A 219,610-nucleotide genomic window follows, 5' to 3' on the forward strand; every position below is an offset into this window, starting at 1 on the left:
CGCAGGAGGCGCCCCAGGGGCCGCCCGTGAGCGAGCCTACCGCCTATGCCCTGCGGGCGCTGGAATCGGCCGCGCGGGCTGTCCGCAACGCCCCGCCCGGCGACCGGAACAAGATCGTCAACGCCGAGGCGCACGGCTTGGGCGGGTTCGTCCCGACCGGCCAGCTTTCGCGGGCGGTGATCGAAGCAACCCTGCTGGCCGAAACTGCCGCTTGGAACCCGCCCGACGTCACGCCAGACAAGACCCGGGCCACGATTCAGGCCGGCATCGCGTCGGGCATGGCCAAGCCGCGCAGCGATGGCATGCCGCCCCGGCCCGTTGATGCGTCGGGCGTCATGGCGAAGGTCAAGGGCGAGACGCCCCCCGGCGAGCTGCGCCTGGTGCCGCTGGCCGGGTTCATGGCCAAGCCGGTTCCCGAGCATCCGCACGTCATGGAGAGCTATTACCCGCGCCGCGTGGTGACGCTGCTGGGCGGGCATGGTGGCGTGGGCAAGACCACCTTGGCGCTGACGCACGCCGCACACATCGCCGCAGGGCGGCCGTGGGGGCCGTTCGACGTGGTGCAGGGCCGCGTGGTGTTCCTGTCGTTCGAGGATGAAGGCGCGGACATCATGCGTTCGCTGCAGGACGTGGTGAACGTGTGCGCGCTGCCGCCGGGCGAAATCGAGCGCAACTTCGTCCTGTTTGACGGGACCGATGGCGAGTCCGAGCTGGCGGTGGAATCGAGCGAGGGTGGCGCCACGCGCCTGGAGTTCACCGACATGATGCGCAAGGCGGAGGAAGCCGCCGCCGGCGCGGATATCGTGTTCATCGATAACGCATCGGACACCTTCGGCGGCAATGAGAACGTGCGCCGGCAGGTCAAGGCGTTCATCCGCGCGCTTGCCCGCCGCATCGCCCGCGGCAATAACGCGGCCGTGGTCCTGCTGGCCCATATCGACAAGCAGGCCGCCAAGGGCAACGCCCACGGCAACAGCTACAGCGGCAGCACCGCATGGCACAACGGCGCACGCTCGCGCCTGGCGCTGCTGGAATCGGAAGACGGTATCGAGCTGGTGCACGAAAAAGCGCGCTGGGGACGCAAGGCCGATCCCATCGCCCTGCAGCGGGTACAGGGTGGCATCCTGAAGCCGGTGGCAGCCGAGCAAGCGGCGGCCGCCAAGGCGAACGCACAGGCCGTCATGGTGCGCGCAGACGCCAAGGACGTGTTGGCCGTCATCCGGGCGGCCGTGGATGCGGACCTGACCATCCCGGTGGCCCGCACCGGGCAGCGCACCACCTGGCATGCGCTGTGTGAGATGCCCGAGATGCCCGAAGCCCTGCGCACGAAACGCGAGGGCAAGCCGCGCGTGGAGGCGGCGATCACCGCCCTGGAGCGCGAGGGCGCAATCGTTCGGGAGGAGTACCGGAACCCGAGCCGGCGGGTGGCCATGCGTTGGACATTAGCGCAGGAACAGGCCGCGGAGGCGGCGTGACTGTGTGTGCGTCTCTCCCCCCATACCCCCCTTGCGCATTAGCGCGCGCAGGGGACTGCGCTAATGCAGGCAGGCGGATTAGCTGCATTGGCGCAGATTGGCGCATTAGCGCAGCGGGCCGGGGGGCCGTCCGCGTCCGCAAGGCGGGGTCGCTAAAAAAGCACCCCGGCTTTTTCGAAAGACTAGCACCCATGCCCTCACACGGCAAGGGTTCTTTACACAGAAACCGCATATTTCCTGCATTTGCAGCGAGATAGCGCCTCCGTACGGACGCAGGTACGGAATCCACCCCCCAAAACCACGAGGATTCACCCCATGACCAACCTCCCCGAGACCACCACCGAAGCCCTGCAGGCGGAGATCGACGCGCTGCGCGCCAAGAACGCGGAGCTGCTGGCCGAGCTCAAGGCCGCGAAGGCGAAGGCCACGGACGCCCAGGCGGCGCTGGAAGCCGCGCAGGGCGAGCGTGACGCCGCCCTGGCGGACGTGCGCGCCCTGCGGCTGGATCAGCCTGTAGCGGCCGTACTGGATGACGTGGCGGTGGATGGCGAGCTGTTCGGCCAGCTGTTCGCCAGGCACTACCAGTTCGCGCTGGGCGACGACGGCCGCGTGATCATCCTGGACGCCAAGGGCGAGCCGGCGATGGTGCGCGAGCCCGACACCGTGGTCACCGGCGGCAACAAGGGCGGCCGCCCGGAAGAGCGCCGCACGCCCGGCAAGGTGCGCCCGGCGACGTTCACCGCCGGCGACGTGCGGCTGCTGGCCGAGGGCACGCCCGACGCGGAGCGGTTCGTCCGGCTCTATGCCGTCCGCGCCAACGGCGGCGGCGGCCCGGGCCCGGGCTATCGCGACCTGTCGCCCACCGGTCCGGCCGGCAAGCCCGAAGCACAGCCCGCGCCGTCGCCCTTCGGTCTGCGCTAAGCGGCTGTTTCCCTTGACTTTTCGCCCCGTTTCGCGTACCGTTTCGGGCGTGGACACCGCCGGTCCCCGTGGGGCCGGCGCACACGCCACAGGCAATACGCCCTAGTGGGGCACCCGACGCAGGCCGTGCCGCGTCCGATCCGATCCCCTGTCCCCACTAGGAGCTGCCGTCATGGCAACCGTTCGCCTTTCCGATGTCGTCGTCCCCGACGAATTCACCCAGTACGTCACCGAGAACACCGCCGAGAAGTCCGCGCTCGTCCAGTCGGGCCTCATGGTCCGCAATGCCCGCATCGAGCAGCAGCTCACCGCCGGCGCCGATTCCTTCACCGTCCCGACCTGGCTCGACCTCGGCAACGAGGAAGCCAACATCGTCAACGACGACCCCGACGTCGAGTCGACGCCCAACAAGCTGGGGGCCGACTCCTACCGCGTCCGCAAGGCGTATCTGCACCAGAGCTGGTCGGCCATGAACATGGCCAGCGAGCTGGCGGGCTCGAGCGCCCTGCAGCGCATCCAGGACCGCGTGACCGCCTACTGGACCCGCCAGCTGCAGCGCCGCCTGGTCGCGTCGCTACGCGGCGTGCTGGCCCGCAACGTCGCGGCCAACGCCGGCGACATGGTGGTCGACATCACCGGCGAGGGCGGCGACGCGGCCAAGTTCAGTGCGGCGGGCGTGATCGACGCGGCGCACACGCTGGGCGATGCCCTGCGCGACGTGACCGCGATCGCGATGCACTCCGACGTCTACGCGGCCGCGCTCAAGCGCGACCTGATCCAGACCATCCCCGACTCGGCTGGCGGCTTCATCCAGACGTTCCGCGGCCTGGCGCTGATCGTCGACGACGGCATGCCCAAGGACAACATCGCGGCCGATCCGGAAGAGGATCCGGCGGTGTGGGCGTACACGTCCGTCCTGTTCAAGCCCGGCGCGATCGCCTACGGCATCACCGCCCCGCGCGAGGCGGACGGCACCGAGATCGAGAGCCGCCCGGCCAAGGGCAACGGCGGCGGCCAGCAGATCCTGCACAGCCGCAACAACCTGGCGATCCACCCGGCCGGCTTCTCGTTCGTCGACGGCGCTGGCGTGGGCGTGAGCCCGTCGATCGCGGACCTGGCCGCCGCGGCCAACTGGGACCGCGTGAGCGAGCGCAAGCACGTGGGCCTGGCGTTCCTGCGCCACAAGCTCTAACCGCTTTGCCCGGCGGTGGGGCTGCGGTCGGGGAGTTCGCAGCCTTGCCGCCGGGCACTTTTGAGGAGGCGAGGCGATGAGCCGCGAGACCGGAACAATCACCCGATGGAACGATGGCGCGGGCGTCATTCGTTCCGACCACATGCCCGGTGCCACCGGCGACGTGACGTTCACCGCCGCCAACGTGATCGCGGGCGAGCCGCGCGCCGGTGCCCGCTGTGCCTTCACCCTGAAAGGCCCGCCGGGCGAGCGTTGGGCGCTGGCCGTGAGGGTGTGGCCGTGCTGACGCCGGGCGTTGACACCTACGCGACCACCGCCGAGCTGCAGGCCCGCGCTGCCGAGTACGGGGGCACCTTGCCGCCCGACACCGAGGCCCAAGAAGTGCTGTTGCGGCGTGCTGCCGAGGCCATGAACGCCTGGGCGTGGGTGGGCCGGCCGGTGTCGGCCGAGCAGCCGCTGGCGTGGCCCCGTGCGGACGTGCCGGGCGTGGCGTGCGATGCCGTCCCGATGGCGGTGAAGCAGGCGCAATGCGCGCTGGCTATCGAGATCCACGCCGACGACCTGGACCCGCCGGAGGCCCGCCGCGGCCCTGTGGTGCGCGAGAAGGTCGACGCGCTGGAGGTGGCCTATGCGGAGCCGCCCGCGGCCCGCAGGCGCCGCCCTGCGTCGCTTGTGCTGGCGGCCCCGTACCTGCGCCCGGCGCGCGTGCAGGCGGTGCGGACATGACCAAGCCCCTACCATCACCCGAGAAGCCCCCGCGCGGCACCGCCGACAAGCTCCGCCGCTGGGCCGCCGATGGCACGCCCCAGAAGGTCATGGCCCGGCGCCTGGGCGTCGGCGTGGCCAAGCTCAAGCAGTGGCTGGAAGAGCACGAGGGCCTGCAGGCAGCCTATGACGAGGGCGTCGAGGAAGAGCACCAGATGCTCCTGGCGTCCCTGCGCGCGCACATGGCCTCGTCGCCCACGCCGGCCATCTTCCTGCTGAAAGCCCGCCACGGCTACCGCGAGGGCGACCAGACCGGGCAGGCCAACAAGGTGCAGGTGACGTTCAACCTGCCGGGCGCCGCGCCGCGTGAGCAGTGGTTGCAGGCGCGTGTGATCGAGCCGGAGAAACTCCCCCATGACGATTGAGCTCAACGACTTCCAGACCGCCGCGATGGCGGTGCCGGAAGAGTTCGACCTGTTCATGGGCGGCGGCCGCGGCGGCGGCAAGTCCTACGCCCTGGCGTTGCTCGCCCTGCGCCACGTCGCGCAGTACGGCCAGCGCGCGCGCATCCTGTACATCCGCCGCAGCTACAAGGGCCTGGCGGACTTCGAGCAGGTGTGCCGCGAGGTGTTCGGCCTCGTGTACGGCACCGATGCCCGCTACAACGCCAGCGAGCACCTGTGGCGCTTCCCGTGCGGGGCGATCATGGAGCTGGGCCAGCTCGAGCACGGCGCCGATTACGCCAAGTACCAGGGGCGTTCCTTCACCTTGCTCATGGTCGACGAGGCCGGGCAATTCCCCGATCCGGGCATGCTGGACATGCTGCGCTCCAACCTGCGCGGCCCAAAGGACATCCCCGTCCGCATGGTCATGGCCGCCAACCCCGGCGGCGTGGGCCATCACTGGCTGGCGCACCGCTACGCCCTGCGCGCTCCGGCGTGGACCCCGTTTGTGGAGCCGAAGAGCAAGCGCGAGTGGGTCTATGCCCCGTCCACGTTCGCCGGCAACCGGTTCATTGACCGGGAGCAGTACCGCGACCAGCTCGAGGCCGCGTGCCCGGATGACCCGGAGCTGTTGCGCGCGTGGGTCGACGGCGACTGGGCGGTGAACCGCGGCGCCTACTTCGCCAGCGTCCTGGACGAAAAGCGCAACATGGTCGAGCCGTGGGGCGAGATCCCCGAGGGCTGGGCCACCTACCTGGCGCACGACTTCGGATCGTCGGCCCCGTCCGTCACCTACGTCTGCGCGCGCTCGCCGGGCGGGCGCGAGGGCACCGTGGGCGGGCGCTACTACCCGCGCAACTCCATCGTCCTGGTCGACGAGCTGGCGACCAACAAGCGCGACAACCTGACCGCCGGGCTTGGCTGGACCGTCCCGGAGCTGGCCGAGAACATCAAGGGGCTGTGCCGGCGGTGGAAGATCCCCGCGCAGGGCGTGGCGGACGATGCGTGCTTCGCCAAGGCCGGCCACGGTGCGGGCTCCATCGCCGACGAGTTCCGGCAGTGCGGCGTGCGCTTCATCCCGGCGCGCAAGGCCGATCGGCTCACCGGCTGGAACCGGATGCGCAAACTGCTGGCGAACGCCGGCAAGCCGGACATGGCCGGCCTCTACGTGTCGAGCGATTGCCGCTACTGGTGGGCGACCGTCCCGTACCTGGCGCGAGACGACAGGAAGATCGAGGACGTGGACAGCAGCGGCCCCGATCACGCGGCCGATGCGTGCCGCTATGGGTGCCTGCGCGTCGAGATGGCCACGTCGATCAGGCTGGGCTTCGCGGCGTGATTCCGTATTGGCGTCCGTACACGTACCGCAAAGCTAGGCCGGACAAAGAAAAACCCCTGAAAAATCAGGGGTTTATCGTGGTGGGCGGTGCAGGGATCGAACCTGCGACCCTTGCCGTGTGAAGGCAATGCTCTACCGCTGAGCTAACCGCCCGGTGTGTCGCGAGCCGCGCATTATATAGGAGCCACGGCGCGCGTCAACGGTCCTATAGGGTGTAGGTCGGTTTCTCGGAATTGAGCAACCCGGCCAGCAGCGTCTCGATCCGGTTGCGGATCGTTTCGCCTTCCTGCTCGTCCGGCAATTGCACGCCGATGCCGGCGGCGCGGTTGCCCTGCGCCCCCACGGGCGTGGTCCACACCACCTTGCCGGCCACCGGCAGGCGCTCGCTGGATTCGGGCAGCGTCAGCAGCAGGAACACCTCGTCGCCGAGGAAGTAGCGCTTGGGCGTCGGCACGAAGATGCCGCCGTTCTTCACGAACGGCATGTAGGCGCCGTACAGCGCCATCTTGTCCTTGACCGCCAACGACAGGATCCCCTGGCGCCCGCTCGTCGCACTCATGCACTCCCCTCTTTCCGGACGGCGCGATCCCCATCGCGCCAGGCAAGCAGCAGTTCGGTCACCGCGAGGTCCGCGCGCACGGTGGTGCGCAGCAGTTCGCGCGTCCTGTTGGCGGCATCGAACCAGGCGGCCAGCTTGTGCAAACGCGCTGGATCGGTCAAGCCGGAAGAGGCTTGCGCCAGCACGAGGTCGGCGGCGTGCGCGAGGCGCTGCTCGGCCTGCTCGTCGCCGGTCCAGCGCAGCGCGACCTCCACCGGGCCGGCGCGGCCCGCGCCGAGCTGCTCCAGGTCCGCGGCCACCTGACGGCGCAATTCCAGCCCGTTGCCGCGCAGCCACTCGGCGGCCAGCCCCGGATGGCCGCGCGCGGCGTCCAGCGCCTGGCGCGCCTCGGGCTCGGCGAATCCCTGCGCCAGCAGCCAGGCCAGCGCCTCGTGCGCGGGCGGCAGCTTGAACTCCAGGCGCTGGCAGCGGCTGCGGATCGTCGCCGGCAACCGCGCCGGATGCGCGCTGACCAGCCACAGGTAGCGGCCGGGCGCCGGTTCTTCCAGCGTCTTCAGCAACGCGTTGCAGGCCGCGCGGTTGATCGCGTCGGCCGGATCGATGACCACCACCTGCGCGATGCCGTATTGCGGCGTCAGTGCGAGCTTCTGCGAGACCTCGCGCACCTGCTCGATGACGATCTCGGTGCGCAGCTTGTCGCCGGTGCGGTTCGGGATGAACGACACCAGTTGCAGGTCCGGATGGGTACCGGCGGCGATCAGCTGCGCGGCGCGCTGGTTCGCCGCCGCATCCACGCCCTGCGAGAGCACGTGCTCGGCCAGTTTCAGCGCGACCTCGCGCTTGCCCAGCCCGGCCGGACCGCAGATCAGCATGCCGTGCCCGAGGCGGCCGGCGTCGAGCGCGGCCACGGCCTGGTCGAAGGCGCGCTGCTGCCACGGCGAGAAGGCGCTCATCCGGCCTGGCCCTGTACGAAGCGCGACACCGCCTCGGCGACGTCGCGCGCCACCTCCAGCGGCGACTGCCCGGCATCGATCACCGCGAAGCGATCCGGATGCTCCATCGCGCGCTGGCGGAATCCCGCGCGCACGCGCTCGAAGAAGTCGTCGTGCTCGCTCTCGATGCGGTCCGGCCACAGGTCGCGGCCGGTGGTGCGGGCGCGGCCGACCTTGACGTCCAGGTCGAGCAGCAAGGTCATGCCCGGCTCGATCCCGACTGCGCGCCGCTCCAGTTCGGCGATCCAGCCGCGCTCCAGGCCGCGGCCCTCGCCCTGGTAGGCGTAGCTGGAATCGGTGAAGCGGTCGCTGACCACGAACGCGCCGCGCTGCAGCGCCGGCCGGATCACCTCGCGCACGTGCTGGGCGCGCGCGGCGAACACCAGCAGCAGTTCGGCCTCCGGCCACAGCGGCTCGGCGCCCTCGTGCCGGTCGAGCAGCAGGCCGCGGATGCGCTCGGCCAGCGGCGTGCCGCCGGGCTCGCGGGTCAGTACGACCTCGTGGCCGTGGCGGGCGAGCCAGTCGCGGATCGCGTTGATCGCGGTGGTCTTGCCGGCGCCCTCGCCGCCTTCGAGGCTGATGAAGCGTGGATGTCGGAGCAATGCGGGACTCATGGCTTGGCCGCCTCGGCGGGCGGCGGCTGGCGCAGGCGCTGCAGGTAGCGCGCGACCGCGGCCGTGTGTTGGTCGTAGGTCTCGGAGAACACGTGTGCGCCGCTGCCGTCGCCCACCGCGACGAAGTACAGCGACGCGCCGTCGGCCGGCCGGACCGCGGCCAGCAGCGCGTCGCGGCCGGGCATAGCGATCGGCGTCGGCGGCAGGCCGGCGCGGGTGTAGGTGTTGTAGGGCGTATCGGTTTCCAGGTCGCGCTTGCGGATGTTGCCGTCGTAGGCGCTGCCGAGTCCGTAGATCACGCTGGGATCGGTCTGCAGCCTCATGCCCAGCTTGAGGCGGCGCGCGAACACGCCGGCGATCTGCGGCCGTTCCGCGGCCAGGCCGGTTTCCTTCTCGACGATCGAGGCCAGTACCAGCGCCTGGTCCGGCGTCTGCAGCGGCAGGTCGGGGGCGCGTTGCCGCCAGGCCGCGTCCAGCGCCTTCTGCATCGCCGCGTGCGCGCGGCGCAACACGTCCAGGTCGGAATCGCCGCGCTGGTACAGGTAGGTCTCCGGCAGGAAGCGTCCTTCCGGGTGCTGGCCGGGGAAACCGAGCCTGGCCATCAGCGCGGCATCGTCCAGGTCGCGGGTTTCGTGCCGCAGCGGCTCGGCGGCGTTCAGCGCGGCGCGCACCTGGCGGATGTTCCAGCCCTCGACCAGGGTGATGCGGTACTGGATCACCTTGCCCTGGCGCATCCGCAGCAGCAGCTCGCGCGGCGACAGCGGCGGCGACAAGGCGTACTCGCCGACCTTCAGCTTGCCCGCGGCATCGACCTGGCGGGCCAGCAGTTGCCATTCGAGGTCGGAACCTGCCTCCACTCCGGCCTCGCGCAGCTTGCGCAACACGCTCTTCAGCGAATCGCCCGGGGCCACCACCACGCTCGGCTGCGCCGCCTGCACCGGCCGCGCCGCGAAAGCCTCGTAGCGCTGCCACAGCCATGCCGCCGCCCCGGCGCACAGCAGCGCCAGCGCCAGCAGCGCCGCCGCCACGGCGAGACATCCTCGTTTGCCACCTGCCGCCACAGCCACCTCGTCAGCACGTCCACGGCGCGCAGGATACCGTGTCGCCGCTCATTCCCGCCCCAGGGCCCGCAGCAGCCCGCGCGCCTTGGCCCGGGTCTCGTCCAGCTCGCGCTCGGGGACCGAGTCGACCACGATCCCGGCGCCGGTGCGGAAGCGCACGCGCGTTCCGTCCACCTCGGCGGTACGGATCAGGATGTTCAGGTCCAGGTCGCCGTCGCGGTTCAGCCAGCCGAACGCGCCGGTGTAGGCGCCGCGCGCCTCCTGCTCCAGCTCGGCGATGATCTGCATGCAGCGCACCTTGGGGCAGCCGGTGATGGTCCCGCCCGGGAACACCGCGCGGATCACCTCGCCCGGGGTCGTGCCGGCGCGCAGGCGGCCGCGCACGTTGCTGACGATGTGGTGCACGTGCGCATAGCTCTCCACCGTCATCAGCTCGTCGACCTCGACCGTGCCCGGCGCGCACACCCGGCCCAGGTCGTTGCGCTCCAGGTCGATCAGCATCACGTGTTCGGCGCGCTCCTTGGGATGGCCGACCAGCTCGCGGATGCGCGCGACCTCGTCGTCGCCGGGAGAGCGCGGACGGGTGCCGGCGATCGGCCGGGTCTCCACCACGTCGCCGCGCACCGACACCAGCCGCTCCGGCGACGAACTGACCACCGCGCGCTCCTGGGCGACGAACAGCCCGGCGAACGGCGCGGGGTTGGCCGCGCGCAGGCGCGCGTGCAGCGCCGCCGGCTCGAGCGGCCGCTCGAAGCGCGCCTCCCACTTGCGCGAGATGTTGGCCTGGAACACGTCGCCCGCGCGCAGGTAGTCGAGCACCCGCTCGACGCCGGCGGTGAAGCGCCCGGGAGCGTCTTCCTCGACCGCCACGGGCGGCGTCCAGTCCGGCAACGCCGGCAAGGCCTTCGCCGGCTCGAGGTCGGCGACGATGCGCTCGATCAGCTCCGCGCGGCCCGCCTCGGCCACTGCGAAACAGGTGCCGTCGTTCCGGTCGCGCAACAACGCGGCCGGGCAGCGCAGCGCCAGCGCCGCGGGCCTTGCGTCGGCGCGCGCCGGCAGCGCCAGCACCGGTTCCACCTGAGCCGCCAGTTCGTAATCCAGCAGCAGCGCCCAGCCGCCGCGGAACGGGGGCGCACCGGGCGTGGCCGGCGCGGCGAGGCGCTCGGCCCGCCAGGCGGCGTCCAGCGCCTCCAGGAAATCGCCCGCGATCGCTCCGCCTTGCAGGTCGCGCACCCGGCCGTCGCCGCCCAGCCGCATGCCGGTGCCGTCGCCCACCAGCAACAGGTCCCAGCGTCCGTGCGCGGTGCCGGACGCGGTGGACTCGAACAAGGCCGGATAGCGCTGCGGCGCGAGCCGGTGCAGCGCCAGCAGATCGATGTCCGCATGCAGGGGTCTGATCAGCGTCATCGGTCAGGGTTCACGACGGGAGATACGACGGTATTCCTTCTCCCTTCGGGAGAAGCCGGCGCGCGGCGCCGGACGGGGTTGCGGACCAAGCCTCGCGCGGTCGAGCATCGCAGGGAGCCATGCCTGCCCGCCCACGCCGGCGGCGGACGTCCGAGGCACGCGCATGCGCGATGCGCGTGCCTCGCCCCGGAGGAAAGGGGGCTCAGATACGCTTGAATACCAGCGTGCCGTTGGTGCCGCCGAAGCCGAAGCCGTTGGACATCACCACGTCCAGCTTGGCCTGGCGCGCCACATTCGGCACGTAGTCCAGGTCGCAGCCTTCGCCGGGCTGGTCCAGGTTGATGGTCGGCGGGACGATGCCGTCGCGCAGGGCCAGCACCGAGAAGATCGCCTCGGCGCCGCCGGCGGCACCGAGCAGGTGGCCGGTCATCGACTTGGTCGAGCTGACCATGGTCTTGTAGGCGTGGTCGCCGAGCGCGACCTTGATCGCGTCGCTCTCGCCGAGGTCGCCGATCGGGGTCGAGGTGCCGTGCGCGTTGATGTAGTCGACCTGCTCGGGGTTGATCCCGGCGTCCTTCATCGCGATCCGCATGCAGCGGCTGGCGCCCTCGCCGCTCGGCGCGGTCATGTGGTACGCATCGGAGGTGGCGCCGTAGCCGGCCAGCTCGCAGTAGATGCGCGCACCGCGCGCCTTGGCGTGTTCGTATTCCTCCAGCACCAGGATGCCGGCGCCGTCGCCGAGCACGAAGCCGTCGCGGTCCTTGTCCCACGGGCGGGAGGCGCGGGTCGGCTCGTCGTTGCGGGTCGACATCGCCTTCATCGCGCAGAAGCCGCCGACCGCGGTCGGCGAGGAGCCGCGCTCGGCGCCGCCGGCCAGCATCACGTCGGCCTCGCCGTACTGGATCATCCGCATCGCGGTGCCGATCGAGTGGTTGGAGGTGGCGCAGGCCGAGACCGCCGAGAACGACGGCCCCTTCAGGCCGGCGATGATGCTCAGCTGGCCCGGCAGCATGTTGATGATGGTCGAGGGCACGTAGAAGGGCGAGATCTTCTTGCCCTCGTGGAAATCGATGGTCTGCTCCTCGATCCCGAGCAGGCCGCCGATGCCCGAGCCGACGATCGCGCCGATCCGCTCGGCGTTGCTCTCGTCGATCTCCAGGCCGGCGTCGTGCAGCGCCATGAAACCCGCGCCGAGGCCGTAGTGGATGAACGAGTCCATCTTCTTGGCGTCCTTGCCGCTGACCCGGTACTTGCCGAACAGCGGGTTCTCGGCGGTGATGTCGAAGTCCTTGACCTGCCCGGCGATCTTGGTGGTGAAGCGCTCCAGGTAGGCGTCGGCGACGTCCACCAGCGGAGCGATACCGGAGCGGCCCTCGATGATGCCCTGCCAGCTGCTGGCCAGGTCATTGCCCAGCGGCGACACGATGCCCATGCCGGTAACGACGACGCGACGACTCATTCGGATCTCCTCACCACGATGCGGAAGCGCGAATCCTTCGCGGGAGCACGGCGCATCCATGCACCGGGGTTTAAACGTGCGTTGGTTCAAAAACACAGGGCCGCATCAGCGGCCCCATGGGATTGTCGCAGGCGGCTGCACACGCGCTTGCGGCAAGTGACGACGCATCAGCTCTTGACGTGAGCCTTGACGTAGTCGATGGCCTGCTGGACCGAGGTGATCTTCTCGGCCTCTTCGTCCGGGATCTCGCACTCGAACTCTTCTTCCAGGGCCATCACCAGCTCAACGGTGTCCAGGGAGTCCGCACCGAGGTCATCGACGAACGATGCGCTGTTGGTGACTTCCTCTTCCTTGACGCCAAGCTGTTCGACGACGATTTTCTTGACGCGTTCTTCGATGGTGCTCATTGGGTTATCGCTCCAGATGGAGTAGTGGTGGTTCAGGAACGCCATCGGGCTGCGATGGCCGCGTTGGATAGTGTAGTGGAAAGCGCCGGGTCGATGAATGCCTGAAAATTTCCGGCCGATCAAGGACTTGCAGCGCGATCCCGGCGCCGGCGCCACTCAGGGCATGTACATGCCGCCGTTGACGTGCAAGGTCTCGCCGGTGATGTACTTGGCCGAGGGCCCGGCCAGGAACGCCACCGCGGCGGCGATGTCGGCGGGCTCGCCGAGGTGGCCCAGCGCGATCTGCTCGAGCAGCGCCTTGCGCGTTTCCTCCGGCAGCGCCTTGGTCATGTCGGTGTCGATGAAGCCGGGCGCCACGACGTTGACGGTGACGCCGCGCGAGCCGATCTCCTTCGCCAGCGACTTGGAGAAGGCGATGATGCCGGCCTTGGCCGCGGCGTAGTTGGTCTGGCCCGGGTTGCCGGTCACGCCGACCACCGAGGCGATGTTGATGATGCGGCCCTTGCGCGCCTTCATCATGCCGCGCATCACCGCCTTGGCGGTGCGGTAGACGCTGGTCAGGTTGGTGTCGAGGATCGACTGCCAGTCCTCGTCCTTCATCCGCATCAGCAGGTTGTCGCGGGTGATGCCGGCGTTGTTGACCAAGATCGAGACCGGGCCGAACTCCTTGCCGATCGCCTCGACCAGCGCGTCGATCGCCGCCGGGTCGGTCACGTTCAGTTCGCGGCCGTGGCCGCCCAGCGCCGCCAGGCGCTCGCCGATGGCCTTGGCGCCGGACTCGGACGTGGCGGTGCCGACGACGACGGCGCCCTGGGCGGCCAGCTCGTCGGCGATGGCGGCACCGATGCCACGGCTGGCGCCGGTGACCAGCGCGATCTCTCCCTGCAGGGGCTTGCTCATGTGGGGGTTCCTCGATGGACGTCGGGACGGTACGGATGCCGTCGGGCGATGCGGCGCAGCCGCCTCAGCTCCGTGTGTTCAGTTGGACCACTCGGCGCGAGCGGCATCGAATTCGGCGGGCGTACCCAGCGCGCGCGCGTCGAGCGCCTTGTCGATGCGCTTGACCAGGCCGGTCAGGACCTTGCCCGGGCCGCACTCGGCGATGCGGGTGGCGCCCTGGGCGGCCAACGCCTGCACGCACCCGGTCCACTGCACCGGCAGGTACAGCTGCTCGACCAGGGCCGTGCGGATCGCCTCGACGCCGTCGTGGACCTTGGCGTCGACGTTCTGCACGACCGGCAGCTGCGGGACGCGCCAATCCAGCCCGGCCATCGTCTCGGCCAGGCGGTTGGCGGCCTCGCGCATCAGCGGTGTGTGCGAAGGCACGCTCACCGCCAGCTTGACCGCCTTGCGCACGCCCTTCTCCGCCAGCAGCGCCAGCGCGCGGTCGACCGCCGCGGCATCGCCGCCGATCACGATCTGGCCGGGGGAATTGAAGTTGGCGGGGACCACCACCTGGCTGCCGGCGGCCTGCTCGCAGACCTCGCGCACCAGCGCGTCCTCGGCCCCCAGCACCGCGGCCATCGCGCCGACGCCGGCCGGCGCCGCGTCCTGCATCAGCTGCCCGCGCACGCGCACCAGGTGCGCGCCCTCGCGCAGCGACAGCGCGCCGGCGGCGACCAGCGCGGTGTACTCGCCCAGGCTGTGCCCGGCCAGCCGCGCCGGCATCGCGCCGCCCTGGGCCTTCCACAACCGCCACACCGCCACGCCCGCGGCCAGCAGCGCCGGCTGGGTGTACTCGGTACGGTTGAGCATTTCCTCGGGACCGCCCTGCGAGAGCGCCCACAGATCGGTGCCGGCACCCTCGGAAGCCTCGTCGAAGGTATCGCGCACGCCCGGGTGCAATTCGGCCAGTTCGGCCAGCATGCCCAAGGACTGCGAGCCCTGGCCGGGGAACACGAAAGCGAGTGTGGAATCGGTCACGCGAGATCAGCCTGCGAAAAACGAGCGGGGATGATACGGGCGAATGCGCCCGTTCGTCTGTACTGGCGCGTATGCGGGTGGCCGGGGCCCGGGAAAGCATCTTTGCCGGGCCAGGCGGTCGAGCGACCCGAGCTTCTTTTGCAGTTTCGTTTTTCTGCAGGAGTGGCCTCGGCATGTCGAGGCCGTTCAGTCCCGGCAGAGGGCCGGTGCAGCCCGTCGGGGCTGAAGCCCCTAGGCGCTCGATCCGAGGCAGGCTTTCCCGAATCCCGAATCCCGAATCCCGAATCCGAATCCCGAATCCCGGCTTCCAGCCTCAGACGAACAGATTCAGGATGTCCAGCTCGCCGTCGGCGAACCAGTCCAGGCAGATCGCCGCGACCAGCAGCACGCCCAGCGAGGTCGCCGCGTGGATGACCAGGATCGAATGGGCCAGTGCGCGTCCCGAGCGCCCCAGCCGGCGCGCCAGCCTGGCCAGCCGCTGCAGGCGCCCGGTCACGGCGCGTGCGTGCGCCAGCACCGGTGCACGCTCCTCGCCGAGAGCGTCCACCAGCATCCGCTGCAGCACCCCGAGCCGGTCGTCGTAGTACTTCGCCACCCCGTAGCCGAACATCAGCCAGTCGCGCGCCTGCGCCTGCTCCAGGTCCATCACCTCGAGCGGGTCCTCCTCGAAGTCGATGAAGCCGATCGCCTGGCCGTCGTAGGTCATGTTCCGCGGCAGAGGCTGGCCGAAGTAGGCGCCGTGGCGATGGGCCTCGGCAATGGCCGCCAGCGCCTTGGCGACCAGCGCGTCGCGCCCGGCCTCGTCGGCCTCGCGCAGGCAGCTCGCCAGCGAGCGGCCGTTGTCGCTGAGCACCAGCGCGGCGCGGCCATGGCCGAGCACTTCGGGTACGTTGACGTCCTGCGAGCGCAGCTCGGCCAGGCGGCGGGCCTCGATCGCGCGCGCCTCGTCGCCGCCGCGGTGCGGCGGCGGACGCAGCGCATCCAGGCCCAGGCGGCGGGAAACGAAGGTCAATGCGCCCAACGCGAGGGCACGGCCGCCTTCGCCGTACTGTTTCAACCAGGCACGCTGCCCGTCGATGACAATGGGTTCTGCCATGAAGGTCCACTCCTGCGGGGTCCTCCACCTTGCGTGGAGGCCGCGGGCGCCGCACGCGCCCGCCGGAAATCAATAGCGCAGCAGCGCAGAACCCCAGGTGAAGCCGCCGCCGAAGGCTTCGAGCAGCAGCAGCTGCCCGCGCTGCACGCGACCGGAACGGATCGCGGTGTCCAGCGCCAGCGGCACCGACGCCGCCGAGGTGTTGCCGTGCTTGTCGACGGTGACGACCACCTGGTCCATCGACATGTCCAGCCGCTTGGCGGTGGCCTCGATGATGCGCAGGTTGGCCTGGTGCGGAATCAGCCAGTCGAGATCGTGCTTGTCCAGTCCGTTGGCTTCCAGGGTCTCGTCCACGACCGAGTCCAGCGCCTTGACGGCGTACTTGAACACGTCGTTGCCCTTCATGAGGATCTTGCCGCCTTCCTCGAAGCCGACCGACACGCCCACCGGATCCCACAGCAGCTCCTTCTTGCTGCCGTCGGCATGCAGGTGGGTGCTGAGGATGCCGGTCTCTTCGTCCGCCTTGAGCACGACGGCGCCGGCGCCGTCGCCGAACAGCACGCAGGTGGTGCGATCGGTCCAGTCGACGATGCGGGTCAGGGTCTCGGCACCGACCACCAGGACGGTCTTGCAATCGCCGGAGCGGACGAACTTGTCGGCCACGCTCAGCGCGTAGATGAAACCGGAGCAGGCCGCGTTGACGTCCAGCGCCCCGCAGCCGGTCGCGCCCAGCCGCGCCTGCAGCAGGCAGGCCGTGGACGGGAAGATCAGGTCGGGCGTGGTGGTGCCGACCACGATCATGTCGAGGTCGGACGCCTGCACGCCGGCCGCTTCCAGCGCGCGCACGGCGGCTTCGTAGGCGAGATCGCCGGTGGTCTGGTCGTCGGCGACGATGTGCCGCTCGCGGATGCCGGTACGGGTGCGGATCCACTCGTCGCTGGTGTCGACGATCTTGGCCAGGTCGTCGTTCGTCAACACCTTCTCGGGCAAATAGCTGCCCGTGCCCGCGATCCTGGAATAGACCCGCTTGCTCATACCATTTCCTGTTGCAGGGGCCGCATGCCGCGCGGCCCCGGAGAATCAAGCGCCGCCTGCCGCACCGGAGGCGGCAGGCGCCACGGCTCAGTCTTCTTCGACGACCGAGGTCTTGGTCTGGATGACCTTCTTGCCGCGGTAGTAGCCGTCGGCGGTGATGTGGTGACGCAGGTGGATCTCGCCGGTGGTCGGGTCGGTCGACAGCTGCTTGGCGCTCAGGGCGTCATGCGAGCGGCGCTGGCCGCGGCGGGACGGGGTGACTCGGGATTTCTGCACAGCCATGGGATTGCTCCAAACTCGGTTCGATTACTTTTGTGCGAGTCCCTCGCGAGAGCGCCGCACATTCCATGTGAGGGGACTTAAATTTTCTTCTACATCCTCGCGAGGACGCCGCGCAGCGATGCCCGGGCGTCTTCGCTTCCGCGCTGCCTGCCGCGGCGTTACTGCTTCTTCTTCAGCGCCGCCAGCGCCGCGAACGGACTGGCCTTGCCCAATTCCTGCTCGGTCGGGGCCCATTCGGCCTCGATCGCCTCGCTGCCCGGCGCCACCGGCACCACCGGTATCGCCAGGACCAGCTCGTCCTCCACCAGATCGGCCGGCCGCAGCATGCCGTCGTCCGGCACCAGCAGCGGCTCGTAATCCGGCGGCAACGCGGCCTCCTCGGCCTCGTCGCGGATCAGCCCCAGCCGCTGCGTCGTCTTCACCGGCAGCAGGAAACGCTGCAGGCTGCGCTGGCATTGCAGCGGCAGCTCGGTATCGACGCTCAGTTCGGCATAGGCCACGCCCAGCACATCGTCGCGGCCGAATTCCAGCGAGTAGGCACACTCGCCTTCGGCATCGACCAGGCTGCCACGCAACCGCTCCATCTGCGCCAGCGGGATACGGCCGTCGAAGCGCCTGCGTGCCGCGACCATCCGCCAGGCATCCACCAGTTCGGGCACGTTTGCGGACATAAGCCGCAGAATGTTAAGGACCCGCTCGCCCGCTGTCAATTCGCCAGGCCGGCAGTTGTGCCCGGGCGCGGCATACCGGGAGACTGGTCGCCCTTTCGCGTTCAGGAATGTCCATGCGCCTGGTCCTGGCCTCCACCTCGTCCTATCGCAAGCAACTGCTGGAGCGGCTGCGGCTGCCGTTCGAGACCGCCCGCCCCGAGGTGGACGAATCGCCTCGGCCGGGGGAAACGCCCGAGGCCCTGGCGCTACGCCTGGCCGCCGCCAAGGCCCGCGCCGTCGCCGGGCGCCACGCAGGCCCCTGCGTGATCGGCTCCGACCAGGTCGCCGGCCTGGATGGCCTGCCGCTGGGCAAGCCCGGCGACGCCGGGAATGCGCGCGCGCAGTTGGCGGCGATGTCCGGCCGCAGCGTGCGCTTCTTCACGGCGGTCCACGTCGTCGCCCCGGGATGGGAGGAAAGCGCGCTGGACGTGACCGAGGTCCGCTTCCGCCCGCTCGCGGCCGACGAGATCGCCCGCTACGTGGAAGCCGAGTCGCCGCTGGACTGCGCCGGCAGCTTCAAGTGCGAGGGCCTGGGCATCAGCTTGTTCGAGGCGATCCGCTCGGACGATCCCACCGCGCTGGTGGGGCTGCCGCTGATCGCCCTAGCCGGCCTGCTGCGCAAGGCCGGCTACCGGCTGCCCTGATCCATTGCTCGCGTGGCACGACCTACCCGGGCTCGCCCCCGTCGACTCCGATTCGAGCCTCGACTAGATACAACGGACGCTGCTTCGCCTCGTCGTATATCCGCCCTAAGTACTCACCGATGATGCCCAACGCCATCAGTTGCATACCACCGAGGAACAGGATGACCACCATCATGGTCGGCCAGCCGGCGACAGGGTCGCCCCATAAAATCGCTTTGATAGCGACCCAACACGCGAACGACAAGGACAGCATAGCAACCGCGAGACCTAAATAGGTCGCGGCCCTCAGGGGAACTGTGGAAAAACCAGTGATGCCATCCAGCGCGAAGTTCCAAAGCTTCCAGAAGGTGAACTTGCTATCGCCAGCCAAGCGTGGGGAGCGACGATACGGCAGCGCCGTCTGGCGGAAGCCGACCCAGCCAAAGAGCCCCTTCATGAAGCGTCCGCGCTCGCGCAACTGCCTCAGGGATTTCAAGGCCCGAGGCGACAAAAGGCGAAAATCCCCCGTATCGGCAGGAATCGGGGTGCGCGATAGTCCTCCGATCACGCGATAAAACGCCGCGGCGGCTCCTCTCTTCAACCATCCCTCGCCCTCCCGCGCAACACGCGTCCCGAAGACGTTGTCATAGCCCTGGCGCCAAAGCGCAACGAATTCTGGCATCAACTCGGGGGGATCCTGCCCGTCCGCGTCGAGAATCAGCGCTGCCCCATCCTCCACATGATCTAGCGCCGCGGTAAGGGCGATCTCCTTGCCGAAATTGCGTGACAGGCGAATCGCGCCAACCCTGGGATCGGCTTCCACGAGATGCTCGATGATCGTCCACGTATCGTCATCACTGCCGTCATCAACGTAAATCACCCGTCCATCGATACTAGACAACCCATCCAGGGCAGCCAATACCCGGGGATGGAACAACGGAAGATTGTCGGCCTCGTTGTAGGCGGCCACCACTACGGTAAGGCGAAGGGATTCCATCTGCCTATTCTATGAACGACTTGCCCGGACAGACCATGCCTGGAAACAACCAACAGCCCCCGAAAAACCCCATGCTCACTCCTTCTCACTCGCATGGCCGCCGCGACGCGATTCTTTCTCAAGGGGCAGGAAGCCATGGTCGTGCCAGATAAGCAGGCGCTCGCCCGCCGATTCCGCACGCCAGTCATACGCCTGCTTAAGCAATGCGCCGTCAAAATTCGGATAGGTTTCGCGAATCTGTACGACCAGCTTATCCGCATTGACGGAAGTCTTTCGCGCCTTATTAACCATATGTAGCCCGTTGAATACTGCAACGAGGACGCATACACCCAGGAGCAAGCGCACCCACCCTGCTTTTCCCCCATCACGGTATGCCGCCAGCATCAGGCCAAACCAACCTATCCAGAACAGGATGGAAAAGCTGATGTAGCGCCCGACAAAACCATGCTCCGCCCCGAACAACGCGGCACGCCCCCATGCCGTCAGAATCGCGAATCCATATCCCAGCGCCATGAATGAGATCCACGGCCAGACCTCGCGCCGCAATCGCGTGTGCACCATGGCCCATATACCCGTGACCGTCGCCAAGATGGCGAAAGTCGGCGCGATCTTGCTCGAAAAATGCAGCACACCGCTTCCGATGTAGTTCAAGACGTACATGGCAAACGCCTCCACGGCAGGTGCCGGGATGACTTCCCCCACGTGCCCTCGCCGTAAAAACACTACCAATCCGCCCAAAGCGGCCAGCCACAGCAAGGTCCAGAATCCCTTCGCCTTCCAATTCAAGTCGCGGCGAAGCAGGACCAGGACCAACGCCACCGGGAATACGGCCAGAGCGGTCGAGAAACCCAGGACTCCCACTACGGCCGCCATGAGTCCGAGGGCATTGCCTTTCCATGAAAACCGCTCTGCCGTCAACACGCACACCGGCCCTATTGCACCGAGCAGACTCATGAAAACGGCCACTTGCCACCCCCATTGGAGGTTGACCAAATGTCCCGGATACAGCGCTAGGAACATGAAAAAGACCATCCATCGTCGCGGCAGCTCGTCTCCGAACGCACGAACGACCATGCGGAGGATGATGAACGCGCATACAAGCAAGAACGCCGCACTCACCAGGCAATCCAGCCAGGTCCTTCCGTGCGATGCCCATGTCGTCAGAAGGAGAACCGCATATGCCGATGCATGGAAGTGGCTGCCATCGTGGACGTCCCAAAACGCCGAAGAATTCAGCCGCCCATCTTCCCAAGCCTGGTAGATCGGGACGAGGTCTATGTGATCCCACAACGGAAGCGGGATGTGCCACCACAATGTCAGCACGATCAGCGCCAAGGCCATCAAAGCCCCCCACCACCAGGCCCCGGCTCCATTCCCATGTCGCCACTTTCCATTGACTGAGCTCATACCCCATCCACCATTATGATTTTTTGATTCCATTGCTCACGACTGCCATCACCACCGATGATTTCTATTCCGAGCACATGCCTTCCGGGCATGATCCCTGTCACATCCACTTCCGCACTGAAGGCGATCCTCGGCTTATTGGGATCGAGCGACCGGGACTTGTAGAAAGTGTCTGGCCACTCGTTGACGGCCCCGTAACGGGCCACCGCGACGGGACGGCCATCCAGGGTCACGATGACGCCCTTCACCCCCACCGTGTCCTTCATGGCCCATCCCTCCACCTGGAAATGGGGTGGCACCCGTTCGCCCGCCCCGGGTATGTGCACATAGGCCAGGGCCGGCGGGACACAAGGCCCAGAAGCCCTCGCTTCAGGCATGGCGAAAAGCAGGAATCGTCCTCCCACTTTGTCCACATCGACGACATCCGGCGCCGGCAACCCGCCTAACCGTTCGCACAGTTCCTGATAGCGATCCAGCAACGCTCTGAACTTGACGTTCCGCGTGGATAACACCAGCAAGGTTGGACCGGAACGTGCATAGGCTCTCTCCTTCAACAGCCCCCATTGCCGCAATTGGTGGGTGCGCCCATGCTTGTCGTTCAACGGATGCGGCAGCACTTCCAGGTTCGGATCGCCCAACTGAAAACCCAACTCGGCCCCTACCTTAAAGTCATCCGCTAATACGCGGGTGCCCTCCGGCATTTCCAGCAGCTTCAGGCGCACCGCCGTGGCCAGGTCCTCCCAGCCGGCGAAGTTGCGCGGGTAGTACTTCTCGCCCGCTGCGCGCTCGCGCACGTGCGGGAACGACACCGCCAGGTAGTAGCCATAGGCGCCGGACATGCCCAGCAGCAGCAACAGCCAGGTCGCGCGCCGCCATGCCCGTCGCCAGCGCCCGAGCACCAGCGGCGCGGCCACCAGCAGCGCCAGGTAGCCGGGCAGCGGCCAGTGGAAGCTGATCCGCTCGGCATCGCTGAAGAAGCCGAACAGGAAGATCGCCAGCGTTGATATGCCGCCGAGCAGGCCGAAATAGCGCCATTGCGCGCGCGCGCTCCCGCCGCCGGCACGCGTGCCGATCATCACCACGCGCACCATCGCCACGGCCAGCAGGGGCGTGACCAGCACGGCCTGGATCAGCAGGAACCACGCGCCGGCCGACTGGAAGCTCCACGGATGCCGGTCCAGCAACTGGAAGCGCAGGCCCGCCTCCTGGTGGTCGGAGTTCCAGATCAACAGCGGCAACCAGGCCAGCACGCCCGTCATCAGGGCGATCCACACGCGCGGGTCGCGCAGCACCACCCGTCCTTGCGGAATCATCGCCATCGCGATGAAGCCCACGCCGATCACCCCGACGAAGCGGTAGTGGCTCAATGCGCCGATCACCAGGCCGGCGGCCAGCTCCAGGGCGCTGGTCGCATCGATCTCGCGCAGCAGGCGCGCGCCGGCGTCCAGGCACAGCACCGCGGCCAGCGCCATCGGCACGTCCGGCACCGCGAGGATGCCGAGCGTCGCCGACAACGGCATCAGCAGGGTCAGGCAGCCCGCCTGCCAGCCGACGTGCGCGCCGAACCAGCGCGTCGAGATGTGCGCGATCAGCCACGGCAGCAGCGACGCGATCGCCAGGAACGGCAAACGCAGCGCCAGCAGGTGGTGCCCGCCCAGCTCCACGCCCAGCCGCGCCAGCCAGGCGGTCATCCCCGGCAGGTCGGAATAGGCCGCGGCCAGGTGCTGGCCTTCCTGCCAATAGAACGCCTCGTCGACGAACAACGGCAGGCGCGCCGCGATCAGCAGCTTGACGGCCGTCACCAGTGTCCACAGGATCACGAAGGTGCGATGCGCGCGCTGTTCTCCCTGCATTGCCTCTGCACCCGTCCTCGATCCCGTGGGAAATGTGATGTCGATACCGCTCCGCCAAGGAATGCTAACCGATGCGCTGCGCGAAGCGCTGCTGCGCGCGCAGGCCCAGGTCAATTCGCTGCTGCTGGGCAAGCAGCACGAGGTGCGCCTGGCCTTTGTCGCGCTGTTGTCCGGTGGACACCTGCTGATCGAGGACCTGCCCGGCCTGGGCAAGACCACCCTGGCGCATGCGCTGGCCTCGAGCCTGGGGCTGAGGTTCCAGCGCGTGCAGTTCACCTCCGACCTGCTGCCGGCCGACGTGCTGGGCGTTTCGGTGTACGACGCGCAGGCGCGGCAGTTCCAGTTCCATCCCGGCCCGGTGTTCACCCACGTGCTGCTGGCCGACGAGATCAACCGCGCCCCGCCGCGCACGCAGAGCGCGCTGCTCGAGGCGATGGCCGAACAGCAGGTCACGCTCGACGGCGCCACCCACGCGCTGCCGGAACCGTTCTTCGTGATCGCCACGCAGAACCCGGTGGACCTGTCCGGCACGTTCCCGTTGCCGGACTCGCAGCTGGACCGGTTCCTGCTGCGCCTGTCGCTGGGCTATCCGAATCCCGAATCCGAGCGCGCCCTGCTCGGCGGCACCGATCGCCGCCACCTGATCGCCCAGGCCGAGCCGTGCCTGGACGAAGCGGCGGTGTTGCAGCTGCGCGCGGCGGCCGAGCAGGTGCATGCCAGCGAACCGCTGATCCACTACCTGCAGGCGCTGCTCGCGCGCAGCCGCCAGTACGCCGGCGTGCGCGTCGGCCTGTCGCCGCGCGCGGGCCTGGCGCTGCTGCGCGCGGCCAAGGCCTATGCGCTGCTGCTCGGCCGCGGGCATGTCCTGCCGGAGGACATCCAGGCGTTGTTCGAGGCCGTGGCCGGGCACCGCCTGGTCGCCGAGGCCGAAACCGCCTCCGGCGCGGCGCTGGCCAAGAAGATCCTGCACAGCGTGCCGGTGGACTAGGCCTGTTAACGCCATTGGGACAGGCCACTGAGACAGGCCATGCCATGCCTGGGCGCGTGTGAGGCAAGGAAGAACGAGAGAGCTTATGTCGATGAGAGACCGAGTGATGACGCAGCATCGCACGCGCCCAGGCGTGGCCCTCCGGGTTGCCGGGCACGGCAACGTGGCCTATCTCGACAGCGCCAACAGGCCCTGAGTGGCTCCCGCGTGGCGCGACTGGATCGGCAAGGCCGCTCTGCTGGCGCGTCCGCGCGCGCCCGAACCGCTGCCGCAAGCGCTCGACCGCCATCGCATCTACGTGCTGCCGACGCCCTTCGGCGGCTTCATGGCGCTGCTGCTCGCGGCGATGCTGCTCGGCGCGCTCAACTACAACAACAACCCCGCGCTGCTGCTGGCCTTGCTGCTGGCCGCGGCCGGCATCGCCAGCGCGATCATGGCGCACCTGCAGCTGTCGGGCCTGCGCATCGACGCCCTGGCCGCCGAGCCGGTCGCCGCCGGCACGGCGCTGCGCCTGCGCGTGGCCTTGTCCAGCCACGACCATCGCGCCCGGCGCGGCCTTCGCCTGGAGCTGGAAGGCCAGCAGGCGTTCTGCACGCTGCCTCCGCTCGGCAGCGCCACGGCCGAACTCGCGCTGGCCACGTCCGTGCGCGGCTGGCGCGAGGTCGGCCGGCTGCGCATCTCGACCACGCAACCGATGGGCCTGGTGCGCGCCTGGTCGTGGGTATGGCCGGAGACGCCGTTGCTGGTCTATCCGTTGCCCGAGCAGGACGCCCCCGCCCTGCCGGCCGGCGAAGGCGCCATCCTGCGGACCCGGCCCGATGCCCAGGGCGAGGAGATGCACCAGTTGCGCCCCTATCGCGCCGGCGACCCGGTCCGCGCGATCAGCTGGAAGCACTCGGCGCGCCGCGACATGCTGCTGGTGCGCGAATTCGAATCGCCGGCCGGCGTGGAGGTCACGCTGGATTGGCGCGCGCTGGCCGCGCTTCCCCATGAACGCCGGATCGCACGGCTGGCACGCTGGGTCGACGAGGCCGAGCGCCAAGGCCGGCGCTATCGGCTGCGCCTGCCCAACCAGGCGATGCTCGGGCCGGGCCAGGGCGCCCAGCATCGCCACCTGTGCCTGCGCGCGCTGGCGCTGATGCCGCATGGCTGACCGCTCGCCGCCCCTGCAGGACAGCGCTCGCGCCTGGGTGCTCGCCACCGCCTGGCTGAGCCTGTTGCCGTTGCTGCTGCAACTGCCGGGCCCGCTCGCCTGGGTGTTCGCCGGCACCGCGCTGCTCACCGGCCTGGCCTCGTGGCGGCGCCCGCTGCCCACCGCGCTCAAGCTGTTGCTGGTGCTGGCGATGCTGGCGGCGGTGTACTGGCAGGCCGGCCTGCGCTTCGGCCGCGACACCGGCTGCGCGCTGCTGGCGGCGATGCTCGCGATCAAGGCGTCGGAACTGCGCACCGTCCGCGACGCGCGCAGCCTGCTCGGCTTCGCGCTGTTCGCGCCCTTCGCCGCGTTCCTGCTCGAACAGGGACCGCTGGCGATGCTGCTGGCATTGGCCGCGGTGCTGTCGGCCCTGCTGTGCATGCAGCAGCTCGCCGACCAGGAAGCCATGGCCCGGGCACCGCTGCGGGCGCAACTGCGCGGCATCGCCCGGCTGGCGCTGCTCGGCCTGCCGCTGGCGCTGGCCGCGTTCTGGCTGTTCCCGCGGCTGGGCTCGCCGCTGTGGGGCATTCCGGAGCGCGCGATGGCGCGCCCGGGCCTGTCCGACGAAATGGCGCCGGGCGAATGGATCGACCTGATGGCCGACGACACGCCGGCGCTGCGCGTGCAGTTCTTCGGGCCGGTTCCTCCCGCCGGGGAACGCTACTGGCGCGGCCCGGTGCTGTGGGACTTCGATGGCCGCCGCTGGACCACCGCGCGCTGGCAGGCCGAGCGGCCGCCTCCGGCGACGCAGCCCTCGGCCACGCGTTGGGACTACCAGATCGACTACGAGCCCACCGACCGCCGCCAGCTGGTCGCGCTCGACCTGCCACTGCAGGCCCCGCCCGGCACCCGGCTCGACGCCGACCATGTCCTGCGCAGCGAACGGCCGCTCAACGGCCTCACCCGCTGGCGCCTGCAATCGGCCCCGCCGCGCCAGTACCAGGCCACGCTTCCCGAGCCGCTGCGGCGAGAAGCGCTGCGCCTGCCGCCCGGCTTCAACCCGCGCACGCTGGCGCTGGGCCGGCAGTGGCGGCAGGAGGCGGGCGACGACGACGAAGCGGTGGTGCGGCGCATGCTGCACTGGATCCGCAGCGAGTTCGCCTACACGCTGGACACGCCGTTGCCCGGCCACGACGGCGTCGACGAGTTCCTGTTCCAGCACAAGGCCGGGTTCTGCGAGCACTTCAGCTCGGCCTTCGTGGTGGCGATGCGCGCCGCCGGCATCCCGGCCCGCGTGGTGACCGGCTACGCCGGCGGCGTCCGCAACCCGCTGGGCGGCTACTGGATCGTGCGGCGCATGGACGCCCATGCCTGGGCCGAGGTCTGGCTGGCCGGCCGCGGCTGGGTGCGGGTCGACCCGACGGCCGCGGTCGCGCCCGAACGCATCTACGACACGCTCGAGGACCGGCTCGGCCAAGGCCAGGCGGCCGGCGGCGCGGCCATCGAATGGCGCCTCGGCGACGTCGGCGACTGGCTGCGGCAGGAATGGAACGAACTGGTGCTGTCCTTCGACGCGGGACGCCAGCAACGATTGCTGCGCCCGCTCGGGATCGACCGGCTCGAACCGGGCCAGCTGATCGGGCTGTTCGCCGCGTTCGCGGTGGCCGCGCTGGGCTGGATGGCCTGGCTGCTGGCCCGCGGCGAACGCGAGCGCGACCCGCTGCTGCGCGCCTGGCACCGGCTCGATCGTGGCTATGCACGACATGGACTGGCACGCGAAGCACACGAACCGGCGCTTCAATGGGCCCGGAGGGTCCACGCACAGCGCCCGGACCCGACCCTGATTACACTCAGCCAACGTTTCGTCGAGGCGCGCTACGCTGCCGCTGACGCCAACCGCCCGCGCCTGGTCAGACGACTGATCAAAGACCTGCACCGACATCGCCCGAGTACCGGAGCCTCACCATGAAGACCCGTTTTCTTCTTCCCCTTGCCGCCGTGCTGACCTTGGCGGCGTGCGCCACCGCACCCAAGCCGCTGCAAGGACAGTTCAGCGCGGTCACTCCGCGCGATGCGGTCGCCGGCCAGCCCGCCGTCGGCACGCAGGTGCGCTGGGGCGGCCGGATCATCGAGACCAACCCCGGGCAGGGCCAGACCTGCTTCCAGTTGCTGTCGCGCCCGCTCAACGGCAGCGGGCGTCCCCAGACCAGTTCCTCCGACGCCAGCGACGGGCGCTTCATCGCCTGCCGCGCCGGCTTCTACGACCCGGCGGTGTTCGAGCCCGGCCGCGACGTGACCTTCATCGGCCACATCGCCGGCTACGAGAACGCCAAGATCGGCGAGTACCAGTACCGCCTGCCCAAGATCGACGCGGACGTGGTTTACCTGTGGCCGGTGGTGCGCGACGTGGAGGTCGTGCCCGCCTACCCGTACGGCCCGTGGGGTCCTTGGGGCCCCTGGGACCCGTGGGGCCCGCGCTGGGGCCGCTGGGGCTGGTGGTGATCGCCACGCTGCCCTGCGCATGACGGACAACGCCGCCTCCGGGCGGCGTTGTCGTTCCTGCGGGATGCGCAATGCCTGTCCTTGGCTTCCTCGGCCGGCACGCCGGGGCGGAGCGAGGCCCCTCTGCGACCAGGCAATGCCCGGATCGTTTCCCGACCGGGCGCGCGGCGGCGCGCTGATCCGCGCAGCCATCGACGGTCTTGCGGCGCGGCCTTGCCCGCGCGCCGATCCATCCCTGCGAGCCATCGGCTCGCGAACCACGCGCCCTCACCCAACGGGAGAGGGACGGGCAAGCCCTTACGGCGTCCCGAAGCGCCCCAGCGGCGCACCTGCCAGCAGGTGCAGGTGGATGTGGAACACGGTCTGCCCGGCATGCTCGCGGCAGTTCATCACGATCCGGTAGCCGTCCTGCGCGAAGCCCTCGCGGCGCGCGTACTCGGCCGCGGCCAGGGCCAGCTTGCCGACCAGGTGCGCCTGGTCCGGGCGCAGATCGTCCAGGGTCGGGATGACCTCGTTCTTGGGAATGAACAGCACGTGCACCGGCGCCTGCGGTGCGATGTCCTTGAAGCCCAGCACGTCCTCGTCCTCGTAGACGATGGTGGCGGGGATTTCGCGGCGGATGATCTTGCCGAAGATCGTGTCGGTCATGGGGAGGCCGGGATTCGGGATTCGGGATTCGGGATTCGGGATTCGGGATTCGGGATTCGGGATTCGGAAGAGGCTATGGGAGAGCTTCCCGCTTTTGCAAATCCCATCCCATCGTTCACGGCATCTCGGTGCGGCTGCCGAACGCATACGACAGCGTGCCGCGGTCGACGTACTCCAGCTCGCCACCCAGCGGCATGCCCTGGGTGAGCCGGCTCGGGCGCACGCGATGCTGGCGCGCCAGCTGCGCCAGGTAGTGCGCGGTGGCTTCGCCCTCGACCGTGGCATTGGTGGCGATGATCAACTCCTGCACCTCGCCCTGCGCGAGCCGTTCGGCCAACCGGTCCAGGCCGAGTTCGCGGGGGCCGATGCCATCCAGCGGCGACAACCGCCCCTGCAGGATGAAGTACAGGCCGCGATAGCCGGTGGCATGCTCGATCGCCAACCGGTCGGCCGGGGATTCGACCACGCACAACTGCTGGCGCTCGCGGCCGGCATTGGCGCAGATCGCGCAGACCTCGGTCTCGCTGAAGTCGCGGCACTGCACGCAATGGCCGATGCGCTCCACCGCCTGCGCCAGCGTCTCGGCCAGGCGCTGGCCGCCTTCGCGCTCGCGTTCCAGCACGTGGTAGGCCATGCGCTGGGCGCTCTTGCGGCCCACGCCGGGCAGCACGCGGAAGGCGTCGATCAGTTGTTCGAGCAGTGACGGCATGTGATTCGTGATTCGTGATTCGTGATTCGCAAAGGCAAGGAGCAAAGCCGCTTCTTGCGAATCACGAATCACCAATCCCGAATCACGGCTCCTCAGAACGGCAGCTTCATCCCCGGCGGCAGCGGCATGCCGGCGGTGAGCGCGCCCATCCGCGACTTGGACTCGGCGTCGATCTTGTTGGAAGCATCGTTGAACGCCGCCGCGATCAGGTCCTCGACCATCTCCTGGTCGGACAGGATGGACGGATCGATACGGACCTTGCGGCACTCCTTGGCGCCGGTCAGGGTCACGTTGACCATGCCGCCGCCGGCGCTGCCGGTCACTTCCATCTTGGCCAGTTCTTCCTGGGCGCGCTGCAGGTTCTCCTGCATCTTCTGCGCCTGCTGCATCAGTTGGGCGATATTGCCTCGCATCGTCGTATCACTCGTCTAAAGGTCGGATGGAATCGGGGACCACGCGCGCACCGTGCTGCTGGATCAGCTGCTGCACGCTCGGGTCGCCCATGAAAGCCTCTTCGGCCGCGCTCTGGCGCTCGCCCTGCTGCCGGTGGGTACGCTCGTGCAACGTCTCGGCGGCCACGGGGGCGGCGCCGATCTCGATCGCGATCTTCGGCGCGCGGCCGAGCGAGGCCGCCAGCGCGTCGGCGAGATCGCCGACCGAACGCTCCGACTGCAGGTACTCGAAACCGGGCGTCAACGACAGGCGCAGCACGTTGCCCTGGTGGCTGACGAAAGCCGCGTTGGCGGCGAGCTGCCGCGAAGGCCCGCTCAGCCCGCTGCGAGCGACCAGCTCCAGCCAGTGCTCGGCATCGGCGATGGCTTCCGCCTGCACGGGAGCCGGTGCCGGTTCGGGTGTCGGCTCTGGCGCCGGTACGGGAGCGGGTTCCGGGCGCGGCGCAGGCGGCGGCGCCATCGCCATCTCCGGCATGGCCGGCCGTGACGACGGCGGTTCGGCGACCGGACGGTCGTCGGTCGCCCAGGGCGGCAGGTCGGTGACCGTGGCGCGCTCGGCCGGGTGCGGAGCGTCCGCCGCCGGCACCGGCACCACCGGCACGGCGGCCTTGGCTTCCGTCGGTGCGACGGCGGGCGCTTGCGGCCTGGACGCTGCAGCCGCCGCGGCCGCAGGCGCCGCCTGGGTCGCCTCCCCCGTCGCGGCCGGCACGGGCCGCTGGCCGCGGCCATCGTCGCCGGTTCCCGGCGCCACCGCCCCCACGGGACGGAACGCCAGCATCCGCAGCACCGCCATCTCGAAGCCCGCGCGCGGGCTGGGGGCCAGGTGCAGGTCACGGCGGCCGTTGAGCGCCATCTGGTACCACAGCTGCACCACCTCCGGCCGCAACCGGCCGGCGAACGCCGCCGGGTCGAGGCCGTCGCCGGGCAACGCCGCGCCGGGCACCAGCTGGCTCACCTGAATGCGGTGCAGCGCCTCGGCCAGGGCCTCGAGCACCCCGTTCCAGTCCGGCGAGAACTCCGCCAGCGCCGCGACCACCTGCAACAGGCGCGCGCCGTCGCCGTCGGCGAGCGCGGCCAGCATCGTGCCGACCTGGGTACGGTCGACCGTGCCCAGCATCGTGCGCACCACGTCCTCGCGCAGCGCGCCGCCCGCGTAGGCGATCGCCTGGTCGAGCAGCGACAGGCCGTCGCGCAGCGAACCGTCGGCGGCCTTGGCCAACTGCACGATCGCGGCCGGGTCGGCCTCGATCTGCTCGGCCGCCAGGATCCGGGTCATCTGGCCCTGGATCTGGCCCTCGTCCAGCCGCTTGAGGTTGAACTGCAGGCAGCGGCTGAGCACGGTGACCGGCAGCTTCTGCGGGTCGGTGGTCGCCAGCAGGAACTTCACGTGCTCCGGCGGCTCCTCCAGCGTCTTCAGCAGCGCGTTGAACGCCGCCTTGGACAGCATGTGCACCTCGTCGATCAGGTAGACCTTGTACTTGCCGCGCGAGGGCATGTACTGGGCGTTCTCGATCACCTCGCGGACGTCGTCCACGCCGGTGTTGGACGCGGCATCGATCTCCAGCAGGTCGATGAAGCGACCCGCGTCGATGTCCAGGCAGGCCGCGCACTGGCCGCACGGGTCGGCGCTGGTGCCCTGCTCGCAGTTCAGCGACTTGGCGAAGATGCGCGCGATCGTGGTCTTGCCCACGCCGCGGGTGCCGGTGAACAGGAAAGCATGATGAACGCGGCCGCTGTCCAGCGCGTTGCTGAGCGCGCGGACCACGTGCTCCTGGCCCACCAGCTCGGCAAAACGCTTCGGGCGCCACTTGCGGGCGAGAACGAGATAGGACATCAGGCAACCGTCTTCATCTGAACCGCCATTGTGCCATGGCCCGCCTCACCCGCCGCGCCCGGGGACGCTTCATCTTGTGGTGGGACGCCGCGGCCGCTAGAATTCACGACCCCGCGCAGGCCATGGCCGGTGCGGGTCCCGGAGAGGTGTCCGAGTGGTTGAAGGAGCACGCCTGGAAAGTGTGTAAGCGTCTAAACCGCGCTTCGGGGGTTCGAATCCCCCTCTCTCCGCCAAACATGCGAGTCCCTCGCAAGAGCCCGCGCCTCCGCATGGGCTTCATGAAGGGAACAGGGCCGCGCCTGGCGCGGCCCGCGTCTTATGGTGGCCCTGTCGGCCCCTCGCGACGCTAGGTCGAAAACCCCGCCAGGGCCGGAAGGCAGCAACGGTATCGATCGACGCGGGCGCCGAGGCCAGCCGGCAGGGCCGCCGCCTTTTCTACTCCATGTCTTCCCGCGAACAGCCGGCCTGTCATTGCATGGACCCGTGGCGACGGGCCCACCTTTCCCTCGACGGTGGGTTCAACTTGGCGCGGCAGCAACGGTATCGATCGACGCGGGCGCCGAGGCCAGCCGGCAGGGCCGCCGCCTTTTCTATTCCATGTCTTCCCGCGAACAGCCGGCCTGTCATTGCATGGGCCCGTGGCGACGGGCCCACCTTTCCCTCGACGGTGGGTTCAACTTGGCGCGGCAGCAACGGTATCGATCGACGCGGGCGCCGAGGCCAGCCGGCAGGGCCGCCGCCTTTTCTATTCCATGTCTTCCCGCGAACAGCCGGCCTGTCATTGCATGGGCCCGTGGCGACGGGCCCACCTTTCCCTCGACGGTGGGTTCAACTTGGCGCGGCAGCAACGGTATCGATCGACGCGGGCGCCGAGGCCAGCCGGCAGGGCCGCCGCCTTTTCTACTCCATGACTTCCCGCGAACAGCCGGCCTGTCATTGCATGGGACCCGTGGCGACGGGCCCACCTTTCCCTCGACGGTGGGTTCAACTTGGCGCGGCAGCAACGGTATCGATCGACGCGGGCGCCGAGGCCAGCCGGCAGAGCCGCCGCCTTTTCTATTCCATGTCTTCCCGCGAACAGCCGGCCTGTCATTGCATGGGCCCGTGGCGACGGGCCCACCCTTTCCTCGACGGTGGGTTCAACTTGGCGCGGCAGCAACGGTATCGATCGACGCGGGCGCCGAGGCCAGCCGGCAGGGCCGCCGCCTTTTCCGGATGCTGACGGGCGGGGCTTGCCCAGCAAGACATCGGAACGGAAGTCCCGCCCGCGCAGCCGGCCTACTCCGCCCGCGCGAAATCGCGCTTGCCGCCCTGCTTGCCCAACAGGCGCACCGCGTCGATGACGATGTCGTGGCTCAGCGCCTTGCACATGTCGTAGACCGTCAGCGCGGCGACGCTGGCGCCGGTCAGCGCCTCCATCTCCACGCCGGTGCGATGGACGGTCTTCACCTGGCACGTGATCCGCAGCGTGGCGTCGTCCTGCCATTCCACCGAGAAGCGGCAACCGTCGATCGGCAGCGGGTGGCAGAACGGGATCAGCTCGTGCGTGCGCTTGACCGCCTGCGTGCCGGCGACGATCGCGGTCTCGACGATGCCGCCCTTGGCGCTGCGCATCGCGGTGTCGCGCAGTTGCCGGGCGACCTCGGCCGGAAACCGCACGCAGGCGCCGGCAAGCGCCTGCCGCGCGGTGGCCGCCTTGCCGGATACGTCGACCATCGCGGGCAGGCCGGCTTCGTCGAGGTGGGTCAGTTGCGAATGCTGTGGCATGGGATGGGAATCCAGTTCGGAAAAGCCGGGGGAGCGCAGGGCTCATCCCCCGATCAGGAACATTTCCACCGGCTTGCCGGTGCGGCGTCCCTGTTCGGCGCGCAGTTCGCTGTAGCGGTCGGCGCGCGCGCGCCACAGCCCGGCCAGGTGCTCGACGAAGGCGTCCTCGCCCTGCGCCAGGGAAGGCCGCAGGTCGGTGCCGGCGCTGGCGAACAGGCAGGTGTACAGGTGGCCGTCGGCCGATACGCGCGCGCGATGGCAATCGCCGCAGAACGCGTGCGAGATCGCGCTGACGAAGCCGATCTCGCCCTGGCCGTCGAGGAACGCGTAGCGCGTCGCGACCTCGCCGCCGTAGTTCGGCGGCAGCGGCCGCAGCGGCCACTGCGCCTCGATGCGCCGGCGCAGTTCGTCGGACTCCACCACCTGCCCGCGCTGCCAGCCGTTGCAGTTGCCCACGTCCATGTACTCGATGAAGCGCAGCACGTGTCCGCTGCCGCGGAAATGCTCGACCAGCGGCAGCACCTGGTCCTCGTTCACGCCGTGCTGCACCACGCAGTTGATCTTCAACGCGCCGAACCCGGCGCGCTCGGCGGCTTCGATGCCCGCCAGCACCCGCGCCACCTCGCCGCGCCCGCCCGACATCTCGGCGAAACGCCGCGGATCGAGCGCGTCCAGGCTGACCGTCAGGCGGCGCAGCCCGGCCTGGCGCAGCGCCGCGGCCTGGGCCGCGAGCAGGCTGCCGTTGGTGGTCAGGGCCAGGTCCTCGATGCCGTCGATCCGGGCCAGGCGCTCCACCAGCGCCGGCAAGCGCTTGCGCAGCAGCGGCTCGCCACCGGTCAGGCGCAGCTTGCTGACGCCGAGCCGGACGAAGCCGCGCACGAGCGTTTCGATCTGGTCGAAGTCCAGGCGCCCGGCCGCATCCAGGCCGTAGTCGGCCGGGACCTTGTCGGCCGGCATGCAGTAGCCGCAGCGGAAATTGCAGGCCTCGATCACCGACAGGCGCAGGTCGTGCAGCGGCCGCCCCAGCCGGTCGCCGAGCGGCATCGTCCGCTGCGGGTGCGGCAGCGCGCTCATGCGGCGCCCGCCCGCTCCGCGGAAGGCTCGCGCAGCGCCAGGCACTCGCCCGGCGCCGCCACGCGGTGGCCGCGCGCGCGCAGCGCGTCGGCGTCGCGCAGGCTCGCATAGTGGTAGAGCACCATCCGGCGCACGAGAGCCTCCGGGTACTCCCGTTCCAGGTCGTCCACGCCAGTATGCGACGGATTGCCGTGCAGGCCACAGTCGTGGGCGACCAGCTCGTCCTCGCCGGCGAACCGCGCCAGCACCTCCGGGATCGGCCGGGTATCCCCGGTCCAGGCCAGGGCGCCCTTCAGGCGCAGGCCGAACGCGGTATCCGGCCAATGGTGGCGGGCCGGGAACACCTCCAGGCGCACGCCGTCGTGCCAGAACGCATCGCCCACCGGGACCAGCCGGAAGGCCTCCCAGAAGTTCGCCCCGCCCTCGGCCAGCACGTTCGGGTAATCGCCCACGCGCCGGTGCAGCAACGGCACCAGCGGCGCCGGCACGTACAGCGGGGTCTGGCCGCGGCGTGCGGAGAAATAGCTGTCGACGAACAACCGCTCGAAGCCGCCGACATGGTCCAGGTGCACGTGGGTGACGAACAGCGCCTGCGGCATCGCGCCGTAGTGCTCGCGGTAGCGGGTCAGCCCCTCGCTGCCGCAGTCGATGGTCAGCCAGGGCCGGCCATCGCGCTCGATCGTGGCCATGGGCGAGCCGAGTTCGACCGCGGAGGCATTGCCCACGCCATGGAAGCGCAGCGCCCAGCCGTCCATCAATAGCCCCGTTCCCAGGCCATGTCGTAGGCGCGCCGCAGCCGCGCGAAGTCCTTGTCGACCTCCTCGCGGCTGCGTTCGCCGCGCAGCTTCAACAGCGAGCGGTGCAAGCGGGCCAGGTTGCGCTCGCGCCAGCGCGTGGCCGGGATGCGCAGCACGCCGCGGTCGAAATCGATCAGCCAGCCCCGGCCGTTGGCGTCGAACAGGATGTTGTGGGCGTTGAGGTCCGCATGGTCCAGCCCGGCGCGGTGGAAACTGGCCACCAGCCGCCCGGTCTCTTCCCACGGCGCCCCCCGCCCGGCCACCAGGGCCCGGTCGGCGAGCGAACGCACGCCTTCCAGGCGCTCCATCAGGATCGCGGCGCGATACTGCAGCCCCTCGCGCAGATAGCACGCGGCGATCGGGCGCGGCACCGGCAGCTTGCGGGCGGCCAGGGCGCGCATCAGCCGGAACTCGGCGAAGCTGCGGGTGCGGTTGGCGCCCTTCCACAGGTAGCGCTCGCGGTTGAACTTGGCGACCATGCCGCCGCGCCGGTAAAGGCGCAGCACGCAGTGCCCGAACGGGGCATCGACGAACCAGGCGCCGCCGCGCCCGCCCTCGTCGACCGGGCGCGCCTTCTCGCCCCAGCGCGCCGGCGAGAACAGCCCGGCATCGGCTTGCCGCACGCGTTCGCGGTCGAACAGAATGGCCCCGTACCCGCGGCCTTCGCGGAACGGCGTCAGCGCTTCAGTGGCGTCGAAGGCAACCATCCCGTCGAGTCTAGAGCGTGTCATGCTTTTTTTCATGCCCGCGGAGCCCCCGGGGACGCCGCGGCAGGGCGCGCGCGGCGGCCCGGGCCGACATCCACGAAGAACGCGCGAAGCGGCGTATCCGGGGACCAGGACGGGCGACCGGCCGCACCGCGACGCACGCACCGCACCGCACCGCGGCCGATCGACGCATCCATGAGGACTACATGACTCGCTCCAGCGACAGCACGGCCCCAGCGCCTCCTTCCCTGTGCCTCCTGCGGCTGTCCGCGCTGGGGGACGTCACCCACGTGGTCCCGCTGGTGCGCACGCTGCAACGCGGCTTGCCCGGCGCGCGCCTGCACTGGGTGATCGACAAGGCCGGCCACAAGCTGCTCGACGGGCTGGAGGGCGTCGATTTCCACGTCTACGACAAGCGCAGCGGCGTGGCCGGGATGCGTGCGTTGCGGCGCGAGCTGGCGCCGGCCGGGCGCTTCGACGCGCTGCTGCAGATGCAGGTGGCACTGCGCGCCAACGTCCTGTCCGCCTTCATCCCGGCCCGGCGCCGGATCGGCTACGACCGCAGCCGCTCCAAGGACCTGCACGGCCTGTTCGTCAACGAGCGCATCGCCGACCGCCCCGGCATCCACGTGCTGGACGCGATCGGCAGCTTCTGCGAGCCGCTGGGCCTGCGGCAGGCCGAGGTGACGTGGGACCTGCCGGTCCCCGACGAGGCCCGCGCCTGGGCGCGGGCGCAATGGGACGACGACGGCCGCCCGGTCCTGATGATCTCGCCCTGCTCCAGCCACGTGCGCCGCAACTGGTACCCGGACCGCTACGCCGCGCTGGCACGGCACGCCCAGCAGCGCGGCTGGCGGGTGGTGCTGTGCGGCGGCCGCAGCGAACTGGAGCGCAGTACCGCCGATGCGATCCAGGCCCGGCTCGAGGTCCCGGCGCTGGACCTGGTCGGCAAGGACACGCTCAAGCAACTGCCCGCCCTGCTCGAGCGCGCCGACCTGCTGGCGACCCCGGATTCCGGCCCGATGCACATCGCCAACGCGATGGGCACCAAGGTGCTCGGCCTGCATGCCGCCAGCAATCCGCACCGCAGCGGCCCGTACTCGGACGTGCGCTATTGCGTGGACCGCTACGACGATGCCGCGCGCAAGTACCTCGGCAAGCCGGCCAGCGCGTTGAAGTGGGGCACCAAGATCGAGTTCGACGACGTGATGGCGCTGGTCACCGTCGAGGACGCGGTGGCCGCGTTCGAGCGCTACGTGGCCGATCGGTGCGGTTGAGCCGCCGGCGTTTTACGCGACCAGTGAGAGCGGCTTCCCTGTGGGAGCGGCTTCGGCCGCGACGAGGCTTTCATGCAGGTCCCTCTGCAAAGCCTGCACATCCCTGCGCGGGGATTTGAATGGGAAAGCCCCGTCGCGGCTGAAGCCGCTCCCACAAGGCAATTGCTCCCACAGGGAAGCCGCTCCCACAGGCGCCGGTGCGGATCACTCCGCCCGGTAGTCCTCGTAGGACTTCTCCTCGACGTAGGCCGAACCCAGCGCCAGGTTGATCTCCTTCTTGATCCGCGCGCGCTCGTCGTTCTCGAAATACACGCTGCGCGCCAGCCGGATGAACTCCTCGTCGAACGATTGCGCCTTCTCCTTGATGCGGATGTCGTCCTCGATCACCCACAGCCGCTCGTTGACGGCCTTCAGGTCGGCGCGCAGCTTGGCGATGTCGCGCACCGCCGCCGGATGCGCCATCCAGGTCTTCTCCAGCGCGGACAGCTCGTTGCGCACGTTGGCCAGCTTGGCCTCGTCGCTCATCCGCTCCGACTTGATCTGCAGGATCGAGATCTTGTCGAGCAGTTCGCCGAAGGACACCGGCACCAGGATTTCGGACATGGCATGCACCTGCGGAATGAAAACGCGATTTTAGCCGCACTGCGGCCGAGGCCGGCTTCACCGCCGTTCGCGGGCATGCGCCGCGAACCACTCGGCCAGCGCCGCCCGCGCCCGCGCCGCGGCCGTTTCCAGCGGGTCGCCGCAGGCCAGCGCGGTGGCGACCAGGCTGGCCAGCAGGCAGCCGGTACCGCGCAGCGCGAACGGATGCCGGGGCGCGGCGAACTCGCGCGGGGACAGGCCGCGCTGGTGCAGCCGGTCGACGGCAAGCGCCCCGTGCGCGTGCCCGCCCTTGGCCAGCACCGCCGGCACGCGCGCCAGCAAGGCCTCGATCCCGGCCTGCGCTTGCGCCTCTGCCGCCCCGATGCCGCAGCGCGCGGCCAGCGCCGCCAGTTCCGGCAGGTTGGGCGTGGCCAGCCGGGCCCGGGGCAGCAGCGTGTCGAGCAGCACGGCCACGCCGTCCTCGTCCAGCAAGGGCGCGCCCGAGCTGGACGCCAGCACCGGATCGACCACCCAAGGCACATCGCGCGGCAATGCGCCGGCCACGGCGCGGACCGTCGCCGCGGTGCCGAGCATGCCGATCTTCACCGCCATCACCGGCCCTTGCCGCAGGGCCGCATCGACCTGGGCGCGCACCGTGGCCAAGGGCACCGGGTGCACGTCGAGCACCGCGCGATCGGTCTGGGCGGTTACCGCCGTCAGCGCCACCCGGGCCTCGCCTCCGAACCGCGCCACCGCCCGTACGTCGCGCAACACGCCGGCCCCGCCGCTGGAGTCCAGCCCGCCCACCAGCAACACCGCGGGGCGCTCCCGGAGCACGCGGTCAGGCATCCGCCCTTCCCGCGCCTTCCAGGCGAGCGGCCAGGGCCAGCCATTGCCGGGCGCGCGCCTCCGGATCGGCCGCCTGCTGGAGGTCGGTCACCACGGCCGCGCTGTCGGCGCCGGCCGCCAGCACCTGCGGCATGCGTTCCGGCGTGATGCCGCCGATCGCCACCAGCGGAACGGCGCCGGCGCGGTCCTTCCATGCGCGCACCCGCGCCAGTCCCTGCGGTCCCCAGCGCATCTTCTTCAGTAGGGTCGGCCAGACCGGTCCGAGCGCGACATAGGCCGGCGACAGGGCCAGCGCGCGCTCCAGCTCGGCCTCGTCGTGCGTGGACAGGCCATAGCGAACGCCGGCGCGCCGCAATGCCGGTAGGTCGGCCTGGTCGAGGTCTTCCTGGCCCAGGTGCACGAAGTCGATGCCGAGCTCGAGCGCCAGTTGCCAATGGTCGTTGAGCACCAGGCGCGCGCCGTGCCGGCGGCAGCAATCCCGCGCCCGCAGCGCCTGCTCGCGCAATGCCCGCGGCGGCAGGTCCTTGGCGCGCAACTGCACCAGCCGGACCCCGAGCGGGACCAGCCGCTCCAACAGCGCGGCGCTGCCGACGATGGGATAGAAGCAAGGCATCGCCGTCTTCATGGCTCGCCCAACCGCGCCATGCCGAACACCGGCGTGGACGCCTGCGCCATGTCCCGGCGCGGCATCGGCCCGGCCAGGTACGCGGCGCGGCCGGCCTCCACCGCCAGCGCGAACGCGCGCGCCATCGCCACCGGATCGCGCGCCTGCGCCACCGCGGTATTGAGCAGCACCGCATCGAACCCGAGCTCCATCGCCTGCGCCGCCTGCGACGGCGTGCCGATGCCGGCATCGATCACCATCGGCACCTCCGGGAACTGCGCGCGCAGCGCACGCAACGCGCCGGGATTGCGCAGCCCCTGCCCGGACCCGATCGGCGCGCCCCATGGCATCAACACGCGACAGCCCGCGTCCAGCAACCGCTCGGCCACGACCAGGTCCTCGGTGGTGTAGGGAAACACCTCGAATCCCTCGCCCGCCAGGATCCGCGCCGCCTCCACCAGCGCGAACGGGTCGGGCTGCAGCGTATCGGCATGGCCGATCACCTCCAGCTTGATCCAGTCCGTGCCGAACACCTCGCGCGCCATCTGCGCGGTCGTCACCGCCTCGCGCACGCCGTGGCAGCCGGCCGTGTTGGGCAGCACGCGCCGCCCGAGCCCGGACAGCCATGCGCGGAACGCCTCGCCGCCGCGGCCTTCGCGCCGCAGCGACACGGTGACGACCTGCGCGCCGCTGGCCTCGACCGCCGCGGCCAGCACCGCCGGCGAGGGATAACGCGCGGTACCCAGCATCAGCCTGGACGCCAGCTCCACCTCGTAGAACATCGCCTAGCCCCCCTGCATCGGCGCGAGCACTTCGATCCTGGCGCCCTCGCGCAGCCTCGTCGCCTCGCGCTGCGAGCGCGGCACGAAGCGGCCATCGAGCGCGGTGGCCACCACGTCGCCCGCCACGCCCTGTTCCGCCAGCAGCGCCGCCAGCGTGTCCGCATCGGTGCGCAGCGGGCGGCCGTTCAATTCGACAAGCACGATCCCCTCTCCTCTCGCAGAAGTTCCACCACCTCGCCGGCCAGCGCCGGCGCCATCAGGAAGCCGTGGCGATACATGCCGTTGACGTGCAGGCGCGCGCCGTCGCGGCGGATGCCCGGCAGGTTGTCGGCAAACGCCGGGCGCAGCCCGGCGCCGGTCTCCACGATGCGCGCCTCGGCGAAGCCGGGATGCACCGTCCACGCCGCCGACAGCAGCTCCATCGCCGCGCGCGCGGTGATCGGGCCGTCGTCGTCGCTCTCCAGCATCGTCGCGCCGATCATGTAGCGGCCGTCGCCGCGCGGCACGATGTAGCAGGGAAAGCGCGGGTGCAGCAGCCGCAGCGGACGGCTCAGCGACACTTCCGGCGCATGCACGTACAGCATCTCGCCACGCACCGCGCGCAGGCCGGGCAGTTCGGCGCGCGCCCACGCGCCGCGGCAGTCCACGATCCGCCCGCACGCCTCCCGCGCCCGGAAGCGCACGCCGCGCGCGCGCAGCGCCTGCGCCAGCGTCGCCAACGCCAGGCGCGGATCGAGATGCGCCTCCTCGGCATAGAACAGCGCGCGGCTGAAACGCCCGCGCAGGTCCGGTTCCAGCTCGCCCGGCGCCACCCAGGCATGGCCTTCGGTGGCGCGCGCGAACCGATCCAGCTCGCCGGCGTCGCGCGGGGCCGCCAGCACCAGCGTGCCGCGCCGGACCACCTCGATGCCGCGTGCGGCCCACCAGGCCGCGGCCCGCCGTCCGTCGCGCACGACCCGCGCCGGCGCGCATTCGCCCTCGCAGAACGGCGCCAGCATTCCGCCGGCCCAATGCGAGGCCGCCGGCACGCCGAGCTCGGGCGCGACCACCTCGACCGCGAAGCCGGCCTCGGCCAGCGCGGTCGCCACGCACAGGCCGGTCACGCCGGCGCCCAGCACGGAGACGCTCACCGCGCCTTCTCCAGCGGCACGTACAGCTCGCCGTCGGCGCGGAACTTCTCGGCCATCCGCGCCATGCCGTCCTGGCGCTGCGCCTCGGCGCGGATGTCGTGGCTGATCCGCATCGAACAGAACTTCGGCCCGCACATCGAGCAGAAATGCGCCAGCTTGTGCGCCTGCTTCGGCAAGGTCTCGTCGTGGAAAGCGCGCGCGGTATCCGGGTCCAGCGACAGGTTGAACTGGTCCTCCCAGCGGAACTCGAAGCGCGCGCGCGACAGCGCATCGTCGCGCGCGCGCGCGGCCGGATGCCCCTTGGCGAGGTCCGCCGCGTGCGCGGCCAGCTTGTAGGCGATCACGCCGGTCTTGACGTCGTCGCGGTCCGGCAGGCCCAGGTGTTCCTTGGGCGTGACGTAGCACAGCATCGCCGTGCCGAACCAGCCGATCATCGCCGCGCCGATCGCGCTGGTGATGTGGTCGTAGCCCGGCGCGATGTCGGTGGTCAGCGGCCCGAGCGTGTAGAACGGCGCCTCGTGGCAGTGCCGCAGCTGCTCGTCCATGTTGGCCTTGATCTTGTGCATCGGCACGTGGCCCGGGCCTTCCACCATCACCTGGCAGTCCTTCGCCCAGGCGATCCTGGTCAATTCGCCCAGCGTGCGCAGCTCGGCGAACTGCGCCGCGTCGTTGGCGTCGGCGATCGAACCGGGCCGCAGCCCGTCGCCGAGCGAGAACGACACGTCGTAGGCGCGCATGATCTCGCAGATGTCCTCGAAGCGTTCGTAGAGGAAGTTCTCGCGATGGTGGTGCAGGCACCACTTGGCCATGATCGAGCCGCCGCGGCTGACGATGCCGGTGACCCGGTTCGCGGTCAGCGGGATGTGGGCCAGGCGCACTCCGGCATGGATCGTGAAGTAGTCCACGCCCTGCTCGGCCTGCTCGACCAGCGTGTCGCGGAACAGTTCCCAGCTCAGGTCCTCGGCGACGCCGCCGACCTTCTCCAGCGCCTGGTACAGCGGCACCGTGCCGATCGGCACCGGCGCGTTGCGCAGGAGCCATTCGCGGATGTTGTGGATGTTGCGGCCGGTGGACAGGTCCATCACCGTGTCCGCGCCCCAGCGGATCGCCCAGACCATCTTCTCCACTTCCTCCTCCATCGAGGAGGCGACCGCGGAGTTGCCGATGTTGGCGTTGATCTTCACCAGGAAGTTGCGGCCGATGACCATCGGCTCCAGTTCCGGGTGGTTGATGTTGGCCGGGATGATCGCCCGGCCCGCGGCGATCTCGTCGCGCACGAACTCCGGCGTCACCACGTCGGGGATCGAGGTGCCGAAGTCCTCGCCATCGCGCGTGCCGCGCGCCGCCGCGCGCCCGAGGTTCTCGCGGATCGCCACGTATTCCATTTCCGGCGTGACGATGCCGGCGCGCGCGTAGGCCAGCTGGGTGATCGCGCGTCCGCCGCTGGCGCGCAGCGGCGCGCGCGCCAGCGGGAACGCCGGCACGCCCTCGGCGAAGCCGTTGTCGACCGGCATCACCGCGCGGCCGGCGTAGGGCTCCGCGTCGCCGCGCAGGCGCTGCCAGGCGCCCCGCACCTCGGGCAGGCCGCGCGCGATGTCCAGCGTCCCCGCCAGCGCCTGGTCGGTGTACGGCCCGGAACTGTCGTAGACGTTCAACGGCGGCTCGCCGTCGAGGTGGATCTGCCGCATCGGCACGCGGATGTCGTGGCGCGTCCCGGGCAGGTGGATCTTGCGCGAGGCGGGCAAGCCGCCGGTGGTGATGCGCGGCGGGGCGGAAGCGTTCTGGCTCATGGCGTCTCCTCAAGTTGACCTGACGAGACCCAGGCAGCACTTGAGCAGAAAGGCGGCCGACGGCCACCGCGCGCGAACGCATGGGAGGGCCGGATCGGCCCGAAAGAGCGGCATCCGTCGCTAGGCCGGCGGCGCGCACTTCGGTCTTCCTACGCCAGTATCAACTGGGTCAGGTTCGAAGGGTCGCGTCGCCGGGAAGGCCATCGGCCCGCCCTGTCAGCCTCTCAGTCCCCTGGGCGGGACTCCCCTGACGTGGCCGCCACGTTCGCAGCTGGGCATGCGCCTGTCAAATGCGGACGGCTCTTTTGTGGCGGTTGGCGCGTCCGGGGACGGACTTCGGTCCCGACGCTTTTCGGGGCAGGCCCTGTCGGCGCTGGAGTTCCCCTCCACAATTCCACCAGCGCAAAAACGAAAAGCCCGCGACGATGCGCGGGCTTTCGCTTCGATCTGGCGGGAAGGGGGGGATTCGAACCCCCGAGGCGCTATAAACGCCTGCCTGATTTCGAGTCAGGTACATTCAACCACTCTGCCACCTTCCCGGTGGACCCCGGCGGACCGGGGCCGTGCATGATACGGGGCCGTGACGGTCCCGACAAGCGCCGCCATGCGCACGCGCCAGCGAACCGGCCCGCCAGGCCCGGCGGTTGCCGGATGCGCCGGCGGCCGCGATCATGCCCCCTCCCCCGGCCTGCGCGCCCCGCTCCACGGATCCCATGCTCGAATTCGGACACCTCAGCCACGTCGGCCTGCGCCGCGAACTCAACGAGGACACGTACTACGGCGACATCGAACTGGGATTGTGGCTGGTCGCCGACGGCATGGGCGGCCACGCCTGCGGCGAGGTCGCCAGCGCGCTGGCGCGCGAGACCATCGTCCGCGAAGTGCGCGGCGGCGCCCCGCTCGCGCAGGCCATCCGCATCGCCGACGAGGAGATCATCCGCACCTCGCGCCGGCGCAACGACAGCCTGCCGATGGGCACCACCGTGGTGGCCGCGCGCGTGCTGGGCAACCGTTTCGAAGTGGCCTGGGTCGGCGACAGCCGCGCCTACCTGTGGCGCGACGGCCGCCTCGCCCAGCTCAGCCAGGACCACAGCTACGTGCAGGAACTGGTGGCCCAGGGCGCCTTGACCACCGAGCAGGCGCGCGCGCACCCGCATCGCAGCGTGGTCACGCAGGCGCTGGGCGTGACCGATCCCGCCCACCTGAACGTGGCGACCATGACCGGCGAGCTGAAGCCGGGCATGCAGCTGCTGTTGTGCAGCGACGGCCTCACCGAGGAAGTGGACGACGGCGGCATCGCCCGGACCCTCGCCGCGCTCGACTGCAGCGCGCAGGAATGCGTGGATGCCCTGGTCGCCGCGGCGCTGGATGGCGGCGGTTCGGACAACGTCACCGCGGTGCTGGTGCGCTGCCACTGACGCGCCCGCCGCCGCGGGACCGGGGTCAGGCCTCGACCGCCGCCTCCGCCGCCGGCACCGGGTCGTCCCACAGCGCGCGCCCCGCCTTCTTGCGCAGGCGCTCCAGCCGCGCTTCGTGCGCCTCCAGCTCCGACGCGGTGGCGACCACCCGCGGGCGCGGCAGCAGCATGGCCGCATCGAACGCGGCCAGGTCCGCGCCGAGGCCCGCCTGCGCTTCCTCGGCCAGGCCGAAACCGATCTCTTCCTGGCCCGAGGTCAGCGCGATGTAGACATCGCCCAGGATCTGCGCGTCCAGCAAGGCGCCGTGCAGCTGGCGATGCGAGTTGTCCACGCCCAGGCGCTTGCACAGCGCGTCCAGCGAGTTGCGCTGGCCGGGGAACTTCTCGCGCGCCAGCAGCAGCGTGTCCACCACCGTGCAGCGGTCGGTGATCTTGCCGTAGCGCTCGCCGAGCAGGGACAGCTCGTAATCGAGGAAGCCCAGGTCGAACGCGGCGTTGTGGATGATCAGCTCGGCGCCGTCGATGTAGGCGAGGAATTCCTCCGCGATTTCCTCGAACGGCGGCTTGTCGGCGAGGAAGTCCAAGGTCAGGCCGGTGACTTCCTGCGCGCCGGCCTCGAACTCGCGGTCCGGACGGATGTAGCGGTGGAAGTTGTGCCCGGTCGGGCGGCGCTCCAGGTACTCCACGCAGCCGATTTCGACGATGCGGTTGCCCTTGCGCCATTCCAGGCCGGTGGTTTCGGTATCGAGAATGATCTGACGCATGTGTTCCTCAGTAGGTGGCCACGCCGCCGCGCATGGCGATGGCCTGGTTGCGCGCCAGCAGGTCCACGCGCTCGTTGTCCGGATCGCCGTTGTGGCCCTTCACCCAGCGCCACTCGATGCTGTGGCGCTGGGTCGCGGCATGCAGGCGCTCCCACAGCTCGCGGTTCTTGACCGGCTCGCCGCCGGCGGTCTTCCACTGCCGCCGCAACCAACCCGTCATCCACTCGGTGATGCCTTGCCTGACGTACTGCGAATCGGTGTGCAGGACGATCCGGCAGGGCTCGCTCAGCGTCTCCAGCGCCATGATCGCCGCCATCAGTTCCATGCGGTTGTTGGTGGTGTTGGCCTCGCCGCCCACCAGTTCCTTTTCGTGGCCCTTGTAGCGCAGCAGCGCCGCCCAGCCACCCGGCCCGGGATTGCCCAGGCAGGAACCGTCGGTATGGATTTCTATCGACTTCATCGGACTCCAGGAATGTTCAGATCGTCGCCACCGGGCGCTGCCAGCGCACCTTGGCCGGGATCGGCCCGTTCGGGGCGATCGCGCGTTTCTCCGCCTCGAACACGCAGACCGCGCGCCAGGGGCCGCGTCCGGCGTGCCCTTCGCCGCCGTCGCCCGGGTTCCAGGCCGGGCCGAGATAGCAGGGCGTCATCGAGCAATGCAGGCGCGCGCGCTGGATCGAGCGCCGCCACCATTCCGGGCGCGGCGGGCTGGGGACGTGCCGCCGCCAGCGCAAGCGGTACGGGCTGAGCGGATTGAGCGCGAACAGCCAGAGCCTGCCACCGGGCGCCAGCACCCGTGCGCACTCCTCCACGAACGCGTCGATGTCCCCGGCCACCGCATGCTGCACGACGATCGCCTGCAGGCTCTCGGAGGGAATCGGCAGCGGCAGCCTGCACTGCAGCTCGCCCGCGTAGCCGGCGCCGTGCCGGAACAGCCGCAGGCCCCGGCCCTGCAATGCGCTCCCTTCCGGCAGGCCGGCGGGTATCGCCGACAGCCAGAGCCAGGGCTGGGAAGGCCGGTGCCGCAGAGCCTCCAGCGCCCAGTGCTGCTCCAAGCGCAGCAACGCGCGCCCCGCCCCCGTTTCAAACCAGGATGAGACGCCGGCTTGACGGAGGATCGGAGCGGCAGGCATGGTCCCAATTCTATGCGACTGACCGCCCTGCCCGCATTCGAGGACAACTACGTCTGGGCGCTGGCCGCCGGTGACGGAACCGCCGTGGTGGTCGACCCGGGACAGGCGGGCCCGGTCCTGGAGGCCGCCGCCCGGGGCCTGGAACCGGCCGCCATCCTGGTCACCCACCACCATGGCGACCATGTCGGCGGCGTCCGCGACCTGCTCGACCGCTGGCCGCACCTGCCAGTGTTCGCCCCTCGCGACGAGCGCCTGGGCTTTCCCTACCGGGCCGTGGCCGACGGAGAAGCCGTGGACGTGGCCGGGCGCGCATTCAGGGTGATCGAGGTCCCGGGCCATACCCGCACCCACGTGGCCTACTTCGGCGAGGGCGTGCTGTTCAGCGGCGACACCTTGTTCAGCCTGGGCTGTGGGCGGATGTTCGAAGGTACGCCGTCGCAGATGCTTGCCTCGCTCAAGCGTCTCGCCGCGCTGCCCGGCACCACCCAGGTCTGCTGCGGCCATGAATACACCTTGTCGAACGCGCGATTCGCGTTGCAGGTGGATCCGTCCAACGCTGCCTTGCAGCGCCGTCAACAGGAAGCCCAGGCCATGCGTCACGCAGCCCGTCCTACCCTGCCGATTTCGCTCGAGAGTGAACTGGCCACCAATCCGTTCCTGCGCACGCAGGCCGCGGAGATCCGCCATGCCGTCGCCGGCCGCCTGGGCCGCGAGCCCCGCGACGAGGTGGAAGTGTTCGCCGAATTGCGGCGCTGGAAAGACGACTTCCGCGCATGAAGCGCTTGCTGCTGGCGGTGCTGGCCGGGCTCCCGGCCGCACTGTCCATCCAGGGCGCGCGCGCGCAGGAAGCGACCCCGCCAGGCAGCCTCGCCGCAGCGGCATCGCCCGCGCCGGCCGCCGCCGGAAGCCTGCTCTCCGCGACCGAGGCCACCTCGCGCAACGGACGGCAGATCTTCGACGCCTTCCTGGCCGGTCGCGCCGATCCGGGCTGCGACGCCGAGGCCAGCAGCCCGCGCTGGGAGGCGCATTTCGCCAAGGCTCCCGCGCAGCTGGCCGACGAGGACCAGGACGTACTGCCGCTGTTCGGCTACGTGGTCGACGAACTGCGCACCGCCGGCTTGCCGACCGAGTTCGCGCTGATCCCGTTCATCGAGAGCGGCTACCGTCCGGGCGCGCGCAGCGGCAGCGGCCCGGCCGGCCTGTGGCAGTTCATCAGCGCCACCGCGCGCAACCACAAGGTGCCGGTCGGCAAGCGCTACGACGGCAGGCTGTCGGCCGTGGATTCGACCGCCGCGGCCGTCCGCTACCTCAAGACGCTCTACGGCATGTTCGGCGGCGACTGGCGGCTGACGATGATGGCCTACAACGCCGGCGAGTACCGCATCCTCCAGGCGATGCGACGGGCCGGCATGAACGCCCAGAACGCCCGGCCCGATGCGCTGCCGGGCCTGTCGCCGACCAGCTATGCCTACGTGGAGAAGGTCCATGCCCTGGCCTGCGTGCTCGACCACGCCCAGGCCCGCGGCAGCCTGATGGCCGGGCTCGACCGCGAGGTCCCGATCCTCGACGAGCACACCCTGCCCGCCGGAACCAGCCTGCAGGGCTGGGCGCACCGCAACGCGCTGCAGACCGACATGGTCGGCAGGCTCAACCCGGCGCTGGGCCAGGCCCGCAGCAGCGATGTCCCGCGTTCCGTATTGGCCCCGCGTACCGAGGCGAGCGCAACCGTGGCGGTGGCCGGGCCAGCACCGGAGCCGGCGGCCGCCGACGAGGCCCGCACGGTCGCCGCCGCGGACAGCGGCCCCGCGCCGGAAGCGACCGGCAAGCCCGCGCCCCGCCGCAGCGCGCGCCGCACCCACACCGTCCGTTCGGGCGAGTCGGCCTGGACCATCGCCCGGCGCTACGGCATCACCGTCAAGGCCCTGCTGTCCAGCAACGGCCTGCGCCAGGACAGCGTGCTCAAGCCCGGCATGGTGCTCGCGTTCGACGACGTCCGCTGACGCGCCCGCGGCCCCGCCGCACCCGCGTCGGCAAGCCCTGCCCTCCGCGCGCCCGGCACAACCGTTCCGCCCCTACAAAAAAGCCCGGCATTGCCGGGCTTTCTTGCGCTCGCGGAGGAGGGCCGCGATTACAGCTGCGACTCCTGGATCTGCACCTTCAGGTGCTTGCGCATCGCCTCCACGTAGGCGCGCGCGGCGGCATTGCCCTCGATCTGGCCGAGCTGCTCGCGCAACGCCGCCTGCTGTTCCGGCGGGATCTGCGCCAGGTCGCCCGGCGTCACCTTGGTGACCGCGAACAGCGCGAAACGGCCATCGCCGAGATCCAGCTTGCCGACCGACGGCTTGCCCTCGGCCGGGACCGGCGCGCTGAAGATCGCGCGGTTCGCCGCCGGCGTCGGGATCGGCGCGGTCCGCGGCAGGCCCGGGAGCGGGTTGACCTGCAGCTTCTCGGCCGCGGCCACCGCCTGCAGCGTCTCGCCCTTCTGCAGGCGCGCCAGCAACGCATCGGCGACCTTCGCGGCGGCCTGCTCGGTGCGGTCGGCCCGCACCGCGGCGATCACGCGATCGCGGACCTTGTCCAGCGGCAGCGCCTGCTCCGGCGTATGCGCCGATACGCGCAGCATCACGCTGTGGTTCGGGCCGATCTCGATCGGGTCGCTGACCGTGCCGTCCTGGATCAGGCTCTCGGAGAAGGCCGCACGCTGCACGTTCGGGTTCGCCGCGATGCCGGTGGCATCGTTGCGCGAGAACGGTCCCAGCGTCTGCACCGACAGCCCCAGTTCCTTCGCGGCCGAAGCCAGCTCGGTCGGGTTCTTGTACACCTGGTCCACCAGCTTGCCGCTGAGGTCGGAGAACTGCTTGTCCGCGTCGCTCTTGAGCTGCTCGGCCGCGAGCTGGTCGCGAACCTGCTCGAACGACTTGCCCTGGCCGCCCTTGACCTCGCGCAGCTTGATCACGTGATAGCCGAACTCGCTCTTGATCGGGCCGACCACCTCGCCCGGCTTCATCGCGAACAACGCTTCCTCGAACGGCTTGACCATCACGCCCTTCTCGACCCAGCCGAGGTCGCCGCCGGCGTCCTTCGAACCGGGGTCTTCGGAATTGGCCTTGGCCAGCGCGGCGAAGTCGGCATTCGGCTGCCTGGCCTCTTCCGCCAGCTTGGCGGCCTTGGCCTCGGCCGCCTTCTGCGCCGCCGCGTCGCCGCCCGCGCTGATCAGGATGTGCGAAGCCAGGCGCTGTTCCGGCTCGACGAAACGCGCCTTCTCGTCCTCGTAGCGCTTGCGCAGCGTCGCCTCGTCGGCCGGCTGCACCGGCGGCATGTTGGCGGCATTGAGCTCGACGTACTCGATCGTCACCGTCTCCGGCTGGCGGAAGTCGGCGGCGTGCGATTCGTACCACTGCTTGGCCTGCGCATCGCTCACCGGCGAGGTGTCCGCGGCCGGCGGCGGGAGCGTCGCCAGCTCGACGTCGCGCGTCTCGCCCAGCAGCTTGAGGATCCGCTCCGACTCCGCCTTGGTGACGAACGACGATCCCATGATCGCGTCCGGGATCACCGATTGCTGCAGGCCGTCGCGCACCAGCGCGTCGAACTGCATCGGCGTGCGCGGCGGCGTCCCCTGCGCCAGCGCCATGCGGTACTGGTCGGGATTGAACTTGCCGTCGACCTGGAACGCCGGGATGCTGGCGATGTAGTCGCGCACCGCGTCGTTGCCGACCACGATGCCCGCGTTCTCCGCGGCCAGGCGCACCACCTGCTCGTCGATCATCTGGTCGAGCACCCTGAGCTTGTTTTCCTGCGACTCGAACTCGCGCGGGTCGAAGTTGTCGCCCAGCTGCTGCCGCTGCTGCATGCGCACCTGTTCGAAGCGCGTGCGGAAGTCCTGCGTGCTGATCTCGTGGTGTTGCCAGAGCATCGAGGCCGGCCACCACGACGGCGCCGAGTGCCACCAGGTCGGCGGCGCCTGCACCTTGGCCACGTTGCCTGCGCCGACGCCCCCGAGATAGCTGTTGTCGATGACGAACAGGAACGGGATCATCAGCAGCCCCAGGATGGCCGTGGCGATCCAGCCAGAGGTCTTGTCGCGGAGTTTCTGCAGCATGGGGTATCGAGCCTGATGGCGAGCCGTGCAGTTTAACCCGCTTCCGTGCGCCGCACCCAGCGGCGCCGGTGGGCGGGCCGGGGTCTTCGCCAACAAAAAACCCCCGGCATCGCTGCCGGGGGTTGACGATTCGAATGGCGGAGCGGACGGGACTCGAACCCGCGACCTCCGGCGTGACAGGCCAGCATTCTAACCAGCTGAACTACCGCTCCATTTTTCGAAAACCGTTGCCTCCGCCGAAGGCCGTGGCCTTCGGAGAAAGCGAAGCCCCCGATCTCTCAGGGGCTTCATGCTACTGGCGGAGCGGACGGGACTCGAACCCGCGACCTCCGGCGTGACAGGCCAGCATTCTAACCAGCTGAACTACCGCTCCGCGCTTGAAACCTTGCTGCTGGTGCCTTGGTGGGTGCTGAGGGTTTCGAACCCCCGACCCTCTCCTTGTAAGGGAGACGCTCTACCGCTGAGCTAAGCACCCTAGCGAGTCGACTAGTTTACGGCATCCTTCAGCGCTTTGCCAGCCTTGAAGGAAGGATTTTTCGAAGCGGCGATCTTGATGGAGTCGCCCGTCTTCGGGTTGCGGCCCGTGCGCTCGGCGCGCTCGCGGACCTGGAAGGTACCGAAGCCCACCAGCGTCACGCTGTCGCCCTTCTTGAGCGCCTTGGTGATTTCGCTCACGACCGCGTCGACGGCGCGACCGGCTTCGGCCTTGGACAGGTCAGCAGCGGCGGCGACGCCGTCGATCAATTCGGTTTTATTCATTCTTTTGAACTCCTGTTGCGGTCAGTACCGCGGAATCGAGAATCGGCCTTCCTGTCACGACGAACAGTGAAATCCGACAACATTCTTAATCGACGAACGCAGCAGATACCGCCCTCGCGAGTCGTGCTTTTATACCAGCGGGGTCAGGCACAAGCAAGCCAAAACCCAATAACGGCGCGGGTTTTGGCTGCTTTTCGGGACTTGTCAGCGCGCGCGATCAGTGCTTGACGCGGGTCGATTGCGACGGCTTGGACTTGCGCCTCACCGCGACGCCGCCGGTGGCCTTGCGCGCCTTTTCCTTGATGCGCTTCGGCTTCAGCGGCGTCTCCAGGGCCAGGTCCAGCACCTCGTCGATCCACTTCACGGGGATGATCCGCAGGTCGCGGGTCACGTTCGCCGGGATGTCGGCCAGGTCCTTGCGGTTCTCGTCCGGGATCAGCACGGTATGGATGCCGCCGCGCAGCGCGGCCAGCAGCTTCTCCTTCAACCCGCCGATCGCCGATACCCGGCCGCGCAGGGTGATCTCGCCGGTCATCGCCACGTCGGCCTTCACCGGCACCTTGGTCAGCACCGAGACCAGCGACGTCACCATCGCGATGCCGGCGCTCGGGCCGTCCTTCGGCGTGGCGCCGTCCGGCACGTGCACGTGCACGTCGTGCTTCTGCAGGAAGTCGACGTCGATGCCGAGCCGCTCGGCGCGCGAGCGCACCACCGACAGCGCCGCCGACGCGGACTCCTTCATCACGTTGCCCAGCTGGCCGGTCAGGATCAGCTGGCCCTTGCCCGGCACCAGCGTGGACTCGATCTGCAGCAGGTCGCCGCCGACCTCCGTCCACGCCAGGCCCGTGACCAGGCCGATCTCGTTCTGCTCTTCCGCGCGGCCGAAGTCGAAGCGGCGCACGCCCAGGTACTTGTCGAGGTTGGCCCCGTCGACGACGACCAGCGCCGCCTGCTTCTTCGCGCTCTTCCTGGCCGGCTTCCTGGCCGGTTGCGGGCCGGCCAGGGCGATCTCCTTAACCACCTTGCGGCAGATCTTGGCGACCTCGCGCTCCAGGTTGCGCACGCCCGACTCGCGCGTGTAGTAGCGCACGATGTCGCGGATCGCGTCTTCCTCGATCGCCAGTTCCTCGGGCTTCAGGCCGTTGGCCTTCAGTTGCTTGGGCACCAGGTAGCGCGCGGCGATGTTGAGCTTCTCGTCCTCGGTGTAGCCGGGGATGCGGATCACCTCCATGCGGTCCAGCAGCGGACCGGGGATGTTCAGCGAGTTCGAGGTCGCCACGAACATCACTTCGGACAGGTCGAGGTCGACTTCCAGGTAGTGGTCGTTGAAGGCGTTGTTCTGCTCGGGGTCGAGCACCTCCAGCAGCGCCGAGGACGGATCGCCGCGGAAGTCCATCGACATCTTGTCGATCTCGTCGAGCACGAACAGCGGATTCTTGCTGCCGACCTTGTTGAGGTTCTGCACGATGCGGCCCGGCATCGAGCCGACGTAGGTGCGGCGATGGCCGCGGATCTCGGCCTCGTCGCGCACGCCGCCGAGCGACATGCGCACGAACTTGCGGTTGGTCGCCTTGGCGATCGACTGGCCGAGCGAGGTCTTGCCCACGCCGGGCGGGCCCACCAGGCACAGGATCGGCCCCTTCATGTTCTTCACCCGCGACTGCACGGCGAGGTATTCGAGGATGCGCTCCTTGACCTTCTCCAGGCCGTAGTGGTCGGCGTCCAGCGTCTCCTGGGCGACCTTGAGGTCCTTGCGCACCTTGGTGCGCTTCTTCCACGGCACGCCGAGCAGCCAGTCGAGGTAGTTGCGCACCACGGCGGCCTCGGCCGACATCGGCGACATCTGCTTGAGCTTGTTGAGCTCGTTCTTGGCCTTGGTCTCCACCGCCTTGGGCATGCCGGCCTCGGCGACCTTGCGGGCGAGCTCCTCCAGTTCGCCAGGCGCGTCGTCGAGGTCGCCCAGTTCCTTCTGGATCGCCTTCATCTGCTCGTTGAGGTAGTACTCGCGCTGGCTCTTCTCCATCTGCGACTTGACCCGGCCGCGGATGCGCTTCTCCAGCTGCTGCACGTCGATCTCGCCGTCGACCAGGCCGACCAGCAGTTCGAGCCGCTCGCCGACGTCGGTGGTCTCCAGCAGGCGCTGCTTGTCGGCCAGGCGCACGCCGATGTGCGCGGCGATGGTGTCGGCCAGCCGGCGCGGTTCGTCGATGCCGGCCAGGGTCTGCAGCAGCTCCGGCGGCAGCTTGCGGTTGGTCTTGACGTACTGCTCGAACAGCGACATCAGCGAGCGCGCGATCGCCTCGACCTCGCGCGGCTCGCGCGTGTCGACGGAGGCGATCTCGGTGCCGCGGCCCTGCAGCGCGCCGTCGCGCTCGACCACCTTGTCCACGCGCACCCGGGTCAGGCCCTCGACCAGCACCTTGATGGTGCCGTCCGGCAGCTTGAGCAGCTGCAGCACCTGCGCGAGCGTGCCGACCTCGTACAGGTCGCCGGCGACGGGGTCGTCGGTCTCGGCGGACTTCTGCGCCACCAGCAGGATGCGCTTGTCCGCCTCCATCGCCTGCTCGAGCGCGCGCATCGACTTGTCTCGGCCGACGAACAACGGGATGACCATGTGCGGGAACACCACCACGTCGCGCAGTGGCAGCACCGGCAGGTCGAGTACTTCGGTTTGGGCCTGGGCCATGAGGGGCTCCGGAAGAGGGGGAATGCGGGGCAACGACTAGGGGGGTCCGCGCACCTGAATGCGCGCCGCCCTTGTGAAGGGGCTCCCAGAAAAGACCCGGCACGGGGCCGTGCCGGGCTCTTGCGAGGGACTCACAAAAAAGCCGATGGCCCCGTTATGGGGCCATCGGCGAGGGCTTGCAAGTAGTCGTTGGAATGTCTTTTCCGCTCAACGGGTTACGAGGCGGCGACAATCCTTAACAGGGGCTTCAGTCGCCGGAAGCGGCCTTCGCCGGCACCGGCGGGTTCTGGTAGATCAGGTAGGGCTCGGACTTGTTCTCGATCACCGACTCGTCGACCACGACCTTGCCGACGTTCTCCTGCGACGGTAGCTCGTACATCGTGTCCAGCAGCACCGACTCGACGATGGTGCGCAGGCCGCGCGCGCCGGTCTTGCGCTTGAGCGCCTTCTTGGCGATCGCCGACAGCGCGTCGGGACGGAACTCCAGCTCCACGCCCTCCATCTCGAACAGCTTCTTGAACTGCTTGGTGATGGCGTTCTTCGGCTCGGTGAGGATCTTGATCAGCGCCGGCTCGTCGAGCTCCTCGAGCGTGGCGACCACCGGCAGGCGGCCGACGAACTCGGGGATCAGGCCGAACTTGATCAGGTCCTCCGGCTCGACCTCGGCCAGCACCTTGCCCACTTCCTGCTTGCGCTCGCTGCTCTTCACCTTGGCGCCGAAGCCGATGCCGCCAGCCTCGGTCGAGCGCTGCTGGATCACCTTGTCCAGGCCGGCGAACGCGCCGCCGCAGATGAACAGGATGTTCTTGGTGTCGACCTGCAGGAACTCCTGCTGCGGATGCTTGCGCCCGCCCTGCGGCGGCACCGAGGCCACCGTGCCCTCGATCAGCTTCAGCAGCGCCTGCTGCACGCCCTCGCCGGACACGTCGCGGGTGATCGACGGGTTCTCGCTCTTGCGCGAGATCTTGTCGATCTCGTCGATGTAGACGATGCCCTGCTGCGCCTTCTCGACGTCGTAGTCGCACTTCTGCAGCAGCTTCTGGATGATGTTCTCCACGTCCTCGCCGACGTAGCCGGCCTCGGTCAGCGTGGTCGCGTCGGCGATCGTGAACGGCACGTTGAGCAGGCGCGCCAGCGTCTCGGCCAGCAGCGTCTTGCCCGAGCCGGTCGGGCCGACCAGCAGGATGTTGGACTTGGCCAGTTCGACGTCGTCGTTCTTCTGCCGGCTCTCGATCCGCTTGTAGTGGTTGTACACGGCCACCGCGAGCGTGCGCTTGGCGCGCTGCTGGCCGATCACGTACTGGTCGAGGACCTCGAGGATTTCCTTCGGCTTGGGCAGGCTGGAACGCGCCGACTGCGCCTTCTCCTCGAGCTCCTCGCGGATGATGTCGTTGCACAGCTCGACGCACTCGTCGCAGATGAACACGCTTGGACCTGCAATCAGCTTGCGGACCTCGTGCTGGCTCTTGCCGCAGAACGAGCAGTAGAGAATCTTGTTGCTGTCGCCGGAACGACCTTGGCGGTCTTCGCTCATGCTTCTGTTACCCAGTTACCCCACCCGATGAACGGGGGTTCGATTTCGAGAATAGCACAGGGTCGGGAGGACACCAGCCCATACCCGACCCTGCCGGATTTTCCTGTGTTTTCCAGAACTTGGCCGATCAAGTGGGCTGGATCGACTCTTCCGGGCGGCGCTCCAGCACCTGGTCGACCAGGCCGTAGGCCTGCGCGTCGACGGCGCTCTTGAAGTTGTCGCGCTCGGTATCGCGCGCGATCGTCTCCAGCGACTGCCCGGTGTGCTTGGCCAGCACCTCGTTCAGGCGCGCGCGCAGGGTCAGGATCTCGCGCGCGTGGATGTCGATGTCGGTCGCCTGGCCCTGGAAGCCGCCCAGCGGCTGGTGGATCATCACCCGCGAGTTCGGCAGCGCGTAGCGCTTGCCGGCCGCGCCCGCCGCCAGCAGCAGCGCGCCCATGGAGGCGGCCTGGCCGACGCAGATCGTGCTCACGTCGGGCTTGATGTACTGCATGGTGTCGTAGATCGCCATGCCCGCGGTGACCACGCCGCCCGGCGAGTTGATGTAGATGCTGATGTCCTTCTCGGGGTTCTCAGCCTCGAGGAACAGCAGCTGCGCCACCACCAGGTTGGCCATGTGGTCGTCGATCGGGCCGACCAGGAAGATCAGGCGCTCCTTCAGCAGGCGCGAATAGATGTCGTACGCGCGCTCGCCGCGGCTGGTCTGCTCGACCACCATCGGCACCAGGTTCAGGGCTTTGGTCTCAATGCTCATGGGTCTTCCTGTTCTGGCCCCGACCTGAGCCGGCGCCCGCTTCTGGGAAGCCCGCGCCGGGACGCGGGCCAGTGCGGAAGCCAGCCGTGCCTCAGGCCCGGATGGCTTCCTGGAACGACAGCGCCTGCTCGGTGTGCTGGGCGCGCTCGGCGATCCAGTCGATCACCTGCTCTTCCATCACGCGGCTCTGCAGTCCCCCCATCAATTGGGGATCGTTGCGGTACATCTCAATGACCTGCTCCGGCTCTTCGTAGGTCGAGGCGATCAGGCGCAGGGTCTCGCTCACGCGCTTGGGGTCCAGGCGCAGCTCGTTGCGGCGGGCGACCTCGCCGACCAGCAGGCCGACCAGCACGCGCTTGCGGGCGGCGTCCATGAAGCCCTGGTGGGCGTCGGCCGGCACCGGGCCCGGGTCGCGGCCGCTGCGGCGGATCTGCTCCACCTGCTGGGCCAGCATCGAGCGGGCCTCGCCCTCGACCAGGCGCGGCGGCAGTTCGACGTGCGCGAACGCGGCGATCAGCTGCTCGCCGACCTCGCGGCGCAGGCGGTTCATCAGCGCGCCCTTCAACTCGCGTTCCAGGTTGGAGCGGATGTCGGCGCGGAACTGTTCCAGCTCGCCGCTCTTGACGCCGAAGCTCTTGATGAAGGCCTTGTCCACCTCCGGCAGCACCGGCTCGGAGACCTCGACCGCCTTGACGTGCACCTGGACGGTCTTGCCGGCCAGCTGCGGCACGCGCCAATCGGCCGGGAAGTCGACCGACAGGGTCTTTTCCTCGCCCTTGGCCAGGCCTTCCAGGCCCTTCTCGATCTGGTCGAACATCACGCCCGAGCCGAGGATGCTGCTGCCCTTCTCGACGCCCTCGGCCGGCAGGCGCTCGTCGCCGGCCTGCGACCAGGTCTCCAGCGCGACCAGGTCGCCCGCCTGCGCACCGCGCTCGACCGGCTGCCAGGTACGGCGCTGCAGGCGCAGGTTGTCGATCATCTGGTCGATGTCGGCCTCGGTGACCTCGGCCGTGTGGCGGATCACGTTCAGCTTGGCGACGTCGATGTCGCCGAAGTCGGGCACCAGCTCGACCGTGGCCACGAAGTCCAGCTCGCCCTCGCCGGCGCGATCGATGCGCGGCGCGCCGGCGATGCGCAGGTCGTGCTCGCGCACCACCGAGTCGAAGGTCTCGCGCAGCAGGCCGTCCAGCGCCTCGGCGCGCACCTGCTGGCCGAAGCGCTGCTCGATCACCTTGGCCGGCACCTTGCCCGGGCGGAAGCCCTTGATCCGCGCGGTGCGCGCGATTTCGCCGAGGCGTCCACCGACGTGGGACTGCAGACGATCTTCCGGCAGGGTGAAGGTCAGTCGGCGTTCCAGATTGCCGGTCGATTCGATCGAAGCTTGCATGTTGACTCCTGCCACCGACGCCCCGGGGGTCGGCACGTAGTGAAGAAAACGGGTTGACGAATGCGGACGGAAGTCCGCCGAGCCTTGTAGTTTCGCCGATTATGGCGGCCGCTGCCAGCGGCGGACCAGGCCCGATGCCCCGTCGGGATGGTGCGAAAGGGGGGACTCGAACCCCCACGCCTTGCGGCACTGGAACCTAAATCCAGGGCGTCTACCAATTCCGCCACTTTCGCTGGGCCGCACGGCCGCGGCGGCGCCCATTGTTGCAGGGACACCCGCAAAGAAAAAGGCACCCGCGCGCGGATGCCTTTTTCGATTTGGTGGGCCGTCAAGGATTCGAACCTTGGACCTATTGATTAAGAGTCAACTGCTCTACCAACTGAGCTAACGGCCCTGAAACTGAGTCGCCCATTATAGGACGCTTTCCCTCGATTGCAACACCTTCGGCGAAACATCGAGGAAGCATTCAGTGGGGTGGCTGAGGGGACTCGAACCCCCGACAACTGGAATCACAATCCAGTACTCTAACCAACTGAGCTACAGCCACCACTGAAAACCTGCCCTGCCCGACCGCCGATGGCGCGCCCGACAGGAATCGAACCTGTAACCGCCGGCTTAGAAGGCCGGTGCTCTATCCAGTTGAGCTACGGGCGCCCGGACCGGACTCGCATTCCGCAACCTGGAACCGGAATGGTCGGGGTAGAGGGATTCGAACCCCCGACATCCTGCTCCCAAAGCAGGCGCGCTACCAGACTGCGCTATACCCCGGCGGAACGGACCCTCTCTTGCCCGAAGGCTCGAAAGGTCGGCTATTTTGATGAATCGCGCCGACCCGTGTCAATCGCGGATCGCGATTCGGTCGCTTCGGCTATGCTTCGGGGCAGGAATCGGCACTCCGCCGGCCAGCACCTAACAGGGAGAACAGACATGATGCGCAGCGGCAATCCCGCACTCCAGGAATCGACCTTCCTCGACATCGGCAGCGGCGCGGTCGTCACCCGCGACGGCGCGGCGATGACCCTGGGCGGCACCGTCAACAAGACCGCCGCCCTGCTCTTCCTCGCGCTGCTGACCGCCGCCTTCGCCTGGTACCAGACCGTCGGGCCGGACGGCATGCCCCTGCCCTCGGCGCGGCTGTACATGCTGGGCGGCGCGATCGGCGGGCTCGTGTTCGCGCTGGTCACCATCTTCAAGAAGGAATGGGCACCGGTGACTGCGCCGCTGTACGCGCTGCTGGAAGGCTTCTTCCTCGGCTCGATCTCGGCGGTGTACGAGGCCCGCTTCAACGGCATCGTGTTCCAGGCGGTGCTGCTCACCTTCGGCACGCTGTTCGCACTGCTGATGGCCTACCGCAGCGGCCTGGTCAAGGCGACCGAGAACTTCAAGCTGGGCGTGGTCGCCGCCACCGGCGGCATCGCGCTGGTCTACCTGGCGACGATCGTGCTGGGCTTCTTCAACGTCGGCATCCCCTACATCCACGAGTCCGGCTGGATCGGCATCGGCTTCAGCCTGTTCGTGGTGGTGATCGCCGCGCTGAACCTGGTGCTGGACTTCGACTTCATCGAGAGCGGCGTCGCGCAGGGCGCGCCGAAGCACATGGAGTGGTACGGCGCGTTCGGCCTGATGGTGACGCTGGTGTGGCTGTACATCGAGTTCCTGCGCCTGCTGTCCAAGATCCAGCAGCGCTGATCCGGGCCAGGCGGAAGCCGACGAAGGGGCGCCCCCGCGGGGCGCCCCTTTTTCATGCCCGCGCCCCGGCCAGGCCGGCCTGCTGGGCGGCATAGTGCGTCCCCAGGTACTCGACCAGCGCGCGCACCTTGGGCGCCAGCGCGCGGGCATGGGGATACAGCGCGAAATAGCGGCGATGGCCGGCGTGCCACGCCGGCAGTACCCGGACCAGGCGCCCGGCGCGCAGGTCCTCCTGCACGGTCAGCGCGGTGAACAGGGAGATGCCGATGCCGGCGAGGACGGCCGCATGCAGGGCCGGGGTCGCGTCCACCCGCAGCCGCTGGCCGGTCTCGACCACCGCCTCGGCCGCGCGGGGGCCCTGCAGGCGCCAGGGCGCGCGTGCCGCGGTCGGGCTGAACTCCAGCAGGACGTGCCGCGACAGTTCGGCCACCTGCCGCGGCAAGCCATGGCGGGCCAGGTACGCCGGGGCCGCCACCAGGATCCGTTCGCAGCAAGCCAGTTCGCGCGCGACCAACTGGCTGTCCGGCAGCGCCGGCACGATGCGCAGGGCCATGTCGAAACCGCCCCCGACCACGTCGACCAGCTGGTCGTCGGCGGACAGGTCCAGCGCCACCCCCGGGTAGCGGGCCAGGAAACCCGGCAGCCACTGCGGCAGCTCCTGGCTGGCGACCACCTGCGGCACGCTGATGCGCAGCCGGCCGCCGGGTTCGGCCTGGCCGGCCCGGGCCCGGTTGTCGGCCGCCTCCAGCCGGTCCAGCAGTTCCACGCTCTCGCGGTAGTAGGCGCGGCCGGCCTCGGTCGGGGACAGCCGGCGGCTGTTGCGGTCCAGCAGCCGCACCTGCAGGTGCTCCTCCAGTTGCCGCAGCTGCCGGGACATCGCCGAATGGGTGGTGCCCAGGCGCTCGGCGGCGGCGGTGAAGCTGCCCGTCTCGACGATGCTGCGCAATGCGCGCAATGCGGCGAAGTGGTCCATTGGCCGGCGATCCCCGATGGCGCCCGCCAGGCGCGGGCGCGGCGAGCTTATCAAGCGCCGTCGCCGGCCTTGCGCACCGGCAGGGCGAGGATGGCATCGGTCGTCATCACGTCGCCGAACGCGTCCTCGATCTGCGCCAGCGACGCCTCGTGCAACGCGCGATGGCCGATGCGCCGGCCGCCGGCCAGTTCGAGGTCCCGGCTGGCGGTGGCGTCGGACGACACGATCACCCGGTAGCCGCGCGGCGCGGCCGCGGCATCGCGCGCCGCGCCCACCACGCAGGCGTGCGTCTGCAGGCCGGCGAAAAGGAGGGTGTCGATGCCGGCGTCCTCGAGCGCCTTGTCCAGCGCGGCGGCCGATGCGCCGGCGAACACGCTGACATCGTCCTTGCGCACCACGGTCTCGCCGGCGCGCGGCTGCATGTCGCGATGGAAGGCCGCGCTGGCGCTGCCCTGCGCGAACAGCGGCGCGCCGGCCGGCAGCACGTGCTGCACATGGATCACGCGAATGCCGTTGGCGTCGGCGAAATCGAGCAGGCGGCGGGCCTGGCGCAGCGCGGCGGGGCCGTCGGGGACGACCATGCGGCCGCCGGCGAAGCCGGGCGCGGCGCCGGCGTCGAAATACTCGTTCTGGAAGTCGATCACCAGCAGGGCGGTCCTCGCGGGGTCGAGCGAGGCGACCGCCGGCGCGCCGGCCATGTGGCGGATGGTGGGATGGGACGGTTCGGCGGAGGCGACGGCGGCCATGCCGATCAGGCTGGCCAGGCCGAATGCGGCGACGTTCATGGACAAGCTCCTGTGCGATGGAAGAAGGCGCACAGGATGCGGAGCGCGGAACGCGCGAACCAGCCGCCGGCCGGCACAGGGCCTGTGCGGGAATCGCACGGATCCGGCGCCGCCGGCCATACGCAAACGGGGCGCCCTGGGGCGCCCCGTCCGGTACGGCGGGTACTGCCGCGTGCGCTTACAGGCGGCTGGCGATCGCCTTGGCGAAGCCCATGGTGTTGCCGGTGCCGCCCAGGTCCGGGGTCAGCGAGTCCTTGGCCTCCAGCGTGGCGACGATGGCGTTGCGCAGGCGCTCGGCGTTCTGCGGCTGGCCGAGGTGGTCGAGCATCTGGGCGGCGCCCAGCAGCAGCGCGCACGGATTGGCCTTGCCCTGGCCGGCGATGTCCGGGGCCGAGCCGTGCACCGCCTCGAAGATCGCCGCGTCGGTGCCGATGTTCGCGCCCGGCGCCAGGCCCAGGCCGCCCACCAGGCCGGCGCACAGATCGGAGATGATGTCGCCGAACAGGTTGGTGGTGACGATGATGTCGAACTGCTCGGGGCGCATCACCAGCTGCATGCAGGCGTTGTCGACGATCATTTCCTGGAACTCGATGTCCGGGTACTGCGCGGCGACTTCGCGCGCGACCTTCAGGAACAGGCCCGAGGTCGACTTGATGATGTTGGCCTTGTGCACCGCGGTGACCTTCTTGCGGCCGGTGTTCTTGGCCAGTTCGAAGGCGTAGCGCACGATGCGCTCGGAACCCTTGCGGGTGATGCGGGTACCGGAGAACGCGGTCTCGCCGTCCTCGGACACGGTCTGGCCTTCGCTCAGGTAGGCGCCTTCGGTGTTCTCGCGCACGGTGATCAGGTCCACGCCGTCGGCGAAGCGCGACTTGGTGTTCGGGAACGACTTGGCCGGACGCACGTTGGCGTACAGGTCGAACTTGCGGCGCAGCGCGACGTTGATCGAGCTGAAGCCCTCGCCCACCGGGGTGGTCAGCGGGCTCTTCAGCGCGACCTTGTTCTTGGCGATCGAGGCCAGGGTGGCCTCCGGCAGCAGGTCGCCGTGCTTCTCCAGCGCGACCAGGCCGGCATCGGCGAATTCGTACTCCAGCCCTGCCTTCAGCGCGTCGAGCACGAACAGGGTGGCATCCATGATCTCCGGGCCGATGCCATCGCCGCGGATGACCGTGATTGTCTGCGTCATAGGTGTTGGATTCCGATCAGAGGGGGTCGCGCCGGCCGGTACCACGGATCGCCGACGCAAGGAGGTTTCACGGGTAATTATGCCCGAAGCGGCTCCGGCGCCCCAAACCGACCTTGGTCTGATGGACCCGGGAAGAACGCCGGCCAAGCCATCGGCGCCGTCCCCGCGCGGGCGGGGACGGCGCGTCGATTTCTCCGGGCCGGGCCCGCGCGAAGGCCTCAGCCGTGGTCGTGTCCGGCCGGCGCGGCCGCCTGGCCGCTTTCGAGCTGGTCGAGGAAATCCACCGCGCGGCGCAGGTGCGGGATCACGATGGAACCGCCGACCACCAGGCCGACCGAGAAGGTCTCGAAGAATTCCTCGCGCGTGACCCCGGCCTCCTTGCACTGGGCGACGTGGTAGCTGATGCAGTCGTCGCAGCGCAGCACCATCGAGGCGACCAGGCCGAGCAGTTCCTTGGTCTTCACGTCGAGCGCGCCGGCCTGGTAGGTCTGGGTGTCGAGCGCGAAGAAGCGACGCACCACCTGGTTCGGCTCGGCCAGGATGCGCTGGTTCATGCGCTGGCGGAACTCGGTGAACTCGCGGACGCGATCCTGCTCCTTGCCGTCCGCGCTCATGCGCCGGCCTCCGGGGCCTGGCCGGCCAGCAGCGGTTCGAGCTTGCCGGCGCGGTGCAGCGCCATCATGTCGTCGTAGCCGCCGACGTGGACGTCGCCGACGAAGATCTGCGGCACGCTGGTGCGCCGGGCGCGCGCGATCATCTTCTCGCGCTCGGCCGGGTCCAGGTCGATGCGGACCTCGGTCCAGCTCTGGCCCTTGCTCTTGAGGAAGTTCTTGGCCGCCACGCAATACGGGCAGACGGCGGTGGAATAGAGGGTGATCTGCGGGCCGGCGCCCGCGGCGGTCTCTTGGCTCACGGGAAACTCCGTGTGGATTTGGTGGTCCATATGGTAGTCCCCGGCTGGAATTTCGAGGCCGCCGCCGCAACACTGTGGATCGGCCCGGGTTCATCCGGGCCCGTCCCGCGCCCTTCCCGCCGCCCAAGACCGGAGCTTCGTGTGCGTCTTCTGCCGATCGCCGCCGCCGTCACCCTGGCCATCGCGGCCGGCGTTGCGCCCGCGCAGGACAACCGGCTGCCCGACATCGGCTCGTCGGCCGGCGAGCTGCTCACGCCGGCGCGGCAGGCCGAGTACGGCAAGATGATGCTGGCCGAGCTGCGCAACTACGGTTACGTGCTGGACGATCCGCTGATCGGCGACTGGCTGCAGTCGATGGGGACCCGGCTGGGCGCCAACAGCGACCAACCGCAGCAGAAGTTCACCTTCTTCATGCTGCGCGAGCGCCAGATCAACGCCTTCGCCACGCTGGGCGGCTACATCGCGGTCAATGCCGGGCTGGTGCTCACCGCCGAGCGCGAGGACGAGGTCGCCGCGGTGCTGTCGCACGAGATCGCCCACGTCACCCAGCAGCACGTGCTGCGCGGGGTGGAGCGCGCCCAGCGCGACCAGATCCCGATCCTGCTCGGCATGCTGGCGGCGGTGATCGCCGCGCAGCAGGCCGGGGGCAGCTCCAGCGGCGATGCGACGATGGCCAGCATCAGCAGCGCGATGGGGCTGATGGCGCAGCGCCAGATCAACTACACCCGTTCCAACGAGGCCGAGGCCGACCGCCTCGGCATCCGCACCCTGGCCCGCAGCGGCTACGACGTGGATGCCATGGCCGGGTTCTTCGAACGGATGTCGCTGGCGATGCGCGGCAACCAGGGCGGCTACAGCGCGCCCGACTACCTGCAGACCCACCCGGTCACCCTCACCCGCATTGGCGAGGCCAAGGCCCGCGCCGAGCAGATGAAGAAGAACACGGTGCTGCTGACCACCACCACGCCGGGCGGCACGCGCCAGGAGCGCGTCGACCCGGCCGACCCGTCGCTGGCCGAGCCGCTCGGGGCGGTGGGCAACCCGCTGCTGCCCTCCACGTTCCGGGTGCCGCTCGACCTTCAGGACCGCGGCGCCAGCGGCCAGTTCGACTGGGCCAAGGAGCGCCTGCGCGTGCTCAGCGCCAACACCCCCTCGGCGGCGATCCGCGAGTACGAGGACATGCGCCGCAGCGCGAGCCGGGGGCTGACCGATGCGCAGCGCTACGGTCTGGCGCTGGCGCGGCTGCGCAACGGCGGCAGGCCGGCCGAGGCGGTGCACGACTTCGGGGCGCTGCTGGAGGCCCACCCCGACAACCTGTGGCTGGCACTGGGCCTGTCCGAGGCGCAGTCGCGGGCCGGCCAGCACGAGCAGGCCAATGCCCGCTTCGACGAGTTGCTCAAGCGCCTGCCGAACAACCGCGCCGTGGCCCTGACCTACGCTGGTATGCTCAACGAGCAGGCCACCCGCGAATCCGGCCAGCGGGCCCGGCAGGTCCTGGAGCCGCTGTTGCGGCAGTCCGGCGAGGACCCGACCTTCCAGCAGGCCTACGCCCGCGCCTGCGAGCTGGCCGGCGACACCGCCCGGGCCAGCGAGGCCTACGCCGAGGCGGCGTTCCTGAACGGGCGCCCCGAACAGGCCCTGTTGCAGTTGCAGGCGCTGAAGAAGCGCGACGACCTGGACTACGTGACCCGCTCCCGGGTGGATGCCCGGATCGCGGCGATCACCCCGACCGTGCTGGAAATGCGCCGCCAGGGCATCCGCGACCCGGACCTGTCCCAACGCTGACGAGCCGTCCCGCCACCGCCCCGGAGTGTCACGTTTCCGTCATAAAACCGTAGTCTACTGACACGCATCCGAAAGACTGACGGTGTCCTGCGTGCAGAAACGCATCCTGATCGTCGATGACGAACCCTCGATCCGCGACATGGTGGCCTTCGCTCTGCGCAAGGGCGAGTTCGAGCCGGTGCATGCCGGCGACGCACGCGAAGCGCAGACGGCGATCGCCGACCGGGTGCCGGACCTGATCCTGCTGGACTGGATGCTGCCCGGCACCAGCGGCCTGGAGCTGGCCCGGCGCTGGCGCAAGGAACAGCTGACCCGCGAGGTGCCGATCATCATGCTGACCGCGCGCGGCGAGGAGAACGACCGCGTCGGCGGGCTGGAAGCCGGCGTCGACGACTACGTGGTCAAGCCGTTCTCGGCGCGCGAGCTGCTGGCGCGCATCCGCGCCGTCATGCGCCGCACCCGCGAGGACGACGAGGACGGCAGCGTGACCGTCGGCCAGCTGCGCATCGACGGTGCCGCGCACCGGGTGTTCGCCGGCGACACGCCGGTGCCGATCGGCCCGACCGAATACCGCCTGCTGCACTTCTTCATGACCCACCCCGAGCGCGTCTACACGCGCACCCAGTTGCTGGACCACGTGTGGGGCGGCAGCGTGTACGTCGAGGAACGCACGATCGACGTGCACATCCGGCGCCTGCGCAAGACGCTGGAGCCGTTCGGGCTCGACAACATGGTGCAGACCGTGCGCGGCTCCGGCTACCGCTTCTCCGCGGCCACCTGATGCCCGCGGGGCGGCGACGCACCGCCCTTCCGTCCGCCCTGCGCCGTTGTAGAGCGTGTTATGTACTTTGACCGGCTCCGCACCGCTGACAGCCAACGCACCTCATCTCAAAGTACGTAACCCGTTCTAGATGCCCGAACACATCCGCTCCGCCTGGTTCAAGACCCTCGGCACCCTGGCCTTGCTGCTCCTGTCCGCCCTGCTGGTGGGCTGGGCGATCGATCACGTGTGGATGGCGCTGGCCCTGGCCGCGCTGGCGGCGCTGGTGTGGCACTACTGGCGACTGCGACGGGTGCTGCGGCGCCTGACCGCGCGCCAGCGCTGGGAACCGCCGCACGCCACGGGCGCCTGGAACGAACTGGACCGGCTGCTGTACCGCAGCCAGGCCGAGATGCGCGCGCGCAAGCGCCGGCTGGTCGAGATGCTGCGCACCTACCGCGCCGCGGCCGCGGCCCTGCCGGACGCGGTGGTGGTGGTGGACCGCAACAGCCAGCGCGTGCAATGGTTCAACGAGGCCGCCCGCGGCCTGCTCGGCCTGCGCCATCCGGGCGACCTCGGCGTGCCGGTGGTGCAGCGCCTGCAGCCGCTGCCGCTCGCGCACTGGCTGGCGGCCGGGCGCAACGCCGAGCCGATGCTCGACGCGCCCTCGCCGATCGATCCCAACCTGCGCCTGAGCCTGCGCCTGATCCCCTATTCGGACGACTACTGGCTGCTGATCGCGCGCGACGTCAGCAAGCTGCTGCGCCTGGAGCAGGTGCGCCGCGATTTCGTCGCCAACGTCTCGCACGAGCTGCGCACGCCGCTGACCGTGGTGCACGGCTACCTGGACATGCTCGACCCGGACGATTTCCCGGATTCGGGCCCGATGCTGGCGGAGATGCGCAAGCAGAGCCAGCGCATGGCGCAGCTGGTGGAGGACCTGCTCACGCTGTCGCGGCTGGAATCGCAGGAGGAACTCGGCGAGGAGCACGTGGCGATGGCGCCGATGCTGGCCACGCTCAAGCGCGAGGCCGAGGCGCACAGCCAGGGCAAGCACGTCATCGAGGTCGCCGACGAGGCGCAATGCGACCTGCTCGGCTCCAACAAGGAGTTGCACAGCGCGTTCTCCAACCTGGTCACCAACGCGATCCGCTACACGCCGGCCGGCGGCCGGGTGGCGGTGCGCTTCGCGCGCGAGGGCGACGGCGTGGTGCTGGCGGTGCGCGACACCGGCTACGGCATCCCCGCGCACCACATCCCGCGCCTGACCGAGCGCTTCTACCGCGTCTCCAGCAGCCGCTCGCGCGAGAGCGGCGGCACCGGCCTGGGGCTGTCGATCGTCAAGCACATCCTCGGCCTGCACCAGGCGCGCCTGGACATCGAGAGCGAGGTCGGGCGCGGCAGCACGTTCTCCTGCCACTTCGGCGCGGCGCGCGTGGTTCCGCGCGATCCGAGCGCGCCGTTGTCACGCATGGCGTGATATGTAGCCGCAAGCACGACGGGATCGTCTCGCCGCCCTTCCACCAATCCGAAACCGCACGATGGCCAGCGCCAAGAAGTCCACGAAGACCGCGCCCTCCACCGACATCGCCGTCGATCCGCTGCGCGATCCGGCGCTGTACCTCAACCGCGAGCTGTCGCAGCTCGACTTCAACTTCCGCGTGCTGGCGCAGGCGATGGACCCGGAGGTGCCGCTGCTGGAGCGGCTGCGGTTCCTGTGCATCTCCTGCACCAACCTGGACGAGTTCTTCGAGATCCGCGCCGCCACCGTGCGCCACGCGCAGGAATTCGGCCTGCCCCCGGCGCCGGACGGGCTGAGCCCGGCCGCGATCCTGGCGGCGGTGCACGACCGCGCCGCCGAGCTGGTCGAGCGGCAATACCACTGCTGGAACCAGGTGCTGCGCCCGGCGCTGGCCGAGGCCGGCATCGGCGTGCTCGGGCGCAACTCGTGGAACGCGCGGCAGAAGCGCTGGCTGCGCGCGTACTTCCGCAACGAGATCATGCCGGTGCTGTCGCCGCTCGGGCTGGACCCGGCGCACCCGTTCCCGAAGATCCTCAACAAGACCCTCAACATCGTGGTGGTGCTGGAAGGCATCGACGCGTTCGGCCGCGCCGGGCACCTGGCGATCGTGCGCGCGCCGCGCTCGCTGCCGCGCATCATCCAGCTGCCTGCGGCGCTGGCCGGCGACGGCGAGCAGAACTTCGTGTTCCTGTCCTCGGTGCTGTCGGCGTTCGTCGAGGAGCTGTTCCCGGGCATGGACGTGAAGGGCTCCTACCAGTTCCGCGTCACCCGCAACTCCGAGCTGGTGGTGGACGAGGAGGAAGTGGAGAACCTGGCGCTGGCGCTGCGCGACGAACTGGTCGACCGCGGCTACCGGCCGGCGGTGCGGCTGGAGATCGCCGACGACTGCCCCAAGCCGATCGTGCGCACGCTGCTGCAGAACTTCGGGCTGCCGGACAATGCCGTCTACCGGATCGGCGGCCCGGTGAACCTGAGCCGGGTCAACCAGGTCTACGACCTGGTCCAGCGCCCGGAACTGAAGTACCCGCCGTTCAACCCGCGCACGCTGCGCGACAGCGAGGGCATCTTCGAGATCGTCGCCAAGTCCGACGTGCTGCTGCACCATCCCTACGATGCGTTCACCGCGGTGACCGACCTGATCCGACAGGCCGCGGTCGACCCGAACGTGCTGGCGATCAAGCAGACCCTGTACCGCACCGGCAAGGATTCGGCGATCGTCGACGCGCTGGTGCTGGCCGCGCGCAACGGCAAGGACGTCACCGTGGTGGTGGAACTGCGCGCGCGCTTCGACGAGGAGGCCAACCTGGGCCTGGCCGACAAGCTGCAGGAGGCCGGCGTGCAGGTGGTCTACGGCGTGGTCGGCTACAAGACCCACGCCAAGATGCTGCTGATCGTGCGCCGCGAGGGCCGCAAGCTGCGCCGCTACGTGCACCTGGGCACCGGCAACTACCACAGCGGCACCGCGCGCGCCTACACCGACCTGAGCCTGATCACCGCCGACGCCGACATCGGCAACGACGTGCACCTGCTGTTCCAGCAATTGTCCGGGCTGGCGCCGCGGATCCGGCTCAAGCGCCTGCTGCAATCGCCGTTCACCCTGCATCCGGGCGTGCTGCAGCGGATCGAGCGCGAGACGAGGCTGGCGCGCGCGGGCCGGCCCGGCCGCATCATCGCCAAGATGAACGCCCTCAACGAGCCGCAGGTGGTGCGCGCGCTCTACGAGGCCTCGCAGGCCGGCGTGCAGATCGACCTGATCGTGCGCGGCGCCTGCACGCTGCGCCCGGGCGTGCCCGGCGTGTCCGAGAACATCCGGGTGCGCTCGATCGTCGGCCGCTTCCTCGAGCACAGCCGGGTGTACTGGTTCGGCAACGATGGCGACCCGGAGCTGTTCTGCGCCAGCGCCGACTGGCTGGAGCGCAACCTGCTGCGGCGCGTGGAGACCTGCTTCCCGATCCTCGACCCGGACCTGGCCAAGCGGGTCTACCGCGAAGCGCTGCAGAACTACCTGGACGACAACCTCAATGCCTGGGAGCTGGACGCCAGCGGCGTCTACCACAAGCGCATGCCGGCCCCGGGCGAGCAGCCGCATTCGGCCCAGCTGGCGTTGCTCGCGCGGCTGTGAGGCGGCACCGAGGGCCCGGCGGGCCCTCCGATGCCCGGACGATCGACCCTTCGGCCCCGGATGACACGCTCTAACGACCAGCGCGACCCTTCGGCTACCATTCCCGCCATGCCGAACACCTCCCCTACTTCCCCGCCGTTGCAGGATGGCGATCTGCTGGCGGCGATCGACCTGGGTTCCAACAGTTTCCACATGGTGATCGCGCGCTACCTGCTCGGGCAGTTGCGGGTGGTGGACCGGTTGCGCGAGACGGTGCGGCTCGCCGAGGGCCTGGACGGCAAGGGCGGGTTGTCCAACGAAGCGCGCCAGCGCGCGCTCGAGTGCCTGGCGCGGTTCGGCCAGCGCCTGCGCGGCGTGCCGCCGACCCACGTGCGCGCGCTCGCCACCAACACCGTGCGCCAGCTGCGCTCGCCGCAGACCTTCCTGATGCCGGCCGAGACCGCGCTGGGGCATGCCATCGAGGTGGTCAGCGGCCGCGAGGAGGCGCGCCTGATCTATCTCGGCGTGGCGCACGCGCAGCCCCCCAAGCCGGACCAGCGCAGGCTGGTGATCGACATCGGCGGCGGTTCCACCGAGTTCATCATCGGCCGCGGCTTCCAGACCCTGGAACGCGAGAGCCTGCAGGCCGGCTGCATCGCCAGCACGCGGCGCTTCTTTCCCGGCGGCAAGCTCTCGCGCAAGAAGTGGAAGGACGCGCTGACCGAGATCGGCGCCGAGTTCCAGCAGTTCGCCAGCCTGTACCGCACGATCGGGTGGCACGAGGCGGTGGGTTCGTCCGGCACCCACAAGGCGATCGGCGAGATCTGCGCCGCGATGAAGCTGACCAAGGGCGCGATCACCGCGGCGGCCCTGCCGGTGGTGCGCGACGAGCTGCTCAAGGCCAAGCGCATCGAGGACATCCAGCTGCCCGGGCTGTCGTCCGAGCGCCGGCCGATCATCGCCGGCGGCATCCTCGTCCTGGAGGCGGCCTTCCAGGCGCTGGGGCTGGAACGGCTGATGGTCAGCAAGGCCGCCATGCGCGAGGGCATCCTCTACGACATGCTCGGCCGCGGCAGCGCCGACGACTCGCGCGACGGCTCGGTCGCCGCGCTCGTGCAGCGCTACGGCATCGACGAGAACCAGGCCGAACGGGTCGCCGCCACCGCGCGGCGCCTGTTCGAACAGGTCGCCGAGGCCTGGGCGCTGGATGCCGACGACGCGCGGATGCTCGACTGGGCCGCGCGCCTGCACGAGCTGGGCCTGATGATCGCGCACAGCCAGTACCACGTGCACGGCAGCTACGTGCTGGAAAATTCCGATATCGCCGGCTTCTCCCGCCAGGAGCAGCAGGTGCTGGCGGCGCTGGTGCGCACGCATCGCCGCAACGTGCCGAAGAACGCCTTCGACGCGCTGCCAGACCGCCTGCTGCAATCGGCCAAGCGCAAGGCCGCGCTGCTGCGCCTGGCGGTGCTGCTGCACCGCGCCCACGAGCCGGACCCGATCCCGAAGCTGGAACTGCAGGCGCTGGGCGACCAGCTGTCGCTGGTCCTCTCGCGCAGCTGGGTCGGCTCGCGCCCCCTGCTGCGCGCCGACCTGCTCGGCGAAGTCGAGGGCATGGCCGGCCTGGGAATCACCTTCAAGCCGCTGGTGGCCTGAAGCCGGGACCGGGGCCTGGCAAAGGCTGCCGCGCCCGGGGATCCTCCGGGCACGACGTACCGGCTTTTCCCGAGCCCCGGATCCCCGGCCCTCGCGTCATCCCACTGACGCAAAAATGCCATCCCGCTGCCACCGCCTCCCGCCAAGCTTGCGCAAACGGGAGAACGGCCATGCGTTACGCCATCGTCACGGAAACCTATCCGCCCGAGGTCAACGGCGTCGCCCTGACCGTGCACGGACTGGAAACCGGCCTGCGCGCGCGTGGCCACCAGGTCGAGGTGGTGCGCCCGCGCCAGGCGGCCGACCAGGATCCCAAGGACACCTTGCTGGTGCGCGGCGCGGCGCTGCCGCGCTACCCCGGCCTGCGTTTCGGCCTGCCGGCCACGCAGCGGCTGACCCGCCATTGGCAGAACACGACGCCGGACGCGATCTACGTGGCCACGGAAGGCCCCCTGGGCTGGTCGGCGGTGCGCGCCGCGCGCCGGCTCGGCATCCCGGTCGCTACCGGCTTCCATACCCGCTTCGACGAATACCTGCCCGAGTACGGCGCCGCCTGGCTGCAGGGCGCGGCGCTGCGCTGGATGCGGCGCTTCCACAACCAGGCCGAGGCGACGCTGGTACCGACCCGCGAGCTGAAGCAGTTCCTCACCGAGGCCGGCTTCGAGCGCGTGCAGCTGCTGGCCCGCGCGGTCGACAGCCTGCAGTTCGACCCGTCGCGGCGCGACCCGGCGCTGCGCGCCGAATGGGGCATCGAGGGCGAAGGCTTCGCGGCGATCTACGTCGGCCGCATCGCCGGCGAGAAGAACCTGCCGCTGGCGGTGCGCGCGTTCCGACAGATCCAGCAGGTGCGGCCGAAGGCGCGCTTCGTCTGGGTCGGCGACGGTCCGCTGCGCGAGAAGCTGGCGCACGAGAACCCGGATTTCATCTTCTGCGGCATCCAGCGCGGCGACGCGCTCGCCCGCCACTTCGCCAGCGGCGACATGTTCCTGTTCCCCAGCCGCAGCGAGACCTTCGGCAACGTCACGCTGGAGGCGATGGCCAGCGGCGTGGCGACGATCGCCTTCGACTACGGCGCCGCGCGCGAGTACCTGCGCAACGGCATGACCGGCGCGGCGGTGAACACCGACGAGGAATTCATCGAGGCCGCAGTGCGGCTGGCCGAGCAGGACGAACTCCGCCGCACGATGGCGACGGCCGCCAGCATCGCGATGAAGAAACTGCATCCCGACCGCGTCGTGGCCGACTTCGACGCCATGCTGCAAGGATTGCGCGCCCCCAGGAGGCACCATGCTGTCGACGCCGCTTGAATCGCTGCGCGGGCGCGAGGCCCGCTGGTGCCGGGTCGCCAACCTCTGGTGCCGACGGCAACGGATACGCCGCTTCTTCGCGGCGATCAGCCGGCTCGGCGACGGGGTGTTCTGGTACTCGCTGATGGGCCTGCTGGTGCTGGCCGACGGCCTCGACGGCATCCGCGCCTCCGCGCACATGGCCGCCACCGGCGTGGTCGCGCTGACCCTGTACAAGTCGCTCAAGCGCTGGACGCGGCGCCCGCGCCCGTACGCCGCGCACCCGCGCATCCGCGCCTGGGTGGCGCCGCTGGACGAGTTCAGCTTCCCCTCCGGGCACACGCTGCACGCGGTGTCCTTCAGCATCGTCGCCCTGGCCTACTATCCCTGGCTGGCCCCCTTGCTGGTGCCGTTCACCGCCTGCGTGGCGCTCTCGCGCGTGGTGCTGGGCCTGCACTACCCGAGCGACGTGCTCGCCGCCACCGCGATCGGCGCGCTGCTGGCGGGGTTGTCGCTGTGGGGGATGCAGTCGCTGTACTGATCTTCGGCCGGGATTCGGGATTCGGGATTCGGGATTCGGGATTCGGGATTCGGGATTCGGGATTCGGGATTCGGGATTCGGGATTCGGGATTCGGGATTCGGGAAAAAGCATCTTTGCCTGACTTTGGCTGTCAAGCGATCTGCTGCTTTTTTGCAATTTTCTGCTTTCTGCAGGGTGCTTTCTGTGGGAGGGACTTCAGTCCCGACAGAGGGCCGATAGAGCCCGTCGAGGCTGAAGCCTCTCCTACAACAGCACCCGGTCCGAAGCAGGCTTGTCGCTCTGCCGAGTCCCAAGTCCCCAAACCCGAGTCCCGGCTCTCTCGGTAAAGCGCGTCGAGGCTGAAGCCTCTCCTGCAACAGCGCTCGATCCGAAGCAGGCCTGTCGCTTTGCCGGGTCCCGGGTCCCGGCTCCACTACAATACCGGCATGACCACCCTGTTCATTTCCGACCTGCACCTGGACCCGGCGCGCCCGGCCATCACCGAACTGTTCCTGGCGTTCCTGCGCGGGGAAGCGCGCGAGGCCGACGCGCTGTACATCCTCGGCGACCTGTTCGAAGCCTGGATCGGCGACGACACGCCCTCGCCTGCCGCGGATGCGGTGGCCGTGGCGCTGCGCGAGGTCGCCGATGCCGGCGTGCCGGTCTACTTCATGCCGGGCAACCGCGACTTCCTGGTCGGCGAGGATTACGCGCGCCGGGCCGGCTTCCGCATCCTGCCCGACCCGACCGTGATCGACCTGTACGGCGAGCCGGTGCTGTTGCTGCACGGCGACCTGCTCTGCACCGACGACACGGCCTACCAGGCGTTCCGCGCGCAGACCCGCGACCCGGCCTTCATCGCCCAGTTCCTGGCGCAGCCGCTGGCCGCGCGCGTCGCCTTCGCGCAGCAGGCGCGCGCCGCCAGCCAGGCGCGCCAGTCCGAGCTGAAGCAGGAGAGCAATGCGCAGTTCGAGACGATCACCGACGTGGCGCCGGCCGAGGTCGAAGCCTGGTTCGCGCGCTACGGCGTGCAGCGGATGATCCATGGCCATACGCATCGCCCGGCGATCCATTCGCTGGTGGTCGGCGAGCTGCCGCGCGCGCGCATCGTGCTCGGCGACTGGTACGAGCAGGGTTCGGTGCTGCGGGTGGATGCCGATGGCTATCGGCTGGAAGCGCTTGCCGCGGAAAATTGATCGCTCCCGAGTCGAAGTGCCCTCTTCTCCCCCGAGGAAGAAGGTGTCCCGAAGGGACGGATGAGGGTGCGGGCGAAGCCTGGTGCAACCCGATATCGCAGGGCTTCGCCCGTACCCCACCCAAGCCCCGCTCCGCGCCCCCCGCCAGCGGCGGGGGGCTCCAGGGCACGCGTCTCAATGGCGCGCAAGCCGTGCCTTGGAGCCCCGGCAGAGAGGGGCTGGCAGACGCCGGTCCGCTCAGCGGAACCCGGCGATCGTGGCCTTGGTGTTGACCAGCACGCGCTGGTTGTCGGCCGTGCTGGCATTGCCCATCGGCACCCCGCCATAGGAGATGTTGGGGTTGGACCAGTAGTTCAGGCGCGGGCAGCTGACGTTGCAGTTGTAGGCCATGATCGTGCGCCAGTTGTTGCCGTAGCGGTAACCGTGGCCATAGGCGTACGGCGTGGTGCTCGGATCGTTGGCGGTGTCGTGGCGCGCGCTCTGCAGGTGGCCGATCTCGTGCGCGAAGCTGTAGTAGCCGGTGGCGCAGTCCCAGTACACCGAGGCGAACGCGGTGCTCGCGGTGGAGCCGATGCCCGACGCCAGGCCGCAATAGCTGCTGTTGTCCAACAGGATCACCGCCACGTCCGCGGCGGTGCTGTTGCGCGTGGCGTGGATGCCGTCCATGTAGCCGTCGCTGGTGCCGCGGAAGCGCGCCAGGTCGGTGCTGAAGTCGCCCGATTCGGTGTAGCTGGTGGTCTCGTAGCCGGCCAGTTGCAAGGTGATGCCGACGTTGCTGTTGGTGTAGCCCTGGTTGGACTCGGCCACGGCCAGTTGCACCAGCGCCTGCATGTTGCCGCCATAGGCGTTCACGGCCTGGTTGGTGGCCACCACCAGCACGCGGATCGTGGCCGGCGAACCCGAGGATGCCGCGGCGATGCCGATGCGGTCGTTGGCCGGCATGGCGATGGTCGGCAGCACGTTGTAGTCGGCCGGGTGGTCGGCGGGCATGCGGCTCTCGTCCACTTCCACCAGCGCATGGCGGCCCTTGTCGAGCGGACGCAGGCGGTAGAGCTTGCTGCCGGCGCGGATGGTGCCGGTCACGGTGTCGCCCGCGCGCACCAGGATCACCGAATTGAGCGGGTCAACGCCCGACAGCGTGCGCGTGCGGGGGCCGGTGTCGAGATTGCCGTACCAGACGCTGTTGCCGCCTTCCAGCGTCTCCATCTTGGTGCGCGTGGCGGTGACGGTCCTGCCCTGCAGTTCGAACTGCAACTGCGCATCGTCCTGCGAGACCGCGCCGGCATCGACTTGCACCAGCTGCACGGCCGCGGTGGACGGTGCGGCGACCAGGCGTTCGAGCGCAGGCTCGGCAAGCGCCGCGGCGCCCGCCCGGGTGACGTAGGTGGACGGTTGGAACAGCGGCTTGCCCGCCGCCGCGGCCGGTCCGGCCAGGCATATCGCGATCAGACCCACGGCATTGCACATCGACCTCGACATCATGTCGCCTCTCCTTGATGGAAGTAGTGGATGTGGAACACCCGCCTTCGGCGGGCCTCCATTAAGACGCCAGCAGGCGATGTGAAATCAAGGCGACCGGCAGGAAGCGCCGGGAACTGTGACAGGCAACGCCATGCGACGGCGAACGCGTGCGCAATGCGATGCAGCCCGGCGAGGGCCGGCCGGGATCAGCCGGCCTGTTCGACCAGGCTGGCCAGTTCGTCCTCGTCGAAGCCGGCCAGCAGCCGCGCTTCCATGTTGAAGGGGCCATGCAGGTAGCCGCCGGCGTATTCGCGCAGCAGTTCCTTGAAGCGCGCGCGCGGTTCGACCCCGGCGCGCTCGCAATACCAGCGGTACCAGCGCGAGCCGGCCGCCACGTGCGCCACCTCTTCGCGCAGGATCGTTTCCAGCACCCCGGCGGTGGCGTCGTCGCCCAGCGAGCGCAGCTTGACGATCATGCCCGGCGTGACGTCGAGCCCGCGCGCTTCCAGCACGCGCGGCACCAGCGCCATCCGCGCCAGGCCGTCGTGCGCGGTCTTCTCGCACATTTCCCACAGGCCGTTGTGCGCGTCGAAGTCGCCGTAGTCGCAGCCGTAGTCGCGCAGGCGCGCGCGCAGCAGCATGAAGTGGCGCGACTCGTCGTCGGCGACCGCGACCCAGTCCGCATAGAAGCCTTGCGGCAATCCGCGGAAGCGGTAGACCGCGTCCCAGGCCAGGTCGATCGCGTTCAATTCGATGTGCGCGATCGCGTGCAGGAACGCCGAGCGTCCTTCCGGCGTGCCCAGGCCGCGCCGCGGCAGGTCGCGCGGATGCACCAGGCGCGGACGCGCGGGGCGGCCCGGCATGCGGATCGGCTCGGGCGGCGGCGCCGGGTCCGGCAGCGCCAGCCCGCCGGCGCGGAACGCGGCCGCATGGCGCTGGGTGAGCGCGACCTTCTCGGCCGGATCGACGGCGTCGAGGCAGGCACGGGCGGCGTCGAAGATCGAGGGCATGGGAAAGGCGAAGGAACGGAGCGGCTGGCGGACTTCGGGTGCTCTCCTGCGTCATCCCCGGCGGAAGCGGGAACGACGCGGATGTCCTCAAGCGCGCCGCTTGCGCTTGGCGTCGTCCGAGCGCAGCTGGCGGATGCGCTCGAAATAGCCCGGCTCGATGCCGGTGGTGTATTCGCCGTTGAAGCAGGAGGAGTCGAACTGCTTCAGCTCCGGATTGCCCTCGCGCACCGCCGCTTCCAGGTCTTCCAGGTCCTGGTAGATCAGCCAGTCGCAGCCGAGGAACTCCTGGATCTCCTGCTCGCTGCGGCCGTGCGCGATCAATTCCTCGGCGGCGGGCATGTCGATGCCGTAGATGTTCGGGTAGCGCACCGGCGGCGCGGCGCTGGCGAGGTAGACCTTGCGCGCGCCGGCCTCGCGCGCCATCTGCACGATCTGCCGGCTGGTGGTGCCGCGCACGATCGAGTCGTCGACCAGCAGCACCACGCGGTTGCGGAACTCCAGGTGGATCGGATTGAGCTTGCGGCGCACCGATTTCACCCGCTCGCCCTGCCCCGGCATGATGAAGGTGCGGCCGACGTAGCGGTTCTTGACGAAGCCCTCGCGGTACTTCACCCCGAGCACGTTGGACATCTCCAGCGCGGCGTCGCGCGAGGTGTCGGGGATCGGGATGATGGTGTCGATGTCGTGGTCGGGACGCAGGCGCAGGATCTTCTCGCCGAGCTTCTGGCCCATGCGCATGCGCGCCTTGTGCACCGACACGTTGTCGATCATCGAATCCGGGCGCGCGAAGTACACGTACTCGAAGATGCACGGGGTGTGGTCGGTCTGGGTCGCGCAGACCTCGGAGAACAGCTCGCCGCGCGCGGTGATCACCACCGCCTCGCCCGGGCGCACGTCGCGCACGCGCTGGAAGCCGAGGATGTCCAGCACCGCCGACTCGGAGGCGACCACGTACTCGGGGCCTTCGGCGCCGTCGCGCTTGCCCAGCACCAGCGGGCGGATGCCGTGCGGGTCGCGGAACGCCACCAGGCCCAGGCCCAGCACCACGCTGACCACCGCGTAGCCGCCCTTGCAGCGGCGGTGCACGCCGGCCACGGCGCGGATCGCCGCTTCCGGGGTCAGCATGCGCTGCGCGTCCAGCTCGTAGGCGAACACGTTCAGCAGCACTTCGCTGTCCGAGTCGGTGTTGATGTTGCGGCGGTCGGCCTCGAAGACCTGCTGGCGCAGCGCTTCGGTATTGATCAGGTTGCCGTTGTGCGCCAGCGCGATGCCGTACGGCGAGTTGACGTAGAACGGCTGCGCCTCGTCCATGCCTTCCGAACCGGCGGTCGGGTAGCGGCAGTGGGCGATGCCGACGCGGCCCTCCAGCACCGCCATGCGCTTCTCGTCGAACACGTCGCGCACCAGGCCGTTGGCCTTCTGCACGCGCAGCCGCGTGCCGTCGGCGGTGGCGATGCCCGCCGCGTCCTGGCCGCGATGCTGCAGGACGGTCAGGCCGTCATAGAGCTGCCCGGCGACGTTCTGGTTGCCGACGATACCGACGATGCCACACATGTTGCGCGTCTCCGCTTGGCTTGCGCCTATTGCTGTGAAGGTGGCCGTGCCTGGCCGTGGGATTCGGCCCGCGGGGAGCCGTTTTCTCCGGCGCGGTCCTGCGCCGGGTCGATGTTGCTGGGCAGTGCCTGCGCCGGATCGCCCTCGTGGGCGCCGTCCGCGTCCGGCGTCCGGCCCAGCGCGCGCACCACCGTCTCCTGCATGGAGGAGACGGACAGCGCCTTGTCGAGGACGCCATTATCGCCTGCGACCGGCAGCTTGCCCAAATCCACGTCCTGAACGGACCAGTCCGGCAGCTGCGCGCGCATCCACTTCGCCCCCGGCAGCAGCAGCGGCAACACCCGCGACTCGCGCCAGGCCGGCTCGTGCGCCAGCGGCGTGAAACCCAGCAGCAGCACCAGCACGCACGCGAAGAACGCCCCGCGCACCAGCCCGAGGAGGAAGCCGAGCATCCGGTCGGTGCCGTTCAGCCGCACCGCGTCCACGCCGGCGCGGATGGCCATGCCGACCAGCGCCACGGCCACCAGCACGCCCACGAACACCAGCGCGTAACCGCCCAGCGACTCGGTGGCCGAAGGGTGGGCGCCGCCGGCCAGCCAGCGCCCGGCAGCCGCGCCGAACTGGAAGGTCGCCCAGCCCGCCAACAGCCACGAGGCGGTGCCGACCACGATGCCGACGAAACCGCGGAACAGCCCGAGCAGCGCCGACAGCCCGATCAGCGCGAGCAGCAGCAGATCGATCACGCACGCCCCTCCGCGCCCAAGCCTCGCCCGGCCGTCATGCCCATGCGCCCGGCCCCGTCATGGGCGCTGCAGCGCGCCCTTTCAAGGATGCGGGCGGACCATGCCGCTGATGCCGACCCGCGCGGCCACCTGGGCCCTGAGCTGTTCGGCATCGGCACGATTGGCCACCGGCCCCACCCGCACCCGGCTCAGGGGGCCCTTGTCGGTCCTCACCTGCTCGACGAACGCGCTGAAGCCGGCCGCGCGCACCTTGTCGCGCAGCGCATTGGCGTCCTCGGCCCGGCCGAACGCGCCCAACTGCACGGCGAAGCCGACGTTGCTGGCGGCCGGCACCGAAGGCGCGGCCGGCGGCGCCGGCTTGGCCGGCTGCGGCTTGGCGGGTTCGGGCTTGGCCGGCGCCGGCGCGGGCTTGCTGGCCGCGGCCACCGGCTTGGCCGGTTCCGGCGGCAGCGGCTCGCTCCGGGCCGGAGCCGGCGCGGGTGCCGGCGTGGAAGCCGCCGGCTTGGCGTCGAGCGTCACCACCTGGGCGTTGACGTCGCTGCGCACCTTGACCGCCTGCAGGCGCACCGCTTCGGCCTGGGCCTGGCTGGCATACGGGCCGATCCGCACGCGCCAGGCCGGCCTGCCGCCGATCTGGGTCGGCTCGCTGAACCCCGGCAGCTGCGATTGCTTGAGCCGCGCGATCACCTTGTCGGCATCCTCCTGGCTGGCATAGGCGCCGAAATTCACCGCGTAGTTGCCCGCGGCGACGCTCGGCGGCAGGGCCTCGCCCTGCGGCGCCAGGTCGGCCGCGTCCGGGTTGTCCTGCACCGGTGCCGGCGCCGAAGCGGCGTTGCCGGCCATGCCGACCGCCCCGCCGGCCGGCGCGGCGCCGGGCGGCGTCACCAACGGCAGCTCGCGGGTTTCGTACTGCCCGTCGGCCGGTGCGGCCGGCGCGGTGATCGGCACGTCGGACACGCCGCTGTCGGGCGCCGGGCCCTTCACCAGCATCGGCAGGAAGATCACGGCAAGCGCCACCAGCACGGCGGCGCCGATCAGGCGCTGTTTCAGGGTCGTATCCACGTGGGAATGGCAATGCGACGGAATGTGCCCGGATTATACGGCTTGGCCGCAAGCGGCCACGGCAGGCCGCGATGGCGACGGACTCTCCGTTGCAAAGCCTGAACGGAATGGCACAGCGAGGATGTTGTGGGAGCGACTTCAGTCGCGATGGGGCGTTCCCGTTGAATCCCAGCACATGGCTGTGCGGACTGCATGACAGCCCTTGTCGCGACTGAGGTCGCTCCCACAGGAAGCTGCCCAGTTTGCTCAGGGTCCGGGGCGCAATCGCGACAGTGCCTCGGCGGCGGTGTGGAACGAGCCGAACACCAGCACGCGGTCGCCTTCCGCGGCCTTGCCGATGGCGTCGTCCAGTGCCTCGGCGACGCTCGCGAAACGCGCCGCGCTCTCCGCCGGCGTACCGCGCAGGCGCTCGGCCAGCGCCTCCGCGCTCTGCCCGCGCGCGCCGGCGAGGCCGGCGATGCGCCAGGTGTCGGCCGCCGCTGCCAGTGCCTCGGCCACGCCGGCCACGTCCTTGTCGGACAAGGCCGCATAGACCGCATGGGTCCGGCCCGGCACCGCGCGCGCCTTCAACGCGGCCGCCAGCGCGCGCGCCGCCTGCGGGTTGTGGCCCACGTCGACCAGCACCTCCACTCCGTCCCGGTCGAACGCCTGCAGCCGGCCGGCGATGCCGGCCTGCGCGACGCCTTCGGCCCAGGCGGCGCGCGGCAGCGGCCTGCCCAGCGCGCGCAGCGCGGCGATCGCCGTGGCGGCGTTGGCCAGTTGCACCGGCGCCTGCAGGGCCGGCATCGGCAGTTCCATCCGCCGGGAGACGTCGCGCCAGCGCCAGCGCTGCGCGTCGATCGGCTCGGCGAAGAAATCGCTGCCGAAGCGGATCGCGTTGGCGCCGAGCAGGTAGGCGCGGCGCAGCACGCTCGAAGGCGGGTCGATCTCGCCCAGGATCACCGGCTTCCAGCCGCGGATGATGCCGGCCTTCTCCCCGCCGATGGTCTCGCGGTCGCCGCCGAGCCAGTCGGTATGGTCGATGTCGACGGTGGTGATCACCGCGACGTCGGCGTCGACGATGTTCACCGCATCGAGCCTCCCGCCCAGGCCGACCTCCAGCACCGCCAGGTCCAGGCCGGAACGCGCGAACACCCACAGCGCCGCCAGCGTGCCGAACTCGAAATAGGTCAGCGGCGTGTCGCCGCGCGCGGCCTCGACGGCGGCGAAGGCCTCCACCAGCACGGCGTCCTCCGCTTCCCGGCCGTCGATGCGCACGCGTTCGTTGTAGCGCAGCAGGTGCGGCGAGGTGTAGGCGCCCACTTTCCAGCCGGCGGCGCGGGCGATCGCCTCGATGAAGGCGACCGTCGAACCCTTGCCGTTGGTGCCGGCCACGACGATCGTCTTTCCTGCGATGCCCCCGCGGCGCGCGGCCTTGCCGGCGGGCCTGCCCTCGGCCGGGGCGCCCAGGCCCAGCCGGCCGGCGACTTCTCTCACGCGCTCGAGCCCCATCGCGATCGACTGCGGATGCTGGCGCTCGATGTAGGCCAGCCACTCGGGAAGGGAATGCGTTGCGTTCACGGCGAAGGAAGGGCGGAAAACGCGCCATTATCGCGGTTTTCGCCCCGGGCCACGCACCCGGCGGCGGCTCAGGGCCGGAAGCGCCCCGCGGCCTTGGCCACGTACATCGCCCGGTCCGCCGCGCTCATCCAGTCGTCGAGGCCACGGTGATGCGACGCCAGCGCGGCCACGCCGATGCTGACCCCGACCTGCAGCCCGGACCAGTGCGGCAGGGCCAGCTCCGACGCCGCGCGCCGCAACCGCGACGCCGCCCGCTCGCCGTCCGGCAACCCCACCGGCAGCAGCAACGCGAACTCGTCGCCGCCGATCCGCGCCGGGAACCCGTCGCTGCCGGCCTGTTCGCGCAGCAGCCGGGCGATCTCGCGCAGCACCTCGTCGCCCATGCCGTGGCCATGCCGGTCGTTGATCGATTTGAAGCGGTCCACGTCGATCAGCAGCAGCACCGTGTCGCCGGCCCCGGCGCGCGCGGCGGCGATCAGTTCGCCGGCCTTGGCGTTGAAGTGGCGCCGGTTGGGCAGGTCCACGCCGGTGTCGGTCAGGATCAGCCGCTCCAGTTCGCGGTTCTGCCGCGAGATCCGCCGCGCCAGCTGGTAGCTCACGTGGCTCAACGCCAGCATGTACACCAGCACCGGCGGCAGCGAGAGCAGCATGGTGCGCTTGGAGGCCTCCGGCTGGAACGGCCAGTCGAGCATCCATGCGCTGAGCAGGAAGCTGGCCAGGCCCGCCAGCGCCGCCCGGCCGAGCAGCGGCCAGCTGCCGGCGGAGAGGCGATCGGCCATCAGGATGCTGATCATCGCCGCGGCCGGCACCAGGCTCACCTTGGAGGCGGCGATCCAGAATCCGCCGAACACGGCATCCAGCACCAGGTTGCGGAATTCCGCCGCCTTCGGGTCGCGCGAGGAGTACGCCCGCAGGAACGCCACGTGCGGCCACACCAGCACGTTCAAGCCGGCCAGCACCCAGTAGTGCCAGCCGGCGTGGTGTTCGTGCAGTACCGACACGTACGGCAGGGCAAGCAGCAGCAGGCCCAGGTTGCGCATCGGATAGACGCGCTTGACGAACGCGAGCGCGCGCCTGCGTGCGTCGTCGGTACCTGCAACCAGGGCGGCCGTGCCGTCCTGGCAGCGTTCGGAAGCTGTGGGACAGCCTTCGGAAGACATGGGTAGCGGTGTGCTCATGCCGCGCCTGGGTCGGAGTGCGGCGACGGGGCGCCGTGCGCCATATTACGCACGCGCCGGCGTCGAGAGACCGTGGTGGCCCAGGATGGAGGCCCTGGCGGTTCGGTTCCGCGACCGGCGTCATGCTGGCAAGTAGACGTGTTCGACCCATGCCGGCATACCGGTGCGTCGCGCCGGGCGATCTCCGGGACACGAACCCGGCCCGGCCGCGGGCCGCGTGACCGGGCCGCGTCCAGGGCGCGAGCAGGCGCCCTCGTTCCCGCCGGATGCAGGGAATCCGCGGCGAAACGCCCCGGCGGGAACCGCCGGGGAGCGCCTCAGAGCGCGCGGTGCTTGGCTTCGCCGAAGAACGGGGTGTGGTGCGCGCAGTCGTTCAGGCGCACCACTTCCAGGCGCTCCACATCCTCGCCTTCGAGCAGGTTGAGCGTGGTCGGCGCCTGGCGGAAGGTCCACAGGCGCGACAGCGGAATGCCGAGCACCTTGCACAGGATCACGCGGTTGACCGCATCGTGGGCGACGACCAGCAGCGTGTCCTCGGCGCCGAGCCCCTCGGCCGCGCGCGCCAGTCCGCGCCAGCTTCGCTCCAGCACCTGCCGCAGCGATTCGCCACCCGGCATCAGCACCGTGTCCGGCTCCTCGCGCCAGGCGCGCAGGCGCGCCGGATCCTTCTCGTGGATCTCGCTGGCCAGCAGGCCTTCCCATTCGCCATGCGCGATCTCCTGCAGGTCGGCATCGAGCTGCAGCATCGCTTCGCGCCCGGGCCCGAGCGCCAGGCGCGCCGTGGTCTGCGCGCGGCTCAGCGGCGAGGCCACCGCCCGCGCGATCGGCAGGCCCTTCAGGCGCTCGCCGAGCGCGCGGGCCTGCCCTTCGCCCACCGGCGAAAGCGGAATGTCGATCTGGCCCTGGTAGCGGCCCTCGGCGTTCCACGGCGTCTCGCCGTGACGGGCAAGCAAGATGCGCATGCTCGGGAAATCCTCGTAGACGTGGGGGAACCGGTCGCCAGCGGCGACGGGAGCGGCATCATACCCGCTCGTTCCGGTTGCAGCCGAAACCTCGGGGCGGCGTGCGCTGTTGTGGGAGCGGCTTCAGCCGCGACAAGGCTTTCATGCAGATCCCTCTGCAACAGCCTGCACATCCCTGTGCAGGGGTTCAAATGGGAAAGCCTTGTCGCGGCTGAAGCCGCTCCCACAGTGCAGCGCTGCTGTCCGGCGTTATGCCCGGACAGCACGAAGCCGCCCGCGGGCGGCTTCGTGGCACGACGGTCGGCAGCTCCGGCTCAATGCGCCAGGTTCAGTTCCTTCAACAGCTGCGGCGCCGGCGCGACCTCGGTCATGACCCACTGCAGGTAGCGCGAATCGACCGCGATCATGCGGGTCATCGCCGGGTCGAACACCCAGTTGCTGCTGACCGACTCCCAGTTGCCGTCGAAGGCCAGGCCGACCAGCTTGCCGCGCGCATCCATCACCGGCGAGCCGGAGTTGCCGCCGGTGATGTCCAGGTCGGACAGGAAGTTCACCGGCACCGAGCCCAGGCGCTTGTCCTCCAGCCCGGCGTAGCGCTTGGCCTTGACCGCGTCGAGCAGCGCCTTCGGCGAATCGAACGGATCCTCGCCAGTCTCCTTGGCCGCCACGCCTTCGAGCGTGGTGAACGGGGTGTAGGCCACGCCGTCCTTCGGCGCATAGCCCTTGACGTTGCCGAAGGTGATGCGCAACGACAGGTTGGCGTCCGGATAGACGAACTCGCCCTGGCTCTTCTTGTAGTCGGCCAGCGCCTGCAGGTAGACCGGACGCGCCTTGAGCTGCTCGCCGGCTTCGATCTTGCCGCGCTTCTCGAACTCCAGCAGCGCCGGCATCACCTCCACCGCGTACTGGATCGCCGGATCGGTGCTGCTCTCGAACGCGGCGCGGTCGGCCTTGAACCACTTCAGGCGCTCGTCGGTGCTGCCGAGGCGGGTGCCGTCGAGCTTCTTCAGCGCCGCCTCGATCGCGGCCGCATCGCTGCCGCCCAGCCACTTGTCGACCGCGGCGACGCGCTGGCCGGCCGGCAGCCTGGCGTACTCGCCCAGCCAGTACTGCTGCAGCTGGCGGTCCATCGCGGGGACGTAGCGGCGCTCCATCTGCTTCATCGCGCCCTCGATCGCCGGCAGGTCGCGGTCCTGGTAGCCGGACTCGCGCTCGGCGTCCGGCTTGGCGCGCTCGATCGAAAGCCGGTACAGCGTCACCGCGGCGCCGACGGCGCCGGTACGGTGGAACTGGCCAAGCACCAGGTCGCGCTGCTGGGTGGCCTTGCCCGCCTCGGCCTGCCTGACCAGCGTCGCGTACGCGTCCAGGGCCGGCTTGCCGGCGTTGCCCTGCTGCCTGAGCCACGCCAGCACGGCCGCTTCCTCGGCTTTCTTCTGGCCTTCGGCGTCGATGCGCTTGAAGCCTTCCAGCTGGCCTTCGTAGTTCTTGCTGGTGTTGTTCCAGCCGGCCATGGTGCTGGCGTACTTCACCTGGATGTCCGGGTTCTGCTTGCCGGCGGCCTCGACCATCGCGATGAGGTTCTTGTAGTGGCGCGCCACGGTCGGATAGGTCCAGTTCGCGGTGTTCTCGAACTCGGCGACCAGCGCGTAGCGGTTGGTGCGGCCCGGGTAGCCGGCCACCATCACGAAATCGCCCGCCCCCAGCGGCTGGTCGGCGAACTTCAGCCAGTGCTTGGGCCGGTAGGGCACGTTGTCCTTGGAGAACGGCGCGGGCTTGCCGTCCTTGCCGACATAAGCGCGATAGAACGAGAAATCGCCGGTGTGGCGCGGCCACATCCAGTTGTCGATGTCGCCGCCGAACTTGCCCACGCTGCCGGGCGGCGCATAGACCAGGCGCACGTCCTTGATCTCCAGGTTCTTGAACAGCCGGTAGGCATTGCCGCCGGAGAAGCTGAAGAGCTGGCAGCGATAGCCGGGCTCGGCCTCGCACTGGGCGATCTGGGTCTTGTTGAACGCTTCCAGCGCCTGGGTGCGCTTGAGCGGATCGTCGCCGGCGGCGGCGATCGCGGCCTTGGCCTGGGCGGTGACGTCGGTGATGGCCTCGAGCACGTAGATGCGCGCGTTCGGGCCGGCGCTCAGTTCGTCGGCGGTGGCCGGTGCGTTGAACCCGTCCTTGATCAGGTTCTTTTCCGGCGTGGAATTGAGCTGGATCGCGCCGTAGGCGCAGTGGTGGTTGGTCACGACCAGGCCCTGCGGCGAGACGAAGCTGGCGGTGCAGCCGCCGAGCGCGACCACCGCGCCCATCGGGTCGCCGGTCAGGTCTGAAAGCTGCTGGGGCGAGAGTTCCAGGCCGGCCTTCTGCAGCGGGCCGGCGATCTCCGGCAGTTGCTGCGGGACCCACATGCCCTCTCCGGCGTGTGCGGCACCGGCCGTGCCGATGGCGGCGGCGACGGAAAAAGCGAGCAGCTTCATGCGCATCGAAACGGTTCCATGTGTAAGGAAGTAACGATTCTAGCGATGCCATCCCAGTACCGGGCCATGACCTATGGCACGGTCGCCGGGGCCGATCGTTCCTGGTGGAAGGCGTTTCGACGGGAACGCGGCTCCCTCCGCCGCCGGTTTGCGGAGGGAGCCGGTACTCGCCTAGATCGCCGCTCCGCGCCCCAATGCGGGATCGCTGCGGCTGGGCCTTCCGGTCTCGAGGTGCCCGGCCAGCCTGCGGCGGAACGCCCCGTCGCCCAGTTCCACCAGCAGGTCGTACCAATGGTCGCTGGCGGCCAGGTCGTAGCGGAGTTCGTCCTGCGCGCCGGCGGCGAGGCTCAGTTCGTGCGGCGCGGGATCGCCGTAGTCGAGCGCGCGCACGCGCAACGTGCAGGCCGTCTTGCCGCGATTGCCCAGCCGCAATACCAGCGTGCCCTGTTCGTTGCGCGCTTCCAGCCAGGGCGCGACGCCGTTCCGCGATTCCAGGTCGCGATCGCCGGCCAGCTCGCGCAGGAACCCGTTGGGCCCATGCACCGCCAGCGCGTAGGCGCCGCGCTCGGGCAACCCGTGCGGCACATCCTCCAATTCGCTGCCCGGCAGCACCGTGTAGTACCACGGCCCCGCCTGGCTGCCCGGCGCGTAGACGTTGAACACCGCCGCGGCCGAACCGGCATTCACGAAGCGCAGCCGCAGCGCGCCATGCTCGCGCGTCGCCTCGCCATGCACCTGCAGGTCGTACGGCAGCGCGCGCGCGGGGCGCTGGCCGGGCTCCTGGCGCGGCATGTCCTCGCGTTGCGGCGGCTCCGGCTCCGGCAGCTTGGCGATCGCGGCGGTGCGCTGCCTGTAGTCGGACACGTCGGGCAAGGCGAACAACGCGGAACCGTCCGGATCGCGGAAGTCGAACACGCTGGCGAGATCGCCGGTCACCGCGCGCCGCCACGGGCTGATGTTGGGCTCGGCGACGCCGAAGCGCGTCTCCAGCAGGCGCAGCACCGAGGTGTGGTCGAACACCTGCGAGTCGACCCAGCCGCCGCGTGTCCACGGCGATACCACCAGCAACGGCACGCGGATGCCCAGCCCGACCGGCACGCCGTGGTAGGCCTCGCCGCGCGTGTCCACCGCGCTGCGTCCCATCCGCGCGTCCAGCGCCGGCAGGGGCGACGGCACGTGGTCGAAGAAGCCGTCGTTCTCGTCGTAGTTGATGATCAGCGCGGTCTTCGCCCACACCTGCGGGTTGGCGGTGAGCGCGTCGATCAGGCGCGCGGTCAACGATTCGCCGTATGCCGGCGGCGCTTCCGGATGTTCGCTGTAGGCGGTCGGCGCGATGATCCACGACACCTGCGGCAGGCGGCCGGCCTGCACGTCGGCGGCGAAGGCGGCGACGAGGTGGTCGGCGCTGGTCTGCGCGGCATTGTCCGCGGTCGAGCCGGGCACCCAGGCGCGCGCGCGGCGGTAGCGCTCGTCGGAAGTATCCAATCCGCGGAAATGCTCGAAGTACGCCAGCGAGTTGTCGCCGAAGTTGTCGTACTCCTGGTACACGCGCCAATCGATGCCGGCCTCGCTCAGGCGCTGCGCGTAGGTGGTCCAGCGCATCGCCGCGTAGCCGGGCTTGTCGCGCGCCATGTCGGCGGTCCAGTTGCCGTCGTCGGCGTTCTCCACCGCCTGCAGGCGATCGTCGCCGACGCTCAACCCGCTGGTGCCGGTGAACAGGAACATGCGGTTCGGGTTGGTCGGCCCGTGGATCGAGCAGAAGTAGCCGTCGCAGATCGTGAAGGCATCGGCCAGCGCGTGGTAGTACGGGATGTCGCTGCGCTGGAAGTAGCCCATCGCCAGTTCGCCCTTGTAGGGCACCCAGCAGTCGTACTCCTGCCAGCGCCGCGGGTCCTGGCCCGGCGCGCCCTTCCACGAATGGTCCAGGCTCTTGATCAACGGCGCGCGCGTATCCGGGCGGAACCGGAACGGCGCGATCCGGCGCCCGCGCGCATCGGCCTGGCGCCACACCGGCGTGCCGTCGCGCAGCTTCATCGCGCGCGTGTCGCCGAAGCCGCGCACGCCGCGCAGCGTGCCGAAGTAATGGTCGAACGAGCGGTTCTCCTGCATGAAGATCACCACGTGCTCGAGGTCGGCCAGGGTGCCGGTGCGCGGTACGGCCGGCAGCGCGAGCGCGCGGCCGATCGAAGGCGGGATCGCGCCGGCGGCGGTCAGCGCCGCCAGTCGCTTGAGGAAGTCCCGGCGGGACAGGTCATTCATGGAAGTACGGTCCTGTGGCGGCAACGAAACGGTTCCGCCGAACGCGGGCGGACCGCCCGGTATAAGCCGCGATGGCGACAGTTCCGCGACAGCCGGCCTGGCCAAGCCGCGTCATCAATCTTTCATGTGGCGGCGACACGCTGCGCGGCTTGTGGCCTTGCCAGCAGGGCCGCCGTTCCCCCGCCGCATCACGACCACAGGAACCCCCATGCCGCTTTCCGCCAGGCTCGCCCCTCGTCCGACCCTGCTCGCCTTCGCCCTGTCCTGCGCCCTGCCCGCCTTCGCCAGCGCCGCACCGGCCGAAGAGGCGGCGCCCGCTGCCGCCGCGGCTCCCGCCCCCGCCGATGCCACCCAGCTCGATGCGATCTCGGTGGTCGCCCAGGGCAGCACGCGCCAGGTGCAGCGGGTCACCAGGCAGGACATCGAACGGCTCTCCCCGGGCAGCAGCGCGCTGAAGGCGATCGACAAGCTGCCGGGCGTGCAGTTCCAGGCGGCCGACCCGTGGGGCGCCTACGAGTGGTCCACGCAGATCACCCTGCACGGCTTCGACCAGAGCCGCCTGGGCTACACGCTCGACGGCATCCCGCTGGGCAACATGAGCTACGGCGTCACCAACGGCCTGCAGGTCACCCGCGCGATCACCTCCGAGAACATCGGCTCGGTGGAACTGGCGCAGGGGGCCGGCGCGCTCGGCACCGCCTCCAATACCAATCTCGGCGGCACCATCCAGTTCTACTCGGCCGACCCGGACAGCGAAGCGGGCGTGCGCCTGTCGCAGACGGTCGGCAGCGACGCCACCCGCCGCACCTTCGTGCGCGGCGACATCGGCGACCACGACGGCGTGTCGGCCTACCTGTCCTACGCCAACGCCAGTACCGACAAGTGGAAGGGCTACGGCGACCAGAAATCCGAGCAGGCCAACCTGAAGGCGCTCTACCAGTGGGGCGAAGGCAACCGCGTGAGCCTGTTCCTGGACACCTCGCGGCGCAAGGAATACGACTACATGGACCTGTCGCTGACCAGCCAGAAGGCGCTGGGCTGGAACTGGGACTACCTGCAGCCGGACTGGGCCACCGCCGTGCAGATGGCCCGCGCCTACCAGAGCACCGGCCAGTACGGCGGCACCGCCAACGGCTATCCCGCCTCGCTGGCCGCGCTGCCGGACGACTACGACTGGCTCGACGCCACCTACTACGCCGGCGGCGGTATCCGCCGCGACAACCTGGCCGGCCTGAGCGGCAGCTTCGCGCTGGCCGACGACCTCTCCCTCGATGCCACCGGCTACTACCACGGCGCGCGCGGCGAAGGCCAATGGGCCACGCCGTACCTGGCGACCTCGGCCGAGGCGCCGCTGGCGATGCGCACCACCGACTACGGACTGGACCGCTACGGCGCGACCGGCGCGCTGAAGTGGACGCTGGGCAACCACGACATCCAGGCCGGCTTCTGGGCCGAGAACGCGCGCACCACCCAGGAGCGCAACTACTTCGCGCTCGGCGCCGACGGCTATACCTCGCTGTACAACTTCTACGAGAACCAGACGCCGTTCGCGCGCGGCTTCCTGCAGCGCTACACCACGCAGAGCCGCATGTTCTACCTGCAGGACAGCGTGCGCCTGCTCGACGAGCGCCTGACGCTGAACTACGGCGCCAAGGCGGTCTCGACCCAGACCCGCGCGCAGTCGCTGGTGGCGACCGGCTCGTTCGCGCAAGGCAAGATCAAGGCCGACGAGGGCTTCCTGCCGCAGGTGGGCGTCAACTACAAGCTGGACGAGCGCCAGGACGTCTACGCCTCCTACAGCAAGAACATCGCCGCCTACGGCTTCACCCCGTTCGCGACCTCGCAGGCCGCGTTCGACGGCAGCAAGTCCACGCTCGAGCCCGAGGAGTCGCAGACCTTCCAGGCCGGCTACCGCGTCCAGGACGCGCAGTTGCAGGCCTCGGCGGACGTGTACTTCACCAAGTTCTCCAACCGCCTGCTGACCACCTCCCCGTGCAGCGCGATCCAGACCTGCGCCTCGATCCTCAACAACGTCGGCGCGGTGCACAGCACCGGCGCGGACCTGGCGCTGATGTGGAAGCCGGCGGAAGGCTTCAACTGGCTCAACTCGCTGTCGTGGAACCGCTCCAAGTACCAGGACGACTACCTCAACAACGGCGTGGTGGAGACCTCCGGCAAGTACGTGGTCGGCATCCCGTCGTGGATGTTCTCCTCCAGCGCCAGCTGGCAGCTCGGCAACCTGCGCCTGGACCTGGACGGCAAGTACCTGGGCAAGCGCTACATCACCTACCTCAACGACTCGCAGGTGCCGTCGTACTGGCTGTTCAACGCCGGCGCGCGCTACGACTTCGGCCGCCTCGGCGCACTGAGCGACGTGGCCCTGTCGCTGAACATCACCAACCTCACCGACAAGCGCTACTTCGCCAGCACCGGCACCAACGGCTACGTCGCCTCCGACCCGAACGGCTACAACCAGACCCTGATGGCCGGCGCGCCGCGCCAGTACTTCCTCAGCCTGGACGTGCGGCTCTGAGGCAGGCGGCGAACAGGAACTAGAACCATCATCCCCACGCAAGCGGGGATGATGGGTTTCGCTGGCTGCGCTCGTTGTTCTTGTGTCGGCTGGATGCGGAGCTGGATTCCGACCTACGCGGGGGCGACGGTAGAGCGATCGGCTCGAACCTGATCATTACGACAGCGGCGACGGCTGCAATTGCGGCCGTTGCCGTTGCTCGTGATGTTGCTTCGGCCTCTCGCCTTTGACTTTGACTTACCGGGGCCCCTCCGAAGCGGCGGAGACGGCGGGAAAAACCCGAAGGGCGACGTGCATGGATGCACGTCGTTTTTCGCCGCGACAGGATGCCGCGTCGAAAAATCCCGCCGGCTCCGCGAACCCGCAGCGCAGCTGCGGGCGCGAAGGCGGGGGGTGCTCGATCAGCCGTTCGGCTGCTGTGAAGCGCTTCTTTTGGTTACTTTTCTTTACGCGGCACATCCTTGTGCCGCGCCCTTCGGGCCGGCTTCGCCGTGCGGCGCCGCTCCTGCGGCGCGCGTGCACAAGCAAAGAAAAGTGACTCGCCAAAGGCGAAAGCTTTGGCTTTTATTGCCCAAAGCCAAAAGTCCCTGGATGATCAGCCGTTCGGCTGCTGAAAAGCGCCTCCCGCCTTCGCGGGAATGACGATAGATAGCCCGCCCCAACCCCCAATAACCCTGCCCATCCCACCACCCACACCCCCAGTTACGCCAGCAACTATAATCAGCGCCCCGTTTCCCTTCCGCCGGCAGGCGACCCATGGCAGAAATGATGAAAGCGCTGGTCAAGCGCGAAGCCACCAAAGGCATCTGGATGGAGCAGGTGCCCGTCCCGGTGCCCGGCCCCAACGAAGTCCTGATCAAGCTGGAAAAGACCGCCATCTGCGGTACCGACCTGCATATCTACCTGTGGGACGAGTGGAGCCAGCGCACCATCAGGCCCGGCCTGACCATCGGCCACGAATTCGTCGGCCGCATCGCCGCGCTCGGCTCGGCGGTGACCGGCTACCAGATCGGCCAGCGCGTCTCGGCCGAAGGCCATATCGTCTGCGGCCACTGCCGCAACTGCCGCGGCGGCCGCCCGCACCTGTGCCCGAACACCGTCGGCATCGGCGTCAACGTCAACGGCGCCTTCGCCGAATACATGGTGATGCCGGCCTCCAACCTGTGGCCGATCCCCGACCAGATCCCGTCCGAGCTGGCCGCCTTCTTCGACCCCTACGGCAACGCCGCCCACTGCGCGCTGGAGTTCGACGTGATCGGCGAGGACGTGCTGATCACCGGCGCCGGCCCGATCGGCATCATCGCCGCCGGCATCTGCAAGCACATCGGCGCGCGCAACGTGGTGGTCACCGACGTCAACGACTTCCGCCTCAAGCTCGCCGCCGACATGGGCGCCACCCGCGTGGTCAACGTCGCCAACACCTCGCTGAAGGACGTGATGAAGGACCTGCACATGGAGGGCTTCGACGTCGGCCTGGAAATGAGCGGCAACCCGCGCGCGTTCAACGACATGCTCGATTGCATGTACCACGGCGGCAAGATCGCCATGCTCGGCATCATGCCCAAGGGCGCCGGCGCGGACTGGGACAAGATCATCTTCAAGGGCCTCACCGTGCAGGGCATCTACGGCCGCAAGATGTACGAGACCTGGTACAAGATGACCCAGCTGGTGCTGTCCGGTTTCCCGCTGCACAAGGTGCTCACCCACCAGCTGCCGGTGGACGAGTTCCAGAAGGGCTTCGACCTGATGGAACAAGGCAAGGCCGGCAAGGTCGTGCTGAGCTGGAACTGAGCGCCGCCGGCGTGCGGCGCGACGAAGAAGGGCGCCCTGCGGCGCCCTTCTTCGTTCATACGAGCGGTTCGGCTTACAGGCCGATGGTCGCGGTGACGACCACGCGGTCGCCGCCGTTGCTGCCGCCGACACGCTCGCCGGCCTTGTCGGTATCGATGTAGGCCACCGACAGCGCCAGCGGGCCGAAGCTCTTGCCCACGCTCACCGAGTAGTCCGAGTAGTCCTCGATCCCGGCCTTGTTGCTGAACATGCTGCGGCCGTAGCTGGCGCCGATGGTGAAGTCGTGCGGCAGCGACCAGTTGCCCGCCAGTGCGGCGTAGTAGCCGTCCTCGCTGGTCGCCCACGAATCGTTCGAGTAGGCCAGCGTCAGGCTGTAGGTCTCGAGGAAGGTGGTCTTGGTGATCAGCTCGTTCCAGTTCAGATCGCTGGCGCCGCTATAGGTGTAGCGGTTGACCATCACGTCGAAGTTGACCTTGTCGCCGAAGTCGGTGTTGTAGCCGATGTAGTAGTCGCGCTCCCAGTCCGGATCGCCCTCGCCGAAGTCCACATTGGACGTCCACGCGCCCGCGTAGAGGCCGAACTTGGAGGTGTAGGTGGCGCCGGCCTGGAACGCCGGGTCCTCGTTGGTCTGCGAGATGCCGCGCCATACGTAGTCGGTGGTCACCGCGAGCGTGGCGCTGAAGGGCTTGTATTCGTCGGCGCCTTCTTCCTGGGCAAAAGCGGCGGTGGAGACAGAGGACAAAGCGAGCAGCAGGGCACAAGCGAGCGTGGATGACTTCATGGGGCCGATCTCCTGGGGGCGGTGGGCGAGGAAACTGCACGTCGGGAAACAGCGCGAGGATCGCTGCTTTACGGATTCTTAACCGAGCCGCCGCTGCAGTGCAACATCCGTTGCATCCGTTACCGACAAGCCTTGTCCTGCCCTGCTCGAAGGCGGACGCGGGGTTGTCCGCCCCGCGTCCGTTCAGCCCGCCTCGGTGGCGGGAAAGATGCCGTACCGGCGCGCGGCGAGCGTCACCGATTGGCCGGCCGCGTAATGGCCGACCGCCGCCGGCAGTTCCAGTTCCACCTCGCCGGCCCGTTCCAGCCGCGCACGCACGCGCAGGCGCGCGCCGCTGCGCTGCGTGGACAGCACGGTCGCGCGCCAGCCTTCGGAGGCCGGCACCAGGTCTTCCGGGCGCACGTACAGTTCCACCTGGCCCGGCGCGACGTCCGCCTCCAGCGGCAGCGACAATCCGGCCACGTCCAGGTGCCCGCGCTGGACCGTGCCGGCGATGCGGTTGACCGCGCCGACGAACGAATAGACGAACGGCGATGCCGGCTCGTCGTAGACCGCCGCCGGGCTGGCCAGCTGCTCGATCCTGCCGCCATTGAGGATCGCCACGCGATCGGCCAGTTCCAGCGCCTCTTCCTGGTCGTGCGTGACGAACACCGTGGTCAGGCCGGTCCGTTCGTGCAGCTCGCGCAGCCAGCGCCGCAGGTCGCGCCGCACCTGCGCGTCGAGCGCGCCGAACGGCTCGTCGAGCAGCAGCACGCGCGGCTCGATCGCCAGCGCGCGCGCCAGCGCCACGCGCTGGCGCTGGCCGCCGGAGAGCTGGGTCGGATAGCGCTTCTCGAGCCCCTGCAACTGCACCAGCGCGAGCAGCTCCTGCACGCGCTCGCGGATGCGCGACTCCGCCCAGCGCGCCTCGCCGCGGCGCACGCGCAGGCCGAAGGCGATGTTCTCGTACACCGTCATGTGCTTGAACAGCGCGTAGTGCTGGAACACGAAGCCGACCCGCCGCGACTGCACGCTCATGCTGGTCGCGTCCTCGTTGCCGAACAGCACCTGGCCGCCATCGGCGTACTCCAGGCCGGCGATGATCCGCAGCAGGGTGGTCTTGCCCGAACCGGAGGGACCGAGCAGCGCCAGCAGCTCGCCCGGATGGATGTCGAGGTTGATCGCGTCCAGCGCGGTGAAGTCGTCGAACTGCTTGCGCAGGTTCTGGATGCGGATGCCGATGCTCATGCGGGGGCTCTCAATGGCGGTGGTTGGCGGCCAGCGACTCGCCGTGCCGCCATTCCAGGTAGGTTTTCAGGGCGAGCGTCAGCAGGGCGCTCAAGGCCAGCAGCGAGGCGCAGGCGAACGCCGCGCTGTAGGCGTATTCGTTGTAGAGGATCTCCACGTGCAGCGGCAGCGTGTTGGTGCGGCCGCGGATGTGGCCGGACACCACCGACACGGCGCCGAACTCGCCCATCGCGCGCGCCGCGCACAGCAGCACGCCATAGAGCAATCCCCAGCGGATGTTCGGCAGCGTCACCCGCCAGAACGTCTGCCAGCCGCCGGCGCCGAGGCTCAGCGCCGCCAGTTCCTCGTCGCTGCCCTGCTGCTCCATCAGCGGCATCAGCTCGCGCGCGATGAACGGGAAGGTGACGAACGTGGTCGCCAGCACGATGCCCGGCAGCGCGAACACGATCTTGGGCAATTGGATCAGCGTCTCGCCCAGGACCGGCAGGTGCACGTGCCAGCCCTCGTCGATCAACGGCCAGGCCCAGCCCTGGCGCCCGAAGATCAACATGAAGATCAGGCCGGCCACCACCGGCGAGACCGAGAACGGCAGGTCGATCAGGCTCACCAGCAGGCGCCGGCCCGGGAAGCGGTGCTTGCTCACCGCCCAGGCCGCGGCCACGCCGAACACCAGGTTCATCGGGATCACGACCGCGGTGACCAGCAGGGTCAGGCGGATCGCCGCCAGCGCGTCCGGGTCGGTGATGGCCTTCCAGAACACCTGCAGCCCGCCGCGCAGCGCCTCGGCGAACACCAGCACCAGCGGCAGCAGCAGGAAGAACAGCAGGAACGCCAGGGCGCCGGCGGTCAGCAGCCAGCGCGCCCAGCGCGGCTCGGTGGTGGCGGCGGCAACGATGTCGCGTGACCGACGGGCCGGCATGGCCTGTTCCTGGAGGGGCGTCGGCAGGGAGGATACGATCTGGTTCATCTAAAGCGCGTCTCTACGGCGTGCCACGGCGTTGCAGGCGCCCTTGCAGCCCGTTCACCAGCAGCAGCACCGCGAACGACAGCAGCAGCATCGCCGCCGCGATCGCCGTGGCGCCGGCGTAATCGAACTCTTCCAGGCGGATGGTGATCAGCAGCGGCGCGATCTCGGTCACGTTCGGCATGTTGCCGGCGATGAAGATCACCGAGCCGTACTCGCCCACGCCGCGCGCGAAGGCCAGCGCGAAACCGGTCAGCAGCGCCGGCCACAGGCTCGGCAGCACCACCCGGAATACCGTCTGCCAGCGCCCCGCGCCGAGCGTGGCGGACGCCTCCTCCAGCTCGCGCTCGTTCTCGGCCAGCACCGGCTGCACCACCCGCACAACGAACGGCAGCCCCACGAACACCAGCGCGACCACGATGCCGAGCTGCGTGTAGGCGACCTTCAGGCCGAGCGGCTCCAGCCAGCGTCCGATCCAGCCGTTGCCGCCGTACAGCGCGGTCAGCGCGATGCCCGCCACCGCCGTCGGCAGCGCGAACGGCAGGTCGATCATCGCGTCGAACAGGCGCTTGCCCGGGAACGAGTAGCGCACGAACACCCACGCCACCCACGTGCCCATCACCGCGTTGAACGCGGCCGCCGCCAGCGCGGTGACGAAGCTCAGCTTCAGCGCGGCGAGCACGCGCGGCTCGCTCCACACCTGCCAGACCCCGCTCCAGCCCAGACCGCTGGTCTTGATGAACACCCCCAGCAGCGGGATCAGCACGATCAGGCCCAGCCAGACGAACGTGATCCCCAGGCTCAGCCCGAGCCCGGGGATCACGCGGCGGCGCGGCGGCTTGCGCGCCTCGGGTACCGCACTTGCCGACATTTACTTGCTCGCCTGGATCTGGTCGAAGATGCCGCCGTCGGCGAAGTGCTCGGCCTGGGCCTTCTGCCACGACCCGAACGCCTGCTGGATGGTCGCCAGTTCCACCTTCGGGAAGCGCGCGACGTCGTCCTTGTCGGCGAACTCGGGATGGCGCGGGCGGTAGTAGTGCTTGGCCGCGATCTTCTGGCCCTCCGGCGAGTACAGGTACTTCAGGTACTCCTCGGCGACCGCGCGCGTGCCGTGCTTGTCGACGTTCTTGTCGACCAGCGCGACCGACGGTTCGGCCAGGATCGACAGCTTCGGCACCACGATCTCGAACTTGTCCGGTCCCAGTTCCTCCAGCGCCAGGAACGCCTCGTTCTCCCAGGCCAGCAGCACGTCGCCGATGCCGCGCTGCACGAAGGTCGTGGTGGCGCCGCGCGCGCCGGTGTCCAGCACCGGCACGTTGCGGAACAGCGCGACCATGCTGCGCCGGATCTTGTCCTGGTCGCCCTTGAAGATCCTGTCGAAGTAAGCCCACGCCGCCAGGTAGTTCCAGCGCGCGCCGCCGGAGGTCTTCGGGTTCGGCGTCACCACCGACACGCCCGCGCGCAGCAGGTCCGGCCAGTCCTTGATGCCCTTCGGGTTGCCCTTGCGCACCAGGAACACGATCGTCGAGGTGTACGGCGCGCTGTTGTCGGGCAGGCGCTTCTCCCAGCCCGGCTGGATCAGCTTGGCCTTCTCGGCGATCGCGTCCACGTCGTAGGCCAGCGCCAGCGTGACCACGTCCGCCTCGACGCCGTCGATCACCGAGCGCGCCTGCTTGCCCGAGCCGCCGTGCGAGGTCTCCACGGTCACCTTGTCGCCGGTCTTTTCCTGCCAGTGCCTGGCGAAGGCGGCGTTGTAGTCGCGATACAGCTCGCGCGTGGGATCGTAGGACACGTTGAGCAGCTGCACGTCGCGCGCGAGCGCGCCTCCGGCGAATGCCGTCAACAGCAGCGTGCCGAGCCAGATGCCTGCAACGCGCGGGGATGCGAGCCAGTTCTTCATTGCTTTCTCCGCCTCAGAAGGAAACCTGCAACCGGGAGAACAGGGCCTTCTCGTCCTCCCGGTCTGCGCCTGCCGCAGCGCCGCCGTCGAAGCGGGTCTGCGAGTAATTGACTACCAGCTTGAGATTACTGGTGAGATACCAATTGACGCCCAGCGTCCATGCCTCGGCCCGGCGCGCGGCCGAATTGGCATCGGCGAACAGCGGGAAAGCCGCATCGTCCACCTCCAGTACACCATACCGTCCTACCAGCTCCCATGCACCCCACCCCTCGCCGCCCGCGGCGAACAGCCGCGAGGGCCTGACCACGCCGCGATAGCCCGCATCCTCGCCGGTCAGCACGTAGCTGGCGGTGGCCTGCCAGGCCTTGTTTTCCAGGGTCGCGCGTGCGCCCGGGCCCGCCACTTCCTGGCGCGAGACGATGTACTCGGCCTGCAGCCCGAAGCCATTGCGGTAGTAGTAGCCCTGCGGCGACCAGCGCGTGCGGTCGCCATCGGCCAGCACCGTGCTGCGGTAGCTGAAGAACGTGGCCTGTCCGGGCGTGCGGTAGCGCGGCAGGAAGTTGTTGCCGCTGCCGTGCGTCTGGCCGGTGCTTGCGCCGATCCCGAAGCCCAGCCCCGACCACGCGCTGGCGCTGTCCCTGAACGGTTCGAAGAAGATCCGGCCGGCGTACTCGAAATCGTCGTCGGGATTGCTGGTGACCGCATCGCGGCCGTCCACGGTGCCGTTGAACACGCCGAGCGCATAACTGACCGCGCCGACCTCGCCCTGCAACTGCACGCCGATGTCGCGGTTGGGCGCCAGCTCGCTCGGCAGCGCGCGCTCGACGTCGGCCAGGGCCGAGGACGACTGCAGCCGCTCCAGCCCGACCGGCGAGGTGAACTTGCCGGCCCGCAGGGTATAGGCCTTGTCGAAGCGCAGGTCGACGTAGGCGTCGACGATGCTGGCGCTGTCGCCGGCGAACTCCGGCGTGAGGCGGAAGGCCACCAGCTTGCCGAGCGAGCCCTCGATGATCGGCCGTGCGGTGCGGATCAGGAACGTATCGGCCTGCGGCTGCCGGTCGTCGTCGATGTAGAAGCGGCCATCGCCCTGCAACAGGCCGCGCAGCCGGATCTCGTAGGCGCCGTCGGCGGACCTGAACGAGGCGCCCTTGTCGTTGACCGTCACCACCGGCGCGGACTTGGCCGCCGCGACGCGCTCCTCTTCCTGCAGTTCCAGCCGGCGCTCGATCACGCGCAGCCGCTGGTCCAGGTCGGCCAGGCCGTCCGTGGCCGTGCCGGGCGCGGCGGCGGGCGCGGTCCCGAGGCGCCGTTCCAGCGCCTCCAGGCGGCGCTGGAGTTCCTCCACGGTGGGCTGCCGGGCCTGTTGCGCCCAGGCCGGGAGCGCGGCCAGCGCGCAGGCCAGCGCGAGCAGCGTGCGGGCCGGCCTGCCGGCGTGGCGGTCTTCTCCCCTTGGCGGTTGCATGCGTCGTCTCCGGTGGTCGGACGAAACCCCCTTCGTCCGGGACGCCGATGCTGCAGGTGCACATCCGCGCCCGGAAATGACCAATCCGCAGTCGCTTATAGCCATTGCGCATGACGCCCCGGCCGCCGCGCCGGGCGGCGGGTAAAATCCGGCATTTCCCCGAACGACACCGCCATGACCGACGCCTCCCCGACCCGCCGCTACGCCGAGGAACTCGACGCCCTCCGCGAGCAGGGGTTGTTCAAGTCCGAGCGCATCATCACCAGCCCCCAGTCGGCCGAGATCACGCTGGCCGACGGCCGCACCGTGCTGAACTTCTGCGCCAACAACTACCTCGGCCTGGCCGACCACCCGGACATCATCCGGGCCGCCAAGGACGCGCTCGATACCCACGGCTTCGGCATGGCCTCGGTGCGCTTCATCTGCGGCACCCAGGACCTGCACAAGCAGTTGGAGAAGACCATCGCCGACTTCTTCGGCACCGAGGACACCATCCTCTACGCCGCCTGCTTCGACGCCAACGGCGGCCTGTTCGAGCCGCTGCTGGGCGAGGACGACGCGATCATCTCCGACGCGCTCAACCACGCCTCGATCATCGACGGCGTGCGCCTGTGCAAGGCCAAGCGCTTCCGCTACGCCAACTGCGACATGGCCGACCTGGAGGCGCAGTTGCAGGCGGCCGACGCGGCCGGCTGCAAGACCAAGCTGATCACCACCGACGGCGTGTTCTCGATGGACGGCTTCATCGCGCCGCTCGACGAGATCACCGCGCTGGCGAAGAAGTACGGCGCGCTGGTGCACATCGACGAATGCCACGCCACCGGCTTCCTCGGCGCCACCGGCCGCGGCTCGGCCGAGGTCAAGGGCGTGCTGGACAGGATCGACATCTTCACCGGCACGCTCGGCAAGGCGATGGGCGGCGCACTCGGCGGCTTCACCACCGCGAAGAAGGAGGTGATCGAACTGCTGCGCCAGCGCTCGCGCCCGTACCTGTTCTCCAACTCGCTGCCGCCGCACGTGGTCGCCGCGGGCATCAAGGCCTTCGAGATGCTGTCGGCGGCCGGCGAACTGCGCGAGAAGCTGGTGCGGAACACCGCCTACTTCCGCGAACGCATGACCGCGGCCGGCTTCGACGTGAAGCCCGGCGTGCACCCGATCAGCCCGGTGATGCTGTACGACGCGCCGCTCGCGCAACGCTTCGCCGAGCGCCTGCTGGAAGAAGGCATCTACGCGATCGGCTTCTTCTTCCCGGTCGTGCCCAAGGGCCAGGCCCGCATCCGCACCCAGATCAGCGCCGCCCACACGCGCGAACACCTGGACCGCGCGATCGACGCCTTCACCCGGATCGGCCGCGAACTGGGCGTGATCGCCGGTTGACGTCGTCCGAAGGGGACGGGAATCGCCGCTGGGCGTCCCGTCCCGTCGCAAGGCCAAGCTGTTGCCGTGGCGGCGTTTGCTTTTGCTCCCCGTGGGAGCGGCTCTGGGTGGCCTAGGGCCATCAGCCGCGAAGACGCCTTCCCGATGCCTCCATCCCCGCAAGGAATCCCTGTTGGCGGGACTTCGGTCCCGGCGGGGCTTTCCCCTGAATCCCTACACATGGGATGCGGCAGCAGGGAGCACTGTGCAGGCGCTGCCGCCGGGACCGAAGTCCCTCCCACAAGCACGGCACGCTACTTGCCGCCCGCCCGGCCCGTCGTATCCGGAGCCCCCTTCGCAATGCGGATGCCATTGGCCTTCATCCAGGCATCGAACTCGTCGGCCGTCATCTGCCGCCCGCCCTGGCTCATGTCGAAGCGATAGGCGCCGCGCGCATCGCGCACCGCCAACGGCTTGACCACCACCACCTCGGGCCGCGCCGCTGCCGCCGTCCGCGTCGGCGCACACCCCGTCACCGCCACCAGCGATGCCACCGCCATCGCCGCGCAAAGCGCGCCACCGATTCGCTGCATGTCAGGCCTCCCAAGCGACCGCCGGAGTCTAGGAGATTTCCGCGCCGCATGCCTTTCGCCGGGCGGGAAGCACCGCGTCCCGGCCGCACGAGCGCGCGCCCGGCGCGGCTCAGTCGCGCGCCGGTGCGAGCGCCTCGACTTCCCAACGCTCCAGCGGCCGCCACGCGCCCTTCGCGAGCGTACCCAGCCGCAGTCCGCCGATCGCCACCCGCACCAGCCGCAGCACCGCGATGCCCTGCGCTTCCATCAGGCGCCGGATCTGGCGATTGCGCCCCTCCTCCAGCGTGATTTCCAGCCACGCATTGCGCGTCCCCTCGCGCAGCACCGCGACCCGGCTGGCGCGCAGGCGCTCGCCCGCCCCGACCTCGATGCCCTCGTGCATGCGCCGCAACTGTTGCGCGTCCGGGATGCAATCCACCTGCACGTGGTAGGTCTTGTCGGGGCCGCGTTCGGGATCGGTGATCGACGCCGCCCACTCCGGATCGTTGCAGAACAGCAGCAATCCCTCGCTGGCCTTGTCCAGGCGCCCGACCGGCGCCAGCCACGGCAGGCCGGCACCGTCGAAGCAACGGTAGACGGTGTCCCGGCTCCGCTCGTCGCGCACGCTGGTCACCAGGCCACGCGGCTTGTTGAGCATGACGTAGCGGCGCGCGGCTTCGCCGACCGGCTGCCCGTCCACCTCGATGCGCGGCGGAGCGCCTTGCGGGATCGGGAACTCGGGATCGCGGACCACCTGGCCGGCGACCGCCACGCGGCCGTCGCCGATCCAGCGCGCCGCCTCGCTGCGCGAGCATATCCCCAACTTCGAAAGCACCCGCGCCAGGCCATGGCGCGGGGATGCGGGGCCGGCCGCCCCCTTCTTGTTCCGTCCTGGCCGGGCGGGTGCCGGCGACGTCCGCCGGTGCATGCCCGGGCCGGGAGTTACTTGTTCTCGACCGGCGCGGCGTTCGCCGCCGGTTCCGCCGCCGGCGCCGCGGGGCGCGCCTTGACCACGCGCACGCCGCGCGCCTTCATCCACGCATCGAACTCCTCGGCGGTCATGCGCTTGCCGTTCTGGCTCATGTCGAAACGCCACGGCGTGTTGTCGAACGCCGTCTGCGGCTTGTACGCCGCCGGGTCGTTCGGGTTGGCCGGACCGGTGGCCGGCATCGCCTTGGCCACGTCCTGGCACCCTTCCACGCGCAGGCGCAGCAGCACGCGCTCGACCGACTGGTCGTTGTCGAACGGCTGGGCAAGCACCCCGCTCGGGCCACCGAGCTGCACGCTGCGGATGTAGAACTCGGCGGCGGCCGGCGCGATCACGGTCGCGGGCAGCGGCAGCGGCGGAGCGACGGCGCCGCTCGCGCAGTCCGTGGCGGCGTGGGCGGCGGGAACGAGAGCGAGACCGAGCAATCCGGCCGTTGCGAGACGCAGCATCGGGAAACATCCGTTGGGTGGTCGACGCGGCGAGTGTAGGCAGGCCCCATGCGCCTTTCAACCACGACTTGCACTCCCGTCTCCAACGCACTGCGATGAATGGGGATTTGCCTCGCTCGCCTGCCTGCTCGCCATCCCGCCACGGCACTCGCGGATCGCCATCGGCATCGCGCTTTACGTGCGCACGGAAAGCGGAGGCATCGCGCGGCATGCCCCATCCACGGCGGCCGACATGCACGACGCCGCCGGGGACGCGCAAAAACAAAGCCCGGCACGAGGCCGGGCTTTGCTTGGATCACCGAAGGTCCGATCAGTTCTGGACGTTCAGCTCGGTACGACGGTTCTTCGCACGGCCTTCCGGATTGTCCGAACCATCCGGGTTGGTGTTCGGAGCGATCGGGCGGCTCTCGCCGTAGCCGATCGGGCCGACCAGACGCGAGGCGTCCACGCCGTTCTGGGTCAGGTAGTCGTACACGGCCTTGGCGCGACGCTCCGACAGCTTCTGGTTGTACGCGTCGGTACCCTTCGAGTCGGTGTGACCGGCGACTTCGACGCGCAGATCCGGGTAACGCTTCAGGATCTCGGTGGCCTCGCTCAGGATCGCCACGGCGTCCGGACGCAGGGTCGACTTGTCGAAGTCGAAGTTCACGCCCTTCAGGTCGATCGACACCGGCACCGGGCAGCCGTCCGGACCGATCGTCTGGCCCGGCTGCGAGTTCGGGCACTTGTCGTCGCAGTTGTTGACGCCGTCGCCGTCGTCGTCCAGGTCCGCGCAGCTCGGAGCGACCGGAGCCGGGGCCGGAGCCGGGGCGACCGGGGCCGGGCCCAGCGGGATCACGACGCCGACCGAGGCCAGCACGTCGCCGAACCAATCCTGGTCATTGCCCGGGCGGACGCCGTTGACGGTGCGGATGCTCTGGTCGTCGAAATCGGCGCGGTAGGCCACTTCGGCACGCACGGCGACGCGCTTGTCGAAGGTGGTCTGCAGGCCGACGCCGACCTTGGCGGCGAACTCGCCGTCCTTGCGGTCCTTCAGCGCGGCGCCGCTCAGGTACTCTTCCTCGGTCTTCTGGTAGCCCAGACCGAACAGCAGGTACGGGTTCCAGCCACGGCCTTCCTGGATGAAGTGGCGACGCAGGTCGAACGAGATGCCGTACTGGCTCCAGTTCTGGTCCTGGTTCTTGTCGAAGTTCGGGTTCTGGTAGTTCAGCTCACCATCGAGCGACCAGTTCGGGCTGACGAACTTGCCCAGGCCCAGGGTGACGAACGGGGCATCGTTGGTGAGACGGTCGCTGTCCTGGAAGTTGAAGCCGGCCGAACCGGTCAGGTACCAGCGATCATCGAACTCCTGCGCGGAGGCTGCCTGGGCTACGGCCAGACCACCCAGCAACGCGGCAGTGAGGATTTTCTTGTTCATGAATACAGCTCCTTGTTTCGGGTAATAAAACCGATAGAGGCAGGGTTCAGTTCAGATGTCTCGTCACATCCAGACGGCCGTTCCGCTCGCCATCGCGGCGCAGATTAAGCTCGCTTTAGTGAAGACTGCGTTAACGGTCACATAACATGTGAAGACGCTCCCAAGGCGTCTGGGCCTCGGAAGTACAACGTATACAGCTTCATCAAGGATAGCCTAGACCGGTTCCTCAAATAGCCAAATCCGGGATAAACGGATGTTTGAAGCGGGCTCAGGATACGCTCATTCGACCGTTGCGGGCAGCCAGGACGGCACGGCGCAGGTGCCAGTCGCGGAGCGCGGTCCAGGCCGCGGCACGGCGCGCCCTGTCGCGCTCCTCCGCCGCGGGCGGCCGCCCGGCCCTGGCCAGTTCTCCCCCGTCCCGCCAGGGATAGGCCAGCGGCGCGGCCAACGGGAACATCACGGCCTGCCGGGTGTACAGCCGGTCGAACTGGGCCAGGGCCTGGCCGCCGTCCGGCGCCGGCGCGAGCAGGTCGCGGCCGGTCGCGAAGTAACGCTGCCCCGGCACCGCCAGCGTCGCCAGCGTCGGCACCAGGTCGGCGTGGCCGCAGTAGGCCGTCGGGTCCGGCGCCCTCCCCGCGGCGAACGCGGGCGGGACCCGCAGGTAGGCGAACACCCGGTCGACGTCCGGCTGCTGCATCGGCAGGGCGTAGCGGTAGTGCGTGCGCAGGTTGTGGTCGCCGGCCGCGGCGACCACGGTGCGCTCGACCAGGGGCGAGCCGCGCAGGTGCTGCAGGAAGGCGCCGAACTGGTCGGCCTGGTACTGGTAGGTCGCCAGCGTCCTGCGCAGTTCGTCGGCATCGTCCGTGCGGCGCGGACCGAGCGCTGACGGGTCCAAAGGCAGCCCGGCGTGCGGCGTGTCGAGGCGGTAGGGCGGGTGGTTGGTGGTGGTGAGCAGGAACAGGAACAATCGTTCGCCGCGCCGGTCGGCCTGCTCGAGCAGGTCGGTGGCGTAGTCGAACAGATAGGCGTCGTAGACGCCCCACTCGGTGGCCCCGGCCTGCGGGAAGCGCTGGCGGATGTCGCTCGCGTCGTAGACCTGGTCGAAGCCCTGGTGCGAGAACGCCTTGCCGATGTCGCGCCAGTCCGCGCCGCCGCCATACAGCAGCACGGTGCGGTAGCCCGCGCGCTTGAACGGCAGCGCGGCCGAGGTGTCGAAGCCGATCGTGGCGTTGCGCCCGCGCGTCAGCGGGGTGATCGGCGAGCCGAGCAGCAGGTTCTCCAGTTCCGGATGGGTGCCGTTCTGCCCGGCGATGAAGTTCCGCAGCAGGTAGCCGTGCGGCAGCTCGCCGCGCAGCCGCCCGAGCATGTCGTTGCCGGGGCGGTCGGTCTTCAGCAGGTCGGCGCCGAACGACTCCAGCAACGCCAGCACGACGTGCGGCGAGGAGGCCAGCGCCCTGGGCTGGCCGGCCGCGACCGGGAACAACGCGGCCTCGATCGTCTCGGGCCGGCCATCCGGCAGGCCGGCGGCGCGGGCCGCCTCGTCGAGGCTGGCGAATCCCAGCGCATGCACGCCCTGCAGCGGGTCCTTGCCGATCTCCACCTCCTTGGTGCGCACGCGCAGCGCGCGATACAGCGTCAGCGGCGCGTTGAGCACGAGGCTGTTGACGAACGGGTCCGAGGACACGGTGACGTCGCGCCGCACCAGCGGAAACGTGCCGACGCTGCCGCGCGCGGCGGCCAGCAGCGCCACGCATTGCAGCACGATCAGCGCACGCTGCCCCCAGCGCCAGCCCAGCGACGGCCAGACGCGCTCCAGCCGGCCCGCCAAGCGCGGCAATGCCCAGGCCGCCGCCGCGGCCACCGCCGCGACGACGAGCGCGGCGCGCACCACCGGGCAGTCCTGCCACACCGTCTCCAGCACCGCACCGGTGTCGTCCTCGAACAGGCCGAACACGATCGGATCGAACCTGGTCTTGTAGAACGCGAAATAGAAGTGCTCGCAGACCGCGGCCAGCACGAACGCGGCCAGCAGCGCGATCGCCAGCCGGCGCGCGACGCGGACCGACCGCGCCCGGTGCTTGCCGAGCCATAGCGGCGCCACCAGCAGCGCGATCAGCCAGGCCGACATCGCGCCGACCACCAGGTCGTAGCGCATCCCCTGCCAGAGGGCGGGCCACAGTTGCGAGACGTGGCGACCCGCGCCGGCATAGGCCTCCCACAGGCCGAGGCGCGCCAGGCCACCCACGCAGACCATGCATGCGACGAACGCCCACAACAGCGGAAACAGGCGCGACGCCTGCACGTGACGAACAACCTGCGAACCCATCGAGGCCTTCCATTGCCGGAACGGATACGGAGCCGGCGCGCCGCCGAACCCGTCCGGCGAGGGCGGCGATTGTAACAAGAGCGACATATTCGCCGGCCCGGCGCCATGCCGCGCCATGGAGGCCGCGGGGTTGCCGCCGCGGCGGAATCGGCGACAATGCGGCACTCCGTACGCCAGCGTATCCACCATGTCGCCCGCCTCCCCGCCGCCCTCCGCCGACACCGCGTATCCGCACCTGTTCTCGCCCCTGGACCTGGGGTTCACCACGCTGCGCAACCGCGTGCTGATGGGCTCGATGCATACCGGCCTGGAGGATCGCGCGAAGGACTTCCCGCGCTTGGCGGCCTACTTCGCCGAACGCGCGGCGGGCGGCGTCGGCCTGATCGTCACCGGCGGCTTCGCGCCGAACCTGGCCGGCTGGCTCAAGCCCTTCGGCGGCAAGCTGTCCTGGCCGTGGGAAGCCCGGCCGCACCGGCAACTGACCGGCGCGGCGCATGCGCACGGCGCCAAGATCTGCCTGCAGCTGCTGCACTCGGGCCGCTACGGCTACCACCCGCTGCAGGTCGCGCCGTCGAAGCTGAAGGCGCCGATCAATCCGTTCACGCCGCGCGCGCTGTCGGCCGGCGGCGTGGAGCGCCAGATCGATGCCTATGCGCGCGCCGCCCGCTACGCCCGCGAGGCCGGCTACGACGGCGTGGAGGTGATGGGTTCGGAAGGCTACCTGATCAACGAGTTCATCGCCCCGCGCACCAACCGGCGCAACGACGCCTGGGGCGGCACGCCGGAGAAGCGCATGCGCTTCGCGGTGGAGATCGTGCGCCGCATCCGCGAGGCCTGCGGGCCGGACTTCATCATCGTCTACCGGCTGTCGCTGGTCGACCTGGTCGAGGACGGCAGCAACTGGGAGGAGATCGTCCTGCAGGCGCAGGCGATCGAGGCCGCCGGCGCGACGATCATCAACTCCGGCATCGGCTGGCACGAGGCGCGCATTCCTACCATCGCCACCTCGGTGCCGCGCGCGGCCTTCGCCGGCGTGACCGCCAAGCTCAAGCCGCACGTGAAGCTGCCGGTGGTGGCGACCAACCGCATCAACATGCCCGAGGTGGCCGAGCGCATCCTCGCTGGCGGCGGCGCCGACATGGTCTCGCTGGCGCGGCCCTTGCTCGCCGACCCGCAGTGGGCGAACAAGGCCCGCGCCGGCCGGTCGCACGCGATCAACACCTGCATCGCCTGCAACCAGGCCTGCCTGGACCACGTGTTCGAGAACAAGCTGGCCAGCTGCCTGGTCAACCCGCGCGCGGCGCACGAGACCGAACTGGTCTACGCGCCCGTCGCCGCCCCCAAGTCGATCGCCGTCGTCGGCGCGGGGCCGGCCGGGCTGGCCTGCGCGACGGTCGCGGCCGAACGCGGGCACCGGGTGACGCTGTTCGAGGCCGCCGACGAGATCGGCGGCCAGTTCAACGTCGCCAAGCGCATCCCCGGCAAGGAGGAGTTCCACGAGACGCTGCGCTATTTCCGCCATCGCCTGGAGGAGACCGGCGTGGACGTGCGCCTGGGCAAGCAGGCGGCCGCCGCCGACCTCGCCGGCTTCGACGAGGTGGTCGTCGCCACCGGCATCAGCCCGCGCCAGGTCGATTTCCCCGGCGCCGACCATCCCAAGGTGGCGACCTACCTCGACGTCCTGCTCGGCCGGGTCCGCGCCGCCGACAAGGTCGCGATCATCGGCGCCGGCGGCATCGGCTTCGATGTCGGCGAGTTCCTGGTCCACGAAGGCGCCTCGCCCTCGCTCGACGTCGCCCGCTGGCAGGCCGAATGGGGCGTGGACCCGGCCTTCGAGGCGCGCGGCGCCCTCGCCCGCCCGCGGCCGGAACCGCCCGCGCGCCAGGTCTGGCTGCTGCAACGCAGCCCCGGCCGCCCCGGCGCGCGGCTGGGCAAGACCACCGGCTGGATCCATCGCGCCACGCTCAAGGCCAAGGGCGTGAAGATGCTCGGGGGCGTGGAATACCTCGGCGTCGACGACGAGGGCCTGCACATCCGCGTCGACGGCAGCGAGCAGACGCTGGACGTGGGCACCGTGGTGATCTGCGCCGGCCAGGAGCCGCGCCGGGACCTGCACGCGGCGCTGCTGGCGCTCGGCAGGACCGCGCACCTGATCGGCGGTGCCGACGTGGCCGCCGAGCTGGACGCCAAGCGCGCCATCGACCAGGGCAGCCGGCTCGCCGCCGCGCTGTAGCGCCCGGCACGACGCCGCGTACCGCTGATCCGGCCGGCCGACCGGCCTGCCGGAAGCCGTCGCGCGCCTGCCGGAGGACCCGATCCGGCCCTCCGGCCAAGCTGAATGTCAAGCGGACGCATTCAGGCGGGGTTTCGAGACCCGTGTCTACCTTGCGCCCACTTTACGGCCCGCCACCCAGTTCGGCAGGCCCATCCGGCCCCGCTTCCACTTGGCCGGATACGCGGGCGGCCCGCTGGCCGCCTCCCCATAACGCCAAGCCGTGTCGCAAGCCACCGCCCCGCTCCGCCGGGGAGGACAGCAAGCCTCGGCCCATACGGAGCAAGGAGTTCCATGAAACTGGCCTGGATTCTTTGGCTGTCGCAGTTGTTGCCGCAGCCGGCCGCCGATTCGCTGTGCCTGAGCACCACCGTCTACCTGGAGGCGCGCGACCAGACCCTGCGCGGCCAGCAAGCCGTCGCCGAGGTCGCCCTGCGCCGCCTGGACAGCGGCCTGTGGGGCAACTCGATGTGCCAGGTCGTCACCGCGCGCAAGCAATTCGCGCCCACCCTGGTGCCCCCGGGTACCCAGCTGAAGAACAAGGAAGCGTGGACCACCGCGGTCAACGTCGCCTTCGCCGCCGAGCGCAACTGGGCGTTGCCGGCCGGGCAGCGCAAGGAGATCGTGCCGGGCGCCAGCCACTTCGCCGCGAGCGCGATCGCCAGCCCGAGCTGGCGCAATGCCTACCAGGTGGCCACGATCGGCGACCACACGTTCTATCGCGTGCAGAAACTCAAGCCCCGCGCATCGTGACGATCCGTCGCGGCCATGCCGTTGAGCCACGGCAGGCCGCTCTGGGATAGTGGGCGTTTGCCTCATCCCGATCCGACGGAGTTTCCATGAAGCTGTACAGCAAGCCCGGGGCCTGCTCCACCGCCGACCACATCGCCCTGCAGTGGACCGGGCAGCCGTTCGACGTCGAACTGCTCACCAAGGAATCCCTCAAGAGCCCCGCCTTCCTGGCGATCAACCCGGCCGGGGCGGTGCCCGCGCTGGTCGACGGCGACTTCGTGCTGACCCAGAACGCGGCGATCATGGGCTACATCGCCGACCGCCATCCCCAGGCTGGCCTGGCCGGCGACGGCAGCGCGCGCCAGCGCGCCGAGGCGGCCCGCTGGCTCTCCTTCGTCAATTCCGACCTGCATCCGGCCTTCCTGCCGCTGTTCGCCCCGGCCAAGTTCATCGACGACCCGGCGCAGTACGAGGCGCTGAAGATCACGGCGCACCGGCGCCTGCGCGGGCTGTTCGAGCGCGCCGACGCGCAGCTGGCCGGCCGCGAGTGGCTGGCGGGGTTCCGCAGTTTCGCCGATCCCTACTTCTATATGACGCTGCGCTGGGCCGCCGGCCTGAAGCTGGACCTCTCCGGCCTGGACAACCTCGCCGCGTTCAAGCGGCGCATGGAAGCCGACCCGGGCGTGCAGGCGGCGCTGGCCGCGGAAGGACTGGACTGATCCCGCGCGGGGGCGAGGGCCAACGGCCAGGCGCCAAACAGCCCGTACCCCGCCGCAACCGTAGTCCCCGCGAACGCGGGGACCCAGCGCCCTGAAGCCTTCCGGCGAAACCAGGCTTTCTGCTCGTCATTCCCGCGAAAGCGGGAATCCAAGGACGTGCGCCCTCATGGGATACTGCCGACGGTAGGCAAGTCCACGGATTCCCGCTTGCGCGGGAATGCCGGGGCAAAGGCGCCGGGTCCCCGCCTTCGCGGAACGACGGTGAGGGATTGCGGAGCGGGAGCGGAGCCATGCCCCGCTCCCGCCGAAGCCGCCGAGCCGCCGGCAAGACACCCCGTTACATCGCCCTCTGCGCCAGCGCGCGGCGCACTTCCTCCAAGGCGCCGGGATCGTCCAGCGTGGACAGGTCGCCGGGATCGCGATCCTCGGCCAGGGCCTGCAACGAACGCCGCAGCAGCTTGCCCGAGCGGGTCTTCGGCAATGCGTTGACGATATAGACATGCGCCGGCCGCGCCACCGCGCCCAGCTGGCGCACCACGCACTGCTGCAGCTCCGCGGCGGTGCCGGCCGGGTCCTGCGGCGCCTGCTTCATCGTGGCGAACACCACCGGCACCTGCCCCTTCAGTTCGTCCTTCACGCCGATCACCGCCGCCTCGGCGACGCCGGGATGCCCGGAGATCGCCTCCTCGATCTCGCGCGTGCCCAGGCGGTGGCCGGCCACGTTGATCACGTCGTCGGTGCGTCCCAGGATGAAGGTGTAGCCATCTTCGTCGCGGATCGCCCAGTCCAGCGAGCTGTACAGCAGTTCCTTGAAGTGTCCGAAGTAGCTGTCGAGGAAGCGCCGGTCGTCGTTCCATACCGTGCTCAGGCATCCCGGCGGCAGCGGCGGCACCACGACCAGCACGCCCTTCTGGCCCGGCGCGACCTCCGCGCCGGTCTGCTCGTCGATCACCTTCATGCGATAGCCGAGATTCGGGAATCCGGGCGAACCGAACTTCACCGGCTTCATCTCAACGCCGGGCAACAGGGTCAACGCCGGCCAGCCGGTCTCGGTCTGCCAGTAGTTGTCGATCACCGGCTTGCCGAGCGCGGCATTGATCCAGGTGGCGGTGGGCTCGTCCAGCGGCTCCCCCGCCAGGAACAGGTACTTCAGCCGCGACAGGTCGTGGCGCCGGATGAAATCCACGTCGAACTTCTTCAGCACGCGGATCGCGGTCGGCGAGGAGAACATCGTGCGCACGCCGTAGCGCTCGCACAGCGCCCACCAGATGCCCGGATCGGGCTGGGTCGGCAAGCCTTCGTACAGCAGCGAGGTGCAACCGCCGATCAGCGGACCGTAGACGTTGTAGGAATGGCCGACCGCCCAGCCGACATCCGAGGTGGAGAACATCGCCTGGCCCGGCGCGCAATCGAACACCGTGCGCATCGACAGCGCCATCGCCACCGCGTAACCGCCGACGTCGCGCTGCACGCCCTTGGGCTTGCCGGTGGTGCCCGAGGTATACAGCAGGTAGCTCGGCTCGTTGGATTCCAGCCATTCCACCGGCACCTGCGCATCGCCGGCCTCGGCGCGCAGCGCGGCGTAGTCGACGTCGCGGCCGGCCACCCTGGGTTCGGCGGCATCCAGCCCGCGCGAGACGACCAGCACCTTCGGCGGCGGATGGGCCGCCTCCGCGCAGGCCGCATCCACCAGCGGCTTGTACGGGATCACCTTGCCGCCGCGGCTGCCGGCGTCGGCGGCGATCAGCAACTTGGGCCTGGCGTCGTCGATGCGCAGCGCCAGGTTGTGCGCGGCGAAGCCGCCGAACACCACCGAATGGATCGCGCCGATCCTCGCGCAGGCCAGCATCGCGAACACCGCCTCGGCCATGTTCGGCATGTAGATCACGACCCGGTCGCCGCGGCCGACCTCCAGCTTCTTCAGCACCGCGGCGAAGGCGTTCACCTCGCGGTGCAGGTCGCGGTAGCTGAACTCGCGGGTCGTGCCGGTCTCGGTGGAGACCACCACCAGCGCGAGCTGGTCGCCGCGCTCGTCGAGGTGGCGGTCCACCGCGTTGTAGCAGAGATTGGTCTGCCCACCGACGAACCACTTGCGGAACGGCGGGTTGGAATAGTCGAGGATCTGCCGTGGCCGCACCTGCCAGTGGATGGCCTGCGCCGCCTCCGCCCAGAACTCCTCCGGCCGCTCGATCGAACGGCGATAGGCCTCTTCGTAGCTCATCCGGTCCCTCCCAGAACCAGAACCTTGGGGCTGCCTCCAGCATAGGCCGGCGCCCACGCGCGATCCCTGCGACCTTGGTCGAACGGCGGACCGGCCCCGGGCCGGCCGCCGGCGCGGGCCTCAGATCATCGACTTGGCGTTGTCGAGCACATAGTCGCAGGCCTTGCGCTTGACCGTGTCGGACACCGACTTCAGGTCCAGCGATTTGCCGTCGCTCCCGGACAGCAGGCCTTGCTCGCCCCGCTGGTAGCCCTCGTCCTGTCCCTGCTGGCCCGACACCTTGCTCAGCAGCTTGTCCTTGATCCCGGACGCCGCGTTCGCGCTCAGGTAGTTGTTCTTGATACAGTACTGCAACGCACCGGCGGCGTTGCCGCCCACGCTCGAATCCATGCCCGGCAACGCCGCGCCGCCGAGCATGCCGGCCAACCCGCCCTGCCCGGCCGTGCTTTCCGGCGCGCCGGCCTGCTGGCCGCCGCCCAGCTTGTCCTTCAGTCCCTTCAGGTCGACCGCGCCCACCGACGCGCTCGCGCACAGCATGCCCAGCGACAACACCACGACCGACGTCTTCATGACCCTGCTCCCGATTTCCGGCCACCCCGGGTGCGTGGCAGCCTAGCGGCCCCGACCTTCAATCCGGATCAAGACGCATCTCCGGCGCCCGACTGGCCTCAAGGCTCGGCCAACAAGCCCCTCTCCCATTGGCAGAGGGGTTGGGGTGAGGGTACGGAAAGCCCCATGCAGCCCAACAGCGCAGAGTTTCGCCCGCACCCTCATCCGCCCCCATGGGGCACCTCGCTTCGCGCCCCGGCCTGGCGCAGCGCGCCAGGCGTTCAGGCATGTGCGAACCCGTGGTTCGCAAGCAACATGCCTTCACCCCGAGGGGAGAAGGCCAGATCCGAAAAGCAGGACGCCGGCACGAGGCCGGCGTCTTGGATCACGCGGTGGGCAGTGGATCAGCCCAGCAGGTGGGCGACGCCGCCGCGCTCTTCTTCCAGCTCGGCCAGGGTCTTGTCGATGTACTTCTGGCTGAAGTCGTCGATCGGCAGGTCCTTGATGATGGTGTACTTGCCGTTCTCGGTGGTCACCGGGAAGCCGAAGATCACGCCTTCCGGGATGCCGTAGGAGCCGTCGGACGGCACGCCCATCGTCACCCACTTGCCGTTGCTGCCCAGCACCCAATCGCGCACGTGGTCGATGGCGGCGTTGGCGGCCGAGGCGGCCGAGGACAGGCCGCGCGCCTCGATGATGGCGGCGCCGCGCTTGCCCACGGTCGGGATGAAGGTGTTGGCGTTCCACGCCTGGTCGTTGATCGCCTCGGCGATGGAAGCGCCGTCGGCGGTGGCGAAGCGATAGTCCGGGTACATGGTCGGGCTGTGGTTGCCCCACACCACCAGCTTCTCGATACCGCCGACCGGCTTGCCGAGCTTGGCCGACAGCTGGCTCAGCGCGCGGTTGTGGTCAAGGCGCAGCATGGCGGTGAAGTTCTCCGGCTTCAGGTCCGGCGCGGACTTCATCGCGATGTAGGCGTTGGTGTTGGCCGGGTTGCCGACCACCAGCACCTTCACGTCGCGCTTGGCGACCTTGTTCAGCGCCGCGCCCTGGGCGGTGAAGATCTTGGCGTTCTCCAGCAGCAGGTCCTTGCGCTCCATGCCCGGGCCGCGCGGACGCGCGCCGACCAGCAGGGCGATGTCGACGTCCTTGAACGCGACCTCGGCGTCGTCGGTGCCGATCATGCCGGCCAGCAGCGGGAACGCGCAGTCCTCCAGCTCCATCATCACGCCCTTCAGCGCGGCCTGGGCCTTCTCGTTCGGCAGCTCCAGCAGCTGCAGGACGACCGGCTGGTCCTTGCCCAGCATTTCGCCGGAGGCGATGCGGAACAGCAGGGCGTAGCCGATCTGGCCGGCAGCGCCGGTCACGGCGACACGAACGGGTGCTTTCATCTGGACTTTCCTCTTCTAAGAAGCGTCGGTGGGGAGGGCGCGGCGGAATCGGCGGGCGCCCGGAAACGGCGACGGCCGCGCTGCGGCGACCGTCGGGATGGGAATCAGGCGGCGAGGATCTTGTTCCACTCGGCGACGCGGTCGGCCTTGGCGGCCAGCACGGCATCGGCGTCGCCCTCGATCGTCACCTTGTTGATGGTGTCGCCCTGGACCACGCTGTCGACGGTCTCCATGCCCTCGAGCACCTTGCCGAACACGGTGTGCTTGCCGTCCAGCCAGTCGGTCTTGATGTGGGTGATGAAGAACTGGCTGCCGTTGGTGTTCGGGCCGGCGTTGGCCATCGACAGCACGCCGCGCTCGTGGCGCACGCCGTTGTTGGTCTCGTCCTCGAAACGGTAGCCCGGGCCGCCGCGGCCGGACCCCTCCGGGCAGCCGCCCTGGATCATGAAGTCGGCAATCACGCGGTGGAAGTTCAGGCCGTCGTAGAAGCCGCGCTTGGCCAGGTTCACGAAGTTGGCCACCGTCAGCGGCGCCTTGTCGGCGAACAGCTCGATCTTGATCGGGCCGCGGGAGGTGTCGAAGTTGGCGATCAGGGACATGGAATCCTCGGGGGTCGGGACGAATGCGTCAGCCCGATAGGATACACCCGCCGCCCGGCCGGCCGCCCCGGGCGGCCCGCCTGAACGGGCCCGGCCGTCCGGGTTCCCCGGTCCGCCATGGGGATATCGCCAAACGGTTATAATTGCCGGCTTACCTTTTCCCATCCTGCCTTGGCGTCGACCGAGCCCCCTTTCGCATGTCCATCGAAAACCTTCGCAACATCGCCATCGTCGCCCACGTCGACCACGGCAAGACCACCCTCGTCGACCAGCTGCTGAAGCAGTCCGGCACCCTCTCCGAGCGCACCGTGCTGGCCGAGCGCGTGATGGACAGCAACGACCAGGAAAAGGAACGCGGCATCACCATCCTGGCCAAGAACACCGCCATCACCTGGCGGGGCAACCGCATCAACATCGTCGACACCCCCGGGCACGCCGACTTCGGCGGCGAGGTCGAGCGCGTGCTGTCGATGGTGGACACCGTGCTGATCCTGGTCGACGCGATGGACGGCCCGATGCCGCAGACCCGCTTCGTGACCCAGAAGGCGTTCGCGATGGGCTTCAAGCCGATCGTGGTCATCAACAAGATCGACCGCCCCGGCGCGCGCCCCGAGTGGGTCGTGGAGCAGGTGTGGGACCTGTTCGACCGCCTCGGCGCCACGCCGGAGCAGATGGACTTCCCGATCGTCTACGCCTCGGCGCTGAACGGCTACGCCTCGCTGGACGAGAACGCCCGCGACGGCGACATGACCCCGCTGTACGAGGCGATCATGCAGCACGCGCCGAAGCCGGACGTCGATCCGGAAGGCCCGTTCCAGATGCGCATCAGCCAGCTCGACTACAACAGCTTCGTCGGCGTGATCGGCATCGGCCGCATCCAGCGCGGCACGCTGAAGAAGAACATGCCGGTGGTGGTGATCGACCGCGAGGGCAAGAAGCGCCAGGGCAAGGTGCTGCAGGTGCTGGGCTTCCTGGGCCTCGAGCGCATCGAGCAGGACAGCGCCGAGGCCGGCGACATCGTCGCCATCTCCGGCATCCCGGAGCTGACCATCTCCGACACCGTCTGCGCGCTCGACTTCCCCGAGGCGCTGCCGCCGCTGACCGTGGACGAGCCGACCATCTCGATGACCTTCCAGGTCAACAACTCGCCGTTCGCCGGCAACAAGGACCTGTCCGGCGGCAAGTTCCTGACCAGCCGCCAGCTCAAGGACCGCCTGGAGCGCGAGACCGTGCACAACGTCGCCCTGCGCGTGGAGCAGCTGGAGGACGCCGACAAGTTCCTGGTGTCCGGCCGCGGCGAGCTGCACCTGTCGGTGCTGATCGAGAACATGCGCCGCGAGGGCTACGAGCTGGCCGTGTCGCGCCCGGAAGTGATCATCAAGGAGATCGACGGCCAGCCGATGGAGCCGATCGAGCAGCTCGTCGTCGACGTGGAGGAGATCCACCAGGGCGGCGTGATGGAGAAGCTCGGCATCCGCAAGGGCCAGCTCAAGAACATGGAGCCGGACGGCAAGGGCCGCGTGCGCCTGGAATACCTGATCCCGGCGCGCGGCCTGATCGGCTTCCAGAACGAGTTCAAGACCCTGACCCAGGGCTCGGGCCTGCTGTTCCACGTGTTCGACCACTACGGGCCGAAGGAACAGGGCGCGATCGCCAAGCGCCCGAACGGCGTGATGATCGCCAACGCGCCGGGCGTCACCCCCGCCTACGCGCTGGGGCCGCTGGAGGAACGCGGCCGCCTGTTCGCGGCCGAGGGCGACAACGTGTACGAGGGCCAGCTGGTCGGCATCCACTCCAAGGACAACGACCTCACCGTCAACGCGATCAAGACCAAGCCGCTGACCAACATGCGCGCCGCCGGCAAGGACGATGCGATCAAGCTGACCCCGGCGATCAAGTTCTCGCTGGAGCAGGCGCTGGACTTCATCGAGGACGACGAGCTGGTCGAGGTCACCCCGAAGGAGATCCGCTTGCGCAAGAAGTTCCTGACCGAGAACGAGCGCAAGCGCGCCAGCCGCGCCGGCTGAGGCATCATCGGCTCGTGGACCCCGCCGACAAGCCCTACGACCCGGATCCGCACGCGCATCCGGGACTTCACCTGATCGCCCTGCTGGAGGCGGCCAAGGGGCTGTTGGCCGTGCTCGGCGCGACCGGCCTGGAGATCCTGGGCCCGTTGCCGCTGCAGCACGGCGTGAGCGAGCTGATCCGGCGCTTCAACCTCGACCCCGAGCATGGCGCGCTGCCGTCGCTGCTGCGGATGATCAGCCCCGACGCGGTGCACCTGGCCGCGGCGGGCATGCTGGCCTACGGCGTGCTGCACCTGGTCGAAGCCTGGGGACTGTGGCGCGCCAAGGCATGGGCCTCGCTGCTGGGCTGCGCCTCGGCGGCGATCTACCTGCCCTTCGACATCTACGCGATCGTGCGCCATCCCGGATGGGCCCCGTGGGGCGTGCTCGCGGTGAACCTGCTGGTGGTCGCCGTCCTCGCACGCGACCTGGTGCGGCGGCGCTCCCGCGGCGGCGCGCGCTGACGGCGACCGACACCGGCCATCCCCGGCCGCGCGCATCGTCGCCGCCCGGACCGCGTTGCCAACCGGCGCGGACCGCCGTTAGCCTTCCGAGGTCACACCGGGAATCCCGCCCATGCGCCTGCTTGCGATGCCCGCATTCGCGGCTGCCCTGCTGCTTGCCGGTTGCCGGGACGCCAACCCGCCCAGCACCGAGACGAACGCGATGACGCCGCACGCCGCGAACGCGGACGCCTTCCTCTACGCCGAGGCCGACATCGCCGACCTGCAGGCGCGCATGGCCCGCGGCGAGCTCGACAGCGCCACGCTGGTCCGCGCCTACCTGGACCGCATCGCCCGCATCGACCGGGCCGGGCCCAGGCTCAACGCGGTCGTCGAACTGAATCCCCGGGCCGCCGACGAGGCCGCGGGCCTGGACGCCGAGCGCCGCGCCGGCACGATCCGCGGCCCGCTGCACGGCATCCCGCTGCTGCTCAAGGACAACATCGACGCCACGCCGATGGCCAACAGCGCCGGCTCGCTCGCGCTGGCCGGCTTCCATCCGCGCCAGGACGCCTTCCTGGTCCAGCGCCTGCGCCAGGCCGGCGCGGTGATCCTGGGCAAGACCAACCTCAGCGAATGGGCGAACTTCCGCTCCACCCGGTCCAGTTCCGGCTGGAGCGCCCGCGGCGGGCAGACCCGCAATCCCTACGCGCTCGACCACACCCCGTGCGGCTCCAGCTCCGGCACCGGCGCGGCGGTATCGGCGAACCTCGCCGTGGCCGGCATCGGCACCGAGACCGACGGCAGCATCGTCTGCCCGGCCGCGGTGAACGGCCTGGTCGGGCTCAAGCCGACCGTCGGTCTGGTCAGCCGCAGCGGCATCATCCCGATCTCCTTCAGCCAGGACACCGCCGGCCCGATGACGCGCAGCGTCGCCGATGCCGCGGTGCTGCTGTCGGCGATGGCCGGCCGCGACCCGGACGATCCCGCCACCGCGGCGCGCCCGGGGCAGGCGGTCTACGACTACGCCTCGCGCCTGAACCCGCAGGGCCTGCGGGGCGCGCGGATCGGCGTGCTGCACAATGCCTTGAACGAGCGTCCCGACGTCGCCGCGGCGATGCGCGACGCCGTGCAGGTGCTGCGCGAGGCGGGCGCCACCGTCGTCCAGACGCGCCTGCCCACCGAGGGTCAGTGGGAAGAGGCCGAGATGCAAGTGCTTCTGACCGAGTTCAAGGCCGGCCTGGAACGCTATCTCGCCACGCACCAGGCACCGGTCCGGACGCTGGCCGAACTGATCGCGTTCAATCGCCGCCATGCCGGGCAGGAAATGCCGCATTTCGGCCAGGAACTGTTCGAGCAGGCGCAGGCGACGGCCGGCCCCGGCGACAGCGCCTACATCGCCGCCCGCACCCTCGCCCGCCGGCTGGCCGGGCCGGAAGGCATCGACGCGGCGCTCGAGGCCGACCGGCTGGATGCGCTGGTCGTGCCGACCACCGGCCCGGCCTGGCCGATCGACCCCGTGCGGGGCGACGACTTCCCGGGCGCCGGCTACGGCGCGGCCGCGGTGGCCGGCTATCCCAGCCTCAGCGTGCCGATGGGCAGCAGCAACGGCCTTCCGCTCGGCCTGCTGTTCGTCGGCACCGCCTGGAGCGAACCGCGCCTGATCGAGCTGGCATACGCCTACGAACAGCTCACCCGCGCACGCACCCCGCCGCGCTTCCTGCCCACGCGCCCGCCGCCGGCTTCGCGCTGACCGGCATCAGCCGGACGCGACCGCCGGCTCGCCGTCCTCCGCGCCCGGCGAACGCACGCTGCCCGCGGTCGATCGCAGGGCCGGCCGCGGCGGTTCCGCCTCCCGCGAGATTTCCGCGCGCAGGCGCGGCAGCGCATACGGATGCTCGCGCATCAGGAAGTCGATCATCCTCTCGCGCACGATGCAGCGCAGGTCGAACGCATCGCCGGAATTGCGCGCGCTCACCAGCAGGCGCACCTGGATCGTCCGTTCGCTGGTCTCGGTCACCTGGGTGACGCAGACCCGCCCGTCCCACAGCGGTTCGTTCCGGCAGATGCGTTCCAGCTCGCTGCGCACCGCCGCGACCGGCGTGCGGTAGTCCAGCCACAGGAACGCGGTACCGAGCAGGTCGGCGCTGCGCCGGGTCCAGTTCTGGAACGGGTTCTCGATGAACCAGGACAACGGCACCACCATGCGCCGCTCGTCCCAGATCCGCACCACCACGTAGGCGCTGCCGATCTCCTCGATGCGCCCCCACTCGCCCTCGACGATCACCACGTCGTCCAGCCGGATCGGTTGGGTCAGCGCGATCTGCAGGCCGGCGATGAGGTTGCCGAACACCGGCTTGGCGGCGATGCCGGCGACCAGGCCGACGATGCCCGCCGACGCCAGCAAGGTGCGGCCGATCTGCTTCACCGGATCGAAACTCAGCAGCACCGCCGACAGGCCCAGCAGGATGATCGCCCCCATCAGGACCCGCGCGATCACCCGGGTCTGGGTCTGGATCCGGCGCGCCTGGAGGTTGTCGGCCACCTCCATCGGATGGCTGCGCAGGATCGCCTGTTCGCCGGCGGCGACGGCGCGCACCAGCAACCAGGTCAGGCAGCCGATCACGCCGATGGACAGCAGATGGCGCACGGTGTCGTAGGCATCGCCGCGCAACGGCGTGGCGGCCAGCGCCATGTTGAGGAACAGCAGCGGGATCGCGAACGCCATCGGCAGGCTCAGCACGCGCACGATGCGCGCGCGCCGGTAGTCGCGGCCCTGCATGCGCTTGAACAGCCACAACAGCAGCGACCAGGCCAGGAAACCCGCCACCGCCGCGGTGCCCAGCGGCAGCAGGTAGGGCCTGGCCTCGTTCCAGTCGATCATCGGCCTTTCCTCCCGGGGATGAAGGATCAGGCAGGCCAGCATGCACCCGCAGGCATGAGCATCGCGTCATGCGGCGCGCGCCGGCACCGCGGACGCGCCGTCGATAACGGGCGGGTTACGCCTCCTTGGCGCCGATCGGCGACGGGGCCTGTTGCTGCTTGCGCACGATGGCCATCGCGATTTCCAGCGACTGCTCGTAGTTCAGGCGCGGATCGACGGTGGAGCGGTAGCAGCGCTCGAGGTCGCGCTCGGTCAGTTCGCGCGCGCCGCCGGTACATTCGGTCACGTCCTCGCCGGTCAGTTCCAGGTGCACGCCGCCCAGCCGCGTGCCGGCCGCCGCATGCAGGTCGAACGACCACTCGACCTCGCGCAGGATGTTGTCGAAGCGGCGCGTCTTGAAGCCGTTGCCGGTGCTCTCGGTATTGCCGTGCATCGCGTCGCACACCCACAGCACGCGGCGGCCGTCGCGCTTGACCGCGTCGAGCAGCGGCGGCAGCTTCTCGGCGATCTGCGCCGCGCCCATGCGGTGGATGAAAGTGAGCCGGCCCGGCTCGTCGTCGGGGTTGAGCACGTCGACCAGCCGCAGCAACTGGTCCGGCTGCACCGACGGGCCGACCTTGATCGCGATCGGATTGCGGATGCCGCGGAAGTATTCCACGTGCGCGCCGTCCAGCGCCGCGGTGCGCATGCCGATCCACGGGTAGTGCGTGGACAGGTTGAACCAGCCCCACTGGCGCGGCACCTGCCGGGTCAGGGCCGCTTCGTACGGCAGCAGCAGCGCCTCGTGCGAGGTGTAGAAGTCGATCCGGTTGAGGTTGTGCACCTCCGAGCCGGACAGCGTTTCCATGAACCGCACGGCGTCGCCGATCAAGGCGACCATCTTCTGGTAGTCCTCGGCCAGCGGCGAGTAGCCGACCCAGCTCAGGTTCCAGTACTCGGGATGGTGCAGGTCGGCGAAACCGCCGTCGATCAGCGCGCGCACGAAATTCATCGTCATCGCCGAGCGCGAATGCGCCGTGATCATCCGGCGCGGGTCGGGGGCGCGCGCTTCCGCGGTGAAGTCGGGGGCGTTGATCACGTCGCCGCGGTAGCTCGGCAAGGTCACGCCGTCGCGGGTCTCGGTATCGGCCGAACGCGGCTTGGCGTACTGCCCGGCGAAGCGCCCCACCCGCACCACCGGCACGCGCAGGCCGTGCACCAGCACCAGGCTCATCTGCAGCAGCACCTTGAGCCGGTTGGAGATCATGTTCGATTCGCAGTCGGCGAAGTTCTCCGCGCAATCCCCGCCCTGCAGCAGGAAGCGCCTGCCCTCCTGGGCCTCGGCGATCTGGCGCTTGAGCGCGAAGATCTCCCACGAGGTCACCAGCGGCGGCAGCTGGCGCAGCTCGGCGAGCGCCGTTTCCAGCTCGGCCGCGTCGGGATAGGTCGGCATCTGCAGCCCCGGGCGCGACCGCCAGCTGTCGGGGTTCCATTCCGAGGCGGGCACTTCGACCAGGCGGGCGGGGGACGAGGGGGACATGGGCGACTCCTTGGGAGTCGCCCATCATCGCAAAGGCGGGTGCGGCGGCAAAGCGGCACCGCTCTCCGACATTTTTCCGAGGTCTCTAAACCCCAGGCAAAGCCGGTGCGGCAGGCATGACTTTCGGGCTAGGCGGCGGCACCGCCCTGGGAGGATTGTTACTGAATAACACCCCTCCCCACCCGGCGCTTCCGATGAATACCCGCCTGCTCGCCTCCGCCATCTCGATGGTCCTCGCCTCCCTCCCCGCGCTTGCCCTGGCCGACGAAGCCACGCCCGGCGCCGTCACCGACCTCGATGCGGTGCAGGTCACCGCCAAGCTGGAAGCGGCCCGCAACGCGCTGTCGCCCGACATCGGCAGCAGCCAGTTCACGATCTCCGCCGAGGACATCGACAGGCTGCCGCTGGGCGCCTCCACCCCGCTCAACCAGGTCCTGCTGCAGGCGCCGGGCGTGGTGCAGGACTCCTACGGCGGCATCCACGTCCGCGGCGACCACGCCAACCTGCAGTACCGCATCAACGGCGTGATCCTGCCCGAGTCGATCTCCGGCTTCGGCCAGACGCTCGACCCGCGCACGATCAAGAACATCCGCCTGCTCGACGGCGCGCTGCCGGCCCAGTTCGGCGACCGCACCGCGGCGGTGGTCGACGTCACCACCAAGAGCGGCGCCGAACTCGGCAACGGCGGCAGCGTCGGCATCACCACCGGCTCGTTCGGCAAGGTCAATCCGTTCGCCTCGTGGTGGGGCAGCTCCGGCCGCTGGAGCTGGTTCGTCACCGGCAACTACGACCAGGACAAGGTCGGCCTGGAGAATCCCACCGACAGCCGCACCCCGGAACACGACAAGACCCACCAAGGCAAGGCCTTTGCCGACCTCACCTACCTGGTCGACGACGACACCCGCCTCAGCCTGATGGCGGGCTACGCCAACAACCGCTTCCAGATCCCGAACAATCCGGACCAGGCCCCGGCCTTCGACTACCTGGGCACCACCGACTACGACTCCTCCAGGCTCGACGAGAACCAGCGCGAGAACACCCGCTTCGCCAGCCTGGTGCTGCAGGGCCTGCTCGGCGACACCTCGTACCAGGTCTCCGCCGGGCAGCGCTACAGCAGCGTCGCGTTCGACCCGGACATCGCCGGCGACCTGATCTTCAACGGCGTCGCCTCGAAGGTGGACCGCGCCAACCGCGCCGACACCGTGCAGGCCGACTTCTCCACGCCGCTCGGCGATTCGCACACCCTGCGCTACGGCCTGTACGGCAGCTTCGAGCGCGCCAGCGCCCGCAACGACGCCTGGGTCTTCCCGGCCGATGCGGACGGCGGCCAGAGCAGCAACGTGCCGGAGCTGATCCCCGACGCCAGCCGCTTCCACACCAGCACCACCGCGCTCTACCTGCAGGACGAATGGAAGATCGGCGACGACTGGATCGTCAACTACGGCGTGCGCGGCGACCGCTACAAGGCCTTCGGCCGCAGCGAGGGCCAGCTCAGCCCGCGCGTGGGCGCGGTCTGGCACGCCACCGACGGCACCACGCTGCACGCCGGCTACGCCCGCTACTTCACCCCGCCCGCCACCGAGCTGATCTCCACCACCGACATCGCGCTCTACGACGGCACCACTAACCAGCAGGTTTCCGCCGGCGCCACCACGCCGCTGAGCGAGCGCAGCGACTACTACGACCTGGGCATCTCGCAGAACGTCGGCGACCACCTGACCCTGGGCCTGGATGCCTACGACCGCCGCGCCGACCGGCTGCAGGACGAGGGCCAGTTCGGCGCCGCCTACATCTACTCCACCTTCAACTACCGCCACGGCCACGTCCGCGGCCTGGAGTTCTCCGCCGACTACGACGACGGCCCGTTCAGCGCCTACTTCAACGCCGCCTACAGCAAGGCGATGGGCAAGCAGGTCATGACCGGCGACTACAACTTCGATCCCGACGCCCTGGCCTACGTCGCCGACCACTGGATCCACCTCGACCACGACCAGAAGCTGACGTCTTCCGGCGGCATCAGCTACAGCTTCGCCGGCAACAACCGCGTCGGGGCGAACTACCTGTACGGCAGCGGCCTGCGCACCGATACCGACACGGTGCCCAACGGCGCCTCGCTCCCCTCCTACTTCCAGCTCAACCTGAGCGCCTCGCACGACTTCGACCTCGGCGGCCATCCGCTGCATGCGCAGCTGGCCGTGGTCAACGCGCTGGACCGCAGCTACCAGCTGCGCGACGGCGGCGGCATCGGCGTGTTCGCTCCGCAGTGGGGACCGCGCCGTGGCGCCTACCTGACCCTGCAGCAGGACTTCTGAGCCGCGCCAAGCGAATCCAGACGTAACAGAGATGAGAAACGCGTCGCCACGCGCCCTTATGGCGAACCACAGAAGCGATAGGGCGGGCACCTGCCTTCTCCATCGAAACCGGCCCGCGAACGCAAAAGGCCAGGCATTGCCTGGCCTTCTTGCATCGCCTGCGCGACCGCTCAGAACAGCGGATGCCGCCGGCGCGCGCGGAACCCCGCGTAAAGCGCCCACAGCGCCAGCAGCACGAACCAGACCAGGCTCCACATCGGCATCGACAACCCGAGGAAGCGCCAATCGATGTTGCCGCAGTCGCCGGTGCCGGTCAGCACCGTCCGGAACACCTCGAACGGCCCCATCTGCTCGCTCAGGAAGGACAACGGCGGCCCGCAGGAGGACATCTCGTCGCGCGGCATCACCTGCACCCAGACATGCCGCCCGGCGATGCCGGCGCCGACCGCCGCGGCCAGGAACGCCAGCACGCCATGGACCTTGCGCCCGCCGCTCCCGCGCGGCCCGTGCAGCGCGCCGAGCAGGAACAGCACGCCCAGCGCCGCGAACGCGATCCGCTGGAAGATGCACAACGGGCAGGGCTCCAACCCTTCCTGCAACTGCATGAAGATCGCAAACCCGAGCAGGCCAGCGCAGATCAGGAAACCGAGCGCGAACTGCGCGCGGAAACTCCAGCGGAACGGATTCATCGAGGCGGCGTGAACGTTGGAGGACGCCGGATTATCAGCTATTCGCGAGACCCAGGCTATGCGATTCCGGAACATTGCGTCACGGGCGCGGCAGCCCCGGCCCATGCCCCGCCCTCCGCTTCACCCCTCCTGCACCCACCCGGCGCCTAGGCTGCATCGCGGGCGCGTGGCGACCGCCATCGGCATGCACGGCAGCCGTAGCGACGGTACCGCGGCCACCGCAGCGGCCCGGTCCCACCCTCGCCTCGCCGACCACTCCACCGCAGGACGGACACGATGAAGGGCATTCCCGCCGAGATCGCTCAGGCACTCGACCAGCTCGAACAGGACATCCCCGGATTGAGGGCGCGTCATCCGGACGACTTCTGGGACGTCTATCACGCACGGGCTCGCGAGATCGCCAACCGCGCCCAGGGATCGGCCGAACAGGCCGCGCTGGTCGCCAAGCGGCTCGACGGCATGCTCGCCAAGCACAACCTCGGCCCGGCCGATCCCGGCGCATGAAACGAAAAAACCCGGCACGAGGCCGGGTTCTTCGGGATCCTGGAAAGCGCCTTACTCGGCGACTTCCTCGGCCACGGCGGCCGGGCGGTCGACCAGCTCGACATAGGCCATCGGCGCGTTGTCGCCGGCGCGGAAACCGCACTTCAGGATGCGCAGGTAGCCACCCGGGCGGCTCTGGTAGCGCGGGCCGAGCGTGGTGAACAGGGTGCCCACCGCTTCCTTGTCGCGCAGGCGCGCGAAGGCCAGGCGGCGGTTGGCGACGCTGTCGATCTTGGCCAGCGTGATCAGCGGCTCGGCGACGCGACGCAGTTCCTTGGCCTTCGGCAGGGTGGTCTTGATCAGCTCGTGCTTGATCAGCGAAGCCGCCATGTTCTTGAACATCGCCTCGCGGTGGGCGCTGGTGCGGCTGAACTTGCGGCCGGATTTCTGGTGACGCATGGTCGTGGTTTCCTAGAGGGTTGAATGTTGGATCTGCTGTACTTCGCTGTCGCCGTCCTGGCGCTGGAACATGGACTGCGGATGGCCCAAACCGGCACTCCCTGGCCGGATGTCGCGCGGACCTGAAGGTCCGTCTGCGGGTACTGCATGCGCGATCCCCGCGCTCGCGCGCGGGGACCTCGCGGCGCTCTTAGCCGAGCATGCCGTGCTGGGCGATGCCGGCCGGCGGCCAGTTCTCCAGCTTCATGCCGAGGGACAGGCCGCGCTGGGCCAGCACTTCCTTGATCTCGGTGAGCGACTTCTTGCCCAGGTTCGGGGTCTTGAGCAGCTCCACCTCGGTCTTCTGGATCAGGTCGCCGATGTAGTAGATGCTCTCGGCCTTCAGGCAGTTGGCCGAACGCACGGTCAGCTCCAGGTCGTCGATCGGGCGCAGCAGCACCGGATCCACGCCGCCGGCCTGCGGCTTCGGCGCGCCGCGGTCGCGGTGCGTGAAGTCGCCGAACACCGACAGCTGGTCGCTGAGGATGTCGGCCGCGGTGCGGACGGCTTCCTCGGCGTCGATGGTGCCGTTGGTCTCGATGTCGATGACCAGCTTGTCCAGGTCGGTGCGCTGCTCGACGCGGGCCGCCTCGACCGAGTAGGCCACGCGGCGCACCGGCGAGAACGACGCATCCAGCACGAGGCGGCCGATGGTACGGGTCTCTTCGTCCGGACGACGACGGGCGGCGGCCGGCTGGTAGCCGAAGCCACGCTCGATCTTCAGGCGGATGTTCAGCGCGGTGTCCTTGGTCAGGTGCGCGATGACGTGGTCGCCGTTGATGATCTCGACGTTGTGGTCGGTCTTGATGTCGGAGGCGGTGACGACGCCCGGGCCCTGCTTGGACAGCGACAGCGTGGCGCTGTCACCGCTGTGCAGGCGGATGGCGACGTCCTTGAGGTTCAGCAGGACTTCCAGCACGTCCTCCTGCAGGCCCTCGACCGTGGTGTACTCGTGCAGTACGCCATCGATCTCGACTTCGGTGATGGCGAAACCCGGGATCGACGACAGCAGCACGCGACGCAGGGCATTGCCCAGCGTATGGCCGTAACCGCGCTCCAACGGCTCGATCACGACCTTGGCGCGGTTTTCGGTAAGGCGTTCGATCTGCGGTCCACGGGGACGCAGAACCTGGTTGGCGGTAACCGTCATGTTGCGGGGTCTCCTGCGAACCTCCGGCGGCCGCCGGAGGTTCTCCAATGTGAATTACTTCGAATACAACTCGACGATCAGCGCTTCGTTGATGTCCGAAGGCAGGTCGGCGCGATCCGGCACGGCCTTGAACACGCCGCTGAACTTCTTCGAATCGACTTCGACCCACGAGGGGCTCAGGTCGTGCTGCTCGGCCACGGTCAGGGCTTCCTGGACGCGCAGCTGCTTCTGGGCCTTCTCGGACAGGCTGATCGCGTCGCCGGCCTTGACCTGGTACGAGGCCAGGTTCACCGACTTGCCGTTCACCAGCACGCCGCGGTGCGAGACCAGCTGGCGGGCGGCCGGACGGGTCACGGCGAAGCCCATGCGGTAGACGACGTTGTCCAGGCGGGTTTCCAGCAACTGCAGCAGGTTCTCGCCGGTGTTGCCCTTCTTGGTCGAGGCCTTCTTGTAGTAGTTGCGGAACTGGCGCTCCAGCAGGCCGTAGATGCGCTTGACCTTCTGCTTCTCGCGCAGCTGGGTGGCGTAGTCGGACAGCTTGCCCTTGCGAGCGGCACCGTGCTGGCCGGGCTTCTGCTCCAGCTTGCACTTGGAGTCCAGCGCGCGCGCCGGGCTCTTGAGGGACAGGTCGGCGCCTTCGCGGCGCGCGAGCTTACAGGTAGGACCGATATAACGAGCCATTTCTTATCGCTCCTTTAGACGCGACGCTTCTTCGGCGGACGGCACCCGTTGTGCGGGATCGGCGTCACGTCGATGATGTTGGTGATCTTGTAGCCGACGTTGTTCAACGAACGCACGGCGGACTCGCGGCCCGGACCCGGACCCTTGATGCGCACTTCCAGCGACTTCACGCCGTAGTCGAGCGCGGCGCGGCCGGCCTTCTCGGCGGCGACCTGGGCGGCGAACGGGGTCGACTTGCGCGAACCGCGGAAACCCGCGCCGCCCGAAGTCGCCCACGACAGCGCGTTGCCCTGGCGGTCGGTGATCGTGACGATGGTGTTGTTGAACGAAGCGTGGACGTGGGCGACGCCGTCGGTGACGACGCGCTTGATCTTCTTCTTGGTCTTGGCAGCAGCTGGCTTGGCCATTGTTCTCTATCCCTTACTTCTTGATCGCCTTGCGCGGTCCCTTGCGGGTGCGGGCGTTGGTACGGGTGCGCTGGCCACGCAGCGGCAGGCCGCGACGGTGACGCAGGCCGCGGTAGCAGCCCAGGTCCATCAGGCGCTTGATGGCGATGCCGACTTCACGGCGCAGATCGCCCTCGACGATGTACTTGCCGACCTCGGCGCGCAGGCGCTCGATCTCCGGCTCCGACAGATCGCGGATCTTGGTGGTCGAAGCCACGCCTGCGGCTTCGCAGACCTTCTTCGAACGGGTACGGCCGATGCCGTAGATGCTTTGCAACCCGACCCAGACGTGCTTCTGGGCTGGCAGGTTGACGCCTGCAATACGCGCCATGACGCGGTTCTCCAACTGAGTGATGGCCCGACAGCGCGCCTGCGCGCCATCCGGCATGATGGATCAAAAGTGAACGGAAGATTGTAGCAAAGTCTCGGGTTACTTTGAAGCTCATGGAACCATGCAGCGTTCCACGGGCCCGGCATGGGGAGTGTGCCCATGCTCCGGCGCCGGACGGCATTGGCATCGGACCTACCGCTTCCGCTGCCGCCCGGACTACTCCCGCCCGGGACCATGCCGCCACACCCGCGCGCGAGACGCCGCGCGGGCCGCCCTTCTGGTCGGAAGGCCTGTCGCCCGGGAGCCGGGCCGCCTTCACGCAAGGAAGAACAAGTATATCAGTCGGTTAGCCGCGGGCGAAACCGCCGCGCGAACCGCCCTTCAGGTTGGCCTTCTTCAACAGGCTCTCGTACTGGTGGGACATCAGGTGCGCCTGGATCTGCGCGATGAAGTCCATCACCACCACCACCGCGATCAGCAGCGAGGTGCCGCCGAAGTGGAACGAGGTGCCGAGCTGGGCCCGCATCACCTCCGGCAGGAGGCAGACGATCACCAGGTACAGCGAGCCGGCCGCGGTCAGGCGGGTCAGCACGCCGTCGATGTAGTCGGCGGTCGACTTGCCCGGACGGATGCCCGGGATCAGCGCGCCCGACTTCTTCAGGTTGTCGGCGGTTTCCTGCGAGTTGAACACCAGCGCCGTGTAGAAGAACGCGAAGCCGATGATCAGCGCGGCGAACACCAGCATGTGCACCGGCTCGCCCGGACCCAGCGCGTTGGCGATCTTCTGCAGCCAGGTGGCCGAGGTCGCCTGCCCGGACCACATCGACAGCGTGGCCGGGAACGCCAGGATGCTCGAAGCGAAGATCGGCGGGATCACGCCGGCCATGTTGAGCTTCAGCGGCAGGAACGAGGTCTGGTTCATGTACGCGTTGCGGCCGCCCTGGCGGCGCGCGTAGTTGACCGTGATCCGGCGCTGCCCGCGCTCGACGAACACCACGAAGTAGGTGAACGCCAGGATCACCAACACGATCAGCAGCAGCGAGATGAAGCTCATGTTGCCGTCGCGGTAGGCCTCGACGGTCTGGATCGCGGCGGCCGGCAGGCCGGCCACGATGCCCGCGAAGATGATCAGCGAGACGCCGTTGCCGATGCCGCGCTCGGTCACCTGCTCGCCTACCCACATCAGGAAGATGGTGCCGGCAGTCAGCGCGACCACCGCGGTCAGCACGAAGCCCATGCCCGGCGCGTACACCACCGGCGCGCCGCCCGGAGCGGTCTGGTTCTGCAGCGCCAGGGCGATGCTGCCGCCCTGCACCACCGCCAGCAGCACCGCGCCGATGCGCGAATACTGGGTGATCTTGCGCCGGCCCGACTCGCCTTCCTTCTGCATCGCCTTCAGCGTCGGGAAGATGTGCGTGGCCAGCTGGATCACGATCGATGCCGAGATGTACGGCATCACGTTCAGCGCGAAGATGCTGAAGCGGTGCAGGGCGCCGCCCGAGAACATGTTGAACATGTCCACGATACCGCCGCCCTGCGCCTGCATCAGCGCCAGCATGGCATCGGGATTGACGCCCGGCACCGGCACGAAACAGCCGATGCGGTAGACGATCAACGCCCCGAGGACGAACAGCAAGCGCTGGCGAAGTTCCGTGAACTTGCCCAGCCCGCCGCCGAGGTTTCCGATGCCCGCTTGCGCCATGTTGCGATTACTCCTGGACGCTGCCGCCGGCAGCTTCGATGGCAGCCTTGGCGCCCGCCGTGACCCCCACGCCCTTCAGCACGAACGCCTTGGTCAGCTCGCCCTTCTTGACGATCTTGGCCTTCTTGGCGCTGGTCGGGACCAGCTTGGCCGCACGCAGCGCGGCGAAGTCGACCTCGCCGGCCGGCAGCTTGTCCAGCTGGTAGGACAGCACTTCGGCGGTGTCCTTGGCGATCGGCGAGCGGAAGCCGATCTTCGGCAGGCGGCGCTGCATCGGGGTCTGGCCGCCTTCGAAGCCGGCCTTGATCTTGCCGCCGCCCTTGCGGGCGAACGAACCCTTGTGGCCGCGGCCGGCGGTCTTGCCCAGGCCGGAGCCGATGCCGCGACCGACGCGGGTACGCTCGGTGCGGGCGCCCGGTGCCGGGCTCAGTTCATTGAGACGCAGAGTCATGGTCGATCACTCCTCAACCTGGACGAGGTACTGAACCTTGTTGATCAGGCCGCGGACCTGCGGGCTGTCCTTCAGTTCACGCACATCGTTGAGCTTGTTCAGGCCCAGCGCACGCACCGACAGGCGGTGACGGGACTGGGTGCCACGCAGGCCGCGCACCAGGCGCACCTTCACGGTCTTGTTGGACTCGTTAGCCATTGAGGAGTTCCTCCACCTTCTTGCCGCGCTTGGCCGCGATGCGGGTCGGCGACTGCATCGCTTCCAGGCCCTTCAGCGTGGCGCGCACCAGGTTGATCGGGTTGCGCGAGCCGACGGCCTTGGCCAGCACGTTCTTCACGCCCACCGCTTCCAGCACGGCGCGCATCGCGCCGCCGGCGATCACGCCGGTACCTTCCGACGCCGGCTGCATGAACACGCGGGCCGCGCCGTGGCCGGCCTTGACCGGGTGCCACAGGGTGCCGTTGTTCAGGTCGACGTTCGCCATGTTCTTGCGGGCGTATTCCATCGACTTCTGGATCGCGACCGGCACTTCGCGGGCCTTGCCGTAACCGAAGCCGACCTTGCCCTCGCCGTCGCCGACGACGGTCAGCGCGGTGAAGGTGAACTGGCGGCCGCCCTTGACGGTCTTGCTGACGCGGTTGACCGCGACCAGCTTCTCGATCATGCCGTCGTCGATCTTCTCTTCGCGGTTGCGATCGCGATCGCGGCCCCGCGGAGCACGTTCTTCTGCCATGTTGGTGATTCCTTGTCTGAGGGATATGTACGGCTCGGACGCCGCTTATGGTTGTGGACTGGAACGGTGTTCCCGCGACCGCTGCAGAAGAACGGGGCGGTCCGGCATCTCCCCTGCCGGCGGAGGGACGCAACCCGCGGGTTGCGTCCGCAAACGCTTAGAACTGCAGGCCGGCCTCGCGGGCCGCGTCGGCCAGCGCCTTGATGCGGCCGTGGTAGCGGTAGCCCGAGCGGTCGAAGGCGACCTTCTCGATGCCCGCGGCCTTGGCGCGCTCGGCGATCAGCTTGCCGACCTTGGCGGCGGCTTCGGCGTTCTTTCCGCTCTTCAGGCCTTCCTTGACGTCGGCCTGGGTGGTGTTGGCGGCAGCCAGCACCTTCGAGCCGTCGGCGGTGAAGACCTGGGCGTACAGGTGCTGGCCGGTGCGCAGCACCGACAGGCGGGCCACGCCGAGCTCGCGGATGTGCGCGCGGGTCGACTTGGCGCGACGCAGGCGGGCGATGTTCTTGTTGATGCTCATGGTTGGATTCCTATAGGAAGCTGAAGCGAAGCGGGCTTTGCATTGAGAAGTCCGGCCAGGGGGGGCCGGGCTCCCTCGGATGGACCCGCGCCTAATTAGGCCTTCTTGGCTTCCTTGCGAATGATGACTTCACCGGCGTACTTCACACCCTTGCCCTTGTAGGGCTCCGGCGGACGGAAGCCGCGGATCTTGGCGGCGACTTCGCCGACGCGCTGCTTGTCGGCGCCGGTGACCACGATCTCGGTCTGCGACGGGGTCGACAGCGTGATGCCTTCCGGCGCCACGAACACCAGCGGGTGCGAGAAGCCCAGCGACAGGTTGAGGTCCTTGCCCTGCATCGCGGCGCGGTAACCGACGCCGACCAGCTCGAGCTTGCGCTCGAACCCTTCGGACACGCCCTTCACCAGGTTGGCGAGGATCGCGCGCACGGTGCCGGTGATGGCGATCTGCGACGGATCGGCCGGGGACAGCGTGGCGACGCCACCGTCAACGGAGATCTGCACGCCCACCGGCTTCGGCAGCGACAGCGTGCCCTTCGGGCCCTTGACGCTCACCAGCTCCGGCTGGATGTTGAGTTCGACGCCCTTCGGCAGGGAAATCGGCTTCTTGGCAACTCGGGACATGTTCGGCTCCTTCCCTTAGGCCACGAAGCACAGGACTTCGCCGCCGACGCCGGCCGCACGGGCCTGCGCATCGGTCAGGATGCCCTTCGACGTGGAGATGATGGCAACGCCCAGGCCACCGAGGACCTTGGGCAGCTCGTCCTTGCCGCGGTACTGGCGGAGGCCCGAGCGCGAGACACGCTTCAGGGTCTCGATGACCGGACGGCCTTCGAAGTACTTCAGCACGATCTCCAGCTCGGACTTGTTGTTCTCGGCCGGGGTCACGCGCAGGTCGGCGATGTAGCCCTCGTCCTTCAGGACCTGGGCGATCGCGACCTTGATCTTGGAGGACGGCAGCTTCACCGTCGGCTTGCCGACAGCCGCCGCATTCTTGATGCGGACCAGCATGTCGGCGATGGGATCAGTCATGCTCATGTGATTACCTTTGAGTGCACCGATATCCGCTTTCGCGAAAATCTCGTGTTTCCTGGTGAAGGGCCAGGCCCCTTGACGCGCCCCGGCCACCGGGGCGGCCAGAGAGAAGCGGGAGTATACGACAAAAAGAGCCCGCGCACAGGGATGTGCGCCGCTCCTGCGGGGGACCTACAGGAAAGAGTCCGGCAGATGCCGGACTCTCTTGCTGAACAGGCAGGCTGCCCGGGAACGCAGGCCGGCGCGCGGGCGCCTGCCTGCCCCGTACCGCCCCGTTACCAGCTGGCCTTGCGCAGGCCCGGGACGTCGCCACGCATGGTGGCTTCGCGCAGCTTGTTGCGGCCCAGGCCGAACTTGCGGTACACGCCGCGCGGACGGCCCGAGATCTCGCAGCGGTTGCGCTGGCGGCTCGGCGAAGAGTCGCGCGGCAGCTTCTGCAGCTTCTCGGCGGCCTGGATCTTCTCCTCGTAGGAGGCATCCTGGCTGGAGATGATCTTCTTCAGCGCGGCACGCTTGTCGGCGTACTTCTTGGCCAGCTTTTCCCGCTTGGCGTCGCGGTTGACCATGGAGGTCTTTGCCATGTCGGTTTCCTCGACGAATCAGTTACGGAACGGGAACTTGAACGCCGCGAGCAGCGCCTTCGCTTCCGCATCCGTCTTGGCGGTGGTGGTGATGGCGATATCCATGCCACGGATCGCGTCGACGGCGTCGAAGTCGATTTCCGGGAAGATGATCTGCTCCTTCACGCCCATGTTGAAGTTGCCGCGACCGTCGAACGAACGACCCGAGATGCCGCGGAAGTCACGCACGCGCGGCAGCGAGATGTTGATCAGGCGGTCCAGGAACTCGTACATCTTGGCGCGACGCAGCGTGGTCTTGCAGCCGATCGGCCAGCCATCGCGGATCTTGAACGAAGCCACCGAGATGCGCGACTTGGTGACCACCGGCTTCTGGCCGGCGATCTTGGCCATGTCGGCCACGGCGTTCTCCAGGACCTTCTTGTTGGTGGCGGCCTCGCCCACGCCCATGTTCAGCGTGATCTTGACCAGCTTCGGCACTTCCATCGGATTGGTGTAGCCGAACTCCTTCATCAGGGCCGGCACCACTTCTTCCTTGTAGATTTTTTCGAGACGGGAAGTCATGACCTCATTCCTCAGGCGTCGAGCGCCTCACCGCTGGAGCGGAACACACGCAGTTTGCGTCCATCCTCCAGCACCTTGAAGCCAACGCGCTCGCCCTTGCCCGTGGCCGGGTTGACGACGTTCACGTTGGAGATATGGATCGAAGCTTCGCGCTCGACCACGCCGCCGGCGATGCCCGCCTGCGGGTTCGGCTTGGTGTGGCGCTTGACGACGTTCACGTTGGAGACGACCACGCGGTCGCCATCCACGCGGATGACCTCGCCCTGCTTGCCCTTGTCCTTGCCGGTGTTGACGACGACCTGGTCGCCCTTCTTGATACGGTTAGCCATTGTTATCTCCTTCGCTCACAGCACTTCGGGAGCGAGCGAAACGATCTTCATGAACTTCTCCGAGCGAAGTTCACGGGTAACCGGCCCGAAGATGCGGGTGCCGATCGGCTCCTGCTTGTTGTTCAGCAGGACGGCGGCGTTGCCGTCGAAGCGGATCAGCGAACCGTCCGGGCGACGGACGCCCTTGCGGGTACGCACCACGACCGCGTCGTAGACTTCGCCCTTCTTCACCTTGCCGCGCGGGATCGCATCCTTCACGGTCACCTTGATGATGTCGCCGATGCCGGCGTAGCGGCGCTTCGAGCCGCCCAGCACCTTGATGCACATCACTTCCTTGGCACCGGAGTTGTCGGCGACGTCGAGGTAGCTCTGCATCTGGATCATGATTCAGATCTCCCTTATTCGGCCGCGCGGGTGACGATTTCCACCACCCGCCAGTTCTTGGTCTTGGACATCGGCGCAATCTCGGTCACGCGCACGACGTCGCCCTCGTTGCAGGCGTTGTCGGCGTCGTGGGCGTGGAGCTTGGTCGAGCGCTTGATGTACTTGCCGTACAGGGCGTGCTTGACCTGGCGCTCCACCAGCACGGTGACCGTCTTGTCCATCTTGTTGCTGACGACACGGCCTTCGACCGTGCGCAGCGTCTTGTTTTCAGTGTTCTCGCTCATCGCGGCGGTCCTTACTTGGTGCTGCCGAGCAGGGTCTTGACGCGAGCGATCTCGCGGCGCACCCGGCGGGTTTCATGAGTCTTCGGCAGCTGGCCGGTGACTTGCTGCATGCGGAGCGAGAACTGCTCCTTGCGCAGGTCGGTCAGGTGGGCCTTCAGTTCGTCAGCCGACTTCTCGCGGAGTTGTTTGATGTCCATCAGCGCACCGTCCGGGTCACGAAAGTGGTGGTGACCGAGAGCTTGGCGGCGGCCAGGCGGAACGCCTCGCGGGCCACTTCCTCGGAAACACCCTCGATTTCATAGATCATGCGGCCGGGCTGGATCTGGGCCACCCAGTACTCCACGTTACCCTTACCGGAGCCCATTCGGACTTCGATCGGCTTCTTGGTGATCGGCTTGTCCGGGAACACGCGGATCCACATCTTGCCGCCGCGCTTGACGTAGCGGCTGATCGAGCGGCGCGCCGCCTCGATCTGGCGCGCGGTCAGCTGACCGTGCGCCGTCGCCTTCAGGCCGTACTCGCCGAAGCTGACGGCGTTGCCGCTCCAGCTCAGGCCTTCGTTACGGCCCTTGTGTACCTTGCGGTATTTGGTTCGCTTGGGTTGCAACATTGCCGTTACCTCGCTTCACGAGCCGGGCGCGACGGACGGTCGCTGCGATCGCCACGATCGCCACGCGGGGACTCGTCCTGCTTCTCCTGGCCAACCTGGGTGAAATCGAAGATCTCGCCCTTGTAGATCCAGACCTTGATGCCGATGACACCGTAGGTGGTATGCGCCTCGGCAAAGCCGTAGTCGATGTCCGCGCGCAGGGTGTGCAGCGGCACGCGGCCCTCGCGGTACCACTCCGAACGGGCGATTTCCGCGCCGTTGAGGCGGCCGGCGACGTTGACCTTGATGCCCAGGGCACCCAGGCGCATCGCGTTGCCGACCGAGCGCTTCATCGCGCGGCGGAACATGATGCGACGCTCCAGCTGCTGCGCGATCGACTCGGCGACCAGCTGCGCGTCCAGCTCGGGCTTGCGCACTTCGCTGACGTTGATGTGCGCCGGGACGCCCATCAGGTCGCTGACTTCCTTGCGCAGCTTCTCGATGTCCTCGCCGCGCTTGCCGATCACCACGCCCGGGCGGGCGGTGTGGATCGTCACGCGCGCGGTCTTGGCCGGACGCTCGATCAGGATCTTGCTGATGCCCGCCTGAGCCAGCTTCTTGCGAAGCATCTCGCGGACCTTCAGGTCGGCCGCCAGGTAGCTGGCGAACTCGGCCTTGTTGGCGTACCACTTGGAGTTCCAGTCCTTGGCAATGCCCAAGCGGATTCCAATCGGATGAACTTTATGACCCATCGTCTTTTCCTTTCCGCTTACTTGCCGGCGCCCACGACCACGGTGATGTGGCTGGTGCGCTTGAGGATGCGGGTACCGCGGCCCTTGGCCCGCGCCATGAAACGCTTCAGGGTCGGACCCTCATCAACCATGATGGTCTTGACCTTCAGCTCGTCGATGTCGGCGCCCTGGTTGTTCTCGGCATTGGCGATCGCCGACTCCACCACCTTCTTGATCAGGTGGGCAGCCTTCTTGTCCGAGAACTTCAGCAGGTTGACGGCGCGCTCGGCCGACAGCCCACGCACCTGGTCGGCGACCAGGCGGGCCTTCTGGGGGGAGATGCGCGCGGTGCGCAGGATTGCTTTCGCTTCCATGGTCATCTCTCCTTACTTGCCCGACTTCTTGTCGCCACCGTGACCCTTGAAGGTACGGGTGACGGCGAATTCGCCGAGCTTGTGGCCCACCATGTTCTCGTTGACCAGCACCGGAACGTGGTTCTTGCCGTTATGCACGGCGATGGTGAATCCCACCATTTCCGGCAGGATCATGGAACGGCGCGACCAGGTCTTGATCGGCTTCTTGCTACCCGCAGCGGCCTCCACCTTCTTGACGAGGTGGTGATCGACGAACGGGCCTTTCTTGAGTGAACGTGCCATGGTCGATTAGCCCCTACGATCGCGGACGATGAACTGCTGGGTGCGCTTGTTCTTGCGCGTCTTGTAACCCTTGGTCGGCACACCCCACGGGGTGACCGGATGCGGGTTGCCCTGGCCGGCCTTCGCCTCGCCACCACCGTGCGGGTGGTCGACCGGGTTCATGGCGGCACCACGAACGGTCGGGCGGACGCCGCGCCAGCGCTTGGCGCCGGCCTTGCCCAGCTTCTCCAGGTTGTGCTCGTCGTTGCCGACTTCGCCGATGGTGGCGCGGCACTCGGCCGGCACCTTGCGCATCTCGCCCGAACGCAGGCGCAGCGTGGCGTAGACGCCTTCGCGGGCGACCAGCTGGACGGCCGCGCCGGCGGCGCGGGCGATCTGGGCGCCCTTGCCCGGCTTCAGCTCGACGCCGTGGACGGTGGTACCGACCGGGATGTTGCGCAGCGGCAGGGTGTTGCCGGTCTTGATCGGCGCGTTGGCGCCGGCGATGACCTGGTCACCGGCCTTCAGTCCCTTCGGGGCGATGATGTAGCGGCGCTCGCCGTCGACGTAGCACAGCAGGGCGATGTGGGCGGTGCGGTTCGGATCGTATTCGATCCGCTCCACGCGCGCCGGGATGCCTTCCTTGTTGCGCTTGAAGTCGATGATGCGGTAGTGCTGCTTGTGACCGCCGCCGACGTGGCGGGTGGTGATGCGGCCGTGGTGGTTGCGGCCGCCGGTCTTGCTCTGCGGCTCGACCAGGCCCGCGTACGGGGCACCCTTGTGCAGATCGGGCGTGACCACGCGCACGGCCGAACGGCGGCCTGCGGAGGTGGGCTTGAATTTCATCAATGGCATGGGTTCTTACCTCAGGCCTTGGCCGTGACGTCGATGGACTGGCCATCGACCAGGCGGACATACGCCTTGCGCCAGTCGCCGCGACGGCCAGCGCGGTTGCGGAAGGACTTGTTCTTGCCCTTCACGTTCACCACGTTGACGGCCTCGACCTTGACGTCGAACAGCTGCTCGACCGCGGCCTTCACATCGGCCTTGGTGGCGTCGTTCGAGACTTCGAAGACGTACTGGTTGGACAGTTCCTGCAGGCGCGCGGTCTTCTCGGAGACTCGCGGAGCGCGCAGCACGCTGAAGATTTTTTCGTTGCTGCTCATGCCAGCCACTCCTCGACCTTCTTGACCGCATCGGCGGTGATCACGACCGTATCGGCACCGACCAGCGCGACCGGATCCAGCCCCTGCACGTCGCGCACTTCGACGTACGGCAGGTTGCGGGCCGACAGGTACAGGTGCTCGGAAGCCTCTTCGGTCACGATCAGCGGGCGGGCGCCCACGTCCAGACCCTTCAGCTTCTCGACCAGGCCCTTGGTCTTGGTCTCGCTCACGTCGAACGCCTCGACGACCTTCAGGCGGTCCTGGCGGACCAGCTCGGAGAAGATCGCGGCGATCGCGGCGCGATACTGCTTGCGGTTGACCTTCTGCGCGAAGCTGCGCGGCTTGGCCGCGAAGGTCACGCCGCCGCCGACGAAGATCGGAGCCGTCAGCGCGCCGTGACGCGCACCGCCGCCCTTCTGCTTCTTCGACTTCTTGGTCGTGCCCGAGACTTCCGAACGGGTCTTCTGGGCCTTGGTGCCGGCGCGGCCGGCGTTGCGATAGGCGACGACGACCTGGTGGACCAGATCCTCGCTGAAATCGCGACCGAACACGGCGTCGGAGACCGAGACCTTGTTGTTGCTACCGGTGATAACGAGTTCCATCGTCATCTCTCCTTATGCCTTGCTCGCCGGACGGACGATCACGTCGCCACCGGCAGCGCCCGGGACGGCGCCGCGGACGGCGATCAGACCGCGCTCGACGTCGACCTTGACCACTTCCAGGTTCTGCGTGCTCTGCTGCACGGCACCCATGTGACCGGCCATCTTCTTGCCCGGGAACACGCGGCCCGGCGTCTGGCGCTGGCCGATCGAACCCGGAGCACGATGCGACAACGAGTTACCGTGGGTGGCGTCACCCATGCGGAAGTTGTGCCGCTTGATGGTGCCCTGGAAGCCCTTACCCTTGGTGACGCCCTGGACGTCGACCTTCTGACCGACCTCGAAGATGTCGGCCTTGATCTCGCCGCCGACGGCGAAATCACCCAGCTTGTCGTCCTCGACGCGGAACTCCCACAGGCCACGGCCGGCCTCGACCTTGGCCTTGGCGAAGTGGCCGGCTTCCGGCTTGTTCACCAGGGCGGCGCGGCGCGCACCGACGGTCACCTGCACGGCGCTGTAGCCATCGACCTCGACGGTCTTGATCTGCGCGATGCGGTTCGGGGTAGCTTCGATCAGGGTAACCGGGATGGAGCGGCCATCCTCGGTGAAAACGCGGCTCATGCCGGCCTTGCGGCCCACGAAGCCCAACGAATACTTCTTCGTCATGGTCGTAGTCCTCAGGTCAACTTGATCTGCACGTCGACGCCGGCAGCCAGTTCGAGCTTCATCAGCGCGTCCACGGTCTTGTCGTTGGGGTCGACGATGTCGAGTACACGCTTGTGCGTGCGGGTTTCGTACTGGTCGCGCGCGTCCTTGTCGGCGTGCGGGGAGACGAGCACGGTGTAACGTTCGATCTTGGTCGGCAGCGGGATCGGGCCGCGCACCTGCGCGCCAGTCCGCTTGGCCGTCTCGACGATCTCGCTGGCCGAACGGTCGATCAAGCGATGATCGAACGCCTTCAGCCGAATCCGGATCTTTTGGTCCGCCATGACGGGGTTCCTTCGTTAAAAGAGCGACGGGCAAGGCCTCTGGGATGCCTGCCCCGAAATTTCCTGAACACGTGGATCGCACCGCTTCCTGCGCGCGATGGGCACTTCCTCCGCCCAAAAACTGAGGCAGACCAGTCACCCGGCCTGCCCAGACGGAAAAGTATAATGCGCACCCAGAGCAACGTCAACAGCTCTACGCCGTTGATTGCTCCATGCAACGCGACCTTCCCGGTCTGGCGAACACGAGAGGCATCCTCCCCTCTTTTCGCAGTTTTACGCGCGGCACCCTACCCAGGAATGCCGAGCCGCGCATTGTACAAGGACGAAATCGCCGCTGCCAAGCCCCTCCTGCATTTCCAGGAACCCGGGCGCGAACCGTTCAGGATCGGCGCCGGGGGTTTCGCCCTCCCCGGACGCACGAAACCCGCCACGCGGGCGGGTTTCGCTGGCCCCGCCCGGAGGCGGGTTGCCGGAACGCGTCCAGGCCGAGGCCGGGACGCGCCTTACATCACTTGGTGATCTTCGAGACCACGCCGGCGCCGACGGTACGGCCGCCTTCGCGGATCGCGAAGCGCAGGCCCTCGTCCATCGCCACCGGGTTGATCAGCGTGACCGACATCTTCACGTTGTCGCCCGGCATCACCATCTCCACGCCCTCCGGCAGCTGCACCGCACCGGTGATGTCCGTGGTACGGAAGTAGAACTGCGGACGGTAGCCCTTGAAGAACGGGGTGTGGCGGCCGCCCTCGTCCTTCGACAGCACGTACACCTCCGCGTCGAACTCGGTGTGCGGGGTGATCGAGCCCGGCTTGGCCAGCACCTGGCCACGCTCCACCTCGTCACGCTTGGTGCCGCGCAGCAGCAGGCCCGCGTTGTCGCCCGCCTGGCCCTGCTCCAGCAGCTTGCGGAACATTTCCACGCCCGTCACGGTGGTCTTCTGGGTCGGACGGATGCCCACGATCTCGATTTCGTCGCCCACCTTGATCACGCCGCGCTCGATACGGCCGGTCACCACGGTGCCGCGGCCCGAGATCGAGAACACGTCTTCCACCGGCATCAGGAACGGCTTGTCGATGTCGCGCTCCGGCGTCGGGATCCAGGTGTCCAGCGCGTCCACCAGCTTGATGATCGCCGGCACGCCGATCTCCGACTGGTCGCCTTCCAGCGCCAGGCGGGCCGAGCCCTTGATGATCGGGGTGTCGTCGCCCGGGAACTCGTACTTGCTCAGCAGCTCGCGCACTTCCATTTCCACCAGCTCGAGCAGCTCGGCGTCATCCACCATGTCCGCCTTGTTCAGGAACACGACGATGTACGGCACGCCCACCTGGCGCGACAGCAGGATGTGCTCGCGGGTCTGCGGCATCGGGCCGTCCGCGGCCGAGCACACCAGGATCGCGCCGTCCATCTGCGCCGCACCGGTGATCATGTTCTTCACGTAGTCGGCGTGACCCGGGCAGTCCACGTGCGCGTAGTGGCGGGTCGGGCTTTCGTATTCCACGTGCGCCGTCGAGATCGTGATGCCGCGCGCCTTCTCTTCCGGCGCCGCGTCGATCGCGTCGTACGCCTTGAACTCGCCACCGAAACGCTCTGCGCCGATCTTCGTCAGGGCAGCCGTCAGCGTGGTCTTGCCGTGGTCGACGTGACCGATGGTGCCGACGTTGACGTGCGGCTTGGTGCGCTCGAACTTACCTTTTGCCATTGCTATTTACCTCTGTGATTCGTGTTGGGTGACGGGTGATCCGGGCAAGGCGGAGTCCGCGCCCTTCCGGGCGACGGACCCCTGGCCCCGGGTCACGCCTTCTTGATGACGGTGTCGGCGATGTTCTGCGGAGCCGGCTCGTAGTGGTCGAACTCCATCGAGAACGTCGCGCGGCCCTGGGTCATCGAACGCAGCTGGGTGGCGTAGCCGAACATTTCGCCCAGCGGGATCATCGCGTTGATGATGGTGCCCGAGACGCTGGTGTCCGAACCCTGCAGCACGCCGCGACGACGGCTCACGTCGCCCATCACGTCGCCCTGGTAGTCGTCCGGGGTCACGATCTCGACCTTCATGATCGGCTCCAGCAGCACCGGGCGCGCCTTGGCGAAGCCCTGCTTGAACGCCATCGAGGCGGCCAGCTTGAACGCCATTTCCGACGAGTCGACGTCGTGGTACGAACCGAACACCAGCTTGACCTTCACGTCCACCACCGGGAAGCCGGCCAGCGGGCCGCTGGTGATGGTCTCGCGCAGGCCCTTCTCGACCGACGGGATGAACTCCTTCGGAATCACGCCACCGGTGATCTCGTTGATGAACAGGAAGTCGTCCTTGATGTCCGCCGCGTACTTCTCGCGGTCCTCGGCGGTCAGCGGCGACATCTCGATCACGACGTGGCCGTACTGGCCCTTACCGCCGGACTGCTTGGCATGCTTGTAGTCCGACTTCACGTCCGAGGCCTGGATGGTCTCGCGGTACGCGACCTGCGGCTTGCCGACGTTGGCCTCGACGTTGAACTCGCGCTTCATGCGGTCGACGATGATGTCCAGGTGCAGCTCGCCCATGCCCGAGATGATCGTCTGGCCCGACTCTTCGTCGGTCTTGACGCGGAACGACGGGTCTTCCTGCGCCAGGCGGCTCAGGGCGTTGCCCATCTTTTCCTGGTCGGACTTGGTCTTCGGCTCGACCGCCATCGAGATCACCGGCTCCGGGAACGCCATGCGCTCGAGCACGATCGGGGCATCGAGGGCGCACAGGGTGTCGCCGGTGGTGACGTCCTTCAGGCCCACCGCCGCGGCGATGTCGCCGGCCAGCACTTCCTTGATCTCGTCGCGCTGGTTGGAGTGCATCTGCAGCAGGCGGCCGATGCGCTCCTTGCGGTTCTTGACCGAGTTCAGCACCTGGTCGCCGGCGTTCAGCGTGCCGGAGTAGACGCGGAAGAAGGTCAGCGAGCCGACGAACGGGTCGGTCATGATCTTGAACGCGAGCGCCGAGAACGGGGCCTTGTCGCTGGATTCGCGCGACAGCTCCTTGGTCTCGTCGTCCATGTCGACGCCCTTCACCGGCGGCACGTCGACCGGCGACGGCAGCAGGCGGATCACGCCGTCGAGCATGGCCTGCACGCCCTTGTTCTTGAACGCCGAGCCCAGGAACATCGGGACGATCTCCGTCGACAGCGTGCGCACGCGCAGCGATTCGTAGATCTCGTCCTCGGTCAGCTCCTCGCCGCCCAGGTACTTCTCCATCAGCTCTTCGCTGGCCTCGGCCGCGGTCTCGACCATGAACGCGCGCGCCTCTTCCGCCTGGGCCTGCAGCTCGGCGGGGATGTCGCGGTACTCGAAGTTCAGGCCCTGGCTGGCGGCATCCCAGTGGATCGCCTTCATCTTGACCAGGTCGACCACGCCCTCGAAGTTGTCCTCGGCGCCGATCGGGATCTGCATCGGCACCGGCACGGCGCCCAGGCGCGTCTTCAGCTGGTCGCGGACCTTGAAGAAGTTGGCGCCGGTGCGGTCCATCTTGTTGACGAACGCGATGCGCGGCACGTGGTACTTGTTGGCCTGGCGCCACACGGTCTCCGACTGCGGCTGCACGCCGCCGACCGCGCACAGCACGAACACGGCGCCGTCGAGCACGCGCAGCGAACGCTCGACTTCGATGGTGAAGTCGACGTGCCCGGGGGTGTCGATGATGTTGAAGCGGTGCTCCGGGAAGGACTTGTCCATACCCTTCCAGAACGCGGTGGTGGCGGCGGACTGGATCGTGATGCCACGCTCCTGCTCCTGCTCCATCCAGTCCATGGTGGCAGCGCCATCGTGCACTTCACCGATCTTGTGGCTCTTGCCGGTGTAGAACAGGATGCGCTCGGACGTGGTGGTCTTGCCGGCATCGATGTGGGCCATGATGCCGAAGTTGCGATAACGCTCGATGGGAGTGGTACGGGCCACGGGAGCCTCTCAAAAATTTCTCGGATTTCGGATGGCCGAACGCCGCCTTTCGGCGGCCTTCGGGTTGAAGTGGCGCGCTGCGCGCCACATGCCGGCACTCATATGGGGCCGGTGGGCCTTGTTGCCAAGGCCCGATGCATCACCAGCGGTAGTGGGCGAACGCCTTGTTCGCTTCCGCCATGCGGTGGGTTTCTTCACGCTTCTTGATGGCGCCGCCACGATTCTCAGAGGCGTCCAGCAGCTCGGCAGCCAACTTGCGCGGCATCGAGTTCTCGCCGCGCTTGCGGGCGGACTCGATGATCCAGCGCATTGCCAGAGCCATCTTGCGGGAGGCGCGAACCTCGACCGGCACCTGGTAGGTAGCGCCGCCGACGCGACGCGACTTCACTTCGACTGCCGGGGCCACGTTGTCCAGTGCCTTCTGCACCAGCTCGATGGCATTCGGATTCTTTTCGCCGATGACGTCCATTGCGCCATACACGATTTTCTCTGCAACCGACTTCTTGCCACTCTGCATCACCATGTTGATGAAGCGGGCAATGGTTTCGCTGCCATGCTTGGGATCAGGCAGGACGGTGCGCTGCGGAGTAGAACCTTTACGAGACATTAGATTGATTCCTTAGCTCTTCGGGCGCTTGGCGCCGTACTTGGAACGACCCTGACGACGCTTGGCGACGCCAGCGGCGTCCAGCGAGCCGCGGACGGTGTGGTAACGCACACCCGGCAGGTCCTTGACACGGCCACCGCGGATCAGGACCACGGAGTGCTCCTGCAGGTTGTGGCCTTCGCCGCCGATGTAGCTGATGACCTCTTCCTGGTTGGTCAGTCGCACCTTGGCGACCTTGCGCAGGGCCGAGTTCGGCTTCTTCGGGGTGGTGGTGTAAACGCGCGTGCAAACGCCGCGACGCTGCGGACATTTGTCCAGCGCCGGGGAGGCACTCTTGTAGGTGGTCGCCTGCCGAGGCTTGCGAACCAGCTGATTGATTGTCGCCATCAGTGGATTCTTCTGAGTGGGTAAGGCCGTCGGGCCTTGTGCGTGAAAAAACGACAGCAGGCCGATTTCCGGCCCACTGAGACAGGGGAGTATAGCTGGCAGGCCAAATTTCCGTCAACCGCGCGGAATGGCGACCTGCTGGCCCGTCCGGGGCCTGAAAACGGAGGGCATCCTGCCCTCCATTTCACTGGTAGGCGGCGGCCTGGCCGGCCGCCGCCGGGGTGAGGCTTATTCCTCGCCGGCCGACTCGGACACCGGGGCCGCCTCGGCCGCCGGGGCGGAACCGGTGCCGGCCAGGGTCTCGATCTCGGAGTCGGTCAGGCCCGAGGCACGGCGACGGCGCTGGTTGTGGTAGGCCAGGCCGGTGCCGGCCGGGATCAGGCGACCGACGATCACGTTCTCCTTCAGGCCGCGCAGGTTGTCGCTGGTGCCGCGGACCGCCGCCTCGGTGAGGACGCGGGTGGTCTCCTGGAACGAGGCCGCCGAGATGAACGACTCGGTCGCCAGCGAGGCCTTGGTGATGCCCAGCAGCACCGGCTCGAACTTGGCCGGCAGCTCGTTGCGCGCGACCAGGCGGGCGTTCTCCTCGATGACGCGCTGGCGCTCGACCTGCTCGCCGTTGAGGAACTTGCTGCCGCCCTGGTCGGTGATCTCGACCTTGCGCAGCATCTGGCGGGTGATCACCTCGATGTGCTTGTCGTTGATCTTCACGCCCTGCAGGCGGTACACGTCCTGGATCTCCTTGACCAGGTAGGCCGCCAGCGGCTCCACGCCCAGCAAGCGCAGGATGTCCTGCGGGCTCGGCTCGCCGTCCACGATGGTCTCGCCCTTGGTCACGTGCTCGCCTTCGAACACGATGATCTGGCGGTACTTCGGGATCAGCTCCTCGTGCTCGTTGCCGTCGGTGTCCTTGATGATCAGGCGCTGCTTGCCCTTGGTGTCCTTGCCGAAGCTGATCACGCCCGAACGCTCGGCCAGGATCGCCGGATCCTTCGGCTTGCGCGCCTCGAACAGGTCGGCCACGCGCGGCAGACCGCCGGTGATGTCGCGGGTCTTGGACGCTTCCTGCGGGATCTTGGCGACCACGTCGCCGACGCCGACCGGCGCGCCGTCCTGCAGGTTCACGATCGAGCGCGGCGGCAGCAGGTACTGCGCCGGCAGGTCGGTGCCCGGGATGGTCAGGTCGTTGCCGTTCTTGTCGACGATCCGCACCAGCGGGCGCAGGTCCTTGCCCTGCGAGCCGCGGCGCTTCGGATCGGTGATCTCGCGCGAGGCCAGGCCGGTCAGCTCGTCGGTCTTCTCGATGACGGTGACGCCGTCGATGAAGTCGACGAAGCGGACGAAACCGGCCACTTCCGACACGATCGGGTGGTTGTGCGGATCCCAGTTGGCCACGGTCTGGCCGGCCTTGATCTCCGCGCCGTCCTTGACCGAGATGGTGGCGCCGTAGGGCAGCTTGTAGCGCTCGCGCTCGCGGCCGTGGCCGTCGAGCACCGAGATCTCGCCCGAACGCGACACCGCCACCAGCGTGCCGTTGGCGTGCTCGACCGACTTGAGGTTGTTGAACTTCACCGAGCCGGTGGTCTTGACGGTGATGTTGTCGACCGCCGCCGCACGCGAAGCCGCGCCGCCGATGTGGAACGTACGCATCGTCAGCTGGGTACCCGGCTCGCCGATCGACTGGGCGGCGATGACGCCGACCGCTTCGCCGATGTTGACCAGGTGGCCGCGCGCCAGGTCGCGGCCGTAGCAGCGCGAGCACACGCCGAACGGCGATTCGCAGGTGATCGTCGAGCGGACCTTGATGGTCTGCACGCCAGCCTCTTCCAGCCTGGCCACCCACTGCTCGTCGAGCAGCGTGTTGCGGGTGACGACCGGTTCCTCGTCGTTGCCCGGCAGGAACACGTCCTCGGCCACGACGCGGCCCAGCACGCGGTCGCGCAGCGGCTCGACCACGTCGCCGCCTTCCACGATCGGGATCATGGTCAGGCCGTCGGTGGTGCCGCAGTCGACCTCGGTGATCACCACGTCCTGCGCCACGTCGACCAGGCGGCGGGTCAGGTAACCGGAGTTCGCGGTCTTCAGCGCGGTATCGGCCAGGCCCTTGCGGGCGCCGTGGGTGGAGTTGAAGTACTCCTGCACGTTCAGGCCTTCGCGGAAGTTCGCCTTGATCGGCGTCTCGATGATCGAGCCGTCCGGGCGGGCCATCAGGCCGCGCATGCCGGCCAGCTGGCGGATCTGCGCCTGGCTACCGCGCGCGCCCGAGTCGGCCATGATGTACAGCGAGTTCATCGACTTCTGGTCGATGGTCTCGCCCTTGGCGTTGACCACCTTCTCGGTGCCGATGGTGTCCATCATCGCCTTGGCGATGCGCTCGTTGGTGCGCGACCAGATGTCGACCACCTTGTTGTAGCGCTCGCCGGCGGTGACCAGGCCCGACTGGTACTGCTCCTGGATCTCCAGCACTTCCTGCTCGGCCTCGCCCAGGATGTCCTTCTTCTCGGCCGGGATCAGCATGTCGTCGATGCCGATCGACACGCCGGCGCGGGTGGCGTAGGCGTAGCCGGTGTACATCAGCTTGTCGGCGAACACGACCGTGTCCTTCAGGCCGAGCATGCGGTAGCTGGAGTTGATCAGGCGCGAGATGTTCTTCTTGGTCATCTCGGTGTTGGCCAGCTCGAACGGCAGGCCTTCCGGCAGGATCTCGCTCAGCAGCGCGCGCCCGACCGTGGTGTCCACGATCGAGGTCTTGTTCTGCTTGCCGCCGTTCTCGTCGGTCACCACCTCGGTGATGCGGACCTTGACCTTGGCGTGCAGTTCCACCACGCGGTTGTCATAGGCGCGCTTCACCTCGTTGGTATTGGCGAACACCATGCCCTCGCCCTTCTTGTTCTCCAGGGCGCGGCTCATGTAGTACAGGCCCAGCACCACGTCCTGCGACGGCACGATGATCGGCTCGCCGTTGGCCGGCGACAGGATGTTGTTGGTGGACATCATCAGCGCGCGCGCTTCCAGCTGGGCTTCCAGCGAGAGCGGCACGTGCACGGCCATCTGGTCGCCGTCGAAGTCGGCGTTGAACGCGGTGCAGACCAGCGGGTGCAGCTGGATCGCCTTGCCCTCGATCAGCACCGGCTCGAACGCCTGGATGCCCAGGCGGTGCAGGGTCGGCGCGCGGTTCAGCAGCACCGGATGCTCGCGGATGACCTCTTCCAGGATGTCCCAGACGTCGCCTTCCTCGCGCTCGACCAGCTTCTTGGCGGCCTTGATCGTGGTGGCCAGGCCGCGGCGCTGCAGCTTGGCGAAGACGAACGGCTTGAACAGCTCCAGCGCCATCTTCTTCGGCAGGCCGCACTGGTGCAGCTTCAGGTACGGACCGACGGTGATCACCGAACGGCCGGAGTAGTCCACGCGCTTGCCGAGCAGGTTCTGGCGGAACCGGCCCTGCTTGCCCTTGATCATGTCGGCCAGCGACTTGAGCGGGCGCTTGTTGGTGCCGGTGATGGCGCGGCCGCGGCGGCCGTTGTCCAGCAGCGCGTCGACCGACTCCTGCAGCATGCGCTTCTCGTTGCGCACGATGATGTCCGGCGCGTTCAGCTCCAGCAGCCGGCGCAGGCGGTTGTTGCGGTTGATGACGCGGCGGTACAGGTCGTTCAGGTCGGAGGTCGCGAAGCGGCCGCCATCCAGCGGCACCAGCGGGCGCAGGTCCGGCGGCAGCACCGGCAGCACGGTCATGACCATCCACTCCGGGCGGTTGCCGGACTCGATGAAGGCCTCGATCAGCTTGATGCGCTTGGTCAGGCGCTTGAGCTTGGTCTCCGAGCCGGTGCCGGCGATCTCCTCGCGCAGGCGGGTCATCTCCGACTGCAGGTCGATCGTGCGCAGCAGTTCGTACACGGCTTCGGCGCCCATCGCGGCGTCGAAGTCGTCGCCGTGCTCCTGGCGCGCCTGCAGGTACTGCTCCTCGGTCAGCAGCTGGCGGCGCTCCAGGGCGGTCAGGCCCGGCTCGGTCACCACGTAGGCTTCGAAGTACAGCACGCGCTCGATGTCGCGCAGGGTCATGTCCAGCATCAGGCCGATGCGCGACGGCAGCGACTTGAGGAACCAGATGTGCGCGACCGGCGAGGCCAGGTCGATGTGGCCCATGCGCTCGCGGCGTACCTTGGCCAGGGTCACTTCGGTGCCGCACTTCTCGCAGACCACGCCGCGGTGCTTCATGCGCTTGTACTTGCCGCACAGGCACTCGTAGTCCTTGATCGGGCCGAAGATGGCGGCGCAGAACAGGCCGTCGCGCTCCGGCTTGAAGGTACGGTAGTTGATGGTTTCCGGCTTCTTCACTTCGCCGAACGACCAGGAACGGATCAGGTCGGGCGAAGCCAGACCGATCTTGATCGCGTCGAAGTCCAGCGTCTGGCGCTGCTGGTTGAAGAGGTTGAGCAGGTCTTTCATTTGATATCTCCGGGTCGGAGGAATTCGTTTCGGGACTGGACGGTCAGGGCTGTCTACGGGGCCCGGGAGCACGGCTCCGGGCCCCGGCTTCTCAGTTCTCTTCCAGCTCCATGTTGATGCCCAGCGAGCGGATTTCCTTCACCAGCACGTTGAAGGACTCCGGCATGCCCGCGACCATCTCGTGCGCGCCGTCGACGATGTTCTTGTACATCTGGTTGCGGCCCTGCACGTCGTCGGACTTCACCGTCAGCATTTCCTGCAGGGTGTAGGCCGCGCCGTAGGCTTCCAGCGCCCAGACTTCCATCTCGCCGAAGCGCTGGCCGCCGAACTGCGCCTTGCCGCCCAGCGGCTGCTGGGTGACGAGCGAGTACGGGCCGGTCGAGCGGGCGTGCATCTTGTCGTCGACCAGGTGGTTCAGCTTCAGGTAGTGCATGTAGCCGACCGTGGTCTTGCGATCGAACGCCTCGCCGGTACGCCCGTCGTACAGCTGCATCTGGGTCTTGCTGGCGTTGAAGCCGAGCAGTTCCGTCTCCGCGTCGCCGTCCGGGTAGGCCAGGTCCAGCATCTCGCGGATCTCGTCCTCGTGCGCGCCGTCGAACACCGGCGTCGCCATCGGCACGCCGTCGGTCAGGTTGCGGGCCAGGGCCAGCAGCTCGTCGTCGCTGAACTGCGACAGGTCCACGCGATCGCCGGCCACGCGCTTGTCGTGGTTGTAGATCTTGCCGAGGAACTCGCGCAGCTCGCTCACCGCGCGCTGCTGCTCCAGCATCTTCTGGATGCGCTTGCCCAGGCCCTTGGCGGCCCAGCCCAGGTGCACCTCGAGGATCTGGCCGATGTTCATGCGGCTCGGCACGCCCAGCGGGTTGAGGCAGATGTCGACCGAGGTGCCGTCGGCCATGTACGGCATGTCCTCCACCGGCACCACGTTGGACACCACGCCCTTGTTGCCGTGGCGGCCGGCCATCTTGTCGCCCGGCTGGATGCGGCGCTTCACGGCCAGGAACACCTTGACCATCTTCAGCACGCCCGGGGCGAGGTCGTCGCCCTGGGTGATCTTGCCGCGCTTGTCGGCGAAACGGGCCTCGAATTCCTTCTCGTGCACCTGGATCTGCTTCTGGGCGCGCTCGATCGCGTCGGCCGCGTCCTCGTCCTTCATGCGCAGCTGGAACCAGTCGGACTTCTTCAGCCCGTCCAGGTAGGCATCGGTGACGACGTCGCCCTTCTTCAGGCCGGCGCCGCCGTTGGCGACCTTGCCGACGATCTGCGAGCGCAGGCGCGCGTAGATCGCCGCCTCCAGGATGCGGAACTGGTCGTCGAAGTCCTTCTTGACGCGCTTGATCTCGTTCTCCTCGATCTGGCGGGCGCGCTTGTCCTTCTCGATGCCGTCGCGGGTGAAGACCTGCACGTCGATGACGGTGCCGTCCATGCCCGGCGGCACGCGCAGCGAGCTGTCCTTAACGTCGGAGGCCTTCTCGCCGAAGATCGCGCGCAGCAGCTTCTCTTCCGGGGTCAGCTGGCTCTCGCCCTTCGGCGTGACCTTGCCGACCAGGATGTCGCCGGCGCGCACTTCCGCGCCGATGTACACCACGCCGCTCTCGTCCAGGCGGTTCAGCGCCTGCTCGGAGACGTTCGGGATGTCGGCGGAGATCTCCTCCGGCCCCAGCTTGGTGTCGCGCGCGACGCAGGTCAGCTCCTCGATGTGGATCGTGGTGTAGCGATCCTCTTCCACCACGCGCTCGGAGAGCAGGATGGAGTCCTCGAAGTTGTAGCCGTTCCACGGCATGAACGCGATCAGCATGTTCTGGCCCAGGGCCAGCTCGCCGATGTCGGTGGACGGGCCGTCCGCCAGCACGTCGCCGCGCGCCACCACGTCGCCCACGTTCACCAGCGGACGCTGGTTGATGCAGGTGTTCTGGTTGGAGCGGGTGTACTTGATCAGGTTGTAGATGTCCACGCCGGCATCGGTGGCGCCGACGATCTCGTCCTCGTTGACCTTGACCACGATGCGGGCCGCGTCGATCTGCTCGATCACGCCGCCGCGGCGGGCGTTCACGGTCACGCCCGAGTCGCGCGCCACGGCGCGCTCGATGCCGGTGCCGACCAGCGGCTTCTGCGCGCGCAGCGTCGGCACGGCCTGGCGCTGCATGTTCGCGCCCATCAGCGCGCGGTTGGCGTCGTCGTGCTCGAGGAACGGCACCAGCGCCGCGGCGACCGACACGGTCTGCATCGGCGAGACGTCCATGTAGTGCACGTCCGCCGGCGGCTTCAGCAGCGACTCGCCCTGGAAGCGGCACGGCACGAACTGCTCGGTCAGCTGGCCCTTGGCGTCGGTCAGCGCATTGGCCTGCGCGATGACGTACTCGTTCTCCTCGATCGCCGACAGGTACTCGACCTCGTCGGTGACCTTGCCGTCCACGACCTTGCGGTACGGCGTCTCGAGGAAGCCGTACTTGTTGGTGCGGGCGAACACCGCCAGCGAGTTGATCAGGCCGATGTTCGGGCCTTCCGGGGTCTCGATGGTGCAGACGCGGCCGTAGTGGGTCGGGTGCACGTCGCGCACTTCGAAGCCGGCGCGCTCGCGGGTCAGGCCGCCCGGGCCCAGCGCCGAGACGCGGCGCTTGTGGGTGACTTCCGACAGCGGGTTGTTCTGGTCCATGAACTGCGACAGCTGCGAGGAGCCGAAGAACTCCTTGATCGCGGCGGCCACCGGCTTGGCGTTGATCAGCTCCTGCGGGGTCAGGCCCTCGGACTCGGCCATCGACAGGCGCTCCTTGACCGCGCGCTCGACGCGGACCAGGCCGACGCGGAACACGTTCTCGGCCATCTCGCCGACCGAACGCACGCGGCGGTTGCCCAGGTGGTCGATGTCGTCGACCACGCCGCGGCCGTTGCGGATCTCGCACAGCACCTTGATGACGTCGAGGATGTCGCTGGTATCGCCGTGCGCGGCGACCAGGCGCTTGGCTTCCTCGTCGTTGCGCTCGCCGAAGTACTTGTGGTCGTACAGCACGGCCTCGCCGGTGACTTCCTTGCGGCCGACGCGGCGATTGAACTTCATGCGGCCGACCGTGGACAGGTCGTAGCGCTCGAAGGTGAAGAACAGGTTGTGGAACAGGTTCTGCGCGGCGTCCTTGGTCGGCGGCTCGCCCGGGCGCATCATGCGGTAGATCTCGACCAGCGCCTCGAGCTGGGTCTTGGTCGGGTCGATGCGCAGCGTGTTGGACAGGTACGGGCCGCGGTCGAGGTCGTTCACCCACAGGGTGCCGACCGCGTCGACGCCGGCCTTGCGGAACGCGGCCAGCTGGTCCTCGGTGATCTCGTCGTTGGCGTTGGCCAGCAGCTCGCCGGTCGAGGCGTCGACCACGTCGTGCGACAGGATGCGGCCGAGCAGGTACTCGTCCGGTACAGCCAGCGCGGCGATGCCCGAGGCTTCAAGCTGCTTCACGTGGCGCGCGGTGATGCGCTTGCCGGCCTCGACGATCACGCGGTCGCCGTCGGCCAGGTCGAAGTTCAGCGTCTCGCCGCGCAGGCGCTCGGGCACCAGCTCGAGCTGCACGCCCTCGTCCGGGTTGATGTGGAACGTGTTGATCTCGAAGAACTCGTTCAGCATCTCCTCGTTGGAGTAGCCGAGCGCGCGCAGCAGGATCGACACCGGCAGCTTGCGGCGGCGGTCGATGCGGGTGAACAGCGCGTCCTTCGGGTCGAACTCGAAGTCCAGCCACGAGCCGCGGTAGGGGATGATGCGGGCGCTGTACAGCAGCTTGCCCGAGCTGTGGGTCTTGCCGCGGTCGTGGTCGAAGAACACGCCCGGCGAACGGTGCAGCTGCGACACGATGACGCGCTCGGTGCCGTTCACGATGAACGTACCGTTCTCGGTCATCAGCGGGATCTCGCCCAGGTAGACTTCCTGCTCCTTGACGTACTTGATCGCCTTGGTCGACGACTCGCGGTCGTAGATCACCAGGCGCACGGTCACGCGCAGCGGCGCGCCGTAGCTCATGCCGCGCTGGCGGCACTCGCGCTCGTCGAACACCGGCTCGCCCAGCTTGTAGCCGACGTATTCCAGCGCGGCGTTGCCGCTGTAGCTGACGATCGGGAACACCGACTTCAGGGCTGCATGCAGGCCGAGGTCCTTGCGCTTGCTCGGCTCGACGTCTTCCTGCAGGAATTCGCGATAGGAATCCACCTGGATCGCAAGCAGGAACGGCACTTCGAGGATCGAGCGCTGCTTGCCGAAGTCCTTGCGGATACGCTTCTTTTCGGTGAACGAATAGGACGTCATGAGGTCTTCCACCTTGGGCTGTACGGGCCGCGCGTCCGCGGCCGTGGGATCACAAAAAGAACCGCGCGCATGGATGTGCGCCGCTCTTGTGAGGGAATCACGCTTAAGTTGTCAGTTGGAAGTCGCTGGTATTGCCGGCACCAGCACGCCATCTCCCGCTACTTCCAACTACCAACTCCGGGAACTGCAAGTTGGGTTTTCGCGCGTTACGGAACGTTGGATCCCGTAACGGCCAAAGGCCGGGGGCTTTCGCCCCCAGCCTTCAGTGCATCGCCGTGAACGGCTGGCGATGCAAGGCGCTGCTTACTTGACCTCGACGGTCGCGCCGGCAGCTTCCAGGTCCTTCTTCATCTTCTCGGCGTCTTCCTTCGACACGCCTTCCTTCAGGACGCCGCCGGCCTCGGTGAGGTCCTTGGCTTCCTTCAGGCCCAGGCCGGTGATGGCGCGGACGGCCTTGATGACGTCGACCTTCTTGTCGCCGGCGCTCTTCAGGGTGACGGTGAACTCGGTCTGCTCTTCGACCGGGGCGGCGGCGGCGGCCGGGCCGGCGGCGACCACCGGAGCGGCGGCGGAAACGCCGAACTTCTCTTCGATGGCCTTGACCAGCTCCATCACTTCCATCAGGGACTTCTCGGCGATGGCGTCGACGATCTGCTCGTTGGTAAGGGACATTGTGATTACCTTTGGAAAATTTTCTGGATGGGGGTTCAGATCACTGAACCGCTAGACATCGAACTCAGGCGGTCTCGGCGGCCGGCTCGGCAGCGGCGGTTTCGCCACCACCCTGCTTGTCGGCCACGGCCTTGACGGCGCGCGCGAACATGGCGGCCGGCTCGGACAGGACGCGGGCCAGCATGGCCAGGGCCTGTTCGCGGGTCGGCAGCGAGGCCAGCACGTCGACGTGGCTCGCCGGGAACACTTCACCGCCAATCGCCACGACCTTCGCCTGCAGCTTGTCGTTGTTCTTGGCGGCTTCCTTGATCAGGCGACCGGCGGCGCCGGGCTCCTCGAGCGAGAACGCATACAGCAGCGGACCAACCAGCTTGTCCTTGGCGACTGCGAACTCGGTGCCTTCGACGGCGCGCGCGGCCAGGGTGTTCTTGACAACCTTCAAGAAAACACCGGTCTCGCGGGCCTGCTTGCGCATCGCGGTCATCTGGGCGACCGTGGTGCCAGCGTATTCGGCGGCGATCAAGGAGTGGGCCTTGGCGGCGATGTCTGCCAGCTCGGCGACTACTTCTTGCTTCTGGGACAGATTGAGAGCCATTGTCACTCCTCATGTGAACTCCGCTCACGGCTCCTGCCGCTTGCGGTCCAGGGCGGCATCCTTCCTGGACGCCGGGAACATCGGGACGATGTTCCGGTGGTGGCCGTTCTAGACCTGGAGTGGGCCAACCTGGGTTGCCCCAGACGTGCGTGAACCAGAAAAACTCCAGAAGGGCGACACCATCTGCGCAGGCGGGCTCCCGGGGGAACCGATTAAGCGATCTGCGGGCTGCCGGCGGCGACTCCCTGCCGTGTCGAGCTTCCGTGCCCGTCGCCGGTGACCTTCAGACCGCGCCTGCGGTCTTTGACGGCTGCGCCGCGATGGATCGCGGCGTTGCCTTCAAATGTTGCCTTCGTCCTGCCGGGGGGCGGGAATTCGGGCGTGCTTCGATTTTCTTGCAACAACGTTTCAGTCGTCGGACCGTCGCTTCCGCGAAGGCGGGAGCCCGGCGACTTCAATGCGACCTGCACGGAAGCCGCTGGACCTGCGATCCCCGGCCCAAGCGCATAGCGCTCGGGCGCGGGGTGACGGTTTGACGAAGCCGGAGCCGCTGGGCGGCGCCGGGTCAAATCGTCACTTCAACGCCAGCGAGGACTGGTCGACGGTGACGCCCGGGCCCATGGTCGAGCTCAGCGACACCTTCTGCAGGTAGGTACCCTTCGAGGTGGCCGGCTTGGCCTTGATCAGGTCGGCCAGCAGCGCCTGCAGGTTGGTCTTCAGGGCTTCGTCGTCGAAGCTCACCTTGCCGATCGTGCAGTGGATGATGCCGGCCTTGTCGGTGCGGTAGCGGACCTGGCCCGACTTGGCGTTCTTGACCGCCTCGCCCGGGTTCGGCGACACGGTGCCGACCTTCGGGTTCGGCATCAGGCCGCGCGGGCCCAGCACCGTACCCAGCTTGCCCACCACGCGCATGGCGTCCGGGGTCGCGATCACCACGTCGTAGTTCAGGTCACCGGCCTGCATCTTCTCGGCCAGGTCGTCCATGCCGACCGCATCGGCACCGGCGGCCAGGGCCTCGTCGGCCTTGGCACCGGCCGGGGCGAACACCGCCACGCGCACGCTCTTGCCGGTACCGGCCGGCAGCACGGTCGAGCCGCGCACCTGCTGGTCCGACTTCTTGGCGTCCACGCCCAGGCGCACGGCGACGTCGACGGACTCGACGAACTTGGCCTTGGTGGCGGTCTTCAGGATCTTGATCGCGTCCTCGAAGGCGTACGCCTTGCCCGGGACCACGGCGGCCTTGATGGCCTTCTCACGCTTGGTCTGTGCCATCGAATTAACCCTCCACCACCAGGCCCATGGAACGGGCCGAGCCCGCGATCGTACGCACCGCCGCGTCCAGGTCGGCCGCGGTCAGGTCGGGCTCCTTCGCCTTGGCGATCTCTTCGAGCTGCTTGCGGGTCACCTTGCCCACCTTCTCGGTGTTCGGGCGCTTGGAGCCCGAGCTGATGCCGGCGGCCTTCTTGAGCAGCACGGTGGCCGGGGTGCTCTTGGTGACGAAGGTGAAGGTACGGTCCGAATAGGCCGTGATGATGACCGGGGTCGGCAGGCCCGGCTCGAGCTTCTGCGTGGCGGCGTTGAACGCCTTGCAGAACTCCATGATGTTCAGGCCGCGCTGACCCAGCGCAGGACCGACCGGCGGCGAGGGGTTGGCCTGACCGGCCTTCACCTGCAGCTTGATGTAACCGACAACTTTCTTTGCCATCTCGATTGTCTCCGGGTGCTAGCGCCTTGACCGCAGGCTCCCCATCGCGCCGGGAAAATCACGCGTCCCGACATCGCGTTTTCACTTCCTTGACCACGCACAAGGCCGCCCATCGGAGCGGCCATGGCGTTGCGGCTGAATCAGCGAGCCGCTCAGCATAACAGATTTTGGCCGCCCATGCTGAATGGGCGGCAGGGCCAGGATCAGCTCTTCTCGACCTGGCCGAATTCCAGCTCCACCGGGGTGGAGCGGCCGAAGATCAGCACCGCCACGCGCAGGCGGCTCTTCTCGTAGTTGACTTCCTCGACCACGCCATTGAAGTCGTTGAACGGGCCGTCGGTGACGCGGACCATCTGGCCCGGCTCGAACAGCACCTTCGGGCGCGGCTTCTCGACGCCTTCCTGGACGCGATCCAGGATGTGGGCCGCCTCCTCGTCGCGAATCGGCAGCGGGCGATCGGCGGTACCGCCGATGAAACCCATCACGCGCGGAGTTTCCTTGACCAGGTGCCAGCTCTCGTTGTCGATGCGCGGGATGCCGGCCTCGTCGTGGGTCTCGATCTGCACCAGGACGTAGCCCGGGAAGAACTTGCGCTCGGAACGGCGCTTCTGGCCGGAACGCATCTCCACGACCTCTTCGGTCGGCACCAGCACCTCGCCGAAGCGCTCCTGCATCTCGTTGCGGACGATGCGATCGCGCAAGGCCTGCGCCACCGACTTCTCGAAGCCAGAGTAGGCGTGAACGACGTACCAACGCTTCACTGTTCGATTCTCCTCAACGCGCCAGGAACCACTGCGTGAGCTTCTGGATGACGAAGTCGAAGCCCCCCAGCAGCAGGCTCAGGATGATGACCACGACGATGACGACCCACGTGGTGCGGATGGCCTCCTGACGGGTCGGCCAGACCACCTTGCGCAGCTCGAAGCGGGATTCGGACAGGAACCCGCGCGTGTCGCGCCCCTTGGCCGTGCCCAGGAACACGAGGATCGAGGCCACCAGCCCGACCACGACGGCCAGGCCGCGCAGCTGCGACGTCCAGGTACCCAACTGGGCGGAACGCTCCGGCGCGGAGAACCAGAACCAAACGAACAGCCCCGCGAGCAGGAGCACCGCGGAGATCACGTACTTGGCAATGTCGCCACCGGAAGCGGCGCCCTTGGAAGGTTCGATTTTGCTGTTCATCCGGCTTCTGGTTACCGATCTGGCCCGGTTTCTGGGGCGGGACAGCGGGAGTGGCACGCCAGGAGGGACTCGAACCCCCAACCTGCGGTTTTGGAGACCGCTGCTCTGCCAATTGAGCTACTGGCGTATGAACTCTTTATCGCTAACCCTTTAGACAACGAAGGCGGACCGATGTTCAGCCGGCCCGCCGCGTTCTTTGCCTAGTCGCTGGCCCCGCCTGGCGGGCTGCCGTCCGGCAAAGGCGTCCAGGCCGAGGCCGGGACGCGCCTTACATCACTTGGTGATCTTCGAGACCACGCCGGCGCCGACGGTACGGCCGCCTTCGCGGATCGCGAAGCGCAGGCCCTCGTCCATCGCCACCGGGTTGATCAGCGTGACCGACATCTTCACGTTGTCGCCCGGCATCACCATCTCCACGCCCTCCGGCAGCTGCACCGCGCCGGTGATGTCCGTGGTACGGAAGTAGAACTGCGGACGGTAGCCCTTGAAGAACGGGGTGTGGCGGCCGCCCTCGTCCTTCGACAGCACGTACACCTCCGCGTCGAACTCGGTGTGCGGGGTGATCGAGCCCGGCTTGGCCAGCACCTGGCCACGCTCCACCTCGTCACGCTTGGTGCCGCGCAGCAGCAGGCCCGCGTTGTCGCCCGCCTGGCCCTGCTCCAGCAGCTTGCGGAACATTTCCACGCCGGTCACGGTGGTCTTCTGGGTCGGACGGATGCCCACGATCTCGATTTCGTCGCCCACCTTGATCACGCCGCGCTCGATACGGCCAGTCACCACGGTGCCGCGGCCCGAGATCGAGAACACGTCTTCCACCGGCATCAGGAACGGCTTGTCGATGTCGCGCTCCGGCGTCGGGATCCAGGTGTCCAGCGCGTCCACCAGCTTGATGATCGCCGGCACGCCGATCTCCGACTGGTCGCCTTCCAGCGCCAGGCGGGCCGAGCCCTTGATGATCGGGGTGTCGTCGCCCGGGAACTCGTACTTGCTCAGCAGCTCGCGCACTTCCATCTCCACCAGCTCGAGCAGCTCGGCGTCATCCACCATGTCCGCCTTGTTCAGGAACACGACGATGTACGGCACGCCCACCTGGCGCGACAGCAGGATGTGCTCGCGGGTCTGCGGCATCGGGCCGTCCGCGGCCGAGCACACCAGGATCGCGCCGTCCATCTGCGCCGCACCGGTGATCATGTTCTTCACGTAGTCGGCGTGACCCGGGCAGTCCACGTGCGCGTAGTGGCGGGTCGGGCTTTCGTATTCCACGTGCGCCGTCGAGATCGTGATGCCGCGCGCCTTCTCTTCCGGCGCCGCGTCGATCGCGTCGTACGCCTTGAACTCGCCACCGAAACGCTCTGCGCCGATCTTCGTCAGGGCAGCCGTCAGCGTGGTCTTGCCGTGGTCGACGTGACCGATGGTGCCGACGTTGACGTGCGGCTTGGTGCGCTCGAACTTACCCTTGGCCATGGCTGCTTCTTCTCGGTGATCGTTGAATGTGGTGGCGACTGGATATGGTGCTCACGAATGGAATCGAACCATCGACCTCCTCCTTACCAAGGAGGTGCTCTACCGACTGAGCTACGTGAGCGGAGTTGTCTATTGTGCCATGCATTGGAGTCCAATGGAGCGGGAGACGGGAATCGAACCCGCACCATCAGCTTGGAAGGCTGAGGTTCTACCATTGAACTACTCCCGCACCGGGATACCGCATGTCACAACAAAAACTGGTGGAGGGAGGTGGATTCGAACCACCGAAGGCGTAAGCCAGCAGATTTACAGTCTGCCCCCGTTGGCCGCTTGGGTATCCCTCCGGATTTCGCCCCGCCGGCTTGCCCTTCGGCAAATCGACCCGGGGTGAAAGAGCCCGCAATTCTGGGCTCGCTTTACGATTCTGTCAACAGAAATTTTCACTTCGCCGCATGGCCGCACCCGGGATGAATGCGCCATGCGCCGCCGTCAGACATTGAAGCGGAAATGCAGGACATCGCCCTCCTGCACGCGGTATTCCTTGCCCTCCAGGCGCAGCCGCCCGGCGTCGCGGGCGCCGGCCTCGCCCTTGTACTTGACGAAGTCGTCGAAGGCGATCGTCTCGGCGCGGATGAAGCCCTTCTCAAAGTCGGTATGGATCACCGCCGCGGCCTGCGGGGCGGTCGCGCCAGCCTTCACGGTCCAGGCCCGGACCTCCTTCACGCCCGCGGTGAAATAGGTCTGCAGCCCCAGCAGCCGGTAGGCCGCGCGGATCACCCTGTTCAGGCCCGGCTCGTCCAGACCCAGGTCGGCCAGGAACGCATCGCGGTCGGCGTCGTCGAGCTGCGACAGCTCCTCCTCGATCGCCGCCGACACCGGCACCACCTGCGCGCCCTCGGCCTCGGCGCGGGCGCGCACGGCGTCCAGGTGCGGGTTGTTCTCGAAGCCGTCCTCGAGCACGTTGGCGATGTACATCACCGGCTTGAGGGTGAGCAGGAACAGGTCGCGGACCAGCGCCTTCTCCTCCTCGTCCAGGCCCAGGCTGCGGCCCGGCTTGCCGTCGGCCAGCGCCGCCTGCAGCTTGGCCAGCACCGGCTTGCGCGCGATGGCGTCCTTGTCGCCGCCCTTGGCGGCGCGCTCGGCCCGGTTCAGCGCCTTCTCGACGCTGTCCAGGTCGGCCAGCGCCAGCTCCAGGTCGATGGTCTCGATGTCGGAGATCGGGTCGACCCGGCCGGCCACGTGCACGATGTCGCCGTGCTCGAAGCAGCGCACCACGTGGGCGATCGCGTCGACCTCGCGGATGTGGGCCAGGAACTTGTTGCCCAGGCCCTCGCCGCTGGCGGCGCCGGCGACCAGGCCGGCGATGTCGACGAACTCGACCGCGGTCGGCACCAGCTTCTGCGGCTTCACGATCTCGGCTAGCTGGTTCAGGCGCGGGTCCGGCACCGGCACGATGCCGACGTTCGGCTCGATCGTGCAGAACGGGAAGTTGGCCGCGGCGATGCCCGCCTTGGTCAGCGCGTTGAACAGGGTCGACTTGCCCACGTTGGGCAGGCCGACGATGCCGCATTTGATACCCATGTCGTAAGTCCGGGATTCGGGATTCGGGATTCGGGATTCGCAAGGCGAGCGCAGCGCCGCTCCGTCGAATCCCGAATCCCCAATCTCTAATCCTTGCCAGTATGCAATCGCTTCATCGCCTCGTTGAAATCGCCCGCGACCGCCAGCGGCAGCACGTCCAGGGCATCGTCGATGGCCCGTTCGAGCAGCACGGCGTCGGCCGGCGACGGCCGCCCCAGCACCCAGCCCACCACGCGGTCCTTGTGGCCGGGATGGCCGATACCCAGGCGCAGGCGATGGAACCGGGCGTGGCCGAGCAGGCGGATGGTGTCGCGCAGGCCGTTCTGGCCGCCATGGCCGCCGTCGAACTTCAGCCGCGCGCTTCCGGGCGGCAAGTCCAGTTCGTCGTGCGCGACCAGCATCTGCTCCGGCTCGATCTTCCAGAAGCGCAGGGCCGCGGCGATCGACTTGCCGCTGAGGTTCATGAAGGTGGCCGGCTTGAGCAGCCAGACCGGCTGCCCGGCGACCGCGACCTTGGCCACCTCGCCGAACAGTTTGGATTCCAGGCTCCAGCGCGCGCCTTCGCGGCGCGCGAGGGCCTCGACGAAATGAAACCCGGCGTTGTGCCGGGTTTGGGCATGCTCCGGACCGGGGTTGCCGAGTCCGACGATCAGTCGCAGGCCTGTCGCCATCTGGCAGCTCTTCGCGACGATCCCCGCGCCGGACGGCGCGGGGACCGCAAGGCAATTACTTGGCCTCGCCCTCGCCCGCCGCCGGCTCTTCCTCGGCCGCCGCGTGCTTGGCGATGACCACCGCCACGTCGTGCTCCTTGCCCAGCTTCAGGGCCGGCAGCTCGACGCCCGCCGGCAGCTTGATGTCGGACAGGTGGACCACCGCGCCGACCGCCAGGGCCGACAGGTCGACCTCGATGAACTCCGGCAGGTCCTTCGGCAGGCACTGCACCTGGACTTCGTTCAGCTCGTGGGTGACCACGACGCCGGCGGTCTTGCCGGCCGGCGACTTGTCCTCGCCGACGAAGTGCAGCGGGACCGAGGCGTTCAGCTTCTCGTTCTCGTTCACGCGCTGGAAGTCGATGTGCATGATCAGCTGCTTGTACGGGTGGCGCTGCAGGTCACGCAGCAGCACCTTCTGCACGTCGCCGTTGAGGCTCAGGTCCAGGATCGAGGAGTAGAACCACTCGTTCTGCTGGGCCAGCCACACTTCTTCGTGGTCGAGCTGGATGTTGACGGGCTTGAGATCGCCACCGTAGACGATCGCCGGGATCTGCCCCGCGCGACGCAGGCGGCGGCTCGCACCCTTCCCCTCGTCTTCGCGGCGCTGGACCTTGATCACATGAGTCTCTGCCATTTTCTTACTACCTTAGGTTGATGAACCGCCTCGCGGCGGTATTGCGGCTCCCCCGCGACCAGGGGAGCCGTGTTGCCGGCGGCCGCAGCCGCCGAATGCGGCGTCAGTCGACGTACAGCGAGCTGACCGATTCGCCGAACGCGATGCGGCGGATCGTCTCGGCCAGCAGCTCGGCGACGCTGAGCTGACGGATCTTGCTGCAGACGCGGGCGGCGTCGGACAGCGGGATGGTGTCGGTCACCACCAGCTCGTCGAGCTGGGAGTTGGTGATGTTGTCCACGGCCGGGCCGGACAGCACCGGGTGGGTGATGTAGGCCACGACCTTGGTGGCGCCGCGCTGCTTGAGCGCCGCGGCGGCCGCGCACAGGGTGCCGGCGGTGTCGACCAGGTCGTCGACCAGCACGCAGGTCTTGCCCTGCACGTCGCCGATGATGTTCATCACCGTGGCGACGTTGGCGCGCGGGCGCCGCTTGTCGATGATCGCCAGGTCGGCGTCGTCCAGGCGCTTGGCGACCGCGCGGGCGCGCACCACGCCGCCGACGTCCGGCGAGACCACGATCAGGTTGTCGGTGCCGTAGGCGCGCCAGATGTCGGCCAACAGCAACGGCGAGGCGTAGACGTTGTCGACCGGCACGTCGAAGAAGCCCTGGATCTGGTCGGCGTGCAGGTCCACGGTCAGCACGCGGTCGGCGCCGATGGCGCTGATCATCTTGGCGGCGACTTTGGCGGTGATCGGCACGCGCGAGGAGCGCATGCGGCGGTCCTGCCGCGAATAGCCGAAGTACGGGATCACCGCGGTGACGCTGGCGGCGCTCGCGCGCTTGAGCGCGTCGATGATCACCAGCAGCTCCATCAGGTGCTCGGCGCTCGGCGCGCAGGTCGGCTGCACGACGAACACTTCCTGCCGGCGCACGCTCTCCTCGATCTCGACCTGGACCTCGCCGTCGGAGAAGGTCGACACCAGCGCCTTGCCCATGCGCACGCCCAGCTCCTTGCAGATGCTTTGCGCCAAGGGCTTGTTGGCATTGCCGGAGAACACCAGCAAATTGCGTTCGTCTTGCATTGGAGAGTCTCTCGGGCGGCGGCGTGGAGCTTGAATCCGAAAAGCGTTCTGTCGAACCAGATCCGGCGTTCGAAGCCACGCCCCGAACCACCGGCCCGGCGTCCAACCCAGGCTTTTCCGTCGAATCCCCGCACATGGATGTGCGGGCTTTTGCAGGGGGACCTGCATAACCAGCATGGCAGGGGCGGTAGGATTCGAACCTACGAAATGCCGGGATCAAAACCCGGTGCCTTAGGCCTCTTGGCGACGCCCCTGCATCAAAGCTGCATCGTTTCCAGCGCGGCGAGCAGCGGCGAGCGCACGACGCCCTCCGCCACCCACGCATCCAGGCCGTCCGGCAAGGCGACCCGCGCCCGCTCTGCGGCGTCGCGCGTGTCGAATTCGACGAAGCAGCCGCTGCCCGACCCGGTCAGACGCGGTCGCCCGACCCTCGACAGCGCCTGGAACGCGGCTTCCACCGCGGGTTCCCGGCGACGCAGGACCGGTTCGAACGCATTGCCGAGCAAGGCCCCGGAAGCGAAGTCCGCTATTTTCGCGGGCGCGGCATCCCGCGTCAAATCCGGGGACCGGAAAAGTTCAGGGGTCGGGACATGCACGCCGGGATTCACGAGCAGGTACGCCGCCGCCGGCAGGTCGATGGGCGCCAGCCGCTCGCCGACCCCCTCGGCCCAGGCGTTGCGGCCGCGCACGAACACCGGCACGTCGGCCCCGAGCCGCAGCCCGAGGGCGGCCAGCGCGTCCTCGTCCAGGCCGGTGCCCCAGAGCGCATTCAGCGCCACCAGCACCGTCGCCGCATCCGAGGAGCCGCCGCCGAAGCCGCCACCCGCGGGAATGCGCTTTTGGACGCGGATGTCGGCACCTAGCGCGCAATTGGACGCAGATTGCAGCAACCTTGCCGCGCGCACCATCAGGTCGTCGGCCTCGGCGACCCCGGCCACGGACTCGCCTTCGCGCCGGACCAGGCCATCGGCGCGGACGCGCAGGTGCACGGTATCGCCCCAGTCCAGCAGGCGGAACACGGTCTGCAACAGGTGGTAGCCGTCGGCGCGGCGCCCGGTGATGTGCAGGAACAGGTTCAACTTGGCCGGCGCGGGCCACGCCGACCAGGCACGCTCGGCGGTACTCATTGCGCGGGGATGTCCCACTGGTCGAGCATCAGCCTGACCTTGGCGTCGCCGCTGCCCGCCTCGATCCGGCGCGGCAGGGCCGGGCGGCCGTCCTGGGCCGGGTACCACTCCAGGAATTCGATGGTCCAGCCCTGTTGGCGCAGCGTCCGCGGCCGGCCGCCGGCGTCGAAGTCGACCTCGCCCTGCCCTTCGGCCACCTGCCCGCGCACCCAGCCGGGCAGCTGGTTGACGGGGATCCGCCAGCCGGTGGCTTCCAGCAGCACCTGCTCGGCGTCGGCGCCCGCGCGCGGGCCGCCGGCCAGGCCTTCCAGGCGGCCGCTCCCCGTGCGCAGGTCGCCGTCCAGGGTCCAGCTCTGGCGGGTCACCGGCGCGCTGAGCTGGATCCGGTAGACCTCGCCCCGCTGCTGCCAGTCGACCCGGCCGCTGCCGCCGTTGCGCCCCTTGGCGATCGCCGCGCGCCCCTGGAACGACCAGTCCGGATGCGCCGCCAGCCAGGCCTGGCGCTCCGCCTCGGCCTGGCGCGCCTCGGGCGGGACGTGCTCCACCACCTGCCCGGCCACGGGCGCCGGGCCGCGCGGCATCGTCGAGCACGCGGCGAGCGCGAGCATGGCCGCCAGCACCGGCAGCCGCGGCAGGATCGCACGGTTCATGGGCCCAGCTTCTCCTCGGCGCGCTTCAGCGCGCGATTGTCGGGGTCGAGCTTGCGCGCCTCGTCGAAGTAGCGCCGGGCCTCGTCGCGGTCGCCGCCGACCCACAGCACCTCGCCGATGTGGGCGGCGATCTCCGGGTCCTTGAACAGGCTCCAGGCCCGGCGCAGTTGCACCAGCGCCTCGCGGGTGCGGCCCATGCGGTACAGCACCCAGCCGTAGCTGTCGATGATCGCGGCATTGTCCGGGTCCGCCGTGCGGGCGCGGTCGATCAGCGCCAGCGCCTCCTTGTAGCGGGTGGTGCGGTCGGCCAGGGTGTAGCCGAGCGCATTCAGCGCGGCCACGTTCTCCGGCTCGGAGACCAGGATCTTGCGCAGGTCGGCCTCGGCGCGGGCGATGTCGTCGCGGCGCTCCCAGGCCAGCCCGCGCGCGTACAGCAGCGCGCTGTCGTCCGGGTAGGCCGCCAGACCGCGCGCGAACACGTCCAGCTCGCCGGCGTCGTCGCCGTCGCGCTGGCGCAGCTCGGCCTCCAGCAGGTAGGCGTCGCGGCGGGCATCGTCGTCCGCGTCGGCATCGGCCTGCAGCGCGTGGACCTGGTCGAACGCCTCCTGCTTGCGGCCCAGCTCGAACAACGCGCTGGCCGCCCGCAGCTGCGCTTCGCTGCGCAGCGGCCCGCCGGGCACGCCGCGATACCAGTCCACGGCCTCGGCATAGCGCTTGAGGTACTCGGCGATCTTGCCGAGCAGCAGGCGGCGGTCCGGCTGCGGCTTGTCGGAATCGGCCTTTAGTTCCTCGTACAGCGCGACCAGGCCCGGGTTGTCCTGCTTCTTGGCCAGCAGCGAGGCGCGCAGGCCGTAGGTCTGGGTGTCCTGCGGGCCGACCGCGAGCACGCGCGCGGCGTCGGACACGTCGCCCATCGCGTCGTAGGCCAGCGCCAGCGCGCCGCGCAGGTCCGAATCGTTCGCCGCCTTCGGCTCGACCCCCTTCAGCAAGGCCAGCGCCTCGTCGCGGCGGCCCGCCTGGCTGAGCTGGTTGGCGTGCAGCAGGGCCACGCGCGGCTCGTTCGGGAAGCGGCGCACGACCTCGCCGATGATGCGCTGGGTCAGCTCCGGCTTCTCCATCCGCAGCGCCAGGCGCCCGAACTCCTGCCAGGCCTCGATCCGGTTGGGAATCGCGCCGGCCTTGACCAGCTCGTCCAGCGCCTTGGCCGAGACGTCAGGGTCGCGCGAGTTGGCCAGCGCTACCAGGGCGAAGCGCCAGCCGCGCGGGTCAGGATCGCGCAGCAGCGCCAGCAGGTCGCGGCGCGCCAGCCGCAGCTCGCCCTTGCGCAGCGCCAGCGACGCCTCGGTGCTGCGCATCGCCAGCGATTCCGGGGCGCGCTGGCGCCACAGCGCCAGCGCCTCGGTCGCGCGCGCGTCGTCGTTGGCCAGCATCGCGATGCGGGTGGCGCGCTCGGCCAGCCCGGCATCGCCGGCCTCGGCCTGGGCGGCCTGCAGGTACCAGCGCGAGGCGTCGTCCAACTGGCCCGCCTGCAGGGCGAATTCGCCGGCGAGCACCGGCTCCAGCACGCCGCTTCCGGCCGCGGGGGCCGTTCGCGCGGGGGCCGCCCAGGCCGCGCAGGCCAATGAAAGCAGCAGGGGAACACTCAGGATGCGAATCGATACGGGCATCGGATACGACCGGGCCGTAAAATGGTGGCCCTGAATGGCCAGCAGCTTATCGCAAGCGACTGAACGAATGACGTTGTGGGTGCTCGGATTGAACCACCAGAGCGCGCCGGTGGACCTGCGCGAACGCGCTGCGTTCAGCGGCGATACGCTGCCGGGCGCGCTGGCGTCGCTGCGCGCGCTGCCCGAGGTCGACGAGGCCGCCCTGCTGTCCACCTGCAACCGCACCGAGCTGTACGCGATCGCCCGCGACCCGCGGGCGCTGGCGCAATGGCTGGACGGCCATGCCCCGGGCCTGTCGGGCTACCTGTACCAGCACCATGACGCCGCCGCCGTGCGCCACCTGTTCCGGGTCGCGACCGGGCTGGATTCGATGGTGCTGGGCGAACCACAGATCCTGGGCCAGGTGAAGGACGCCTGGGCGGTCGCGCGCGCCCATGGCGCGCTCGGCAGTCGCCTGGACCGGCTGTTCCAGCAGGCCTTCTCGGTCGCCAAGCGCGCCCGCACCGACACCCGGGTGGGCGCCAATCCGGTCTCGGTGGCCTCCACCGCGGTGCGGCTGGCGCAGGAATCGTTCGCGCGGCTGAGCGAATCGACGGTGCTGCTGGTCGGCGCCGGCGAAACCATCGAGCTGGCCGCCAAGCACCTGAGCGAGGGCCGGGTGCGCCGGCTGCTGATCGCCAACCGTACCCTCGCCCATGCCCAGGCGCTGGCCAGCCAGCACGGCGGCTATGCGCTGCCGCTGGACGAGCTGGAGCGCCACCTGGCCGAGGCCGACGTGGTGTTCTCGGCCACCGCCAGCCCGGCGCCGGTGGTGAAGCGCGCCCAGGTCGAGCAGGCGCTGCGGCAACGCAAGCGCAAGCCGATGCTGCTGTTCGACCTGGCGGTACCGCGCGACATCGAGCCCGAGGTGGCGCAGCTGGCCGATGCCTTCCTCTACACCGTGGACGACCTGGAGCGCGCGGTCGAGGACAACCGCCGCAGCCGCCGCGAGGCGGCCAACGCCGCCGAGGAGATCATCGACCTGCAGGTGGCGCGCTACGTCGAGATCCTGCAGGCCGGCGGCCGCCAGGCGCCGCTCAAGCGCCTGCGCGCCTTCGGCGACAGCACCCGCGACGAACTGCTGAGCAAGGCCCGGCAGCAACTGGCCAACGGCAAGCCCGCCGAGGAGGTGCTGGAGCTGCTGGCGCATTCGCTGACCAACCGCCTGCTGCACCCGCCGACCGCGGCGCTGCGCGAGGCCGCGCTCAGCGGCGACGCCGAGCTGACCCGCGCCGCCGACCGGCTGTTCCCGGAAAAGCCGGGCTACCGCCATCCCGACATCAACACCCCGATCGTGAGGACCGATGACGCCGACCCTGCGCCGTAAGCTGGAAGCGCTGGCCGAGCGCCGCGAAGAACTCGAACGCCTGCTCTCCGACCCGGACGTGGTCGGCGACAACGAACGTTTCCGCAGCCTGTCGCGCGAATTCGCGCAGCTCGAACCCGTGGCCGCCGCGCTGGCCGAGGAAGCCCGCGCCAAGGCCGACCTGGCCGCCGCCGAGGCGATGCGCGCCGATCCTGAAATGCGCGAGCTGGCCGAGGAGGAGATCGCCGCCGCGCAAGCCCGCCTGGCCGAGCTGGAGCAGCGGTTGCTGTTGCTGCTGGTGCCGCAGGACCCGCGCGACGAGGGCAACCTGTTCCTGGAAGTGCGCGCCGGCACCGGCGGCGACGAGGCCGCGATCTTCGCCGGCGACCTGTTCCGCATGTACGCGCGCTATGCCGAGCGCCAGGGCTGGAAGGTCGAGGTCGAGTCGGATAATCCCGGCGAGCACGGCGGCTACAAGGAGATCGTCGCGCGCATCGTCGGCCGCGGCGCGTACTCGAAGCTGAAGTTCGAATCCGGCACCCATCGCGTGCAGCGCGTGCCGGCGACGGAGTCGCAAGGGCGCATCCACACGTCGGCGGCGACGGTGGCGATCATCCCCGAGGCCGACGAGATCGAGGAGATCGAGATCAACCCGGCCGACCTGAAGATCGACACGTTCCGCTCCTCCGGCGCGGGCGGGCAGCACGTCAACAAGACCGAGTCGGCGATCCGCATCACCCATATCCCGACCGGCGTGGTCGTGGAATGCCAGACCGAGCGCAGCCAGCACGCCAACCGCGACAAGGCGATGAAGCGACTCAAGGCGCAGCTGGTCGAGACCGAACGCAGCAAGCAGGCCGCCGCCGAGGCGCAGACCCGCAAGCTGCAGGTCGGCAGCGGCGACCGCAGCCAGCGCATCCGCACCTACAACTTCCCGCAGGGGCGGATCACCGACCATCGCGTCGAGGGCCTGACTCTGTACGACCTGCCCAACATCATCGAGGGCGACCTGGACGGCCTGGTCGAGCGGCTGCTGCACGAGCACCAGGCCGACGAACTGGCGCGACTGGCCGAGGGCACGTGAGCCGCCTCGCGCATCCCCCGCGGGAGCGGCTTCGGTCCCGGCACGGCCGGGCCGGCAAGGCGCCGGGAACGGGATTCCTGCCGCAAGCACGGCGATGAACGGCCACGACGCATCGCCGCCGGAAGTGCTGCAGCTGCGCGAGGCGGTCCGGCGCAATCCGCAGGATTTCGTCTCCTGGCTGATGCTGGGCGATGCCGAGATGGAGCGGGGAGCGGTCGCCGCCGGCGAGGCGGCGGTGCAGCGCGCGATGGCGCTGCGGCCGGGCCATCCGGAAGCGCTGGCCCGGCTCGGCCGGGTGCGCTGGATGCAGGGACGCCACCGCGAATCGGCCGACCTGCTGCGCCAGGCCGCCCGGCTGGCGCCGCAGCATCCGGGCATCGCGCTGTGGCTGGGCCACTCGCTGGAAGATGCCGGCGAAGCCGAGCCGGCCGCCGCGGCCTACGAGCATGCGCACCGGCTGCTGCCGGACGAACCGTACATCGCCGCGCACCTGTTGAACTGGCGCCGCAAGCTGTGCGACTGGCGCGACCTCGACGCGCTCTCGCGGCAGGTGCGCACGGCGATCGCCCGGCAGCGGCCCGGGGTGGAACCGTTCGCCTTCCTCAGCGAGGACGCCACGCCCGCCGAGCAACTGGCCTGCGCGCGCTTGCGCGCGGCGCCGCTGGCGCGCTCGGTCCGGCCCTTCCCGCCGGCCCGGGTGCGCGACGCGGGAGCGTTGCAGGCGGGATTCCTCTCCAACGGCTTCGGGGCGCATCCGACCGGGTTGTTGACGGTGGCCTTGTTCGAGGCATTGCAGCGGCGGCACGCCGGCACGCTGCAGGCGCACCTGTTCGCGCTCGACCGCGACGACGGCAGCGCGATCCGGCAACGGCTCGCCGCGGCCACGCGCCTGCACGACGTGGCCGGCCTGGACCACCTGCGCACGGCCGGGGCTATCCGCGAGCAAGGCATCGACGTGCTGGTCGACCTGCGCGGCTGGGGCGGCGGCGGCGCGCCGGAAGTGCTGGCGCTGCGGCCGGCCCCGGTGCAGGTGAACTGGCTGGCCTATCCGGGCACCAGCGGCGCGCCATGGATCGATTACGTGCTCGGCGACGCCTTCGCGCTGCCGCCCGCGCTGGAGCCGCACTACAGCGAACGCGTGTTGCGCCTGCCGCGCGCGCTCCAGCCATCGGACAACACCCGCGAAGTCGCCGAGCCCCCGCCCCGGCGCGACTGCGGGTTGCCCGACGACGGTTTCGTGTTCTGCTGCTTCAACAACAGCTACAAGCTCAATCCGCGCAGCTTCGCGCGGATGCTGGCGGTGCTGCGCGAGGTCGAAGGCAGCGTGCTCTGGCTGCTGTCGGGGCCGGGGCAGGCCGATGCGCGCCTGCGGGCCGCGGCACAGGCCCAGGGCGTGGCGCCGCAGCGGCTGGTGTTCATGCCCAAGCTGCCGCATCCGCACTACCTGTCGCGCTACCGGCATGCCGGCCTGTTCCTCGACACCGCTCCGTACAACGCGCACACCACCGCCTCGGACGCGCTGTGGGCCGGCTGCCCGGTATTGACGGTCCCCGGGGCGAGCTTCGCCTCGCGCGTGGCCGGCAGCCTCAACCACCACCTCGGCCTGGACGCGCTGAACGTCGCCGACGACGCGGCCTTCGTCGCCATGGCCGTGCATCTGGCGCGCACGCCCGCCGCACTCTCGGCCGTGCGTGGGCGGCTGGAGGCGGAACGCCGCCGCGCCGGCGGGCTGTTCGACATGGACGCCTTCGCCGACGACTTCGTCGCGCTGCTGCAAGCCGCGACGAAAGCCCCGCTCCCCCCGGAATGACAAGGCGCGGGCGAAGCCGCGCCGCAGAGACCATCCGTGGCTGCATGGATGGACGCGTCGCCACGCGCCCGGCCGGAAACGATCCCGGCGTCGCCCGAATCGCCTGGCCACCCAATGCTTCGCCCGCCCCCCCCATCCGCCCCTGCGGGGCACCTTCTCCCGCGCGGGAAGGAAACACTGTCCCTGGTCCACTCGGCCCGCTAGGCTTCGCCCATGACCCACGCTCCCGACTTCATCCCGCTGCGCCTGTGCGTGCTGACCGTCTCCGACACCCGCACCCTGGCCGACGACAAGTCCGGCGACTATCTCGCCGCCGCGCTGGCCGAGGCCGGCCATGTGCTGCACGAGCGCGCGATCGCGCCGGACGACCGCTACCGGCTGCGCGCCATCGTCTCGGCCTGGATCGCCGATCCGGCCGTGGACGGCATCCTGGTCAGCGGCGGCACCGGCTTCACCGGCCGCGACAGCACGCCCGAGGCGCTGGAACCCCTGCTCGACAAGCTCATGCCGGGCTTCGGCGAGCTGTTCCGCGCGCTCAGCTTCGAGGAGATCGGCACGGCGTCGCTGCAATCGCGCGCGTTCGCCGGGCTGGCCAACGGCAGCTTCGTGTTCGGCCTGCCCGGCTCGACCTCCGCCTGCCGCACCGCATGGGAAAGGATCATCCGCGCCCAGCTCGATGCGCGCACCCGCCCCTGCAATCTCGCGACGCTGCGCCCGCGCCTGCGGGAATGACCCGCCCATCGCCACCGGAGAGCCGCATGCCTTCGCTCAAGGGAAAGGAATACAAGAAACTGCTCAAGCCGATGCAGCTGGAACTGGTGGCGATGGCGCGCTGGCTGCAGCACACCGGCCAGCGCGCGCTGGTGCTGTTCGAGGGCCGCGACACCGCCGGCAAGGGCGGCGCGATCCAGGCGGTCGCCGAGCACCTCAACCCGCGCCAGTGCCGGGTGGTGGCGCTGCCCAAGCCCAGCGACCGCGAGGCCACGCAGTGGTATTTCCAGCGCTACGTCGCGCACCTGCCGGCCGCCGGCGAACTCGTGCTGATGGACCGCAGCTGGTACAACCGCGCCGGCGTCGAACGGGTGATGGGCTACTGCACCGACGCGCAATACCACGCGTTCCTGGAGCAGGCGCCGCGCTTCGAGCAGTTGCTGGTCGACGACGGCATCCTGCTGTTCAAGTACTGGCTCACGGTGGACCAGCGCGAGCAGGAAAAGCGCTTCGCCGAACGCCACCAGGACCCGCTCAAGGGCTGGAAGCTGTCGCCGGTCGACCTGCAGTCGCGCGAGAAGTACGCCGACTACACCCGGGCCCGCGAGGCGATGCTGCAGGCCACCCACACCGCGCACGCCCCGTGGACGCTGGTGGACTTCAACGACCAGAAGCGCGGTCGGCTCACGCTGATCCGCGACCTGCTCGACCGGATGCCGGACAGCTCCGTGCCCGACGACGAGCTGCCGCTGCCGCCGCTGCGCGGCAAACTGCACAAGGAGAAGTTCGGCGCGCTCGAGCCGATCGACGACTACGCGGCCGATCCCTGACCCAGCCGCGGCGGCGCCAGGGGCCGGGCGCGCTCGGCCGAATCGGCCAGCGCCACCAGCACGTCCAGGCTGTCGCGCAGCAGCGCGGCCATCCCGACGTGCAGCGGCCGCATCGCCTCCACGTAGCCGATCGCGTCCGTCTCCCCGTCCTGGCTCGCCCCATCGCAGCGCGAGAGCAGGAACGCGTCCAGCCGCACGCCACCGGCCAGCGCCACGCCCGCGGCGCGTTGCAGCCAGCCCGCCAGCGCCGTGCGGTATTCCTCGGCCAGCGCGTAGCCGACCTCGACCTGGTCCAGGTCGGCCTGGTCGTTCCAGGCCAGCGCCAGGACCACCTGCGAACGCGCCTCCAGGCCGCGCTCCTCGGCCGCCAGCGCCTGCAGTTCCGACAACCGCTGCCACTGCGCCAGCGCATCGGTACGCGACGCTTCCGGCAGCGCCTGCAGGGCGAAGGCGATGCGGCGCGCGAACAGTTCCGGCACCTCGGCCAGGACGGCAGGGCCTTGGTCGACCTCCAGCAGCAGCCGTTCGGTACGCAGCGCGGCCACGTCCGGCAGGCTGCCGTCCTCCAGCGCGCGCACCACGCCGCGATCGGACAGCTGCAATACCAGGTCGAGCCAGAGCAGGCGCCGCCACCGCGCTTCGCGCTCGGCCTGCCCGGCCAGCCAGTGCTCGCGCAATGCGTGCAGGCGATCGATGCAGGCCTGCCAGCCCGGCCCGTCCGCATCGGCCGAGGCCGGCTGCACCCTCAGCGGATCGAGCATGCCCTGCCCGAACCGCTGCCAGGCCGGCGATGCCGCCGGGGCAGGCCCCAGCCGCGGCTCGATCGAAGCCGGCAGCCCCGGCTCGTCGTCGTCCAGCGGCTCCATCGAGGATTGCAGGCACTGCTGCAGCCCGCGCAGCAGCCAGCCCGGAGCGGACGCCAGGGTCGCCCACAGCCCCCTTCCGAACAGCGGGACGGCGGCGACGAAACGATCGGCGGTCGGGTGCATGGCTCCTTAACCTCCTGTGCCCGGTGGGGGCGCGACAGGACGTTATCGGCCGACCGCGGAAAACTTTAGGGCCGCGGATCGCCAGGACCGGCCATCGGCCCGGCCCGGCGCCGGGCCGGGCATGCGCCCCTGCTCAGCCCGCCTTTCCGCCGGCCGCGGCCACCGCGGCCTCGATGTCGTGCGCGGTGACCGGACCGAGGAACTGCTTGGCGACCTTTCCGTCCGGGCCGATCAGGTAGGTCATCGGCAGCCCGCGCGGCGTGGCGAAATCCTTGGGCGGGTCGTAGGTGTCGAGGATGGCGATCGGATACGACACCGGGTGCTCCTTCAGGAACGCCTGCATCTGCGCCGGCTCGATGTCCTCGTAGGCCAGGCCGACCACCTCGATGTTGTCGCGCATCGTGTGCAACGCCGACAGCTCGGGCATTTCCTTCAGGCACGGCGCGCACCAGGTCGCCCAGAAATTCACCACCACCCATTTGCCGCGATGCCCGGCCAGGTCGTAGCGGCCGCCATCGACCGTGGGCAGCGCCAGGGCCGGCCGTTCGGCGGTGGCCTGCACGACGCCGGCGGAAGGTGCCGCGGGCGCGTCCTGGTCCGCCGGCGCCTGCGCCGGGGCCGCGGCCTGCGTGGGCGCTTCCGGAGCGCGATTGCACGCCGCCAGTGCCATCAGGACCGGCAGGGCGAGGATCGAAAAACGGTTCATACGGATTCTCCGGGCAGGTGTCGGTAAATGTCGGCGACCGGGCGGTCCAGCTGCGCGCGCAGCGACAGCCGCAATTGGTCGAGCGCGCCGCCGGCGACGCGGCCGAGCGGGTCGTCGCTGCAGGGCAGCGGCCGCTCGTCCGCGGCGATGCGCAATCGGCAGCTCTCGTAGAGCTCGGCCAGGGTCACCTCGTCCAGGTCGCGCGCCAGCAGCCACTCGCCGCGCTCGTCGCGGCGCAGCAGGCGGATGCGCTGCAGCTCGCCCAGCAGCTCCTGCTGCAGCGCGTCGGTCAGCATCGGCTCCAGGCGCAGCATCGTGTCCTCGTCCAGCCCGCCGCCGTCGCGGCGCGCCAGCTGGAAACGCCCGAGCAGGCGCAGCAGGGCATAGAACTCGTACCCGGGCGGCACCCGCATCGCCACCGGCTGGTAGCGAAACGCGGCGATCGAGGACGCCAGCGAGGCGCCGAGCAGCACCGACACCCAGCTCAGGTAGATCCACAGCAGCAGGATCGGCAGCGCCGACATCGCGCCGTAGATGCGCTGGTAGGTCTGGAAGTTGCCCAGGTACAGGCCCATCCCCCACTTGACCGTCTCCAGGCTCGCCACCGCCAGCAGCGCGCCCGGCACCGCATGGCGCAGGCGCACGCTATGCTGCGGCACCACCCGGTACACCAGCACGATGCCGGCGAATTCGACCAGCATCGGCGCCAGCCGCCACGCCGCGTGCGCCACCCACTTCCCCTCGGACGTGTGGAACAGCGGCAGCGCGAACACGTAGGCCGCCGTCGCCATCGACGCGGCCGCGAGCATGGTGCCGAGCGTGAGCACGGTCCAGTAGATCAGGAAGCGGGTGAACTTCGGCCGCGCCGAGGCCACGCGCCAGATCCGGTTGAAGGTCTGCTCGACGCTGTGCAGCGTGATCAGCAGCGAGGCCACCAGCGCGATCACGCCGGCCGCGGTGAAGGTGCCGACGTCGCTGAGCGAGTTGTTGATGAAGTCCTGCACCGAGCGCGCCGCGCCGGGCACGAAGTTGTTGAAGATGAAGTCGGTCAGCGCGCCCTGCCAGCGCTCGAACGCCGGGAACGCCGAGAGCACGCCGAACGCCACGATCGCCAGCGGCACCAGCGCGAACACCGTGGTGTAGGCCAGCGAGCCGGCCGCCTGGAACAGGCGGTCGTCGAGGAAGCGCTTCCACAGGAAACGGCCGAAGCTGGTCATGCGGGCGCGGTCGCGCAGCCGCTCCTTCCATTTTTCCATGGTGTCCCTGGGTGCACCGGGCTCCGTAGCGGATGGGCAAGCGTACCCGATGCACCGCGAAGCCCGCATCGCCGATACTGGGCGTTCCCGGAGCGAATGGAAGGACGATGGCGGACATCCTGGTGCTGTACTACAGCCGTGGCGGCTCGGTGGCGCGGCTGGCGCGGCAGATCGCGCGCGGCATCGGCGAAGTGCCCGGCATGCAGGCGCGGCTGCGCACGGTGCCGCCGGTCTCGGCGCTGACCCAGCCGCTGGCGCCGCAGGTACCGGAAGCAGGCGCGCCGTACGTCTCCCCCGCCGACCTCGGCGAATGCGCCGGCGTGATCCTCGGCAGCCCCACCCGCTTCGGCAACATGGCCGCGCCGGTCAAGCACTTCCTCGACGGCCTGGGCGCCGAATGGGCCAACGGCACGCTCGCCGGCAAGCCCGCGGCGGTGTTCACCTCCACCGCCTCGATGCACGGCGGCCAGGAGTCCACGCTGCTGTCGATGCAGGTGCCGCTGCTGCACCACGGCTGCCTGATCGTCGGCATCCCCTTCACCGAGCCGGCCCTGAGCCACACCCGCAGCGGCGGCACGCCCTACGGCGCCAGCCATGTCGCCGGTGCCGCGGACGACCCGCAGCCGACCGACGACGAAGCGCAGCTGGCCCGTGCGCTCGGCCGGCGCGTGGCGGACATCGCGCGCAGGCTCGCCACGCCATGACCGCGCGCGCGCCCCGCCTGGCGCTGTGCGGCGCGCTGCTGGCGCTGGCAGCGCTGTACGTGGCCTGGTTCCACGACGACCGCCACCGCGTGGCGGCGCTGCTGGTGTTCGCGCTGCCGCCGCTGCTGCTGGCATGGCTGGCCTGGCGCGGCGCGCGCGCGCGCTTCTGGGCCGGCGTGCTGGCGCTGGCCTGGTTCAGCCATGGCGTGATGTCGGCCTGGAGCCACCCGGAAACCCGGGCGTTCGCGCTGGCCGAGGTCGCGCTGTCGCTCGTCGCGATCGGCGCGGCCAGCTGGCAGGGACTGCGCGCCCGGTTCGGCGGGCAGCGGCGAGGCTGAGCGCCCCCGGTACAGGCGGGGACGGCGGCGACGGGCGCCCGGTATCATGTCGCCCCCCGCCGCCGCGCGCGACGGCCAAGACAGCCAGGAAACAAAGATGGACGAGCTCCTGATCGTCACCACCGGTGGCACGATCGACAAGATATATTTCGACGACAAGTCCGACTACCAGATCGGCGATCCGCAGATCGGCATGATCCTGCGCGAGCTGGGCGTGACCTTCCGCTTCAGCGTGATCCCGATCCTGCGCAAGGACTCGCTGCACATCACCGAGGCCGACCGCGAGCTGATCCGCGCCACCATCGCCGCGCAGCCGACCCGCCACGTGCTGGTCACCCACGGCACCGACAGCATGGTGCAGACCGGCGAGGTGCTGAAGTCGATCCCGGACAAGACCATCGTGATGACCGGCGCGCTCAGCCCGGCGCGCTTCCGCGGTTCGGACGCCGAGTTCAACATCGGCTGCGCGATCGGCGCGGTGCAGAGCCTGCCGGCCGGCGTGTACATCGCGATGAACGGCCGCATCTGGGACCCGGCCAAGGTGCGCAAGAACGTCGCCGCCAACCGTTTCGAGGCGGCCTGATCCGGAGCGATCCGGGCGATTGGACGATCCTGCGGGAGGGACTTCGCTCGCGGCGCCTTGCCCGCGCGCATGTTGCCCCGCCGTCCTGGCGGGGCAACATGCCGGCATCCCTGCCCTGCGACGTCGTCAGTAGGTCGCGGTCAGGGTGACGCCGGAGAAGGTGCTGTAGGCCTTCACGCGGATGTAGTACGTCCCGTTGACCGGCGAGTTGATCGTGCAGGTCTCGCTGTTGCCGCTCAGGTACGGCCGGCAGGTGTAGGCCGTGTCGGTCGGCGCGCTGCCCTGGCGCACGTACAGGTCGGCATCGCCGGTGCCGCCGCTGATCCGCACCGTCAGCGTGCTGCGGCCGGACGGCACCGCGATGGTGTAGTTCAGGTCCGAACCGGTGCTGGCCGACAGCCCGGTCACCGGCGTGCCGCTGGTCAGCGCGGTCCCGCCGCCGCCACCGCCGCTGCCACCCGACTTGGCCGCCGTCACCGCCGCGTTGGCGTCGAGCAGGCCCGCGCCGCAGCCTTGCGAGCAGCTGAAGCTGGCCGCGGTGCTCTTGATCGTCGACTCGACCTGCGCCGGGGTCAGCGGGCTCGGGGCGACCGACTGCATCAGTGCGACCACGCCGGCCACGTGCGGGCTCGCCATCGACGTGCCGTTGTAGGACGCGTAGCTGGCGCTGCCCGGCGAGGTGGTGCCCGAGTTGAGCGTGGACAGGATGCTCGAGCCCGGCGCGGAGATGTCGATGCCCGCGCCGTAGTTGGAGTAGCTCGCCTTGGCGCGCGAGGAGGTGGTGGCCGCCACCGCGATCACGTTGGAGCAGTTCGCCGGCACCGCGCCGGACACGTTGATGCTGTCGTTGCCCGCCGCGACCACGACCGTGGTGCCGCGCGAGACGGCGCTGTTGATCGCGTTCTGGTAGGTGCTCGAGCAGCTGCCGCTGCCGCCCAGCGACATGTTGATGACCTCGGCCGGGTTGGGGTTGGCCGGCACGCCGCTGACGGTGCCGCCGGAGGCCCACACGATCGCGTCGGTGATGTCCGAGGTGTAGCCGCCGCAGCGGCCGAGCACGCGCACCGGCACGATCTTGGCGTTGTAGGCGGTGCCCGCGACGCCGGTGCTGTTGTTGGTGACCGCGGCGATGGTGCCGGCCACGTGAGTGCCGTGCCAGCTCGAATTGGTCACCGGCGAGCCGCTGTAGCACTCGTTGGCCACCGGGTTCCAGTCGCCCGGGTCGGACGGGTCGGAGTCGCGCCCGTCGCCGTCGCGCGAGACGAAGGTGTCGCTGATGAAGTCGTAGCCCGGCAGGATGTTGGCGTTGAGGTCCGGGTGGCTGGTGATGCCGGTGTCGATCACCGCCACGACCACGCCCTGGCCGGTGGCCTGGTCCCAGGCCGGGCGCACGTTGATGCCGGCGGTGCCGGTACCGAACGCCCACTGCTCGGACAGCCGCGGGTCGTTGGGCGTCAGGGTCGGCCGCATCAGCTGGTCGACCTCCACGCTCAGCACGTTCGGATCGGCGGCGAGCTTGCGCATCAGCGTCTCGGCCTCGGCACGGTCGAGCGGGCGGTCGGCCTTGACCAGCTCCGGGCCGATCGCCAGCCGGCGCAGCTTGCTCAGGCCCAGCGCGCGGCCGTTCTTGGCCGGCAGCGCGCGCGCGGCGCTCTTCAGGGACGAGGTCAGCGCCGTGGCGCTGGCCTGCTCGGTACTGCCGTCGCGGTAGGTCACGATGAAGCGCTGGTGGGTCTGGGCAGAGTCCAGGCCGTCCAGGTGGACCTCGCCGGCCATCGCCGGGAAGGTCAGCAGCAGGGAGGAGGTGAGTGCGGAAGCTCCCAGTACGGTCCAAGCGCGCGAACGCGGGTGGTGGTGCTTGGTGGACATCGAATTTCCTTTTCCAGAATGGAATGCCGGCAAGCGGCGTGGCCCCCGGCGGGCCGCCGCGACTGCCAGCGGCGGAGCACCGGAGCGTTCTGGATCGCCCCTGTTGTCGATCCATTCAGCACGCTAGCCGGCCTGCACGGAGCCGCACAATGGGTGCAAACGGTTTCCTTGATAACTATTTTCTATTCCGTGACAGGCAGCGCCAATTTTCCGGCTCGAGCCCGCAACGGCAGTCGAACGTCCGCAAATTTGCCGCTATCTATCACAAAAAACCCCGCCGGAGCGGGGTTCTTCGTCTTGCCGGGCCGTGCTTCAGCCGAGCCGCACCAGCCAGCCGTGGCGGTCGGGCAGGCGGCCGTACTGGATGTCGGTCAATTCCTTTCGCAGCGACATCGTGACCTCGCCGGCCGGGGCGTTGATGTCTCCCACCGAGAAACCCTCGCCCTTCAGCTCGCCGATCGGGGTGACCACCGCCGCGGTACCGCAGGCGAACACTTCGGCGATCTCGCCGGAGGCCACGCCCTGCTTCCACTCGTCGATGGCGATCTTGCGCTCGACCACCTTCATGCCGCGGTCGCGCGCCAGCTGCAGGATGCTGTCGCGGGTGATGCCCTCCAGGATGCTGCCGGACAGCTCCGGGGTGACCAGCGTGCCGTCGCGGTAGACCAGGAACACGTTCATGCCGCCCAGCTCCTCCAGGTACTTGCCCTCGACCGGGTCGAGGAACAGCACCTGCGAGCAGCCCTGGGCATAGGCCTGCTGCTGCGGCAGCAGCGAGGCGGCGTAGTTGCCGCCGCACTTGGCCGCGCCGGTACCGCCCTTGGCGGCGCGCGCGTACTCGGTGGACAGCCAGATCGACACCGGCGCCACGCCCTTGGGGAAGTACGCCCCGGCCGGGCTGGCGATCACGTAGTAGGACGCCTTCTGCGCCGCGCGCACGCCCAGGAACGCCTCGTCGGCGATCATGAACGGACGGAAGTAGAGGCTGGTTTCCGGCGCCGAGGGCACCCAGCGCGCATCGACGGCGATCAGCTGCTTCAACGATTCGGTGAACAGTTCCACCGGCAGCTCCGGCAGCGCCAGGCGCTTGGCCGAGCGCTGCAGGCGCGCGCCGTTGGCCTCCGGGCGGAAGGTCCAGATCGAGCCGTCGGCGTGGCGGTAGGCCTTGATGCCCTCGAAGATCTCCTGGCCGTAGTGCAGCACCGAAGCGGCCGGATCGAGCTGCAACGGCCCGTACGGCCGTACCTCCGCCCCGTGCCAGCCCTCTTCCTTGTTCCAGGCGATGGCGACCATGTGGTCGGTGAAGTGCACGCCGAAGCCCGGCGCGGCCAGGATCGTGGACAGCTCGTCGGCCGTGCGCGGCGATGGGGAGGGGATCGTACGGAAGGAAACGGACACCGGAGGAATTCCTGTTTGCTGGCGGAAGTGATGGACGCCCGCGCGGCGGGCGTCAGAGCATCCCGGTTTCGAGCCGGGCGGCCTCGGACATCATATGCCGGCCCCACGGCGGGTCGAAGACCAGCTCGACGTCGGCCTCGGCCACGGTGGGGATCATCTCCAGCTTGCTGCGCACGTCGTCGACCAGGATCTCGCCCATGCCGCAGCCCGGCGCGGTCAGGGTCATCTTGACCTCCACCTTGCGCTCGCCGTCCTCGCGGTGGCTGAGCTGGACCTCGTACACCAGGCCCAGGTCGACGATGTTGAACGGGATTTCAGGATCGAAGCAGGTCCGCAATTGCTGCCAGACCAGCGCCTCGACCTCTTCGTCGCCGGCGTCGTCGGGCAGTTCCAGCCCCGGCGGCGGCTCCTTGCCGATCGCGTCGCCGTCCTTGCCGGCGATACGGAACAGGTTGCCCTCGACGAACACCGTATAGCTGCCACCCAGCGCCTGGGTGATGTAGCCGTAGCTGCCGGCGGGAAGGACGACCGAATCGCCCTGCGGGACCATCACGGCCTCGCAATCGCGTTCGAACTGGACGGGTTCGCTGCTGCGGGAATACATGGAGGGGAAATGGGGTCCGGCCCCCGGATGAGCAAGTCGTACATTTTAGGGCCTGATTCGAGCGCGGCCCATCGCGCCGCCGGAACGCTGTCGCGCGGCCATGCCATGACCTCCGGACGATGGGCGCCGGCGACGCCAGGCCTTATCCTGCCGGGCCGCTTCCAGGAACCGTCGATGCCCCCCAAGAACGCGTCCGCCAGGACCGCACACTGGCTCTGGCCCCCGTTGCTGCTGCTGGGGGGCGTCACCGCCGTGATCGCCTGGATGCTGGTGGCGCTGGCGACCGGCCGCCAGGCCGGCTGGATGGCCCCGTTCGCCGCCCTGGAGATCGCCTGGATGCTGCGGCTCGGCACGCTGCAGGCCGGCCGCGCGCGGACCGCGGTGGCCCTGCTGGCGACCGTCGCGGCGATCGCCGCGGCCAACTGGGGCATCGCCTCGGCCCAGATCGGCGCCGCCATGGGCCTGGACCCGTGGGCCTCGGCCCTGAAGATGGGTCCAGGCCTGGCCTGGACCCTGCTGTCGCTCGCCAACGGCGGCCTGGACTGGTTCTGCTACGCCACCGCCCTGCTCGTGGCGGCGTGGGTTTCGCGCTGACCGGGTCCGGCGCGGCATTCAGCGCTTCCGCTTCAACGAGTCGCCGAGAAAATCGGCGACCTTCTCGGCGAAATCGCTGATCCCCTTGTCGGCCTGGCCTCCCAGCCAACCGCCGACCTTGCGGTCGGTGACCTCGCCCTCGCCGATCAGCGCGCCATCGGACTTGCGCGTCGCCCGTGCCGCGACCGAGAACTTCTGCGCACCGGCACCGAAGCCGACGAAGTAGCGCAGCGCCTGGTTGCCCTTCTTGAAGTCGACGATCCGTCCGTCCAGGACGATCGTCCGGCCCGGATCGGGACAGTACGATCCCGCACCACCCAACGTGGCCTTCAATCCCGGGATCGTCTCCGGAATGCTGCCAGCGACCCTGCGCTGGATCTCATCGAGCTTGTCCTGTGGAATGCCCGCCGCGCGGGCAGCCTTCTTGTCGGCGATGAAGCCAGTATCGGTCTCGAACCGCATCACTTCCACGCAATCGAAGCCCGCTCCAGGTTCCAGCTCTACCGGCGCGGCAGCGGACGGCGGCGGCGCCTCGGCCCGACCCATCTCCGCCGTCCCGGATGCGGCCCCGGGCACCGGTACCGCGACCTCCGCAGTCGCGGCGGCGCCCTCGGCCGCAACCTGTTCCTGTGCCAACGCCATCGGCGAAACGAGCGCCAACGCCCCGGCGCACGCGAGCGCGCGCCAAATCGTATTTTCCATGTTGTCCCCCTGTTGAGACGGCTGTCCGTGCATGCGCACGGACAAAGCATACCTAATGTCCGCCGCCGTCCAGCGCCTTCAGCTCGCCGACCAGTGCGCCGGCCGCCTCGGCGCCGTCGCCGTAGAGCATGCGGGTGTTGTCGGCGTAGAACAGCGCGTTCTCGATGCCGGCGAAGCCGGTGCCCTTGCCGCGCTTGATCACGACGACGTTCCTGGCGTTCACCACGTCCAGGATCGGCATGCCGTAGATCGGGCTGGAAGGATCGGTCCTGGCGACCGGGTTGACCACGTCGTTGGCGCCGATCACCAGCGCCACGTCGGTGACCGCGAACTCCGGGTTGATGTCGTCCATGTCGGCGATCAGGTCGTAGGGCACGCCCGCCTCGGCCAGCAGCACGTTCATGTGCCCCGGCATGCGGCCGGCCACCGGGTGGATCGCGAACTTCACCTTCACCCCGCGCTCGATCAGCCGCTGCGCCAGCTCCCAGATCTTGTGCTGCGCCTGCGCCACCGCCATGCCGTAGCCGGGCACGATCGCCACGCGCTCGGCGAAGGCCATCATCGCCGCCACGTCCGCCGCCTCGATCGGCTTCTGGCTGCCGGCGATCTCCGCGCCCTGCCCGCCGCCGCCGAAATTGGAGAACAGCACGTTGCGGATCGGCCGGTTCATCGCCTTGGCCATCAGCCGGGTCAGCAGGATGCCGGCCGCGCCGACCATCATGCCGGCGATGATCAGCGCCTCGTTGCCGAGCACGTAGCCCTCGAACGACACCGCCAGGCCGGTGAAGGCGTTGTACAGCGAGATCACCACCGGCATGTCGGCGCCGCCGATCGGCAGCGTCATCAGCACGCCCAGCGCGAGCGCGGCGACGAAGAACGCGACGATCGCCAGCGGCTGCAGGGCGACGGCCGCCCAGGCCCCCAGCGCCACCACCGCCAGCGCCACCAGCAGGTTGAACGCCTGCTGGCCGGGGAAGGTCACGCGCCGGTCCAGCCGGCCATCGAGCTTGGCCCAGGCGACGATCGAACCGGACAGCGACACCGCGCCGATCGCCGAGCCCACCACCGCCAGCGCCACCGTGGCGGCCGCCGGCTGGCGCGCCGCGAGATCGGCGATGGCCTGCGCGCTCCAGTGGCTGGTATCGCGGTGGGCGAGGAACGAGAACCGCAGCAGCTCGACCGCGCCGATCGCCGCGGCCGAGCCGCCGCCCATGCCGTTGTAGAGCGCGACCATCTGCGGCATGTCGGTGATCGCGACCTTGTTGGCCGACACCCACGCCAGCGACGTCCCGATCGCCACCGCGGCGATGATCAGCGGCACGTTGTGCAGCTCGGGCAGGAAGAACGTGGCGGCCGTGGCGATCAGCATGCCCAGGCCGGCCCAGCGGATGCCGCTGCGCGCGGTCAGCGGCGAGGCCATGCGTTGCAGGCCGAGCAGGAACAGCGTCGCGGCGACCAGGTAGCTGGCCTTGACCAGCCAGGAAAGCAGTTCGGCGGTGGACATGCTCACGCCTGGTCTCCCTTGCCGCCCGGCCTCTTGCTGGACTTGAACATCTCCAGCATGCGCTCGGTCACCACGTAGCCGCCGGCCGCGTTGGCCGCGCCGAGCGCCACCGCGAGGAAACCGAGGGTCTTCTCCAGCGTGGTGTCGGCGTGGCCGAGCACCACCATCGCGCCGATCAGCACGATGCCGTGGATGAAGTTCGCCCCCGACATCAGCGGGGTGTGCAGGATCACCGGCACCCGCGAGATGATCACGTGGCCGGCGATGGCCGCCAGCATGAAGATGTACAGCGCTACGAACCCGTCGCTCATCGCGTTCCTCCGGTGGCCTGGGCCGGCCGGCGCCGGCCCGGCCGGCATCATAACCAGCCCGGGACACGCCGGTGGCGGGCTTGTCAACCCGGCCGGCGCCCATCCGTTTATCCCGTCATTCCATCCGGGAAGCTACGCTGTGCTGGTGGGCACCCCTCTCGATCCGCAATCGCACGCACCGCAGGCCGTCGCGCCAGCGTCGCTGGACGCGTTCCTGGCCGGCATCGGCCCGCGCGCGTTCCGTTTCGCCGAGGCCGGCCTGCGCCACCGCGAGGACGCGCTGGACGCGGTGCAGGACGCGATGGTCAGGCTGCTCGGCTACCGCGAGCGCCCCGCCGAGGAATGGACGCCGCTGTTCTGGAGCATCCTGCGCAGCCGCATCATCGACCTGCAGCGCCGGCGCAGCTTCCGGCTGAAGTTCTGGGCGCCGGCCGAGGAGCGCGACGAGGACAGCCGCATCGACTGGGCCGATGCCGGCGCTGGCCCGGCGCAGCAGCACGAGCAGCGCGAAGCGTATGCGCGCCTGGTCGCCGCGCTGCGCGCGCTGCCCGCCCGCCAGCGCGAGGCCTTCACCCTGCGCGTGCTGGAGGAACTGGACGTGGCGACCACCGCGCGCGTGATGGGCTGTTCGGAAGGTTCGGTGAAGACGCATCTTTCGCGCGCCCGCGAGGCGCTGCAGAAGCAACTCGAGGAGTTCCGCTGATGAACGAGCATTCTTCTTCCCACGACGCCTTCGACGCGCGCATGCGGGAACTGCATGCGCGCTCGCTGGCGACGCTGCCTCCGCCGACCCTCGCCCGCCTGCGCGAGGCCCGCCAAGCGGGCGGGCGGCCGCGGCGGCTGCCTGCCTGGCTGCTGGCGACCGCGTGCTCGGCGGTGCTGGCGATCGGCTTCGGCCTGCAACTGCACCGCGGGGACCTTGGCCCGTCCGCGTTGCCGCAAGTGCCGGCCACGGCCGCGGCCACCGGCACCGACGACGACACGCTCGACCAGAATCCCGACCTGTACGTCTGGCTGGGTTCGGAAAACGCCCTAGCGATGGAATGACGACCATGAAGCATCCCGCCCGCCTCCCATCCCGTCTCCTGGGCGTGCTCCTGCTCGCCGCGGCCGCGCCGGCGCTGGCCCAGTCCGGTCCGCGCCTGCCCCCGCCGCCCCCGCCTCCGCCGGCCGAACCGCCGCTGCCGGACTGGGAACACCTCAGCCCGCAGCAGCGCGACAGCCTGGTCGGCGCCCTGCGCCAGCGCTGGAACGACCTGCCGGAACAGCGCCACAAGATGCTCCGGCACGCCGAGCGCTGGCAGAACATGACGCCCGAGCAGCGGCGCAAGGCCTCCGAAGGCATGCGCCGCTACGAGAACATGTCGCCGCAACAGCGGCGCCAGGCGAAAGTGCTGTTCCAGCAGATGCGCGACCTGCCCCCGGACCAGCGCGACGCCCTGCGCGACCGCTGGAAGTCGATGACGCCCGAACAGCGCGACGCCTGGGTCAAGGCGCATGCGGACAACGACGAGTGAACCGCGGCGCGAGATCGCCTGCGTAGCGGCTTGAAGCAATATCCGCGCATTGGATCCTTCGGATCGAGGCGCTGGGGTTTATGTCGACACCGCAGCGGCATTATTGCTGTTGCTGTTGCTGTTGCTGTTGCTGTTGCTGTTGCTCGTGATTTTGCTCTGGATTGGGCAACATCTCCTCGCGCGGCGGCGCGCCAACCACTATGGCCCGCAAATGCCACTGCGGCGCGGCCCCCTCCGAAGCGGCGGAGACGGCGGGAAAAACCCGAAGGGCGACGTGCATGGATGCACGTCGTTTTTCGCCGCGACAGGGCTCGCCGGAAAAAGGCGAAGCACCGCTTCGCCCCGGCGGGCGGGCATTCGCCGCGCGGCGAATGCCCCGGGCTTGGCCGCGCAGCGGTCGAGTCGCGTCGAAAAATCCCGCTGGCTCCGCGAACCCGCAGCGCAGCTGCGGGCGCGAAGGCGGGTGTGCTTGATCAGCCATTCGGCTGCTGTGAAGCGCTTCTTTTGGTTACTTTTCTTTACGCGGCACATCCTTGTGTCGCGCCCTTCGGGCCGGCTTCGCCGTGCGGCGCCGCTCCTGCGGCGCGCGTGCACAGGCAAAGAAAAGTGACTCGCCGCAAGGCGAAAGCCGTTGCCGTTGCCGTTGCTGTCACTACAACGTAAAACCCACAAGCAAAGTCCCTGGATCCCCGGCTTCGCGGGGATGACGGTAGAGAGATTGCGCACGGCAGTGAGATTGCGTGGGCTGGACAGATAACATCAAAGACGCAGGGTCTTCGACCCCCGGCTATCGGACATAGCTCGATAGCACTCAGCGCTGCGCGAGCCAGTGGCTAGCAAGCAGCCGCCCTTCGCTCCGTCTAGGCGCGGACGATGATGGAGAGGTCGCGTGAACGAAAGCGCAGCAATCTCACCCCACCCAACGCGTCCTCGCCAACAACTCGTCGTCCCAATCGAACCCGATCGCTCCATCCTTGAGGAACAGCGCGACGAAGTTGCAGACATTGCGCGCGAACATCTCGCTCGCGTGCACCGCCCCCATGCTGGCCAGGTCGAGCGGACCCGCCACCGTCACCCCGCCGACCTCCACCGTCCGGCCCGGCTCGGTCGCCTCGCAGTTGCCGCCGGTCTCCGCGGCCAGGTCCACGATCACGCTGCCGGGCCGCATCCCCGCCACCATCGCCGCGCTGACGATCTTCGGCGCGGGCTTCCCCGGCACCGCCGCGGTGCACACCACCACGTCCACGCCCTTGAGGTGCTCCGCCAGCCGGCGCTGCTGCTCGGCCCGTTCCGAATCGGTGAGCTGGCGCGCGTAACCGCCCTCGCCCGCCGCGCTCACGCCCAGGTCGAGGAACTTGCCGCCGAGCGACTCGATCTGCTCGCGCGTCTCCGGGCGCACGTCGAAGCCTTCCACCTGCGCCCCCAGCCGCCTGGCCGTGGCGATCGCCTGCAAGCCGGCCACGCCGGCGCCGACCACCAGCACCCTGCTCGGCCGGATCGTGCCCGCCGCGGTGGTCAGCATCGGGAAGAAGCGCGGCGCCAGCTGCGCGGCGATCAGCGTGGCCTTGTAGCCCGCCATGCCGGCCTGCGAGCTGAGCACGTCCATCGCCTGCGCGCGCGTGGTGCGCGGCAGCCTTTCCAGCGGGAACGCGGTGACGCCCTGCGCGCGCAGCGCCTCGCCGCGCGCGGGATCGGCATCCGGGTACAACATACCGACCAAGCTCGCGCCGGGCTTGAGCCGCTGCAGCCGCGCCGGGTCGGGCGACTGCACGCACAGCACCAGGTCGGCCTGGGCGATCGCATCCTCGGGAGCCGGCTCGGCGCCGGCCTGGCGATAGAGGTCGTCGGGAATGCCCGCGCCGGCGCCGGCATCGGCCTGGACCCAGACGTTCGCGCCCAGCGCGACCAGCTTCCTCACCGTCTCCGGCGTCGCCGCCACGCGGCGCTCGCCCTCGGCCAGTTCCTTCAGCACCAACACCTGAACGGCCATGCCTTCCCCGGATGTCGACCCATGTCGGGGAGCGATGCTAGCAGAGCGATGGGAGGCCCCAGCGGCGCTTCCGCCGGGACGATGGCGGCAGGCCGCCGCATCCCGCGCTAATGCACCGCGCTGGCCTGCGGATCCAGCTTGTCGATCACGCCCTGCATCGCGCTGTCGAACGCGCCGTCGCTGGCGTGCGGCCGCAACCGGCCGAGCCGCACCATTACCGCCAGTTCCTCCGGCGAGGCCACGCAGAAGCGCACGCCGCGGCGGTTGACGAACAGCAACCGCGCCGAGATCGGGCTCACCCAGGACAGCTTGCCCGCCTGCACCTTGCCGTCCTTGTCGATGAAATCGAGCCAGGTACCGATCGCCATGTCGCGGAAGCGGTCGGCATCGGCATTGTCGAAATCGTCGCCCTTCGCCTCGACGCCGAGATCGACCGCGGCGGTTTCCGGCGCTGGCTGCGGCAACACCACCGACGGCAGTTCCGGCAGCGGCCTTTCCAGTTCCGGGCGCGCCTCGGCGATCGCCTGCAGCGTGTCGTGCAGCGCGCCGATCGCCCCCATCGCCGCATCCCCGTGCAGGCCGACGCTGCCGAACACCTTCTGCAGCGGTCCCTGCCAGGCCTGCAGCCAGGGCTTGCCGACGACGTGGCGGCGCGCCTCGGCCAGTTCCTCGAGCACGCCGTCGCCGGCCGCCAGGGCCTCGGCCATCGCCGTGCCGTCCTCGCCGTCGCGCAGGATCGCCATGGTCAGGTTGTGCTGCCACGGGTGGCGCAGGAATTCCTCGACCGCCGCCGGCAGCTTGCCGACCAGGCGTTTTTCCAGTTCCAGCTGCGCGCGCGCACGCGCCATGTCCAGCTTTTCCTGGCCGCGCTGCGTCTCGGCCGCGCGCCGCTCGGCGATCTCGACCCGGCGCCGGTGCTGGACCAGGAACTCCCGGAACTCCTCTTCCAGGGTCAGGAAGATCGCCAGGTTCTCGTTGAACTCGGCCACCAGCCGCTCGATGATCTCCTCGACCTTGGTCATCAGCACGCGTTCGGCCGGGCTCTCGCCGGTGTTGCCCTCGCAGGCCTCGGCCAGCGAGTTGAGCAGGCGCCGCGCCGGATGGGTCTTCTGCACGAACATCTTGCGGTCGAGCATCGCGACCTTGACGAACGGCACGATCAGGCGGCCGATCAGCTCGCGCGAGCGGCCTTCCAGGTCGCGCTCGTCCAGCATCACGTCGAACAGCATGCCGACCAGGTCGATCGCGTCCTCGTCCATCGGGTCCAGGCGCGCGTTGGCCGGATCGACGCCGAGCCGGGTCGCGCCGGACAGCACTTCGCTCTTGAGCCGCTGCGCCAGCGACTCGCCCTGCTGGCCGATCGCCGCGTTGAGGGTGGCGCTGGGCGTGGCCTGCAGCAGCGACAGCACCGACAGCATCTCGCGCTGGCTGAGCGGACGCTGCTGCTGCGCCGCCACCGAGGCGACCGAAGCGGCGGAAGTGGCGTTGTCGCGCATGCCGCGCGCCTGCTGCAGCAGCTCGTGCAAGGCGTCGAGCAGCATGCCCTGCCCGGCGGCCCCGCTGTAGTCCTCCCCGAGCTCGTCCAGCGACTCGCGGCCGCGCTGGGCGGCCTGGGCGCGGCCGCGTCCCTGCGCCCAGCGGTTGACGAAGCGGCTGGCCCAGGCCGGCGCGGCATAGTCGCCGTAGTCGTCCCCGGCACCGGCGGACGCGCCGAAGCCGTCCGCGCCGGGCGCCTCGTCGGCATCGCGCGGCACCGGCCGCGGCGCCGGCCGGCGCGGCCGGGAGATCTCCGGCATCACCCCGGCCTTGGCGAGCTGCTCGTCCAGCCCCTGGTAGAGCTTGGCGAGCGGCTCGGCCAGGTCGCGCTCGCACAGCTTGATCAGCACGAGGCGGATCTCCGGCGCGAAGTCGCTGGTGGCGAAGGCCTCGTGCACGGCCACGCCGATGTGCTCCGGCCCGATCGGGTCGGTATCCGGGCCGAGCTCCAGCCCGCCCGCGATCCAGCCCAGGCGGCGATCGATGCGCGCCAGCACCGGCTTGCAGTCGCGCAGCAGCACGCTGGCCAGGTTGCGCACCGCCAGCCTCGATTCCAGTTCGTGCTCCGGGACCAGGCTAAGCGTGCCGCTGCCGTTGCCCTGCCCGGCCAGCAGGACCTCGGCCGACAGGGGCTGGCCTTCTTCCAGCGCGCGCCAGGCCAGGTCGAGCTGCGCGCGCAGGCGCGCGGCGATCTCCTCGCGCCGGCGGCGCAGTTCGCGCATGCCGTCCAGGTACAGCATCTGCGAAGGGCCGGCCGTCTCGGCGCGGTCGAACAGCACGTCGTCGAAATGCGCCAACGCCGAAGCGAAGGCCTGAGACAGCGCGGGCAGGAACGCGGCGCGTACCTGCTCGAGCAGGCGCGCGTCGCGCGCCGGATGCCCGGGAATGCCGGGATTGGACGTCATGCGCAAAGGCTCCCCAGCCACGCAGGCGGCACTCTGGAATCAAGAAAACATGCGGCCGCGCCCCAAGCACCCGCGCGCCGATGGTAGGCGCGGAGCCCTATACAGGAACGTGATGGCATGCGCATTTCCTACCCTGGCGAATCGTGCAACCCGACGCTACATCGTAATCCGCGGCCATGTCCCGCGTCTTGCCGATTACGGGCATGCCGCGGAGGCGATTAAGCAAAGCCGCGGCGCCCGGGCCTCGAGCGCTTCCCGTCGCCGCGCACCGAGTTTGCTTGCCGGCGATGGAACCGGCCGCGCGGCGACGGCTGGCGGTCAAGAACAGCCCCCTATAATCCGGCCATGCATACCCTTCATTCGCTGCAGGCGCTGGACGAGCGCCGCTCCGTGCCCTCCATGCAGCTGGGCGAACCCGGTCCCGACAACGCCACCTTGCTGCGCATGCTGCAATCGGCCGTGCGGGTGCCGGACCACGGCAAGCTGGTGCCGTTCCGGTTCCTGCGCATCGCGGGCGCCGCCCGCGACCGCCTCGGCGAATTCCTGGCCGAGCGCAGCCGGCAGCGCGATCCGAACGCCCCGGCGGCCGCCGTGGAAAAGGACCGCAAGCGCTTCTCGTACGCGCCGTTGATCGTGGCCGTCGTCGCGCGCCTGCAGCGCGACCACAAGGTGCCCGAGCAGGAGCAACTGCTGACCGCCGGCTGCGTCTGCTTCGCGCTGCTGCAGGCCGCGCAGGCCCATGGGTTCGGCGCGCAATGGCTGACCGCCTGGATGGCCTACGACGACGCCGTGGCGGCGAAGCTGGGGCTGGCCGCGAACGAGCGGATCGTCGGCTTCGTCCATATCGGAACCGCGCGCACGCCCGCGCCGGAGCGCGAGCGCCCCGATGCCGCCGCGCTGCTGACCGACTGGACCGGCGAGCGTGCCTAGCACGGCACGCCGCAGGGGGCGCCCGGCATGAAGCCGCTCTACCTGGTCGATTCCAGCCTGTACGTGTTCCGCGCCTGGCATTCGATGCCGGACGAGTTCCGCGATGCGCAGGGCTGGCCCACCAACGCCGTGCACGGCTTCGCCCGGTTCGTGCTGGAGCTGCTGGAACGCGAGCGCCCCGAGCACATCGTGCTCGCGTTCGACGAGGCCCTGGACAGTTGTTTCCGGCATGCGCTCTACCCGCTCTACAAGGCCAACCGCGAGCCGGCGCCCGAGGAACTGCGCCGCCAGTTCGCGCATTGCAAGGCGCTGTGCGCCGCGCTCGGGCTAGCCGTGCTGGCGCACCACGAGTACGAGGCCGACGACCTGATCGGCAGCGCGCTGCATGGCGCGCGCCCGCACGGCTTCCACGGCGTGATCGTCTCGGCCGACAAGGATCTCTCGCAGCTGCTCGGCGAACACGACGAGCAATGGGACTACGCCCGCCAGCAGCGCTGGCGCGCCGATGGCGTCAAGGCCCGCCACGGCGTGCATGCGCACCAGATCGCCGACTACCTGGCGCTGTGCGGCGACGCCACCGACAACATCCCCGGCGTGAGCGGCATCGGCGCCAAGACCGCCGCGGTGCTGCTGGCGCATTTCGGCAGCCTGGACGCGCTGCTCGAACGCATCGACGAGGTGCCGTACCTGCGCCTGCGCGGCGCCGCCCAGGCCGCCGCCCGGCTGCGCGAGCAGCGCGAACAGGCCCTGCTGTGGCGCCGCCTGGCCACGATCGCGCTCGATGCCCCGGTCGACGGCACCGCGGGCGCGTTCCGGCGCGCGGCCGCCGACGCCGGCATGCTGGCCGGGCTCTGCGACGCGCTGCGCTTCGGACCCCTCACGCGGCGCCGCCTGTTCGCCGCCGCCGGCCTCCCCGCTTCCGTATCCGACACGAGTCTGCCAACGCCATGAACCACAACGATGCCGAACCCCAGGTCGTCTACGAGGGCAAGTACCAGCGCATGGTGGTGCGCGGCACCTGGGAATATTCAGAGCGCGTGCACGCCGGCGGCCTGGCCGCGATCATCGTCGCGGTGACGCCGCAGGACAACGTGCTGTTCGTCGAGCAGTTCCGCGTGCCGCTGCAGGCGCGCACGATCGAGATGCCCGCGGGCCTGGTCGGCGACATCGAGGCCGGCGAATCGATCGAGGTCTCGGCGATCCGCGAGCTCGAGGAGGAGACCGGCTGGACCGCCGAGCACGCCGAAGTGCTGATGGTCGGCCCGACCTCCTCCGGCGCCAGCAGCGAGAAGGTCGCGTTCGTGCGCGCCACCGGCCTGCGCAAGGTCGGCGAAGGCGGCGGCGACGCCACCGAGGACATCGTGGTGCACGAAGTGCCGCGCAATCGCGCCGCGGCCTGGCTGGTCGAGAAGATGCGCGCGGGCTTCGAGATGGACGCCAAGCTCTGGGCCGGGCTGTGGATGATCGAACACGAACTGGACGGGACCCCGCGTGGCTGACGCTTCCACCGAAATGCAGGCACGGCTGCTGGGCAACGAAGACCCGCCGCCGTTCACCGTCTACCGCGCCGACGGCGCATCGCCGTTCGTGCTGCTGGCCGACCACGCCGGCCAGCGCGTGCCGCGCGCCCTGGCCGAGCTGGGCCTGCCGCAGGCCGAACTGGACCGCCACATCGGCTGGGACATCGGCATCGACGACACCACCCGCCTGCTTGCCGGCCTGCTGGACGCCTTCGCGATCACCCAGACCTATTCGCGCCTGGTGATCGACTGCAACCGGCCGCTGGATTCGCCCACCTCGATCGTCGCGGCCAGCGACGGCACAACGGTGCCGGGCAACCTCGGGCTCGACCCGGCCGCGCGCCAGGCGCGCATCGACGAGATCTTCGCGCCGTACCACGGGCGCATCGCCGCCGAACTGGATGCGCGCGCGGCCGCCGGGCGCCCGACGGTGCTGATCGCGATGCACAGCTTCACCCCGCGCATGAACGGCTTCGAACGTCCCTGGCACGCCGGCGTGCTGTACAACCGCGACGGCCGCCTCGCGCATGCGCTGCGCGTCGCCCTGCAGGAAGAAGGGCTGGTGGTCGGCGACAACGAGCCCTATGCGATCAGCGATACCAGCGACTACGCGATCCCGGTCCATGCCGAGGCCCGCGGGCTGCTGCACGTCGAACTGGAGATCCGCCAGGACCTGATCGCGGACCACGCCGGCCAGCTCGAATGGGCGGAACGGCTGGCGCGCCTGCTGCCGCCGCTGGCCGCGCGCCTGATGTAGACCCGGGCCGGGTTTTCCCGCTGCCGTGCCGCCGCTCCGTTCGCGGCGGCGGCACGGCGGGAAGGACCCGATGGGCGACGCGCACGGCGCGCCGGGACCGGAGTCCCTCCTGCGAGGGCAGTGCGCCGCCCTCGCCCGGCAGGCTCAGGCGAAGCGATCGGTCGCGCGCACCAGCGCGTCCAGGTTCTCGGCCTCGAACGCGGAATGGCCCGAGGCCGGGGTGATCTCGAGCTGGGCCTTAGGCCAGGCCTTGTGCAGGTCCCAGGCGTTCTGCACCGGGCAGACCACGTCGTAGCGGCCGTGCACGATCACGCCCGGGATATCGGCGATGCGGTGCGCGTCGCGCAGCAACTGGTCCTCGACCTCGAAGAAACCGCCGTTGACGAAGTAGTGGTTCTCGATGCGGGCGAAGGCGAGCGCGAACCTGGGGTCCTCGTGCCCGGCGACGAAATCCTCGTCCACGTGCAGGAAGCTGGTCGCCCCTTCCCATACGCTCCACGCCTTGGCCGCGGCCAGCCGGGTGGCCTCGTCGTCGCTGGTCAGGCGGCGGTGGAACGCCGAGATCAGGTCGTGCCGCTCCACCGGCGGGATCGCGCCGATGTAGTGCTCCCAGGCATCCGGGAACAGGCGGTTGGCGCCTTCCTGGTAGAACCATTCCAGCTCCCAGCGGCGCAGCATGAAGATGCCGCGCAGCACCAGTTCGGTGACGCGCCCCGGATGGGCCTGCGCGTACGCCAGCGCCAGGGTCGAGCCCCAGCTGCCGCCGAACACCTGCCACTTGGCGATGCCCAGCTTCTCGCGCAGCTTCTCGATGTCGGCCACCAGGTCCCAGGTGGTGTTGTCGACCAGGTCGGCGTGCGGCGTCGAGCGGCCTGAACCGCGCTGGTCGAACAGCACGATGCGGTACTTGGCCGGATCGTGGAAGCGGCGCATCTTGGCGCTGATCCCGCCGCCGGGGCCGCCGTGCAGCAGCACCACCGGCTTGCCGCCGGGATTGCCGCACTCCTCGAAATACAGCGTGTGGCGATCGTCGACCTTCAGCGTGCCGGTGTTGAACGGTTCGATCTCGGGATAGAGGGTGCGCATGCGGCGGTCCTGCGGGAAAAGCCGCATTGTATCGGGCGTGGTTGCGGGAGGGCTTGCGGGAGAGGTTCTGTGGGAGGGACTTCAGTCCCTCCCACAACCGAGCTCCCGCAGAAAGTGGCAAGCCCTATGGCGGCCAGCGGCCCAGCGTGACGCGGTCGCGATCCTCCAGGTCGCGGTGGGTGGCGACCTCGGCGAAACCGCGGTCGCGCAACAGCGCGGCCACCGCCTCGCCCTGGTCCCAGCCGTGCTCGAACAGCAGCCAGCCCCCCGGCAGCAGGCGGTCGGGCGCGCCGGCGACGATCTCGCGGATCGCATCCAATCCGTCGCGGCCGGAGGCGAGCGCCGCGGCCGGTTCGTGCCGCAGGTCGCCGAGGTCCAGGTGCGGGTCGCCCTCGGCGATGTAGGGAGGATTGCTGGCGATCAGGTCGAAGCGCTCGCCGGCCAGCGGCGCCAGCCAACTGCCGTGGCGGAACTCGACGTTGTCCAGCGCGTGCCCGGCGGCGTTCGCGCGCGCCACCGCCAGCGCGCCCCCGCTGACATCGGTGGCCACCACGCGCGCGCGCGGACGCTCGCTGGCCAGGGCGAGCGCGATCGCGCCGCTGCCGGTGCCGAGATCGGCGATGCGCCGTCCCGGCGCCTGGTCCACCCGTTCCAGCGCCAGCTCGACCAGCGTCTCGGTCTCCGGGCGCGGGATCAGCGTGTCCGGCGTCACCTGCAGGTCCAGGGTCCAGAACCCGCGGCGGCCGGTCAGGTAGGCGACCGGTTCGCCCGCCTCGCGCCGCGCCACCAGCGCCTCGAAGGCGGCGGCGACCGCCGGATCGACCGGATCGCGCCCGTGCGCGAACAGCCAGGCGCGGTCGCGGCCGAGCGCGTGCAGCAGCAGCGGCTCGGCGTCGGCCCGCTCGATCCGGGCGGCGGCGGCGCGCAGCAAGGCGTCGGCGGGAGGAAAAGGCATGGCAGTCAGGGCTTCACCCTTGCGAAACGTCGGATCGCCATTATCGGAGCAGCCGTTGATGCATGGCACCAAAGAGCCGGGCTCGCTTAACGATAGACAAAATCTATCTATCCAATGCCATCAATCGATTTGCGGTATCTATCGCCCCTGCCTACCATGGCGCCTGTTCCATCCCCCTCGCCCTTTGCCAACAGAGGAAACGCAATGTCCGTAATCAACACCGAAATCCTGCCGTTCGAAGCCGACGCCTACCAGAATGGCGAGTTCATCAAGGTCTCCGACGCCAACCTGAAGGGCAAGTGGTCCGTGGTGGTGTTCTACCCGGCCGACTTCACCTTCGTGTGCCCGACCGAGCTGGAAGACCTGGCCGACCATTACGAGGAGTTCCAGAAGCTCGGCGTCGAGGTGTACTCGGTCTCCACCGACACCCACTTCTCGCACAAGGCCTGGCACGACACCTCGCCGGCGATCGGCAAGATCAAGTACGCGATGATCGGCGACCCGACCCACCAGATCTCGAAGAACTTCGACGTGCTGCGCCCGGCGGGCCTGGCCGACCGCGGCACCTTCATCATCGACCCGGCCGGCGTGATCCAGTCGGTGGAAATCACCGCCGAGGGCATCGGCCGCGACGCCAAGGAACTGCTGCGAAAGGTCAAGGCCGCCATCTACGTCGCCAACCACCCGGGCGAGGTCTGCCCGGCCAAGTGGAAGGAAGGCGAGAAGACCCTGGCTCCGTCGCTGGACCTGGTCGGCAAGATCTAAGCCGTCCCGCGCTCCCGGTCCCGCAGCCGCGGGACCGGGGGTGAACCGGAGCCGGTGCGGCCGCCGCGCCTTCCGTGCGCCGGCTGCGGTTCACCCCCTTCCATCATCGACCGGCGACCCGCCCCACGGCGGCGCCAAGCGCTTCTTCGCGAGTCCCTCGCAGGGCGGCGCGCGTCCATGCGCGCGGTTCCTTCTTCCCTGCGAGCCCCCGCAGGAGCACGGCGCAGCCGCATGCCGGTGCCCTTCCCCACTTACCCGCCATCAGGAGTTCTCCATGTTGGACGCCAATCTCAAGACCCAGCTCAAGGCCTACCTGGAGAAGGTCACCCGCCCGATCCAAATCGACGCTTCCGTCGACGACGGCGCCAAGTCCCAGGAAATGCTCGAGCTGCTCAACGAGCTGAAGGAACTGTCGGACAAGATCACCGTGGACGTCTGGCGCGACGACGCCGAGCGCAAGCCGTCGTTCGGCCTGACCTCCCCCGGGCAGGACATCAAGCTGCGCTTCGCCGGCCTGCCGATGGGCCACGAGTTCACCTCGCTGGTGCTGGCGCTGCTGCAGGTCGGCGGGCATCCCTCCAAGGCCGCGCCCGAGCTGCTGGAGCAGGTGAAGAACCTGCAGGGCGAGTACCGGTTCGAAACCTACTTCTCGCTGTCCTGCCAGAACTGCCCGGACGTGGTGCAGGCGCTGAACCTGGCCGCGGTGCTGAACCCGAACATCAAGCACGAGGCGATCGACGGCGCGCTGTTCCAGGAGGAGGTCGAGGCGCGCGAGATCATGTCGGTGCCGACCGTCTACCTCAACGGCAAGCTGTTCGACCAGGGCCGCATGACCCTGGAGCAGATCGTCGCCAAGCTCGACACCGGCGCGGCCGACCGCAACGCGAAGAAGATCGCCGGGAAGGCGCCGTTCGACGTGCTGGTGGTCGGCGGCGGCCCGGCCGGCGCGGCGGCGGCGGTGTACGCCGCGCGCAAGGGCATCCGCACCGGCGTGGCGGCCGAGCGCTTCGGCGGCCAGGTGCTGGACACGATGGCGATCGAGAACTTCATCTCGGTGCCGGAAACCGAGGGCCCGAAGATGGCCGCGGCGCTGGAACAGCACGTGCGCGCCTACGACGTGGACGTGATGAACCTGCTGCGCGCCGAGCAGCTGGTGCCGGCCGGCGCCGACGGCCTGATCGAGGTCAAGCTCGAGAACGGCGCCTCGCTGAAGTCCAGGACCGTGATCCTGTCCACCGGCGCGCGCTGGCGGCAGATGAACGTGCCGGGCGAGAACGAGTACCGCAACAAGGGCGTGGCCTACTGCCCGCACTGCGACGGCCCGCTGTTCAAGGGCAAGCGCGTGGCGGTGATCGGCGGCGGCAACTCCGGCGTGGAAGCCGCGATTGACCTGGCCGGCATCGTCTCGCACGTCACCCTGATCGAGTTCGACGCGCAGCTGCGCGCCGACGAGGTGCTGCAGCGCAAGCTCCGCAGCCTGTCCAACGTGAAGATCATCACCAGCGCGCAGACCACCGAGGTACTGGGCGACGGCAGCAAGGTCACCGGCCTGGTCTACAAGGACCGCGCCGGCGGCGACAGCCACCGCGTCGAGCTGGAAGGCGTGTTCGTGCAGATCGGCCTGCTGCCCAACACCGAGTGGCTCAAGGGCACGGTGGAACTGTCGGCGCGCGGGGAGATCGTCATCGACGACCGCGGCCAGACCAGCCTGCCGGGCGTGTTCGCCGCCGGCGACGCCACCACGGTGCCGTACAAGCAGATCGTGATCGCGATGGGCGCCGGCGCCACCGCCGCGCTGAGCGCCTTCGACCACCTGATCCGCAGCACCGCGCCGAAGAGCAGCGGCGCCGTCGCCGAGGCCGCCTGAGCCCGGTTGCGCCCCTTCGCGTGGAGGGGCGTAAGCTGGTGCGAACGCCGCTGCAATCGTCCCCTGTTTCAGCGAGGCCCGTAGTCCATGAACCTGCGCGATCTGAAATACCTGGTGGCCCTGGCCGACCACAAGCATTTCGGCCGCGCCGCGGCGGCCTGCTTCGTCAGCCAGCCCACCCTGTCCACCCAGATCAAGAAGCTGGAGGACGAGCTGGGCGTGCCGCTGGTCGAGCGCGCGCCGCGCAAAGTGATGCTGACCCCGGCCGGGCGCGAGGCCGCCAACCGCGCGCGCGGCATCGTGGCCGAGGTCGAGCAGATGAAGGAAGCGGCGCGCCGCAGCCAGGACCCGGAAGCCGGCACGGTGCGGCTGGGCATCTTCCCCACGCTCGGCCCGTACCTGCTGCCGCACATGGTGCCGCGCATCCGCCAGCGCTTTCCGCAACTGGAACTGCTGCTGGTCGAGGAAAAGAGCGACCAGCTGCTGCGCCAGCTGCGCGAGGGCAAGCTGGACGCCGCGCTGCTGGCGCTGCCGCTGCACGACGACCAGCTGCACGCCGAGTTCCTGTTCGAGGAACCGTTCGTGCTGGCGGTGCCGGAAGGCCACCCGCTGGCGCAGAAGCAGGACCTGACGCTGGCCGAGCTCTCCGAGCAACGCCTGCTGCTGCTCGAGGACGGCCATTGCCTGCGCGAACAGGCGCTGGACGTGTGCCACCTGGCCGGGGCGCTGGAGAAATCCGAGTTCCAGGCCACCAGCCTGGAGACGCTGCGGCAGATGGTCGCCGCCAACGTCGGCATCACCCTGCTGCCGATGCTCGCGGTGAAGCCGCCGGTGGCGCGCTCGGACAGCATCCGCCTGCTCGACTTCCGCGCCGACAAGCAGCCGAGCCGGCGCATCGCGATGGTCTGGCGGCGCAGCTCGGCGATGTCCGCGTTCCTGGAAAGCCTGGCCGGCCTGTTCAGGCAGCTGCCGGACGAGCTGTTGACGCTGGCCCCGGCCCCGCATGCGGCGCCGCGCAGCATCGAGGCGGCCTGAACGGCCCCGCGCCCGAGGTCGCATCCGGCGGCGATTCTTCCGACAATAGGCGCGGGCGGCCTTCCGGTCGCCTTTTGCTTGTCCGTCCTCCAAGGAGAATCCCATGGTCCAATCGCAGCACAGCAGCGGCCTGCCGCCTTCCATCACCATTTCCTCCCGCGATCTCGCCCGCCTCGAGGCGATGCTCGAATCCCCCGCGCTGAGCCGGCACCCCGCCGCGATCGCGCTCTCCGAGGAACTGGGCCGCGCCCGCATCGTCGCGCCCGAACAGATGCCCGCCGACGTCGTCACCATGCATTCGCGCGTGGAATGCCAGGACGAACTGCAGGGCGACACGCATACCCTCACCCTGGTCTACCCGAACGAGGCCGACGTCGAGCGCCACCGCGTCTCGGTGCTGGCACCGGTCGGCAGCGCCCTGCTCGGCCTGTCGCTGGGCCAGTGCATCGACTGGGAGACGCCGCAAGGCCGCAAGCTGCGCCTGCGCGTGACCGCCATCCACTACCAGCCCGAGGCGGCGGGCGACTTCCATCGCTGAGCGCGCTACCGTAGCGTCCCGCTCGCACCATCCGTCCCGAACCGAAACGAGAGACCGAAATGACCGCTTCGCAACCTTCCAAACTGGCCCAACTGCGCGAACTGTCGGTGGTCGTCGCCGACACCGGCGACTACGAGGCGATCAAGCGCCTCAAGCCGGTGGACTGCACCACCAACCCGACGCTGGTGAAGAAGGCGCTGGACCTGCCGGTGTACGCCGAGCTGATCGAGCGCGAACTGGCCTGGGGCCGGCAGCAGTCCGGCGGCGGCGACGCCGTCGTCAACGAGGTCGCCGACCGCCTGACCATCGGCGTCGGCACGATGCTGGCCGAACTGGTGCCCGGCCGCGTCTCCACCGAAGTCGACGCCGACCTGGCCCACGACACCGCCGCCACGGTCGCCAAGGCGCGCAAGTTCATCCAGATGTACGCCGAGCGCGGCGTGCCCAAGGACAAGATCCTGATCAAGGTCGCCGCGACCTGGGAAGGCGTGGAGGCCGCGCGCCAGCTGCAGGCCGAAGGCATCGACTGCAACCTGACCCTGATCTTCAACCAGACCCAGGCGCTGGCCTGTTCGGAAGCGGGGGTGTTCCTGATCTCGCCGTTCGTCGGCCGCATCCTCGACTGGTACGTCGCCAACGGCCAGGCCCCGGCCAGCATCGACGAGGACCCGGGCGTGAAGTTCGTGCGCGGCGTCTATGCCGAGTTCAAGAAGCGCGGCTCCAAGACCGTGGTGATGGGCGCCTCGTTCCGCTCGACCGCGCAGATCGAGGCGCTGGCCGGCTGCGACCGCCTGACCATCTCGCCGGACCTGCTGGAAAAGCTCGACGCCGACCACGGCGAGCTGCCGCGCAAGCTGTCGCCGAAGCCGGCCGACGGCGCGGCGACCACGCCGATCGACGCGGCCCGCTTCGCCGCCGACCTGGCCGCGGACCCGATGGCGACCGAGAAGCTGGCCAGCGGCATCGATACCTTCGCCAAGGACCTGCAGGCGCTGCGCGCGACGATCCGCGGCAAGCTGGCGGGCTGAGCCCGGGCCACGGCCGCAGGACGGCACAGGCCGCGACGCCCCACCGCCATCGGGGGTCATCGCGGCTTGCGCCGCGCCTACGGGCGAGCGCCGCCGGAAATAAGGAAGCAAGTCGCTGGGTTCGGGGACGACGATGGAAGCATGGCTTCATCGGCAAGGTGGCTTGCTCCGGAAACCTCCAGCTGTCGTCCCCGCGCAGGCGGGGACCCAGCGACTTGCGCGGAACGACCCGCGCAGTACGCAGACCTCGCGCGATCCCCTCAGCAAAGAAGGCTCACGCCTCCAGCCCGATCGGGCAGCTCACCCCGGTACCGCCCAGGCCGCAGTAGCCGGCCGGGTTCTTCGCCAGGTACTGCTGGTGGTAATCCTCGGCGTAGTAGAACGGTCCCGCCGGATAGGCGATCTCGGTGGTGATCTGGCCGTAGCCGGCCTCGTGCAGGCGCTGCTGGTAGGCGTCGCGGCTGGCGAGCGCGGACTCGAACTGGTTCTCGTCGTGGCAGTAGATCGCCGAGCGGTATTGGGTGCCGGTGTCGTTGCCCTGGCGCATGCCCTGCGTGGGGTCGTGGTTCTCCCAGAACGTGCGCAGCACCGTGTCGCGCGAGACCTGGGCGGGATCGAACACCACCCGCACGACCTCGGCGTGCCCGGTCATGCCGGAGCAGACTTCCTCGTAGGTGGGATTGGGCGTCAAGCCGCCCTGGTAGCCGACCGCGGTGGCGTACACGCCCGGCAGTTGCCAGAACTTGCGCTCGGCGCCCCAGAAACAGCCCATGCCGACGTCCAGCGTCTCCAGGCCGGCGAAATCCGCCCGCAGCGGATGGCCGTTGACGAAATGCACGTTGTGCAGCGGCAGCGGCGCGGCGCGTCCGGGAAGCGCCTCGTCGGCGCGTGGCAGGCGTTGCTTGAACTGGCGGGCTCCCAGCATGGCGATGCTCCGGCGAGGGGGGACTTCCGCTGCATGGGACCGGCCGGCCCGGCTTTCAAGCAGGGCCGGCCTGCGCCGTGCCGGATGGCCATGCACGGTTGGAACGGCGCGCGCCGATCCGGGCCGGCTTCCTGCCGGTGATCGCGCCGCCCGCCGGGACCGTGGCGCTGTTCAGGCGGCTGCGCGCATTGGCAGCGGCCGAGGCGCCGCCGGGCCATCCGCTTTTGTGGGAGCGGCTTCAGCCGCTCCCACAAAAGCGCGCCCACAGGCTACAGCGCGCGCGTCGCCTGCCCGTCCAGGCCCAGCGCCAGCACCACGTCCTGCGCCTGCTCCAGCGCCTCGTCCGGCACGCATACCCGCAGCACGCCGAACAGCGGCAGGTCGCCGCCGGCACCGAGCAGGGATTCGCCGAACACGAAGGCCATGATCCCGGCGTCCTCCAGCGCATGTTTCACCAGATGGGCGTCGAACAGGTTGTCGGCACGGTAGGCGACCTGCATGGCGGAGCTCCTCGCGGCTTGCCGGCCAGAATACGCCGGGCGCCCCGGCGCGATAAACTGCGCGTCTTTCTGCATCCAGCCCCGGCATGTCCAGCACGCCCCCCCCCGCACCCGCCGCCGACGCCCTTCCCGAAAAGAAGGATTTCATCCGCCAGATCGTCCGCGAGGACCTGGCCAGCGGCAAGCACGCCACGATCAAGACCCGCTTTCCGCCCGAGCCGAACGGCTACCTGCACATCGGCCACGCCAAGGCGATCTGCCTGGACTTCGGCGTCGCGGCCGAGTTCGGCGGCACCTGCAACCTGCGCCTGGACGACACCAACCCGGCCAAGGAAGACCCCGAGTTCGTCGCCGCGATCCAGGACGACGTGCGCTGGCTGGGCTTCGACTGGGCCAGCCTGCGCCACGCCTCGGACTACTTCGAGGTGTACTACCTGGCCGCCGAGAAGCTCATCGAGGACGGCAAGGCCTTCGTCTGCGACCTCACTGCCGAGCAGGTGCGCGAGTACCGCGGCACGCTGACCGAACCGGGCCGCAATTCGCCGTGGCGCGACCGCAGCGTCGAGGAGAACCTCGACCTGTTCCGGCGCATGCGCGCGGGCGAGTTCCCCGACGGCGCGCGCACCCTGCGCGCCAAGATCGACATGGCCAGCGGCAACATCAACCTGCGCGACCCGGCGCTGTACCGGATCAAGCACGTCGAGCACCAGAACACCGGCAACGCCTGGCCGATCTACCCGATGTACGACTTCGCGCATTCGCTGGGCGATGCCATCGAAGGCATCACCCACTCGCTGTGCACGCTGGAGTTCGAGGACCACCGCCCGCTGTACGACTGGTGCGTGGACAACGTCGACCTGGCCGGACACCCCGAGCTGCTGGCGCCGCTGGCCGCCAAGGGGCTGCCGAACGAGGCGGCCAAGCCGCGCCAGATCGAGTTCTCGCGCCTGAACATCAACTACACGGTGATGAGCAAGCGCAAGCTCACCGCGCTGGTCGAGGAAGGCCTGGTCGAGGGCTGGGACGACCCGCGCATGTACACGCTGCAGGGCCTGCGCCGGCGCGGCTACACGCCGGCGGCGATGCGCCTGTTCGTCGATCGCGTCGGCATCTCCAAGCAGAACTCGGTGATCGACTTCTCCGTGCTGGAAGGCTGCCTGCGCGAGGACCTGGACGCGCACGCGCAGCGCCGGCTGGCGGTGATCGACCCCCTCAAGCTGGTGCTCGCCAACCTGCCGGAAGGCCACGAGGAAACGCTGACCTTCTCCAACCATCCCAAGGACGAGACCCAGGGCGAGCGCAGCGTGCCGTTCTCGCGCGAGCTGTGGATCGAGCGCGAGGATTTCGCCGAGGTGCCGCCGAAGGGCTGGAAGCGGCTGGTGCCGGGCGGCGAGGTCCGCCTGCGCGGCGCCGGCATCGTGCGCGTGGACGAGGTGGTCAAGAACGCGGCCGGCGAGATCGTCGAGCTGCGCGGCTGGCTGGACCCGGAATCGCGCCCGGGCATGGAAGGCGCCAACCGCAAGGTCAAGGGCACCATCCACTGGGTCAGCGCGCGGCACGCGGTCGAAGCGGAGATCCGCCTGTACGACCGCCTGTTCTCGGTCGAGAAGCCGGACGACGAGTCCGAGGGCAAGACCTACCGCGACCACCTCAACCCCGAGTCCAAGCGCATCGTCGCCGGCTATGTCGAGCCGGCCGCGGCACAGGCGGCGCCGGAGCAGTCGTTCCAGTTCGAGCGGCTGGGCTACTTCGTCGCCGACCGCCGCGACCACGGCGCGGCCCGTCCGGTGTTCAACCGCAGCGTCACGCTGCGCGACGCCTGGGCCAAGTGATGGCCTCCCGCGCCTGGCCGACCGGTTCCGCCAGGCGCGGCGGCGCACGGCAGGCGGCGCGATGACCGGCGCCCTGCAATTGCGCCGCTACGGCCGCGACGGCCATCTCCACCACCACGCGCACGTGCAGGTGGTGTTGCCGTTGCGCGGCACGCTGGAGATCGAGGTCGGCGGGCGCGGCGGCCTGGTGGATGCCGGGCACGCCGTCGTGGTCGCGCCCGGGACCGAGCACGATCAGGGCGCCGACGGCGACAACCGCTTCCTGCTCGTCGAATGCGACCTCGGCAGCTTCGGCGAGGCGCGCATGCAGCAGCTGCAGCAGCGGCCGTTCGTGGCGATGACGCCACGCCTGCGCGCGCTGGCCGGCTTCGTCGATCGCCAATGCCGCGAGCGCGACGAGGTTCCCCTGCCGCTGGTCCGGCACTGCCTGCCGCAGCTGCTGCACGCGCTCGGCAGCGACCCGGCGCCGCTGCGCCGCCTGCAGGCGTTGTGCGACGCCCTCGCCGCCGCCCCCGGCGAAGCCTGGCCGGTCGAGCGCATGGCGCGCCACGCCGGGCTGAGCGAGAGCAGGCTGCATGCCTTGTTCCGCCGCGAGTTCGACCGCAGCCCGCAGCAATGGCTGTCCGCGCTGCGCCTGCAACGCGTCTGCGCGCAACTGGCCGGCAGCGATCGCCCGATCGCGCAACTCGCCCTGGACAACGGCTGGTCCGACCAGACCGCACTGACCCGCGCCTTGCGCCGCGAGACCGGCCTGACTCCGGCCGCCTACCGGCGATTGCATCGCGTTGCGGGAAAGCCCGCCGAGCCGCTTGCGGCGCCATGATCGGCGTCCCCGCGCCAGATGGGGACCGATGGCTTTCGTTCGGGGGAAAGCGGAGGCGCTGGGGTCCCCGCCTTCGCGGGGACGACGGTGGAAAGATTTCCGCGGCTGCTGTTTTTACTTCGGTTTTCGCCTTGACCGCTGCTGCTGTCGCTGTCGCTGCCGCTGCTCGTGATCATGCGCGAGCCAATGGCTCGCAAGCCGCACGTCTTCACCCCAAAAGTGCGAGAAGGAAACCACGGCTGCCCGAGCAACATCGGGAAAGCCCGTCGGGACCGAAGTCCCTCCCACACGGCCCGCCGCATCCGTAACCCGTGCAAGCCAGCGCGACGGCGCTTCCCATCGCCGATCGCCCGCCTGAACGCCGCGCAAGAGCCTGGGTCAATCATTCCCCCGGCCTTCCCGGCATGCTCCCTCTCCCAAGGAGGACCAGGCGCCATGCGTGAACGATTGATCGGCGGAGTCAGCAACGGCGTCATCGCCGGCGCCCTGTGGGGGCTCGTGTTCCTCGCGCCGCAACTGCTGCACGACTTCTCCCCGCTGCAACTGTCCGTATCCCGCTATCTCGCCTACGGCCTGGTCGCCGCCTGCGTGCTCGCGCCGCGCTGGCGGCGCCTGCGCGGCGCCCTCGGCGGCGCCGAATGGTGGGCGCTGGTGCGCCTGAGCCTGCTCGGCAACCTCGTCTACTACGTGATGCTCGGCACCGCGGTGCAATGGGCCGGCGGCGCGGCGACCTCGCTGATCATCGGCCTGCTGCCGGTGGTGGTGACCGTGGTCGGCTCGCGCGCGGCCGGCGCGGTGGCGCTGTCGCGGCTGGCCGCTCCCTCCGCGCTCGGCGTGGCCGGGGTCGCGCTGGTCGCCTTCGAGGCGCTGCACGGGGAAGCCCGGGGCGCCGGCAGCCTGGCCCAGCGCGCGATCGGCCTGGCCTGCGCGTTCGGCGCGCTGTCGTCGTGGTCGGCGTACTCGGTCTCCAATGCGCGCTGGCTGTCGCGCCGGCCCGACCTGTCCAGCGGCGACTGGTCGCTGCTGACCGGCGTGGTCACTGGCGCGCTGTCGCTGCTACTGGCCGTGCCGGCGTTCGCGTTCGACCGCGCCGGGCACCTGCCGGCCGACTGGGCCCGCTTCTGGGGCATCGGCCTGGTGCTGGCGATATTCGCCTCGGTGCTGGGCAACGCCTGCTGGAACCGCGCCAGCCGGCTGCTGCCGCTGACCCTGGTCGGGCAGATGATCGTGTTCGAGACCGTGTTCGCGCTGCTGTACGGCTTCGCCTGGGAACGGCGCCTGCCGAGCGCGCTGGAAGCGCTCGCCATCGCCTGCCTGCTCGGCGGCGTGCTGTGGTGCGCCTCCGTGCACGTGGAGCGGCGCCGGGCGCCCGCCGCGTAGGCGCCGACGACGGGCGGCTCCGGCGAGAATGGCTATATTCGAGCCCTCCCGCCCCCGGAGCCCGCGATGAAACGCCTGCTGCCCGCCCTGCTCCTGCTGTTGGCGGCCTGCGCCGCCCCCGCCTCGCAATCGCAGGCCACCGCCCCGGCGGCCGCGCCGGCCAAGATCGACACCACCTGCCGCACCGACGCCGACTGCACGGTCAAGAACGTCGGCAACTGCTGCGGCGCCTACCCGGCGTGCGTGAACGCCGCCAGTCCTACCGACCCGGAGGGCGTGATGGCGCAATGCCGCGCCAGCGGCCGGATGAGCGTGTGCGGCTTCCGCGAGATCAGCGGCTGCCAGTGCGTGTCCGGCCAATGCACCGCAAAGGACGGCGGTGCCGATACACTGCGCCGCCCCCTCGACACCCCCGAACCGGTCCGCTGATGCTGTACGCGCAAGTCCACCTCACCCTGCCCGCCTGGGTCCACGAACACGTCGACACCACCCTCGCCTATCCCGGCGACGCATCGAAGGTGGCCCTGGCGATCGAGCTGTCGCGGCGGAACATCGAACACCGCAGCGGCGGGCCGTTCGGCGCGGCGGTGTTCGGCCCTGACGACCGCATCGTCGCGGTCGGGGTGAACCGCGTGGTGCCGCACGCCACCTCGCTCGCGCATGCCGAGAACATGGCCTACATGCTGGCCCAGCAGCGCCTGCAGACCCACCGGCTCAACGAGATGCTCAAGCCGGTCACGCTCGCCACCTCCTCGCAGCCGTGCTGCCAGTGCTACGGCGCCACGGTCTGGGCCGGCATCGACCGGCTGTTGATCGGCGCGCGCGCCGAGGACGTGATGGAGTTGACCGCCTTCGACGAAGGCCCGCTGCCGGCGGACTGGATCGGCGAACTGAACAAGCGCGGCATCGAGGTCGTGCGCGACCTGCTGCGCGACGACGCCCGCGCCGTGCTGCGCGCCTACGGGGAAAGCGGTGGCGATCGCTACTGACCGCCCGATGCGGCATTCCACGCACCATCCCGCCCTGTCGCCGTCGTTGCCGTTCCCGCGCAAGCGGGAATCCGGGGGCGCTGGTCCGCCGAAGGCGGCGGCCTTGGATTCCCGCCTGCGCGGGAACGGCGCACCGAAGGGACCACGCAACCGCCTCCCCGCCGCCGAGGAGGCGCAATGAAATGAACGGACTGTTGTGCTACTGCCGGCAGGGCTTCGAGCCCGAACTGGCCGCGGAGCTGACCGCGCGCGCCGCCGAGGCGGGATTCGCCGGCTACGCGCGCGCGCAACGCAACGACGGCTACGTGATGTTCGCCTGCGAGGACAGCGAAGGACTGGCCGCGCGCCTGCCCTGGCGCGAGCTGATCTTCGCCCGGCAGAAGCTGCACCTGCTGGCCGAACTGCGCGGCGTGGACCCGAAGGACCGCATCGCGCCGATCGTGGCCGCGCTGCAGGGCGCCCCGCGCTTCGGCGACCTGTGGGTGGAACACCCGGATTCGGATGCCGGCAAGCCGCTGGCGGGCCTGGCGCGCAGCTTCGGCAACGCGCTGCGGCCGGCGCTGCGCAAGGCCGGGCTGCTCGCCGACCAGCCCCAGGCGCGGCTGCCGCGCCTGCACGTGTGCTTCGTGCAGGGCGACCACCTGTTCCTCGCCGCCGCCGATCCGCGCGACAGCGCGCCGTGGCCGCTCGGCATCCCGCGCCTGAAGCTGCTGCCGGACGCGCCCTCGCGCTCGGCGCTGAAGCTGGAGGAGGCGCTGATCGCCCTGCTCTCGCCCGAGGAACGCCAGGCGCGGATGAAGCCGGGCATGCGCGCGGCCGACCTCGGCGCCGCGCCCGGCGGCTGGACCTGGGTGCTGGCCCGCGAGCACCTGCACGTCACCAGCGTCGACAACGGCCCGCTGCGCCAGCACGTGCTCGATACCGGCCTGGTCGAGCACCTGCGCGCCGACGGCTTCCACTGGAAACCGGAACGCCCGCTGGACTGGATGGTCTGCGACATGGTCGAACAGCCCCGACGGGTGGCCGAGCGGATGGCCACCTGGTTCAGCGAGGGCTGGTGCCGGCATGCGATCTTCAACCTCAAGCTGCCGATGAAGAAGCGCTGGGACGAGACCATGCTGTGCCTGGAACTGTTCCGCCGGCAGGCCGGAAGGCCGTTGCAGGTGCGCGCCAAGCAGCTCTACCACGACCGCGAGGAGATCACGGTCGCCGCCTTGGCCTCCCCCTGACCGGAACCCCGCCATGATCCGCTCCGCCCCGTCCCCGCTCCGCACCGCGCTGGCGGTCGTGCTGCTAGCCACCAGCACCGTCGCACCCGCTGCCAACAACCGCCAGGCGCGCCTGCCGACCGTCTACGTGGCCAGCGACTACGTTCCCGACGGCGTGTTCGGCAAGGGCGTGGAAGGCCCGGCGGTGGGCCCGGACGGCCGCCTGTACGCGGTCGCGTTCGGCGGCGATGGCACCATCGGCCGGGTGACGGCACGGCCCGACGGCACCGGCCAGGCCGAGCTGTTCGTGCGCCTGCCGGAGGGCAGCACCGGCAACGGCCTGCGCTTCGGCGAACACGGTGTGCTGTACGTGGCCGACTACACCGGCCACCGCGTGCTGGCCGTGGACCCGGACACCCGCCAGGTCTCGACCTTCGCCGCCGATGCGCGCATGCACCAACCCAACGACCTGGCGCGCGCGCCGGACGGCACCCTGTACGCCAGCGACCCGGACTGGTCCACCGGCACCGGCCAGATCTGGCGGATCGACCGCGAGGGCCATGCCGAGCTGCTCGAGACCGGGATGGGCACCACCAACGGCATCGAGGTCTCGCCGCGCGGCGACCGCCTGTACGTGAACGAGAGCATGCAGCGCAAAGTCTGGGTCTACGACCTCGACCGCGGCGGCAAGCCCTCCAACAAGCGCCTGCTGATCGAGTTCCCGGACGCCGGCCTGGACGGCATGCGCTGCGATCGCGACGGCAACCTCTACATCGCCCGCTACGACGCCGGCGCGGTGGTGGTGGTCTCGCCGCAGGGCAAGCTGCTGCGCACCGTCAAGCTCAAGGGCAGCAAGCCGACCAACCTGGCCTTCGGCGGCAAGGACGGCCGGCAGGTCTACGTCACCCTGCAGGACCGCGGCGCGATCGAGACCTTCCTGAGCGAGGTGCCCGGCCGCGAAACCGGCCGCAAGGGCGCGTTCTGAGGCGATCCGCCCGCGATGCGGCGCCCGTCTCAGGGCGCGCAACCGCGGCATGGCATCCTGCGCCTGTTCCGCGGAGGAATGAGGAGGGGCGGTCATGCAACCCATCGAGCTCAAGGACCCGGCCGGGTTCGCCAACGAATTCCTGCGGCTGACCCTGCTGCAGGGTTTCCAGTCGCTGACCAAGCGCGACCTGGAGCTGCTGATCTTCGTGCTGCTCGAGCGCGACGGCGCGATCTCGCGCAGCGACTCCAACGCCGCCGTGGCGATGCAACTGCGCGTCACCCCGGCCAAGGTCAAGGCGCTGCGCCGCGACGGCTACGCGCGCTGGCGCGCGCTGGTGCCGGAGGAGAACGATGCGGCGCTGCGCCGGATCGTCGCCAGCGTGCTGACCGAGGACAACCTGCGCTCGGGCGCCAAGCACGTCAGCGAGCGCAGCCGCAAGGAAGGCTTCCTGGCGGTGCGGATCGAGCACCCGGACGACGCGCAGCGCTTCGAGCAGGCGATCCTCGAGGTCGGCGCGCTGCCGGTGTACGAGCGCAACCGCGAGGTCGTCGCGGTGCGTTTCGACACGTTGCTGAAGATCGCCGAGCGCTGGGGCTACCTGCAGCCCGACCCGGAGGCGACGGTGCGCGAACTGAAGAAACTCGCCCCCGCCGCCGAGGAGGTCGCCGACCTGCTGAAGAAGGACATCAAGCAACTGCGCTGGGACGACGTGCGGCGCGCGCTCAACAGCCTCGGCGCCAAGGCCGTCGCCAGCACCGCCGAAGGCGGCCTGAAGGGACTGCTGAAGATCGTGTTCCCGTTCATCCCGGGCTAGCCGGCCGCGGAAGCGGCCGCAGGAACCGCCGTGGCACGGCCTGCGCCCCATCACGCCGGTTCAGCGCGGCGTGGGTAAGGTAGCCCGCGTTCCAACGCTACAGGGGGTTCCATGACACTCGCCCGCTCCATCCACGCCATCGCGCTGTGCGCCCTGTTCGCCAGCGGCCTCGCCGGCGCGCAGACCTACGGGACGGTCCCCAAGGACAGCGCCGTCAGCGAACCGTTGCGCGACGTGCCGGTCAACGTGCGCAGCGAGCCCCTCGCCGACGGCGAGGTCACCCACCAGGCCCATCTCGCCATGCCGGTCGGCGAAGCGCCGGTGACGGTGCGCACGATCCAGCCCAACAGCGTGGTGGGCGACTACAAGATCGACTTCGCCGCGCTGGACACCGACGGCGACGGGTTCATCAGCCGCGAGGAAGCGCAGGCCAATCCTGCGCTGGCCGACGAGTTCGACTCGCTCGACACCGCCCGCCGCGGCAAGCTGGGCCGCGAACAACTGGCCGGCTGGCTGAAGTAGGCAGGCGGCCTTGCGCCCCGCCGGAACGGCGCCGTCCGCGACCGGCGTCGTTCCCGGCGCTGCGCACCCAGGCGGGCGGCCGCGAACTTAGCGAATCCACCACATCGCGAACGCCGTGCTAAACGGAGTTTCCCGCCGCCGTTTCCGGCCGGATTTTTTTCGTCGCCATTAATCGAGGCGGGCCTAGCGTACAGCTCCCAACCAAGAGGAGTACGCCATGAACATCGCCCCACGCGCTTTGGCTGCCTCGCTCGCCCTCGCCCTGGCCCCGCTGGCGGCCTGGGCGCAAGACGGCCAGGTCACCGGAACGGCCCACCTGCAGGTCGACGGCCAGCCGGTACAGGTCAATTCGGTCGAGCCCGACTCGGTGGTCGGCCAGTACCGCATCGACTTCGACAAGCTCGATCGCAACCACGACGGCTACATCGACCGCAAGGAAGCCAAGGCCGACCCCACCCTCAGCGCCGAGTTCGACGCCGTGGACGTCCACCACCGGGGCCGCCTCAGCAAGGCCGACCTGAAGGGATGGATGGGCTGAATCCCGTCGCGTTCCCCGTCGCCCGCGCGAAGGCAACGACGACGAGAGCCCCTCGCGACGACGGCGGCCAGGGACTCCCGCTGGCGCGGGAGCCAAGGCCAGGCGGTGCAGCGGCGCTTAACCCAGGGCGATCCGCCGGCCGCCGTCGCGCGCCGAGGCGAAGATCGCGTCGACCACGCGCATGTCGGCCAGGCCTTCCTCGCCCGGCACGCGCGGCGGCTTGCCCTGGATGATCGCCAGCGCGTCCTCGTCCATCTGCAGCGCCTGCTGGTGCTGCACCTTCGCGTCGAACGGCTTGCCGTCGCTGGTGCGGCCGCGGATGCCGTCGTAGGACTGGAACGGCGACAGTTCGTACCAGCCGCGCTCGCAGTCCACGCGCAGCAGGTTCATGTTCTGGCCGAAGCTGGTGGCGCACTGCGCGACCACGCCGTCCGGGAATTCGAGGCTGAAGCGCGTGGTCTCGTCCACGCCCTGGAAGATCTGCGGGCGCGCGACCTCGTGCCTGGCGCTCACCGCCACCGGCTCGCGGCCGACCGCGTAGCGCGCGCCGTTGAGCGAGTAGACGCCCATGTCGTACATCGCGCCGCCACCGCGCGCCGGGTCCAGGCGCCAGTTGCTGCGGTCGGCGCCGTCGAAACCGTTGAAGCCGGCCTCGGCGCGCACCTGCCGGATCGCCCCGTACGGCGCGCTCTCGGCGAATCCGATGAGGCGGCGGATATTGGGCTCGTGCTGCATGCGGTAGCCGATCGCCAGCTGCACCTTGTTGGCGCGCGCGGCATCGATCATCCGCTGCGCCTCGGCGGCGTTCATCGCCATCGGTTTCTCGCACCACACGTGCTTGCCGGCCTCGGCGGCGGCGATGCTGTACTTGGCGTGCAGGTGGTTGGGCAGCACCACGTAGACCACGTCGATGTCCGGGTTGTCGGCGATGCGCGCGAAGTCGTCGTAGCTGTAGCAGTTGCGGTCCGGGATGCGGTAGCGGCGCTGCCAGTCCTCGATCTTGGCCGGCGTGCCGCTGACCACCCCGGCCAGGCGGCAGTAGCGGGTCAGCTGCAGCCCGGGCGCGAGCCGGCCCGCGCTGTAGCCGCCCAGGCCCACCAGCGCCACGCCCAGCGGCTTGCGCGGCGTGGCCGCGAACGCGCCGCCCGGCAAGGCGGTCGCGGCGCCCGCCAGCAATGCGCCGCGCATGAAATCCCGTCGCGAAAAAACGTCCTGCATCGTCCAGCCCTCCCGAGTCGATGACATCCGCGCATTTGCGCCTGCGCGCCATTCATACCGCGTCAAGGCCGGCCGCGCCGGCCGCACGCGTCAACGCTGCAACCCCGCCGCGCCGCGCCACAGCATGTCGACCACCGGCGGCATGCGCCCGGCCGCGCCTAGCGCCAGCCCGCGCAGCAGGGTCAGGTGCAGCTCGTCGTTGGAGAACAGCGTGTTGATCGCGTCGAAGCCGTAGGCCGCCACGGTGTTGTCGCTGCGGCGGTTGCGCGCCCAGCGCCGCAACCGGTGCGGGGCGCTCCAGTCCGCGCGCCGGCCCGCCGCCTCGCGCACCAGCGCACGCAGCGCGGCCACGTCGCGCAGGCCGAGGTTGACGCCCTGCCCGGCCAGCGGGTGCACCACGTGCGCGGCGTCGCCCAGCACCAGCACGCGGCCGGCCACGTAGTCGGCGGCGAGCTGGCGGCGCAGCGGGAAGGCCACGCGCCGCGACGCCAGCCGCACCTTGCCCAACCGCGCGGCGAACGCGTTGCCCAGTTCGCGTTCGAACGCGGCCTCGTCCAGCGCCAGCACGCGCTCGGCCTCGGCGTCCGGCAAGGTCCAGACGATCGAGCTGCGCCCCTGCGCGAACGGCAGGAACGCCAGCGGCCCGGTGGCCAGGAACCGCTGCCAGGCGGTGTCCTCGTGCGGGCGCTCGGTCTCGACGAAGCAGACCACGCCGCGCTGGCCGTAGTCGTGGCGCGCGACGTCCAGGCCGGCCAGCGCGCGCAGCGTGGACTCGGCCCCGTCGGCGGCGATCGCCATCGCCGCATCGATGCGGCTGCCGTCGTCCAGCCTGACCCTCACGCCGCGCTCGTCCTGCTCGATCGCCTCCAGCCGCGCCGGGCAGTGCAGGCGCACGCCCGAGGCCGGCAACGCGGCCCATAGCCGGTCCACCAGCAGGTCGTTCTCGACGATCCAGCCGAGCTGCTCGCGCCCGAACGCGTCGGCGTCGAAACCGAGCTCGCCACCGCCGCCGGCATCCCAGACCCGCATCCGCCGGTACGGCTGCACGCGCGCCGCGCGCACCTGCGGCCACACGCCCAGCGCATCGAGCAGCGCGGCGTTGTCCTGGGCGAACGCGTACACGCGCAGGTCCGGGCGTTCCGCGCTCCAGCGCGGCGGTTCGCGGCCCTCGACCAGGGCCACGTCCAGGCCCGCCTCGGCCAGCGCCAGCGCGCAGGCGGCGCCGACCACGCCGCCCCCGGCGATCACCGCGTCCAGTCCGCCGCACCGGTTCACGACGCGCTCCGGCACAGCTGCGGCACTTCGCCGCGGAAGCCCATCGCGCCGCCCACCATCAGCGCCTGCAGCCCGGCCACCTGCGATGCGGCCAGCAGGCCGGCGCTGCGCAGCGGCCGCAGCAGCGGCGCCGGATTGGACGTCAATCGCGCCAGCCCGCCGGAGAAGCCGATGGTCTGCTCGCGATCCGGCGTCCGGCGCGCGACGTAGGCCGACAGCAGCCCGGGCGCGCCGGCGTCGCCGCGGTCGCGCTCGATCAGTTCGGCCAGGGTCAACGCATCGCGCAGGCCGAGGTTGAAGCCTTGCGCGCCGACCGGATGGATCGTCTGCGCGGCGTTGCCGAGCAGCACCACGCGCTCGGCGACCAGCGATTTGGCCAGCACCTGCACCAGGGGATAGGCGCTGCGCTCGCCGCTGGCGAGCAGCCGTCCGGCGCGCCAGCCGATGGCCTGTTGCAGGCGCGCCAGCCAACCCGCCTCGTCGAGCGCGGCCACCGCGGCGGCCTGTTCGCGCGCCACGCCGTGCACCACGCCGTAATGGCGGTCGCCGCGCGGCAGCAGCGCGGTCGGGCCGTGCTCGCCGAAGCGCTCCCAGGCGGTGCCGTCGGGCTGGCGTGCGGCGCGCACGCGCGCCACGAACAGGGTCTGGAAATAGTCGTGCTCGTCGGTGCCGATGTGCAGCAGCTCGCGCACCGCGCTGCGGGTGCCGTCGGCCCCGACCACCAGCCGCGCGCGCACCCGTCGCTCGCCGTCTGCATCGGCGATGCGGACCGTGCGATGGCCATCCTCGGCCGCGTCCAGGCCGATGAAACGCGCCGGACGGTAGCGGGTCAGGTGCGAGAGCTCGCCCAGGCGCGCTTCCAGCGCCTCGCCGAAATCGCGCGCCACCACCACCTGGCCGAAGCTGTCGCGGGCGTAGTCGGCGGCATCGAGCCGAACCCGGCCGAAGTCCCCGGCGCGGCTGACGTGGATGCGCCGGATCGGCCCGGTCGGCGCGCGCAGCCTGGCCATCACCCCGAGCGAGGTCAATGCATTGACCGTGGCCGCGGCGAAGCTGAGGTTGCGCTGGTCGAACACCGCCGGCAGTTCGCCCGGCGGAGCGGCCTCGACCAGGCCGGCGTCCACGCCGATCCGGTCCAGGGCGATCGCCAGGCTGGCGCCGACCAGGCCGCCGCCGACGATCAGTACATCGTGTGTGGGTTCCATCCCGCCATGATAAAGCGGTCCGGTCCCGGCCACCGGCGCGGGGCGCCGCGCAGGCTCCGCACCGCCGGCGGCCCGCGCATTCCGCCCCAAAGGGCATGACACGCTCTAAGATCAGCCTTCGCCCGGTTTCCAATCGCCCCGCAATGAACGAGTCCCGCCGCTCCCTCGCGCACCTGGCCGTGCTCGCCGGCCTGATGCTCGCCACCCGCATCAACCACTTCGCCCCGGTGCCGGACGCGTCGTGGGCCCTGTTCTTCGTCGCCGGATTCCAGCTGCGCCGGCAGGTGCGCTGGGCGTTCCCCTCGCTGATGGCGCTGGCGGTGGCGATAGACTGGGCGGTGATCCGCGGCCAGGGCATCGATTTCTGGCGGCACTACTGCGTCTCGCCGGGCTACATCGCACTGGTCCCGGCCTATTTCGCGCTGTGGGCCGGCGGCGCCTGGCTGCGCGGGCGCTATCGCGGCGCCGACCTGCCGGCACTCGGCCGCGCCGCCGGCGCGCTGGTGGCCTCGGTCGCGCTGTGCCACCTGATCGCGCAGGCCAGCTTCTACTGGACCAGCGCCAGCGTGCCCGCGCCGAGCATCGCCGGCTGGGCGCGGAACTACGCCGACTGGTTCCTGCCCTACCTGGGCACGTCCGCCCTGTACGTGGGGATCGCCGCCGCCGTGCAGTGGGCTTCGGAACGCTTCGGCCATCGCGCCCTGCAGCGCCCGCTGGCCAACTGAGGCGGCGATGGGCCACCGGCTTTCCCGGATCTACACCCGCACCGGCGACGACGGCAGCACCGGGCTCGGCGACGGCAGCCGCACCGGCAAGGACGCGCTGCGGGTCTGCGCCTATGGCACCGTGGACGAGGCCAACTCGGCGATCGGCCTGCTGCTGGCCGCGCCCGGCATCAGCGCCGAGGTCCGCGGCCTGCTCACCGCGATCCAGCACCGGTTGTTCGACCTCGGCGGCGAGCTGTGCATTCCCGGCCATGCCGCGATGCAGGCGGCGGACATCGAAGCGCTCGAACGGCAGCTGGACGCCTTGAACGACGGCCTGCCGCCGTTGAAGGAGTTCATCCTGCCCGCCGGCGGCGAGGCCGCCGCGCGCTGCCACCTGGCGCGCACCATCGTCCGGCGCGCCGAACGCGAGACGGTGGCGCTGTCGCGCCAGGAGCCGGTGCGGGCCGAGGCGCTCGGCTACCTCAACCGCCTGTCCGACCTGCTGTTCGTCCTGGCCCGCGTGCTCGCCCGCGACGCCGGCGAAGGCGAGGTGCTCTGGCGCCACGACCGCCGCTGACGCCGCCCGCCGCGGGAGGATGCCCGGCCCTCGGCGCCCCACGGGCCGCCGGCCGGCCGAAGCCAGCGAGGGCCGGAGCCCCGACAAGCCCGTATATTCGCCCCATGCTCGTCTTCACCCATCCGGCCTGCCTCGACCACGACCCGGGCCCCGACCATCCCGAACGCCCGGCCCGCCTGCACGAGGTCGCCACGGCGCTGCGCGCCGCCTTCCCGGACCTGGAATGGCGCGAGGCGCCCCTGGCCAAGCTCGGCGACCTGGCCCGGGTGCACGAGCGCGAACAGATCGACGCCATCCTGGAACCGCGCTTCGAAGGCCACCGGATGCTCGACGTCGACACGGCGATGTCGCCCGGTTCGTACCTGGCCGCCCTGCGCGCCGCCGGCGCCGGGGTCGCGGCGGTGGACGCGGTGATGAACGGCCAGGCCACCACCGCGTTCTGCGCGGTCCGCCCGCCCGGCCACCATGCCACCGGGCAGGCCTCGATGGGCTTCTGCCTGTTCAACAACATCGCCGTGGCCGCCGCGCATGCCCGCGACGGCCATGGCCTGGAGCGCATCACCATCGTCGACTTCGACGTGCACCATGGAAACGGCACCCAGGCGATCTTCGAACGCGACCCGCGCGTGCAGTACCTGAGCAGCCACCAGTCCGGGCTGTACCCCTATTCCGGCGGGGTCTACGAGCGCGGGGTCGGCAACGTCCACAACGCCCTGCTGCCGCCCGGCAGCGGCGGGTTCCGGTTCCGCAACCTGTGGGCCGACCAGATGCTGCCGCTGATCGGCGCGTTCCGGCCGCAGCTGCTGATGATCTCCGCCGGCTTCGACGCGCACATGCGCGATCCCCAGGCCGACCTGATGCTGGAGGCCGACGACTTCGGCTGGCTCACCGCGGAACTGCGCGGCATCGCCGACCGCCACGCCGGCGGGCGGGTGGTCTCGATGCTGGAAGGCGGCTACGACCTGGAGGCCCTGCGCGAGAGCAGCGTCGCGCACGTGGCCGCGCTGCGCTAGCCGCGCGGCCGTCCAAGGCCGCGCCAGGCCTGAATCTCCTCCCCCCGCGCGACCGCGTCTTCATTGCCCCCATGCAGCCCATCGGGCAAGCTAACCGCCGTTTTCACCCCGATCCGACCGCGTGCGCCGAGCTCTCCGCCTGCTGCCCCTGCCCCTGAGCATCGCCATCAGCCTGCCGGCGATGGCGGCCGAAAAGCCCCTGAACTGGGGGCTGTGCCCGATCACGGAACCGCTGCCGGGTTTCGAGAACGTGCCGGCGGCGACCCCGCAGCAGGCCGCCCAGGACCGCACCCAGCAGCCGACCGACATCGAGGGCGACCAGCTCTCCGGCACCAACGTCGTGCCCGAGTACAGCGGCAACGTCACCCTCAACCGCGGCGACCAGTACCTGCACGCGGACAACCTGCGCTTCGACACCGAGAGCGGCAACTACGTGGCCGACGGCCATGTCCGCTACCAGGACTCGTCGATCCGGATGGTCGCCGACCGCGCCGAGGGCAACCAGGACTCCGATACCCACAAGATCAGCAACATCAGGTACCAGTTGGTGGACCGGCGCGGCAACGGCGTGGCCCGTTCGGTGGACATCCAGGGCGCGGTCGGGCAGATGCACCGCTCCACCTACACCACCTGCGACCCGTCGCAGCCGATCTGGCGCGTGCGCGCGCCCGAGATCGACGTGGACAACGAGGAGGGGTTCGGTACTGCCCGCAACGCGGTGCTGCAGATCGGCAAGGTCCCGGTGATGTACATGCCGTGGTTCAAGTTCCCGATCGACGACCGCCGCCAGACCGGCCTGCTGTACCCGGAGCTGGGCATGTCCGGGCGCAACGGCTTCGACTACACCCAGCCGATCTACCTGAACCTGGCGCCGAACTACGACGACACCCTGTACCCGCGCTACATGAGCAAGCGCGGCTGGATGCTCGGCAACGAGTTCCGCTACCTGTACGACGGCGGCAAGGGCACGGCGACCGCCACCTACATGCCCAACGACGACCTGCGCGACAAGGACCGCGGCAGCTTCAGCTTCGACGGCTACCACAACATCGACTCGCACTGGCAGGCGCGCTCCAGCCTGCGCTGGGTCAGCGACACCCGCTACATGGAGGACTTCACCAGCCGCCTGAACGGGCTGTCCTCCGCGTCGAGCATCCAGAGCACGATCGGCGTCTACGGCACCGGCGAAAACTGGAATGCCGGCATCATGGCCGACCGCTGGCAGCTCACCGACTACACGCTGGACGAGAGGGCGCTGGCCTACAACCGCCAGCCGCGGCTCTTCTTCAACTGGGACAAGCCGTTCGCGCACTGGTTCGAGGCCGGCATCTACGCCGAGGCGGTGCATTTCACCCACGACGATTCGTATGCCGTCGCGCAGGATCCGACGGGCGAGTACTACCGCACCAACACGATCAACCAGCGCTACTACGACGGCTCGCGCCTGGACCTGAAGCCCTACGTCTCGTTCCCGCTGTCCGGCGCGGCCTGGTACATCACCCCGACGCTGGCCTGGCGCTACACCGCCTACGAGCTGAGCAAGGGCCTGGCCGACCAGCTCAACGGCAACCGCAGCCCGACCCGCAGCCTGCCGATCGCCTCGCTGGACGCCGGCCTCTACTTCGACCGCGAGACCCACCTGTTCGGCGACAGCTACCTCAACACGCTCGAGCCGCGCATCTACTACCTCTATGCGCCGTACCGCGACCAGAGCGACCTGCCGCTGTTCGACACGCGCGCGTTCACCTTCAGCTGGGGCCAGCTGTTCCGCGACAGCCGCTATACCGGCGCGGACCGCCAGAACGACGCCAACCAGCTGACCCTGGCGGTGACCTCGCGCTGGCTGCGCCAGTCCGACGGCCAGGAGAAGCTGTCGCTGAGCGCCGGCCAGATCCTGTACTTCGAGGACTCGCGGGTCTCGCTCGGCAGCGGCGCCGAGCCGGCGGTGAACAAGGGCAAGTCGGCCTGGGTCACCGATGCGGCCTACATGATCAACGACCGCTGGAGCCTGGGCGCCACCTACCAGTGGAACCCGGACTACCGGCGCGAGGACCTGGCCAGCTTCCGCACGCGCTACCTGCTCAAGGACGACGGCATCATCAACCTGGCCTACCGCTACCGCCGCAACACCAACGACGGTACCGACCAGCTCAAGCAGGCGGACTTCTCCTTCCTGTACCCGATCAACCCGACCTGGAGCGTGGTCGGCCGCTACTACTACTCGCTGCTGGACCGCAAGCCGCTGGAAATCATCGGCGGCGTGCAGTGGGACAGCTGCTGCCTGGCGGTGCGGGCGCTGGTGCGCCGCTACGTGCGCAACCGCGAGGGCGAGCTGGACAACTCGTTCCAACTTGAATTCGTGCTGAAGGGCCTGAGCTCGATCGGCCAGGACACGGACCGCACTTTGCGGCGTGCTATTCTCGGTTATTACCGCGACGACCTGTACCTGGTACCGCCCAGCAATACCACGACCGATCCGGACGCTTACGATCCGAACGAGATTCCATGATCAAGCCCTTCTCCGCTCTTTTCCGTTGCGAGTCCCTCGCAAGAGCAGCGCACGTCCATGTGCGCGGATTCCTTCTTGGTTCCGTGCTGGCCGTTTCCGGCGTGTTCCCGCTGGCCGCCTCGGCACAGCAGACCCAGCCCCTGGACCGCATCGCCGCGATCGTGGACGAGGACGTGGTGCTGCAGAGCGAGCTCGACCGCGCCGTGCGCAACGTCAAGGCGCAGTACGCCGGCCACGCCGACCAGCTGCCGCCCGACGACGTGCTGCAACGGCAGGTGCTCGAGCGCCTGGTCCTGGTGAAGCTGCAGGTGGCCCGCGCCGAAAGCAGCGGCATCCGCGTCGGCGACGAGGAGCTCAATCGCGCCATCGCCGGCATTGCCCAGCAGAACGGCACCGACGTCAACGGCCTGCGCCAGAAGCTGGCCGCCGACGGCATTTCCTATGGCGACTTCCGCAGCTCGGTGCGCGACGAGATCACCGTGCAGCGCCTGCGCCAGAGCTTCGCGCAGAGCCGCATCAGCGTCAGCGAGGGCGAAGTGGACGCCGCGCTCGCCCAGCAGGCCAACAGCGGCAGCCAGTACCACCTGGCGCACATCCTGGTCGCCCTGCCCGACGGCGCCACCGCCGAGCAGATCGCCACCGGCCAGAAGAAGGCCGACGGCGTGAAGAACCTGATCGACAAGGGCGAGCTGGACTTCTCCGCCGCCGCGGTCCGCTACTCCGACAGCCCCAACGCGCTGGAAGGCGGCGACCTCGGCTGGCGCAGCCTGGACGAGATCCCCAATGCGTTCGCCCAGTTGATCCACGACATGAAGCCCGGCCAGGTGGTCGGTCCGCTGCGCGGCCCGAGCGGCTTCCAGCTGCTCAAGCTGGTCGAGGTGCGCGACGCCTCCGCGGCCGGCCAGCAGCTGGTCACCGAGTACCACGCCCGCCACATCCTGATCCGGGTCAACGAGAGCCAGGACGACGCGGCCGCCAAGGCCAAGATCGAGACGCTGCGCGCGCGCATCGAGGGCGGCGCGGACTTCCAGGCGGTGGCCCGCGAGTCCTCCGAGGACACCAACAGCCGCGGCCAGGGCGGCGACCTGGGCTGGTTCCCGGTGGATGCGTTCGGCCCGGCCTTCGGCCAGCAGGTCGCGGGCATCGCCGACGGCCAGGTCTCCCAGCCGTTCCGCACCGACGCCGGCTGGCACATCGTGCAGCGCGTCGGCACCCGCCAGACCGACGTCACGACCCAGAACCAGCGTGCCCAGATCCGCGAGACCATCGGCCGCCGCAAGCTGGAAGAGGAATACAACCGCTTCCTGCAGGAGATGCGCGGCGAGGCCTACGTGAGCTTCCGCACCGGCGACCGCGCCGATGCCGACGCCACCGCGACCCCGGCCACGACCGAACCCGCCCCGGCCCAGCCGAAGAACTGAGGCGCGGGCATGAAGCCGGCGCTCGCACTGGTCCCGGGCGAGCCCGCCGGCGTCGGCCCGGAACTGTGCGTCCGCCTGGCGCAGCGGCCGCGCCCCGACTGCCGGCTGCTCGCCTTCGCCGATCCCGACACCCTGCTGGCCGCCGCCGAGGCGCTGTCGCTGCCGCTGCGCCTGCTCCCGGAAACGGAACCGGCCGCTGCCCCCGGCGACCTGCCCCTGCGCGCGATCCGCAATGCCGTGCCCAACACTTTCGGCGGCACCGACCCGCGCAACGCCCCGGCGGTGGTCGCGGCGCTGGATGCCGCCTCCGATGCCTGCCTGCGCGGCGAACTGGACGGCATCGTCACCGGCCCCACCCACAAGGCGAGCATCAACGC

Annotated in this window: 211 protein-coding genes, 16 tRNA genes, 1 other RNA gene and 2 pseudogenes (2 of these 230 only partly in view); 77 read left to right on the forward strand and 153 right to left on the reverse strand. The window is 69.4% G+C overall.

The window, feature by feature from the left end; genetic code table 11:
• From M3M27_RS15200 to M3M27_RS15230, 7 genes are all read left to right on the forward strand, one after another.
• On the forward strand, positions 1 to 1,475 hold the 3' portion of the coding sequence (locus M3M27_RS15200) for an AAA family ATPase (protein WP_434026178.1). Its footprint begins 742 nt before the window's first position; only the last 1,475 of its 2,217 coding nucleotides appear in the window; its start codon lies beyond the left edge, outside the window; it ends in the stop codon at positions 1,473 to 1,475.
• Positions 1,476 to 1,790: 315 nt separating this feature from the next.
• Entirely contained in the window at positions 1,791 to 2,396 is a 606-nt protein-coding gene (locus tag M3M27_RS15205) for a hypothetical protein (RefSeq protein WP_434026179.1), read from the forward strand.
• Positions 2,397 to 2,568: 172 nt separating this feature from the next.
• Entirely contained in the window at positions 2,569 to 3,588 is a 1,020-nt protein-coding gene (locus M3M27_RS15210; RefSeq protein ID WP_434026181.1) for a hypothetical protein, read from the forward strand.
• A 76-nt stretch (positions 3,589 to 3,664) separates the two neighbouring features.
• Positions 3,665 to 3,874, forward strand: a complete 210-nt coding sequence (locus M3M27_RS15215; RefSeq protein ID WP_434026182.1) for a hypothetical protein — start codon at positions 3,665 to 3,667, stop codon at positions 3,872 to 3,874.
• Complete coding sequence (locus tag M3M27_RS15220; protein ID WP_434026183.1) at positions 3,868 to 4,314, forward strand: DnaT-like ssDNA-binding protein; 447 nt, start codon at positions 3,868 to 3,870, stop codon at positions 4,312 to 4,314. Before M3M27_RS15215 ends, M3M27_RS15220 begins: the two co-directional genes overlap by 7 nt.
• On the forward strand, positions 4,311 to 4,718 hold the full coding sequence (locus tag M3M27_RS15225) for a hypothetical protein (RefSeq protein WP_434026184.1): 408 nt from the start codon (positions 4,311 to 4,313) through the stop codon (positions 4,716 to 4,718). The genes M3M27_RS15220 and M3M27_RS15225 overlap by 4 nt, the downstream gene beginning before the upstream one ends.
• Positions 4,708 to 6,075, forward strand: coding sequence for a phage terminase large subunit (locus M3M27_RS15230; protein ID WP_434026185.1), 1,368 nt, complete (start codon positions 4,708 to 4,710; stop codon positions 6,073 to 6,075). Before M3M27_RS15225 ends, M3M27_RS15230 begins: the two co-directional genes overlap by 11 nt.
• A 78-nt stretch (positions 6,076 to 6,153) precedes the next feature.
• On the opposite strand, the gene M3M27_RS15235 is transcribed toward M3M27_RS15230, so the two are convergent.
• The 14 genes from M3M27_RS15235 to M3M27_RS15300 all read right to left on the reverse strand — a co-directional run bounded on the left by M3M27_RS15235 (position 6,154) and on the right by M3M27_RS15300 (position 17,581).
• Positions 6,154 to 6,228 (reverse strand) — tRNA-Val (locus tag M3M27_RS15235).
• A 52-nt stretch (positions 6,229 to 6,280) separates the two neighbouring features.
• Positions 6,281 to 6,634 (reverse strand): PilZ domain-containing protein, encoded by a 354-nt coding sequence (locus M3M27_RS15240; RefSeq protein WP_434026186.1) that lies wholly within the window; start codon positions 6,632 to 6,634, stop codon positions 6,281 to 6,283.
• The gene (locus M3M27_RS15245) at positions 6,631 to 7,587 is read right to left on the reverse strand and encodes a DNA polymerase III subunit delta' (protein ID WP_434026187.1); all 957 of its coding nucleotides are present in this window, start codon (positions 7,585 to 7,587) and stop codon (positions 6,631 to 6,633) included. Before M3M27_RS15245 ends, M3M27_RS15240 begins: the two co-directional genes overlap by 4 nt.
• Positions 7,584 to 8,240, reverse strand: coding sequence for a dTMP kinase (gene tmk / locus M3M27_RS15250; protein ID WP_434026188.1), 657 nt, complete (start codon positions 8,238 to 8,240; stop codon positions 7,584 to 7,586). Before tmk ends, M3M27_RS15245 begins: the two co-directional genes overlap by 4 nt.
• The gene (mltG, locus tag M3M27_RS15255) at positions 8,237 to 9,307 is read right to left on the reverse strand and encodes an endolytic transglycosylase MltG (RefSeq protein WP_434026189.1); all 1,071 of its coding nucleotides are present in this window, start codon (positions 9,305 to 9,307) and stop codon (positions 8,237 to 8,239) included. The genes tmk and mltG overlap by 4 nt, the downstream gene beginning before the upstream one ends.
• Before the next feature lie 42 nt (positions 9,308 to 9,349).
• On the reverse strand, positions 9,350 to 10,708 hold the full coding sequence (locus M3M27_RS15260) for an aminodeoxychorismate synthase component I (protein ID WP_434026190.1): 1,359 nt from the start codon (positions 10,706 to 10,708) through the stop codon (positions 9,350 to 9,352).
• A gap of 202 nt (positions 10,709 to 10,910) precedes the next feature.
• Complete coding sequence (fabF, locus tag M3M27_RS15265; protein WP_434026191.1) at positions 10,911 to 12,167, reverse strand: beta-ketoacyl-ACP synthase II; 1,257 nt, start codon at positions 12,165 to 12,167, stop codon at positions 10,911 to 10,913.
• A 167-nt stretch (positions 12,168 to 12,334) separates the two neighbouring features.
• On the reverse strand, positions 12,335 to 12,574 hold the full coding sequence (gene acpP / locus M3M27_RS15270) for an acyl carrier protein (protein WP_046981398.1): 240 nt from the start codon (positions 12,572 to 12,574) through the stop codon (positions 12,335 to 12,337).
• Between the two features lie 156 nt (positions 12,575 to 12,730).
• Complete coding sequence (gene fabG, locus M3M27_RS15275) at positions 12,731 to 13,474, reverse strand: 3-oxoacyl-ACP reductase FabG (protein ID WP_140723273.1); 744 nt, start codon at positions 13,472 to 13,474, stop codon at positions 12,731 to 12,733.
• 78 nt (positions 13,475 to 13,552) lie between these two features.
• The gene (gene fabD / locus M3M27_RS15280; protein ID WP_434026192.1) at positions 13,553 to 14,497 is read right to left on the reverse strand and encodes an ACP S-malonyltransferase; all 945 of its coding nucleotides are present in this window, start codon (positions 14,495 to 14,497) and stop codon (positions 13,553 to 13,555) included.
• Between the two features lie 313 nt (positions 14,498 to 14,810).
• Positions 14,811 to 15,593 (reverse strand): serine/threonine protein phosphatase, encoded by a 783-nt coding sequence (locus M3M27_RS15285; RefSeq protein WP_140723280.1) that lies wholly within the window; start codon positions 15,591 to 15,593, stop codon positions 14,811 to 14,813.
• A gap of 69 nt (positions 15,594 to 15,662) precedes the next feature.
• Positions 15,663 to 16,628, reverse strand: a complete 966-nt coding sequence (locus M3M27_RS15290) for a beta-ketoacyl-ACP synthase III (RefSeq protein ID WP_140723283.1) — start codon at positions 16,626 to 16,628, stop codon at positions 15,663 to 15,665.
• Between the two features lie 87 nt (positions 16,629 to 16,715).
• Positions 16,716 to 16,910 carry a 50S ribosomal protein L32 gene (rpmF, locus tag M3M27_RS15295; protein WP_140723286.1) on the reverse strand — a complete coding sequence of 65 codons (195 nt, stop codon included), beginning with the start codon at positions 16,908 to 16,910 and terminating at the stop codon, positions 16,716 to 16,718.
• A gap of 158 nt (positions 16,911 to 17,068) precedes the next feature.
• Complete coding sequence (locus M3M27_RS15300) at positions 17,069 to 17,581, reverse strand: YceD family protein (protein ID WP_140723289.1); 513 nt, start codon at positions 17,579 to 17,581, stop codon at positions 17,069 to 17,071.
• A 107-nt stretch (positions 17,582 to 17,688) separates the two neighbouring features.
• Between M3M27_RS15300 and M3M27_RS15305 the strand changes: the two genes are divergently transcribed.
• The gene (locus M3M27_RS15305) at positions 17,689 to 18,264 is read left to right on the forward strand and encodes a Maf family protein (protein ID WP_434026193.1); all 576 of its coding nucleotides are present in this window, start codon (positions 17,689 to 17,691) and stop codon (positions 18,262 to 18,264) included.
• Between the two features lie 22 nt (positions 18,265 to 18,286).
• Here the strand turns inward: M3M27_RS15305 and M3M27_RS15310 are convergent, their stop codons facing one another.
• The 3 genes from M3M27_RS15310 to M3M27_RS15320 form a co-directional block, all read right to left on the reverse strand.
• A complete protein-coding gene (locus M3M27_RS15310; RefSeq protein ID WP_434026194.1) occupies positions 18,287 to 19,240 on the reverse strand; it encodes a glycosyltransferase family 2 protein in 954 nt (317 codons plus the stop codon).
• Between the two features lie 75 nt (positions 19,241 to 19,315).
• The gene (locus M3M27_RS15315) at positions 19,316 to 20,581 is read right to left on the reverse strand and encodes a hypothetical protein (protein ID WP_434026195.1); all 1,266 of its coding nucleotides are present in this window, start codon (positions 20,579 to 20,581) and stop codon (positions 19,316 to 19,318) included.
• Between the two features lie 62 nt (positions 20,582 to 20,643).
• A complete protein-coding gene (locus M3M27_RS15320; protein ID WP_434026196.1) occupies positions 20,644 to 22,500 on the reverse strand; it encodes an ArnT family glycosyltransferase in 1,857 nt (618 codons plus the stop codon).
• A gap of 37 nt (positions 22,501 to 22,537) precedes the next feature.
• Here M3M27_RS15320 and M3M27_RS15325 point away from each other — a divergent pair, with 37 nt between their 5' ends.
• The 5 genes and pseudogenes from M3M27_RS15325 (at position 22,538) to M3M27_RS15345 (ending at position 27,122) form a co-directional block, all read left to right on the forward strand.
• Positions 22,538 to 23,488 carry an AAA family ATPase gene (locus M3M27_RS15325; RefSeq protein ID WP_434026197.1) on the forward strand — a complete coding sequence of 317 codons (951 nt, stop codon included), beginning with the start codon at positions 22,538 to 22,540 and terminating at the stop codon, positions 23,486 to 23,488.
• A gap of 196 nt (positions 23,489 to 23,684) precedes the next feature.
• A pseudogene (locus M3M27_RS15330) lies at positions 23,685 to 24,057 on the forward strand (DUF58 domain-containing protein); the annotation flags it as partial.
• Positions 24,058 to 24,125: 68 nt separating this feature from the next.
• Positions 24,126 to 24,641 (forward strand): annotated as a pseudogene (locus tag M3M27_RS15335) (DUF58 domain-containing protein); the annotation flags it as partial.
• Positions 24,634 to 26,589 carry a transglutaminaseTgpA domain-containing protein gene (locus M3M27_RS15340; RefSeq protein WP_434026198.1) on the forward strand — a complete coding sequence of 652 codons (1,956 nt, stop codon included), beginning with the start codon at positions 24,634 to 24,636 and terminating at the stop codon, positions 26,587 to 26,589. The pseudogene M3M27_RS15335 and the gene M3M27_RS15340, both read left to right, overlap by 8 nt.
• The gene (locus M3M27_RS15345; RefSeq protein WP_140723310.1) at positions 26,586 to 27,122 is read left to right on the forward strand and encodes a Slp family lipoprotein; all 537 of its coding nucleotides are present in this window, start codon (positions 26,586 to 26,588) and stop codon (positions 27,120 to 27,122) included. The genes M3M27_RS15340 and M3M27_RS15345 overlap by 4 nt, the downstream gene beginning before the upstream one ends.
• Positions 27,123 to 27,419: 297 nt before the next feature.
• Here M3M27_RS15345 and M3M27_RS15350 read toward each other — a convergent pair whose 3' ends face one another.
• The 4 genes from M3M27_RS15350 to dnaX all read right to left on the reverse strand — a co-directional run bounded on the left by M3M27_RS15350 (position 27,420) and on the right by dnaX (position 30,765).
• Positions 27,420 to 27,770, reverse strand: a complete 351-nt coding sequence (locus M3M27_RS15350) for a histidine triad nucleotide-binding protein (protein WP_434026199.1) — start codon at positions 27,768 to 27,770, stop codon at positions 27,420 to 27,422.
• A 115-nt stretch (positions 27,771 to 27,885) separates the two neighbouring features.
• Entirely contained in the window at positions 27,886 to 28,479 is a 594-nt protein-coding gene (recR, locus tag M3M27_RS15355; protein WP_140723316.1) for a recombination mediator RecR, read from the reverse strand.
• A gap of 92 nt (positions 28,480 to 28,571) precedes the next feature.
• A complete protein-coding gene (locus M3M27_RS15360; protein ID WP_140723321.1) occupies positions 28,572 to 28,892 on the reverse strand; it encodes a YbaB/EbfC family nucleoid-associated protein in 321 nt (106 codons plus the stop codon).
• 7 nt (positions 28,893 to 28,899) lie between these two features.
• Positions 28,900 to 30,765 carry a DNA polymerase III subunit gamma/tau gene (gene dnaX, locus M3M27_RS15365; RefSeq protein ID WP_434026200.1) on the reverse strand — a complete coding sequence of 622 codons (1,866 nt, stop codon included), beginning with the start codon at positions 30,763 to 30,765 and terminating at the stop codon, positions 28,900 to 28,902.
• A 140-nt stretch (positions 30,766 to 30,905) separates the two neighbouring features.
• On the opposite strand from dnaX, the gene M3M27_RS15370 reads away from it, so the two are divergent.
• Together M3M27_RS15370 and ffs are read left to right on the forward strand one after the other, a co-directional pair.
• Positions 30,906 to 30,998, forward strand: a tRNA-Ser gene (locus M3M27_RS15370).
• Positions 30,999 to 31,092: 94 nt separating this feature from the next.
• An RNA gene (gene ffs / locus M3M27_RS15375) (signal recognition particle sRNA small type) lies at positions 31,093 to 31,189 on the forward strand.
• Between the two features lie 854 nt (positions 31,190 to 32,043).
• Here the strand turns inward: ffs and moaC are convergent.
• Genes moaC through M3M27_RS15395 form a run of 4 tightly spaced genes read right to left on the reverse strand, consistent with a single transcriptional unit; the run spans position 32,044 to position 35,110 of the window.
• Complete coding sequence (gene moaC, locus M3M27_RS15380) at positions 32,044 to 32,532, reverse strand: cyclic pyranopterin monophosphate synthase MoaC (RefSeq protein ID WP_140723328.1); 489 nt, start codon at positions 32,530 to 32,532, stop codon at positions 32,044 to 32,046.
• A 42-nt stretch (positions 32,533 to 32,574) separates the two neighbouring features.
• On the reverse strand, positions 32,575 to 33,606 hold the full coding sequence (gene moaA, locus M3M27_RS15385; protein ID WP_434026201.1) for a GTP 3',8-cyclase MoaA: 1,032 nt from the start codon (positions 33,604 to 33,606) through the stop codon (positions 32,575 to 32,577).
• Entirely contained in the window at positions 33,603 to 34,361 is a 759-nt protein-coding gene (locus M3M27_RS15390; RefSeq protein WP_434026202.1) for an MBL fold metallo-hydrolase, read from the reverse strand. Before M3M27_RS15390 ends, moaA begins: the two co-directional genes overlap by 4 nt.
• On the reverse strand, positions 34,361 to 35,110 hold the full coding sequence (locus M3M27_RS15395; RefSeq protein WP_434028027.1) for a 3-deoxy-D-manno-octulosonic acid kinase: 750 nt from the start codon (positions 35,108 to 35,110) through the stop codon (positions 34,361 to 34,363). The genes M3M27_RS15390 and M3M27_RS15395 overlap by 1 nt, the downstream gene beginning before the upstream one ends.
• A gap of 206 nt (positions 35,111 to 35,316) precedes the next feature.
• Between M3M27_RS15395 and M3M27_RS15400 the strand changes: the two genes are divergently transcribed.
• A complete protein-coding gene (locus M3M27_RS15400) occupies positions 35,317 to 36,387 on the forward strand; it encodes a glycosyltransferase family 9 protein (RefSeq protein WP_434026203.1) in 1,071 nt (356 codons plus the stop codon).
• A 204-nt stretch (positions 36,388 to 36,591) separates the two neighbouring features.
• On the opposite strand, the gene M3M27_RS15405 is transcribed toward M3M27_RS15400, so the two are convergent.
• The 8 genes from M3M27_RS15405 to M3M27_RS15440 form a co-directional block, all read right to left on the reverse strand.
• Positions 36,592 to 36,990, reverse strand: coding sequence for a DUF6165 family protein (locus tag M3M27_RS15405; RefSeq protein WP_140723340.1), 399 nt, complete (start codon positions 36,988 to 36,990; stop codon positions 36,592 to 36,594).
• Positions 36,991 to 37,047: 57 nt separating this feature from the next.
• Entirely contained in the window at positions 37,048 to 37,818 is a 771-nt protein-coding gene (gene thiD / locus M3M27_RS15410; RefSeq protein WP_434026204.1) for a bifunctional hydroxymethylpyrimidine kinase/phosphomethylpyrimidine kinase, read from the reverse strand.
• The gene (locus M3M27_RS15415; RefSeq protein ID WP_434026205.1) at positions 37,811 to 38,443 is read right to left on the reverse strand and encodes a thiamine phosphate synthase; all 633 of its coding nucleotides are present in this window, start codon (positions 38,441 to 38,443) and stop codon (positions 37,811 to 37,813) included. The genes thiD and M3M27_RS15415 overlap by 8 nt, the downstream gene beginning before the upstream one ends.
• Positions 38,440 to 39,204, reverse strand: a complete 765-nt coding sequence (locus M3M27_RS15420; protein ID WP_434026207.1) for a thiazole synthase — start codon at positions 39,202 to 39,204, stop codon at positions 38,440 to 38,442. Before M3M27_RS15420 ends, M3M27_RS15415 begins: the two co-directional genes overlap by 4 nt.
• 3 nt (positions 39,205 to 39,207) lie before the next feature.
• The gene (gene thiS / locus M3M27_RS15425; protein ID WP_140723349.1) at positions 39,208 to 39,405 is read right to left on the reverse strand and encodes a sulfur carrier protein ThiS; all 198 of its coding nucleotides are present in this window, start codon (positions 39,403 to 39,405) and stop codon (positions 39,208 to 39,210) included.
• Positions 39,390 to 40,334 carry an FAD-dependent oxidoreductase gene (locus M3M27_RS15430; RefSeq protein WP_434026208.1) on the reverse strand — a complete coding sequence of 315 codons (945 nt, stop codon included), beginning with the start codon at positions 40,332 to 40,334 and terminating at the stop codon, positions 39,390 to 39,392. The genes thiS and M3M27_RS15430 overlap by 16 nt, the downstream gene beginning before the upstream one ends.
• Positions 40,331 to 42,124, reverse strand: a complete 1,794-nt coding sequence (gene thiC, locus M3M27_RS15435) for a phosphomethylpyrimidine synthase ThiC (protein ID WP_434026210.1) — start codon at positions 42,122 to 42,124, stop codon at positions 40,331 to 40,333. Before thiC ends, M3M27_RS15430 begins: the two co-directional genes overlap by 4 nt.
• 448 nt (positions 42,125 to 42,572) lie before the next feature.
• Positions 42,573 to 42,663: transfer RNA gene (locus M3M27_RS15440), tRNA-Ser, on the reverse strand.
• A gap of 174 nt (positions 42,664 to 42,837) precedes the next feature.
• On the opposite strand from M3M27_RS15440, the gene M3M27_RS15445 reads away from it, so the two are divergent.
• A complete protein-coding gene (locus M3M27_RS15445; RefSeq protein WP_140723358.1) occupies positions 42,838 to 43,542 on the forward strand; it encodes a PP2C family protein-serine/threonine phosphatase in 705 nt (234 codons plus the stop codon).
• 25 nt (positions 43,543 to 43,567) lie between these two features.
• Here the strand turns inward: M3M27_RS15445 and dnaQ are convergent, their stop codons facing one another.
• Genes dnaQ through M3M27_RS15460 form a run of 3 tightly spaced genes read right to left on the reverse strand, consistent with a single transcriptional unit; the run spans position 43,568 to position 45,438 of the window.
• Positions 43,568 to 44,305, reverse strand: coding sequence for a DNA polymerase III subunit epsilon (gene dnaQ, locus M3M27_RS15450; RefSeq protein WP_434026211.1), 738 nt, complete (start codon positions 44,303 to 44,305; stop codon positions 43,568 to 43,570).
• Positions 44,306 to 44,312: 7 nt separating this feature from the next.
• On the reverse strand, positions 44,313 to 44,765 hold the full coding sequence (gene rnhA / locus M3M27_RS15455; RefSeq protein WP_140723364.1) for a ribonuclease HI: 453 nt from the start codon (positions 44,763 to 44,765) through the stop codon (positions 44,313 to 44,315).
• A 16-nt stretch (positions 44,766 to 44,781) separates the two neighbouring features.
• Entirely contained in the window at positions 44,782 to 45,438 is a 657-nt protein-coding gene (locus M3M27_RS15460) for a hypothetical protein (RefSeq protein ID WP_434026212.1), read from the reverse strand.
• Between the two features lie 12 nt (positions 45,439 to 45,450).
• Between M3M27_RS15460 and gloB the strand changes: the two genes are divergently transcribed.
• Complete coding sequence (gene gloB, locus M3M27_RS15465) at positions 45,451 to 46,215, forward strand: hydroxyacylglutathione hydrolase (RefSeq protein WP_434026213.1); 765 nt, start codon at positions 45,451 to 45,453, stop codon at positions 46,213 to 46,215.
• A complete protein-coding gene (locus M3M27_RS15470) occupies positions 46,212 to 47,438 on the forward strand; it encodes a lytic transglycosylase domain-containing protein (protein WP_140723374.1) in 1,227 nt (408 codons plus the stop codon). Before gloB ends, M3M27_RS15470 begins: the two co-directional genes overlap by 4 nt.
• A gap of 128 nt (positions 47,439 to 47,566) precedes the next feature.
• Here the strand turns inward: M3M27_RS15470 and M3M27_RS15475 are convergent, their stop codons facing one another.
• From M3M27_RS15475 to M3M27_RS15540, 14 genes are all read right to left on the reverse strand, one after another.
• Positions 47,567 to 49,537, reverse strand: a complete 1,971-nt coding sequence (locus M3M27_RS15475; RefSeq protein WP_434026214.1) for a peptidyl-prolyl cis-trans isomerase — start codon at positions 49,535 to 49,537, stop codon at positions 47,567 to 47,569.
• Positions 49,538 to 49,672: 135 nt separating this feature from the next.
• Positions 49,673 to 49,749, reverse strand: a tRNA-Asp gene (locus M3M27_RS15480).
• A gap of 84 nt (positions 49,750 to 49,833) precedes the next feature.
• A tRNA-Asp gene (locus M3M27_RS15485) sits at positions 49,834 to 49,910 on the reverse strand.
• Positions 49,911 to 49,937: 27 nt separating this feature from the next.
• A tRNA-Val gene (locus M3M27_RS15490) sits at positions 49,938 to 50,012 on the reverse strand.
• Between the two features lie 11 nt (positions 50,013 to 50,023).
• Entirely contained in the window at positions 50,024 to 50,296 is a 273-nt protein-coding gene (locus M3M27_RS15495) for an HU family DNA-binding protein (RefSeq protein ID WP_140723381.1), read from the reverse strand.
• 217 nt (positions 50,297 to 50,513) lie between these two features.
• Positions 50,514 to 52,982 carry an endopeptidase La gene (lon, locus tag M3M27_RS15500; protein WP_140723385.1) on the reverse strand — a complete coding sequence of 823 codons (2,469 nt, stop codon included), beginning with the start codon at positions 52,980 to 52,982 and terminating at the stop codon, positions 50,514 to 50,516.
• A 247-nt stretch (positions 52,983 to 53,229) separates the two neighbouring features.
• Positions 53,230 to 54,516, reverse strand: a complete 1,287-nt coding sequence (clpX, locus tag M3M27_RS15505; RefSeq protein ID WP_140723389.1) for an ATP-dependent Clp protease ATP-binding subunit ClpX — start codon at positions 54,514 to 54,516, stop codon at positions 53,230 to 53,232.
• 127 nt (positions 54,517 to 54,643) lie between these two features.
• On the reverse strand, positions 54,644 to 55,270 hold the full coding sequence (gene clpP, locus M3M27_RS15510) for an ATP-dependent Clp endopeptidase proteolytic subunit ClpP (protein ID WP_140723392.1): 627 nt from the start codon (positions 55,268 to 55,270) through the stop codon (positions 54,644 to 54,646).
• Between the two features lie 91 nt (positions 55,271 to 55,361).
• Positions 55,362 to 56,657: a trigger factor gene (gene tig, locus M3M27_RS15515; protein WP_140723395.1), complete on the reverse strand. Its 1,296-nt coding sequence runs from the start codon at positions 56,655 to 56,657 to the stop codon at positions 55,362 to 55,364.
• 148 nt (positions 56,658 to 56,805) lie between these two features.
• Positions 56,806 to 56,890 (reverse strand) — tRNA-Leu (locus M3M27_RS15520).
• Between the two features lie 85 nt (positions 56,891 to 56,975).
• Positions 56,976 to 57,051 (reverse strand) — tRNA-Lys (locus M3M27_RS15525).
• Between the two features lie 76 nt (positions 57,052 to 57,127).
• Positions 57,128 to 57,204 (reverse strand) — tRNA-His (locus M3M27_RS15530).
• Positions 57,205 to 57,234: 30 nt separating this feature from the next.
• Positions 57,235 to 57,311 (reverse strand) — tRNA-Arg (locus M3M27_RS15535).
• A 37-nt stretch (positions 57,312 to 57,348) separates the two neighbouring features.
• Positions 57,349 to 57,425 (reverse strand) — tRNA-Pro (locus M3M27_RS15540).
• A 159-nt stretch (positions 57,426 to 57,584) separates the two neighbouring features.
• Between M3M27_RS15540 and M3M27_RS15545 the strand changes: the two genes are divergently transcribed.
• On the forward strand, positions 57,585 to 58,346 hold the full coding sequence (locus tag M3M27_RS15545) for a Bax inhibitor-1/YccA family protein (RefSeq protein WP_177497750.1): 762 nt from the start codon (positions 57,585 to 57,587) through the stop codon (positions 58,344 to 58,346).
• A 52-nt stretch (positions 58,347 to 58,398) separates the two neighbouring features.
• Here M3M27_RS15545 and M3M27_RS15550 read toward each other — a convergent pair whose 3' ends face one another.
• From M3M27_RS15550 to grxC, 5 genes are all read right to left on the reverse strand, one after another.
• Positions 58,399 to 59,319 (reverse strand): LysR family transcriptional regulator, encoded by a 921-nt coding sequence (locus M3M27_RS15550; protein WP_434026215.1) that lies wholly within the window; start codon positions 59,317 to 59,319, stop codon positions 58,399 to 58,401.
• A 50-nt stretch (positions 59,320 to 59,369) separates the two neighbouring features.
• Positions 59,370 to 60,104, reverse strand: coding sequence for a cysteine hydrolase family protein (locus M3M27_RS15555; RefSeq protein WP_434026216.1), 735 nt, complete (start codon positions 60,102 to 60,104; stop codon positions 59,370 to 59,372).
• 178 nt (positions 60,105 to 60,282) lie between these two features.
• Positions 60,283 to 61,290 carry an isocitrate dehydrogenase gene (locus M3M27_RS15560; RefSeq protein ID WP_140723407.1) on the reverse strand — a complete coding sequence of 336 codons (1,008 nt, stop codon included), beginning with the start codon at positions 61,288 to 61,290 and terminating at the stop codon, positions 60,283 to 60,285.
• Between the two features lie 218 nt (positions 61,291 to 61,508).
• A complete protein-coding gene (locus tag M3M27_RS15565; protein WP_140723410.1) occupies positions 61,509 to 61,904 on the reverse strand; it encodes a carboxymuconolactone decarboxylase family protein in 396 nt (131 codons plus the stop codon).
• The gene (gene grxC / locus M3M27_RS15570; protein WP_140723413.1) at positions 61,901 to 62,233 is read right to left on the reverse strand and encodes a glutaredoxin 3; all 333 of its coding nucleotides are present in this window, start codon (positions 62,231 to 62,233) and stop codon (positions 61,901 to 61,903) included. The genes M3M27_RS15565 and grxC overlap by 4 nt, the downstream gene beginning before the upstream one ends.
• Before the next feature lie 111 nt (positions 62,234 to 62,344).
• Here grxC and M3M27_RS15575 point away from each other — a divergent pair, with 111 nt between their 5' ends.
• From M3M27_RS15575 to lpxH, 8 genes are all read left to right on the forward strand, one after another.
• Positions 62,345 to 63,988 (forward strand): M48 family metalloprotease, encoded by a 1,644-nt coding sequence (locus tag M3M27_RS15575; RefSeq protein ID WP_434026217.1) that lies wholly within the window; start codon positions 62,345 to 62,347, stop codon positions 63,986 to 63,988.
• Between the two features lie 91 nt (positions 63,989 to 64,079).
• On the forward strand, positions 64,080 to 64,769 hold the full coding sequence (gene phoB, locus M3M27_RS15580) for a phosphate regulon transcriptional regulator PhoB (RefSeq protein WP_140723419.1): 690 nt from the start codon (positions 64,080 to 64,082) through the stop codon (positions 64,767 to 64,769).
• Positions 64,770 to 64,899: 130 nt separating this feature from the next.
• Complete coding sequence (gene phoR, locus M3M27_RS15585) at positions 64,900 to 66,228, forward strand: phosphate regulon sensor histidine kinase PhoR (RefSeq protein WP_434026218.1); 1,329 nt, start codon at positions 64,900 to 64,902, stop codon at positions 66,226 to 66,228.
• 61 nt (positions 66,229 to 66,289) lie between these two features.
• Positions 66,290 to 68,392 carry a polyphosphate kinase 1 gene (gene ppk1 / locus M3M27_RS15590; RefSeq protein WP_434026219.1) on the forward strand — a complete coding sequence of 701 codons (2,103 nt, stop codon included), beginning with the start codon at positions 66,290 to 66,292 and terminating at the stop codon, positions 68,390 to 68,392.
• A gap of 108 nt (positions 68,393 to 68,500) precedes the next feature.
• Positions 68,501 to 70,027, forward strand: a complete 1,527-nt coding sequence (gene ppx / locus M3M27_RS15595; protein ID WP_434026220.1) for an exopolyphosphatase — start codon at positions 68,501 to 68,503, stop codon at positions 70,025 to 70,027.
• A 170-nt stretch (positions 70,028 to 70,197) separates the two neighbouring features.
• Entirely contained in the window at positions 70,198 to 71,334 is a 1,137-nt protein-coding gene (locus M3M27_RS15600) for a glycosyltransferase family 4 protein (protein ID WP_140723431.1), read from the forward strand.
• The gene (locus M3M27_RS15605; RefSeq protein ID WP_140723434.1) at positions 71,315 to 71,854 is read left to right on the forward strand and encodes a phosphatase PAP2 family protein; all 540 of its coding nucleotides are present in this window, start codon (positions 71,315 to 71,317) and stop codon (positions 71,852 to 71,854) included. Before M3M27_RS15600 ends, M3M27_RS15605 begins: the two co-directional genes overlap by 20 nt.
• A 426-nt stretch (positions 71,855 to 72,280) precedes the next feature.
• The gene (gene lpxH / locus M3M27_RS15610) at positions 72,281 to 73,030 is read left to right on the forward strand and encodes a UDP-2,3-diacylglucosamine diphosphatase (RefSeq protein ID WP_434026221.1); all 750 of its coding nucleotides are present in this window, start codon (positions 72,281 to 72,283) and stop codon (positions 73,028 to 73,030) included.
• 237 nt (positions 73,031 to 73,267) lie between these two features.
• Here the strand turns inward: lpxH and M3M27_RS15615 are convergent, their stop codons facing one another.
• From M3M27_RS15615 to M3M27_RS15660, 10 genes are all read right to left on the reverse strand, one after another.
• Complete coding sequence (locus M3M27_RS15615; protein ID WP_434026222.1) at positions 73,268 to 74,512, reverse strand: zinc-dependent metalloprotease; 1,245 nt, start codon at positions 74,510 to 74,512, stop codon at positions 73,268 to 73,270.
• A gap of 185 nt (positions 74,513 to 74,697) precedes the next feature.
• On the reverse strand, positions 74,698 to 75,501 hold the full coding sequence (locus tag M3M27_RS15620) for a ferritin-like domain-containing protein (RefSeq protein ID WP_434026223.1): 804 nt from the start codon (positions 75,499 to 75,501) through the stop codon (positions 74,698 to 74,700).
• An 87-nt stretch (positions 75,502 to 75,588) separates the two neighbouring features.
• Positions 75,589 to 77,055, reverse strand: a complete 1,467-nt coding sequence (gene purF, locus M3M27_RS15625; RefSeq protein ID WP_140723447.1) for an amidophosphoribosyltransferase — start codon at positions 77,053 to 77,055, stop codon at positions 75,589 to 75,591.
• A gap of 26 nt (positions 77,056 to 77,081) precedes the next feature.
• Positions 77,082 to 77,798, reverse strand: coding sequence for a CvpA family protein (locus M3M27_RS15630; RefSeq protein ID WP_434026224.1), 717 nt, complete (start codon positions 77,796 to 77,798; stop codon positions 77,082 to 77,084).
• A gap of 81 nt (positions 77,799 to 77,879) precedes the next feature.
• On the reverse strand, positions 77,880 to 78,860 hold the full coding sequence (locus tag M3M27_RS15635; RefSeq protein WP_434026225.1) for an SPOR domain-containing protein: 981 nt from the start codon (positions 78,858 to 78,860) through the stop codon (positions 77,880 to 77,882).
• A 246-nt stretch (positions 78,861 to 79,106) separates the two neighbouring features.
• Complete coding sequence (folC, locus tag M3M27_RS15640; RefSeq protein WP_434026226.1) at positions 79,107 to 80,420, reverse strand: bifunctional tetrahydrofolate synthase/dihydrofolate synthase; 1,314 nt, start codon at positions 80,418 to 80,420, stop codon at positions 79,107 to 79,109.
• 68 nt (positions 80,421 to 80,488) lie between these two features.
• On the reverse strand, positions 80,489 to 81,598 hold the full coding sequence (locus M3M27_RS15645; protein ID WP_140723459.1) for a sensor domain-containing diguanylate cyclase: 1,110 nt from the start codon (positions 81,596 to 81,598) through the stop codon (positions 80,489 to 80,491).
• 317 nt (positions 81,599 to 81,915) lie between these two features.
• Positions 81,916 to 82,560, reverse strand: a complete 645-nt coding sequence (locus tag M3M27_RS15650; RefSeq protein ID WP_140723463.1) for a histidine phosphatase family protein — start codon at positions 82,558 to 82,560, stop codon at positions 81,916 to 81,918.
• A gap of 314 nt (positions 82,561 to 82,874) precedes the next feature.
• On the reverse strand, positions 82,875 to 85,037 hold the full coding sequence (locus tag M3M27_RS15655) for a S46 family peptidase (RefSeq protein ID WP_434026227.1): 2,163 nt from the start codon (positions 85,035 to 85,037) through the stop codon (positions 82,875 to 82,877).
• Positions 85,038 to 85,202: 165 nt separating this feature from the next.
• Positions 85,203 to 87,290 carry a phosphocholine-specific phospholipase C gene (locus M3M27_RS15660; protein WP_434026228.1) on the reverse strand — a complete coding sequence of 696 codons (2,088 nt, stop codon included), beginning with the start codon at positions 87,288 to 87,290 and terminating at the stop codon, positions 85,203 to 85,205.
• A 208-nt stretch (positions 87,291 to 87,498) separates the two neighbouring features.
• Between M3M27_RS15660 and M3M27_RS15665 the strand changes: the two genes are divergently transcribed.
• Together M3M27_RS15665 and tdh are read left to right on the forward strand one after the other, a co-directional pair.
• Positions 87,499 to 89,823 carry a TonB-dependent receptor gene (locus M3M27_RS15665; protein ID WP_218569668.1) on the forward strand — a complete coding sequence of 775 codons (2,325 nt, stop codon included), beginning with the start codon at positions 87,499 to 87,501 and terminating at the stop codon, positions 89,821 to 89,823.
• A 756-nt stretch (positions 89,824 to 90,579) separates the two neighbouring features.
• Positions 90,580 to 91,614, forward strand: a complete 1,035-nt coding sequence (gene tdh / locus M3M27_RS15670; protein ID WP_177497756.1) for an L-threonine 3-dehydrogenase — start codon at positions 90,580 to 90,582, stop codon at positions 91,612 to 91,614.
• A gap of 73 nt (positions 91,615 to 91,687) precedes the next feature.
• Here the strand turns inward: tdh and M3M27_RS15675 are convergent, their stop codons facing one another.
• From M3M27_RS15675 to M3M27_RS15700, 6 genes are all read right to left on the reverse strand, one after another.
• Positions 91,688 to 92,395 (reverse strand): TorF family putative porin, encoded by a 708-nt coding sequence (locus M3M27_RS15675; protein WP_140723477.1) that lies wholly within the window; start codon positions 92,393 to 92,395, stop codon positions 91,688 to 91,690.
• A gap of 183 nt (positions 92,396 to 92,578) precedes the next feature.
• Positions 92,579 to 93,616, reverse strand: coding sequence for a sulfate/molybdate ABC transporter ATP-binding protein (locus M3M27_RS15680; protein WP_140724242.1), 1,038 nt, complete (start codon positions 93,614 to 93,616; stop codon positions 92,579 to 92,581).
• Between the two features lie 16 nt (positions 93,617 to 93,632).
• A complete protein-coding gene (gene cysW / locus M3M27_RS15685; RefSeq protein ID WP_140723480.1) occupies positions 93,633 to 94,589 on the reverse strand; it encodes a sulfate ABC transporter permease subunit CysW in 957 nt (318 codons plus the stop codon).
• A 13-nt stretch (positions 94,590 to 94,602) separates the two neighbouring features.
• Positions 94,603 to 95,457 (reverse strand): sulfate ABC transporter permease subunit CysT, encoded by an 855-nt coding sequence (gene cysT / locus M3M27_RS15690; RefSeq protein WP_140723483.1) that lies wholly within the window; start codon positions 95,455 to 95,457, stop codon positions 94,603 to 94,605.
• On the reverse strand, positions 95,458 to 96,486 hold the full coding sequence (locus M3M27_RS15695; RefSeq protein ID WP_434026229.1) for a sulfate ABC transporter substrate-binding protein: 1,029 nt from the start codon (positions 96,484 to 96,486) through the stop codon (positions 95,458 to 95,460). It abuts the gene before it with no gap.
• A 13-nt stretch (positions 96,487 to 96,499) separates the two neighbouring features.
• Positions 96,500 to 97,948 carry an OprO/OprP family phosphate-selective porin gene (locus tag M3M27_RS15700; RefSeq protein ID WP_434026230.1) on the reverse strand — a complete coding sequence of 483 codons (1,449 nt, stop codon included), beginning with the start codon at positions 97,946 to 97,948 and terminating at the stop codon, positions 96,500 to 96,502.
• Between the two features lie 174 nt (positions 97,949 to 98,122).
• On the opposite strand from M3M27_RS15700, the gene kbl reads away from it, so the two are divergent.
• Positions 98,123 to 99,325 carry a glycine C-acetyltransferase gene (kbl, locus tag M3M27_RS15705; RefSeq protein WP_434026231.1) on the forward strand — a complete coding sequence of 401 codons (1,203 nt, stop codon included), beginning with the start codon at positions 98,123 to 98,125 and terminating at the stop codon, positions 99,323 to 99,325.
• Between the two features lie 293 nt (positions 99,326 to 99,618).
• Here the strand turns inward: kbl and M3M27_RS15710 are convergent, their stop codons facing one another.
• The 5 genes from M3M27_RS15710 to M3M27_RS15730 form a co-directional block, all read right to left on the reverse strand.
• Entirely contained in the window at positions 99,619 to 99,897 is a 279-nt protein-coding gene (locus M3M27_RS15710) for a hypothetical protein (RefSeq protein ID WP_434026232.1), read from the reverse strand.
• 109 nt (positions 99,898 to 100,006) lie between these two features.
• Positions 100,007 to 100,804 (reverse strand): pseudouridine synthase, encoded by a 798-nt coding sequence (locus M3M27_RS15715; protein WP_434026233.1) that lies wholly within the window; start codon positions 100,802 to 100,804, stop codon positions 100,007 to 100,009.
• A 14-nt stretch (positions 100,805 to 100,818) separates the two neighbouring features.
• On the reverse strand, positions 100,819 to 101,313 hold the full coding sequence (locus tag M3M27_RS15720) for a hypothetical protein (RefSeq protein ID WP_434026234.1): 495 nt from the start codon (positions 101,311 to 101,313) through the stop codon (positions 100,819 to 100,821).
• 310 nt (positions 101,314 to 101,623) lie between these two features.
• Complete coding sequence (locus tag M3M27_RS15725) at positions 101,624 to 102,730, reverse strand: OmpA family protein (RefSeq protein ID WP_140723500.1); 1,107 nt, start codon at positions 102,728 to 102,730, stop codon at positions 101,624 to 101,626.
• A 268-nt stretch (positions 102,731 to 102,998) separates the two neighbouring features.
• Positions 102,999 to 105,056, reverse strand: a complete 2,058-nt coding sequence (locus tag M3M27_RS15730) for an LTA synthase family protein (protein WP_434026235.1) — start codon at positions 105,054 to 105,056, stop codon at positions 102,999 to 103,001.
• 187 nt (positions 105,057 to 105,243) lie between these two features.
• On the opposite strand from M3M27_RS15730, the gene M3M27_RS15735 reads away from it, so the two are divergent.
• From M3M27_RS15735 to M3M27_RS15745, 3 genes are all read left to right on the forward strand, one after another.
• Positions 105,244 to 107,289 carry an FAD-dependent oxidoreductase gene (locus M3M27_RS15735; protein WP_434026236.1) on the forward strand — a complete coding sequence of 682 codons (2,046 nt, stop codon included), beginning with the start codon at positions 105,244 to 105,246 and terminating at the stop codon, positions 107,287 to 107,289.
• 333 nt (positions 107,290 to 107,622) lie between these two features.
• The gene (locus tag M3M27_RS15740; protein ID WP_140723506.1) at positions 107,623 to 108,081 is read left to right on the forward strand and encodes a cell wall hydrolase; all 459 of its coding nucleotides are present in this window, start codon (positions 107,623 to 107,625) and stop codon (positions 108,079 to 108,081) included.
• 86 nt (positions 108,082 to 108,167) lie between these two features.
• Positions 108,168 to 108,779, forward strand: a complete 612-nt coding sequence (locus M3M27_RS15745; protein WP_140723509.1) for a glutathione S-transferase N-terminal domain-containing protein — start codon at positions 108,168 to 108,170, stop codon at positions 108,777 to 108,779.
• Between the two features lie 337 nt (positions 108,780 to 109,116).
• Here M3M27_RS15745 and prpE read toward each other — a convergent pair whose 3' ends face one another.
• From prpE to M3M27_RS15765, 4 genes are all read right to left on the reverse strand, one after another.
• Entirely contained in the window at positions 109,117 to 111,000 is a 1,884-nt protein-coding gene (gene prpE, locus M3M27_RS15750) for a propionate--CoA ligase (RefSeq protein ID WP_434026237.1), read from the reverse strand.
• Between the two features lie 120 nt (positions 111,001 to 111,120).
• On the reverse strand, positions 111,121 to 111,570 hold the full coding sequence (locus M3M27_RS15755) for a DUF2501 domain-containing protein (RefSeq protein WP_434026238.1): 450 nt from the start codon (positions 111,568 to 111,570) through the stop codon (positions 111,121 to 111,123).
• A 383-nt stretch (positions 111,571 to 111,953) separates the two neighbouring features.
• Complete coding sequence (locus M3M27_RS15760) at positions 111,954 to 112,940, reverse strand: malate dehydrogenase (RefSeq protein WP_140723518.1); 987 nt, start codon at positions 112,938 to 112,940, stop codon at positions 111,954 to 111,956.
• Positions 112,941 to 113,044: 104 nt separating this feature from the next.
• Complete coding sequence (locus M3M27_RS15765) at positions 113,045 to 113,539, reverse strand: peptidylprolyl isomerase (protein WP_140723521.1); 495 nt, start codon at positions 113,537 to 113,539, stop codon at positions 113,045 to 113,047.
• Positions 113,540 to 113,736: 197 nt separating this feature from the next.
• Here M3M27_RS15765 and typA point away from each other — a divergent pair, with 197 nt between their 5' ends.
• The 3 genes from typA to M3M27_RS15780 all read left to right on the forward strand — a co-directional run bounded on the left by typA (position 113,737) and on the right by M3M27_RS15780 (position 117,801).
• Positions 113,737 to 115,566: a translational GTPase TypA gene (typA, locus tag M3M27_RS15770; protein ID WP_140723524.1), complete on the forward strand. Its 1,830-nt coding sequence runs from the start codon at positions 113,737 to 113,739 to the stop codon at positions 115,564 to 115,566.
• Positions 115,567 to 115,580: 14 nt separating this feature from the next.
• A complete protein-coding gene (locus tag M3M27_RS15775) occupies positions 115,581 to 116,069 on the forward strand; it encodes a DUF2127 domain-containing protein (RefSeq protein WP_434026239.1) in 489 nt (162 codons plus the stop codon).
• A gap of 112 nt (positions 116,070 to 116,181) precedes the next feature.
• Positions 116,182 to 117,801, forward strand: a complete 1,620-nt coding sequence (locus M3M27_RS15780) for an amidase (RefSeq protein ID WP_434026240.1) — start codon at positions 116,182 to 116,184, stop codon at positions 117,799 to 117,801.
• A 6-nt stretch (positions 117,802 to 117,807) separates the two neighbouring features.
• Here the strand turns inward: M3M27_RS15780 and M3M27_RS15785 are convergent, their stop codons facing one another.
• Together M3M27_RS15785 and M3M27_RS15790 are read right to left on the reverse strand one after the other, a co-directional pair.
• The gene (locus M3M27_RS15785) at positions 117,808 to 118,932 is read right to left on the reverse strand and encodes a mechanosensitive ion channel family protein (RefSeq protein WP_434026241.1); all 1,125 of its coding nucleotides are present in this window, start codon (positions 118,930 to 118,932) and stop codon (positions 117,808 to 117,810) included.
• A gap of 115 nt (positions 118,933 to 119,047) precedes the next feature.
• Complete coding sequence (locus M3M27_RS15790; protein ID WP_434026242.1) at positions 119,048 to 120,451, reverse strand: class II 3-deoxy-7-phosphoheptulonate synthase; 1,404 nt, start codon at positions 120,449 to 120,451, stop codon at positions 119,048 to 119,050.
• A gap of 227 nt (positions 120,452 to 120,678) precedes the next feature.
• Between M3M27_RS15790 and M3M27_RS15795 the strand changes: the two genes are divergently transcribed.
• Positions 120,679 to 122,763: a TonB-dependent receptor gene (locus tag M3M27_RS15795; protein ID WP_434028029.1), complete on the forward strand. Its 2,085-nt coding sequence runs from the start codon at positions 120,679 to 120,681 to the stop codon at positions 122,761 to 122,763.
• Positions 122,764 to 122,933: 170 nt separating this feature from the next.
• On the opposite strand, the gene M3M27_RS15800 is transcribed toward M3M27_RS15795, so the two are convergent.
• A complete protein-coding gene (locus M3M27_RS15800; RefSeq protein ID WP_140723539.1) occupies positions 122,934 to 123,452 on the reverse strand; it encodes a disulfide bond formation protein B in 519 nt (172 codons plus the stop codon).
• Between the two features lie 276 nt (positions 123,453 to 123,728).
• On the opposite strand from M3M27_RS15800, the gene M3M27_RS15805 reads away from it, so the two are divergent.
• Complete coding sequence (locus M3M27_RS15805; RefSeq protein ID WP_140723542.1) at positions 123,729 to 123,956, forward strand: hypothetical protein; 228 nt, start codon at positions 123,729 to 123,731, stop codon at positions 123,954 to 123,956.
• Between the two features lie 51 nt (positions 123,957 to 124,007).
• On the opposite strand, the gene rplQ is transcribed toward M3M27_RS15805, so the two are convergent.
• The 52 genes from rplQ to M3M27_RS16065 all read right to left on the reverse strand — a co-directional run bounded on the left by rplQ (position 124,008) and on the right by M3M27_RS16065 (position 165,022).
• On the reverse strand, positions 124,008 to 124,394 hold the full coding sequence (gene rplQ, locus M3M27_RS15810; protein WP_434026243.1) for a 50S ribosomal protein L17: 387 nt from the start codon (positions 124,392 to 124,394) through the stop codon (positions 124,008 to 124,010).
• A gap of 190 nt (positions 124,395 to 124,584) precedes the next feature.
• On the reverse strand, positions 124,585 to 125,583 hold the full coding sequence (locus tag M3M27_RS15815) for a DNA-directed RNA polymerase subunit alpha (protein WP_140723548.1): 999 nt from the start codon (positions 125,581 to 125,583) through the stop codon (positions 124,585 to 124,587).
• A gap of 54 nt (positions 125,584 to 125,637) precedes the next feature.
• Positions 125,638 to 126,264 (reverse strand): 30S ribosomal protein S4, encoded by a 627-nt coding sequence (gene rpsD, locus M3M27_RS15820; protein WP_140723551.1) that lies wholly within the window; start codon positions 126,262 to 126,264, stop codon positions 125,638 to 125,640.
• A gap of 14 nt (positions 126,265 to 126,278) precedes the next feature.
• Positions 126,279 to 126,671 carry a 30S ribosomal protein S11 gene (gene rpsK / locus M3M27_RS15825; protein ID WP_003470632.1) on the reverse strand — a complete coding sequence of 131 codons (393 nt, stop codon included), beginning with the start codon at positions 126,669 to 126,671 and terminating at the stop codon, positions 126,279 to 126,281.
• 13 nt (positions 126,672 to 126,684) lie between these two features.
• A complete protein-coding gene (gene rpsM, locus M3M27_RS15830; protein WP_140723554.1) occupies positions 126,685 to 127,041 on the reverse strand; it encodes a 30S ribosomal protein S13 in 357 nt (118 codons plus the stop codon).
• A gap of 346 nt (positions 127,042 to 127,387) precedes the next feature.
• Positions 127,388 to 128,743: a preprotein translocase subunit SecY gene (gene secY / locus M3M27_RS15835; protein ID WP_140723557.1), complete on the reverse strand. Its 1,356-nt coding sequence runs from the start codon at positions 128,741 to 128,743 to the stop codon at positions 127,388 to 127,390.
• A gap of 7 nt (positions 128,744 to 128,750) precedes the next feature.
• Positions 128,751 to 129,194, reverse strand: coding sequence for a 50S ribosomal protein L15 (gene rplO / locus M3M27_RS15840; RefSeq protein ID WP_434026244.1), 444 nt, complete (start codon positions 129,192 to 129,194; stop codon positions 128,751 to 128,753).
• Between the two features lie 6 nt (positions 129,195 to 129,200).
• Complete coding sequence (rpmD, locus tag M3M27_RS15845; protein ID WP_005408214.1) at positions 129,201 to 129,392, reverse strand: 50S ribosomal protein L30; 192 nt, start codon at positions 129,390 to 129,392, stop codon at positions 129,201 to 129,203.
• Positions 129,385 to 129,927, reverse strand: coding sequence for a 30S ribosomal protein S5 (gene rpsE / locus M3M27_RS15850; protein WP_140723564.1), 543 nt, complete (start codon positions 129,925 to 129,927; stop codon positions 129,385 to 129,387). The genes rpmD and rpsE overlap by 8 nt, the downstream gene beginning before the upstream one ends.
• Before the next feature lie 157 nt (positions 129,928 to 130,084).
• A complete protein-coding gene (gene rplR / locus M3M27_RS15855; protein WP_140723567.1) occupies positions 130,085 to 130,444 on the reverse strand; it encodes a 50S ribosomal protein L18 in 360 nt (119 codons plus the stop codon).
• 95 nt (positions 130,445 to 130,539) lie between these two features.
• Entirely contained in the window at positions 130,540 to 131,067 is a 528-nt protein-coding gene (rplF, locus tag M3M27_RS15860; protein ID WP_140723570.1) for a 50S ribosomal protein L6, read from the reverse strand.
• Positions 131,068 to 131,082: 15 nt separating this feature from the next.
• The gene (gene rpsH, locus M3M27_RS15865; RefSeq protein WP_140723574.1) at positions 131,083 to 131,481 is read right to left on the reverse strand and encodes a 30S ribosomal protein S8; all 399 of its coding nucleotides are present in this window, start codon (positions 131,479 to 131,481) and stop codon (positions 131,083 to 131,085) included.
• Positions 131,482 to 131,753: 272 nt separating this feature from the next.
• On the reverse strand, positions 131,754 to 132,059 hold the full coding sequence (gene rpsN, locus M3M27_RS15870; RefSeq protein ID WP_140723577.1) for a 30S ribosomal protein S14: 306 nt from the start codon (positions 132,057 to 132,059) through the stop codon (positions 131,754 to 131,756).
• Between the two features lie 18 nt (positions 132,060 to 132,077).
• Positions 132,078 to 132,620 (reverse strand): 50S ribosomal protein L5, encoded by a 543-nt coding sequence (gene rplE, locus M3M27_RS15875; RefSeq protein WP_434026245.1) that lies wholly within the window; start codon positions 132,618 to 132,620, stop codon positions 132,078 to 132,080.
• Positions 132,621 to 132,631: 11 nt separating this feature from the next.
• Entirely contained in the window at positions 132,632 to 132,949 is a 318-nt protein-coding gene (gene rplX, locus M3M27_RS15880) for a 50S ribosomal protein L24 (RefSeq protein ID WP_140723584.1), read from the reverse strand.
• Between the two features lie 15 nt (positions 132,950 to 132,964).
• Complete coding sequence (gene rplN, locus M3M27_RS15885; RefSeq protein ID WP_140723587.1) at positions 132,965 to 133,333, reverse strand: 50S ribosomal protein L14; 369 nt, start codon at positions 133,331 to 133,333, stop codon at positions 132,965 to 132,967.
• Between the two features lie 14 nt (positions 133,334 to 133,347).
• On the reverse strand, positions 133,348 to 133,617 hold the full coding sequence (gene rpsQ / locus M3M27_RS15890) for a 30S ribosomal protein S17 (RefSeq protein ID WP_140723590.1): 270 nt from the start codon (positions 133,615 to 133,617) through the stop codon (positions 133,348 to 133,350).
• Between the two features lie 11 nt (positions 133,618 to 133,628).
• Positions 133,629 to 133,814 carry a 50S ribosomal protein L29 gene (gene rpmC / locus M3M27_RS15895; protein WP_140723593.1) on the reverse strand — a complete coding sequence of 62 codons (186 nt, stop codon included), beginning with the start codon at positions 133,812 to 133,814 and terminating at the stop codon, positions 133,629 to 133,631.
• On the reverse strand, positions 133,814 to 134,227 hold the full coding sequence (gene rplP, locus M3M27_RS15900) for a 50S ribosomal protein L16 (RefSeq protein ID WP_140723597.1): 414 nt from the start codon (positions 134,225 to 134,227) through the stop codon (positions 133,814 to 133,816). Before rplP ends, rpmC begins: the two co-directional genes overlap by 1 nt.
• 5 nt (positions 134,228 to 134,232) lie before the next feature.
• Positions 134,233 to 134,958 (reverse strand): 30S ribosomal protein S3, encoded by a 726-nt coding sequence (gene rpsC / locus M3M27_RS15905; protein ID WP_140723600.1) that lies wholly within the window; start codon positions 134,956 to 134,958, stop codon positions 134,233 to 134,235.
• Between the two features lie 17 nt (positions 134,959 to 134,975).
• Positions 134,976 to 135,311 carry a 50S ribosomal protein L22 gene (gene rplV, locus M3M27_RS15910; RefSeq protein ID WP_140723603.1) on the reverse strand — a complete coding sequence of 112 codons (336 nt, stop codon included), beginning with the start codon at positions 135,309 to 135,311 and terminating at the stop codon, positions 134,976 to 134,978.
• Positions 135,312 to 135,323: 12 nt separating this feature from the next.
• Positions 135,324 to 135,593: a 30S ribosomal protein S19 gene (gene rpsS / locus M3M27_RS15915; protein WP_434026246.1), complete on the reverse strand. Its 270-nt coding sequence runs from the start codon at positions 135,591 to 135,593 to the stop codon at positions 135,324 to 135,326.
• Positions 135,594 to 135,599: 6 nt separating this feature from the next.
• A complete protein-coding gene (gene rplB, locus M3M27_RS15920; protein ID WP_140723609.1) occupies positions 135,600 to 136,427 on the reverse strand; it encodes a 50S ribosomal protein L2 in 828 nt (275 codons plus the stop codon).
• An 11-nt stretch (positions 136,428 to 136,438) separates the two neighbouring features.
• Complete coding sequence (rplW, locus tag M3M27_RS15925) at positions 136,439 to 136,738, reverse strand: 50S ribosomal protein L23 (RefSeq protein WP_140723612.1); 300 nt, start codon at positions 136,736 to 136,738, stop codon at positions 136,439 to 136,441.
• Entirely contained in the window at positions 136,735 to 137,340 is a 606-nt protein-coding gene (rplD, locus tag M3M27_RS15930; protein WP_140723615.1) for a 50S ribosomal protein L4, read from the reverse strand. Before rplD ends, rplW begins: the two co-directional genes overlap by 4 nt.
• Before the next feature lie 12 nt (positions 137,341 to 137,352).
• The gene (rplC, locus tag M3M27_RS15935; RefSeq protein WP_140723618.1) at positions 137,353 to 138,003 is read right to left on the reverse strand and encodes a 50S ribosomal protein L3; all 651 of its coding nucleotides are present in this window, start codon (positions 138,001 to 138,003) and stop codon (positions 137,353 to 137,355) included.
• Between the two features lie 11 nt (positions 138,004 to 138,014).
• Entirely contained in the window at positions 138,015 to 138,326 is a 312-nt protein-coding gene (gene rpsJ / locus M3M27_RS15940; protein ID WP_140723621.1) for a 30S ribosomal protein S10, read from the reverse strand.
• A gap of 508 nt (positions 138,327 to 138,834) precedes the next feature.
• A complete protein-coding gene (tuf, locus tag M3M27_RS15945) occupies positions 138,835 to 140,025 on the reverse strand; it encodes an elongation factor Tu (protein ID WP_140723624.1) in 1,191 nt (396 codons plus the stop codon).
• A gap of 92 nt (positions 140,026 to 140,117) precedes the next feature.
• Positions 140,118 to 142,247 (reverse strand): elongation factor G, encoded by a 2,130-nt coding sequence (gene fusA, locus M3M27_RS15950; protein ID WP_140723627.1) that lies wholly within the window; start codon positions 142,245 to 142,247, stop codon positions 140,118 to 140,120.
• A 139-nt stretch (positions 142,248 to 142,386) separates the two neighbouring features.
• A complete protein-coding gene (gene rpsG, locus M3M27_RS15955; protein WP_140723631.1) occupies positions 142,387 to 142,854 on the reverse strand; it encodes a 30S ribosomal protein S7 in 468 nt (155 codons plus the stop codon).
• A gap of 12 nt (positions 142,855 to 142,866) precedes the next feature.
• Positions 142,867 to 143,241, reverse strand: a complete 375-nt coding sequence (gene rpsL, locus M3M27_RS15960; protein WP_003469157.1) for a 30S ribosomal protein S12 — start codon at positions 143,239 to 143,241, stop codon at positions 142,867 to 142,869.
• A 228-nt stretch (positions 143,242 to 143,469) separates the two neighbouring features.
• On the reverse strand, positions 143,470 to 147,687 hold the full coding sequence (rpoC, locus tag M3M27_RS15965) for a DNA-directed RNA polymerase subunit beta' (protein ID WP_140723636.1): 4,218 nt from the start codon (positions 147,685 to 147,687) through the stop codon (positions 143,470 to 143,472).
• Positions 147,688 to 147,778: 91 nt separating this feature from the next.
• Positions 147,779 to 151,969 carry a DNA-directed RNA polymerase subunit beta gene (gene rpoB / locus M3M27_RS15970; protein ID WP_140723639.1) on the reverse strand — a complete coding sequence of 1,397 codons (4,191 nt, stop codon included), beginning with the start codon at positions 151,967 to 151,969 and terminating at the stop codon, positions 147,779 to 147,781.
• Positions 151,970 to 152,272: 303 nt separating this feature from the next.
• Positions 152,273 to 152,641 (reverse strand): 50S ribosomal protein L7/L12, encoded by a 369-nt coding sequence (gene rplL / locus M3M27_RS15975; protein WP_140723643.1) that lies wholly within the window; start codon positions 152,639 to 152,641, stop codon positions 152,273 to 152,275.
• A gap of 64 nt (positions 152,642 to 152,705) precedes the next feature.
• Positions 152,706 to 153,236: a 50S ribosomal protein L10 gene (gene rplJ, locus M3M27_RS15980; RefSeq protein ID WP_140723646.1), complete on the reverse strand. Its 531-nt coding sequence runs from the start codon at positions 153,234 to 153,236 to the stop codon at positions 152,706 to 152,708.
• Between the two features lie 573 nt (positions 153,237 to 153,809).
• Entirely contained in the window at positions 153,810 to 154,508 is a 699-nt protein-coding gene (gene rplA, locus M3M27_RS15985; RefSeq protein WP_434026247.1) for a 50S ribosomal protein L1, read from the reverse strand.
• 4 nt (positions 154,509 to 154,512) lie between these two features.
• On the reverse strand, positions 154,513 to 154,941 hold the full coding sequence (gene rplK / locus M3M27_RS15990) for a 50S ribosomal protein L11 (protein ID WP_140723652.1): 429 nt from the start codon (positions 154,939 to 154,941) through the stop codon (positions 154,513 to 154,515).
• Positions 154,942 to 155,144: 203 nt separating this feature from the next.
• Positions 155,145 to 155,702 (reverse strand): transcription termination/antitermination protein NusG, encoded by a 558-nt coding sequence (gene nusG / locus M3M27_RS15995; RefSeq protein ID WP_140723657.1) that lies wholly within the window; start codon positions 155,700 to 155,702, stop codon positions 155,145 to 155,147.
• Positions 155,703 to 155,715: 13 nt separating this feature from the next.
• The gene (gene secE, locus M3M27_RS16000) at positions 155,716 to 156,123 is read right to left on the reverse strand and encodes a preprotein translocase subunit SecE (RefSeq protein WP_140723660.1); all 408 of its coding nucleotides are present in this window, start codon (positions 156,121 to 156,123) and stop codon (positions 155,716 to 155,718) included.
• A 51-nt stretch (positions 156,124 to 156,174) separates the two neighbouring features.
• Positions 156,175 to 156,250, reverse strand: a tRNA-Trp gene (locus M3M27_RS16005).
• A gap of 146 nt (positions 156,251 to 156,396) precedes the next feature.
• Positions 156,397 to 157,587: an elongation factor Tu gene (gene tuf, locus M3M27_RS16010; RefSeq protein WP_140723624.1), complete on the reverse strand. Its 1,191-nt coding sequence runs from the start codon at positions 157,585 to 157,587 to the stop codon at positions 156,397 to 156,399.
• 45 nt (positions 157,588 to 157,632) lie between these two features.
• A tRNA-Thr gene (locus tag M3M27_RS16015) sits at positions 157,633 to 157,708 on the reverse strand.
• 34 nt (positions 157,709 to 157,742) lie between these two features.
• Positions 157,743 to 157,816, reverse strand: a tRNA-Gly gene (locus M3M27_RS16020).
• 29 nt (positions 157,817 to 157,845) lie between these two features.
• Positions 157,846 to 157,931: transfer RNA gene (locus M3M27_RS16025), tRNA-Tyr, on the reverse strand.
• A gap of 145 nt (positions 157,932 to 158,076) precedes the next feature.
• Entirely contained in the window at positions 158,077 to 159,168 is a 1,092-nt protein-coding gene (gene ychF, locus M3M27_RS16030; protein ID WP_434026248.1) for a redox-regulated ATPase YchF, read from the reverse strand.
• Positions 159,169 to 159,254: 86 nt separating this feature from the next.
• Positions 159,255 to 159,839 (reverse strand): aminoacyl-tRNA hydrolase, encoded by a 585-nt coding sequence (pth, locus tag M3M27_RS16035; protein WP_140723666.1) that lies wholly within the window; start codon positions 159,837 to 159,839, stop codon positions 159,255 to 159,257.
• Positions 159,840 to 159,894: 55 nt separating this feature from the next.
• A complete protein-coding gene (locus M3M27_RS16040) occupies positions 159,895 to 160,515 on the reverse strand; it encodes a 50S ribosomal protein L25/general stress protein Ctc (protein ID WP_140723669.1) in 621 nt (206 codons plus the stop codon).
• A gap of 103 nt (positions 160,516 to 160,618) precedes the next feature.
• Entirely contained in the window at positions 160,619 to 161,578 is a 960-nt protein-coding gene (locus tag M3M27_RS16045) for a ribose-phosphate diphosphokinase (protein WP_140723674.1), read from the reverse strand.
• 176 nt (positions 161,579 to 161,754) lie between these two features.
• A tRNA-Gln gene (locus tag M3M27_RS16050) sits at positions 161,755 to 161,832 on the reverse strand.
• 3 nt (positions 161,833 to 161,835) lie between these two features.
• Positions 161,836 to 162,705 (reverse strand): 4-(cytidine 5'-diphospho)-2-C-methyl-D-erythritol kinase, encoded by an 870-nt coding sequence (gene ispE, locus M3M27_RS16055; protein WP_434026249.1) that lies wholly within the window; start codon positions 162,703 to 162,705, stop codon positions 161,836 to 161,838.
• Entirely contained in the window at positions 162,702 to 163,355 is a 654-nt protein-coding gene (gene lolB / locus M3M27_RS16060) for a lipoprotein insertase outer membrane protein LolB (RefSeq protein ID WP_434026250.1), read from the reverse strand. The genes ispE and lolB overlap by 4 nt, the downstream gene beginning before the upstream one ends.
• A complete protein-coding gene (locus M3M27_RS16065) occupies positions 163,352 to 165,022 on the reverse strand; it encodes a tetratricopeptide repeat protein (protein ID WP_434026251.1) in 1,671 nt (556 codons plus the stop codon). Before M3M27_RS16065 ends, lolB begins: the two co-directional genes overlap by 4 nt.
• A 67-nt stretch (positions 165,023 to 165,089) precedes the next feature.
• On the opposite strand from M3M27_RS16065, the gene hemA reads away from it, so the two are divergent.
• The 5 genes from hemA (at position 165,090) to ppk2 (ending at position 170,802) form a co-directional block, all read left to right on the forward strand.
• Positions 165,090 to 166,388, forward strand: coding sequence for a glutamyl-tRNA reductase (hemA, locus tag M3M27_RS16070; RefSeq protein ID WP_434026252.1), 1,299 nt, complete (start codon positions 165,090 to 165,092; stop codon positions 166,386 to 166,388).
• The gene (gene prfA / locus M3M27_RS16075; protein ID WP_140723691.1) at positions 166,366 to 167,451 is read left to right on the forward strand and encodes a peptide chain release factor 1; all 1,086 of its coding nucleotides are present in this window, start codon (positions 166,366 to 166,368) and stop codon (positions 167,449 to 167,451) included. The genes hemA and prfA overlap by 23 nt, the downstream gene beginning before the upstream one ends.
• Positions 167,452 to 167,545: 94 nt before the next feature.
• A complete protein-coding gene (locus M3M27_RS16080; protein WP_434026253.1) occupies positions 167,546 to 169,261 on the forward strand; it encodes a UDP-N-acetylglucosamine-peptide N-acetylglucosaminyltransferase in 1,716 nt (571 codons plus the stop codon).
• Between the two features lie 213 nt (positions 169,262 to 169,474).
• A complete protein-coding gene (gene moaB, locus M3M27_RS16085) occupies positions 169,475 to 169,993 on the forward strand; it encodes a molybdenum cofactor biosynthesis protein B (protein WP_434026254.1) in 519 nt (172 codons plus the stop codon).
• A 26-nt stretch (positions 169,994 to 170,019) separates the two neighbouring features.
• Positions 170,020 to 170,802, forward strand: coding sequence for a polyphosphate kinase 2 (ppk2, locus tag M3M27_RS16090; RefSeq protein WP_140723703.1), 783 nt, complete (start codon positions 170,020 to 170,022; stop codon positions 170,800 to 170,802).
• On the opposite strand, the gene M3M27_RS16095 is transcribed toward ppk2, so the two are convergent.
• From M3M27_RS16095 to M3M27_RS16105, 3 genes are all read right to left on the reverse strand, one after another.
• The gene (locus M3M27_RS16095; RefSeq protein ID WP_434026255.1) at positions 170,784 to 171,791 is read right to left on the reverse strand and encodes a hypothetical protein; all 1,008 of its coding nucleotides are present in this window, start codon (positions 171,789 to 171,791) and stop codon (positions 170,784 to 170,786) included. The two genes, ppk2 and M3M27_RS16095, sit on opposite strands and share 19 nt — an antisense overlap.
• A gap of 133 nt (positions 171,792 to 171,924) precedes the next feature.
• Positions 171,925 to 172,497, reverse strand: coding sequence for a TlpA family protein disulfide reductase (locus tag M3M27_RS16100; RefSeq protein WP_434026256.1), 573 nt, complete (start codon positions 172,495 to 172,497; stop codon positions 171,925 to 171,927).
• Positions 172,494 to 173,753: a YihY family inner membrane protein gene (locus M3M27_RS16105; protein WP_434026257.1), complete on the reverse strand. Its 1,260-nt coding sequence runs from the start codon at positions 173,751 to 173,753 to the stop codon at positions 172,494 to 172,496. The genes M3M27_RS16100 and M3M27_RS16105 overlap by 4 nt, the downstream gene beginning before the upstream one ends.
• 107 nt (positions 173,754 to 173,860) lie before the next feature.
• Between M3M27_RS16105 and wrbA the strand changes: the two genes are divergently transcribed.
• The 3 genes from wrbA to M3M27_RS16120 all read left to right on the forward strand — a co-directional run bounded on the left by wrbA (position 173,861) and on the right by M3M27_RS16120 (position 175,378).
• The gene (gene wrbA / locus M3M27_RS16110) at positions 173,861 to 174,457 is read left to right on the forward strand and encodes an NAD(P)H:quinone oxidoreductase (RefSeq protein WP_434026258.1); all 597 of its coding nucleotides are present in this window, start codon (positions 173,861 to 173,863) and stop codon (positions 174,455 to 174,457) included.
• The gene (locus M3M27_RS16115) at positions 174,454 to 174,795 is read left to right on the forward strand and encodes a DUF2069 domain-containing protein (protein ID WP_140723719.1); all 342 of its coding nucleotides are present in this window, start codon (positions 174,454 to 174,456) and stop codon (positions 174,793 to 174,795) included. The genes wrbA and M3M27_RS16115 overlap by 4 nt, the downstream gene beginning before the upstream one ends.
• Before the next feature lie 97 nt (positions 174,796 to 174,892).
• Positions 174,893 to 175,378, forward strand: coding sequence for an asparaginase domain-containing protein (locus tag M3M27_RS16120; protein WP_140723722.1), 486 nt, complete (start codon positions 174,893 to 174,895; stop codon positions 175,376 to 175,378).
• A 126-nt stretch (positions 175,379 to 175,504) separates the two neighbouring features.
• Here the strand turns inward: M3M27_RS16120 and M3M27_RS16125 are convergent, their stop codons facing one another.
• From M3M27_RS16125 to sufT, 3 genes are all read right to left on the reverse strand, one after another.
• Positions 175,505 to 177,247 carry a S8 family peptidase gene (locus M3M27_RS16125; protein WP_434026259.1) on the reverse strand — a complete coding sequence of 581 codons (1,743 nt, stop codon included), beginning with the start codon at positions 177,245 to 177,247 and terminating at the stop codon, positions 175,505 to 175,507.
• 312 nt (positions 177,248 to 177,559) lie between these two features.
• Positions 177,560 to 178,645 (reverse strand): branched-chain amino acid aminotransferase, encoded by a 1,086-nt coding sequence (locus M3M27_RS16130; RefSeq protein WP_434026260.1) that lies wholly within the window; start codon positions 178,643 to 178,645, stop codon positions 177,560 to 177,562.
• A gap of 52 nt (positions 178,646 to 178,697) precedes the next feature.
• Entirely contained in the window at positions 178,698 to 179,249 is a 552-nt protein-coding gene (sufT, locus tag M3M27_RS16135) for a putative Fe-S cluster assembly protein SufT (RefSeq protein WP_140723732.1), read from the reverse strand.
• Between the two features lie 174 nt (positions 179,250 to 179,423).
• On the opposite strand from sufT, the gene M3M27_RS16140 reads away from it, so the two are divergent.
• Entirely contained in the window at positions 179,424 to 179,843 is a 420-nt protein-coding gene (locus M3M27_RS16140) for a hypothetical protein (RefSeq protein WP_434026261.1), read from the forward strand.
• Positions 179,844 to 179,861: 18 nt separating this feature from the next.
• Here M3M27_RS16140 and M3M27_RS16145 read toward each other — a convergent pair whose 3' ends face one another.
• From M3M27_RS16145 to M3M27_RS16155, 3 genes are read right to left on the reverse strand one after another with little or no spacing between them, the layout of a single operon-like run.
• Complete coding sequence (locus M3M27_RS16145) at positions 179,862 to 180,545, reverse strand: DUF4410 domain-containing protein (RefSeq protein ID WP_434026262.1); 684 nt, start codon at positions 180,543 to 180,545, stop codon at positions 179,862 to 179,864.
• A gap of 52 nt (positions 180,546 to 180,597) precedes the next feature.
• Positions 180,598 to 182,049: an NAD(P)(+) transhydrogenase (Re/Si-specific) subunit beta gene (locus tag M3M27_RS16150; protein ID WP_434028030.1), complete on the reverse strand. Its 1,452-nt coding sequence runs from the start codon at positions 182,047 to 182,049 to the stop codon at positions 180,598 to 180,600.
• Positions 182,050 to 182,051: 2 nt separating this feature from the next.
• Positions 182,052 to 182,360, reverse strand: a complete 309-nt coding sequence (locus M3M27_RS16155) for an NAD(P) transhydrogenase subunit alpha (RefSeq protein WP_434026263.1) — start codon at positions 182,358 to 182,360, stop codon at positions 182,052 to 182,054.
• Positions 182,361 to 182,499: 139 nt separating this feature from the next.
• Here M3M27_RS16155 and M3M27_RS16160 point away from each other — a divergent pair, with 139 nt between their 5' ends.
• The 4 genes from M3M27_RS16160 to M3M27_RS16175 all read left to right on the forward strand — a co-directional run bounded on the left by M3M27_RS16160 (position 182,500) and on the right by M3M27_RS16175 (position 184,487).
• The gene (locus M3M27_RS16160) at positions 182,500 to 183,063 is read left to right on the forward strand and encodes an RNA polymerase sigma factor (RefSeq protein ID WP_177497762.1); all 564 of its coding nucleotides are present in this window, start codon (positions 182,500 to 182,502) and stop codon (positions 183,061 to 183,063) included.
• Positions 183,063 to 183,407 carry a hypothetical protein gene (locus M3M27_RS16165; protein WP_434026264.1) on the forward strand — a complete coding sequence of 115 codons (345 nt, stop codon included), beginning with the start codon at positions 183,063 to 183,065 and terminating at the stop codon, positions 183,405 to 183,407. Before M3M27_RS16160 ends, M3M27_RS16165 begins: the two co-directional genes overlap by 1 nt.
• 5 nt (positions 183,408 to 183,412) lie before the next feature.
• The gene (locus tag M3M27_RS16170) at positions 183,413 to 183,877 is read left to right on the forward strand and encodes a DUF3106 domain-containing protein (protein WP_434026265.1); all 465 of its coding nucleotides are present in this window, start codon (positions 183,413 to 183,415) and stop codon (positions 183,875 to 183,877) included.
• 109 nt (positions 183,878 to 183,986) lie between these two features.
• Positions 183,987 to 184,487: a hypothetical protein gene (locus tag M3M27_RS16175; RefSeq protein WP_434026266.1), complete on the forward strand. Its 501-nt coding sequence runs from the start codon at positions 183,987 to 183,989 to the stop codon at positions 184,485 to 184,487.
• A gap of 300 nt (positions 184,488 to 184,787) precedes the next feature.
• Here M3M27_RS16175 and M3M27_RS16180 read toward each other — a convergent pair whose 3' ends face one another.
• Positions 184,788 to 185,867 (reverse strand): NAD(P) transhydrogenase subunit alpha, encoded by a 1,080-nt coding sequence (locus M3M27_RS16180; protein WP_434026267.1) that lies wholly within the window; start codon positions 185,865 to 185,867, stop codon positions 184,788 to 184,790.
• A gap of 107 nt (positions 185,868 to 185,974) precedes the next feature.
• Positions 185,975 to 188,308 (reverse strand): DUF1631 domain-containing protein, encoded by a 2,334-nt coding sequence (locus M3M27_RS16185; protein WP_434026268.1) that lies wholly within the window; start codon positions 188,306 to 188,308, stop codon positions 185,975 to 185,977.
• Between the two features lie 345 nt (positions 188,309 to 188,653).
• Between M3M27_RS16185 and M3M27_RS16190 the strand changes: the two genes are divergently transcribed.
• The 4 genes from M3M27_RS16190 to M3M27_RS16205 are packed head-to-tail and all read left to right on the forward strand — an operon-like array spanning position 188,654 to position 191,515.
• On the forward strand, positions 188,654 to 189,238 hold the full coding sequence (locus M3M27_RS16190; protein ID WP_434026269.1) for a nitroreductase family protein: 585 nt from the start codon (positions 188,654 to 188,656) through the stop codon (positions 189,236 to 189,238).
• A 27-nt stretch (positions 189,239 to 189,265) separates the two neighbouring features.
• The gene (locus tag M3M27_RS16195) at positions 189,266 to 190,189 is read left to right on the forward strand and encodes a 5'-3' exonuclease (RefSeq protein WP_140723769.1); all 924 of its coding nucleotides are present in this window, start codon (positions 189,266 to 189,268) and stop codon (positions 190,187 to 190,189) included.
• Positions 190,186 to 190,737: an NUDIX hydrolase gene (locus M3M27_RS16200; RefSeq protein ID WP_140723772.1), complete on the forward strand. Its 552-nt coding sequence runs from the start codon at positions 190,186 to 190,188 to the stop codon at positions 190,735 to 190,737. Before M3M27_RS16195 ends, M3M27_RS16200 begins: the two co-directional genes overlap by 4 nt.
• Positions 190,730 to 191,515: an N-formylglutamate amidohydrolase gene (locus tag M3M27_RS16205; protein ID WP_434026270.1), complete on the forward strand. Its 786-nt coding sequence runs from the start codon at positions 190,730 to 190,732 to the stop codon at positions 191,513 to 191,515. Before M3M27_RS16200 ends, M3M27_RS16205 begins: the two co-directional genes overlap by 8 nt.
• Positions 191,516 to 191,659: 144 nt before the next feature.
• Here the strand turns inward: M3M27_RS16205 and pip are convergent, their stop codons facing one another.
• Positions 191,660 to 192,601: a prolyl aminopeptidase gene (pip, locus tag M3M27_RS16210; RefSeq protein ID WP_140723775.1), complete on the reverse strand. Its 942-nt coding sequence runs from the start codon at positions 192,599 to 192,601 to the stop codon at positions 191,660 to 191,662.
• A 124-nt stretch (positions 192,602 to 192,725) separates the two neighbouring features.
• On the reverse strand, positions 192,726 to 193,556 hold the full coding sequence (gene prmC, locus M3M27_RS16215; RefSeq protein ID WP_434026271.1) for a peptide chain release factor N(5)-glutamine methyltransferase: 831 nt from the start codon (positions 193,554 to 193,556) through the stop codon (positions 192,726 to 192,728).
• 204 nt (positions 193,557 to 193,760) lie between these two features.
• Between prmC and ahpC the strand changes: the two genes are divergently transcribed.
• The 5 genes from ahpC to M3M27_RS16240 all read left to right on the forward strand — a co-directional run bounded on the left by ahpC (position 193,761) and on the right by M3M27_RS16240 (position 198,789).
• Positions 193,761 to 194,321 carry an alkyl hydroperoxide reductase subunit C gene (gene ahpC, locus M3M27_RS16220; protein ID WP_140723782.1) on the forward strand — a complete coding sequence of 187 codons (561 nt, stop codon included), beginning with the start codon at positions 193,761 to 193,763 and terminating at the stop codon, positions 194,319 to 194,321.
• Positions 194,322 to 194,595: 274 nt separating this feature from the next.
• Positions 194,596 to 196,188 (forward strand): alkyl hydroperoxide reductase subunit F, encoded by a 1,593-nt coding sequence (ahpF, locus tag M3M27_RS16225; protein ID WP_140723785.1) that lies wholly within the window; start codon positions 194,596 to 194,598, stop codon positions 196,186 to 196,188.
• An 87-nt stretch (positions 196,189 to 196,275) separates the two neighbouring features.
• On the forward strand, positions 196,276 to 197,223 hold the full coding sequence (oxyR, locus tag M3M27_RS16230) for a DNA-binding transcriptional regulator OxyR (protein WP_434026272.1): 948 nt from the start codon (positions 196,276 to 196,278) through the stop codon (positions 197,221 to 197,223).
• Between the two features lie 103 nt (positions 197,224 to 197,326).
• The gene (gene rnk, locus M3M27_RS16235) at positions 197,327 to 197,761 is read left to right on the forward strand and encodes a nucleoside diphosphate kinase regulator (protein ID WP_140723791.1); all 435 of its coding nucleotides are present in this window, start codon (positions 197,327 to 197,329) and stop codon (positions 197,759 to 197,761) included.
• Positions 197,762 to 197,820: 59 nt separating this feature from the next.
• Positions 197,821 to 198,789, forward strand: a complete 969-nt coding sequence (locus M3M27_RS16240) for a transaldolase (protein ID WP_434026273.1) — start codon at positions 197,821 to 197,823, stop codon at positions 198,787 to 198,789.
• 274 nt (positions 198,790 to 199,063) lie between these two features.
• Here the strand turns inward: M3M27_RS16240 and msrA are convergent, their stop codons facing one another.
• Together msrA and M3M27_RS16250 are read right to left on the reverse strand one after the other, a co-directional pair.
• Positions 199,064 to 199,714: a peptide-methionine (S)-S-oxide reductase MsrA gene (gene msrA / locus M3M27_RS16245; RefSeq protein ID WP_434026274.1), complete on the reverse strand. Its 651-nt coding sequence runs from the start codon at positions 199,712 to 199,714 to the stop codon at positions 199,064 to 199,066.
• Positions 199,715 to 199,983: 269 nt separating this feature from the next.
• A complete protein-coding gene (locus M3M27_RS16250; RefSeq protein ID WP_434026275.1) occupies positions 199,984 to 200,214 on the reverse strand; it encodes a DUF2007 domain-containing protein in 231 nt (76 codons plus the stop codon).
• A gap of 86 nt (positions 200,215 to 200,300) precedes the next feature.
• Here M3M27_RS16250 and M3M27_RS16255 point away from each other — a divergent pair, with 86 nt between their 5' ends.
• From M3M27_RS16255 to M3M27_RS16300, 10 genes are all read left to right on the forward strand, one after another.
• Entirely contained in the window at positions 200,301 to 202,046 is a 1,746-nt protein-coding gene (locus M3M27_RS16255; protein ID WP_434026276.1) for a glutamine--tRNA ligase/YqeY domain fusion protein, read from the forward strand.
• A 61-nt stretch (positions 202,047 to 202,107) separates the two neighbouring features.
• Positions 202,108 to 202,869 (forward strand): AraC family transcriptional regulator, encoded by a 762-nt coding sequence (locus M3M27_RS16260; RefSeq protein WP_434026277.1) that lies wholly within the window; start codon positions 202,108 to 202,110, stop codon positions 202,867 to 202,869.
• Between the two features lie 435 nt (positions 202,870 to 203,304).
• Positions 203,305 to 204,249 (forward strand): DMT family transporter, encoded by a 945-nt coding sequence (locus M3M27_RS16265; protein WP_434026279.1) that lies wholly within the window; start codon positions 203,305 to 203,307, stop codon positions 204,247 to 204,249.
• A gap of 66 nt (positions 204,250 to 204,315) precedes the next feature.
• The gene (locus tag M3M27_RS16270; protein ID WP_434026280.1) at positions 204,316 to 204,678 is read left to right on the forward strand and encodes a hypothetical protein; all 363 of its coding nucleotides are present in this window, start codon (positions 204,316 to 204,318) and stop codon (positions 204,676 to 204,678) included.
• Positions 204,678 to 205,238 carry a nucleoside deaminase gene (locus tag M3M27_RS16275; protein WP_140723816.1) on the forward strand — a complete coding sequence of 187 codons (561 nt, stop codon included), beginning with the start codon at positions 204,678 to 204,680 and terminating at the stop codon, positions 205,236 to 205,238. The genes M3M27_RS16270 and M3M27_RS16275 overlap by 1 nt, the downstream gene beginning before the upstream one ends.
• 182 nt (positions 205,239 to 205,420) lie before the next feature.
• On the forward strand, positions 205,421 to 206,467 hold the full coding sequence (gene rlmM / locus M3M27_RS16280; RefSeq protein WP_140723819.1) for a 23S rRNA (cytidine(2498)-2'-O)-methyltransferase RlmM: 1,047 nt from the start codon (positions 205,421 to 205,423) through the stop codon (positions 206,465 to 206,467).
• A gap of 13 nt (positions 206,468 to 206,480) precedes the next feature.
• A complete protein-coding gene (locus tag M3M27_RS16285) occupies positions 206,481 to 207,431 on the forward strand; it encodes an SMP-30/gluconolactonase/LRE family protein (RefSeq protein WP_434026281.1) in 951 nt (316 codons plus the stop codon).
• A gap of 94 nt (positions 207,432 to 207,525) precedes the next feature.
• On the forward strand, positions 207,526 to 208,248 hold the full coding sequence (locus M3M27_RS16290; protein WP_140723826.1) for a hypothetical protein: 723 nt from the start codon (positions 207,526 to 207,528) through the stop codon (positions 208,246 to 208,248).
• Positions 208,249 to 208,359: 111 nt separating this feature from the next.
• Positions 208,360 to 208,770, forward strand: coding sequence for an EF-hand domain-containing protein (locus M3M27_RS16295; protein WP_140723829.1), 411 nt, complete (start codon positions 208,360 to 208,362; stop codon positions 208,768 to 208,770).
• Between the two features lie 217 nt (positions 208,771 to 208,987).
• Positions 208,988 to 209,308, forward strand: coding sequence for a hypothetical protein (locus tag M3M27_RS16300; RefSeq protein ID WP_140723833.1), 321 nt, complete (start codon positions 208,988 to 208,990; stop codon positions 209,306 to 209,308).
• A gap of 117 nt (positions 209,309 to 209,425) precedes the next feature.
• Here M3M27_RS16300 and M3M27_RS16305 read toward each other — a convergent pair whose 3' ends face one another.
• From M3M27_RS16305 to ubiH, 3 genes are all read right to left on the reverse strand, one after another.
• Positions 209,426 to 210,526: a Gfo/Idh/MocA family protein gene (locus M3M27_RS16305; protein WP_434026282.1), complete on the reverse strand. Its 1,101-nt coding sequence runs from the start codon at positions 210,524 to 210,526 to the stop codon at positions 209,426 to 209,428.
• A gap of 90 nt (positions 210,527 to 210,616) precedes the next feature.
• Entirely contained in the window at positions 210,617 to 211,801 is a 1,185-nt protein-coding gene (locus M3M27_RS16310; protein WP_434026283.1) for a UbiH/UbiF family hydroxylase, read from the reverse strand.
• Positions 211,798 to 213,006, reverse strand: a complete 1,209-nt coding sequence (gene ubiH, locus M3M27_RS16315) for a 2-octaprenyl-6-methoxyphenyl hydroxylase (protein WP_434026284.1) — start codon at positions 213,004 to 213,006, stop codon at positions 211,798 to 211,800. Before ubiH ends, M3M27_RS16310 begins: the two co-directional genes overlap by 4 nt.
• Positions 213,007 to 213,149: 143 nt before the next feature.
• Here ubiH and M3M27_RS16320 point away from each other — a divergent pair, with 143 nt between their 5' ends.
• From M3M27_RS16320 to pdxA, 6 genes are all read left to right on the forward strand, one after another.
• On the forward strand, positions 213,150 to 213,731 hold the full coding sequence (locus M3M27_RS16320) for a hypothetical protein (RefSeq protein WP_434026285.1): 582 nt from the start codon (positions 213,150 to 213,152) through the stop codon (positions 213,729 to 213,731).
• A 7-nt stretch (positions 213,732 to 213,738) separates the two neighbouring features.
• Positions 213,739 to 214,290: a cob(I)yrinic acid a,c-diamide adenosyltransferase gene (locus M3M27_RS16325; protein ID WP_434026286.1), complete on the forward strand. Its 552-nt coding sequence runs from the start codon at positions 213,739 to 213,741 to the stop codon at positions 214,288 to 214,290.
• Positions 214,291 to 214,394: 104 nt separating this feature from the next.
• On the forward strand, positions 214,395 to 215,303 hold the full coding sequence (locus tag M3M27_RS16330; RefSeq protein ID WP_434026287.1) for a histone deacetylase family protein: 909 nt from the start codon (positions 214,395 to 214,397) through the stop codon (positions 215,301 to 215,303).
• 121 nt (positions 215,304 to 215,424) lie between these two features.
• Positions 215,425 to 217,812 carry an LPS-assembly protein LptD gene (lptD, locus tag M3M27_RS16335; RefSeq protein ID WP_140723849.1) on the forward strand — a complete coding sequence of 796 codons (2,388 nt, stop codon included), beginning with the start codon at positions 215,425 to 215,427 and terminating at the stop codon, positions 217,810 to 217,812.
• Positions 217,813 to 217,871: 59 nt separating this feature from the next.
• Positions 217,872 to 219,233: a peptidylprolyl isomerase gene (locus M3M27_RS16340; protein ID WP_434026288.1), complete on the forward strand. Its 1,362-nt coding sequence runs from the start codon at positions 217,872 to 217,874 to the stop codon at positions 219,231 to 219,233.
• Positions 219,234 to 219,242: 9 nt separating this feature from the next.
• A protein-coding gene (gene pdxA / locus M3M27_RS16345) for a 4-hydroxythreonine-4-phosphate dehydrogenase PdxA (protein WP_434026289.1) crosses the window boundary here: on the forward strand, positions 219,243 to 219,610 show its 5' end (the start). 625 nt of this gene lie beyond the right edge of the window; only the first 368 of its 993 coding nucleotides appear in the window; the start codon lies at positions 219,243 to 219,245; its stop codon lies off the right edge, out of view.

The organism is Xanthomonas boreopolis (assembly GCF_046529185.1).
Classification (GTDB): Bacteria; Pseudomonadota; Gammaproteobacteria; order Xanthomonadales; family Xanthomonadaceae; genus Pseudomonas_S; species Pseudomonas_S boreopolis.

What these genes read in the sequence shown, in the direction of transcription:
- ahpF (WP_140723785.1), top strand. Translation starts at nt 194,596, where the DNA reads ATGTTGGACGCCAATCTCAAGACCCAGCTCAAGGCCTACCTGGAGAAG.
- M3M27_RS16270 (WP_434026280.1), top strand. Translation starts at nt 204,316, where the DNA reads ATGAAACGCCTGCTGCCCGCCCTGCTCCTGCTGTTGGCGGCCTGCGCC.
- M3M27_RS15475 (WP_434026214.1), bottom strand. Translation starts at nt 49,537, where the DNA reads ATGCTGCAGAAACTCCGCGACAAGACCTCTGGCTGGATCGCCACGGCC.
- M3M27_RS15350 (WP_434026199.1), bottom strand. Translation starts at nt 27,770, where the DNA reads ATGACCGACACGATCTTCGGCAAGATCATCCGCCGCGAAATCCCCGCC.
- fabF (WP_434026191.1), bottom strand. Translation starts at nt 12,167, where the DNA reads ATGAGTCGTCGCGTCGTCGTTACCGGCATGGGCATCGTGTCGCCGCTG.
- typA (WP_140723524.1), top strand. Translation starts at nt 113,737, where the DNA reads ATGTCCATCGAAAACCTTCGCAACATCGCCATCGTCGCCCACGTCGAC.
- M3M27_RS15790 (WP_434026242.1), bottom strand. Translation starts at nt 120,451, where the DNA reads ATGTCCCCCTCGTCCCCCGCCCGCCTGGTCGAAGTGCCCGCCTCGGAA.
- M3M27_RS16095 (WP_434026255.1), bottom strand. Translation starts at nt 171,791, where the DNA reads ATGCACCCGACCGCCGATCGTTTCGTCGCCGCCGTCCCGCTGTTCGGA.
- M3M27_RS16120 (WP_140723722.1), top strand. Translation starts at nt 174,893, where the DNA reads ATGGACGAGCTCCTGATCGTCACCACCGGTGGCACGATCGACAAGATA.
- M3M27_RS16320 (WP_434026285.1), top strand. Translation starts at nt 213,150, where the DNA reads ATGAACGAGTCCCGCCGCTCCCTCGCGCACCTGGCCGTGCTCGCCGGC.
- fabG (WP_140723273.1), bottom strand. Translation starts at nt 13,474, where the DNA reads ATGAGCAAGCCCCTGCAGGGAGAGATCGCGCTGGTCACCGGCGCCAGC.
- rpmD (WP_005408214.1), bottom strand. Translation starts at nt 129,392, where the DNA reads ATGGCTAACGAGTCCAACAAGACCGTGAAGGTGCGCCTGGTGCGCGGC.
- M3M27_RS15245 (WP_434026187.1), bottom strand. Translation starts at nt 7,587, where the DNA reads ATGAGCGCCTTCTCGCCGTGGCAGCAGCGCGCCTTCGACCAGGCCGTG.
- M3M27_RS16255 (WP_434026276.1), top strand. Translation starts at nt 200,301, where the DNA reads ATGTCCAGCACGCCCCCCCCCGCACCCGCCGCCGACGCCCTTCCCGAA.
- rplN (WP_140723587.1), bottom strand. Translation starts at nt 133,333, where the DNA reads ATGATCCAGATGCAGAGCTACCTCGACGTCGCCGACAACTCCGGTGCC.
- M3M27_RS15445 (WP_140723358.1), top strand. Translation starts at nt 42,838, where the DNA reads ATGCTCGAATTCGGACACCTCAGCCACGTCGGCCTGCGCCGCGAACTC.
- M3M27_RS15730 (WP_434026235.1), bottom strand. Translation starts at nt 105,056, where the DNA reads ATGGGTTCGCAGGTTGTTCGTCACGTGCAGGCGTCGCGCCTGTTTCCG.
- rlmM (WP_140723819.1), top strand. Translation starts at nt 205,421, where the DNA reads ATGAACGGACTGTTGTGCTACTGCCGGCAGGGCTTCGAGCCCGAACTG.
- kbl (WP_434026231.1), top strand. Translation starts at nt 98,123, where the DNA reads ATGACCGACGCCTCCCCGACCCGCCGCTACGCCGAGGAACTCGACGCC.
- M3M27_RS16165 (WP_434026264.1), top strand. Translation starts at nt 183,063, where the DNA reads ATGAACGAGCATTCTTCTTCCCACGACGCCTTCGACGCGCGCATGCGG.
- prpE (WP_434026237.1), bottom strand. Translation starts at nt 111,000, where the DNA reads ATGAGCTACGAAGAGGCCTATCGCCGTTCGATCGAGCGGCCGGAGGAG.
- M3M27_RS16115 (WP_140723719.1), top strand. Translation starts at nt 174,454, where the DNA reads ATGACCGCGCGCGCGCCCCGCCTGGCGCTGTGCGGCGCGCTGCTGGCG.
- M3M27_RS16265 (WP_434026279.1), top strand. Translation starts at nt 203,305, where the DNA reads ATGCGTGAACGATTGATCGGCGGAGTCAGCAACGGCGTCATCGCCGGC.
- rplC (WP_140723618.1), bottom strand. Translation starts at nt 138,003, where the DNA reads ATGACGAAGAAGTATTCGTTGGGCTTCGTGGGCCGCAAGGCCGGCATG.
- tuf (WP_140723624.1), bottom strand. Translation starts at nt 140,025, where the DNA reads ATGGCAAAAGGTAAGTTCGAGCGCACCAAGCCGCACGTCAACGTCGGC.
- M3M27_RS16195 (WP_140723769.1), top strand. Translation starts at nt 189,266, where the DNA reads ATGAAGCCGCTCTACCTGGTCGATTCCAGCCTGTACGTGTTCCGCGCC.
- thiD (WP_434026204.1), bottom strand. Translation starts at nt 37,818, where the DNA reads ATGCCTGACCGCGTGCTCCGGGAGCGCCCCGCGGTGTTGCTGGTGGGC.
- M3M27_RS15205 (WP_434026179.1), top strand. Translation starts at nt 1,791, where the DNA reads ATGACCAACCTCCCCGAGACCACCACCGAAGCCCTGCAGGCGGAGATC.
- acpP (WP_046981398.1), bottom strand. Translation starts at nt 12,574, where the DNA reads ATGAGCACCATCGAAGAACGCGTCAAGAAAATCGTCGTCGAACAGCTT.
- M3M27_RS16240 (WP_434026273.1), top strand. Translation starts at nt 197,821, where the DNA reads ATGACCGCTTCGCAACCTTCCAAACTGGCCCAACTGCGCGAACTGTCG.
- lon (WP_140723385.1), bottom strand. Translation starts at nt 52,982, where the DNA reads ATGGCCCAGGCCCAAACCGAAGTACTCGACCTGCCGGTGCTGCCACTG.
- rplE (WP_434026245.1), bottom strand. Translation starts at nt 132,620, where the DNA reads ATGACTTCCCGTCTCGAAAAAATCTACAAGGAAGAAGTGGTGCCGGCC.
- M3M27_RS16170 (WP_434026265.1), top strand. Translation starts at nt 183,413, where the DNA reads ATGAAGCATCCCGCCCGCCTCCCATCCCGTCTCCTGGGCGTGCTCCTG.
- secY (WP_140723557.1), bottom strand. Translation starts at nt 128,743, where the DNA reads ATGGCGCAAGCGGGCATCGGAAACCTCGGCGGCGGGCTGGGCAAGTTC.
- M3M27_RS15390 (WP_434026202.1), bottom strand. Translation starts at nt 34,361, where the DNA reads ATGGACGGCTGGGCGCTGCGCTTCCATGGCGTGGGCAATGCCTCCGCG.
- M3M27_RS15735 (WP_434026236.1), top strand. Translation starts at nt 105,244, where the DNA reads ATGTCGCCCGCCTCCCCGCCGCCCTCCGCCGACACCGCGTATCCGCAC.
- M3M27_RS15260 (WP_434026190.1), bottom strand. Translation starts at nt 10,708, where the DNA reads ATGACGCTGATCAGACCCCTGCATGCGGACATCGATCTGCTGGCGCTG.
- M3M27_RS16295 (WP_140723829.1), top strand. Translation starts at nt 208,360, where the DNA reads ATGACACTCGCCCGCTCCATCCACGCCATCGCGCTGTGCGCCCTGTTC.
- rplL (WP_140723643.1), bottom strand. Translation starts at nt 152,641, where the DNA reads ATGTCCCTTACCAACGAGCAGATCGTCGACGCCATCGCCGAGAAGTCC.
- M3M27_RS15765 (WP_140723521.1), bottom strand. Translation starts at nt 113,539, where the DNA reads ATGTCCCTGATCGCCAACTTCGACACCTCCCGCGGCCCGATCAAGATC.
- recR (WP_140723316.1), bottom strand. Translation starts at nt 28,479, where the DNA reads ATGCCGTCACTGCTCGAACAACTGATCGACGCCTTCCGCGTGCTGCCC.
- M3M27_RS16145 (WP_434026262.1), bottom strand. Translation starts at nt 180,545, where the DNA reads ATGGAAAATACGATTTGGCGCGCGCTCGCGTGCGCCGGGGCGTTGGCG.
- M3M27_RS16200 (WP_140723772.1), top strand. Translation starts at nt 190,186, where the DNA reads ATGAACCACAACGATGCCGAACCCCAGGTCGTCTACGAGGGCAAGTAC.
- sufT (WP_140723732.1), bottom strand. Translation starts at nt 179,249, where the DNA reads ATGTATTCCCGCAGCAGCGAACCCGTCCAGTTCGAACGCGATTGCGAG.
- M3M27_RS15325 (WP_434026197.1), top strand. Translation starts at nt 22,538, where the DNA reads ATGTCGATACCGCTCCGCCAAGGAATGCTAACCGATGCGCTGCGCGAA.
- cysW (WP_140723480.1), bottom strand. Translation starts at nt 94,589, where the DNA reads ATGAACCAGATCGTATCCTCCCTGCCGACGCCCCTCCAGGAACAGGCC.
- M3M27_RS15360 (WP_140723321.1), bottom strand. Translation starts at nt 28,892, where the DNA reads ATGCGAGGCAATATCGCCCAACTGATGCAGCAGGCGCAGAAGATGCAG.
- rpmF (WP_140723286.1), bottom strand. Translation starts at nt 16,910, where the DNA reads ATGGCTGTGCAGAAATCCCGAGTCACCCCGTCCCGCCGCGGCCAGCGC.
- moaA (WP_434026201.1), bottom strand. Translation starts at nt 33,606, where the DNA reads ATGAGCGCGCTGCCGCACCCGCAGCGGACGATGCCGCTCGGCGACCGG.
- ppk2 (WP_140723703.1), top strand. Translation starts at nt 170,020, where the DNA reads ATGCCTTCGCTCAAGGGAAAGGAATACAAGAAACTGCTCAAGCCGATG.
- M3M27_RS16125 (WP_434026259.1), bottom strand. Translation starts at nt 177,247, where the DNA reads ATGTCCACCAAGCACCACCACCCGCGTTCGCGCGCTTGGACCGTACTG.
- phoR (WP_434026218.1), top strand. Translation starts at nt 64,900, where the DNA reads ATGCCCGAACACATCCGCTCCGCCTGGTTCAAGACCCTCGGCACCCTG.
- rpsC (WP_140723600.1), bottom strand. Translation starts at nt 134,958, where the DNA reads ATGGGTCATAAAGTTCATCCGATTGGAATCCGCTTGGGCATTGCCAAG.
- M3M27_RS15815 (WP_140723548.1), bottom strand. Translation starts at nt 125,583, where the DNA reads ATGACGGTTACCGCCAACCAGGTTCTGCGTCCCCGTGGACCGCAGATC.
- M3M27_RS15470 (WP_140723374.1), top strand. Translation starts at nt 46,212, where the DNA reads ATGAAGCGCTTGCTGCTGGCGGTGCTGGCCGGGCTCCCGGCCGCACTG.
- M3M27_RS16305 (WP_434026282.1), bottom strand. Translation starts at nt 210,526, where the DNA reads ATGCAGGACGTTTTTTCGCGACGGGATTTCATGCGCGGCGCATTGCTG.
- cysT (WP_140723483.1), bottom strand. Translation starts at nt 95,457, where the DNA reads ATGTCGGCAAGTGCGGTACCCGAGGCGCGCAAGCCGCCGCGCCGCCGC.
- rplD (WP_140723615.1), bottom strand. Translation starts at nt 137,340, where the DNA reads ATGGAACTCGTTATCACCGGTAGCAACAACAAGGTCTCGGTCTCCGAC.
- M3M27_RS15725 (WP_140723500.1), bottom strand. Translation starts at nt 102,730, where the DNA reads ATGAACAAGAAAATCCTCACTGCCGCGTTGCTGGGTGGTCTGGCCGTA.
- rplP (WP_140723597.1), bottom strand. Translation starts at nt 134,227, where the DNA reads ATGTTGCAACCCAAGCGAACCAAATACCGCAAGGTACACAAGGGCCGT.
- M3M27_RS15495 (WP_140723381.1), bottom strand. Translation starts at nt 50,296, where the DNA reads ATGAATAAAACCGAATTGATCGACGGCGTCGCCGCCGCTGCTGACCTG.
- tmk (WP_434026188.1), bottom strand. Translation starts at nt 8,240, where the DNA reads ATGAGTCCCGCATTGCTCCGACATCCACGCTTCATCAGCCTCGAAGGC.
- rplA (WP_434026247.1), bottom strand. Translation starts at nt 154,508, where the DNA reads ATGGCACAGACCAAGCGTGAGAAGGCCATCAAGGCCGCCGTGGTCCCG.
- M3M27_RS15290 (WP_140723283.1), bottom strand. Translation starts at nt 16,628, where the DNA reads ATGAGCAAGCGGGTCTATTCCAGGATCGCGGGCACGGGCAGCTATTTG.
- rpsH (WP_140723574.1), bottom strand. Translation starts at nt 131,481, where the DNA reads ATGAGCATGACTGATCCCATCGCCGACATGCTGGTCCGCATCAAGAAT.
- M3M27_RS16250 (WP_434026275.1), bottom strand. Translation starts at nt 200,214, where the DNA reads ATGCAGGTCGCCTACCGTGCCGACAACCTGTTCGACGCCCATCTGGTG.
- M3M27_RS15600 (WP_140723431.1), top strand. Translation starts at nt 70,198, where the DNA reads ATGCGTTACGCCATCGTCACGGAAACCTATCCGCCCGAGGTCAACGGC.
- rplV (WP_140723603.1), bottom strand. Translation starts at nt 135,311, where the DNA reads ATGGAAGCGAAAGCAATCCTGCGCACCGCGCGCATCTCCCCCCAGAAG.
- M3M27_RS16275 (WP_140723816.1), top strand. Translation starts at nt 204,678, where the DNA reads ATGCTGTACGCGCAAGTCCACCTCACCCTGCCCGCCTGGGTCCACGAA.
- M3M27_RS15795 (WP_434028029.1), top strand. Translation starts at nt 120,679, where the DNA reads ATGGTCCTCGCCTCCCTCCCCGCGCTTGCCCTGGCCGACGAAGCCACG.
- moaC (WP_140723328.1), bottom strand. Translation starts at nt 32,532, where the DNA reads ATGCCACAGCATTCGCAACTGACCCACCTCGACGAAGCCGGCCTGCCC.
- rplW (WP_140723612.1), bottom strand. Translation starts at nt 136,738, where the DNA reads ATGAGCAGCAACGAAAAAATCTTCAGCGTGCTGCGCGCTCCGCGAGTC.
- rpsL (WP_003469157.1), bottom strand. Translation starts at nt 143,241, where the DNA reads ATGGCGACAATCAATCAGCTGGTTCGCAAGCCTCGGCAGGCGACCACC.
- M3M27_RS15655 (WP_434026227.1), bottom strand. Translation starts at nt 85,037, where the DNA reads ATGCGCATGAAGCTGCTCGCTTTTTCCGTCGCCGCCGCCATCGGCACG.
- M3M27_RS15620 (WP_434026223.1), bottom strand. Translation starts at nt 75,501, where the DNA reads ATGCCCTCGATCTTCGACGCCGCCCGTGCCTGCCTCGACGCCGTCGAT.
- M3M27_RS15420 (WP_434026207.1), bottom strand. Translation starts at nt 39,204, where the DNA reads ATGTTCTACGAGGTGGAGCTGGCGTCCAGGCTGATGCTGGGTACCGCG.
- M3M27_RS15650 (WP_140723463.1), bottom strand. Translation starts at nt 82,560, where the DNA reads ATGCGCATCTTGCTTGCCCGTCACGGCGAGACGCCGTGGAACGCCGAG.
- ahpC (WP_140723782.1), top strand. Translation starts at nt 193,761, where the DNA reads ATGTCCGTAATCAACACCGAAATCCTGCCGTTCGAAGCCGACGCCTAC.
- rpmC (WP_140723593.1), bottom strand. Translation starts at nt 133,814, where the DNA reads ATGGACATCAAACAACTCCGCGAGAAGTCGGCTGACGAACTGAAGGCC.
- hemA (WP_434026252.1), top strand. Translation starts at nt 165,090, where the DNA reads ATGACGTTGTGGGTGCTCGGATTGAACCACCAGAGCGCGCCGGTGGAC.
- rplK (WP_140723652.1), bottom strand. Translation starts at nt 154,941, where the DNA reads ATGGCAAAGAAAGTTGTCGGTTACATCAAGCTGCAGGTGAAGGCCGGT.
- rnhA (WP_140723364.1), bottom strand. Translation starts at nt 44,765, where the DNA reads ATGAAGTCGATAGAAATCCATACCGACGGTTCCTGCCTGGGCAATCCC.
- M3M27_RS15755 (WP_434026238.1), bottom strand. Translation starts at nt 111,570, where the DNA reads ATGAAGACGTCGGTCGTGGTGTTGTCGCTGGGCATGCTGTGCGCGAGC.
- M3M27_RS15405 (WP_140723340.1), bottom strand. Translation starts at nt 36,990, where the DNA reads ATGTCCGAAATCCTGGTGCCGGTGTCCTTCGGCGAACTGCTCGACAAG.
- M3M27_RS16155 (WP_434026263.1), bottom strand. Translation starts at nt 182,360, where the DNA reads ATGAGCGACGGGTTCGTAGCGCTGTACATCTTCATGCTGGCGGCCATC.
- dnaX (WP_434026200.1), bottom strand. Translation starts at nt 30,765, where the DNA reads ATGTCCTATCTCGTTCTCGCCCGCAAGTGGCGCCCGAAGCGTTTTGCC.
- M3M27_RS15660 (WP_434026228.1), bottom strand. Translation starts at nt 87,290, where the DNA reads ATGAATGACCTGTCCCGCCGGGACTTCCTCAAGCGACTGGCGGCGCTG.
- rpsJ (WP_140723621.1), bottom strand. Translation starts at nt 138,326, where the DNA reads ATGGCGGACCAAAAGATCCGGATTCGGCTGAAGGCGTTCGATCATCGC.
- M3M27_RS16150 (WP_434028030.1), bottom strand. Translation starts at nt 182,049, where the DNA reads ATGTCCACCGCCGAACTGCTTTCCTGGCTGGTCAAGGCCAGCTACCTG.
- secE (WP_140723660.1), bottom strand. Translation starts at nt 156,123, where the DNA reads ATGAACAGCAAAATCGAACCTTCCAAGGGCGCCGCTTCCGGTGGCGAC.
- M3M27_RS15665 (WP_218569668.1), top strand. Translation starts at nt 87,499, where the DNA reads ATGCCGCTTTCCGCCAGGCTCGCCCCTCGTCCGACCCTGCTCGCCTTC.
- M3M27_RS15395 (WP_434028027.1), bottom strand. Translation starts at nt 35,110, where the DNA reads ATGGTTGCCTTCGACGCCACTGAAGCGCTGACGCCGTTCCGCGAAGGC.
- purF (WP_140723447.1), bottom strand. Translation starts at nt 77,055, where the DNA reads ATGTGTGGCATCGTCGGTATCGTCGGCAACCAGAACGTCGCCGGGCAG.
- rpoC (WP_140723636.1), bottom strand. Translation starts at nt 147,687, where the DNA reads ATGAAAGACCTGCTCAACCTCTTCAACCAGCAGCGCCAGACGCTGGAC.
- ppk1 (WP_434026219.1), top strand. Translation starts at nt 66,290, where the DNA reads ATGGCCAGCGCCAAGAAGTCCACGAAGACCGCGCCCTCCACCGACATC.
- M3M27_RS16040 (WP_140723669.1), bottom strand. Translation starts at nt 160,515, where the DNA reads ATGGCAGAGACTCATGTGATCAAGGTCCAGCGCCGCGAAGACGAGGGG.
- prmC (WP_434026271.1), bottom strand. Translation starts at nt 193,556, where the DNA reads ATGCCTTTTCCTCCCGCCGACGCCTTGCTGCGCGCCGCCGCCGCCCGG.
- rpsM (WP_140723554.1), bottom strand. Translation starts at nt 127,041, where the DNA reads ATGGCGCGTATTGCAGGCGTCAACCTGCCAGCCCAGAAGCACGTCTGG.
- M3M27_RS15305 (WP_434026193.1), top strand. Translation starts at nt 17,689, where the DNA reads ATGTCCATGCGCCTGGTCCTGGCCTCCACCTCGTCCTATCGCAAGCAA.
- M3M27_RS15785 (WP_434026241.1), bottom strand. Translation starts at nt 118,932, where the DNA reads ATGATCGACTGGAACGAGGCCAGGCCCTACCTGCTGCCGCTGGGCACC.
- M3M27_RS15555 (WP_434026216.1), bottom strand. Translation starts at nt 60,104, where the DNA reads ATGAACGTCGCCGCATTCGGCCTGGCCAGCCTGATCGGCATGGCCGCC.
- grxC (WP_140723413.1), bottom strand. Translation starts at nt 62,233, where the DNA reads ATGGACCACCAAATCCACACGGAGTTTCCCGTGAGCCAAGAGACCGCC.
- pth (WP_140723666.1), bottom strand. Translation starts at nt 159,839, where the DNA reads ATGGCGACAGGCCTGCGACTGATCGTCGGACTCGGCAACCCCGGTCCG.
- M3M27_RS16330 (WP_434026287.1), top strand. Translation starts at nt 214,395, where the DNA reads ATGCTCGTCTTCACCCATCCGGCCTGCCTCGACCACGACCCGGGCCCC.
- wrbA (WP_434026258.1), top strand. Translation starts at nt 173,861, where the DNA reads ATGGCGGACATCCTGGTGCTGTACTACAGCCGTGGCGGCTCGGTGGCG.
- M3M27_RS15740 (WP_140723506.1), top strand. Translation starts at nt 107,623, where the DNA reads ATGAAACTGGCCTGGATTCTTTGGCTGTCGCAGTTGTTGCCGCAGCCG.
- oxyR (WP_434026272.1), top strand. Translation starts at nt 196,276, where the DNA reads ATGAACCTGCGCGATCTGAAATACCTGGTGGCCCTGGCCGACCACAAG.
- dnaQ (WP_434026211.1), bottom strand. Translation starts at nt 44,305, where the DNA reads ATGCGTCAGATCATTCTCGATACCGAAACCACCGGCCTGGAATGGCGC.
- prfA (WP_140723691.1), top strand. Translation starts at nt 166,366, where the DNA reads ATGACGCCGACCCTGCGCCGTAAGCTGGAAGCGCTGGCCGAGCGCCGC.
- M3M27_RS15695 (WP_434026229.1), bottom strand. Translation starts at nt 96,486, where the DNA reads ATGAAGAACTGGCTCGCATCCCCGCGCGTTGCAGGCATCTGGCTCGGC.
- M3M27_RS15720 (WP_434026234.1), bottom strand. Translation starts at nt 101,313, where the DNA reads ATGCTGCGTCTCGCAACGGCCGGATTGCTCGGTCTCGCTCTCGTTCCC.
- clpX (WP_140723389.1), bottom strand. Translation starts at nt 54,516, where the DNA reads ATGAGCGAAGACCGCCAAGGTCGTTCCGGCGACAGCAACAAGATTCTC.
- ychF (WP_434026248.1), bottom strand. Translation starts at nt 159,168, where the DNA reads ATGGGTATCAAATGCGGCATCGTCGGCCTGCCCAACGTGGGCAAGTCG.
- M3M27_RS15780 (WP_434026240.1), top strand. Translation starts at nt 116,182, where the DNA reads ATGCGCCTGCTTGCGATGCCCGCATTCGCGGCTGCCCTGCTGCTTGCC.
- M3M27_RS15805 (WP_140723542.1), top strand. Translation starts at nt 123,729, where the DNA reads ATGAAGGGCATTCCCGCCGAGATCGCTCAGGCACTCGACCAGCTCGAA.
- M3M27_RS15800 (WP_140723539.1), bottom strand. Translation starts at nt 123,452, where the DNA reads ATGAATCCGTTCCGCTGGAGTTTCCGCGCGCAGTTCGCGCTCGGTTTC.
- rplJ (WP_140723646.1), bottom strand. Translation starts at nt 153,236, where the DNA reads ATGGCTCTCAATCTGTCCCAGAAGCAAGAAGTAGTCGCCGAGCTGGCA.
- M3M27_RS16045 (WP_140723674.1), bottom strand. Translation starts at nt 161,578, where the DNA reads ATGCAAGACGAACGCAATTTGCTGGTGTTCTCCGGCAATGCCAACAAG.
- M3M27_RS15605 (WP_140723434.1), top strand. Translation starts at nt 71,315, where the DNA reads ATGCTGTCGACGCCGCTTGAATCGCTGCGCGGGCGCGAGGCCCGCTGG.
- rpsG (WP_140723631.1), bottom strand. Translation starts at nt 142,854, where the DNA reads ATGTCTCGTAAAGGTTCTACTCCGCAGCGCACCGTCCTGCCTGATCCC.
- M3M27_RS16105 (WP_434026257.1), bottom strand. Translation starts at nt 173,753, where the DNA reads ATGGAAAAATGGAAGGAGCGGCTGCGCGACCGCGCCCGCATGACCAGC.
- M3M27_RS15615 (WP_434026222.1), bottom strand. Translation starts at nt 74,512, where the DNA reads ATGATGTCGAGGTCGATGTGCAATGCCGTGGGTCTGATCGCGATATGC.
- rpsE (WP_140723564.1), bottom strand. Translation starts at nt 129,927, where the DNA reads ATGGCAGAAGAACGTGCTCCGCGGGGCCGCGATCGCGATCGCAACCGC.
- M3M27_RS15710 (WP_434026232.1), bottom strand. Translation starts at nt 99,897, where the DNA reads ATGCAGCGAATCGGTGGCGCGCTTTGCGCGGCGATGGCGGTGGCATCG.
- rpoB (WP_140723639.1), bottom strand. Translation starts at nt 151,969, where the DNA reads ATGACGTCCTATTCGTTCACCGAAAAGAAGCGTATCCGCAAGGACTTC.
- M3M27_RS15310 (WP_434026194.1), bottom strand. Translation starts at nt 19,240, where the DNA reads ATGGAATCCCTTCGCCTTACCGTAGTGGTGGCCGCCTACAACGAGGCC.
- M3M27_RS16290 (WP_140723826.1), top strand. Translation starts at nt 207,526, where the DNA reads ATGCAACCCATCGAGCTCAAGGACCCGGCCGGGTTCGCCAACGAATTC.
- rpsS (WP_434026246.1), bottom strand. Translation starts at nt 135,593, where the DNA reads ATGGCACGTTCACTCAAGAAAGGCCCGTTCGTCGATCACCACCTCGTC.
- M3M27_RS15715 (WP_434026233.1), bottom strand. Translation starts at nt 100,804, where the DNA reads ATGCACCGGCGGACGTCGCCGGCACCCGCCCGGCCAGGACGGAACAAG.
- M3M27_RS15745 (WP_140723509.1), top strand. Translation starts at nt 108,168, where the DNA reads ATGAAGCTGTACAGCAAGCCCGGGGCCTGCTCCACCGCCGACCACATC.
- M3M27_RS16180 (WP_434026267.1), bottom strand. Translation starts at nt 185,867, where the DNA reads ATGGCCGTTCAGGTGTTGGTGCTGAAGGAACTGGCCGAGGGCGAGCGC.
- ppx (WP_434026220.1), top strand. Translation starts at nt 68,501, where the DNA reads ATGCCGAACACCTCCCCTACTTCCCCGCCGTTGCAGGATGGCGATCTG.
- thiC (WP_434026210.1), bottom strand. Translation starts at nt 42,124, where the DNA reads ATGAGCCAGAACGCTTCCGCCCCGCCGCGCATCACCACCGGCGGCTTG.
- rplO (WP_434026244.1), bottom strand. Translation starts at nt 129,194, where the DNA reads ATGACTCTGCGTCTCAATGAACTGAGCCCGGCACCGGGCGCCCGCACC.
- lolB (WP_434026250.1), bottom strand. Translation starts at nt 163,355, where the DNA reads ATGAACCGTGCGATCCTGCCGCGGCTGCCGGTGCTGGCGGCCATGCTC.
- M3M27_RS15345 (WP_140723310.1), top strand. Translation starts at nt 26,586, where the DNA reads ATGAAGACCCGTTTTCTTCTTCCCCTTGCCGCCGTGCTGACCTTGGCG.
- M3M27_RS16300 (WP_140723833.1), top strand. Translation starts at nt 208,988, where the DNA reads ATGAACATCGCCCCACGCGCTTTGGCTGCCTCGCTCGCCCTCGCCCTG.
- M3M27_RS16140 (WP_434026261.1), top strand. Translation starts at nt 179,424, where the DNA reads ATGCCCCCCAAGAACGCGTCCGCCAGGACCGCACACTGGCTCTGGCCC.
- pip (WP_140723775.1), bottom strand. Translation starts at nt 192,601, where the DNA reads ATGCGCACCCTCTATCCCGAGATCGAACCGTTCAACACCGGCACGCTG.
- M3M27_RS15545 (WP_177497750.1), top strand. Translation starts at nt 57,585, where the DNA reads ATGATGCGCAGCGGCAATCCCGCACTCCAGGAATCGACCTTCCTCGAC.
- M3M27_RS15415 (WP_434026205.1), bottom strand. Translation starts at nt 38,443, where the DNA reads ATGAAGACGGCGATGCCTTGCTTCTATCCCATCGTCGGCAGCGCCGCG.
- M3M27_RS15550 (WP_434026215.1), bottom strand. Translation starts at nt 59,319, where the DNA reads ATGGACCACTTCGCCGCATTGCGCGCATTGCGCAGCATCGTCGAGACG.
- M3M27_RS15645 (WP_140723459.1), bottom strand. Translation starts at nt 81,598, where the DNA reads ATGAGCACACCGCTACCCATGTCTTCCGAAGGCTGTCCCACAGCTTCC.
- ubiH (WP_434026284.1), bottom strand. Translation starts at nt 213,006, where the DNA reads ATGGAACCCACACACGATGTACTGATCGTCGGCGGCGGCCTGGTCGGC.
- M3M27_RS16325 (WP_434026286.1), top strand. Translation starts at nt 213,739, where the DNA reads ATGGGCCACCGGCTTTCCCGGATCTACACCCGCACCGGCGACGACGGC.
- tuf (WP_140723624.1), bottom strand. Translation starts at nt 157,587, where the DNA reads ATGGCCAAGGGTAAGTTCGAGCGCACCAAGCCGCACGTCAACGTCGGC.
- rpsK (WP_003470632.1), bottom strand. Translation starts at nt 126,671, where the DNA reads ATGGCCAAGCCAGCTGCTGCCAAGACCAAGAAGAAGATCAAGCGCGTC.
- tig (WP_140723395.1), bottom strand. Translation starts at nt 56,657, where the DNA reads ATGCAAGCTTCGATCGAATCGACCGGCAATCTGGAACGCCGACTGACC.
- rplB (WP_140723609.1), bottom strand. Translation starts at nt 136,427, where the DNA reads ATGCCATTGATGAAATTCAAGCCCACCTCCGCAGGCCGCCGTTCGGCC.
- rplQ (WP_434026243.1), bottom strand. Translation starts at nt 124,394, where the DNA reads ATGCGTCACCAGAAATCCGGCCGCAAGTTCAGCCGCACCAGCGCCCAC.
- clpP (WP_140723392.1), bottom strand. Translation starts at nt 55,270, where the DNA reads ATGAGCATTGAGACCAAAGCCCTGAACCTGGTGCCGATGGTGGTCGAG.
- rplX (WP_140723584.1), bottom strand. Translation starts at nt 132,949, where the DNA reads ATGGCTAACCGTATCAAGAAGGGCGACCAGGTCGTCGTCAACACCGGC.
- M3M27_RS16065 (WP_434026251.1), bottom strand. Translation starts at nt 165,022, where the DNA reads ATGCCCGTATCGATTCGCATCCTGAGTGTTCCCCTGCTGCTTTCATTG.
- M3M27_RS15560 (WP_140723407.1), bottom strand. Translation starts at nt 61,290, where the DNA reads ATGACGCAGACAATCACGGTCATCCGCGGCGATGGCATCGGCCCGGAG.
- msrA (WP_434026274.1), bottom strand. Translation starts at nt 199,714, where the DNA reads ATGCTGGGAGCCCGCCAGTTCAAGCAACGCCTGCCACGCGCCGACGAG.
- lpxH (WP_434026221.1), top strand. Translation starts at nt 72,281, where the DNA reads ATGACCACCCTGTTCATTTCCGACCTGCACCTGGACCCGGCGCGCCCG.
- M3M27_RS15315 (WP_434026195.1), bottom strand. Translation starts at nt 20,581, where the DNA reads ATGGCCTTGGCGCTGATCGTGCTGACATTGTGGTGGCACATCCCGCTT.
- M3M27_RS15565 (WP_140723410.1), bottom strand. Translation starts at nt 61,904, where the DNA reads ATGAGCGCGGACGGCAAGGAGCAGGATCGCGTCCGCGAGTTCACCGAG.
- rplF (WP_140723570.1), bottom strand. Translation starts at nt 131,067, where the DNA reads ATGTCCCGAGTTGCCAAGAAGCCGATTTCCCTGCCGAAGGGCGTCGAA.
- rpsD (WP_140723551.1), bottom strand. Translation starts at nt 126,264, where the DNA reads ATGGCTCGTTATATCGGTCCTACCTGTAAGCTCGCGCGCCGCGAAGGC.
- M3M27_RS16185 (WP_434026268.1), bottom strand. Translation starts at nt 188,308, where the DNA reads ATGACGTCCAATCCCGGCATTCCCGGGCATCCGGCGCGCGACGCGCGC.
- rnk (WP_140723791.1), top strand. Translation starts at nt 197,327, where the DNA reads ATGGTCCAATCGCAGCACAGCAGCGGCCTGCCGCCTTCCATCACCATT.
- M3M27_RS15400 (WP_434026203.1), top strand. Translation starts at nt 35,317, where the DNA reads ATGACTCGCTCCAGCGACAGCACGGCCCCAGCGCCTCCTTCCCTGTGC.
- M3M27_RS16260 (WP_434026277.1), top strand. Translation starts at nt 202,108, where the DNA reads ATGACCGGCGCCCTGCAATTGCGCCGCTACGGCCGCGACGGCCATCTC.
- M3M27_RS16080 (WP_434026253.1), top strand. Translation starts at nt 167,546, where the DNA reads ATGAACGGCCACGACGCATCGCCGCCGGAAGTGCTGCAGCTGCGCGAG.
- gloB (WP_434026213.1), top strand. Translation starts at nt 45,451, where the DNA reads ATGCGACTGACCGCCCTGCCCGCATTCGAGGACAACTACGTCTGGGCG.
- rplR (WP_140723567.1), bottom strand. Translation starts at nt 130,444, where the DNA reads ATGAGCATCAACAAGAACATCGCCCGCCTGCGTCGCGCCAAGTCGACC.
- M3M27_RS15230 (WP_434026185.1), top strand. Translation starts at nt 4,708, where the DNA reads ATGACGATTGAGCTCAACGACTTCCAGACCGCCGCGATGGCGGTGCCG.
- M3M27_RS15675 (WP_140723477.1), bottom strand. Translation starts at nt 92,395, where the DNA reads ATGAAGTCATCCACGCTCGCTTGTGCCCTGCTGCTCGCTTTGTCCTCT.
- rpsQ (WP_140723590.1), bottom strand. Translation starts at nt 133,617, where the DNA reads ATGAGCGAGAACACTGAAAACAAGACGCTGCGCACGGTCGAAGGCCGT.
- M3M27_RS15285 (WP_140723280.1), bottom strand. Translation starts at nt 15,593, where the DNA reads ATGGCAGAACCCATTGTCATCGACGGGCAGCGTGCCTGGTTGAAACAG.
- M3M27_RS15240 (WP_434026186.1), bottom strand. Translation starts at nt 6,634, where the DNA reads ATGAGTGCGACGAGCGGGCGCCAGGGGATCCTGTCGTTGGCGGTCAAG.
- M3M27_RS16285 (WP_434026281.1), top strand. Translation starts at nt 206,481, where the DNA reads ATGATCCGCTCCGCCCCGTCCCCGCTCCGCACCGCGCTGGCGGTCGTG.
- M3M27_RS15460 (WP_434026212.1), bottom strand. Translation starts at nt 45,438, where the DNA reads ATGCCTGCCGCTCCGATCCTCCGTCAAGCCGGCGTCTCATCCTGGTTT.
- M3M27_RS16190 (WP_434026269.1), top strand. Translation starts at nt 188,654, where the DNA reads ATGCATACCCTTCATTCGCTGCAGGCGCTGGACGAGCGCCGCTCCGTG.
- moaB (WP_434026254.1), top strand. Translation starts at nt 169,475, where the DNA reads ATGACCCACGCTCCCGACTTCATCCCGCTGCGCCTGTGCGTGCTGACC.
- M3M27_RS15215 (WP_434026182.1), top strand. Translation starts at nt 3,665, where the DNA reads ATGAGCCGCGAGACCGGAACAATCACCCGATGGAACGATGGCGCGGGC.
- rpsN (WP_140723577.1), bottom strand. Translation starts at nt 132,059, where the DNA reads ATGGCAAAGACCTCCATGGTCAACCGCGACGCCAAGCGGGAAAAGCTG.
- M3M27_RS15760 (WP_140723518.1), bottom strand. Translation starts at nt 112,940, where the DNA reads ATGAAAGCACCCGTTCGTGTCGCCGTGACCGGCGCTGCCGGCCAGATC.
- M3M27_RS16100 (WP_434026256.1), bottom strand. Translation starts at nt 172,497, where the DNA reads ATGAACCGTTTTTCGATCCTCGCCCTGCCGGTCCTGATGGCACTGGCG.
- M3M27_RS15320 (WP_434026196.1), bottom strand. Translation starts at nt 22,500, where the DNA reads ATGCAGGGAGAACAGCGCGCGCATCGCACCTTCGTGATCCTGTGGACA.
- M3M27_RS15210 (WP_434026181.1), top strand. Translation starts at nt 2,569, where the DNA reads ATGGCAACCGTTCGCCTTTCCGATGTCGTCGTCCCCGACGAATTCACC.
- M3M27_RS15300 (WP_140723289.1), bottom strand. Translation starts at nt 17,581, where the DNA reads ATGTCCGCAAACGTGCCCGAACTGGTGGATGCCTGGCGGATGGTCGCG.
- M3M27_RS15340 (WP_434026198.1), top strand. Translation starts at nt 24,634, where the DNA reads ATGGCTGACCGCTCGCCGCCCCTGCAGGACAGCGCTCGCGCCTGGGTG.
- M3M27_RS15700 (WP_434026230.1), bottom strand. Translation starts at nt 97,948, where the DNA reads ATGCAACCGCCAAGGGGAGAAGACCGCCACGCCGGCAGGCCGGCCCGC.
- M3M27_RS15225 (WP_434026184.1), top strand. Translation starts at nt 4,311, where the DNA reads ATGACCAAGCCCCTACCATCACCCGAGAAGCCCCCGCGCGGCACCGCC.
- tdh (WP_177497756.1), top strand. Translation starts at nt 90,580, where the DNA reads ATGGCAGAAATGATGAAAGCGCTGGTCAAGCGCGAAGCCACCAAAGGC.
- ispE (WP_434026249.1), bottom strand. Translation starts at nt 162,705, where the DNA reads ATGAGTACCGCCGAGCGTGCCTGGTCGGCGTGGCCCGCGCCGGCCAAG.